At 72.6% G+C, this 226,604-nt stretch carries 210 protein-coding genes and 1 rRNA gene (1 of these 211 running past the window's edge); 76 read left to right on the top strand and 135 right to left on the bottom strand.

Features of this window, described 5'->3' with window-relative positions:
* A protein-coding gene (locus BUE48_RS11760) for an SDR family NAD(P)-dependent oxidoreductase (RefSeq protein WP_286989794.1) crosses the window boundary here: on the bottom strand, positions 1-309 show its start. 462 nt of this gene lie to the left of the window's left edge; the window shows 309 of its 771 coding nt (coding positions 1-309); the start codon lies at positions 307-309; the stop codon falls past the left edge of the window.
* 74 nt (positions 310-383) lie between these two features.
* On the opposite strand from BUE48_RS11760, the gene BUE48_RS11755 reads away from it, so the two are divergent.
* The 5 genes from BUE48_RS11755 (at position 384) to mftR (ending at position 5,193) form a co-directional block, all read left to right on the top strand.
* Positions 384-1,031, top strand: a complete 648-nt coding sequence (locus BUE48_RS11755; RefSeq protein ID WP_012852719.1) for a TetR family transcriptional regulator — start codon at positions 384-386, stop codon at positions 1,029-1,031.
* A gap of 615 nt (positions 1,032-1,646) precedes the next feature.
* A complete protein-coding gene (locus BUE48_RS11750) occupies positions 1,647-2,150 on the top strand; it encodes a hypothetical protein (protein ID WP_286989793.1) in 504 nt (167 codons plus the stop codon).
* Entirely contained in the window at positions 2,134-2,772 is a 639-nt protein-coding gene (locus BUE48_RS11745) for a class F sortase (protein WP_012852717.1), read from the top strand. The genes BUE48_RS11750 and BUE48_RS11745 overlap by 17 nt, the downstream gene beginning before the upstream one ends.
* A 242-nt stretch (positions 2,773-3,014) precedes the next feature.
* Positions 3,015-4,301, top strand: coding sequence for a M14 family metallopeptidase (locus BUE48_RS11740; protein ID WP_286989792.1), 1,287 nt, complete (start codon positions 3,015-3,017; stop codon positions 4,299-4,301).
* Positions 4,302-4,557: 256 nt separating this feature from the next.
* Positions 4,558-5,193 carry a mycofactocin system transcriptional regulator MftR gene (gene mftR, locus BUE48_RS11735; protein ID WP_286989791.1) on the top strand — a complete coding sequence of 212 codons (636 nt, stop codon included), beginning with the start codon at positions 4,558-4,560 and terminating at the stop codon, positions 5,191-5,193.
* On the opposite strand, the gene mftG is transcribed toward mftR, so the two are convergent.
* A complete protein-coding gene (gene mftG, locus BUE48_RS11730; protein WP_286989790.1) occupies positions 5,190-6,743 on the bottom strand; it encodes a mycofactocin dehydrogenase MftG in 1,554 nt (517 codons plus the stop codon). The genes mftR and mftG overlap by 4 nt on opposite strands.
* 117 nt (positions 6,744-6,860) lie before the next feature.
* Between mftG and mftA the strand changes: the two genes are divergently transcribed.
* From mftA to mftF, 6 genes are all read left to right on the top strand, one after another.
* Complete coding sequence (mftA, locus tag BUE48_RS11725; protein WP_286989789.1) at positions 6,861-6,980, top strand: mycofactocin precursor MftA; 120 nt, start codon at positions 6,861-6,863, stop codon at positions 6,978-6,980.
* A gap of 5 nt (positions 6,981-6,985) precedes the next feature.
* Positions 6,986-7,261: a mycofactocin biosynthesis chaperone MftB gene (mftB, locus tag BUE48_RS11720; RefSeq protein ID WP_012852712.1), complete on the top strand. Its 276-nt coding sequence runs from the start codon at positions 6,986-6,988 to the stop codon at positions 7,259-7,261.
* Positions 7,258-8,487, top strand: coding sequence for a mycofactocin radical SAM maturase (gene mftC, locus BUE48_RS11715; protein WP_286989788.1), 1,230 nt, complete (start codon positions 7,258-7,260; stop codon positions 8,485-8,487). Before mftB ends, mftC begins: the two co-directional genes overlap by 4 nt.
* Before the next feature lie 71 nt (positions 8,488-8,558).
* Positions 8,559-9,740 carry a pre-mycofactocin synthase MftD gene (mftD, locus tag BUE48_RS11710; RefSeq protein WP_012852710.1) on the top strand — a complete coding sequence of 394 codons (1,182 nt, stop codon included), beginning with the start codon at positions 8,559-8,561 and terminating at the stop codon, positions 9,738-9,740.
* A 1-nt stretch (position 9,741) separates the two neighbouring features.
* Positions 9,742-10,455: a mycofactocin biosynthesis peptidyl-dipeptidase MftE gene (gene mftE, locus BUE48_RS11705; protein ID WP_012852709.1), complete on the top strand. Its 714-nt coding sequence runs from the start codon at positions 9,742-9,744 to the stop codon at positions 10,453-10,455.
* A 29-nt stretch (positions 10,456-10,484) separates the two neighbouring features.
* Complete coding sequence (mftF, locus tag BUE48_RS11700) at positions 10,485-11,948, top strand: mycofactocin biosynthesis glycosyltransferase MftF (protein ID WP_286989787.1); 1,464 nt, start codon at positions 10,485-10,487, stop codon at positions 11,946-11,948.
* A gap of 45 nt (positions 11,949-11,993) precedes the next feature.
* On the opposite strand, the gene BUE48_RS11695 is transcribed toward mftF, so the two are convergent.
* The 4 genes from BUE48_RS11695 to BUE48_RS11680 all read right to left on the bottom strand — a co-directional run bounded on the left by BUE48_RS11695 (position 11,994) and on the right by BUE48_RS11680 (position 16,200).
* Positions 11,994-12,887 (bottom strand): NAD(+)/NADH kinase, encoded by an 894-nt coding sequence (locus BUE48_RS11695; protein ID WP_012852707.1) that lies wholly within the window; start codon positions 12,885-12,887, stop codon positions 11,994-11,996.
* Positions 12,884-13,891: an SPFH domain-containing protein gene (locus BUE48_RS11690; protein ID WP_286989786.1), complete on the bottom strand. Its 1,008-nt coding sequence runs from the start codon at positions 13,889-13,891 to the stop codon at positions 12,884-12,886. The genes BUE48_RS11695 and BUE48_RS11690 overlap by 4 nt, the downstream gene beginning before the upstream one ends.
* Before the next feature lie 119 nt (positions 13,892-14,010).
* Positions 14,011-14,904 carry a GH25 family lysozyme gene (locus BUE48_RS11685; protein WP_012852705.1) on the bottom strand — a complete coding sequence of 298 codons (894 nt, stop codon included), beginning with the start codon at positions 14,902-14,904 and terminating at the stop codon, positions 14,011-14,013.
* A 228-nt stretch (positions 14,905-15,132) separates the two neighbouring features.
* Positions 15,133-16,200: a cation diffusion facilitator family transporter gene (locus BUE48_RS11680; protein WP_286989785.1), complete on the bottom strand. Its 1,068-nt coding sequence runs from the start codon at positions 16,198-16,200 to the stop codon at positions 15,133-15,135.
* 107 nt (positions 16,201-16,307) lie between these two features.
* On the opposite strand from BUE48_RS11680, the gene BUE48_RS11675 reads away from it, so the two are divergent.
* The 3 genes from BUE48_RS11675 to BUE48_RS11665 all read left to right on the top strand — a co-directional run bounded on the left by BUE48_RS11675 (position 16,308) and on the right by BUE48_RS11665 (position 17,654).
* A complete protein-coding gene (locus BUE48_RS11675; RefSeq protein WP_012852703.1) occupies positions 16,308-16,652 on the top strand; it encodes an ArsR/SmtB family transcription factor in 345 nt (114 codons plus the stop codon).
* A 69-nt stretch (positions 16,653-16,721) separates the two neighbouring features.
* The gene (locus BUE48_RS11670) at positions 16,722-17,096 is read left to right on the top strand and encodes a VOC family protein (RefSeq protein ID WP_012852702.1); all 375 of its coding nucleotides are present in this window, start codon (positions 16,722-16,724) and stop codon (positions 17,094-17,096) included.
* A gap of 213 nt (positions 17,097-17,309) precedes the next feature.
* The gene (locus BUE48_RS11665) at positions 17,310-17,654 is read left to right on the top strand and encodes an RNA polymerase-binding protein RbpA (RefSeq protein ID WP_012852701.1); all 345 of its coding nucleotides are present in this window, start codon (positions 17,310-17,312) and stop codon (positions 17,652-17,654) included.
* A gap of 93 nt (positions 17,655-17,747) precedes the next feature.
* Here the strand turns inward: BUE48_RS11665 and BUE48_RS11660 are convergent, their stop codons facing one another.
* The 12 genes from BUE48_RS11660 to kdd all read right to left on the bottom strand — a co-directional run bounded on the left by BUE48_RS11660 (position 17,748) and on the right by kdd (position 28,946).
* Positions 17,748-18,209: an FxsA family protein gene (locus tag BUE48_RS11660; RefSeq protein ID WP_286989784.1), complete on the bottom strand. Its 462-nt coding sequence runs from the start codon at positions 18,207-18,209 to the stop codon at positions 17,748-17,750.
* 97 nt (positions 18,210-18,306) lie between these two features.
* On the bottom strand, positions 18,307-19,053 hold the full coding sequence (locus tag BUE48_RS11655) for a polyprenol monophosphomannose synthase (RefSeq protein ID WP_012852699.1): 747 nt from the start codon (positions 19,051-19,053) through the stop codon (positions 18,307-18,309).
* Positions 19,054-19,057: 4 nt separating this feature from the next.
* On the bottom strand, positions 19,058-20,677 hold the full coding sequence (gene lnt, locus BUE48_RS11650) for an apolipoprotein N-acyltransferase (protein ID WP_012852698.1): 1,620 nt from the start codon (positions 20,675-20,677) through the stop codon (positions 19,058-19,060).
* Between the two features lie 56 nt (positions 20,678-20,733).
* The gene (gene kal, locus BUE48_RS11645; protein ID WP_012852697.1) at positions 20,734-21,147 is read right to left on the bottom strand and encodes a 3-aminobutyryl-CoA ammonia lyase; all 414 of its coding nucleotides are present in this window, start codon (positions 21,145-21,147) and stop codon (positions 20,734-20,736) included.
* Positions 21,144-21,947, bottom strand: coding sequence for a lysine 5,6-aminomutase subunit beta (gene kamE / locus BUE48_RS11640; RefSeq protein ID WP_012852696.1), 804 nt, complete (start codon positions 21,945-21,947; stop codon positions 21,144-21,146). Before kamE ends, kal begins: the two co-directional genes overlap by 4 nt.
* Positions 21,944-23,530 (bottom strand): lysine 5,6-aminomutase subunit alpha, encoded by a 1,587-nt coding sequence (kamD, locus tag BUE48_RS11635; RefSeq protein ID WP_502694608.1) that lies wholly within the window; start codon positions 23,528-23,530, stop codon positions 21,944-21,946. The genes kamE and kamD overlap by 4 nt, the downstream gene beginning before the upstream one ends.
* Positions 23,531-23,747: 217 nt before the next feature.
* Positions 23,748-24,533 (bottom strand): MBL fold metallo-hydrolase, encoded by a 786-nt coding sequence (locus tag BUE48_RS11630; protein WP_012852695.1) that lies wholly within the window; start codon positions 24,531-24,533, stop codon positions 23,748-23,750.
* A 113-nt stretch (positions 24,534-24,646) separates the two neighbouring features.
* Positions 24,647-25,294 (bottom strand): 3-oxoacid CoA-transferase subunit B, encoded by a 648-nt coding sequence (locus BUE48_RS11625; protein ID WP_286989782.1) that lies wholly within the window; start codon positions 25,292-25,294, stop codon positions 24,647-24,649.
* Entirely contained in the window at positions 25,294-26,052 is a 759-nt protein-coding gene (locus tag BUE48_RS11620; protein ID WP_012852693.1) for a CoA transferase subunit A, read from the bottom strand. The genes BUE48_RS11625 and BUE48_RS11620 overlap by 1 nt, the downstream gene beginning before the upstream one ends.
* A gap of 100 nt (positions 26,053-26,152) precedes the next feature.
* The gene (locus BUE48_RS11615) at positions 26,153-26,305 is read right to left on the bottom strand and encodes a hypothetical protein (protein ID WP_169313016.1); all 153 of its coding nucleotides are present in this window, start codon (positions 26,303-26,305) and stop codon (positions 26,153-26,155) included.
* Positions 26,306-26,483: 178 nt separating this feature from the next.
* Positions 26,484-27,818, bottom strand: coding sequence for a DUF2252 domain-containing protein (locus BUE48_RS11610; protein ID WP_012852691.1), 1,335 nt, complete (start codon positions 27,816-27,818; stop codon positions 26,484-26,486).
* 69 nt (positions 27,819-27,887) lie between these two features.
* A complete protein-coding gene (gene kdd / locus BUE48_RS11605) occupies positions 27,888-28,946 on the bottom strand; it encodes an L-erythro-3,5-diaminohexanoate dehydrogenase (protein ID WP_012852690.1) in 1,059 nt (352 codons plus the stop codon).
* A 131-nt stretch (positions 28,947-29,077) separates the two neighbouring features.
* Here kdd and BUE48_RS11600 point away from each other — a divergent pair, with 131 nt between their 5' ends.
* The 4 genes from BUE48_RS11600 to BUE48_RS11585 all read left to right on the top strand — a co-directional run bounded on the left by BUE48_RS11600 (position 29,078) and on the right by BUE48_RS11585 (position 33,629).
* Positions 29,078-30,448, top strand: coding sequence for a KamA family radical SAM protein (locus BUE48_RS11600; protein WP_012852689.1), 1,371 nt, complete (start codon positions 29,078-29,080; stop codon positions 30,446-30,448).
* Positions 30,449-30,583: 135 nt separating this feature from the next.
* Complete coding sequence (locus tag BUE48_RS11595) at positions 30,584-31,660, top strand: DUF3616 domain-containing protein (protein WP_012852688.1); 1,077 nt, start codon at positions 30,584-30,586, stop codon at positions 31,658-31,660.
* A 98-nt stretch (positions 31,661-31,758) separates the two neighbouring features.
* On the top strand, positions 31,759-32,952 hold the full coding sequence (locus BUE48_RS11590) for an acyl-CoA dehydrogenase family protein (RefSeq protein ID WP_286989781.1): 1,194 nt from the start codon (positions 31,759-31,761) through the stop codon (positions 32,950-32,952).
* 131 nt (positions 32,953-33,083) lie between these two features.
* Complete coding sequence (locus tag BUE48_RS11585) at positions 33,084-33,629, top strand: FHA domain-containing protein (RefSeq protein WP_012852686.1); 546 nt, start codon at positions 33,084-33,086, stop codon at positions 33,627-33,629.
* Between the two features lie 7 nt (positions 33,630-33,636).
* Here the strand turns inward: BUE48_RS11585 and trhA are convergent, their stop codons facing one another.
* Positions 33,637-34,368 (bottom strand): PAQR family membrane homeostasis protein TrhA, encoded by a 732-nt coding sequence (gene trhA / locus BUE48_RS11580; protein WP_012852685.1) that lies wholly within the window; start codon positions 34,366-34,368, stop codon positions 33,637-33,639.
* A gap of 90 nt (positions 34,369-34,458) precedes the next feature.
* Here trhA and BUE48_RS11575 point away from each other — a divergent pair, with 90 nt between their 5' ends.
* The gene (locus BUE48_RS11575; RefSeq protein WP_012852684.1) at positions 34,459-35,373 is read left to right on the top strand and encodes a TIGR03619 family F420-dependent LLM class oxidoreductase; all 915 of its coding nucleotides are present in this window, start codon (positions 34,459-34,461) and stop codon (positions 35,371-35,373) included.
* A gap of 3 nt (positions 35,374-35,376) precedes the next feature.
* On the opposite strand, the gene BUE48_RS11570 is transcribed toward BUE48_RS11575, so the two are convergent.
* Together BUE48_RS11570 and BUE48_RS11565 are read right to left on the bottom strand one after the other, a co-directional pair.
* The gene (locus BUE48_RS11570; RefSeq protein WP_012852683.1) at positions 35,377-35,808 is read right to left on the bottom strand and encodes an Lrp/AsnC family transcriptional regulator; all 432 of its coding nucleotides are present in this window, start codon (positions 35,806-35,808) and stop codon (positions 35,377-35,379) included.
* An 18-nt stretch (positions 35,809-35,826) separates the two neighbouring features.
* Positions 35,827-36,876: a LacI family DNA-binding transcriptional regulator gene (locus BUE48_RS11565; protein ID WP_012852682.1), complete on the bottom strand. Its 1,050-nt coding sequence runs from the start codon at positions 36,874-36,876 to the stop codon at positions 35,827-35,829.
* A 254-nt stretch (positions 36,877-37,130) separates the two neighbouring features.
* On the opposite strand from BUE48_RS11565, the gene BUE48_RS11560 reads away from it, so the two are divergent.
* Positions 37,131-38,345, top strand: a complete 1,215-nt coding sequence (locus tag BUE48_RS11560; protein WP_012852681.1) for an ABC transporter ATP-binding protein — start codon at positions 37,131-37,133, stop codon at positions 38,343-38,345.
* Between the two features lie 114 nt (positions 38,346-38,459).
* Here the strand turns inward: BUE48_RS11560 and BUE48_RS11555 are convergent, their stop codons facing one another.
* From BUE48_RS11555 to BUE48_RS11520, 8 genes are all read right to left on the bottom strand, one after another.
* A complete protein-coding gene (locus tag BUE48_RS11555) occupies positions 38,460-39,890 on the bottom strand; it encodes a NucA/NucB deoxyribonuclease domain-containing protein (protein WP_012852680.1) in 1,431 nt (476 codons plus the stop codon).
* Between the two features lie 332 nt (positions 39,891-40,222).
* Positions 40,223-40,438, bottom strand: a complete 216-nt coding sequence (locus BUE48_RS11550; RefSeq protein ID WP_286989780.1) for a hypothetical protein — start codon at positions 40,436-40,438, stop codon at positions 40,223-40,225.
* Positions 40,439-40,540: 102 nt separating this feature from the next.
* Positions 40,541-41,050, bottom strand: coding sequence for a DUF6461 domain-containing protein (locus BUE48_RS11545; RefSeq protein ID WP_286989779.1), 510 nt, complete (start codon positions 41,048-41,050; stop codon positions 40,541-40,543).
* 647 nt (positions 41,051-41,697) lie between these two features.
* Positions 41,698-42,600, bottom strand: a complete 903-nt coding sequence (locus BUE48_RS11540; protein ID WP_012852677.1) for a carbohydrate ABC transporter permease — start codon at positions 42,598-42,600, stop codon at positions 41,698-41,700.
* Between the two features lie 7 nt (positions 42,601-42,607).
* Positions 42,608-44,029: an ABC transporter permease subunit gene (locus BUE48_RS11535; protein WP_012852676.1), complete on the bottom strand. Its 1,422-nt coding sequence runs from the start codon at positions 44,027-44,029 to the stop codon at positions 42,608-42,610.
* 155 nt (positions 44,030-44,184) lie between these two features.
* Positions 44,185-45,519: an ABC transporter substrate-binding protein gene (locus BUE48_RS11530; RefSeq protein ID WP_012852675.1), complete on the bottom strand. Its 1,335-nt coding sequence runs from the start codon at positions 45,517-45,519 to the stop codon at positions 44,185-44,187.
* Entirely contained in the window at positions 45,516-46,745 is a 1,230-nt protein-coding gene (locus BUE48_RS11525; protein ID WP_012852674.1) for an ABC transporter ATP-binding protein, read from the bottom strand. The genes BUE48_RS11530 and BUE48_RS11525 overlap by 4 nt, the downstream gene beginning before the upstream one ends.
* Before the next feature lie 326 nt (positions 46,746-47,071).
* Positions 47,072-48,187, bottom strand: a complete 1,116-nt coding sequence (locus tag BUE48_RS11520; RefSeq protein ID WP_041439564.1) for a M24 family metallopeptidase — start codon at positions 48,185-48,187, stop codon at positions 47,072-47,074.
* A gap of 104 nt (positions 48,188-48,291) precedes the next feature.
* Here BUE48_RS11520 and BUE48_RS11515 point away from each other — a divergent pair, with 104 nt between their 5' ends.
* Positions 48,292-49,221: a 5'-3' exonuclease gene (locus tag BUE48_RS11515; protein WP_148232995.1), complete on the top strand. Its 930-nt coding sequence runs from the start codon at positions 48,292-48,294 to the stop codon at positions 49,219-49,221.
* A 300-nt stretch (positions 49,222-49,521) separates the two neighbouring features.
* On the opposite strand, the gene BUE48_RS11510 is transcribed toward BUE48_RS11515, so the two are convergent.
* The 6 genes from BUE48_RS11510 to BUE48_RS11485 form a co-directional block, all read right to left on the bottom strand.
* Positions 49,522-52,272 (bottom strand): DEAD/DEAH box helicase, encoded by a 2,751-nt coding sequence (locus BUE48_RS11510; RefSeq protein ID WP_286989778.1) that lies wholly within the window; start codon positions 52,270-52,272, stop codon positions 49,522-49,524.
* 65 nt (positions 52,273-52,337) lie between these two features.
* Entirely contained in the window at positions 52,338-53,189 is an 852-nt protein-coding gene (gene tatC / locus BUE48_RS11505; RefSeq protein ID WP_052305486.1) for a twin-arginine translocase subunit TatC, read from the bottom strand.
* A 233-nt stretch (positions 53,190-53,422) separates the two neighbouring features.
* Complete coding sequence (tatA, locus tag BUE48_RS11500; RefSeq protein ID WP_012852669.1) at positions 53,423-53,734, bottom strand: Sec-independent protein translocase subunit TatA; 312 nt, start codon at positions 53,732-53,734, stop codon at positions 53,423-53,425.
* A gap of 25 nt (positions 53,735-53,759) precedes the next feature.
* Positions 53,760-53,981 carry a hypothetical protein gene (locus BUE48_RS11495; RefSeq protein WP_245537032.1) on the bottom strand — a complete coding sequence of 74 codons (222 nt, stop codon included), beginning with the start codon at positions 53,979-53,981 and terminating at the stop codon, positions 53,760-53,762.
* A gap of 130 nt (positions 53,982-54,111) precedes the next feature.
* Positions 54,112-55,095: a helix-turn-helix transcriptional regulator gene (locus tag BUE48_RS11490; protein WP_012852667.1), complete on the bottom strand. Its 984-nt coding sequence runs from the start codon at positions 55,093-55,095 to the stop codon at positions 54,112-54,114.
* Positions 55,070-56,065 (bottom strand): helix-turn-helix transcriptional regulator, encoded by a 996-nt coding sequence (locus BUE48_RS11485; RefSeq protein ID WP_012852666.1) that lies wholly within the window; start codon positions 56,063-56,065, stop codon positions 55,070-55,072. The genes BUE48_RS11490 and BUE48_RS11485 overlap by 26 nt, the downstream gene beginning before the upstream one ends.
* 97 nt (positions 56,066-56,162) lie before the next feature.
* Between BUE48_RS11485 and BUE48_RS11480 the strand changes: the two genes are divergently transcribed.
* Complete coding sequence (locus BUE48_RS11480) at positions 56,163-57,245, top strand: DUF3866 family protein (protein ID WP_286989777.1); 1,083 nt, start codon at positions 56,163-56,165, stop codon at positions 57,243-57,245.
* A 21-nt stretch (positions 57,246-57,266) separates the two neighbouring features.
* On the opposite strand, the gene BUE48_RS11475 is transcribed toward BUE48_RS11480, so the two are convergent.
* From BUE48_RS11475 to prcB, 4 genes are all read right to left on the bottom strand, one after another.
* Entirely contained in the window at positions 57,267-58,193 is a 927-nt protein-coding gene (locus BUE48_RS11475) for an FKBP-type peptidyl-prolyl cis-trans isomerase (protein ID WP_012852664.1), read from the bottom strand.
* A 72-nt stretch (positions 58,194-58,265) separates the two neighbouring features.
* On the bottom strand, positions 58,266-59,624 hold the full coding sequence (gene pafA / locus BUE48_RS11470; RefSeq protein WP_012852663.1) for a Pup--protein ligase: 1,359 nt from the start codon (positions 59,622-59,624) through the stop codon (positions 58,266-58,268).
* A 287-nt stretch (positions 59,625-59,911) separates the two neighbouring features.
* The gene (prcA, locus tag BUE48_RS11465; protein ID WP_012852662.1) at positions 59,912-60,598 is read right to left on the bottom strand and encodes a proteasome subunit alpha; all 687 of its coding nucleotides are present in this window, start codon (positions 60,596-60,598) and stop codon (positions 59,912-59,914) included.
* Positions 60,599-60,619: 21 nt separating this feature from the next.
* Positions 60,620-61,429, bottom strand: coding sequence for a proteasome subunit beta (gene prcB, locus BUE48_RS11460; protein WP_041439558.1), 810 nt, complete (start codon positions 61,427-61,429; stop codon positions 60,620-60,622).
* 259 nt (positions 61,430-61,688) lie between these two features.
* On the opposite strand from prcB, the gene BUE48_RS11455 reads away from it, so the two are divergent.
* A complete protein-coding gene (locus BUE48_RS11455) occupies positions 61,689-63,209 on the top strand; it encodes a hypothetical protein (protein WP_286989776.1) in 1,521 nt (506 codons plus the stop codon).
* Between the two features lie 175 nt (positions 63,210-63,384).
* On the opposite strand, the gene BUE48_RS11450 is transcribed toward BUE48_RS11455, so the two are convergent.
* From BUE48_RS11450 to BUE48_RS11430, 5 genes are all read right to left on the bottom strand, one after another.
* A complete protein-coding gene (locus BUE48_RS11450; RefSeq protein ID WP_012852659.1) occupies positions 63,385-63,594 on the bottom strand; it encodes a ubiquitin-like protein Pup in 210 nt (69 codons plus the stop codon).
* A 187-nt stretch (positions 63,595-63,781) separates the two neighbouring features.
* Positions 63,782-65,299, bottom strand: a complete 1,518-nt coding sequence (gene dop / locus BUE48_RS11445) for a depupylase/deamidase Dop (protein ID WP_286989775.1) — start codon at positions 65,297-65,299, stop codon at positions 63,782-63,784.
* Positions 65,300-65,647: 348 nt separating this feature from the next.
* Positions 65,648-67,411, bottom strand: a complete 1,764-nt coding sequence (gene arc / locus BUE48_RS11440; protein WP_012852657.1) for a proteasome ATPase — start codon at positions 67,409-67,411, stop codon at positions 65,648-65,650.
* A gap of 352 nt (positions 67,412-67,763) precedes the next feature.
* Positions 67,764-68,624 (bottom strand): tRNA (adenine-N1)-methyltransferase, encoded by an 861-nt coding sequence (locus BUE48_RS11435; protein ID WP_041441568.1) that lies wholly within the window; start codon positions 68,622-68,624, stop codon positions 67,764-67,766.
* Positions 68,625-68,718: 94 nt separating this feature from the next.
* Positions 68,719-69,807, bottom strand: a complete 1,089-nt coding sequence (locus BUE48_RS11430; RefSeq protein ID WP_012852655.1) for a site-2 protease family protein — start codon at positions 69,805-69,807, stop codon at positions 68,719-68,721.
* Between the two features lie 112 nt (positions 69,808-69,919).
* Here BUE48_RS11430 and BUE48_RS11425 point away from each other — a divergent pair, with 112 nt between their 5' ends.
* From BUE48_RS11425 to BUE48_RS11405, 5 genes are all read left to right on the top strand, one after another.
* On the top strand, positions 69,920-70,855 hold the full coding sequence (locus BUE48_RS11425) for a RecB family exonuclease (RefSeq protein WP_012852654.1): 936 nt from the start codon (positions 69,920-69,922) through the stop codon (positions 70,853-70,855).
* 120 nt (positions 70,856-70,975) lie between these two features.
* Entirely contained in the window at positions 70,976-72,193 is a 1,218-nt protein-coding gene (locus tag BUE48_RS11420) for a sensor histidine kinase (RefSeq protein ID WP_012852653.1), read from the top strand.
* A 119-nt stretch (positions 72,194-72,312) separates the two neighbouring features.
* Entirely contained in the window at positions 72,313-72,993 is a 681-nt protein-coding gene (locus BUE48_RS11415; RefSeq protein ID WP_012852652.1) for a response regulator, read from the top strand.
* Positions 72,994-73,326: 333 nt separating this feature from the next.
* Positions 73,327-74,121, top strand: a complete 795-nt coding sequence (locus BUE48_RS11410) for an ABC transporter ATP-binding protein (RefSeq protein WP_286989774.1) — start codon at positions 73,327-73,329, stop codon at positions 74,119-74,121.
* Positions 74,118-76,622 carry an ABC transporter permease gene (locus BUE48_RS11405; RefSeq protein WP_012852650.1) on the top strand — a complete coding sequence of 835 codons (2,505 nt, stop codon included), beginning with the start codon at positions 74,118-74,120 and terminating at the stop codon, positions 76,620-76,622. Before BUE48_RS11410 ends, BUE48_RS11405 begins: the two co-directional genes overlap by 4 nt.
* A gap of 106 nt (positions 76,623-76,728) precedes the next feature.
* Here the strand turns inward: BUE48_RS11405 and BUE48_RS11400 are convergent, their stop codons facing one another.
* The 8 genes from BUE48_RS11400 to metH all read right to left on the bottom strand — a co-directional run bounded on the left by BUE48_RS11400 (position 76,729) and on the right by metH (position 88,137).
* A complete protein-coding gene (locus tag BUE48_RS11400; protein WP_281055185.1) occupies positions 76,729-77,868 on the bottom strand; it encodes an ABC transporter ATP-binding protein in 1,140 nt (379 codons plus the stop codon).
* A 32-nt stretch (positions 77,869-77,900) separates the two neighbouring features.
* Positions 77,901-78,986, bottom strand: a complete 1,086-nt coding sequence (locus BUE48_RS11395; RefSeq protein WP_012852648.1) for an ABC transporter ATP-binding protein — start codon at positions 78,984-78,986, stop codon at positions 77,901-77,903.
* Entirely contained in the window at positions 78,986-79,996 is a 1,011-nt protein-coding gene (locus BUE48_RS11390; RefSeq protein WP_041439552.1) for an ABC transporter permease, read from the bottom strand. The genes BUE48_RS11395 and BUE48_RS11390 overlap by 1 nt, the downstream gene beginning before the upstream one ends.
* A gap of 90 nt (positions 79,997-80,086) precedes the next feature.
* Positions 80,087-81,841 carry an ABC transporter substrate-binding protein gene (locus BUE48_RS11385; protein ID WP_012852646.1) on the bottom strand — a complete coding sequence of 585 codons (1,755 nt, stop codon included), beginning with the start codon at positions 81,839-81,841 and terminating at the stop codon, positions 80,087-80,089.
* A gap of 38 nt (positions 81,842-81,879) precedes the next feature.
* Positions 81,880-82,914, bottom strand: a complete 1,035-nt coding sequence (locus tag BUE48_RS11380; protein ID WP_012852645.1) for an ABC transporter permease — start codon at positions 82,912-82,914, stop codon at positions 81,880-81,882.
* A gap of 514 nt (positions 82,915-83,428) precedes the next feature.
* Positions 83,429-83,830: a hypothetical protein gene (locus tag BUE48_RS11375; RefSeq protein ID WP_012852644.1), complete on the bottom strand. Its 402-nt coding sequence runs from the start codon at positions 83,828-83,830 to the stop codon at positions 83,429-83,431.
* A 158-nt stretch (positions 83,831-83,988) separates the two neighbouring features.
* Positions 83,989-84,645 (bottom strand): HAD family hydrolase, encoded by a 657-nt coding sequence (locus BUE48_RS11370; protein ID WP_012852643.1) that lies wholly within the window; start codon positions 84,643-84,645, stop codon positions 83,989-83,991.
* An 18-nt stretch (positions 84,646-84,663) separates the two neighbouring features.
* Positions 84,664-88,137: a methionine synthase gene (gene metH / locus BUE48_RS11365; RefSeq protein ID WP_286989773.1), complete on the bottom strand. Its 3,474-nt coding sequence runs from the start codon at positions 88,135-88,137 to the stop codon at positions 84,664-84,666.
* A gap of 158 nt (positions 88,138-88,295) precedes the next feature.
* Here metH and BUE48_RS11360 point away from each other — a divergent pair, with 158 nt between their 5' ends.
* From BUE48_RS11360 to BUE48_RS11350, 3 genes are all read left to right on the top strand, one after another.
* Positions 88,296-88,754 (top strand): universal stress protein, encoded by a 459-nt coding sequence (locus BUE48_RS11360; RefSeq protein ID WP_012852641.1) that lies wholly within the window; start codon positions 88,296-88,298, stop codon positions 88,752-88,754.
* A 184-nt stretch (positions 88,755-88,938) separates the two neighbouring features.
* Positions 88,939-89,799, top strand: coding sequence for a PAC2 family protein (locus tag BUE48_RS11355; RefSeq protein WP_012852640.1), 861 nt, complete (start codon positions 88,939-88,941; stop codon positions 89,797-89,799).
* Positions 89,800-89,943: 144 nt separating this feature from the next.
* Positions 89,944-90,486 carry a TrmH family RNA methyltransferase gene (locus BUE48_RS11350; RefSeq protein WP_286989772.1) on the top strand — a complete coding sequence of 181 codons (543 nt, stop codon included), beginning with the start codon at positions 89,944-89,946 and terminating at the stop codon, positions 90,484-90,486.
* 39 nt (positions 90,487-90,525) lie between these two features.
* Here BUE48_RS11350 and mshC read toward each other — a convergent pair whose 3' ends face one another.
* From mshC to BUE48_RS11320, 6 genes are all read right to left on the bottom strand, one after another.
* The gene (gene mshC, locus BUE48_RS11345) at positions 90,526-91,770 is read right to left on the bottom strand and encodes a cysteine--1-D-myo-inosityl 2-amino-2-deoxy-alpha-D-glucopyranoside ligase (RefSeq protein WP_286989771.1); all 1,245 of its coding nucleotides are present in this window, start codon (positions 91,768-91,770) and stop codon (positions 90,526-90,528) included.
* A 66-nt stretch (positions 91,771-91,836) separates the two neighbouring features.
* Positions 91,837-92,625: an NRDE family protein gene (locus BUE48_RS11340; protein ID WP_012852636.1), complete on the bottom strand. Its 789-nt coding sequence runs from the start codon at positions 92,623-92,625 to the stop codon at positions 91,837-91,839.
* A 33-nt stretch (positions 92,626-92,658) separates the two neighbouring features.
* Complete coding sequence (locus BUE48_RS11335; RefSeq protein WP_286989770.1) at positions 92,659-93,456, bottom strand: SCO1664 family protein; 798 nt, start codon at positions 93,454-93,456, stop codon at positions 92,659-92,661.
* Between the two features lie 63 nt (positions 93,457-93,519).
* A complete protein-coding gene (locus BUE48_RS11330; RefSeq protein WP_012852634.1) occupies positions 93,520-94,080 on the bottom strand; it encodes a DUF3090 domain-containing protein in 561 nt (186 codons plus the stop codon).
* Positions 94,081-94,145: 65 nt separating this feature from the next.
* The gene (locus tag BUE48_RS11325) at positions 94,146-94,844 is read right to left on the bottom strand and encodes a histidine phosphatase family protein (protein WP_041439549.1); all 699 of its coding nucleotides are present in this window, start codon (positions 94,842-94,844) and stop codon (positions 94,146-94,148) included.
* A 60-nt stretch (positions 94,845-94,904) separates the two neighbouring features.
* On the bottom strand, positions 94,905-95,726 hold the full coding sequence (locus BUE48_RS11320; protein WP_012852632.1) for an undecaprenyl-diphosphate phosphatase: 822 nt from the start codon (positions 95,724-95,726) through the stop codon (positions 94,905-94,907).
* A gap of 268 nt (positions 95,727-95,994) precedes the next feature.
* On the opposite strand from BUE48_RS11320, the gene BUE48_RS11315 reads away from it, so the two are divergent.
* The 3 genes from BUE48_RS11315 (at position 95,995) to BUE48_RS11305 (ending at position 99,515) form a co-directional block, all read left to right on the top strand.
* Positions 95,995-96,933 carry an aldo/keto reductase gene (locus BUE48_RS11315; protein WP_286989769.1) on the top strand — a complete coding sequence of 313 codons (939 nt, stop codon included), beginning with the start codon at positions 95,995-95,997 and terminating at the stop codon, positions 96,931-96,933.
* A complete protein-coding gene (locus tag BUE48_RS11310) occupies positions 96,914-98,656 on the top strand; it encodes a helix-hairpin-helix domain-containing protein (RefSeq protein WP_286989768.1) in 1,743 nt (580 codons plus the stop codon). The genes BUE48_RS11315 and BUE48_RS11310 overlap by 20 nt, the downstream gene beginning before the upstream one ends.
* Positions 98,657-98,822: 166 nt before the next feature.
* Positions 98,823-99,515, top strand: coding sequence for a hypothetical protein (locus BUE48_RS11305; RefSeq protein ID WP_012852629.1), 693 nt, complete (start codon positions 98,823-98,825; stop codon positions 99,513-99,515).
* Between the two features lie 149 nt (positions 99,516-99,664).
* Here BUE48_RS11305 and fabI read toward each other — a convergent pair whose 3' ends face one another.
* Entirely contained in the window at positions 99,665-100,444 is a 780-nt protein-coding gene (gene fabI / locus BUE48_RS11300; RefSeq protein WP_012852628.1) for an enoyl-ACP reductase FabI, read from the bottom strand.
* 2 nt (positions 100,445-100,446) lie between these two features.
* Positions 100,447-101,151 carry a 3-oxoacyl-[acyl-carrier-protein] reductase gene (fabG, locus tag BUE48_RS11295; RefSeq protein ID WP_012852627.1) on the bottom strand — a complete coding sequence of 235 codons (705 nt, stop codon included), beginning with the start codon at positions 101,149-101,151 and terminating at the stop codon, positions 100,447-100,449.
* Positions 101,152-101,298: 147 nt separating this feature from the next.
* On the opposite strand from fabG, the gene BUE48_RS11290 reads away from it, so the two are divergent.
* Both BUE48_RS11290 and BUE48_RS11285 read left to right on the top strand, forming a co-directional pair.
* Positions 101,299-102,810 carry a TldD/PmbA family protein gene (locus BUE48_RS11290; protein ID WP_012852626.1) on the top strand — a complete coding sequence of 504 codons (1,512 nt, stop codon included), beginning with the start codon at positions 101,299-101,301 and terminating at the stop codon, positions 102,808-102,810.
* Entirely contained in the window at positions 102,807-104,204 is a 1,398-nt protein-coding gene (locus tag BUE48_RS11285; protein WP_012852625.1) for a metallopeptidase TldD-related protein, read from the top strand. Before BUE48_RS11290 ends, BUE48_RS11285 begins: the two co-directional genes overlap by 4 nt.
* A gap of 125 nt (positions 104,205-104,329) precedes the next feature.
* Here BUE48_RS11285 and BUE48_RS11280 read toward each other — a convergent pair whose 3' ends face one another.
* Positions 104,330-104,542: a dodecin gene (locus BUE48_RS11280; protein ID WP_012852624.1), complete on the bottom strand. Its 213-nt coding sequence runs from the start codon at positions 104,540-104,542 to the stop codon at positions 104,330-104,332.
* Positions 104,543-104,589: 47 nt separating this feature from the next.
* Here BUE48_RS11280 and BUE48_RS11275 point away from each other — a divergent pair, with 47 nt between their 5' ends.
* Entirely contained in the window at positions 104,590-104,919 is a 330-nt protein-coding gene (locus BUE48_RS11275; RefSeq protein WP_286989767.1) for a DUF3099 domain-containing protein, read from the top strand.
* Positions 104,920-105,149: 230 nt separating this feature from the next.
* Here BUE48_RS11275 and BUE48_RS11270 read toward each other — a convergent pair whose 3' ends face one another.
* The 4 genes from BUE48_RS11270 to BUE48_RS11255 all read right to left on the bottom strand — a co-directional run bounded on the left by BUE48_RS11270 (position 105,150) and on the right by BUE48_RS11255 (position 108,890).
* Positions 105,150-106,577, bottom strand: a complete 1,428-nt coding sequence (locus BUE48_RS11270; protein ID WP_012852622.1) for an FAD-dependent oxidoreductase — start codon at positions 106,575-106,577, stop codon at positions 105,150-105,152.
* A gap of 21 nt (positions 106,578-106,598) precedes the next feature.
* A complete protein-coding gene (locus BUE48_RS11265) occupies positions 106,599-107,735 on the bottom strand; it encodes a polysaccharide pyruvyl transferase family protein (RefSeq protein WP_012852621.1) in 1,137 nt (378 codons plus the stop codon).
* 68 nt (positions 107,736-107,803) lie between these two features.
* Positions 107,804-108,205, bottom strand: coding sequence for a DUF2267 domain-containing protein (locus tag BUE48_RS11260; protein ID WP_012852620.1), 402 nt, complete (start codon positions 108,203-108,205; stop codon positions 107,804-107,806).
* 139 nt (positions 108,206-108,344) lie between these two features.
* On the bottom strand, positions 108,345-108,890 hold the full coding sequence (locus BUE48_RS11255; RefSeq protein WP_012852619.1) for a hypothetical protein: 546 nt from the start codon (positions 108,888-108,890) through the stop codon (positions 108,345-108,347).
* Positions 108,891-109,073: 183 nt separating this feature from the next.
* Here BUE48_RS11255 and BUE48_RS11250 point away from each other — a divergent pair, with 183 nt between their 5' ends.
* A complete protein-coding gene (locus tag BUE48_RS11250) occupies positions 109,074-109,310 on the top strand; it encodes a hypothetical protein (RefSeq protein ID WP_012852618.1) in 237 nt (78 codons plus the stop codon).
* Here BUE48_RS11250 and BUE48_RS11240 read toward each other — a convergent pair.
* The 5 genes from BUE48_RS11240 to BUE48_RS11220 all read right to left on the bottom strand — a co-directional run bounded on the left by BUE48_RS11240 (position 109,307) and on the right by BUE48_RS11220 (position 115,138).
* Positions 109,307-110,128, bottom strand: coding sequence for an NTP transferase domain-containing protein (locus BUE48_RS11240; RefSeq protein WP_012852617.1), 822 nt, complete (start codon positions 110,126-110,128; stop codon positions 109,307-109,309). The two genes, BUE48_RS11250 and BUE48_RS11240, sit on opposite strands and share 4 nt — an antisense overlap.
* Positions 110,125-111,114, bottom strand: a complete 990-nt coding sequence (moaA, locus tag BUE48_RS11235) for a GTP 3',8-cyclase MoaA (RefSeq protein WP_012852616.1) — start codon at positions 111,112-111,114, stop codon at positions 110,125-110,127. Before moaA ends, BUE48_RS11240 begins: the two co-directional genes overlap by 4 nt.
* A 131-nt stretch (positions 111,115-111,245) precedes the next feature.
* The gene (locus tag BUE48_RS11230) at positions 111,246-112,439 is read right to left on the bottom strand and encodes an RtcB family protein (protein ID WP_012852615.1); all 1,194 of its coding nucleotides are present in this window, start codon (positions 112,437-112,439) and stop codon (positions 111,246-111,248) included.
* A gap of 105 nt (positions 112,440-112,544) precedes the next feature.
* The gene (locus tag BUE48_RS11225; protein ID WP_012852614.1) at positions 112,545-114,287 is read right to left on the bottom strand and encodes a SelB domain-containing protein; all 1,743 of its coding nucleotides are present in this window, start codon (positions 114,285-114,287) and stop codon (positions 112,545-112,547) included.
* Positions 114,288-114,643: 356 nt separating this feature from the next.
* Positions 114,644-115,138 (bottom strand): MarR family winged helix-turn-helix transcriptional regulator, encoded by a 495-nt coding sequence (locus BUE48_RS11220; protein WP_012852613.1) that lies wholly within the window; start codon positions 115,136-115,138, stop codon positions 114,644-114,646.
* A 61-nt stretch (positions 115,139-115,199) separates the two neighbouring features.
* On the opposite strand from BUE48_RS11220, the gene BUE48_RS11215 reads away from it, so the two are divergent.
* Positions 115,200-116,690, top strand: coding sequence for an MFS transporter (locus tag BUE48_RS11215; RefSeq protein WP_245537030.1), 1,491 nt, complete (start codon positions 115,200-115,202; stop codon positions 116,688-116,690).
* 115 nt (positions 116,691-116,805) lie between these two features.
* Complete coding sequence (locus tag BUE48_RS11210) at positions 116,806-118,245, top strand: AMP-binding protein (RefSeq protein ID WP_012852611.1); 1,440 nt, start codon at positions 116,806-116,808, stop codon at positions 118,243-118,245.
* Here BUE48_RS11210 and BUE48_RS11205 read toward each other — a convergent pair.
* Positions 118,242-118,514, bottom strand: a complete 273-nt coding sequence (locus tag BUE48_RS11205) for a GlsB/YeaQ/YmgE family stress response membrane protein (protein ID WP_012852610.1) — start codon at positions 118,512-118,514, stop codon at positions 118,242-118,244. The genes BUE48_RS11210 and BUE48_RS11205 overlap by 4 nt on opposite strands.
* A 315-nt stretch (positions 118,515-118,829) precedes the next feature.
* On the opposite strand from BUE48_RS11205, the gene BUE48_RS11200 reads away from it, so the two are divergent.
* On the top strand, positions 118,830-120,680 hold the full coding sequence (locus BUE48_RS11200; RefSeq protein ID WP_012852609.1) for an AMP-dependent synthetase/ligase: 1,851 nt from the start codon (positions 118,830-118,832) through the stop codon (positions 120,678-120,680).
* Between the two features lie 70 nt (positions 120,681-120,750).
* Here the strand turns inward: BUE48_RS11200 and BUE48_RS11195 are convergent, their stop codons facing one another.
* Complete coding sequence (locus BUE48_RS11195) at positions 120,751-121,134, bottom strand: hypothetical protein (RefSeq protein ID WP_148232991.1); 384 nt, start codon at positions 121,132-121,134, stop codon at positions 120,751-120,753.
* Positions 121,135-121,528: 394 nt separating this feature from the next.
* Here BUE48_RS11195 and BUE48_RS11190 point away from each other — a divergent pair, with 394 nt between their 5' ends.
* The 4 genes from BUE48_RS11190 (at position 121,529) to BUE48_RS11175 (ending at position 124,778) form a co-directional block, all read left to right on the top strand.
* Complete coding sequence (locus tag BUE48_RS11190; RefSeq protein WP_052305484.1) at positions 121,529-122,248, top strand: Crp/Fnr family transcriptional regulator; 720 nt, start codon at positions 121,529-121,531, stop codon at positions 122,246-122,248.
* 23 nt (positions 122,249-122,271) lie between these two features.
* On the top strand, positions 122,272-122,520 hold the full coding sequence (locus tag BUE48_RS11185; RefSeq protein WP_012852606.1) for an EF-hand domain-containing protein: 249 nt from the start codon (positions 122,272-122,274) through the stop codon (positions 122,518-122,520).
* Positions 122,521-122,891: 371 nt separating this feature from the next.
* On the top strand, positions 122,892-124,073 hold the full coding sequence (locus tag BUE48_RS11180) for a zinc-dependent alcohol dehydrogenase (protein ID WP_286989766.1): 1,182 nt from the start codon (positions 122,892-122,894) through the stop codon (positions 124,071-124,073).
* A 135-nt stretch (positions 124,074-124,208) separates the two neighbouring features.
* Positions 124,209-124,778: a universal stress protein gene (locus tag BUE48_RS11175; protein WP_012852604.1), complete on the top strand. Its 570-nt coding sequence runs from the start codon at positions 124,209-124,211 to the stop codon at positions 124,776-124,778.
* Between the two features lie 16 nt (positions 124,779-124,794).
* On the opposite strand, the gene BUE48_RS11170 is transcribed toward BUE48_RS11175, so the two are convergent.
* Both BUE48_RS11170 and BUE48_RS11165 read right to left on the bottom strand, forming a co-directional pair.
* Positions 124,795-125,376, bottom strand: coding sequence for a DUF4333 domain-containing protein (locus tag BUE48_RS11170; protein WP_012852603.1), 582 nt, complete (start codon positions 125,374-125,376; stop codon positions 124,795-124,797).
* Positions 125,377-125,444: 68 nt separating this feature from the next.
* A complete protein-coding gene (locus BUE48_RS11165) occupies positions 125,445-126,014 on the bottom strand; it encodes a DUF4333 domain-containing protein (RefSeq protein WP_286989765.1) in 570 nt (189 codons plus the stop codon).
* A gap of 381 nt (positions 126,015-126,395) precedes the next feature.
* Between BUE48_RS11165 and BUE48_RS11160 the strand changes: the two genes are divergently transcribed.
* Positions 126,396-127,331, top strand: a complete 936-nt coding sequence (locus BUE48_RS11160; RefSeq protein WP_012852601.1) for a metal-dependent hydrolase — start codon at positions 126,396-126,398, stop codon at positions 127,329-127,331.
* Positions 127,332-127,432: 101 nt separating this feature from the next.
* Positions 127,433-128,368 (top strand): alpha/beta fold hydrolase, encoded by a 936-nt coding sequence (locus tag BUE48_RS11155; protein WP_245537028.1) that lies wholly within the window; start codon positions 127,433-127,435, stop codon positions 128,366-128,368.
* Here the strand turns inward: BUE48_RS11155 and yczE are convergent.
* Positions 128,353-129,039 (bottom strand): membrane protein YczE, encoded by a 687-nt coding sequence (yczE, locus tag BUE48_RS11150; protein ID WP_012852599.1) that lies wholly within the window; start codon positions 129,037-129,039, stop codon positions 128,353-128,355. The two genes, BUE48_RS11155 and yczE, sit on opposite strands and share 16 nt — an antisense overlap.
* A 231-nt stretch (positions 129,040-129,270) precedes the next feature.
* On the opposite strand from yczE, the gene yczR reads away from it, so the two are divergent.
* Positions 129,271-130,731: a MocR-like transcription factor YczR gene (gene yczR, locus BUE48_RS11145; protein ID WP_286989764.1), complete on the top strand. Its 1,461-nt coding sequence runs from the start codon at positions 129,271-129,273 to the stop codon at positions 130,729-130,731.
* A 22-nt stretch (positions 130,732-130,753) separates the two neighbouring features.
* Here yczR and BUE48_RS11140 read toward each other — a convergent pair whose 3' ends face one another.
* From BUE48_RS11140 to BUE48_RS11130, 3 genes are all read right to left on the bottom strand, one after another.
* Positions 130,754-131,182: a CBS domain-containing protein gene (locus BUE48_RS11140; protein WP_012852597.1), complete on the bottom strand. Its 429-nt coding sequence runs from the start codon at positions 131,180-131,182 to the stop codon at positions 130,754-130,756.
* A 101-nt stretch (positions 131,183-131,283) separates the two neighbouring features.
* Positions 131,284-132,150, bottom strand: coding sequence for a hypothetical protein (locus BUE48_RS11135; RefSeq protein ID WP_012852596.1), 867 nt, complete (start codon positions 132,148-132,150; stop codon positions 131,284-131,286).
* A 69-nt stretch (positions 132,151-132,219) separates the two neighbouring features.
* Positions 132,220-133,005, bottom strand: a complete 786-nt coding sequence (locus BUE48_RS11130; RefSeq protein WP_041439539.1) for an SIR2 family NAD-dependent protein deacylase — start codon at positions 133,003-133,005, stop codon at positions 132,220-132,222.
* Between the two features lie 166 nt (positions 133,006-133,171).
* On the opposite strand from BUE48_RS11130, the gene BUE48_RS11125 reads away from it, so the two are divergent.
* Positions 133,172-134,119, top strand: coding sequence for a sulfotransferase family protein (locus tag BUE48_RS11125; RefSeq protein WP_012852594.1), 948 nt, complete (start codon positions 133,172-133,174; stop codon positions 134,117-134,119).
* On the opposite strand, the gene BUE48_RS11120 is transcribed toward BUE48_RS11125, so the two are convergent.
* From BUE48_RS11120 to BUE48_RS11085, 8 genes are all read right to left on the bottom strand, one after another.
* On the bottom strand, positions 134,103-134,246 hold the full coding sequence (locus tag BUE48_RS11120) for a hypothetical protein (protein WP_012852593.1): 144 nt from the start codon (positions 134,244-134,246) through the stop codon (positions 134,103-134,105). The two genes, BUE48_RS11125 and BUE48_RS11120, sit on opposite strands and share 17 nt — an antisense overlap.
* A 318-nt stretch (positions 134,247-134,564) precedes the next feature.
* The gene (locus BUE48_RS11115) at positions 134,565-136,478 is read right to left on the bottom strand and encodes an ABC transporter ATP-binding protein (protein ID WP_041441549.1); all 1,914 of its coding nucleotides are present in this window, start codon (positions 136,476-136,478) and stop codon (positions 134,565-134,567) included.
* A 190-nt stretch (positions 136,479-136,668) separates the two neighbouring features.
* The gene (locus BUE48_RS11110; protein WP_012852590.1) at positions 136,669-137,454 is read right to left on the bottom strand and encodes an enoyl-CoA hydratase/isomerase family protein; all 786 of its coding nucleotides are present in this window, start codon (positions 137,452-137,454) and stop codon (positions 136,669-136,671) included.
* Positions 137,455-137,694: 240 nt separating this feature from the next.
* Positions 137,695-137,907, bottom strand: coding sequence for a helix-turn-helix domain-containing protein (locus BUE48_RS11105; protein WP_012852589.1), 213 nt, complete (start codon positions 137,905-137,907; stop codon positions 137,695-137,697).
* A 116-nt stretch (positions 137,908-138,023) separates the two neighbouring features.
* Positions 138,024-139,622 (bottom strand): ABC-F family ATP-binding cassette domain-containing protein, encoded by a 1,599-nt coding sequence (locus BUE48_RS11100; RefSeq protein ID WP_012852588.1) that lies wholly within the window; start codon positions 139,620-139,622, stop codon positions 138,024-138,026.
* A gap of 209 nt (positions 139,623-139,831) precedes the next feature.
* Complete coding sequence (locus BUE48_RS11095) at positions 139,832-140,581, bottom strand: AIM24 family protein (RefSeq protein WP_012852587.1); 750 nt, start codon at positions 140,579-140,581, stop codon at positions 139,832-139,834.
* Positions 140,582-140,590: 9 nt separating this feature from the next.
* Positions 140,591-141,241 carry an AIM24 family protein gene (locus tag BUE48_RS11090; RefSeq protein WP_012852586.1) on the bottom strand — a complete coding sequence of 217 codons (651 nt, stop codon included), beginning with the start codon at positions 141,239-141,241 and terminating at the stop codon, positions 140,591-140,593.
* Between the two features lie 2 nt (positions 141,242-141,243).
* Positions 141,244-141,885: an AIM24 family protein gene (locus BUE48_RS11085; protein WP_041439537.1), complete on the bottom strand. Its 642-nt coding sequence runs from the start codon at positions 141,883-141,885 to the stop codon at positions 141,244-141,246.
* Positions 141,886-142,031: 146 nt separating this feature from the next.
* Between BUE48_RS11085 and BUE48_RS11080 the strand changes: the two genes are divergently transcribed.
* Positions 142,032-142,427, top strand: a complete 396-nt coding sequence (locus BUE48_RS11080; RefSeq protein WP_012852584.1) for a hypothetical protein — start codon at positions 142,032-142,034, stop codon at positions 142,425-142,427.
* A gap of 137 nt (positions 142,428-142,564) precedes the next feature.
* Here the strand turns inward: BUE48_RS11080 and BUE48_RS11075 are convergent, their stop codons facing one another.
* Together BUE48_RS11075 and BUE48_RS11070 are read right to left on the bottom strand one after the other, a co-directional pair.
* Positions 142,565-143,263 (bottom strand): response regulator, encoded by a 699-nt coding sequence (locus BUE48_RS11075; protein WP_286989763.1) that lies wholly within the window; start codon positions 143,261-143,263, stop codon positions 142,565-142,567.
* The gene (locus tag BUE48_RS11070) at positions 143,260-144,459 is read right to left on the bottom strand and encodes a sensor histidine kinase (protein ID WP_012852582.1); all 1,200 of its coding nucleotides are present in this window, start codon (positions 144,457-144,459) and stop codon (positions 143,260-143,262) included. The genes BUE48_RS11075 and BUE48_RS11070 overlap by 4 nt, the downstream gene beginning before the upstream one ends.
* Positions 144,460-144,612: 153 nt before the next feature.
* On the opposite strand from BUE48_RS11070, the gene BUE48_RS11065 reads away from it, so the two are divergent.
* Positions 144,613-145,206 carry a hypothetical protein gene (locus BUE48_RS11065; RefSeq protein WP_286989762.1) on the top strand — a complete coding sequence of 198 codons (594 nt, stop codon included), beginning with the start codon at positions 144,613-144,615 and terminating at the stop codon, positions 145,204-145,206.
* 279 nt (positions 145,207-145,485) lie between these two features.
* Here the strand turns inward: BUE48_RS11065 and BUE48_RS11060 are convergent, their stop codons facing one another.
* The 10 genes from BUE48_RS11060 to BUE48_RS11015 all read right to left on the bottom strand — a co-directional run bounded on the left by BUE48_RS11060 (position 145,486) and on the right by BUE48_RS11015 (position 154,573).
* A complete protein-coding gene (locus BUE48_RS11060) occupies positions 145,486-145,839 on the bottom strand; it encodes a metal-sulfur cluster assembly factor (RefSeq protein ID WP_012852580.1) in 354 nt (117 codons plus the stop codon).
* Complete coding sequence (sufU, locus tag BUE48_RS11055) at positions 145,836-146,291, bottom strand: Fe-S cluster assembly sulfur transfer protein SufU (RefSeq protein WP_012852579.1); 456 nt, start codon at positions 146,289-146,291, stop codon at positions 145,836-145,838. Before sufU ends, BUE48_RS11060 begins: the two co-directional genes overlap by 4 nt.
* Positions 146,292-146,366: 75 nt before the next feature.
* The gene (locus BUE48_RS11050; protein ID WP_012852578.1) at positions 146,367-147,632 is read right to left on the bottom strand and encodes a cysteine desulfurase; all 1,266 of its coding nucleotides are present in this window, start codon (positions 147,630-147,632) and stop codon (positions 146,367-146,369) included.
* A gap of 28 nt (positions 147,633-147,660) precedes the next feature.
* A complete protein-coding gene (gene sufC, locus BUE48_RS11045) occupies positions 147,661-148,428 on the bottom strand; it encodes a Fe-S cluster assembly ATPase SufC (RefSeq protein WP_286989761.1) in 768 nt (255 codons plus the stop codon).
* Between the two features lie 29 nt (positions 148,429-148,457).
* Positions 148,458-148,802 (bottom strand): non-heme iron oxygenase ferredoxin subunit, encoded by a 345-nt coding sequence (locus BUE48_RS11040; RefSeq protein WP_012852576.1) that lies wholly within the window; start codon positions 148,800-148,802, stop codon positions 148,458-148,460.
* Positions 148,799-149,920, bottom strand: a complete 1,122-nt coding sequence (sufD, locus tag BUE48_RS11035) for a Fe-S cluster assembly protein SufD (RefSeq protein WP_012852575.1) — start codon at positions 149,918-149,920, stop codon at positions 148,799-148,801. The genes BUE48_RS11040 and sufD overlap by 4 nt, the downstream gene beginning before the upstream one ends.
* Positions 149,920-151,332: a Fe-S cluster assembly protein SufB gene (gene sufB / locus BUE48_RS11030; RefSeq protein WP_012852574.1), complete on the bottom strand. Its 1,413-nt coding sequence runs from the start codon at positions 151,330-151,332 to the stop codon at positions 149,920-149,922. The genes sufD and sufB overlap by 1 nt, the downstream gene beginning before the upstream one ends.
* Entirely contained in the window at positions 151,329-152,060 is a 732-nt protein-coding gene (locus BUE48_RS11025; RefSeq protein WP_052305668.1) for a helix-turn-helix transcriptional regulator, read from the bottom strand. Before BUE48_RS11025 ends, sufB begins: the two co-directional genes overlap by 4 nt.
* A 126-nt stretch (positions 152,061-152,186) precedes the next feature.
* Positions 152,187-153,089, bottom strand: a complete 903-nt coding sequence (locus BUE48_RS11020) for a universal stress protein (RefSeq protein ID WP_286989760.1) — start codon at positions 153,087-153,089, stop codon at positions 152,187-152,189.
* On the bottom strand, positions 153,086-154,573 hold the full coding sequence (locus BUE48_RS11015; RefSeq protein ID WP_286989759.1) for an amino acid permease: 1,488 nt from the start codon (positions 154,571-154,573) through the stop codon (positions 153,086-153,088). The genes BUE48_RS11020 and BUE48_RS11015 overlap by 4 nt, the downstream gene beginning before the upstream one ends.
* 147 nt (positions 154,574-154,720) lie before the next feature.
* On the opposite strand from BUE48_RS11015, the gene BUE48_RS11010 reads away from it, so the two are divergent.
* From BUE48_RS11010 to BUE48_RS11000, 3 genes are read left to right on the top strand one after another with little or no spacing between them, the layout of a single operon-like run.
* Positions 154,721-155,647 carry an ABC transporter ATP-binding protein gene (locus BUE48_RS11010; RefSeq protein ID WP_286989758.1) on the top strand — a complete coding sequence of 309 codons (927 nt, stop codon included), beginning with the start codon at positions 154,721-154,723 and terminating at the stop codon, positions 155,645-155,647.
* 56 nt (positions 155,648-155,703) lie between these two features.
* Positions 155,704-156,429: an ABC transporter permease gene (locus BUE48_RS11005; protein WP_286989871.1), complete on the top strand. Its 726-nt coding sequence runs from the start codon at positions 155,704-155,706 to the stop codon at positions 156,427-156,429.
* Positions 156,430-157,347, top strand: coding sequence for an EamA family transporter (locus BUE48_RS11000; RefSeq protein ID WP_012852568.1), 918 nt, complete (start codon positions 156,430-156,432; stop codon positions 157,345-157,347).
* A gap of 19 nt (positions 157,348-157,366) precedes the next feature.
* Here the strand turns inward: BUE48_RS11000 and BUE48_RS10995 are convergent, their stop codons facing one another.
* The 3 genes from BUE48_RS10995 to BUE48_RS10985 all read right to left on the bottom strand — a co-directional run bounded on the left by BUE48_RS10995 (position 157,367) and on the right by BUE48_RS10985 (position 160,710).
* Positions 157,367-158,383 (bottom strand): COX15/CtaA family protein, encoded by a 1,017-nt coding sequence (locus tag BUE48_RS10995; RefSeq protein WP_286989757.1) that lies wholly within the window; start codon positions 158,381-158,383, stop codon positions 157,367-157,369.
* A gap of 55 nt (positions 158,384-158,438) precedes the next feature.
* Complete coding sequence (locus BUE48_RS10990; protein WP_012852566.1) at positions 158,439-159,632, bottom strand: PrsW family intramembrane metalloprotease; 1,194 nt, start codon at positions 159,630-159,632, stop codon at positions 158,439-158,441.
* Positions 159,633-159,723: 91 nt separating this feature from the next.
* The gene (locus BUE48_RS10985) at positions 159,724-160,710 is read right to left on the bottom strand and encodes a heme o synthase (RefSeq protein ID WP_012852565.1); all 987 of its coding nucleotides are present in this window, start codon (positions 160,708-160,710) and stop codon (positions 159,724-159,726) included.
* A gap of 552 nt (positions 160,711-161,262) precedes the next feature.
* Between BUE48_RS10985 and tkt the strand changes: the two genes are divergently transcribed.
* The 12 genes from tkt to BUE48_RS10925 all read left to right on the top strand — a co-directional run bounded on the left by tkt (position 161,263) and on the right by BUE48_RS10925 (position 176,816).
* The gene (tkt, locus tag BUE48_RS10980) at positions 161,263-163,389 is read left to right on the top strand and encodes a transketolase (protein ID WP_012852564.1); all 2,127 of its coding nucleotides are present in this window, start codon (positions 161,263-161,265) and stop codon (positions 163,387-163,389) included.
* Between the two features lie 27 nt (positions 163,390-163,416).
* Positions 163,417-164,538 carry a transaldolase gene (gene tal, locus BUE48_RS10975; RefSeq protein ID WP_012852563.1) on the top strand — a complete coding sequence of 374 codons (1,122 nt, stop codon included), beginning with the start codon at positions 163,417-163,419 and terminating at the stop codon, positions 164,536-164,538.
* Positions 164,535-166,181, top strand: a complete 1,647-nt coding sequence (locus BUE48_RS10970) for a phosphoglucose isomerase-related protein (RefSeq protein WP_286989756.1) — start codon at positions 164,535-164,537, stop codon at positions 166,179-166,181. Before tal ends, BUE48_RS10970 begins: the two co-directional genes overlap by 4 nt.
* Before the next feature lie 146 nt (positions 166,182-166,327).
* The gene (locus BUE48_RS10965) at positions 166,328-167,953 is read left to right on the top strand and encodes a phosphoglucose isomerase (PGI) (RefSeq protein WP_012852561.1); all 1,626 of its coding nucleotides are present in this window, start codon (positions 166,328-166,330) and stop codon (positions 167,951-167,953) included.
* A 399-nt stretch (positions 167,954-168,352) separates the two neighbouring features.
* Positions 168,353-169,876: a glucose-6-phosphate dehydrogenase gene (gene zwf, locus BUE48_RS10960; protein WP_012852560.1), complete on the top strand. Its 1,524-nt coding sequence runs from the start codon at positions 168,353-168,355 to the stop codon at positions 169,874-169,876.
* 28 nt (positions 169,877-169,904) lie between these two features.
* Positions 169,905-170,864: a glucose-6-phosphate dehydrogenase assembly protein OpcA gene (locus BUE48_RS10955; RefSeq protein ID WP_012852559.1), complete on the top strand. Its 960-nt coding sequence runs from the start codon at positions 169,905-169,907 to the stop codon at positions 170,862-170,864.
* A complete protein-coding gene (pgl, locus tag BUE48_RS10950; protein ID WP_286989755.1) occupies positions 170,861-171,643 on the top strand; it encodes a 6-phosphogluconolactonase in 783 nt (260 codons plus the stop codon). Before BUE48_RS10955 ends, pgl begins: the two co-directional genes overlap by 4 nt.
* A 102-nt stretch (positions 171,644-171,745) precedes the next feature.
* On the top strand, positions 171,746-172,882 hold the full coding sequence (locus BUE48_RS10945; RefSeq protein ID WP_286989754.1) for a GNAT family N-acetyltransferase: 1,137 nt from the start codon (positions 171,746-171,748) through the stop codon (positions 172,880-172,882).
* 4 nt (positions 172,883-172,886) lie between these two features.
* A complete protein-coding gene (locus tag BUE48_RS10940; protein WP_012852556.1) occupies positions 172,887-173,696 on the top strand; it encodes a class I SAM-dependent methyltransferase in 810 nt (269 codons plus the stop codon).
* A gap of 356 nt (positions 173,697-174,052) precedes the next feature.
* Entirely contained in the window at positions 174,053-174,940 is an 888-nt protein-coding gene (locus BUE48_RS10935; RefSeq protein ID WP_012852555.1) for a M23 family metallopeptidase, read from the top strand.
* Positions 174,937-175,452: a helix-turn-helix domain-containing protein gene (locus BUE48_RS10930; RefSeq protein WP_012852554.1), complete on the top strand. Its 516-nt coding sequence runs from the start codon at positions 174,937-174,939 to the stop codon at positions 175,450-175,452. Before BUE48_RS10935 ends, BUE48_RS10930 begins: the two co-directional genes overlap by 4 nt.
* Before the next feature lie 65 nt (positions 175,453-175,517).
* Positions 175,518-176,816: an acyltransferase family protein gene (locus BUE48_RS10925; protein WP_286989753.1), complete on the top strand. Its 1,299-nt coding sequence runs from the start codon at positions 175,518-175,520 to the stop codon at positions 176,814-176,816.
* A 105-nt stretch (positions 176,817-176,921) separates the two neighbouring features.
* On the opposite strand, the gene BUE48_RS10920 is transcribed toward BUE48_RS10925, so the two are convergent.
* The 13 genes from BUE48_RS10920 to BUE48_RS10860 all read right to left on the bottom strand — a co-directional run bounded on the left by BUE48_RS10920 (position 176,922) and on the right by BUE48_RS10860 (position 191,586).
* Positions 176,922-177,299 carry an RNA polymerase-binding protein RbpA gene (locus tag BUE48_RS10920; RefSeq protein ID WP_012852552.1) on the bottom strand — a complete coding sequence of 126 codons (378 nt, stop codon included), beginning with the start codon at positions 177,297-177,299 and terminating at the stop codon, positions 176,922-176,924.
* Between the two features lie 83 nt (positions 177,300-177,382).
* The gene (secG, locus tag BUE48_RS10915) at positions 177,383-177,625 is read right to left on the bottom strand and encodes a preprotein translocase subunit SecG (RefSeq protein ID WP_012852551.1); all 243 of its coding nucleotides are present in this window, start codon (positions 177,623-177,625) and stop codon (positions 177,383-177,385) included.
* Between the two features lie 182 nt (positions 177,626-177,807).
* The gene (tpiA, locus tag BUE48_RS10910; RefSeq protein ID WP_012852550.1) at positions 177,808-178,605 is read right to left on the bottom strand and encodes a triose-phosphate isomerase; all 798 of its coding nucleotides are present in this window, start codon (positions 178,603-178,605) and stop codon (positions 177,808-177,810) included.
* A gap of 6 nt (positions 178,606-178,611) precedes the next feature.
* Positions 178,612-179,799: a phosphoglycerate kinase gene (locus BUE48_RS10905; protein WP_012852549.1), complete on the bottom strand. Its 1,188-nt coding sequence runs from the start codon at positions 179,797-179,799 to the stop codon at positions 178,612-178,614.
* Between the two features lie 260 nt (positions 179,800-180,059).
* Positions 180,060-181,064 carry a type I glyceraldehyde-3-phosphate dehydrogenase gene (gap, locus tag BUE48_RS10900; RefSeq protein WP_012852548.1) on the bottom strand — a complete coding sequence of 335 codons (1,005 nt, stop codon included), beginning with the start codon at positions 181,062-181,064 and terminating at the stop codon, positions 180,060-180,062.
* Between the two features lie 306 nt (positions 181,065-181,370).
* A complete protein-coding gene (whiA, locus tag BUE48_RS10895) occupies positions 181,371-182,351 on the bottom strand; it encodes a DNA-binding protein WhiA (RefSeq protein WP_012852547.1) in 981 nt (326 codons plus the stop codon).
* Positions 182,352-182,412: 61 nt separating this feature from the next.
* Entirely contained in the window at positions 182,413-183,393 is a 981-nt protein-coding gene (locus BUE48_RS10890; RefSeq protein ID WP_012852546.1) for a gluconeogenesis factor YvcK family protein, read from the bottom strand.
* A 261-nt stretch (positions 183,394-183,654) separates the two neighbouring features.
* Complete coding sequence (rapZ, locus tag BUE48_RS10885) at positions 183,655-184,539, bottom strand: RNase adapter RapZ (protein WP_286989752.1); 885 nt, start codon at positions 184,537-184,539, stop codon at positions 183,655-183,657.
* Positions 184,536-186,590, bottom strand: coding sequence for an excinuclease ABC subunit UvrC (gene uvrC / locus BUE48_RS10880; protein ID WP_012852544.1), 2,055 nt, complete (start codon positions 186,588-186,590; stop codon positions 184,536-184,538). Before uvrC ends, rapZ begins: the two co-directional genes overlap by 4 nt.
* A 348-nt stretch (positions 186,591-186,938) precedes the next feature.
* A complete protein-coding gene (locus tag BUE48_RS10875) occupies positions 186,939-187,424 on the bottom strand; it encodes a Rieske (2Fe-2S) protein (protein WP_012852543.1) in 486 nt (161 codons plus the stop codon).
* 124 nt (positions 187,425-187,548) lie between these two features.
* Complete coding sequence (locus tag BUE48_RS10870; RefSeq protein ID WP_148232989.1) at positions 187,549-187,980, bottom strand: Rieske (2Fe-2S) protein; 432 nt, start codon at positions 187,978-187,980, stop codon at positions 187,549-187,551.
* A 95-nt stretch (positions 187,981-188,075) separates the two neighbouring features.
* Positions 188,076-190,967, bottom strand: coding sequence for an excinuclease ABC subunit UvrA (gene uvrA, locus BUE48_RS10865; protein ID WP_502694606.1), 2,892 nt, complete (start codon positions 190,965-190,967; stop codon positions 188,076-188,078).
* Positions 190,968-191,121: 154 nt separating this feature from the next.
* Positions 191,122-191,586, bottom strand: a complete 465-nt coding sequence (locus tag BUE48_RS10860; protein ID WP_012852540.1) for a hypothetical protein — start codon at positions 191,584-191,586, stop codon at positions 191,122-191,124.
* Positions 191,587-191,725: 139 nt separating this feature from the next.
* Between BUE48_RS10860 and BUE48_RS10855 the strand changes: the two genes are divergently transcribed.
* The 5 genes from BUE48_RS10855 to BUE48_RS10835 all read left to right on the top strand — a co-directional run bounded on the left by BUE48_RS10855 (position 191,726) and on the right by BUE48_RS10835 (position 197,538).
* Positions 191,726-192,391, top strand: coding sequence for an MBL fold metallo-hydrolase (locus BUE48_RS10855; RefSeq protein ID WP_012852539.1), 666 nt, complete (start codon positions 191,726-191,728; stop codon positions 192,389-192,391).
* A 194-nt stretch (positions 192,392-192,585) separates the two neighbouring features.
* Positions 192,586-193,152, top strand: a complete 567-nt coding sequence (locus BUE48_RS10850; protein ID WP_286989750.1) for an AAA family ATPase — start codon at positions 192,586-192,588, stop codon at positions 193,150-193,152.
* A 52-nt stretch (positions 193,153-193,204) separates the two neighbouring features.
* Complete coding sequence (locus BUE48_RS10845) at positions 193,205-195,382, top strand: molybdopterin-containing oxidoreductase family protein (RefSeq protein WP_012852537.1); 2,178 nt, start codon at positions 193,205-193,207, stop codon at positions 195,380-195,382.
* Positions 195,383-195,461: 79 nt separating this feature from the next.
* Positions 195,462-196,205 (top strand): RlpA-like double-psi beta-barrel domain-containing protein, encoded by a 744-nt coding sequence (locus BUE48_RS10840; RefSeq protein ID WP_012852536.1) that lies wholly within the window; start codon positions 195,462-195,464, stop codon positions 196,203-196,205.
* 214 nt (positions 196,206-196,419) lie between these two features.
* Complete coding sequence (locus BUE48_RS10835; RefSeq protein WP_169313013.1) at positions 196,420-197,538, top strand: DUF2637 domain-containing protein; 1,119 nt, start codon at positions 196,420-196,422, stop codon at positions 197,536-197,538.
* A gap of 59 nt (positions 197,539-197,597) precedes the next feature.
* Here the strand turns inward: BUE48_RS10835 and BUE48_RS10830 are convergent, their stop codons facing one another.
* Both BUE48_RS10830 and BUE48_RS10825 read right to left on the bottom strand, forming a co-directional pair.
* Positions 197,598-199,013: a GH1 family beta-glucosidase gene (locus BUE48_RS10830; protein ID WP_012852534.1), complete on the bottom strand. Its 1,416-nt coding sequence runs from the start codon at positions 199,011-199,013 to the stop codon at positions 197,598-197,600.
* A gap of 157 nt (positions 199,014-199,170) precedes the next feature.
* The gene (locus tag BUE48_RS10825) at positions 199,171-200,790 is read right to left on the bottom strand and encodes an adenylate/guanylate cyclase domain-containing protein (protein WP_012852533.1); all 1,620 of its coding nucleotides are present in this window, start codon (positions 200,788-200,790) and stop codon (positions 199,171-199,173) included.
* 290 nt (positions 200,791-201,080) lie between these two features.
* On the opposite strand from BUE48_RS10825, the gene BUE48_RS10820 reads away from it, so the two are divergent.
* The gene (locus BUE48_RS10820) at positions 201,081-201,428 is read left to right on the top strand and encodes an SPW repeat domain-containing protein (RefSeq protein WP_012852532.1); all 348 of its coding nucleotides are present in this window, start codon (positions 201,081-201,083) and stop codon (positions 201,426-201,428) included.
* 168 nt (positions 201,429-201,596) lie between these two features.
* On the top strand, positions 201,597-202,166 hold the full coding sequence (locus BUE48_RS10815) for a TetR/AcrR family transcriptional regulator (RefSeq protein ID WP_012852531.1): 570 nt from the start codon (positions 201,597-201,599) through the stop codon (positions 202,164-202,166).
* Positions 202,167-202,178: 12 nt separating this feature from the next.
* On the opposite strand, the gene BUE48_RS10810 is transcribed toward BUE48_RS10815, so the two are convergent.
* The 13 genes from BUE48_RS10810 to BUE48_RS10750 all read right to left on the bottom strand — a co-directional run bounded on the left by BUE48_RS10810 (position 202,179) and on the right by BUE48_RS10750 (position 218,350).
* Positions 202,179-203,579 carry a vWA domain-containing protein gene (locus BUE48_RS10810; RefSeq protein WP_012852530.1) on the bottom strand — a complete coding sequence of 467 codons (1,401 nt, stop codon included), beginning with the start codon at positions 203,577-203,579 and terminating at the stop codon, positions 202,179-202,181.
* Between the two features lie 19 nt (positions 203,580-203,598).
* Positions 203,599-204,474: an AAA family ATPase gene (locus BUE48_RS10805; RefSeq protein ID WP_286989749.1), complete on the bottom strand. Its 876-nt coding sequence runs from the start codon at positions 204,472-204,474 to the stop codon at positions 203,599-203,601.
* Positions 204,471-204,920, bottom strand: coding sequence for a hypothetical protein (locus tag BUE48_RS10800; protein ID WP_148232988.1), 450 nt, complete (start codon positions 204,918-204,920; stop codon positions 204,471-204,473). Before BUE48_RS10800 ends, BUE48_RS10805 begins: the two co-directional genes overlap by 4 nt.
* Before the next feature lie 304 nt (positions 204,921-205,224).
* Positions 205,225-207,423, bottom strand: coding sequence for an acyl-CoA dehydrogenase family protein (locus BUE48_RS10795; RefSeq protein ID WP_012852527.1), 2,199 nt, complete (start codon positions 207,421-207,423; stop codon positions 205,225-205,227).
* Positions 207,424-208,097: 674 nt separating this feature from the next.
* Positions 208,098-209,243: a glycosyltransferase gene (locus tag BUE48_RS10790; RefSeq protein WP_012852526.1), complete on the bottom strand. Its 1,146-nt coding sequence runs from the start codon at positions 209,241-209,243 to the stop codon at positions 208,098-208,100.
* A gap of 4 nt (positions 209,244-209,247) precedes the next feature.
* On the bottom strand, positions 209,248-210,831 hold the full coding sequence (gene murJ / locus BUE48_RS10785) for a murein biosynthesis integral membrane protein MurJ (protein ID WP_286989748.1): 1,584 nt from the start codon (positions 210,829-210,831) through the stop codon (positions 209,248-209,250).
* Positions 210,832-210,857: 26 nt separating this feature from the next.
* Positions 210,858-211,772 carry a hypothetical protein gene (locus tag BUE48_RS10780; RefSeq protein ID WP_286989747.1) on the bottom strand — a complete coding sequence of 305 codons (915 nt, stop codon included), beginning with the start codon at positions 211,770-211,772 and terminating at the stop codon, positions 210,858-210,860.
* Positions 211,769-212,722: a copper transporter gene (locus tag BUE48_RS10775; RefSeq protein ID WP_012852523.1), complete on the bottom strand. Its 954-nt coding sequence runs from the start codon at positions 212,720-212,722 to the stop codon at positions 211,769-211,771. The genes BUE48_RS10780 and BUE48_RS10775 overlap by 4 nt, the downstream gene beginning before the upstream one ends.
* Entirely contained in the window at positions 212,719-213,960 is a 1,242-nt protein-coding gene (steA, locus tag BUE48_RS10770) for a putative cytokinetic ring protein SteA (protein WP_286989746.1), read from the bottom strand. The genes BUE48_RS10775 and steA overlap by 4 nt, the downstream gene beginning before the upstream one ends.
* 342 nt (positions 213,961-214,302) lie before the next feature.
* Complete coding sequence (recN, locus tag BUE48_RS10765) at positions 214,303-216,012, bottom strand: DNA repair protein RecN (RefSeq protein WP_041441523.1); 1,710 nt, start codon at positions 216,010-216,012, stop codon at positions 214,303-214,305.
* A 62-nt stretch (positions 216,013-216,074) separates the two neighbouring features.
* Complete coding sequence (locus tag BUE48_RS10760) at positions 216,075-217,001, bottom strand: NAD kinase (RefSeq protein ID WP_148232987.1); 927 nt, start codon at positions 216,999-217,001, stop codon at positions 216,075-216,077.
* 70 nt (positions 217,002-217,071) lie between these two features.
* On the bottom strand, positions 217,072-217,878 hold the full coding sequence (locus tag BUE48_RS10755) for a TlyA family RNA methyltransferase (RefSeq protein ID WP_012852519.1): 807 nt from the start codon (positions 217,876-217,878) through the stop codon (positions 217,072-217,074).
* 127 nt (positions 217,879-218,005) lie between these two features.
* Positions 218,006-218,350: a hypothetical protein gene (locus BUE48_RS10750; protein WP_012852518.1), complete on the bottom strand. Its 345-nt coding sequence runs from the start codon at positions 218,348-218,350 to the stop codon at positions 218,006-218,008.
* A gap of 112 nt (positions 218,351-218,462) precedes the next feature.
* On the opposite strand from BUE48_RS10750, the gene BUE48_RS10745 reads away from it, so the two are divergent.
* A complete protein-coding gene (locus BUE48_RS10745; protein ID WP_012852517.1) occupies positions 218,463-218,804 on the top strand; it encodes an SCP2 sterol-binding domain-containing protein in 342 nt (113 codons plus the stop codon).
* A gap of 28 nt (positions 218,805-218,832) precedes the next feature.
* Here BUE48_RS10745 and BUE48_RS10740 read toward each other — a convergent pair whose 3' ends face one another.
* Both BUE48_RS10740 and BUE48_RS10735 read right to left on the bottom strand, forming a co-directional pair.
* Positions 218,833-219,837, bottom strand: a complete 1,005-nt coding sequence (locus BUE48_RS10740) for an HAD-IIA family hydrolase (protein WP_286989745.1) — start codon at positions 219,835-219,837, stop codon at positions 218,833-218,835.
* Positions 219,838-220,012: 175 nt separating this feature from the next.
* The gene (locus tag BUE48_RS10735) at positions 220,013-220,426 is read right to left on the bottom strand and encodes a tetratricopeptide repeat protein (RefSeq protein WP_286989744.1); all 414 of its coding nucleotides are present in this window, start codon (positions 220,424-220,426) and stop codon (positions 220,013-220,015) included.
* A gap of 255 nt (positions 220,427-220,681) precedes the next feature.
* Between BUE48_RS10735 and BUE48_RS10730 the strand changes: the two genes are divergently transcribed.
* Both BUE48_RS10730 and BUE48_RS10725 read left to right on the top strand, forming a co-directional pair.
* Complete coding sequence (locus BUE48_RS10730) at positions 220,682-222,046, top strand: DUF1015 family protein (protein WP_286989743.1); 1,365 nt, start codon at positions 220,682-220,684, stop codon at positions 222,044-222,046.
* A gap of 151 nt (positions 222,047-222,197) precedes the next feature.
* Positions 222,198-223,136, top strand: a complete 939-nt coding sequence (locus BUE48_RS10725; RefSeq protein WP_286989742.1) for an MBL fold metallo-hydrolase — start codon at positions 222,198-222,200, stop codon at positions 223,134-223,136.
* 54 nt (positions 223,137-223,190) lie between these two features.
* Here BUE48_RS10725 and BUE48_RS10720 read toward each other — a convergent pair whose 3' ends face one another.
* The 4 genes from BUE48_RS10720 to rrf all read right to left on the bottom strand — a co-directional run.
* Positions 223,191-224,360, bottom strand: a complete 1,170-nt coding sequence (locus BUE48_RS10720; RefSeq protein WP_286989741.1) for an alkaline phosphatase PhoX — start codon at positions 224,358-224,360, stop codon at positions 223,191-223,193.
* Positions 224,361-224,712: 352 nt separating this feature from the next.
* Complete coding sequence (locus tag BUE48_RS10715) at positions 224,713-225,705, bottom strand: tetratricopeptide repeat protein (RefSeq protein ID WP_245537026.1); 993 nt, start codon at positions 225,703-225,705, stop codon at positions 224,713-224,715.
* Positions 225,702-226,193, bottom strand: a complete 492-nt coding sequence (locus tag BUE48_RS10710; RefSeq protein ID WP_286989740.1) for a hypothetical protein — start codon at positions 226,191-226,193, stop codon at positions 225,702-225,704. Before BUE48_RS10710 ends, BUE48_RS10715 begins: the two co-directional genes overlap by 4 nt.
* 304 nt (positions 226,194-226,497) lie before the next feature.
* Positions 226,498-226,604: ribosomal RNA gene (rrf, locus tag BUE48_RS10705) — 5S ribosomal RNA — on the bottom strand; the annotation flags it as partial.

Genomic DNA, 226,604 nt, shown 5'->3' with positions numbered 1-226,604 from the left:
CAGCGGGTTGGCCGCGTTGTTGACCAGGATGTCGATCCCGCCGAAGGTGTCGACGGTACGGCTCACCAGCGCATCCAGCGCATCCAGGTCACCCATGTGCGTGGGCACTCCCAAGGCCGCACCCCCCATGGCCTTCAGGTGCGCCTCGGTCTCGGCGCAGGCCTCGGCCTTGCGGCTGGCCACGACCACGCTCGCACCGGCGGCGACGAACCCCTCGGCGATCGCCCGTCCGATGCCCCGGGTGCCACCGGTGATGACCGCGACCCGGCCGGTCAAGTCGAACAAGGACCGCAGCTTCTCAGCGTCCACAGTCTTCCCCCCTGATCGTCCCGGATGCCGCCACGTTCTGAGACACTGTCCCAATTGCGACATAGTGTCAAGATATGGATGCGATCGACGCCGGAGGAGACTCCCTGCGGGAGCGCAAGAAGCAGCACACCTACCTGGCGGCGGCCAAGGCCGCGGTCAAGCTCGTCTCCGAACGCGGCATACGCGCCGTGCGCGTGGACGACATCTGCGAACGCGCCGGCATCAGCCGCTCAACGTTCTTCCGCTACTTCGACTCCAAGGAAAGCTGCCTCATCGCCGGCCTGCACCACGGCCGCCTGAAAGCCGTGCTGGCCGCCCTGCAGGCGCGCCCGGCCGCAGAAGACGCCTTCACCGCACTGTGCAACGCCTTCCTCGACATCACCGCCGACTGGCGCGACCACCGCCAGATGGCCCGGCTGGAGATGCGCATCCGCGCCGAGAACCCGGCCGTGCGGGCCCACTCCGACGCCGAGTACATCGCCTGGGAGGAGGCGCTGGCCCGGGCCCTGGAGCCGCGCTGCGCGAAGGCCGCCGGCGAGGCCGCAGGTCAGGTCGCCGACTCGGTGCGTCTCCTGGGGCCGCGCCTGGTCGCCGGGATCGTCTTGTGCGCGGTGCGTCTGGCCACCGAGCAGTGGGTGCGTCAAGGCGCCGCCTGCTCGCCGGCGGAGATGTACGCCCAGGCCTTCGGTGCGGTCCGCACGGTCATCGCGGCCGGGTCTTAGGCGGATGCCGCGCCGGTGAGGCAAGGCTCCGCCTGCGGTGGGCCGAGTTCGCCGGCTGATCGGTGGTCGGCTCGGAGGTGGTTGGTGTGTTTTGGTGTGGTTGTTGTGGTGGTTTTGGGGTTTGCTGTTGGTGGGGTGGCTGGGTAGTGACCCAACCGCGCACCTTTACAGCGTAGATCAGTAAGTTGGGGCGGGTGCTGAAGTTCGCCCGCTTCAGGCCCCGGCGCGCCCGCCCGGCATCCGCACGCCACCCCCCATGCGTCGGCGGCTTCACCGCTGCGACAGGCCCGGCGGGCTAAAGAGCAGGCCGCTCCCCTTCCCCGCCGCCTGCGCATCCGGGCGCGGAACGGACAGCCCGGCCGCTCCCCGATCGACACGGCTCTCCTCCGGCCCCGGTTCCCGGTGCAGGACGCAGGGAGCCTAGGCGGCGGCCGGGAGCGTGACGCGCCCCGAACCGGCAGAAGCGGCGCATTGAGAAAATCCCGCCTTCCTCGCACCGGCGCACCGGTCTTTCCGAACCAACCCGGCGCATTCTCCATCACATTGAAGCAAAAGACACGGCGTTAAAAGCCCGGGAGGAAGAAACCGAGCCGCCGTGCCGCCTTGGGAGGAATCATGCGAGCCAGGAAAACGACCATGCTCGCTCTCACCGCCGGTGCCCTGACGGCCGGGCTGGCGGCCGGTGTCGCCGCTCCCGCCACGGCCACCACGTCCGTGCTCGTCAAGCCCGGCAAGGCCCGGCCCGGCCAGAACGTCACCCTGCAGGTTCCCGAGTGCGAAACCGACGGCTTCGCCACCTCCGACGCCTTCGCCGGCAGCGCCGCGCTGGACGGGGCCGAGGAGGTCGAGGGCCGCGCCGGCCTGGCCACCATCGGCGCGCACACCCCGCCGGGCACCTACCAGATCCTGGCGCACTGCGGCGACGTCAACGCCGTCGGCCAGATCGTGGTGCTGCCCGGCACGGCCCACTCCCCCCGCCCCACCCCGCACGGCGCGGCCGACGCCGGCTTCGGCGGCGGTGCGGGCGGCGTCAACGTGGTCCTGCTGGGTGCCGGAGGCGTCCTGCTGGCGGGCGCCGCCGTCGCAAGGAGCCGACGCCGCGATGACGTCACGGCATGAAAGCACGCCCATCCGGCGGGGGCTGCAAGGCGCCCCGGTCCTCATGGCGGCACTGCTCGGCCTGGTGATGATCGCCCTGGCAGTGGGCGGACCGGCCGGGCCGCCGCAGCCGCCGGCGTGGGCGGCCGCCGCCCGCGCAGCCGACCACAGCGGCCCCCTCCTGCCCCGCTCCGCTCCCCTGCGGGTGCGCATCCCGGCCATCGGGGTGCAGGCCCCACTGGCTCACCTGGGGCTGAATCCCGACGCCTCGCTCCAGGTCCCCCCGGCCGGCCGGCCCGACCTGGCCGGCTGGTACCGGGGCGGGCCCGCCCCCGGGGAACGCGGCCCCGCCGTGATCGTGGGCCATGTGGACTCCCCGCGCGGGCCTGCGGTCTTCTACGACCTGGGCCGGCTGCGGCCCCACGACCGCATCGAGGTCGACCGGGCCGACGGCCGGGTGGCCGTATTCACCGTCGAATCGATCGAACGGGTCCCCAAGGAGCGTTTCCCGACCGAGCGGGTCTACGGTCCCCTCGACCACGCCGGGCTGAGACTGATCACCTGCGGTGGCCGTTTCGACCGGGCCCGGCGCGGTTACCGAGACAACGTCATCGTCTACGCCCACCAGACCGCGGTTCGCTGAAAAACCCCTGCGGCCGCGGTCACGGCGTGCCCTCCCTCGCGGCGCCGTGGAAAAAGACAGGCCGAGGCCGTGGGATGAACAACGGCCCGCGCAAACACCCCGGAGATCGAAGCGGGCATTACGAACCGACCTACGGGCGCGTCCGGAACTTGCTATTTGCTTAACTCTTATTGCTTTCCATCTCAACTGATCGAATTTACGCTGGCGCCGTCCCACGGTCACCCCCGCCGTTGGAGGCCGCCTTGCGAAGGAGACCCCTGCCCGCCCTGCTCGGCCTGTGCGTCCTGCTGCTGAGCGCGTTCGCCGCCACCGGCGCCTCGGCCCGAACGGCCGCGCCCCACGACACCCGCGCCTACGACGTCACCGGGGTGCGGAACGCCGCCGACCGCACCCGGATCGCCCGCACCGGCGCGGCGATCGACGAGGTGCACGGACGGCACCTGGTCATCACCGCCACCGAACGGGAGGCGGCGAAGGTGCGGCGGCTCGGCTTCACCGTCACCCGCCTGCCCCAGGAGACGGCCCCCGACCGGGTCACCGCCCTGGACTTCCCGCCCGCCGACTCCGGCTACCACAACTTCGCCGAGCTGACCGCGCTGGTGGACCAGGTGGCCGCCGACCACCCGGCCATCGTCCGCAAGTACGTGATCGGCCGGTCCTACCAGGGCCGCGCCATCATGGCCGTCAAGATCAGCGACAACGCCGGCGTGGACGAGGCCGAACCGGAGGTCTTGTTCACCCACCACCAGCACGCCCGCGAGCACCTGACCGTGGAGATGGCGGTCTACCTGCTCAAGGAACTGACCGAGGGCTACGGCGGCGACCCGCGCATCACCGGCCTGGTCAACAGCCGGGAGATCTGGATCCTGCCGGACCTCAACCCCGACGGCGGCGAATACGACATCGCCACCGGCTCCTACCGGTCCTGGCGCAAGAACCGCCAGCCCACCCCCGGCTCCAGCGCCGTGGGCACGGACCTCAACCGCAACTGGGCCTACCGGTGGGGCTGCTGCGGCGGGTCCTCCGCCGGCCCCTCCAGCGCCACCTACCGCGGCCCGTCGGCCGAGTCCGCCCCCGAGGTGCGCGCGGTGGCCGACTTCGTGCGCAGCCGGGTGATCGGCGGACGCCAGCAGATCAAAGCGGCCATCGACTTCCACACCTACAGCGAACTGATCCTGTGGCCGTACGGGTACACCTACGCCGACACCGCGCCCGGCCTGACCCAAGACGACCGCAACGCGCTGGCCGCCCTCGGCCAGAGCATGGCCGCCACCAACGGCTACACCCCCCAGCAGGCCAGCGACCTGTACATCACCGACGGGTCGATCAACGACTGGCTGTGGGGCAACTACAAGATCTTCAGCTACACCTTCGAGATGTACCCGCGTTCCGCCGGCCCGGGCTTCTACCCGCCGGTTGAGGTCATCGCACGGGAGACCTCCCGCAACCGTGAGGCGGTGCTGCGGCTGCTGGAGTACGCCGACTGCGTCTACCGCCTCATCGGCAAGCCCACGCTCTGCGCGGCCTGACGGCCCGCATGCCCCGGCCCGGTCCGCACCGCGGCGGCCTGAACGCGCCGTGAGCGGGCATGCCGCCCAAGAGACTCGTCCGGTGCACCGTTCCCGCAGGTCGCATGCGGGAGGCGGCGCCGCCGGGGGCGGCGTGCGGCCCGCGGCGTCACGGCCGTGAAGACCGTCCGCGCTCCCGTCCCGGTGAGCAGGCCCGGTTCACGCCAGTTGATCTGGGCCGTTTGCCCGCAGGCAACCGCCGCGGCGTGGCAGCCTCATGGGTGTGACGTCCAACAACGGAACGACCGCCCAGACGGTGATGGGCAGGCCCCGGGTGACCTCGCGGGCCACGCTGGAGGCACGGGCCTTTGAGCTGTTCGCCCGCAAGGGGTTCGAGGAGACCACGGTCGATGACATCGCGGCGGCGGCCGGCATCGGGCGGCGGACGTTCTTTCGGTACTGCGCCTCCAAAAACGACCTGGTGTGGGGGGATTTCGAAGGGCACCTGCTGAAGCTGCGCCGGCTGCTGGAGGAGGCCGACCCGGCGCTGCCGACGATGGAGGTGCTGCGCCGGGCCGTGGTGGAGTTCAACCGGTTCGACCCGCGGGATGTGCCCTGGCACCGGCAGCGCATGGAGCTCATCTTGAAGGTGCCGACGCTGCAGGCCGATGCGACGTTGCGGTACGCCTCCTGGCGGGCGGTGATCGCCGAGTTCGTGGCCTCCCGCACCGGGCTGCCGCCGTCGGCGATGACGCCCCGCCTGGCCGGTCACGTGCTGCTGGCGGCCGCGGTGGCCGCCTATGAGCACTGGCTGTCGGGGGACGGGGACGCCGAGCTGGCCGAGCTGCTGGACAAGGCGATCCGGCGGGTGAGCGCCGGGCTGTCGGCGGCGCTGCAGGCCCCCGGCGGCTAGGCGGGCTGCTCGTCGATGGCGCCCGCGATGAGCTCACCGATCAGCACGGCCGTGGCGGCGGGGCCGCGCAGCGGCGCGGTCGGCAGGATCGAGGTGTCGGCGACGCGCAGCCCGTGCACCCCGATGACCCGGCCGCAGGAGTCGACGGCGGCGGACGGGTCGCCGGCCGGGCCCATGGGCACGGTGCCGCAGGCGTGCTGGGCGGTGCCCAGGCGGGCGCGGATCCACGCATCCAGCAGGCGGTCGTCCGCCAAAGTCGCCGCATCCAGGTCCACCGGGCCGGCGCACACCCGGCCGAAGGCGTCGGTGGCCAGCACGGCGGCGCTCGCCCGCACCGCCTGGCGCAGCCGGCGCCGGTCCTCGCCGGTGCGCAGGTAGCCGTAGTCGATGCGGGGAGGTGTGGCGGGGTCGGGGGAGACGGTGCGCAGCCGTCCGGTGGCGCGGGGGGTGTTGACCGCGACCAAAAAGGCCAGGGGCGCATCGGGGGGCGCCGGTCTCCCGCTGGTCAGGGCGGGGAGCGGGACCAGGGATTGCAGGATTTCCACATCGCCTTCGGTTCCGGCGTCGCCGGAGGGCAGGTGCAGGACGCCGCCGAGCCACGAGCCGCGGGGGGCGCCCAGGTGGCGGCGGGGATGCCACTGGACCGTCACCTGGGGGTGGTCGCTGAGCGTGCCGCCGACGGCCGGCAGGTCGCAGACCACGGGGATGCCGGCCCGCTCCAGCTCGGCCGCCGGTCCGATGCCCGACAGGTGCAGCAGATGGGGTGAGCCGAAGGAGCCGGCGCACAGCACGACCTGCCCGGCCTCGATCAGGCCGTCTGCGGTGATCACCCCGATGGCGCGGCCGCGGCGGACGGCCACCGAGTGCACCGGGCTGTCGCCGCGGACGGTGAGGTTGGGCCGGTGCAGGGCGCCCAGCAGGCAGGCCAGGGCGGTGTTGATGCGCCGTCCGCCGCGGACGTTGCAGGGCACCGGGCCGAAGCCGGGGGGCAGGCAGGCGTTCTTGTCCGTCTCCTCGGGGTGGCCCAGTTCACCGGCGGCGGCCCGGAACGCGGCGGCGGCCGGGTGGTCCAGCCGGGTGCGGTGCACCGGGATGGGGCCGCGGTCGCCGTGCAGGGGGGTGGCGCCGTAGTCCAGGTCGTTTTCCAGGGCGCGCCACAGCGGCAGCACCCGCTCATGGCTCCAGCGGTCATCGCCGGCCCGTGCCGCCCAGCGGGTGAAGTCGGCGCGCCGGGCCCGGATGAAGTAGCCGCCGTTGACGGTGGTGGAGCCGCCGAGGATGCGGCCGCGGGGGGCGGCATAGGGCAGGCCGGGCGCCAGGCGGGCCGGGTAGCGGCGGACGGCCGGGTGCGCCGGTTGCGCGCCGGGCACCCGCCGGGCGTCCAGCAGTTCGTCGGGAAAGCCGGTGAGCGGGGCCGGTCCGGCCTCCAGCAGCAGCACCGTGCGGGAGGGGTCTTCGCTGAGCCGGGCCGCCAGGGCGGCTCCGCTGCCGCCGGCTCCGACCACCAGGACGTCGGGGCGGTTCACCGGGCGGCCACGGGAGGAAGCCACTTTTGACACTCGATGCATCTTCCTTTTGGCACTCGATGTCTTTAGTATCGCCTCTGCGGCCTGGACGTGTCCCAGGCCACGCTTCCCTGTGGTCCCCGACGTCACCAGGAGACGACCATGGACAACCTGCGCACCACCGACGGCGCCGCCGAGGAGCAGACCGCCCTGACCGAGGAGGCCGCCGTCGAATCGCTGATCGAAGAGGTCTCCATCGACGGCATGTGCGGCGTCTACTGACCCGGATGCCCGCCATCGACCTGGACCGCGCCTGGGACCTGCACCCGCAGGTCTCGGTGCGGCCCGAACCCTTCGGGGCGCTGCTGTACCACTTCGGGACCCGCAAACTGTCGTTCCTGAAAGACCGGCGGCTGCTTGCGGTCCTGCAGGCCCTGGCACAGGCGCCCACCGCCCGGGCCGCCTGCACGGCGGCCGGGGTGGACGCCGGCGACCTGCCCGCCTACCGCGCCGCGCTCGGCGCGCTGGCCGACTCGTCCATGCTCGTGGAGAGGACCCCATGACCATCACCCCGCCGCAGCAGCGGGCGGCGCCGGCGACCGCAACGCGCCTGGTCGACCTGTTCCAATACGGCCTCGACGCGCCGATCTGCCTGACCTGGGAGCTGACCTACGCCTGCAACCTGGCCTGCGCGCACTGCCTGTCCAGCTCCGGCCGGCGCGACCCGCGCGAGCTGAGCACCGCAGAATGCAAGGCCGTCATCGACGAGCTGGAGGCCCTGCAGGTCTTCTACGTCAACATCGGCGGCGGGGAACCCACCGTCCGCTCCGACTTTTGGGAACTGGTGGACTACGCCACCGCCCACCACGTGGGCGTGAAGTTCTCCACCAACGGAGTGCGCATCACCCCCCAGGTGGCCCGGCGCCTGGCCGCCAACGACTACGTCGATGTGCAGATCTCCCTGGACGGCGCCACCGCCGAGGTCAACGACGCGCTGCGCGGACCCGGCTCGTATGAGATGGCCATGCGCGCCATGCGCAACCTCGCCGACGCCGGGATGCGCAACTTCAAACTGTCGGTGGTGTGCACCCGGCACAACATCCCGCAGATCGACGCCTTCAAGCAGATCGCCGACACCTACGGCGCCCAGCTGCGGCTGACCCGGCTGCGCCCCTCCGGCCGCGGCGCCGACGTGTGGGACGAACTGCACCCCACCCCCGACCAGCAGCGGCAGCTGTACGAATGGCTACTCGCCCACGGCGAGGAGGTGCTGACCGGGGACTCCTTCTTCCACCTGTCGGCCTACGGGCAGACCCTTCCCGGGCTCAACCTCTGCGGCGCCGGGCGGGTGGTGTGCCTGATCGACCCGGTCGGCGACGTCTACGCCTGCCCGTTCGCCATCCACGAGGAGTTCCTGGCCGGCAACGTGCGCCAGCCGGGGGGCTTTGCCAAGGTGTGGCGGGAATCGCCGCTGTTCGCCCGGCTGCGCAAGCCGCAGCACGGCGGGGCCTGCGCCTCCTGCTCCTGCTACGACGCCTGCAAGGGCGGCTGCATGGCCGCCAAGTTCTTCACCGGGCTGCCGCTGGACGGCCCCGACCCCGAATGCGTCCACGGACACGGGGAGAAACTGCTCGCCCGGCGTCCCGGGGACCGCTCCGGCATCCCCCGGCCCTCGGTGGACCACTCCCGCCGCGGGCCGGTCCCGGTCAAGCTCACCCGCCGCCGCCCCGACCGGCCGCCGGTCAGCGCGTGCGATGAGAACCCGCTGGCAGGGCTGCGGCTTCCCTGACCCCACCATCCACCCCGGGCGGCGGGCGGCCCGCGTGCGGCCGCCCGCCGCCCTCGGCGAGGAGACACCCCATGCCCTTGAAAAACCCCTGGTTCGAGACCGTCGCCGAAGCCCAGCGCAGAGCCAAAAAACGCCTGCCGTACATGGTCTATGGCGCTTTGCTGGCCGGCTCTGAACGCGGCCGGACCGTCCAGGACAACACCGACGCCTTCGGGGAGCTGGGGTTCGCCCCCCGCGTCGTCGGCCACCACGCCCAGCGGGACCTGTCGACCACGGTGATGGGCGTGCCGACCTCCATGCCCGTGGTGATCTCCCCCACCGGCGTGCAGGCCGTCCACCCCGACGGGGAGGTGGCCGTGGCGCGGGCGGCGGCCAACCGGGGCGTCATCATGGGGCTCAGCTCGTTCGCCAGCAAACCCATCGAGCAGGTCGTCGAGGCCAACCCCAACGTCTTCTTCCAGATGTACTGGAGCGGCGACCGCGACGCGATCCTGCAGCGCATGGAACGCGCCCGCAACGCCGGCGCCAAAGGGCTGATCGTCACCCTCGACTGGTCCTTTTCCATGGGGCGGGACTGGGGCAGCCCCACCATCCCCGAAAAACTCGACGTCAAGACCATGGTGAAGCTGGCGCCGGTGGCGCTCAGCCGCCCCGGCTGGCTGTGGCGGTTCCTCAAGGCCCGCACCCTGCCGGACCTGACCGTCCCCAACCTGCAGCCCCCCGGCGGGCAGGCCCCCACCTTCTTCGGCGCCTACGGGGAGTGGATGCAGACCCCTCCGCCCACCTGGGACGACGTCAAGTGGCTGCGCGAGGAGTGGGGCGGGCCGTTCATGCTCAAGGGCGTCACCCGCGTCGACGACGCCAAACGGGCCGTCGACATCGGCGTCACCGCCCTGTCGGTGTCCAACCACGGCGGCAACAACCTCGACACCACCCCCGCCACCATCCGGCTGCTGCCGGCCATCGCCGAGGCGGTCGGCGACCAGGTGGAGGTGCTGCTGGACGGCGGGGTGCGCCGCGGCGGGGATGTGGCCAAGGCGCTGGCCCTGGGCGCCCGCGCGGTGCTGATCGGCCGCGCCTACCTGTGGGGGCTGGCCGCCAACGGGCAGGCCGGGGTGGAGAACGTGCTGGACATCCTGCGCAGCGGCCTGGACTCGGCCGTGCTCGGGCTGGGCCGCTCCTCGGTGCACGAGCTGGCCCCCGACGACCTGGTCATCCCGCCCGGCTTCCGGCTGGCCCCGGGCGCCTCCTGACATGCCCGGCGGCCTGGACTCGGCCGTCTGGCCGGCCGTGCCGGCCGGCGCCCCGGTGCTGGTGCCCGTCGGCTCCACCGAGCAGCACGGGCCGCACCTGCCGCTGGGCACCGACGGCCTCATCGCCCGGGCCGTCGCCGAACGCGCCGCCGCCGCGCTGGACGGCCCGCCGCTGGTGGCGCCGGTGATCGCCTATGGGGCCAGCGGCGAGCACGCCGGTTTCCCCGGCACCGTCTCCATCGGGCACCGGGCGCTGGAGGCGATGCTGGTGGAGATCGTGCGGTCGCTGGCGCTGTGGGCCGGCCGGATCGTCTTCGTCAACGGCCACGGCGGCAACACCCCCGCCCTGGACGCCGCCGTGGGCCGGATGCGCGCCGAAGGGCACCAGGTGGCCTGGGCCGGCTGCGGCGTCCCCGGCGGGGATGCGCACGCCGGGCACACCGAGACCTCGGTGATGCTGCACCTGGCCCCGCACCTGGTCCGCCCGTTCGGCCACGTCAGCGGCGACGCCCGCCCGCTGGCGGAGATCATGCCCGAGCTGGTGGCGCGCGGCGTGCGCGCACTGTCCCCCTCCGGGGTGCTGGGGGACCCGGCCGGTGCCTCGGCCGAGCACGGCCGCGCCCTGGTGGCCGCCATGGTCGCCTCCCTCATCCGCCGCATCGAAGGCTGGCGGGTCGATGAGCGGGGACGGCTCGCCGACCCCGGCCGGTCCTGACCGGGAACCGCGACAGCGAGGTGGCCCCATTGTCTGCACCGCACCGTCCCGGCACCGCACCGAGCGGGCGCCGGGCCGCGCTGCCGGCGGACCTGCCCGTCGCCTTGGACGAGGGCACGTCCCTGTGGTCGGGGGGACGGGTGGCCACCGGCGGCGCCCCCTGGAAGGTCGTGCGGCTCGGCGAGGCCGCCGGGCCGCACCTGGCGGCGCTGCGCCGGGCCGGGCCGCGCGGCCTGGCCGACTCCTCGGCCATCGGGCGGGCGCTGGCCCGGCAGCTGGTGGACCACGGCATGGCCCATCCGGTGCCGCCGCCGCGGCCCGGCCCGCACCCGGTGACGGTGGTGATCCCGGCCTACGGGCGGGCCGCCGACCTGGAACGCACCCTGGCGGCGGTCGAGGGCCTGCCGGTGATCGTCGTGGACGACTGCTCCCCCGACCCGGAGCCGCTGCGCCGCGCCGCCGCCGCCCACGGCGCCCGCCTGGTGCGGCATTCGGCCAACCGCGGCCCGGCCGCCGCCCGCAACACCGGCGCCCGCCTGGCCGGCACCCCCTTCGTCGCCTTCGTGGACTCCGACTGCCGGCCGGAACGCGGCTGGCTGGACGTCCTCATGCCGTACTTCGACGACCCGAAGGTCGCGGCCGTGGCGCCGCGCGTGGTGGCCGACGGCGGCGGGCCCGGCGTGCTGGCCCGCTATGAGGCCGTCCGCTCCGCCCTCGACATGGGCGCACGCCAGGCTTTGGTGCGGCCCGGCGCCAGGCTCGGTTTCGTGCCCACCGCCACCTTGCTGGTGCGCACCCGGGTGCTGCGCCATGTGGGCTTCGATGAGCGGCTGCGGCTGGGGGAGGATGTCGACTTCGTCTGGCGGCTGGCCGACCTGGGCTGGCATGTGCGTTACCAGCCGCAGGTCCGCGTGGCGCACACCCCCAGGCTGCGCCCGTCGGCGTGGGCCCGCCGCCGCCATGAGTACGGCACGTCCGCGGCGGCGCTGGCCCAGCGTCATCCCGGGCGGCTGGTGCCCGCCCGTCCCTCCGCCTGGAACCTGGCCGTCTTGGCCTGCCTGGCCGCAGGGCACCCGGTGCCCGCCGCCGCCTGCGCCGCCGCCGCCACGGCGCTGCTGGCCCGCCGCCTGGGCGGCCTGCCCGGCCGGTGGGGGCTGAGCGCGGCGATCGTCGGCAAGGGGGTGCTGGCCGATGCCGCCGCCCTCGGGCATGCGCTGCGCCGCGAATGGTGGCCGCTGGGGCTGGCGTGCCTGGCCGCCGGCGGGCGCCGCCGCACCGCCCGCGCCGCGGCGGCGGCCATGCTGGCCCCCATCGCGCTGGAATGGGTCACCGGCCGTCCCGCCGTCGATCCGCTCCGCTATGCCGTTCTTCGGCTCGCCGAGGACGTCGCCTACGGCTCCGGCGTCACCGCATCCGCCCTCCGGCACCGTTCCTGGGAGCCTTTGCTGCCGCGGCCCCGCCTGCCCCGCCTCGCCCAGCGCCCCGCCCGGTGAGCACCGGTTCCCCTCCCGCCGGGGGCCGGGTGGTTTCGGCCGTCGTCAGCGGACCAGGGACAGCCGGGTGGGGGCCAGGCCGAGTTCGATCCGCCGGCCCCACGACAGCACCAGCCGGTCGGATTCGATGCCGTCGCCGAAGGCGACCAGGCCGTCGCTTTCGCAGACCACGGTCAGGGTCTGGCCGTCTTCCAGCAGCCCTTGCGTGCAGGAGGCGCCGGTGGCCGGGGACGGCCACGCCTCGCGCACGAACCAGGCCAGCGACGGCTCGGCGGGGCCGGGCAGGGGCAGCGGGCTGTGGCGTTCCAGCCAGATCGACCGGCACCAGCCGCCGGCGCCGGTGCCGGTGGCCACCAGCACGCCTGAGGAGGACTGCCGCTCGGTTCTGCCGTCGTGGCAGGTGAGCCGGTAGCGCGCCGACTGGTGGCTGGGATGGCCGACGAACACCTCATTGAGCGCGGTCAGCTCCTCGCCGTCGTCGGTGACCGCCCGCACCATCGTGCGTTCTTCGGTGGCGGCGGTGCCGGCCGCCACCGCGTGCAAAAGGTCGGCGCACGCCTCGACCGGGTGGGGCACCAGCGCGCCCACGTTGCGTTCCGGGTCGGGGTTCAGCCCGATGACCGGCTGGCCGCTGAGGTATTTGGCGACGTTGGCGACCAGGCCGTCTTGGCCGACGACCACCACGATGTCGTCGGGGGCGAACAGGAAGCGGTCCAGATCGGCCCGTTCCACCAGGCCGCGCCGCCACGACAGCGGGATCGCCGCCGTCACCTGGGCCAGCGCCGCACCGATGGCGGCGTGCGCGGCGGCGATGGGGGCGATGTCGCGGCCGCGGCAGCGCAGGAAGAACTCCGCCTGGCCGCGGCTGCCGTGCCTGGCCAGCAGTTCCTCGTACTCGGTGCGGCGGTGCACCACCACCGCGCGCGGCGCGAGCGTCACCTCTCCTCCCGGGGGGCGCTCAGGCGGGCCAGCGCCCCGGTCACCATGTCGGGGGTGAGGTTGAGCTGGCCGATCTGCGGCAGGCGCGCGGCCAGGGCCTGGGCGGCCAGCGCCAGCAGCACCGCCGGGTCCGCGTCCCGGTAGACGGCCAGGCGGGCGGCCTCGGCCTCGGCTTCGGCGGCGCCCATCACCTGCCGGTTCTCGGCCTGGGTGGCGGCCCGCAGCCGGTCCCGCTCGGCTTGTGCCTGCGCCTCGATCCAGGCCGCGGCGGCGGCCTCCTCGGCGCGGCGGCGTTCGTTCTGCCCGCGCCGGGCCACCAGTTGCTCTTCGCGCAGCGCCAGCTCGATCTGGTTTTGCATCTCGTTTTCGGCGATGGCGCGTTCGCGTTCCACCGCGGCGGCGCGCCGCTCATAGGTGGCGCGGTCGGCCTCTTGCTGGACCTGTTCGCGGGCGGGGGTCTGCAGGGCCCGTTCCACCTCGGCCTCGGGGCGCACGGCCACCACGCGCACGCCGACGATCGTCACGCCGATGTCGGACAGGCGGGAGTCGCCGGCCAGTCCCGTGCCGATGGTCTCGCGGAAGGCCGCCGGGCCGGAGGTGACGGCCTCCCGCAGCGTCATCTGGGCGGCCAGGGTGAGCGCGTGCTGCTGGGCGGTTTCGGTGAGGGTGGTCGCCAGCTGGTCCAGCGGGGCCGACCGCCAGGCGCCGGTGTCGGGGTTGATGGCGAAGTCCAGCCGCCGGGCGGCCAGCGCCGGTTCCGCGATCCGGTAGGTCACCGTGGCCTGGACGCTGATGTCCTGGTAGTCGCGGGTGCGGGCGTGGAAGAGCATCGGCAGCTCCCGGTCGTCCACGGGGACTTCGCTGATGACCGCCGACAGGGGGTGGAACCAAAAGGAGATTCCCACGCCTTCGTGGACCGGTTCGCCGCGCCGCAGGTGCCGCACGTAGGTGGTGGGGGTGCCGCGCAGGTGCCGCAGCAGTGGCCGCCGCTGGATGTCCGCCATGACCGCCTCCCTTGTTGTCGTCAGGACGACGATAAGGGAGAAGCCAAGTCATTCTCAAGTTGAGAATGACTTCGATCCGGTAACACCTCAAGGGCTTGCGGCCGGCCCGGCCGCCGCACTCAGGTGATGGGCGCCTCCCAGGCGGCCCGCCAGGTGACCGGCCCCACCACCCCGTCGACGGCCAGGCCCTTTTCCGCCTGGAAGGCCCGGCAGACGCGCTCGGAGGCCGGGCCGTACCAGCCGTCTGCGGCGATGCGCCAGCCCCGTTCCCTCATGCGGGCCTGCCAGCGGCGCACATCCTGCCCGTGCATCATCGGCGGCTGCCGCAGATAGCGGCCCGGCCAGGCGGGCGCCCCGGAGGCGGGCGGTGCCGCGGCGCCCAGGGCGAGGGCGCGCAATTCGGCCAGCGAGCCGCGGAAGGCGTCGGCGTCACAGCGGCCCGCGATGCCCGGCACGGTCGCCGAGCTGGAAAACTGCAGGATGCTGATCGGCTCCCCGCCGTGCGGCTCCCACCACGACTGCGGGACCTTGGCATACAGCTCCTCGGGGCCGCCGGTGCCGTTGACGTAGCGGGACTGCCAGATGGTGTCGAAGAACGACAGGTCCGGCCGGCCGATCTGGTCCCAGTACCAGCGGGGGAAGTAGCCGATCACGCGGTGGCCGCCCGACAGCCGCCGGTACTCCTCCACCCACGCGCGCGCCTGCGCGACGGTCGGGCGGGATGAGCCGGACGGCTCGACATCGAGCGCGACCGCGAAAGCGCTCAGATCCCCGGCCTGGCGGTGAAAGTGCCGGGCCTGGGCGGCCGCATCGGAGTCGGCGCGCAGGAAGTGGTAGGCGCCCGGCACGAAGCCCTCCAGGGCGAGCATCCCGGCGCGGTTGTGCGCCCAGGTGGGGTTGGTGTAGCCGGTGCCCTCGGTGACCTTGCTGAACGCGAAGCGGATGCCCGCGCCGCGCACCTTCTTCCAGTCCGGGGTGCCCTGGTAGCTGGCCACGTCCACGCCGAACAGCATCGCCGTCTCCTCACCTAGCGCGATGGCCCGGCTGCACGTCACTGGCTGTCGGATCCGATTGTCCGCGCCCGGCAGCCGGCCGTGCACTGGCCCCGCCGTGCCTTTTTGCTCTCCTTGTGCGCTCTCCTCGGCGCCGTCGGAGAGAGGCTGCCAGGGCAGGTGAGGCGGCGCCACCGGGGAGCGCCCATGGACACACCGAAGGCCGGGTGGGCGCTCCCCGGTGGCGGGTCAGGCGAAGGCGCGATGGTGGGCCAGCGCCCGGTGGGGGTCGGCCGCCGGGTGCTCCCAGTGCGGGTCGGTGTGGACGGTGACGGCCGTCAGGCGGGGGACGGCGTGCAGCAGGGCGTGCTCGGCCGCGACGGCGACCCGATGGGCCTTGTGCACCGGCCAGGCGGCGTCGACGACGATGGCGACCTCGGCGCGCAGCCGGTGGCCGATCCAGCGCATCCGCAGCTCCCCCACATCCAGCACGCCCTCCACCGCCCGCAGGGCCTCTTCGGCCCGGTCCACCAGGGCGGGGTCCACCGCGTCCATCAAACGCTCCAGGACCTGCCGGGCGGCGTCCTTGAGCACCAGCGCGATCGCCCCGGTGATCAGCAGCCCGACCAGCGGGTCGGCCGGCGGCCACCCCAGGGCGGCGCCGCCGGCGCCCAGCAGAACGGCCAGCGAGGTCAGGCCGTCGGTGCGGGCGTGCAGGCCGTCGGCCACCAGCGCGGCCGAACCGATCCTGCGGCCGGTGCGGATGCGGTAGCGGGCGACCCACTCGTTGCCGGCGAAACCGATGACGGCCGCGGCCGCCACCGCCGGCAGGTGCTCCAGGTCGCGGGGGTCCACCAGCCGGTGCGCCGCGGCATAGGCGGTGGCCGCGGCGGAGGCGGCGATGGTGCAGACGATCAGGACGCCGGCCACGTCCTCGGCGCGGCCGAAACCGTAGGTGAAGCGGCGGCTGGCCGCCCGCCGGCCCAGCAGGAACGCCACCGCCAGCGGCAGCGCGGTCAGCGCGTCGGCGGCGTTGTGCACGGTGTCCCCCAGCAGCGCCACCGACCCGGTGACGGCGACGACGGCCGCCTGCGCGGCCGCCGTGACGCCCAGCACGGCCAGTGAGATCCACAGGGCGCGCAGGCCTTCGGCGGAAGACTCCAGCGCCGCATCGACCCGCTCGGCCGTCTCGTGGGAGTGGGGCTTGAGCAGGTGCGCCGCGCGGTGCCGCAGCCGGTCCCACCGGCCGGTGGGGCCGGCTGGGGCGTGGGTGTGGTCGTGTGCGTCCGCCCGGTGCGGTTCGGGTTCGTCGCTCATGGCGAGCCGCTCCCTTCGTGTGGGGGTGGCCAAGACCTGCCGGGGCGGATCGGCCCGGCTGGATCTGCCCGGCGGACGACCCCCATTATGTGCGTATGAACGCACGCATGCATCTATCAGGTGCGCATGACTCGCAGGTGCACGACGATGGCGAACGCCTGGCGGCGGCGGCCGAGATCTTGAGCCTGCTGGCCGACCGGACCCGCCTGGCGCTGCTGCGGCGGCTCTCCCTCGGGGAGGCCGACGTGACGACCCTCACCCGGGCATGCGGCGTCGCCCGCCCGGCGGTCAGCCAGCACCTGGCCCGGTTGCGCCTGGCCGGGCTGGTCACCACCCGCAAAGAAGGCCGCCGCGTCGTCTACGCCCTGCGGCACGGGCACCTGCGCCGCCTGATCGACGAGGCGCTGAACGCCGCCGACCACCGGCTCGGCGGCCTGCCCGACCACACCTGATGAGGCCCGGCGGCAGGCCGCGATTTATCGCCTTGCCTCCGCCGCCCACTGCTCCCCACCCTTGAGGGCATGCATCTGGTGCACCTGGGGCTGCCCGTTCACGACGCGTCACGCAGCCTGCGCTTCTATGAGACCTATTTCGGCTTCGACCCGGCCACCGCGCAGCGGTATGAGGACGGCACGATCATCGTCCGCAACGGCGACGGGTTCGATCTGGCCCTGCACGGCGGGCAGCGCGTCGGGCCGCCGCCGCCTTTTTTGCACTTCGGTTTCCGCTTCGCAGATCCCGCCGAGGTGCGCGCCCTGCTCGCCCGGCTGCAGGCGGACGGGGTGGAGATCATCGAGCGGTACGACGAGCCGGCCTATGTGGCGTTCAAATGCGCCGACCCCGACGGTCACCGGGTCGAGGCGTACTGGGAGCCGCCCCCGCAGAGCCCGTCCTGACCGGGCCGCGGCGCCGGCCGCCCGCCGGGGGGCACGGGGATGCGAAGGGACGCCGAAAGGTCACCGGGAAAGTCGCCATTGTCGGGGATCTTGCGGCGGGTGCGGCGAAAGCGCGCAAACCGCAGGGTTGGGCGGCCCTTCTGGCGGGAATCTTGTCACGGTATCCAGCGTTGGTCGACATAGGACCGCAAGCCGTCTGGGAGGCACGTGACGATGGCCGAGCGCGCACTTCGCGGCACCCGACTCGGAGCGACCAGCTACGAGAACGATCGCAACACCGATCTGGCCCCGCGCAAGACCGTGGACTACACCTGTCCCAAGGGCCACCGGTTCACCGTGACGCTCGCCGCTGAGGCCGAGGTGCCGATGACCTGGGAATGCCGCAACTGCGGGACGACCGCGCTGCGGGTGAACGGAGAAGCCCCCCAGCCCAAGCCGACCAAGGCCCCCCGCACCCACTGGGACATGCTCATGGAGCGGCGCACGATCGAGGACCTGGAGGAGGTCTTGGCCGAGCGTCTGGCGATCCTGCGTGCCCAGCGGAAGAAGAGCGCATAACCGTTGATCTTTTCCGTCCGGGCCCGCACCGCGACGCCGGTGCGGGCCCGGCGGCGTTTTCCAGGCCCCCAAGGCGCCCCCGGGGGGCGGGCGTCAGTCGTCGACGATCTCCCCGCGGATGACGGTCGCGGTGGGCGGAGGACCCTCTGCCCGGCCGGCGGCGGGCGGGGGGAACGGCCCGGCGGCGGCGCGGCGTTCGGCTGCGCGCAGCCGGTGGGCGGCGTAGCGGGCCAGCAGCCGCCCGGCCGCAGGGCGGGTGAAGGGCAGCACGAACACCAGGCCGAGCAGGTCGGTGAGGAAACCGGGGATCAGCAGCAGCACCCCGCCGATCAGCAGCAGCGCGGCATCGGCCAGGTGACGGCCCGGCGGCACGCCCTGCTGCAGGGCCTGCTGCAGGACCCGTCCGGCGCGACGGCCCTGGCCGCGCACGATCTGCGCCCCCGCCACGGTCGCCGCCAGCAGCAGCGCGGCGGTCGGCAGTCCCCCGATCACCTCGCCCACGCGGACGACGGTGTAAAGCTCCGCGGCGGGCAGCAGCAGAAGCGCAAGGAACATCAACAGCGGCGGCATGGCATCCGGTTTTGCGGTCGGCGGCAAGGGTCTGCTGGGATAACGCCGCGGCGGCCGGGTTCGTTCCGGCACTCCGGGGCCTTCAGGGGTTCTTGCGGACGCGTTCCAGGCGGCTCTGCAACCCCCAGCGGGTGATCTTCCACATCGCCTCGGCCATGATGTCGCGGCTCATCTTGCTGGTGCCGTGCTCGCGTTCGATGAAGGTGATGGGGACTTCCTTGACCCGCAGCCCGGCGCGCAGCACCCGCACCGCCAGATCGATCTGAAAGCAGTAGCCGCGGGAGTCGACCTCATCCAAATTGATCTTCTCCAGGGCGGTGGCGCGGTAGGCGCGGTACCCGCCGGTCGCATCGTGCAGCGGGGTGCCCAGCAGCAGGCGGGTGTAGAGGTTGGCGCCGCGGGAGATCGCCTCGCGCGAGCGCGGCCAGTTGACGATGCGGCCGCCGGGGATCCAGCGGGCGCCGATCACCAGGTCGGCCTCGGTGAGCGCCTCCAGCAGGGCGGGCAGCTCCTCGGGCTGGTGGGAGCCGTCGGCGTCCATCTCCACCAGCACGTCGTAGCCGCGTTCCAGCGCCCAGCGGAAACCGGCGATGTAGGCGGCGCCCAGGCCGTCCTTTCCGGCCCGGTGCAGCACGTTGACCTGCTCGTCGGCCGCGGCCAGGCGGTCGGCGACCTCCCCGGTGCCATCGGGGCTGGCGTCGTCGACGACCAGCACGTCCACCTCGGGCATCGCCGTGCGCACCCGCCCGACGATCGGCTCGAGGTTGTCGCGTTCGTTGTAGGTGGGGATGATCACCAGCACCCGGCCGAGACCGTGCGGGATCTGCATGGTGTCACGCTCCTTCGGTCGTTCGGGTGACGGCGCGCAGTGCCGCCCCCACCGCGGCCAGGGCCAGCAGCGCCAGCACCTGTTCGGGCAGGGCGCCGATCCGGTCGGCGAGGGTGACGGCGGTCCGCGCGGGGACGGCGGCGACCTGGATGTCGGGGACGAACTCCGCCGACCGGTCGATCACGCGCCCGTCGGGGGCGATGATCGTGCTGATGCCGCTGGTGGCGGCCACCAGCACGGTGCGGCCGTGCTCGACGGCCCGCAGCCGGGACATGGCGGCCTGCTGCGGGGGCAGGCTGGTGCGCCCGTAGGTGGCGTTGTTGGTCTGCACCACCAGCAGCTCGGCGGAGGCGACGTCGCGGACCAGGCCGTCGTAGGCGACCTCGAAGCAGATCACATCTCCGATGCGGGCCGGTCCCAGCCGCAGCAGCCCGGGCCGGTCCCCGGCGGCGAAGTCGCGGGGGATGCGCTCGAACCGGGTGATGAGCTTGGTGAGGACGTCGCGGAAGGGAAGGTACTCCCCGAACGGCACCGGGTGCCGTTTGACGTAGTGGTCGCCGGCACCGGTGACGGGGTCCCAGACGATGCCGCGGTTTTCCACGTGCTCGCCGTCGGCGGCGTCGACGACGGCGCCGACCAGCACCGGCACCCCCACATCCCGCACCGCCGCGTCGATCAGGTCGCGGGCCGCCGGGTCGGTGTAGGGGTCCAGGTCGCTGGCGTTCTCCGGCCAGATCACCAGCTGGGGGCGGGGCAGCTCGCCCCGGCGGACCCGTTCGGCCAGCTCGTGGGTGCGCTGCACGTGGTTGTTCAGCACGGCCTGGCGCTGGCTGTTGAAGTCCAGCCCCAGCCGGGGCACGTTCCCCTGGATGACGGCGACGGTGACCGTCCGGCCGGAGGCCGGCAGCGGCACCGCCGCCCCGGCCGCCGCGATCGCCGCCAGGGCCGCTGCGGCCGGGGCGATGACCCGTCCGCTGCGCCGGGCGCGGGAGGCGGGCAGGCGGCGGGCCCATGCCGCCGGCAGCGGCCCGCGCAGCAGCGCCCAGGCCAGCAGGGAGCCGGTCAGGGCGGTCAGGAAGGTCACCAGGGGGGCGCCGCCGAGCGCCGCGTACGCCGTCAGGGGGCTGTCGGTCTGGCTGAAGGCCAGCCGCGCCCAGGGAAAGCCGCCGAAGGGCACGCGGCCGCGCACATACTCTTGGGCCACCCACAGCGCCGCCGTCCACACCGGCCAGCCGGGCAGCCGCGTCACCAGCGCGATCCCCGCCCCCATGGGGACGAAGTACAGCGCCTGCACCAGGCTCAGCCCCGCCCAGGCGTCCGGGCCGATCGGGATGATCCCGCTCAGCGTCGGCAAGAAGAACGCCAGCCCCGCCGCCAGGGACGGCAGCAGCGCCGCGCGCACGCCCAGCCCGTGCAGGGCGAGGGTGAGGACGGCGACGCCGGCGGGTGCCAGCGGCCACAGGTCGTGCGGGGGGAACGCCGGCCACAGCAGCAGTCCGCCGGCCACGGCCGCCGGCGTCCGCCTCCAGCCGGTCCGGCGGGGGCCGGTCCGGCGCGGCGGGCGGTCGCCGGCAGGGGGGGACGGCGCGGCGGGCCGCTCGTGCGGCACGGTGTCCTGGGCCACGTCACTCCTTGGTGATAAGGACTGCTGGCCCGAACGCTATCGCCTGCGGGCGCCGGTCACGACATCGCCGCGGCGGCGGCCGCGGGCGGCACCACGACGGTGCCGGTGGCGGTGACGGCCACGATCGGTTCGGGCAGCACGCGGGCGGCCGAGGGACCACGGCCCGGGTCGGCCCGGCACACCACCCGTGCGGTGAACTCCAGCCTACGGCTGCGGCGGCCGGCGGCGGTGAGGACGGCGGTGGCCTCCAGCACGTCCCCGGCCCGCACGGGGGCTTTGAACTGCACGTCCTCATAGGAGGCCAGCAGTCCCTCATCGCCGTCGGTGCGGATGCACATCTCGGTGGCGACGTCGCCGAACAGGCCCAGCACATAGGCGCCGTCGACGAGGTCGCCGCCGTAGTGGGCGTGGCCGTAGGGGACGTAGCGGCGGTGGGTGACGGTCAGTCCGATGCGAGGGTCGGCGTTCATGGCTCCTGTCCGCTGTCGTGGCCCGCGGTGCCGGCCTGGTCGGTGATGAGGGCGTGGACGAGGTAGGAGGCGACCTCGGCGGGGGTGGTGCCCTTGCCGAAGATCGCATCGACGCCCAGCTGGTCGGGGGTGACGGTGTCGAAGCGGGGGCCGCCGACCACCAGCAGGGGGCGGCCGCGGCCGGGTCCGTGGGCATCGGGGTAGGCCCGGCGGAAGGCCTGGGCCATGTGCCGGGTGTTGTGCAGGTGGGCCTCGCGCTGGGTGACGACCTGGGAGACCAGGACGGCGTCGGCCCGTTCGGCGACGGCGCGGGCCACCAGGTCCTCGACGGGGACCTGGGCGCCCATGTTGATCACGTGGATCTCCCGGTAGTACTCCAGGCCTTTTTCCCCGGCGAAGCCCTTGACGTTGAGGATGGCGTCGATGCCGACGGTGTGGGCGTCGGTGCCGATGCAGGCGCCGACCACCACCAGGCGGCGGCCCAGGGCGCTGCGGATGGCCAGATTGACCTCTGATGCGGTCAGCAGCGGGTAGCGGCGGCCCTCGGGTTCGGGGATGGCCGCATAGTCGATCACGTGGCGGACGCGGCCGTAGATGATGAAGAAGGTGAAGTCCGGGCCCATGGCCTTGGAGTGCACGACGCTGGCCGGTTGCAGGCCCATGGCGGCGGCCAGCTGCAAGGCGGCGGCCTCGGCGCGCCTGCCGTGCGGAACGGGCAGGGTGAAGGACACCTGCACCATGCCGTCGCCGGTGGTGTCGCCGTAGGGGCGGATCGGCTGGGCGGGTGTTGCGGTGGTCATGCGGGCACCTCCGCGTCGTGGCGGTCGGCCGGGCGGGTGGACTCCAGGATGTCGATGGCGGGGTTGTAGTAGCCGTCGGCGCGTTCGGCGACGCCGTCGCCGCCCTTGCCGCCGTCGGGGGGACGGCGGGTGACGCCGAAGGTGCCGTCGGCGATGGCCTTCAGCAGCCCGTCGTCGCAGATGCGTTCCAGCAGCTCCACCGATTCGGCCAGCACCCGGCGGGCGCGCTGGGCGATGAACCCGTCGGGGCGGGGCTGGAAGTCCTCGGCCAGTTTCCCGGCGGCGGTGCGCACGTAGCGGACGTTCTCCAGCGCCAGGTCGCGGTCGGCCAGCCAGGGGGTGTGGATGCCCTCGGTCATCATCCCGACCAAGATGATCGACTGGCCGGTCATCATGCCGGCCAGGTTGAAGAAGGCGTCCAGCAGGTAGCCGGCGAAGATGTTGCCGGTCATGTGGCGGGTGGGGGGCATGTACTTCAGCGGGGCGTTGGGGAACAGCTCCCGCACCAGCTGGGCGTGGGCCAGTTCCAGCCGGAAGGAGTCCGGCAGGGACGGGTCGATTTCGAAGGCGTGGCCCAGGCCGAGTTGGGCGTCACCGAGCCCGGCCTCGTGGGCGAAGCGTTCGTTGAGCAGCTGGCTGACGATGACGGTGCAGGCGGCCTCGACGGCGTCGGCGGTGGTGAGGTAGTTGTCTTCGCCGGTGTTGATGACGATGCCGGCGCGGGCGTGGATCTGCCGGGAAAAACGCTGGTCGATGAAGGTGCGGCGGGGGTTGATGTCGCGGAAGATGATGCCGTACATGCAGTCGTTGAGCATCATGTCCAGCCGTTCCAGCCCGGCCAGCGTGGCGATCTCGGGCATGCACAGGCCCGAGGCGTAGTTGGTCAGCCGCACATAGCGGCCGACTTCGGCGGAGACCTCATCGAGGGCCTGCCGCATGAGCCGGAAGTTCTCGGCGGTGGCGTAGGTGCCGGCGTACCCTTCGCGGGTGGCGCCTTCGGGGACGTAGTCCATCAGGGACTGCCCGGTGGAGCGGATGACGGCGATCACGTCGGCGCCTTCGCGGGCGGCGGCCTGGGCCTGGGGGATGTCCTCGTAGATGTCGCCGGTGGCCACGATCAGGTAGATCCACGGGTGCGGCGGGTCGCCCAGGCGGGCCAGCAGCCGCTCGCGTTCGGCGCGGCGGGCGTCGATGCGGGCGATGCCGGCGGCGGCGGCCCGGTGGGCGGCGTGGCGGGCGGCGCGCGCGTCCTCACCCGCCGGCAGCCTGAAGGAGGCCTTGCCGGCGGCGGCGGCCTCGGCCAGGGCGCGCAGGTCGCCGTAGGGGCCGTTCAGCAGCGCGTCCCAGACCGGCAGCGCCACCCCGTGCTCCAGGCCGACCTGGGCGCGGACCGCCTCGGCCAGGTGGTTGACCCAGGGCATGCCGGCCTGGTCGGCGCCGGACAGGCCGGCCAGCCGCAGCAGCGCCCGTTCCACTGAGACGGTGGTGTGGGTGCGGGCCAGTTCGATGATCGGTTCGGCGGCGCGCGCGGCCAGGCGCCGGGCGCGCGCCACGGTTTGCGGGTCCAGGCCCAGTTTGCTCAACGACACTCCCCCCTCACAACCCAGCTCTCCAAAGAATCTTCCGCCATAGCCGGACTATCGCGCAAGATTCTTTAGATCAAAGCGGGATATCCAGAAAAGTTACTGGATTGTGGGAGAGTTCGGGAAGGTCTGCGGCGGGCTTCCGCCTCCTGCCGGTCCCCCGCCCCGGCAGGGAAGGCGGTGGCGGCCTCTCCCCCACCGCAAAGAAGGCCCGGCCTCAGGAGCCGGCGCGCATCGCCTCGTACATGACCGGGTCGTGCGCGCAGACGACCACCAGATCGGGCTCGGCCCGCCGGTAAAGCTCCGCCAGGCGGGCGTGGTTGCTGTGGACCTTCCCGCGGTCGAAGGCGACCAGCGACTCCATCGCCCGCAAGGGGAAGGGCACCCGGGACCGGCCGTCGACCGTGCCGCGGTGGTAGAAGGCGTCCCCGCAGTGCAGCACCCAGCGGTCACCGGCGTCGACGGCCACGCACGCATGCCCGCGGGTGTGGCCGGGCAGCGGGATGAGCACCAGCCCCGGGGCGATGGCCTCCAGCGGCCGGGCCGCGGCGAACCCCCGCCAGGACTCCCCATGCGGGGAGTGCTCGACGATCCGGGGACCGTGAGCCCACTGGACGGGCCGGTAACGCCGCCGCTCCGCCCAGGTCGGCGACCGCATCGCCCCCTCCGCCTCGGCCGCGGTGACATGAACCTGGGCGTGGGGGAAGTCGGCCAGGCCGCCGATGTGGTCCATGTCGAAATGCGTCAGCAGGATGTGCCGCACGTCCCGGCGGCGGAACCCGAGCCGCTCGACCTGGCGGGCCGCGGTCTCCTCCGGGTCCAGCACCGGCCTGATCAGGTGCCGGGTCAGGCCCAGCCGCCGCGCCGGGTCGGCGACGTCCTGCAACCCGAAACCGGTGTCGACCAGGACCAGGCCGCTATCGGTCTCCACGAGCAGCACATGGCACACCAGCGGCCCGCCGAGAGGACGCATGCTGCCGCAGTTGAGGTGATGGACCTTCATGTCGGAAGCCTCAAAGACGCCTAGGGGGGAGTATTCGGTCACTTTAGCGACCGGCCCCACGGCTTCCGCGCAGGCACGGCGCACGCCTCCCCCGCCGATCCGGCGCCCGGCGGTCAGCCCGGCAGCGGCCCGGCGACGGTGACCTCGGCGGCGGTCTTCTCCAGCACCTCGGCCACGGTGACCTGCGGGGCCAGCTCGACCAGGCGCAGCCCCTCACCGGTGACGTCCAGCACGCCCAGATCGGTGATGACGCGGTCGACGCAGGCGCGCCCGGTGAGCGGCAGGGTGCACTCCGGCACCAGCTTGGGGGCGCCGTCCCTGGTGGTGTGGGTCATGACCACGATGACCCGGCGGGCGCCGTGCACCAGGTCCATGGCCCCGCCGATGCCGGTGACCAGCCTGCCGGGAACGGCCCAGTTGGCCAGGTCGCCGCGGGCGGAGACCTGCATGGCCCCCAGCACGGCCACATCGATGTGCCCGCCGCGGATCATGCCGAACGACAGCGCCGAATCGAAAAACGAGGCGCCCGGCAGCACCGTCACCGTCTCCTTGCCCGCGTTGACCAGGTCCGGGTCGACCTCGTCCTCCTCCGGGTAGGGGCCGGTGCCCAGGATGCCGTTCTCTGAATGCAGCACCACCTGCACGCCTTCGGGCAGGTGCTCGGGGATCAGCGTCGGCAGCCCGACGCCGAGATTGACGTACTGGCCGTCGCGCAGCTCCCGGGCCGCCCGGGCGGCCATCTGCCGTCGCGTCCAGGCCATCAGGCGCCCCGGACGGTGCGTCGCTCGATCTTCTTGTCGGCGGCCTGCTCAGGGGTCAGCGCCACCACCCGCTGCACGAAGATGCCCGGCAGATGCACCTGGTCGGGGTCGATCCGCCCCGGCTCGACCAGCTGCTCGACCTCGGCGATGGCGATCCGGCCCGCCATGGCCGCCAGCGGGTTGAAGTTGCGGGCGGCCTTGGCGAAGACCAGGTTGCCGTGCCGGTCGCCCTTGGCCGCGCGCACCAGCGCGAAATCGGTGGTGATGGCCCGTTCCAGGACGCACTCCACGCCGTCGAACTCGCGGGTCTCCTTGGGCGGGGAGGCCACGGCCACACCGCCGCGCCCGTCATAGCGCCACGGCAGCCCGCCGTCGGCGACCTGGGTGCCCACCCCCGCCGGCGTGTAGAAGGCGGGGATGCCGCAGCCGCCGGCGCGCAGCCGCTCGGCCAGCGTGCCCTGGGGGATCAGCTCGAACTCCACCTCCCCGGCCAGGTAGCGGCGGGCGAACTCCTTGTTGGTGCCGATGTAGGAGCCGGTGACGCGGGCGATCTGACCGGCGGCCAGCAGCACCGCCAGCCCCGAGTCCATGGCCCCGCAGTTGTTGGAGACCACGTGCAGGCCGCGCACCCCCCTCTCGTGCAGCGCCTCGATCAGCACATTCGGCACGCCGCTGAGCCCGAACCCCCCGACGGCCACACTCGCCCCGTCCCCGATGTCCGCCACGGCCTCCCGGGCCGTGGCCACCACCTTGTCCATCCGGCCTCCCTCCACCGCCCGCCCGGAAAGCCGTGTTCGCGGGGCGAACCATGGTTCGCAACGCGGCCGAGCCGAGTGTCATCCGCACGCACCGGGCCTGTCAACGCCCCCGCAGCCGACCTCCCGGCAGCCGGACGCGGCCGAAGCGGCCGGCTGCCGTGCAGGCCGCGGCCTCGCGTAGCCGCGGCAGCACCTCGGTCAGGCACTCGGCAATGGTGCGGCCGCCGCCGTGCATGGCGACGTTGAGCGCCACCACCGCGCCGCCGCGGCGGCATGCCCGCCCGGCGGGCGGGGCAGCCCGCAGGAGGCCGGATGGGCGTTGCCCGGCTCCATGAGCCGGGGGACCGGCACGGCCCGCCGGTCCCCCGGCCGCAGAGACCCCGCCCACGCCGGCGTCACGGCGATCCGGCCGGCCCCGTGGCGGCCGTGGCTCACACGCCGGGGATCATCCCGTTGCGGAAGGCGTCGACGAACAGCCGGTGGTCGTCACGGACGACGGCGGCGTACCCCATCCCGAACTCCACCATCGCCTCCACGAACGCCTCCGAGCCGGTGCGGTCGATCACCTCCGTGATCGCCTCCTCCACCTGGAAGCCGACCAGCTCATGGTCGGAGTCGCTGTCGGACACGCAGTGGATCTTGGCGGTGGCCCGGCCCAGATCCCCCAGCAGCGTCAGCATCTCCTCGACCTCGGTCAGCCCCGACCAGTCCAGGTCCTCCTCATACGGCGACAGCTCCTGCACCACATAGCCGACCCCGTCGATCTGGGTGTAGCCCAGCCACGGGTCGGTGTTGGCCTGCAAGGCCCGCCGCGACACCGCGGTGCGGTGGCCGTGGTGCTTGAAGAACTCCCGGATCCGGGCGTCGTCGACCACCCGGCTGGGGGCGGCCACGTTGCCCTGCTTCATCGACAAGATGACGTCGTTCTCCAGGGCCTGGGTGCGTCCTTCCACCAAGATGGTGTAGGCCGACAGCCCGGCCGAGCCGATGCCGAACCCCGAGCTGCCGACGATGTCCTTGATCCGGTAGGTGAGGCTGGAGAACCGCTTTTGCTGCGGGATGGTGGTCAGGTACTCCTCGAAGGCCTTCTCCACCTTCGCCCGCTCCTCGGCCTCCAGCCGCCGCACCCCCGGCCCGGCCTTGAAGCGCCGCTCGTGCTGCTCCACCAGCGTCATCGACTCCAGCAGCGCGATGCGGGTGGACGACAGCGCCCGGATCAGCACCTCCCGCACATACCCTTCGGCGTTGTCCAGCGTGATCGCCCACTCGCTGCCGCCGGGGTTGGCGTGGAAGTAGCGGACCTGGTCGACGTAGGCGTTGACGTAGGTCTCGATCATCCGCCGGATGTCGGCGTCGGAGATCGCCTTGGTCCACGCCAGCAGCGCCACACTCGCCACCAGCCGCTTGATGTCCCAGGTGAAGTGCCCCAGGTAGGCCTCGTCGAAGTCGTTGACGTCGAAGACGAACACCCCGTCGTCGCTCATGTAGGTGCCGAAGTTCTGGGCGTGCAGGTCGCCTTGGATCCACACCCGGCTGGTGCGCTCGTCGGCCCAGGGGTCCTCATCGCCGGCGACGTCGGCGTAGTACAGGCAGGCGCTGCCCCGGTAGAAGGCGAACGGGTCGGAGGCCATCTTGCGGAAACGCCGCCGGAACTCCGCCGGGCTGCGCTCCATCAGCTCGGCGAAGGCCTCCACCAGCACGTCGATGATCTGCTGCTGCCGCCGGGCGGGGTCCTGCCGCCGCAGGGACTCGACGACGCTCGCCATGGTCGCTCCTTGGGGGTTGGTCTTTTTCGGCCCGGGCCGGCCCGCCGAAGGCCGGCCACCGGGCCATTCTCACCAAGAACCACCCAGCCGAGCGGCGAAAAGATCACGAATCGCCGACGATGAGCGCACCAGCTCCAGCGCCGCCTGCGCATGCCCGGGCACATAGCCGTTGCCGATCAGCATGGTGACATCGGCGCCCAGCGCCTCGGCCCCCAGCGCCGCGGCGGTGAACGAGGTCGCCATGGAGAAGAACACCACCGTGCCGCCCTGATCGGTGGCCAGGATCGCGCCGTGCTCGCAGCCCGGCACGTCCACGCACACCACCGTCACCTGCGCCGGTCCCCCGCCCCGCCGCACCGCCTCCGCCAGCGCCACCGGGTCGCGGGCGTCGGCCACCACCACCCGATCGGCCAGGCCGGAACGCTCCAGCAGCGCCGCCTCCCGCTCGTCGGGGACGACCCCGATCAGGTGCGCCGCGCCCGCCCGCCGGGCGGCCGCCAGCGACAGCGAGCCGCTCTTCCCGGCGCCGCCCAGCACCGCCACCACCGGTCCCGTTCCGCCGGCATAGCGGGTCACGACCCGTTCGGTCAGCGCGGGCGCCCCGCACACATCCAGCACCGCCAGCGACAGCGGCACCGGCAGGTCTTCTGGCAGCACCGCGGCGACCGAGCGGGCGAACAAGATCGCATGCCCGTCGGCGGGCACCTGCTCGCCGCGTCCGTCCCAGCGCGCCAGCCCATCGGTGATCGCCAGCGGGGTGCAGGTCAGCGACACCAGCGTGGCGATCCGCTGCCCTGGGGCAAGGCCCAGCGGGGAGGCGGGGCCGACCTCCTCCACCACGCCCACCAGCATCCCGCCCGAGCCGGTCACCGGGTTGTGCATCTTGCCGCGCTCCTTGACGATCTGCAGCACCCGTGCCCGGATGGCCTCCGGATCGCCCTCGCAGGAGGTGTGCAGCTGCCGGTAGGAGGCGGCGTCCAGATTCAGCCGCTCCAGGCGCACCCGCACCTCGTCCGGGCGGATCGCCGGGTCGGGGTCCAGGCGGCGGGCCGCCTGCGGCAGCACGCCGGGCGGGTCCAGCACCCGGTGCAGCCCCAGCGCGGATCCGGTCGCGTCGACGTTGTTCATCCGGCCACCTTAGCCTCGATGTTGCCTTGAGAACATCCTGGGTATCGATGGTTCAAACGGAATTCTTCCCGTAATGTTGGGATCTCGCCGAAGTTTATATGGATCAGCCGGGCTTCACTGGGAGGCTCACCATGACCATCGCCGAGACCGTCACCGGCCCCGCGCCCCAGCCCTACACCTACCGGCGCCGTCCCCTCATCGAGCCGGACTGGCAACGCCTGCCCGGCTGGCGCCACGTCACCCGCCAGGAGTGGGAGTCCGCCCAGTGGCAGCGCGCCCACTGCGTCAAGAACATCCGCCAGCTCCAGCAGGTCCTCGGCGACCTGATCGACGAGTCCTTCTACGCCGACCTGCACCGCGACCAGACCGGCCACGCCACCATGCCCATGCTGGTCACCCCCCAGATGCTCAACACCATGGACACCTCCACCACCGAGGCCTTCTACGCCGACCCGGTGCGCCGCTACATGCTCCCCGTCGCCAGCGACCGCCGCACCGACTGGCCCTCCCACCCCTGCGCCACCCGCGACTCCCTGCACGAGGCCGACATGTGGGCCGTGGAAGGCCTCACCCACCGCTACCCCACCAAGGTCCTGGCCGAGCTGCTGTCCACCTGCCCCCAGTACTGCGGCCACTGCACCCGCATGGACCTGGTCGGCACCTCCACCCCCGCCGTCGCCAAGCACCGCTTCACCGCCCGCCCCGCCGACCGGCACGAGGCCATGCTGGAGTACCTGCGCCGCACCCCCACCGTCCGCGACGTGGTCGTCTCCGGCGGCGACGTGGCCAACCTGCCCTGGCCGCGCCTGGAGGCCTTCGTGGACCGGCTGCTGGACATCGACTCCATCCGCGACATCCGCCTGGCCACCAAGGCGCTCATGGCCCTGCCCCAGCACTGGCTGCAAGATGAGGTCCGCGCCGGCATGGAGCGCCTGGCCGCCAAGGCCCGCCGCCGCGGCGTCGCCCTGGCCGTGCACACCCACGTCAACACCGCCCGCTCGCTCACCCCCCTGGTCGCCCGCGCCGCCCGCGGCCTGCTGGAGGCCGGCGTCCGCGACGTGCGCAACCAGGGAGTGCTGCTGCACGGCGTCAACGACAGCCCCGCCGCGCTGCTGGACCTGTCGTTCGCGCTGCTGGACGAGGCCCAGATCATGCCCTACTACCTGTACATGTGCGACATGATCCCCGGCAGCGAGCACTGGCGGCTGCCGCTGTGGCGGGCCCAGGAGCTGCAGCACGCGATCATGGGCTACCTGCCGGGCTTCGCCACCCCCCGGATCGTCTGCGACGTCCCCTACGTGGGCAAGCGCTGGGTCCACCAGCCCGCCGACTACGACCGCCTGCGCGGCATCTCCTACTGGACGAAGAACTACCGCACCACGTTGGAGGCCGACGACCCCCACGCCCTGGAGCGCCGCTACGAGTACTACGACCCGATCCACACCCTCCCCCCGGAGGGACAGGAGTGGTGGCGCGAGCAGGCCCGCCGGGCGGTGATGTGAGCGGGTTTTCGGCGGGCGATTGCCTCTCTATGGGGTGCTATTGATCTGTACAGTGTGGGAATCTTCCTGACCTGCGACCTTTACGGCGTAGATCAGGAGTTGACCCGAATCGACCTCAGGGGGGCATCGGCACGCATGATCGTGGAACGCCGGGTGGAACTGCGCTTCGCCGAAGAGAGCCAGGCCGCCGAGACGCACACCAACCTCTCGGCCGTCCGCCAGGACGGCCGCTGCCTGTGGGTGGCCGGCGACGAGACCGCCACCGTCGAACGGCTCACCGCCGAGTTCGACGAAAACGGGCAGGTCACCGGCTACGGCGACCAGCGCACCATCGCACTGGCCGACTTCGTCGAACTGCCCGCCGGGCGCGACGAAGAGGCCGACATCGAAGGGCTGGCCCGCGCCGACGGCTGGCTGTGGGCGATCGGCTCCCACAGCCTCAAGCGCAAGCGCATCAAGCCCGGCCACAGCGACCGCAAGTCCCGCAAACGGCTGGCCACCGTGGTCCGCGAGGAAAACCGGCACATCCTGGTGCGGCTGCCGCTGGTCACCGGCCCCGACGGGCTGCCGCAGGTGGTGGCCGCCGACGGCGACCGCACCGCCGCGGTGCTGGGCGGACGCGGCGACTCGCTGACCGACCTGCTGGCCGACGACCCTCACCTGGCGCCGTTCCTGTCCATCCCCAGCAAGGACAACGGCATCGACATCGAAGGCATCGCCGCCGTCGGCGACCGCATCTACGTCGGGCTGCGCGGCCCGGTGCTGCGCGGCTGGGCCGTGCTCATCGAGATCAGCCCCGAGACCGACCCGGACGACCCGGGCCGGCTGCGGCTGCGCCCCCTCGACAGCGGGGAGCTCTACCACACCCACTTCCTGGACCTGGGCGGGCTGGGCATCCGCGACCTGTGCCCCGACGGCGACGACCTGCTCATCCTCACCGGCCCCACCATGTCGCTGAGCGGCCCGGTCCGCGTGGTCCGCTGGCCGAACGCCGCCAAGGTCGCCGCCCCCGACATCGTGCACGCCGATGAGCTGACGGTCGTGGGGAACCTGCCGCACGGCGACGGCGAGGACCACGCCGAGGGCATCGCCGTCCTGGACGAGACCCACGGCGACGGGCCGACCCTGCTGGTGGTCTACGACAGCCCCGCCGGGGAGCGGCTCACCGACCACGGCGGCATCTACGCCGACGTGGTCTCCTTCTCCCGCTGACCGGCCCGCGCCGCCGGAGGCCACCCGGGTAAGCGCTTGCTTGTGCGTTCTGCTTGGATGGCCTCCGGCACATCGGGCCTGGAAGGGGAAGGACACACATGATCGAGTGGTCGGATGAAGACCGGATGATCCAAAAGGCCATCCGCGATTGGGTCGACGCCGAGCTGCGGCCCCGCGTCGATGAGCTGGAATCCGGGCAGCTGCCGCCCTATGACCTGATCCGCAACCTGTTCCGCACCTTCGGCATGGACGAGATGGCCCGCTCGTCCTTCAAGGCCCGCGCCGAGGCCGAGCGCTCCGGCGCCGAGCGCAAGAGCGGCGGGGGCGGCAACCCCGCCCTGTCGATCCTGCCGATCATCGAGCTGTGCAAGGTCTCCCCCGGGCTGGTCACCGCCATGGGCGTCAGCCTCGGCCTGGCCGCCGGCACCATCATGAAGCGCGGCACCCCCGAGCAGCGCGAACGCTGGGGACTGGACCTGCTGACCTTCGACAAGGTCGGCGCCTGGGCCATCACCGAGCCCGGCTCCGGCAGCGACGCCTTCGGCGGCATGCAGTCCACCGCCCGCAAGGTCGGCGACGAGTACATCCTCAACGGCAGCAAGACCTTCATCACCAACGGCCCCTACGCCGACACCATCGTCTTCTACTGCAAGCTCGACGACGGCCGGCCCCCGCGCGAACGGGAGATCCTCACCTTCGTGCTGGACCGCGGCATGCCCGGCCTGGAGCAGAGCAAGCCGCTGCGCAAGATGGGCCTGCACGGCTCCCCCACCGGCGAGCTGTTCCTAAGCGACGTGCGGGTCGGCCCCGACCGGCTGCTGGCCGGCGGCGGCAGCGGCAAGGAATCGGCCAAGCAGAACTTCGTCACCGAACGCGCCGGGCTGGCCGCCATGGCGCTGGGCGTCATCGAAGAATGCCTGCGCCTTTCGGTGGAGTACGCCAAGAACCGCGTGCTGTGGGGCAAGCCCATCGGCGAATACCAGCTCATCCAGCTCAAGCTGGCCAAGATGGAGGTCGCCCGCCTCAACGTGCAGAACCTGGTGTTCCGGCACATCGAGATGCAGCGGGCCGGCCGCACCCCCACCCTGGCGGAGGCCTCGGCGATGAAGCTGTACGCCGCCCAGGCCGCCGTCGAGGTCACCAACGAGGCGGTGCAGCTGTTCGGCGGCAACGGCTACATGAGCGAATACCGCGTCGAGCAGCTGGCCCGCGACGCCAAGTCCTTCCAGATCTACGCCGGCACCGACGAGATCCAGATCACTCACATCGCCCGTGACCTGCTGTCCCGCTGAGCGGGCGGGCAAAGCCGCCGCAGCGGCGAACAAACGCCCGCCGGCGGGCGTCTGACCCGGCGTCCGATGGCCGTGGCCCGCGTGCGGGCCACGGCTGGACAGCCGCGGAAGGGAGCTGGATACTCGCAATCATGGACGGTCAGGCCGCGTACCCGGTTCGGGTGTCCGACAAGGAACGCGACCGGGTGTTGCGGGTGCTCGGCGACCGGGTCGCCGAAGGGCGGATCTCGCAGGACACCTTCGAACGCCGCGTCGAGCGGGTGCTGACCGCCCGCAGCCGCGCCGAGCTGGAGCAGGTCGTCTGCGACCTGCCCCCCGAGCGCGGCGTGATCGACAAGATCACCTCGCTGGTCTCCGCGCTGTCGCAGATCACCGCGCGGATCGAGGCCGCCTGGCGGGCCCCCAGGCTGCCGCGGCTGCGCCTGCCGGCCGCCGGCGGCCGCATCGTCGTCGGCCGCGCCCCCGGCTGCCACTTCATGCTGACCGACCTGACCGTCTCCCGCTTCCACGCCGAGCTGTACCGCGACGAGGACGGCTGGATGGTGGCCGATCTGGGCTCGATGAACGGCACCCGGGTCAACGGCTGGCGGCTGACCGGCCCGACCCGGCTGCGTCCCGGCGATGAGATCGGTTTCGGCAACGCCACCTTCATCGTGGCGGCCCCCGACGGGCGGTGACGCGGCCCTACAGGGCGCCGGTGCGGTAGACCACCACCGACACGGCGATGTACTGCAGCACGTAGGCGGCGATCGTCAGCGCGTGGAACACCTCATGGAACCCGAACCAGCGCGGTGAGGGGTCGGGCTTGCGCAGCCCGTACACCAGGCCGCCGACGCTGTAGAGCACCCCACCCAAGATCACCAGCGCCGCCACCAGCGGCCCGGTGCCCTCCAAGAACTGGGGCACGAAGAACGCCGCCACCCAGCCCAGCCCGAGGTACAGGGCGGTGTACAGCCAGCGGGGCGCCCTCACCCACAGCACCCGGAACAGCACCCCGGCCGCGGCGCCGCCCCACACCACCGACAGCACCACCGCCCGGGTCGCACCCTCCAAGATCAGGTAGGCGAAGGGGGTGTAGGTCCCGGCGATGATCAGGTAGATGCTGGCGTGGTCGAAGCGCCGCAGCCAGTCGGCCACCCGCGGCGACCAGCGCCCGCGGTGGTAGGTCGCCGACACCCCGAACAGGGCCGCCGAGGTCAGCGCGTACACCGCCGCGCACAACCGGGCCGCGGGCGTGGGGCCCAGCGCCACCAGCAGCATCCCGGCCACCAGCACCAGCGGGAAGGTGCCCAGGTGCAGCCATCCGCGCAGCTTCGGCTTGACCGCCTGGGCCGGCTTACCGGGAACGCGCATGATCACCTCCGAGCCCTTTCCGTCAGGGTAGCGGTGATCGTCCCCTCCGTTCGGGGTGATCATCGTCATCCTTGCCCGGTATTTCGGTCACACTCTCCGGGCGCCGGTCTTAACGCTGTAAGGTTGCTGCGGTCGAGTGCGAGGAGGCACACGATGCTGATCGGTTTCGCGGTGCCGGTGGCGGGCCCCTGGGCGACCCCGGCCAATCAGGTCCGTATCGCCCGGCGCGCCGAGGAGCTCGGCTACCACTCGCTGTGGACGCTGCAGCGGCTGCTGGTGCCCGTCGGCGGCGACCCCCGCGCCGAGACCTACCGCAATGTCGGCGACCCGCTGGTCACCCTGGCCTACCTGGCGGGCCTGACCAGCCGGATCCGGCTCGGCGTGGCCGTGGTCAACCTGCCCTTCTACTCCCCTGTGCTGCTGGCCAAGCAGGCCGCCACACTCGACCAGGTCAGCGGCGGGCGGCTGGAGCTGGGACTGGGGCTGGGCTGGATGCCGCAGGAGTTCACCGCCACCGGGGCGTCCATGCAGCGGCGGGGCGCGCGGGCCGAGGAGTTCCTGGCGGCGCTGCGGTCGCTGTGGACCGAGGAGATCAGCTCCTACGCCGGGGAGTTCTACACGATCCCGCCGTCGCGGCTGGAGCCCAAACCGCTGCAGCGGCCCGCCCCGCCGATCCTGCTGGGCGGCAAGAGCGCCCCGGCGCTGCGCCGGGCCGGGCGGCTGGCCGACGGGTGGATCAGCTCCAGCACCGCCGACCTGACCACGATCGGCGAGCAGATCGAGCTGGTCCGCACGGCCGCCGCCGAGGCCGGACGGGACCCGGATGCGCTGCGGTTCGTGTGCCGGGGGGCGGTGCGGGTGCGTCCGGACGCCGGAGCAGACCGGCCCCCGCTGACCGGGTCGTATGAGCAGCTGCGCGCCGACTTCGCGGATCTGGCCGCCCAGGGCGTCACCGAGCTGTTCGTGGATTTGAACTTCGATCCGCAGCTGGCCGGGCCGGACGCCGACCCGGCCGCGGCCATGGAGCGCGCCGAGGAGACGCTGGAGGCGCTGCGCCCGGCGGGCTGACCGTCACAGCGGGGGCGGGCGGTCCTCATACGGGGTGCTGAGCACCACGGTGGTGCGGGTGGAGACGTTGGCGGCCGCCCGGATCTGCTGCAGCAGTTCCTCCAGGTCGTTGGGGGTGGCCACGCGCACCTTGAGGATGTAGCTCTCCTCCCCGGCCACCGAGTGGCAGGCCTCGATCTGGGGCAGGTGCGCCAGACGCTCGGGGGCGTCGTCGGGAGCCGCCGGGTCGATCGGCTTGATCGACACGAACGCCGTCAGCGGCAGCCCGATCTGCTCGGCGTCCAGCTGGGCCGTGAAACCCTTGATCACTCCGCGTTTTTGCAGCCGCCGCACCCGCTGGTGCACCGCCGACACGCTCAGCCCGGTCTCCTTGGCCAGATCGGTGAAGCTCATCCGGCCGTCGCGGGCCAGCAAAGCGATGATCTGACGATCCATCTCCTCCACGGAGGAAATTTAGCGTGTTCGGGCACTTCGCACGGCCGGTGTGCGGGAGGGCGGGCCGCAGCTGCCGCGGATCACCAGCTCGGTGGGCAGCACCACCGGACGGGCCCGCTCCCGCCGCGCCGGGTCGCGCCGCAGCACCTCACAGGCCCGGTACCCCATGTCGCGGGCGGGACGGGCCAGCGCCGTCAGCGGCGGGTCGCACAACTCCGCCCACGACACGTCGTCGACCATCGCGATCGACAAATCGGCGGGGACGCGCAGGTCCAGCTCCCGCGCCACCAGCACCACCGCCTCGCCCAGCAGGTGCCCGGCCGCCAGCACCGCGGTCATGTCCGGGCGGCGCTGCAGCAGGGCCGCCGCGGCGGCCAGCGCGCTGTCGCGGCCGGGCCGGGCCCGCACCACCAGGTCTGCTTCCACCTGCAGTCCCAGCTCGGCCAGCGCGGTGCGGAACGTCGTCTCCCGGACGCCGCCGGCCTCCGCCGGCGCGGCCGGGTCGCCGGTGCCCAGGAAGCCGATGCGCCGGTGGCCCAATCCGGCCAGGTACTCCACGGTCGCGCGCACCCCGGCCGCGTCGTCGGCCAGCACGGCGGGGATCTGCGGCAGCTCCTTTGGCGCGCGGTCGACGAAGACCACCGCGATGCCGGCCCGCAGCGCCGAGCGCCACCAGTCGCCCTCGGCGGCGGGGGTGGCGATGACGCCGTCCACCCGCTGTTCCACCAGGCGGTCGACGATCTCGGCCTCCCGGCCGGGGTCGCCGTGGGAGGCCTCCAGCAGCACGTGCTCGCCCAGGGTGCGGGCGCAGGCCAGCACCCCGGCGGCCAGCTCGGCGCAGAACGGGTCGGTGATCTCCCCGACGACCAGGCCGACGCTGCCGGTGCGGCGGGTCTTCAGGCCGCGGCCCAGCGCGCTGGGCCGGTACTCCAGTTCCCGGGCCGCGCGCAGCACCCGCTCCCGGGTGGCCTCGCTGACCGGCCCGGAGCCCGACAGCACCCGCGAGACGGTGGCCACCCCGACCCCGGCGCGGCGGGCCACGTCCTTGATCGTCGCCGCGCGGCTCACCGGCCGCTCGCAGACATCATCGGTGCTCGCCTCTCCCCCATCCCGGACCGTCCCATCCTCCCATGCCCAGACCTGTATGGAAACGTTTCCAATCAACCGCCGCCCACATGATCACTTCTGACTTCTCAGATTCCCGATCCCAGCGTTCACCAGCACCGATGAAATAAGGGATGGCGCGATTGGTCCACACCACTCTTGACAGCATGGCCGTCGCCTGATGAGGTTCAGTGGAAACGTATTCACCGGAGGTTGCGATGGCGCAGATCACCCTGGAGGGCGTCGACAAGGTCTACGCCGGCGGCGTCAAGGCCGTCGACTCGCTGAACCTGCACATCCGCGACGGGGAGTTCATGGTGCTGGTGGGCCCGTCCGGGTGCGGCAAGTCCACCGCGCTGCGGATGATCGCCGGGCTGGAGGACATCAGCGCCGGCACCATCACCATCGGCGACCGCGTGGTCAACGACCTGGCCCCCAAGGACCGCGACATCGCCATGGTCTTCCAGAACTACGCCCTCTACCCGCACATGACCGTGGCGCAGAACCTGGAGTTCGGCCTCAAGCTGCGCGGCGTCTCCAAGGAGGAGCGCCGCCGCAAGGTCCAGGAGGCCGCCAAGATGCTCGGCCTGGAGCAGTTCCTCGACCGCAAGCCGGCCGCGCTGTCGGGCGGGCAGCGGCAGCGGGTGGCCATGGGCCGGGCGATCGTGCGCGAACCGCAGGCGTTCTTGATGGACGAGCCGCTGTCCAACCTCGACGCCAAGCTGCGGGTGTCCATGCGCGCCTCGCTCAACCAGCTGCACGAGCGGCTCGGCGTCACCACCGTCTACGTCACCCACGACCAGGTCGAGGCCATGACGCTCGGCGACCGGGTCTGCGTGCTGCGGGAGGGCAAACTGCAGCAGGTCGACACCCCCCAGCGGCTGTTCGACCACCCGGTCAACCTGTTCGTGGCCGGATTCATCGGCTCCCCGGCGATGAACTTCGTCACCGCCGACCTGGCGCCCGGCGACGGCGAGGGCGTCTTCGCCGCCTTCGCCGGGCTGCGCCTGCCGGTGCCCCAGGACGTGCTGGCCGCCAAACCCGGCCTGGAGAAGTACCTGGGCCGCAAGGTCATCCTCGGGGTGCGCCCCTCGGACTTCGAAGACGCCGCCCACGCCAAGCCCGACTGGGCGCGCTTTGCGGTGACCGCCCAGATCACCGAGGAGCTCGGCAGCGAGATCAACGTGATCTTCACCGTGGACGCCCCGCCGGTGGAGCACAAGGACACCGCCGACCTGGCCGCCGACGTCCAGGACGACGACGATGCGGCGCTGCCGCTGCAGGAGAACAAGGCGCTGTGGACCGCCCGGGTCAACGCCCGCTCGGCGGTGCGCCCCGGCCGGCCGATCGAACTGGCCGTCGACACCAGCCGCCTGCACTTCTTCGACCCGACCACCGGGCTGGCGATCGGCCACCCCGGCGCCGCCTCCTGACGGCCGCCCGGTCGCCCTCTTCGCCGCGCCGCCCTCCGGGGCCGCCGCAGACACCCGTGCGGTTTCCGGTCCGGGGCATCGTCCGTCACGGACCGGAAACCGCGCCGGCGGTCTTCAGTTCGCGATCTCTACGTAGAAGTCGTCCTGGTCGTAGAGGATCCGGTCGTTGAGGTAGTACAGCCTCAGCAAGGTGCCGGCGGTGCTGTTGTGGCTGGGCGGCACGTAACGGACGGAGAAGTCCCAGTCAGGGCTCGCCGCACCCTCCTTCGTGCTCGCGAACGGGTACTCGTCGCACTGCCAGCTCGGGTCGTCCGGGGGCGGCGGCCCGGTCTCCTGGTAGGGCGGGCGCCGCAGGCAGGCCCGGTCCTTTTCGGCGCTGTTGGCGCGCCAGGCGGGGCCGTCGTAGGGAATGCGGTGCAACGCGGTCCCCGGAGAGGTGGTTCCTATGTACTTTCCGGGTATCCGCTTTCCGGTCGCCAGTGGATAGGTGGAATCGGGGAGCTGCTGCGCGGCGTAGATGTGCGCCGCCACGCGCTCGATCCGGGGATCGCTGAGCGAGTAGGTCAGGTGCGGGATGACCGAGTAGTAGACGCAGGCTTTCGGATAGGAGGCCTGCCCTTGGTTGAAGTAGGTCGCCGAGTCGCAGCGGATCAGGACTTCCGGGCCGTAGACCGGGAGCCCGATGTAACCGTTGCTGCTGCCGTCGAAACGGTCGCGCCAGCGGTGGTACAGGACCTTGTCGGCGCCATTGCCGGCGCTTTCATGGGAATAGATGTCCCACCGCATCCACCCGACGTTGGGCCAGGCGGCATAGGGTATGGCGGCGTCACCGGGAGCCGCGTGACAGTAGGTGAAGCTCTCACTGCAGTCGGCACGGACGCTGAGCGTCAGGTTGGGTGCCGTAAAGAGCAAGTCCCATAGGCTCCAGTCCTGGTAGTCGACATCGGTGACGCGGAAGAAGACCCGGATGCCGCGTTCATCGTTGCGCCCGTAACCGGCCTCCTCGTAGCTCACCACGTTGCTTCCCTGGTAAACGATCCGGGCACCGACCCACCGGTAATAGATCACCTGCAGTTTCTGCTTGCGGCACCAGAACCATCTGTTGACGACATGCCCGGTCGGCCGGGGCGCGGCATCATCGGACAGGCAGGACCGCACCTGTTCCTCGTCCGGGACGTCAGGAGCTCTTTTCACCCGGGGCGGCTCGTCCGTCACTTTCACTTTGGAGGTGTCGTACTTGGACACCTCGCCGTGGCGGGACGCGATGCGCCGCGCCTCTTCCCGTGCCCGGTCCGGTGTCAGGGGCTTGCGCTTCTTTTCCTCGAAGGGCGCCGGCGGATCGCCCCCGAGCTCCACTCTCTGGACCAGTGCGCCCGGTATCTTCGGCGGCTTACGGCCGGCGTCCGGCACCGGCTTGCTCGTCTTGCCCGGGTCGGGCGCATTCCGCGCAGCCGCCGACGCGGCCGGTCCCAGCGCGGCCGGCACCAGCATGATCGGCACCGAGATCGCAAGGAGCAGGAAACATCGGAGTCGCCGGAGCCACATGCCGTCTCCCTTTGAGAACTCTCACGGGTTGGCCCGGCTCGACTTCCCGCAGCCGCGAGGAAGGCATCGTTGACTTCGCCTTCACGCCCGCAGGTTCCCCGCAACAATAATGCGATCGAAGCGCAAATGCGATATGGGATCTCTATCCCGTCACCTGATGGAAAGACGAACAAGTCCGGAAGGCTACGCCCTGCGCCCTGAGTTTCGTGACATTCCAGGACCGGCAAGACACTTCGTGCAATCGTCACCAAAAACATCAGAATCGGATGTCCCTTGCCTTCCGGGAAATGGCAGATCGAGACGGAGACGGCGGCGAAGGGCGGCCGTTCCTCTCAAAGGCCCTCATTGCGAAGTCGCGCGAGCACCTCGGTGCGGCGTGCGGACGGAGCCGCGCAACGCCCGATGATCTGGTAGTGGGCGATCTCGGGATCGGAGGACAGCAGGGCGCGCAAGTCCAGACCGACGCGATGCCGCGAGAACGCCCGTCCGATGTCACCTGCGCCCGGCGCCACCGGGCCGGCGGCGGCCATGCCCGCCGCGCGCCTCATCGCCCTATGAGCGGATGGCCCGGCCGAGCGGCAAGGCGGTCACGGCACGGCGCTCCCCTCGCTCCAGCGCCGCCAGGGCCTGCGCCACCGGCGGATCCCCGATCACGCCGGCTTCCGCCGCATCACGCCGCACCAGCTCCATGGCGATCGCATGCCGGCGGTCGTGGGGGCGGCGGCGACGGCATCGACCAGCTCAGGGTCGTCCATGCGCAGCGACTGGACGTCCGGTGCCTGCGGCGGGTCGTCCGGCAACGGCAGGACCGGTGCGGCCCGCAACGGTCCCCGCAGCACATCCGGGCTCAGCCGCACCCCCGTCACCCGGGTGGCGAGCGCCAGAGCGGCCGCATCCGCCGCCTCGGGCACTTCTTCGGCCTCCGCGCTCAAACCCACGGCCTCCATCAGCGGCACCAGCCGATCCGGCTCATCGCCCCAACGCACCCGGGGACACGTTTGCCGGAACACCGTCCCCTCACGGCCGTCCACCACATGCGCGAACCGCCCGTTCCCACTGATCGCAGCCATCACCGATACGGCCTCGGTGCCCTGGGACAGGACCCGCAGAACCTCCCTGCGCGCACCTCGAAACCGTTCTCCTCCACCGTAACGGCCCACACCACCGGCCCTTCTCGATCATCGAACCGCCCGGTGGGATCGGTGAACATCACCGACTGGATGCGGCCCGGGTCGGCGCCTATCCGCCGTAGCGTCTCCTCCGCCCAAGCCCTCGGACGAAAGCGATGCAAAACGCCCCCGCCAGGCCCGGGAACCGCTCGGCCAGCCAGGCGTAATCCGCCGCCGTCACCTCACTCACAAGGACCCCTGAGACGGGAACGGGACCTGTTCTTCCGCGTGTGCCCGATGACATCACATGCTCCCGAGGCGGTGCCGTTCATTCCTCAGGAGCAGCACGTCCTCGGGCACGCCCGTGAACGTCCTCTCCCCCACCCCGGCCGGGCCGCCCGGCGGGCAACCAGCCTGGACGCCGTGCGCCACAAGCCGTCCACGCGATCGGCGGCGTGCAGAGCCGGCCGCGCGGAGCGGGCACCGGTCACGCCGGCATGCCACAGGTGATGGAACCGCCCGGACGTTCGGCGTGCCCGCTCTCCCAAGCGTCTCCCAACGGCCCTTCGCAAGGCCGGACGAGCAGCAGATGATCTTCGCTTGGGGGCGCGGGAACGGCCGGAGAGGAAATGCCGCGGGGGCGGGCACAAGGTGCACCCGCCCCCGCGGCGGCGACATCGTCGCAGGTCAGCGCGGCATCACTTGACCGAGCCGGCCAGGACGCCCTGGACGAAGTAACGCTGGAAGGCGAAGAAGACGACCAACGGCACCAGCATCGAAAGGAACGCGCCCGAGGAGATGATGTCGATGTTGGAGCCGAACTGGCGGGTCTGCTGCTGGATCGCCACGGTCAGCGGGTAGGAGTCCTCGTCCCCGAAGATCAACGCGATCAGCAGGTCGTTCCACACCCACAGGAACTGGAAGATGGCCAGCGAGGCGATGGCCGGGCCGCCCAGCGGGAAGATCACGCGGCGGAAGATGGTCCACTCGGTGCCGCCGTCCATGCGGGCGGCCTCCAGCAGGTCGCGGGGGATGCCGGCGAAGTAGTTGCGCAGCAGGAAGATCGCGAACGGCAGCCCGTAGGCGGTGTGGAACAGCACGATGCCCGGGATGGTGCCGAACAGGCCGACATTGCCGAACAACTGGATCAGCGGGATCAGCCCCACCTGCACCGGCACCACCAGCAGCGCCACCACGCCCAGAAACAGCCAGTCGCGGCCGGGGAAGTCGATCCAGGCGAAGGCGTAGGCGGCCAGCGCCGCCACGACCACCACCAGCACCGTGGTGGGCACGGTGATCATCACGGTGTTGACGAAGCCGCGGGTGATGGAGTCGTTGTCCAGCAGGTTGCCGTAGTTGGCCAAGGTCAGCTGGGCCGGCGCGGTCAGCACCGTCCACCAGCCGCCGGCGGCGTTGTCGGCCGACGAGCGCAGCGAGGCGATGAACAGGCCGATGGTGGGCACCAGCCACACCAGCGCGATGAGCACCAGCACGACCTGCACGGCCGTGCCGCCCAGCCGGCCGACGATACGGGAGGCCACCGAGCGGCGCGGCGCCCCGGCCGCCCGGTCCACCGGTGCTGCCTGTGTGTCGACGGTCATCGGCGGCTCACCCCTGCTCGGCTCGGAAACGACGGATGTTGAAGATCATCGCGGGCAGCACCAGCAGGAACAGCACCACCGCGATCGCGCTGCCCAGCCCCTGGTCGGGGCTTTCGCCGACGAAGGACACCAGGTACATCCGCAGCGCCAGCACATTGGCGTCCTGCAGCGACGAGCCCGGCGCCATGATGTAGACCAGGTCGAAGATCTTCAGCACGTTGATGACCAGCGTCACGAACACCACCACCAGCACCGGCGCCAGCAGCGGGATGGTCACCCTGCGGAAGACCTGCCACTCGGTGGCCCCGTCCACCCGGGCTGCCTCCAGCGCATCCCGGGGGATGGCCGCCAGCCCGGCGCCGATGAGGACCATGGCGAAACCGGCCCACATCCACACGTACGCGCCGATGATCGCCGGGGTCACCAGGCTGGGGCCCAGCCAGGTCACGCCGCCATAGGGCGGGGTGAAGTTGTCGGCGGCAAGGCGCAGCGTGTAGGAGCCGGGCGCCAGCCCGCCCAGCTCGAAGGTGCCGTCGTCGCGGGAGGTGGTGGTGGCCACCACCTTGCCGCCCGACAGCGCCTCGATCTTGACCTCGGGCAGGCCCTTTTCGTTGCCGTCGATCTGGTTGACCGTGCCGCCGCCGGGGGCGAAGTCGGCCCACACGGTGCCGGTGATGGCGTCCGGCTTGGCGGCGGCGGGACGGGCCGGCTGCAGTTCCCGCTGCTTGGCGGGCGAGATCGACACCAGCGGCAGCAGCGTCGTCTGCCCCGGCTGAACCTGCTCGGCGGTCACGTACGCCCGCTCGTCCTCAGGGCCTTCGGGACGCAGCGGGCTGCCCTGCTCGCGGGGCCGCGCCCCCGGGTAAGGGGAGGGAGAGACGAAGGTGTCGTGGATGCCGACCGCGATGGCGTTGAGCACGCCCCGTTCGGGCGAGTGGTCGTAGACCAGCGTGAAGATCACACCGGCGGCGACCATGGAGATCGCCATCGGCATGAACACGATGGTCTTGAAGGCCGCCGCCCAGCGGATCCGCTCGGTGAGCACCGCGAAGATCAGCCCGAACGCGGTGATCAGCGCGGGCGCCACCGCCACCCAGATGGCGTTGTTCTTGATGGCGGTGAAGGTGGCCGAGTCGGTGAACATGGTGACGTAGTTGTCGAACCAGATGAACTGATCACCGTCGGCGTCATACAGGCTGCGCCACAGGGTGTACCCGATCGGGTACACCACCAGCAGCGCCAGCAGGATCAGCGCCGGCGCCAGGAACCCGCCGGCCAGCCACGGCGGGGGGCCCAGCCGCCCGCGCCCGGTGCTTCGGGCGGCGGGCGCGGCGGTCGGCTCGGCCGTCGCGGCGGGTCCGGGCGGGGAGGTTGCCTGCCCGTCCGGCTGCTCCTTACGCGGCGCGGACGGGTCGAAGGTGTCGGTCATCGCGCTCTCCCGGAGGCTCGGCGAGGTGTCCTGCACCTGCTGGGGAGGGTCGGGACGTCCCCGAAGCGGCACGCCGCCGCGGGGTGCGGGCGGGTCGGCCCGCTCTCCCCCGGAGGCGCGGCCCCCCGGGGGAGAGGGGTCATCGGCCGGTCGGCTCAGGACTTGAAGGCGGCGGCTGCGGCCTTCTCCAGCTTCTCGGCGGTGCCGTCCACATCGTCGGGGTCGGCCAGGAAGTCCTGCAGGATCTTCCACTCGCCGGAGCCCTTGGTGCCGCCGAAGGCGGCCGGGGCCAGGTCGGACATGTCGAAGCGGAAGGCGTCACCGGCGTCGATCACCGCCTTGGCGATCCGCCGCTGCACCTCGTCGGGGTAGACCGACAGGTCCAGCGCCTTGTTGGGGGAGATGAACCCGCCCTGCTCGGCCCAGACCTTGGCGGCCTCGGGGGTGGCCAGGAACTTCATCAGCTCCCGCGCCGCGGGGGTGTCCTTCATCATCACCGCCACGTCACCGGCGCCCACCACGGGAGTGGTGCTGCCGGCGGCGGGGAAGGGGAAGAAGTCGGCGTCGGTGCCGACCTTGGAGTTGGTGGCCGAGGTGATCTCGGAGGCGACGAAGTCGGCGCCGGGCAGCATGGCGGCCTTGGGCTCATCGCCGAACACCGCCGGCACCGAGGCGGGGAACTCGGTCTGCAGCGCGCCCTTGGCGCCGCCTGCCAGGTAGGAGTCCTTGCCCCAGATCTCGGCCAGCTTGCGCAGCGCCTCCTTGACCGTGGGGTCGGTGTACTTGATCTCGTGCTTGGAGAGCTGGTCGTACTTCTCCGGCCCGGCCACCGACAGGTACACGTTCTCGAACCAGTCGGTCAGCACCCAGCCGTCGGCGGCGCCGACGGAGATGGGGGTGGTGCCGGCGTCGGAGAGGGTCTGGGCGGTCTTGACGAAGTCGTCCCAGGAGGCGGGGGGCGTGGTGATGCCGGCGTCGGCGAAGGCCTGCTTGCGGTACCAGACGGTGGACTTGCTGGAGGCCTTGAAGTAGACGCCGTAGACGGTGCCCTCGTGGGAGCCGAGGTCCTGCCAGACCTTGGCGAAGTTCTGCTGCACCAGGGACTTGGCCTCATCCGGCAGCGGCTTGATCCAGCCCTTTTCGGCGAACTCCACCAGCACGCCCTGCTGCGGCAGGAACGCCACGTCCGGCGGCGCGTTGCCCTCCACCTTGGAGCCGAGGTAGGCGGCGACGTTGTCGCCGGTGGGGGTGTAGGTGACCTCGGCGCCGGTGCGCTTTTCGAACTCGTCGAGGACCTTCTGGAACTTGGCGCCCTCGTTGGAGCCGGTCCAGATCGCCGCCACGGTGAGTTTCTGGCCCTTCAGGGCGCCGTCGCCGGAGCCGGAGTCGTCTCCGCCGCCGCAGGCCGCGGCGGTGGAGACCGCCAGCCCGGCGGCCAGGACGGCGCCCAGCAGCCGCCGCCGGCCCATCGAACGTCTTCCGTCCCTCATGCGGTTTCCTTCCTCGGGGAAGGCTGCGTCGAGTCCCAGATCGACGCGCCTGTATCGGGATCGAAGAAATGCACCCGTCCGGTGTCGACCTGGGCGGCGACCTGGTCGCCGACCTTGATCCGGGTGCGGGGGCTGAACCGGGCGACCATGGTGGTGCCCGCGGCCCCCGGTCCTTCGGGTACGTCGGCGCCCACGTCGCGCGCCAGTTCCCGGGTGTCCTCGGTGACCACCTGTTCGGCGTCCACCGAAAAATGCACCAGCACGTCGGAGCCCATCGCCTCGACCAGGTCGGCGACGGCGGTCAGCCGGGCGTGCTCGGGCCCGCCGCTGAGCGCGGCGTCCTCCATGTCCTCGGGGCGGATCCCGGCGATGACCGGCCGGTTCACATACGAGCGCAGCGCCGGCCGGTGCTGCAGCACCTCCTGCGGCAGCGTCAGGGTCTGGCCGCCGCGGAAGCGCAGCAGCAGCCGCCCGTCCTCCTCCGCGAGCGTGCCCTTGAGCAGGTTCATGGCCGGGGAGCCGATGAAGCCGGCCACGAACAGGTTGGCCGGGCGGTCGTACAGCTCCTGCGGGGGCGCGATCTGCTGGAGCACGCCGCGTTTCATCACCGCGACCCGGTCGCCGAGCGTCATCGCCTCGGTCTGGTCGTGGGTGACGTAGATGGTGGTGACGCCCAGGTCGCGCTGGATGCGGGCGATCTCGGCGCGCATCTGCACCCGAAGCTTGGCGTCGAGGTTGGACAGCGGCTCGTCCATCAAGAACGCCTGCGGCTGGCGGACGATCGCCCGGCCCATGGCCACCCGCTGCCGCTGGCCGCCCGACAGGTGGCGGGGCTTGCGGTCCAGGTGGTCGCGCAGCCCCAGCAGGTCGGCGGCCTGCTCGACCTTGCGGCGGATCTCGTCCTTGGGGACCTTGCGCAGCGACAGCCCGAAGCCGATGTTGTCGCGCACCGACAGGTGCGGGTAGAGGGCGTAGCTCTGGAAGACCATGGCCACGTCGCGGTCGCGGGCCGGCACCCGGTTGACCACCCGGTCGCCGATGCGGATCTCGCCGGTGGAGATCTCCTCCAGGCCCGCCACCATGCGCAGCGCGGTGGTCTTGCCGCACCCGGACGGCCCCACCAGCACCAGGAACTCCCCATCGGCGATGTGCAGGTTCAGGTCGGTGACCGCCTGGAAGCCGTCGGGGTAGATCTTGCCGACACCTGACAGGACGACCTCGGCCACGACGTCTCCTTCGCTCGCTGCAACGTCAGGGACATCCGCCTGTAACCCCGACGGAACACATAAGCCGTACCCCGCTCCTATCCAGGGCCGCAACCGTCATACGCTTCGCAAAAGGTTCGTGAAGAGATCGTTATAACGGCCAGGCACCTTTCAGACAGGCGTAAGGGAAGTCTGACGGCGCTCGGCGCCCCTGCTCGGAGCGGCATCTTCGCAGGTCACCGCCTCAATGAGGCAGGCAGGGGCCCGTGCGGAGCCCCTGCCTGCCTCATCCTGCGCCGAATATCGGACGGCGCGATACGGCCCGTTGCGGCCAGGCCGCCTCGGGGTCAGTCCACGACGATCAGGTCGCGCTCGACGTGGTTCACCGACTCGAAGCCGTCCTCGGTGCACACCACGATGTCCTCGATGCGGGCGCCGTGCTCGCCGGGGTAGATGCCCGGCTCCACCGAGAAGGCCATGCCCGGCTCCAGCGGGCGGGTGTTGCCGGCCACGATGTAGGGCTCCTCGTGGGTCTCCAGCCCGATGCCGTGCCCGGTGCGGTGGATGAAGAACTCCCCGTAGCCGGCCTCGGCGATCACCTCGCGGGCCGCGGCGTCCACCTGCTCGGGCGTCACCCCCGGACGCACCGCCCGGCAGGCGGCCTGCTGCGCCCGCCGCAGCACCTGGTAGTAGGCGGTGTAGGCGGCCGGGGGCTCGCCGATGCAGTAGTTGCGGGTCTCATCGGAGCAGTAGCCGCTGGGCATGGTGCCGCCGATGTCGATCACCACCGGCTCGCCGGGGCCGATCACCCGGTCCGACAGCTCATGGTGCGGGCTGGCGGCGTTCGGGCCGGAGGCGACGATCACGAAGTCCACCTTGGCGTGCCCCTCGGCGACGATGGCCTCGGCGATGTCGCGGCCGACCTCCCGCTCGGTGCGGCCGGCCTTCAGCAGCGCCGGCACCTGGCGGTGCACCCGGTCGATCGCCGCGCCCGCCTCGCGCAGCGCGGCGATCTCGGCCGGGCTCTTGCGGGCCCGCAGCCGGCCCATCACCCGCCCGGCCGGCACCTGCCGGGCCTGCGGCATGGCCTCCTGGAAGCGCAGCGCCATCACCGCCCACATCCGGTCGGCCACGCCCACCGCCCGCGCCGCCGGCAGCCGGCGGGCGACCAGCGCGTACGGGTCGTCGGTCTCCTCCCAGGGCACCATCTCCACATCCAGCGCGCCGGCCGGGGAGGCCTGGGCGGCGGCCAGCTCCAGGCGGGGCACCACCAGGAACGGCTCCCCGTGGGCCGGGACCACCAGGCAGGTCAGCCGTTCCAGCTGGATGGCGTCATAACCCGTCGCATAGCGCAGGTCCGGGCCGGGGGTCAGCAGCAGGGCGTCCAGCCCGGCCTCGGCGGTCGCCTCCCGGACCCGGGCCAGCCGGGAGGGCGGGTACAACTGCGTCAGATCCGGTTTCATCACGATCACGGTCCTTCGTCGCTGGGATGCTCCCAGCATCCCAGCACCTGCGGCGTGCTCCGGCGGGCCGGGGAACGTCCCCGGCACGTGGCACGATGGCCCCCATGGATGCGCTGATGCTGCTCGACACGCCGTCGCTGTACTTTCGGGCGTTCTTCGGCGTGCCCGAGTCGGTGACCGCGCCGGACGGCACACCGGTCAACGCGGTGCGCGGCCTGATCGACATGATCGCCCGTCTGGTGGCCGACCGCTCCCCCGCCCGCCTGGTGTGCTGCATGGACGCCGACTGGCGACCGGCCTTTCGAGTGGCGGCGCTGCCGTCCTACAAGGCGCACCGGGTGGCCGCCGACGGCGGCGACCAGGTGCCCGATGCGCTGGCGGCACAGCTGCCGATCATCGACGCGGTGCTGGAGGCGGCCGGGCTGGCGCGCGCCGGGGTGCCCGGTTATGAGGCCGACGATGTGATCGGCACGCTGGCCGTGCGGCATGCGGCCGGCGGCGGCGCGGTCGACATCGTCACCGGCGACCGGGACCTGTTCCAGCTGGTGGACCGGCGCGGGCCGATCCAGGTGCTCTACACCGCGCGCGGGGTGCGCAACCTGCAGGTCATGGGCGAGGAGGAGGTCGCGGCCCGCTACGGCATCCCCGGCCGCGCCTACGGCGAGTACGCCGCCCTGCGCGGCGACCCCAGCGACGGGCTGCCGGGAGTGCCCGGGGTGGGCGACAAGACCGCCGCGGCGCTGGTCAGCCGGTTCGGCTCGGTCGCCGGCATCCTGCAGGCCCTGGACGCGGGAGTCACCGAGGGCTTCCCCGCGGGCAGCCGCCGCCGGCTGGAGGCGGCCCGCGAGTATCTGGCCGCCGCCGAGACCGTGGTGAAGGTGGTCACCGACATCGACGCACCCGAGCTGACGGCGCTGGAGGACGAGCTGCCCCGCCGGCCGCGCGACGAGCAGGCGCTGAGCGCCCTGGCCGAGCGGTGGAATCTGGGCGGTCCCGTCGGGCGGCTGCGCAAGGCGCTGGCCGCCGCTTCCTGACCGGGCCGTCCGGCGGCCTGTGTCAGGTGACACAGACCACGGCCGCCGCCCGGCAGATCATGCTCTCAGGCCATCCATGTCCGCGGCTGGTCAGTGACGGGCCGGTGCCCAGGGCCGGGCGAACCCCACTCCCTCTCGCCGGGGCACCGGCTCCCCGTCGCCGGGAAAGACCGGCACCGCCTGGGACGGGGTCCGGGGGTTTTCTCGCCGGACGGCAGGGGGTCGCCGTCCCGGGGGGGACGGGCCGGCGGGCGGTGCCCGGCGATCCGCCGCCCACCGGCCTGGCCGGCGCTGACGCGGTCAGGCGACCGAGGAGTAGGCGACCACCCCGCGGCGCAGCCCGTCCATGGCCTTGCCCGCCGTCTGCCGGACCCGGCTGCCCTCGGGGGCGGCGTCGGCGACCTGGCCGAGCAGGTCGATCAGCTGCTTGACCGCCCGCACGAAGTCACCGGCGGTCATCTGCGACTCCAGCAGCACCTCATCCAGCGAATGGCCCGAGGCCCACCGGTAGGCGGTCCAGGCGAATCCCAGGTCGGGCTCGCGCAGGAACGACACCCGGTTGTCCCGCTCGATGGCCTCCAGCTCCCCCCACAGCCGCATCATGGCGGCCAGCGCCTCCTGGGCGGCGCCGGGCGGGGTGCGGGGGGTCACCGCGTCGTCGGGCTGCCGGGACTCGTACACCAGCGCCGACACGCACGCCGCCAGCTCGGCGGGCTCCAGCTCCTCCCACAGGCCGGCGCGCAGGCTCTCGGCGGTCAGCAGGTCCAGCTCGTTGTAGATGCGGCCCAGCCGCCGTCCCTCCTCGGTGACGGTGTCGCCCTCCAGGTAGCCCAGCTGCTCCAGCACCGCGCACACCCGGTCGAAGGTGCGGGCGATCACCTGGGAGCGGCCCTCCACCCGGCGGCGCAGCGCGTCGGTATCCCGCTTGAGCCGGAAGTAGCGCTCGGCCCAGCGGGCGTGGTCTTCGCGCTCGTCGCAGCCGTGGCAGGGGTGGCGGCGGATCTCCCGGCGCAGCCGGGAGATCTCCTCATCGTCCACCGCAGGGGTGCTGCGCCGCCCCCGGTGGGCCTTGACCTGCGCGTCGGGCACCTTGTTGCGCAGCGTGGCGGCCAGGTCGCGGCGCTGCTGGGGGCTGCGCGGGCTGAAGGAGCGGGGGATGCGGATCCGCTCGATCGGCTCCACCGGGTGGGGGAAGTCCAGCACCGACAAGCGCTGCACCGACCGCTGGGCGGTCAGCACCAGCGGGGCGGGGCCGTCAGAGCGCCGGCCCAGCCCCGGGTCCAGCACCACCGCCAGGCCCGAGCGCCGCCCGGACGGCACGACGATCACATCGCCGGGGCGCAGCCGCTCCAGCGAGCGGATCGCCTCGGCGCGGCGGGCGCTGGAACGCTCCCGGGCCAGTTCGGCCTCCCGGTCCGACAGCCGCCGGCGCAGCGCCGCGTACTCCATGAAGTCGCCCAGGTGGCAGGCGGCGGCCTCGGCGTAGCCGGCCAGGGCCTCTTCGTTGCGGTGCACCTGGCGGGCCAGGCCCACCACCGCCCGGTCGGCCTGGAACTGGGCGAAGGACTCCTCCAGCAGGTTGCGGGCGCGTTCCCGGCCGACCGCGCCGACCAGGTTGACGGCCATGTTGTAGGAGGGGCGGAAGCTGGAGTTGAGCGGATAGGTGCGGGTGCCGGCCAGCCCGGCCACCGCGAACGGGTCCATGCCCGGCGACCAGATCACCACCGCATGGCCTTCGACGTCGATGCCGCGCCGCCCGGCCCGCCCGGTCAGCTGGGTGTACTCCCCCGGGGTCAGGTCGGCGTGGGTTTCGCCGTTCCACTTGTCCAGCTTTTCGATCACCACGGTGCGGGCGGGCATGTTGATGCCCAGCGCCAGCGTCTCGGTGGCGAACACCGCCTTGATCAGACCGCGGACGAACAATTCCTCCACGATCTCCTTGAAGGTCGGCAGCATCCCGGCGTGGTGGGCGGCGATGCCGCGCATCAGCCCTTCCAGCCACTGGTCATAGCCCAGCACGCGCAGGTCCTCATCGGCCAGGTCGGCGGTGCGCAGCTCGACGTGGGCGCGGATCTCCTCGGCCTCCTGGCGGGAGGTCAGCCGCAGCCCGGCGTGCAGGCACTGGGCGACGGCGGCGTCACAGCCGGCCCGGCTGAAGATGAAGGTGATGGCCGGCAGCAGCCCGGCCCGGTCCAGCCGCTGGATGACCTCCGGGCGGGAGGGGGGACGGAAGCGGGGCGGGCGGGCGATGCGCTTGCGGCCGGTGCGCCGGCCGGAGTTGATCTTGGCGCGGCGGATCTCCTCCACCGCGATGTTGCGCAACTGCGGGTTGATCTTGGGGCGGTCCTGCCCGTCGCCGGTGTCGACGAACAGGTCATACAGCCGGTTGCCGACCAGCATGTGCTGAAACAGCGGCACCGGCCGGTGCTCATCGACGATCACCGCGGTCTCGCCGCGGACCTCCTGCAGCCACTCGCCGAACTCCTCGGCGTTGGAGACGGTGGCCGACAGCGCCACGATCCGCACCGAGTCCGGCACGTGGATGATGACCTCTTCCCACACCGCGCCGCGGAACCGGTCGGCCAGGTAGTGCACCTCGTCCATGACGACGAAGGCCAGCCCGGCCAGGGTGGGCGAGCCGGCGTACAGCATGTTGCGCAGCACCTCGGTGGTCATCACCACGATCGGCGCTTCGCCGTTGACGCTGTTGTCGCCGGTCAGCAGGCCGACCTTGCCCGGGCCGTAGCGGCGCACCAGGTCGGCGTACTTTTGGTTGGACAGCGCCTTGATGGGCGTGGTGTAGAAGCACTTGCGCCCTTCCAGCAGCGCCAGGTGGACGGCGAACTCCCCCACCACGGTCTTGCCCGACCCGGTGGGGGCGGCCACCAGCACGCCCTTGCCCGCCTCCAGCGCCCGGCAGGCCTCCAACTGGAACTCATCCAGCTCGAAGTCGTACAGGGTCTGGAAGTCCAGCAGTGCGGGCCCGTTGTCGCGGACGCGCGCACGGTAGGCGGCGTACCGCTCGGCGGGCGTGGTACCAGGGGAACTCATGGCATCGAGCCTATGGTTTGGCCCGCCCCGTTCCGAACCGCTCGCCGCACGCTCGCCCGGCCCGCTCAGCGGGTCGGCTCCACGCGGTCGCCGCCGGCGTCCTCGCGCAGCCCCTTCTCCAGCTCGGCGTCGATCTCCTCGAGGTTCAGCGGGGCCGCCTCATCGTCGGACAGTCCCGCATACGGGTCGGGACGGCGGGCCCGCCGCCGGTCGTTCAGGAACGCCAGCAGCGCCGCGGCCTCGAACAGCAGCACGGTCGGCAGGGCCAGGGCCAGCATGGTGAACGGGTCGGCGCTGGGGGTGGCCACCGCCGAGAACACGAAGATGCCGAAGATGATGATCCGCTGGGACTTGCGGATGCGGGCCGAGGTCAGCACCCCGGCCAGGTTGAGGATCACCACGAACAGCGGCAGTTCGAACGTCAGCCCGAACACCAGCAGCATCGCCAGCACATAACCGAGGTAATGGTCCACGGTGATCAGTGCGGCCACGTCTTCAGGCACGAAGCCCAAAAAGATCGACAGTCCCTTGTCGACGGTGAGATAGGCCAGTGCCGTGCCGACGAAGAACAGGGGAATCGCCGCGCCCATGAAGATATAGGTCCAGCGGCGTTCATTGCGGTACAATCCCGGCGCCACGAAGGCCCAGAGCTGATACAGCCACACCGGCGCCGACAGCACCGCCCCGATGATAAAGGCGATCTTCAGCCGCAGGAAAAAGGCGGAGAAGATGCCGTTGACCACCAGTGAACAGGCGCCGTTGAGGTCCTTGGACTCCGGCAGGGCGCAGTAGGGCTCTTTGAGGAAGTCCCAGACCGGCTGGAAGATGATCCAGCCGATGACCGTGCCGAGCAACAGGCCCAAGATGGCCTTGATCAGCCGGTTGCGCAGCTCACGGAGATGGTCCATGAGCGGCATCCGGCCCTCGGGGTCGACCGCCCTTCGCCGCCTGGTCAGTCTCATCATCAAGATCGCAGCTCGCGCCTGTTCGCCGGGATCAGCAGGTCAGTGGCTCTTTTCCGGCACGTGGTCTCCGGTGCCGGCAATGGAGGCCCCAGGGGTGCCCGGTGCCGTGTCGCCATTGCCACGGCATCGTCCCTTGCCCGCGGCCGGTCCACTTTGACCGGCGGAAACGGCGTGCCGGGTGAGGTTCAGTGGTTGCGCGCCTGGTTGGGGTCCACCGGAACGCCCTGAATGGGCTGCCCGGGGGGCAGCTGGGGCTGCTGCGGCTGCGCGTACTGCTGAGGCTGCTGCGGCTGGGCGGTGTACTGCTGCGGCTGCGGAGCCGGCTGCTGGGGGCGCGAGAGCTCCTCGTCGTCCTCCTGCAGACCCCTGGCCTCGGCCTTGAGAATGCGCGCGGACCTGCCCAGGGACCGGGCGAGCTGCGGCAGCTTCGCCGATCCGAACAACAGCATGACCACCGCAAGGATGATCAGAATTTCGGTCCAGCCGAGTCCAGCCATGTCCCACCTCTTCAGCGGATGCCGTTCACGTCGATCGTACGCCGTCATCGACGTGGTCGGGCTCCCGTGTCCGCCGCAACCGGCGAAGTTCACCTTTCAGCGCCGACCGTTCAGGTTCCAGCCGCCGCCTGGCACGGTCGAGTTCACGTCCCAGGATCTGCACCGCGCGCACCACCTTGACCGTGCACACCGCCAGCACGGCCAGCCCGGCGAAGACCATCGCGACGAAGACCTGAGCCCAACCCACTCCGTCACGGTAGCGAATCACCGTGGCCTGCGATAGCCCGAAAAAAGCGTGGTCTACAACACCCGCGCAAGGCGGCCGCCGTTTCGCCGGCCATTCCGCTCCTCCCGCAACGGACCTGATCGCAGGCCGGTCAGGCGCCGGCCGTCGCGTAGTGCGCCAGGGCGCGGGCGGCCTCGTCGCGGACGGAGGCGGCCAATTCGGCCGGACCGATGATGCGTCCCTGGTCGCCCAGCCGCAGCGCCAGAGCCCGCACCCAGCGCCGGTCGGACGTGCGCAGCACCACGCGCAGCCGCCCCTCGCCGAGCTCTTCGACGCTCTCACACGGGTAGTGGTCGGCCACCCAGCGTCCGGCCGGGGTCAGCTCGAAGGTGACGGCGATGTCGTCGGGCGAGGGGTGAAACAGCCGACCGGCCTGCACATCCCGCGGCTCGGCCTCCTCGGGCACCTGCGCGGGCACCTCCTCCAGCACCGTCAGCTCCACGATCCGGTCCACCCGAAACAGCCGCACCGCCTCGGCGCGGCGGCACCAGCCCTCCAGGTAGGCCCGGCCGTCGACCACCAGCAGCCGCATCGGGTCCACATCGCGCTCGGTGTTCTCGTCGCGGGCCGGCACGTAGTAGGTCAGGTGCAGCCGGCGGCCCCGGGCGATGGCGTCGCGGATGCGGGCCGCCGTCGCCCCGTCGCTGTCGGCCTCCACCTGCACCGCCACCTGGCTGCCGACCGCGGCGGCGGCCTGCCCGGCGGCCTCCTCCAGCTTGGCGATCAGGCGGCTGACGGCGTCGCGGTCGCGCGCATCGCCGATCTCGGCCAGCATGCGCAGCGCCACCAGCAGCGCCCCGGCCTCGTCCACCTTCAGCCGCAGCGGCCGGGCGATCGACTCGGCCTCGGCGACGGTGATCTCCCCGCCCTCATACGACAGGTCGATCGGGCAGTAGGGGTCGGGAGCGCGCAGCTCCACGCACCACAGCATGTTCAGGTCGTCGATCAGCTGCTTTTCGGTGACGCCGAAGTCGGCGGCGGCCTCGGCCACCGCCACGGTGTCGCGGCTGACCACGTACGGCACCAGCGCCAGCAGCCGGGCCAGCCGGTCACTGGAGGTGTTGTGCCTGCTCATGCCCCTCCTCTGGGCGGCCGTCGTGCCCGGCCAGCACCGACTTCAGATGGCAGATGACGGCCTCGCGCAAATCCGGCGGGTCCAGCACCACCACATCGGCGCCGAAGCGGGCCAGGTAGGGGGCGAACCGTTCGGCCTCGCCGAAGGTCAGCTCCGCCTCGTCCCACTCCCCATCGCCGGGGCGGACCTCGCCGGCCCAGCGGCGCAGCCCCTGGGCGGCCCCGGCGCGCAGCCGCACGGTCGCGCTGCGCGGCGCGGCGGGCGCCTCCCCCCGGTCGAAGGCGATCTTGCGGATGTCCACTCCCTCGGGGACGGTGACGCTGCCGGGCCGCCCATCGGGCACCACCTCGCCGATGATGCGGCTGAGGCGGAACACCCGGGTGTCGCGCCGGTCGGTGTCGAAACCGACCACATACCAGCGGCCCCGGCGGCTGAGCACCCCCCACGGCTCCAGGTGGCGGCGGGAGGCGGAGGTGCGCCCGACGCCCTGGTAGTCGAAGGCGACCGGGTAGCGGCCCTTGACCGCCTCCCACAGCGCCGGGAAGGCCGGCTCTTCGGTGTCCACCCGCGGCTCGATGCCCAGCGATTCGGACCCGGAGGTGTCGATCCCGGCGGCGCGCAGCTTCAGCAGCGCCCCGGAGGCCGCCTCGGCCAGGCTGGCGCGCTGCCACACCCGGGCCGCCAGGCCCAGCACCGCGGTCTCATCGGGGGTCAGGTGGATGTCGGGCAGCTCATAGTCGCGCGGGGGGATGCGGTATCCGGCCTCGCCGCCGTCCTCGCTGCCGACCTCCAGCGGGATGCCCAGCTCGCGCAGCTCCTCCTTGTCGCGCTCGAACATCCGCTTGAAGGCCTCATCGGAGTCGGGGTAGCCGGGCACCGCGCGGCGGATCTGCTCGGCGGTGAGATAACGCCGGGTGGCCAGCAGGCACACCACCAGACCCAGCAGACGCTCGGTCTTGCGCCGTGACACGACCCACCACCTCGATCCTTGAGCGCGGGGCGGCCGGTCCGCCCGAACTCGCCGCCGCTGCCGTCATCGTCCCTTCCAAGACGCTACCGTTTCCGGCGTGATCCGATGGCGCAAAGGCAGGGTGGAACGCGTTCGCCGGGAATGGTCCGGGGCGGTCGAGCTGGAGGTCGCCATCGGCGGCGCGGACGGCACGGTGCGCGCGCTGGCCTACCCGGCGCTGGTGGGACGCCCCGAGCCCGGGGATGAGGTGCTGCTCAACACCACCGCGCTGGCCATGGGGCTGGGCACCGGCGGCTATGCGATGGTGGTGGCGGTGCCCGACCGGCTGCCGCCGGACCCGTCCGGCCCCGGCCACCTGGTCAAGGCCCGCTACACGCCGCTGCAGGCCACCGTGCTGGGCGCCGACGAGCAGGGCTCCCCCCACCATGAGCTGCTGCGCGAGGCCGACTCCCTGGAGGGGATGCCGGTGATCGTCGCCGATCTGCACTCGGCGCTGCCGGCGATTCTGGCCGGGTTGTTGGCGGAGCGTCCGGGCACGCGCGTGGTGTACGTGATGACGGACGGGGGCGCGCTGCCGGCCTGGTTCTCGATGTCGATCGCCAAGCTGAAGGAGGCCGGGGCGCTGGCCGCCACCGTCACGGTGGGGCAGGCCTTCGGCGGCGACCTGGAGGCGGTGACGGTGCACACCGGGCTGCTGGCCGCCCGGCTGGTCGCCGGCGCCGAGGCGGTGGTGGTGGCGCAGGGGCCGGGCAACCTCGGCAGCGGCACCCGCTGGGGGTTTTCGGGGGTGTCGGCGGGCGAGGCGGTCAACGCCGCCGCGGTGCTGGCGGGCCGCCCGATCGCCGCGCTGCGCGTCAGCGAGGGCGACCGGCGGGCGCGGCACATCGGCGTCTCCCACCACAGCCTGACCGCCTATGGCCGGGTGGCGCTGGCCCGGGCCGAGGTGGTGGTGCCCGAGCTGCCCGGCGAGTTCGGCGCGCGCGTCGCCGAACAGGCCGCCGCACTCGGTGAGCGGCACGAGCTGGTGCACATCCCGGTGGACGGCCTGCACCAGACGCTGGCGGAGGCCGAGCGGCGCTGGGGCGTGCGGCTGTCGACGATGGGCCGCCGCCTGGATGAGGACCTGCCCTACTTCCTGGCCGCGGCCGCCGCCGGCCGCCACGCCGCCGCGGTGCTGTGACCGCCCGGCGCCAGTGGGCTTTCAGTGGGCGCCGAGGATGTCGACGACGTAGATCAGCGTGTCGTCGCCCTTGATCCCATAGTGCGCCAGCCCCTGGGAGCCGTAACCCCACTTGGGCGGGACGACCAGCAGCATCCGGCTGCCGACCTTCTGGCCCACCAGCCCTTCGTCGAAGGCCTTGATGTCCTGGCCCACCCCCAGGATCTCCCCGGCGGGCCGCCCTTCGCTCCAGGTGGAGTAGAACTCCTTGCCGGTCCGCCACAGCACGCCGGTGAAGTGCAGCACCACCAGCTGGTTGGCGCGCACGGCCGGCCCCGAGCCCTCCACCAGGGTGCGCACCTGCAGCGTCGAGGGCGGGGCCGAGCGGGGGACGGTGACCTTCGGCGCCCGGCCGGCCCCGGCGTCGGCGACCGCGGGCAGGGTGGCCTCCGGCGGCGGCTGGGTCTTGCCCTGGGCCCGGGAGTTCTTGGAGTAGGTGGCGTGCAGGTCCAGCACGTACACCAGCGAGTCGTGCGCGCCGACCTGGTGCTGGGCGTTGCCCTGCGCGCCGTAGCCCTCCTCGGGCGGGATGACGGCGGCGACGCGGCTGCCGACCTTCCGGCCGACCAGCGCCTTGTCCAAGCCCGGAATCAGCTTGCCGGAGGGGAAGGCGCTGGGACGCCCGGCGGCGTAGCTGCTGTCGATCAGGCGGCTGCCGGCGCCGTTCCAGCGGTAGCCGACATAGGAGGCCACCACCAGGTCGCCCTTGGCCACCGTGGCGCCCTTCCCCTCGTGCAGGGTGGAGATCACCAGCTTGTCGCCGGGCTCGGCGTCCTTGGGGAAGGTCACCTCCGGACGTTTGCCGTACTCACCGGTCACCTTCACCGGCAGATCGCCGCCCAGGCAGGCGGTCAGCGTCAGCGAGGCGGCCGCCAACGCGGCCGAAAGCTTGATCAGACGACGGCGCATGGACGTCCTTCGGGGTGACGGGGCCTGACTGAGCGCACACCCTACCGGCTGGTCACCCCGAAGGCAGCTATGTCACATGCCTGCGATGAGCTTGTCCACCCGTTCGTCCACCGCGCGGAAGGGGTCCTTGCACAACACGGTGCGCTGCGCCTGGTCGTTGAGCTTCAGGTGCACCCAGTCGACGGTGAAGTCGCGGCGCTTCTCCTGGGCGCGGCGGATGAACTCCCCGCGCAGCCGGGCCCGGGTGGTCTGCGGCGGCACCGACTTGGCCTCGAAGATGCGCAGGTCGTTGGTGACGCGCTCCACCGAGCCGCGCCGCTCCAGCAGGTAGTACAGGCCCCGGCCGCGGTGCACGTCGTGGTAGGCCAGGTCCAGCTGGGCCACCCGGGGGGAGCTGAGCGGCAGGTCGTACTTGCGCCGGTACCGCTCGATGAGCTGGTACTTGGTCACCCAGTCGATCTCCCGGGCGACCAGGTCCAGATCCCCGGTCTCCACCGCGCGCAGGGTGCGTTCCCACAGGTCCAGCACCCGGTGGGCGACCGCGTCGCCGCCGCGCCGGTCGATGAAGTCCTTGGCCTTGCCGTAGTACTCCTTCTGGATGTCCAGGGAGCTGGCTTCGCGGCCGTTGGCCAGCCGGACCTTGCGGCGGCCGGTCATGTCGTGGCTGACCTCGCGGATGGCCCGGATGGGGTTCTCCAGCGTCAGGTCCCGCATCACCACCCCGGCCTCGATCATCCGCAGCACCAGGTCGGTGGCGCCGACCTTGAGCAGCATGGTCGTCTCGCTCATGTTGGAGTCGCCGACGATCACATGCAGCCGGCGGAACCGCTCGGCGTCGGCGTGCGGTTCGTCGCGGGTGTTGATGATCGGGCGGGAGCGGGTGGTGGCCGAGGAGACCCCCTCCCAGATGTGCTCGGCGCGCTGGGAGACGCAGTAGACCGCGCCGCGGGGGGTCTGCAGCACCTTGCCGGCCCCGCAGATGATCTGGCGGGTGACCAGGTAGGGGATCAGCACATCGGCCAGGCGGCCGAACTCCCCGTGCCGCCCCACCAGGTAGTTCTCGTGGCAGCCGTAGGAGTTGCCGGCCGAGTCGGTGTTGTTCTTGAACAGGTAGATGTCCCCGGCGATGCCCTCCTCGCGCAGCCGCCGTTCGGCGTCCACGAGCAGGCCCTCCAGGATGCGCTCCCCCGCCTTGTCGTGCGTCACCAGGTCGATGACGCTGTCGCACTCGGGCGTGGCGTACTCGGGGTGGCTGCCCACGTCCAGGTAGAGCCGCGCGCCGTTGCGCAGGAACACGTTGCTGCTGCGGCCCCACGACACCACCCTGCGGAACAGGTAGCGCGCCACCTCGTCGGGTGACAGCCGCCGCTGCCCGCGGAAGACGCAGGTGACCCCGTACTCGTTTTCAAGCCCGAAGATCCGCCTCTCCACACCTCGACCTTATGTGCCCGGAGGCCGACTCGACAGTCTCAATGTGCTTTTTTCAATATGCGATCTTGAGATTCGGGGTGGGAGGGAGCGGCGGCGCCCGGCGTCCGGGCCATCGCAGGTCACGGCTTTGTGTCGGCCGCTTGTTCTGGCGGAAATAGAGGTTTGGTTGCTTTTGAGATCGGGTACAGCGCCCGCGCCCTTTACGCTGTAGATCAATTCAGCGCGGCGGCGGGGCCGATCCGGCCCCCGCCCGGCGCGGGCGGGGGCCCGCGGCGTTCCCGGGCCGCTCAGGCCCCCTCGGCCAGCAGCTCCTCGATGCGCGGAGCGGGCAGCCGCCGGAACAGCCGGTGCTCGCGGTTGCGGTCCAGCACCGCCACCTCCAGCGCCTTGGCCTCCAGGCGCCGGCCGCTCTCCTGGGCCTCCAGCGACTGCACCCCGGCGCGCAGCGCCGCCGACAGCGACATCCCCTCGGTGAAGCGCTCCTTGAGCGCCTGCTCGACGGCGTCCACCTGGCCGCCCATCGCCACATAGCCGTGCTCGTCGCGCACCGACCCATCGAAGGTCAGCCGGTAGATCTGGTCGCTGTCGGCGTCCAGCCCCGCCTCGGCGACCACCAGCTCCACCTCATACGGCTTGGCCGTCTCGGTGAAGATGGTGCCCAGCGTCTGGGCGTAGGCGTTGGCCAGGCCGCGCGCGGTCACGTCCCGGCGGTCGTACTGGTAGCCGTTGATGTCGGCGTAGCGGACACCGGCCAGCCGCAACGTCTCGAACTCGTTGTACTTGCCGACGGCCGCAAAGGCGATCCGGTCGTAGATCTCGCTGATCTTGTGCAGCGCCCGGGAGGGATTGTCGGCCACGAACAGGATGCCGTCGTCGTACTGCAGCACGACGACGCTGCGGCCACGCGCGATGCCCTTGCGCGCGTAGTCCGCCTTGTCCTTCATCTGCTGTTCGGCCGGAACATAAAACGGCATGGTCACCGGAGTCGGTCCCTTCTATCGCAGCGGGGCGGTAGGCCCGCCCGGCGAGTCGTGACGCCCGTCGACGACGATGCGGGCCAGTTCCCCGACCTCCTCTTCGGGAAGACGGCGGAACCCGTCGGCGGTCACCGTGGCCACCACCGGGTAGATCTTGCGGATCAGGTCCGGCCCGCCGGTGGCCGAGTCGTCGTCGGCGGCGTCGTACAGCGCCTGCACGCACACCAGCGCGGCGTCCTGGGCGCTCAGGTCGGGCCGCCACAGCTTCTTCAGCGCCCCCCGGGCGAACACCGAGCCGGAGCCGATGGAGTGGTGCTCGTGCTCCTCATAGCGCCCGCCGGCGGGGTCGTAGCTGAAGATCCGGCCGACCTCGCGCTCGGTGTCATAGCCGGCGAACAGCGGCACCGCCACCAGCCCCTGCATGGCCATGCCCAGATTGGCGCGGATCATGGTGGCCAGGCGGTTGGCCTTGCCCTCCAGGGAGAGGGTGCGGCCCTCCATCTTCTCGTAGTGCTCGATCTCCACCTGGAACAGCCGGACGATCTCCATGCCGATCCCGGCGGTGCCCGCGATGGCCACCGCGGAGAACTCATCGGCCCGGAAGACCTTCTCCACGTCGCGCTGTGCGATCATGTTGCCCGCGGTCGCCCGCCGGTCACCGGCCATGACCACTCCGCCCGGGAACGTCACCGCCACGATGGTCGTGGCATGGGGCGCCTCCACGTTCCCCGGCATTCCCCCGGCGAGGGCCGTCATGTGGCGGCCGGGCAGCAGATCCGGGTTATAGGACGCCAGGAACTCGGTGAACGAGGACGTGCCCGGGTTCATGAACGCTCCCGGCAGACGTCCGGTGTATGAATCGTGGGACGCCACGCGACTCCTTCCCTTCACCCATGGCACCGGTTCCCCGTAGGACCTTCACCGGCGCGGACGGTTACGACCCTACTGTTCAACCGGCTCGGCCCGCATGCCCGGATGATCCTTCGGAGAGTCCGCCCACGGCGAACCCGCGCGCCCGCCGCCGGGCGGCGGCCGCGCGGGCGGTTCGGCGCATACGCGGGCAGGCCCGGGACACTACGATGACGACGTGGTGTGGGGACCTCCTGGCCCGCCGACCGGCCCGTACGGCCGGCCGGCATGGCCCGCCGACCAGGGCCGAGCGCCCTGGCCGACCCTGCCGGGCGCGCCCGGCGGGCCGCCGTGGCCGCCGCCGGCGCCCTACCCGCCGCCCGAGCAGCCCGCCCCCGACGGCGACGCCTTCACCCGGGCCGAGCGCGACACCCGCGCCGCCGTGGCCGCCCCCTGGTGGGCCGGTGCCGCCCCCCTGCAGCGGCAGCAGGCGCTGCTGCCGCTGCTGGTGTCCCTGCCGGACCGTTCCTGGTGGCTGTATGGGGCGTGGGCCCGCTGGTACCGCTGGCATCCGGTGGACGGCCGCTGGTACCCCGCCGCTCCCCCGCAGAGCACGGCGCTGCGGCGGTCGGCCCGGCCCGCCGCCGGGACCGGCCCGCCGCCGGTGCCCCTGGAGATCCTGCCGGCCGGTCCGGACTTCGCCCTCGACCACGGTCCGCCGCTGGCCGTGGCCGGCCGGCCGGTGTCGGGCGCGCTGCTGTACCGGCTGCGCTCGGTGATCGGCGAAGCGGCGCTGGCGCCCCCGGCCGACTACCCGCTGGGCTGGAGCCACTTCCTGCACGGCACCCCCAGCACCATCGCCGCCACCTGGAGCGCGATGCTGTGGTGCGCGTCGGTGCCGGTGTTCGACGCGGGCGACGACGGCGAGGGCGCCGGCCTGCTGAGCCTGTGGGAGCCCTACCTGGCCCACCCGCCGGCCAGGCACGGCCGGCTGCGCTGGCCGGCGCCGGTGCCGCTGCGCGCCCTCATCGGCCTGTACGCCGAGCGGATGCGGGCGGGCCGGCCGGATGCCGCCGGGCAGATCGTCCGCTGCATGGTGATGACCGCCCAGGCGCTGCGCGACGACCCCCGTTTCAAGATGCGCGCCTCGGCGCTGCTGTCGGTCATCGAGCCGCTGCAGGTCAACCCGGCGCTGGACCATCCGGCGCTGCCGTACGGGGATGAGGCGCTGGAACGGGAATGGGTGAGCCGCTGCCCGCCGCAGCTGGCGGCCATGATGTTCACCGACACCGCCCCCGGCGAGCACTTCCAGATGGCCTGCTACGACCTGGCCGAGGCGCTGCGGCCGATGTGCGGGGATCCGGACGAGGGCGGCTTCACCGAGCCGCGGCACGCGGTGGCGGCGCTGCTGGCGGCCGACCTGGCCGGCTACCGGCCCGACCTGGCGACCCCGATCGGCAACTGGCTGGACCCGGAGATGCGGGGGCTGCTGGGCGAGGTGCTGGCCCGCCCCGACCACGCCCTGCGCCGGCTGTGGCCGGTCGGCGGCGCGCTGCCGGAGGGCTTCCGGCCCGCCGACACCGGCACGGCGCTGCGCGCGCTGGGCGCGGCGGCCGCGGTCGCCGTGGCCTGGTGCCGGCTGGCGCACGGCATCCCCGTCCCGCCGGACGGTTTCCCCGTGCCGGACGCCTTCGCCGCCGCGCTGGAGGATCTGCGGAGCCGGCCCGCCACCGGCGAGATCCCCCGGGCCGGAGCCTGAGGCCGGCCCGCGGCCAAGGAACGGGAACTAAGGAGCGGGAAAGCGCATCGCCCGGCTCGCAAGGTCTTGCGAGCCGGGCGATGGCCGGGTCTGGCCCCCATGGGCCGCCCCTGCGGTCACAACCGGGATGCCTCGTGGACCGACGCCGCACGGCCGGAGGCGGCCGGGGCAGGCGTCACTGTCCGCCCTTTTGCACGTACGAACGGACGAAGTCCTCGGCGTTCTCCTCCAGGACCTCGTCGATCTCGTCGAGGATGGCGTCGACGTCGTCGGACAGCTTCTGGTGGCGTTCGGCGACGTCCTCGCCGACCGCCGCCTGGGTCTCCTCGACCTCCTCCTCACGACGGGTGGTGTGCTTCTGCCCGCCGGTGTCCCTAGTGGCCATCGGTTCCCTCCACTCACTGCCGGTGCCCCCACCCTATCTTCGATCACCGACGACGAGCGGACCTCGGCGTCCGGTTCGCGCTGCGGCTGTCCAGGGGCTGCCTGACAGGGTTATCGCCCGCACACCCTTCACTGAAACGGTCATACCGGTCAGTACTGTGCGATCGCCCCGGTGGGCGCAATCCGTCTCAGTTCTGCCCGGTGAGCACGGCGACCAGTTCGGAGGCGGTGCGGCAGCGGTCCAGCAGCGCGCCCACATGCTGCTCGGTGCCGCGCAGCGGCTCCAGCGTGGGCACGCGCTGCAGCGACTCGCGGTCGGGCACGTCGAAGATCACCGAGTCCCAGGAGGCGGCGGCCACCGAGTCGGCGTACTGGCGCAGGCAGCGCCCCCGGAAGTAGGCCCGGGTGTCGGTGGGCGGGTTCTCGATGGCGGCCTGGACCTCCTCCTCGGTGACCAGCCGTTCCATGCGCCCGCGCGCCACCAGGCGGTTGTACAGGCCCTTGTCCGGCCGCACGTCGGTGTACTGCAGGTCCACCAGCTGCAGGCGCGGGTGCGACCAGTCCAGGCCGTCGCGGCTGCGGTAGCCCTCCAGCAGCTCCAGCTTGGCCACCCAGTCCAGCTCCCGCGACAGCTGCATGGGGTCCTCGCCGAGGCGGTGCAGCACCGACTCCCAGCGGTCCAGCACATCGCGGGTCATCTCGTCCACATCGGAGCCGTAGCGGTCCTCCACGTACTTGCGGGACTGCTCCAGGTACTCCATCTGCAGCTGGACGGCGGTCATCTTGCGGCCGTCCCGCAGCGTGATCAGATGCCTGCAGGTCGGGTCGTGGGAGACCGCGCGCAGCGCCGCCACCGGCATCTCCACCGACAGGTCCACGGTCAGGAACCCGTCCTCGATCATCGACAGCACCAGGGCGGTGGTGCCGAGCTTGAGGTAGGTGGAGATCTCGCTCATGTTGGCGTCGCCGATGATGACGTGCAGCCGCCGGTACTTCTCCGGGTCGGCGTGCGGCTCGTCGCGGGTGTTGATGATGGGCCGTTTGAGGGTGGTCTCCAGCCCCACCTCGACCTCGAAGAAGTCGGCGCGCTGGCTGATCTGGAAGCCGTCGCCGCGGCCGTCCACCCCGATGCCGACCCGCCCGGCCCCGCACACCACCTGGCGGGAGACGAAGAAGGGCGTCAGGTGCCGGACGATGTCAGAGAACGGGGTCTCCCGCTTCATCAGGTAGTTCTCGTGACAGCCGTAGGAGGCGCCCTTGTTGTCGGTGTTGTTCTTGTAGAGGTGGATGGGGTGGGCGCCGGGCACCATCGCCGCCCGCCGGGCGGCGTCGGCCATCACGCGCTCCCCCGCCTTGTCCCAGATCACCGCGTCACGCGGGTTGGTGCACTCGGGAGCGGAGTACTCCGGGTGCGCATGGTCCACATACAGCCTGGCGCCGTTGGTGAGGATGACGTTGGCCAGCCCCAGGTCCTCGTCGGTGAGCTGGCTCGGGTCGGCCGCCTCTCTGGCCAGGTCGAAGCCGCGCGCGTCGCGCAGCGGGTTCTCCTCCTCAAAGTCCCAGCGCGCCCGCCGGGCCCGTGCCGCCGAGGCGGCCAGATAGGCGTTGACGACCTGCGAGGAGGTCACCATCGCGTTGGCTCCCGGCTGACCGGGCACGGAAATCCCGTACTCGGTCTCGATCCCCATCACCCGCCGAACACTCATATCGCCGAGCCTAGTGCCGATCGGGGCCTCTTAGACGAGGCAGGAACAGATCGCGGTGACGCCGCGGCGGGCCGGTCGCCGGCCGCCGGGCGCGCCGGGAGAAGGTCCCGGCTGCTCAGCGGGCCACCGGCGCGGCGGCTGGTGCATACGTACGACATCGGCTTCTTCTTACCCCCGCCGAGCCGGTTTGCCCCATGCCGGTGTCCCGATCCCGCCGATCGCCGCGCCGAAAAGGCCGCCGGGCGCCCGGCGGCGCCGCGGAAAGAGCGATGCGGCGGCCACGCCGGGTGGCCGCCGCATCGGCGAAGATCGGCCGGGTGACGCCCCGCAGGGCGTCCCGCCGGTGCCTTACAGGTACTGGCCGGTGTTCGCCACGGTGTCGATGGAACGCCCGGCCTCGCTGCCCGCCTTGCCGGAGACCAGGGTGCGGATGTAGACGATCCGCTCGCCCTTCTTGCCGGAGATGCGGGCCCAATCGTCGGGGTTGGTGGTGTTGGGCAGGTCCTCGTTCTCGCTGAACTCGTCCACGCAGGCGGCCAGCAGGTGGGAGACCCGCAGGCCCTTCTGCCCGGTCTCCAGGTACTGCTTGATGGCCATCTTCTTGGCCCGGTCGACGATGTTCTGGATCATCGCCCCGGAGTTGAAGTCCTTGAAGTACAGGACCTCCTTGTCGCCGTTGGCGTAGGTGACCTCCAGGAAGCGGTTCTCCTCGGTCTCGGCGTACATCCGCTCGACGACCCGCTGGATCATCGCCTCGATGGTGGCCTCTTCGCTGCCGCCGTGCTCGGCGAGGTCATCGGGGTGCAGCGGCAGGCCGGGCACCAGGTACTTGGAGAAGATGTCCTTGGCCGCCTCGGCGTCCGGCCGCTCGATCTTGATCTTGACGTCCAGCCGGCCGGGCCGCAGGATCGCCGGGTCGATCATGTCCTCGCGGTTGGAGGCGCCGATGACGATGACGTTCTCCAGCCCCTCCACCCCGTCGATCTCGCTGAGCAGCTGCGGGACGATGGTGTTCTCCACATCCGAGGAGACTCCCGAGCCGCGGGTGCGGAAGATGGAGTCCATCTCGTCGAAGAACACGATCACCGGGGTGCCGGCCGAGGCCTTCTCCCGGGCGCGCTGGAAGACCAGCCGGATGTGCCGCTCGGTCTCCCCGACGTACTTGTTGAGGAGTTCGGGGCCCTTGATGTTGAGGAAGAAGCTCTTGCCCTCCTGGCCGGTCTTCTCGGCCACCTGCTTGGCCAGCGAGTTGGCCACCGCCTTGGCGATGAGGGTCTTGCCGCAGCCGGGCGGGCCGTACAGCAGCACGCCCTTGGGCGGGCGCAGCTTGTGCTCGCGGAACAGATCGGCGTGCAGGTAGGGCAGTTCGACCGCGTCGCGGATCTGCTCGATCTGAGGTCCCAGGCCGCCGATCTCCTCGTAAGTGATGTCGGGGACCTCTTCCAGCACCAGCTCCTCGACCTCGGCCTTGTGGATCTTCTCGTAGGCGTAGCCGGAGCGCGGCTCGAGCATCAGCGAGTCGCCGGCGCGCAGCGGCACGCCGCGCAGCGGCTCGGCCAGCTTGATCACGCGCTCCTCGTCGGCGTGGGCGATGACCAGGGCTCGCTCACCGTCGTCGAACAGCTCCTTGAGCATGACCACCTCGCCCTGGGTCTCATAGCCCAGGGCCTCCACGACGTTGAGCGCCTCGTTGAGCAGGACCTCCTGGCCCTGCTTGAGCTGCGAGACGTCCACCGAGGGACTGACGTTCACCCGCAGCTTGCGGCCGCCGGTGAAGATATCGACCGTTCCATCCTCCCGGGCCCCGAGGAAGACCCCGAAACCGGAAGGCGGCTGCGCCAGCCGGTCGACCTCTTCCTTGAGCGCGATGATCTGCTCCCTGGCCTCCTTGAGGGTCGCGACAAGACGTTCGTTCTGCCCGGTCACGGCGGCCAGTTTGGCCTGTGTCTCGTGGAGGCGGTCTTCCAGCACACGAATCTGACGCGGGGACTCCGCGAGCTTGCGGCGCAGCACGGAGACCTCCTCCTCCAGCATGGAGACCTGCGACCGGAGATCGTGTATCTCCGCGTCGTGCTGCGCTTTGCGCGCCCCAGCATCGTCACGAGCGGCCACGCCCCGTCACCTCCTCAAGAAGAGAGCCGACGACCTACTCAGACCCTACCTATCCGGAGGGCTTCCGTAACCTGCCCTTGGGGTGCTCGTGTCGTGCCAGGCCGATCACGGCGGCTCTGCGGCGACCTGGAGCCCCCGGGAGCACATCCCGGAAAACACTGGAACACCGCAGGGATCTGGCTTCATTCCCGAGCCGCACGCGAAGTTCTCGCATCCCGGCCACGCGGGCCCGATGTCCGAAATCCACTGACTGCAATTGTGGAATCGGCGTGAACACCGCCATCGGTGGTGAAGTGCGACCCGTGATGCGATTTCACTCACCCTCGTCCGCCCGGCGCACCGGACGGCGGGATCAGGTCTCCTCGGGAGCGGGGTGGGCGCCCTTGGCCGGCCGGCGGCGCCGCGGCGGCGGCGTGACGCCGTCGGCCAGGCGGCGCGCCGTCACCAGGAAACCGGTGTGCCCCACCATCCGGTGGTCGGGACGCACCGCCAGGCCGTCGACGTGCCAGGAGCGCACCATGGTCTCGAAGGCATAGGGCTCGGCGAAGGAGCCGTGCTCGCGCAGCGCCTCCACCACCCGCGACATCTGGGTGGTGGTGGCGATGTAGGCGCACACCAGCCCGCCGGGGACCAGTGCCTTGCCCACCGCCTCCAGGCACTCCCAGGGGGCGAGCATGTCCAGCACCACCCGGTCGACCTCGGTCTCGGCGAGCGAGTCCTCCAGCGAGCCGACGGTCAGCCTCCAGGCCGGCGGCGGCCCGCCGAAGAAGGTCTCCACGTTCCTGCGGGCGACCTCGGCGAAGTCGGGGCGCCGCTCATAGGAGGACACCAGCCCGTGCTCGCCCACCGCGCGCAGCAGAAAGCAGGTCAACGCGCCCGAGCCGGCGCCGGCCTCCACCACGCGGGCGCCGGGGAAGATGTCGGCCATCGCCACGATCTGCGCGGCGTCCTTGGGGTAGACGACGGCGGCGCCGCGCGGCATGCGCAGCGCGAAGTCCGCCAGCAGCGGGCGGAAGGCCAGGTACTCGGTGCCGCCGGTGGAGCGGAAGACGCTGCCTTCGGGGCTGCCGATGATCTCGTCGTGGGCGATGGCGCCCTTGTGGGAGTGGAAGAACTTGCCCGGCTGCAGGGTGATGGTGTTGACCCGCCCCTTGGGGTCGGTCAGCTGAACCTGGTCGCCGGCCCGGAACGGCCCGTGCGGGATGCGGCCCATGGCGCGGGGCGGGGCATCGGACGGGGTGCGGGTCGGCTGCGGTTCGGTCATGGTCATCAAGGCTAGTGGCCGCGGGGACCGGACAGAGCCGGTCTCACGCCCCGGCGAAGGCGCGGTCGATGTCGGCGGCGGTGAGCACCCCGTACACCCGGCCGTCCGGTTCCACCACCAGGTATTCGGAGGCGGGGACGCGGCGCAGCGCGTCGATCAGCGCCTGCCCCGACAGGTCCGCCGGCAGCGTCAGCTCCGGGGACAGGGTGCGGGAGACCTCCCCGACGCCCAGCCAGGGGCGGCGCCGCTCGGGCACCGCGCGCACCGCGTGCTCGCTGACCAGGGCGATGGGACGCTGCCGGTGGTCGACGACCACCAGCGCCCCGGCGGCCTGCTCGCGGGCCCGCCGCACCGCCTCGGCCACCGGCAGATCGGCGGTGACCAGCGCCGCCCGGCGGGCCAGGCGCCGGGCCTGCAGAGCGGGGATGCGGGCGCGCATCCGCTCGGCGCGCAGCGCGTGGCCGGCGCCCATCCAGATGAAGGCGGCCACCAGCGCCGACCACAGCAGCGACAGCCAGCTCAGCCCGCCGAGGGAGCCGGCGGCCAGGACCGCGCCGGCGCCCAGGGTCAAGACGGCCACGCCGCGGCCCACCCAGGCGGCCGCGACCGTGCCGTGCCCGCTCCGGCCGGTGATCTTCCACACCACCGCGCGCACCAGCCGGCCGCCGTCCAGCGGCAGCCCCGGCAGCAGGTTGAACAACCCGACCAGCAGGTTGGTGACCGTCAGCGCCGCCACCAGCAGCGCGCCCACCGGCGGCAGCGGCACCAGCAGCTGCACCGCCGCGCCCAGCCCGGCCAGCACCAGGTTCACCACCGGGCCGGCGAAGGCGATCACGAACTCCCGGCCGGGGGTGGGCGAGTCGCGTTCGATGGCGGTCTCCCCGCCCAGCAGGTGCAAGGTGACCGAGCGCACCGGCATGCCGAACAGCCGGGCGGTCACGGCGTGGCTCAGCTCGTGCACGAACACCGAGCCGTACAGCAGCACGGCGTAGGCGAAGGCCACCGCGTAGCTGAACGGGACGTCGGCCACCCGGCGCGCCTGCCCCTCGAACATCACGGTGATCGCCACGGCGACGAGGAACCAGCTCGGTGAGATGTACACCGGGATCCCAAACGGCCGTCCCACCGGCATCCCCGGTCGCCGGGAGGCCGGCGCTCGTTCCCCCTCGGCCCGGGGCGCGCTGTCTGCCACGCCGTCGATGCTACGCGGGAATTCGTCGGCGGCGTCGCCTACGCTGTCGGCCATGACGACCGCCGCGGCGCCCTCCGGCTCTCCCAGCGATCCCGCCGGCACCGGCTCGGACGGTACGACGGGCGCGCTGTCGCCCTCGCGGGCCGGGGACTTCATGACCTGCCCGCTGCTGTACCGCTTCCGGGTGATCGACCAGATCCCCGAGCGGCCCAGCCCGGCCGCGGTGCGGGGCACGCTGGTGCACGCGGTGCTGGAGCGGCTGTATGACCTGCCGGCCGCCGAGCGCACCGTGGAGGCCGCCGTGGCGCTGCTGGGGCCGCAGTGGGAACGGCTGCTGGCCGAAGAGCCCGACCTGGCCGCCATGTTCGCACCGGAGGCCGCCGACGACCCCGACGCCGACCAGGAGGCCTGGATGGAGCGGGCGCGGCAGATGGTCGAGCGGTACTTCACCCTGGAGGACCCGCGGCGGCTGGAGCCGGCCGAGCGGGAACTGTACGTGGAGACGGTGCTGGAGTCGGGGCTGAAGCTGCGCGGCTACATCGACCGGGTCGACATCGCCCCCACCGGCGAGATCAGGATCGTCGACTACAAGACCGGCACCGCCCCGCGCGCCGACTTCGAGGCCCGGGCGCTGTTTCAGATGAAGTTCTACGCCCTGGTGGTGTGGCGGCTGTACGGCGCGGTGCCGCGGATGCTGCAGCTGATGTACCTGGGCAACGGGGAGGTGCTGCGCTACGTCCCCGACGAGGCGGAGCTGCGGGCCACCCAGCGCAAGGTGGAGGCGCTGTGGCAGGCGATCGTGCGGGCGATGCGCACCGGCGAGTGGCGGGCGCGGCCGAGCCGGCTGTGCGACTGGTGCGACCACAAGCAGCGCTGCCCGGAGTTCGGCGGGACCCCGCCGCCGCTGCCGGCGGTGCCGCCGCTGCGCCGCTCCCCCGCCGACCTGGAGGCCGGGCCGGCGCCGCGCGCGCTCACCGACGACCTGTAAACCGGTGACGCGTAAGGGGCGTAACGGGACGGGGCCCGCGACCAGATCATCCTCAGGGATGACCGGAGATCCCCGCTCAGGAGGGGTGTCTCCGCAGTAAGACGCCCTAGGGTGAGACACGTGTCACCCCGCATCCGCAGCCTCGCCGCAAGCCGCACCTGGTTGCAGCGCCACCCGCGGGTCAGCGACCTGCTGGTGGCGGTGGTGCTGCTGCTGGCGGCCGGGCTGCCGCAGCTGCTGCTGGCCGAGCCGCCGCAGGAGCGGCACCTGCGGGCGCCCGATGCGCTCAACGCCGTCATCGTGGCGGCGGTGACCCTGCCGCTGGCGCTGCGGCGCACCGCGCCGATGGCGGTGCTGGTGTTCATCACCGCGGGCGAGGTGCTGCTGGCCTGGCTGGGGTACCCGTCCTCGCCGGCGGATGTGGCGGCGTTCCTCATCGCGCTCTACAGCCTGGCCGCGCACCGGGGGCTGGCGCACAGCCTGCTCGGCGGCGTCCTGGCGTTCGCCGCGTTCAACCTGATGATCGTCGTGCACCGCACGTCCGTCTCCCTGCTGGACTATGTGACCAACAGCGCGCTGCTGGGCGGGGTGTGGGTGCTCGGCCGCAACCTGCGGCTGCGCCGCGCCTACCTGGCCGAGCTGGAGGACCGGGCGGCGCGGCTGGAGCAGGTCCGCGGCACCGACGCGCGGGCGGCCCGCATGGAGGAACGTTCCCGCATCGCCCGGGAGCTGCACGATGTGGTGGCCCACCACGTCAGCGTGATGACCGTGCAGGCCGGCGCGGCCCGGCGGATCCTGGACCGCAGTCCCGAAAGCGCCCGCGAGGCGATGACCACCATCGAGGAGGTCGGCCGCACCGCGCTCAGCGAGATGCGCCGGATCGTGGGGGTGCTGCGCACCGAGCGCGACGGCGAGGAGGTGGGCGGGCAGCTGTCGCCGCAGCCGGGCATCGCCGACCTGGGCGAGCTGATCGACCATGTCCGCGAGACCGGCCTGTCGGTGAACCTGTGGATCGAGGGCCAGGCGCGGACGCTGTCGCCGGGGGTGGACCTGGCGGCCTTCCGGCTGATCCAGGAGGCGCTGACCAACACCCTCAAGCACGCCGGGCCGCAGGCCCGCGCCTGGGTGCGGCTGCACTACACCGACACCGATCTGACCGTGGAGATCGAAGACAACGGCCGCGGCGCCGAGACGCTGCTGTCGGGCAACGGCGGCCGGCCCGGGCACGGGCTGGTCGGCATGTACGAGCGGGTCGCCCTCTACGGCGGGGAGCTGCGGATCGGCCCCCGGGTCGGCGGCGGCTTCGGAGTCCGGGCCAGGTTCCCGCTGGAGGCGTGAATGAACCCGCCGCGATGCCGCCCGCGCCCGCCGGGCGGCCCGGCACGTCCGGTGACCGCATCGATGACCGGGGACGGCCGACCGGCCCAACCGGGGTGGCGAAACGGGAGAATGACCCCATGACCGTACGCGTCCTGCTCGTCGACGACCAGCCCCTGCTGCGCACCGGCTTCAAGCTGATCCTGGAGGCCGAATCCGACCTGACGGTGGTGGGCGAGGCCGGGGACGGCGCGACGGCGGTGGAGCTGACCCGCACGATGCTGCCGGACGTGGTGCTGATGGACATCCGCATGCCGGGGATGGACGGCATCGAGGCCACCCGGCGGATCGTCCGGGAGGGCGCGGCCGCCCACGACCCGCGGGTGCTGATCTTGACCACGTTCGATCTGGACGAGTACGTGATCGAGGCGGTGCGGGCCGGGGCCAGCGGGTTCCTGCTGAAAGACGCCCCGCCGGAGGATCTGGTGTCGGCCATCCGGATCGTGGCGGCCGGGGACGCGATCGTGGCGCCCAGCGTCACCCGGCGGCTGCTGGACAAGTTCGCCTCCCGGCTGCCGTCGATGCGCCAGACGCCCCCGCCGCCGGGGCTGGAGACGCTGACCGAGCGGGAGCGGGAGGTGCTCAAGCACGTGGCGCGGGGGCTGTCCAACGCCGAGATCGCCCGGGAGCTGGTGGTCAGCGAGACCACGGTCAAGACCCATGTCGGCAACGTGCTGGCCAAGCTGGGGCTGCGCGACCGGGTGCAGGCCGTGGTGTACGCCTACGAGACGGGCATGAGCCGTCCGGGGCAGAACGACTGACCCGCAAAGACCCCTCTTTGGGAAGGAGCCGCCCCTCACCTCCCGGCCACCGCCCCGACCTGCTCGGATATAGCGAATATTTCGGATGAACCATCCGGTCCTTCGCATCGTCTCAGGGACGTCCCCTACTTTCGGCGATCCCCCGCTACTTCCAAGGGATGACCGCCGGCCGGGACCGTCCTGCGGGAGGGGGAGGGTCGATTCCCTTCCGCAGGCGCATCCCAAAAGATCGACCGGCTTCTACCGTTTCTGTCACGGGTCGCAGCGGCACCGGGCGACCCGTTTCAGGTCCGTTCGCCTAGCTGGAATTCGCTGATAGAGAAAGGAGCTGTCGTGACGCACACCGCCCCGACCACAGTCGAGGGGCTTTCTGAGCCCGGGGCGGGCGACCTGGCCGCACGCGCCCAGCAGATCACCAAGGTGTACGGCAGCGGCGACGCCCGCGTCGTCGCGCTCGACGAGGTGACGCTGGGGATCCCGCGCGGCCGGTTCACCGCCATCATGGGCCCGTCGGGCTCGGGCAAGTCCACCCTGATGCACTGCATGGCGGGGCTGGATTCGGTCGACTCCGGCCGGGTCTTCATCGGGGACGTGGAGCTGAACCGGCTGAACGACAAGCGGCTGACCCGGCTGCGCCGCGACCGGGTGGGCTTCATCTTCCAGGCGTTCAACCTGGTGCCCACGCTGACCGCGCTGGAGAACATCACGCTGCCGATGGACATCGCCGGCCGCAAGCCCGACCGCCAGTGGCTGGAGAGGGTCATCGACACCGTGGGGCTGCGCTCCCGCCTGGGGCACCGGCCCAGCCAGCTGTCCGGCGGCCAGCAGCAGCGGGTGGCGTGCGCGCGGGCGCTGGCCTCCCGCCCGGAGATCATCTTCGCCGACGAGCCCACCGGGAACCTGGACTCCCGCTCGGGCGCCGAGGTGCTGGGCTTTCTGCGCGAATCGGTGCGGGAGATGGGGCAGACCATCGTGATGGTCACCCACGACCCGGGCGCGGCGGCCTACGCCGATGAGGTGATCTTCCTCAGCGACGGACGGATCGTCGACACCATGCCCGACCCCACCGCCGAGAAGGTGCTGGAGCGCATGAAGGGCTTCGAGCTGCCGGGGGCCGCGGCGCGATGATGCTCAAGGTCACGCTGCGCAATCTGGCGGCGCACAAGCTCCGGCTGGTGCTGACCGCCGTGTCGGTGATCTTGGGGGTGGCCTTCGTGGCCGGCACCCTGATCTTCACCGACACCATGAACCGGCAGTTCGATGAGGTCTTCGGCGGCATCGGCAAGAACGTCGCCGTCTATGTGCGGGCCAAGCCGGTGGTCGAGGGCGGCGAGGAGCTGGGCGAGGCGGCCCGCCCGGTGCCCGCGAGGCTGCTGGAGCGGCTGCGCCGCATCGAGGGGGTCAAGGACCCCGTCGGCAACGTCGCCGGCTACGCCGCCGTCGTCGGCAAGGACGGCAAGGCGGTCGGCGGCAACGGCCCGCCGCAGCTGGGCGTCAACTGGGTGGACGGCGGCGACTACGAGCTGGCCGCCGGGCGGGCGCCGCGCGGCCCCGACGAGGTCGTCATCGACGCCGACACCGCCGACAAGGCCGGGCTGCGGATCGGCGACCGGGTCCAGGTGGTGATCAACGGGCCGCCGCAGCGGCCGCGGCTGGTGGGCCTGGTGGACACCGGGCACCTGATGGGCGCCACCCTGGTCGCCTGGGACACCCCGACCGCCCAGCGGCTGCTGCTCAAGCCCGGGCAGTTCTCCGACATCACCATGGGCTCCAGCGGGCCGAGCGAGCGGGAGCTGCGCGACCGGGTGGCGGCGGTGCTGCCGGCGGGCTATGAGGCGCTGACCGGCACCCAGATGCGCGAGGAGTTCAAAAGCGACGTCGACCAGCTGATGTCGTTCTTCCGCACCTTCCTGCTGGTGTTCGCGCTGATCTCGATCTTCGTCGGGGCGTTCATCATCTTCAACACCTTCTCCATGCTGGTCGCCCAGCGCACCCGGGAACTGGCGCTGCTGCGCGCCATCGGCGCCTCCCGCCGGCAGATCACGCGGGCGGTGATCGGTGAGGCCGTGGCGGTGGGCGTGGTCGGCGGCACGCTGGGCCTGGCCGCCGGCGCCGGGCTGGCGGTGCTGCTGGAGAACGTGGTCGGCATCGACGGCGCCGGCGGGCTGGTGTTCACCGCCACCCCGGTGATCTGGGCGTACGCGGTCGGCATCGGCGTCACCGTGGTGTCGGCCTACTTCCCGGCGCGGCGGGCGGCCAAGGTCCCGCCGGTGGCCGCGATGCGCGACGAGGTGGCGCTGCCGCAGCGGTCGCTGCGCGTGCGCATCGGCGCCGGCACCGTGCTGACGGCCGGCGGCGCGACCTTGATGGCCCTGGGGCTGACCGGGGTGAAGATCGGCGGCAACGTGATGACCCCGGTCGGGGTCGGGGCGCTGCTGGTCTTCCTGGGAGTGGCGATGCTCGCCCCGGTCATCAGCGGCCCGGTGGTCACCGTGCTGGGCGCCGCCTACCCGCGGGTGTTCGGGGCGGTGGGCCGGATGGCCCAGCGCAACGCGCTGCGCAACCCCCGCCGCACCGCCGCCACCGCCGCCGCGCTGATGATCGGGCTGGCGCTGGTCACCACGGTGAACGTGCTGGGCTCCTCGACGCGGGCGTCGCTGTCCCAGGCGATCGACGCCCAGCTGGGCGCCGACTACATCGTCCAGCCCCAGGGGCAGGGCGTCATCGACGCCACCGCTATCAAGGCGATCTCCGCCGTTCCCGGGGTGCGGCAGGCGATGCCGATCTACGACGGCAACGCCCTGATCAACGGCAAGAACAGCTGGTTCGCCGCCATGGACGAAAGCGCCCTGGGCTCGGCGGTGCGCATGGAGGTGGAGTCCGGCTCCACCCGCCTGGGCTCTGCCGGGATGATGGTGGACACCCGGGTCGCCGCGGCCAACGGCTGGCAGGTGGGCAGCAAGGTGCCGGTGCGGTTCGCCGACGGGCGCAGCGAGACCCTCACCATCGTGGGCATCTACGCCGTCAACGAGATGGTGGGGCCGCGGGTGATCGCGGCGGACGTCTACCTCGAGCACGCCCTCAAGCCGTCCCCGTTCGCCGTGGCGGTCAACACCGCCGCCACCGACGCGGCCACCTTGGCGGCGCTGGAGCAGGCCCTCAAGGACTACCCGACGCTGCAGGTGCAGGACCAAAGCGGCTTCAAGGAGGCGATGAGCAAGGAGGTCGACGGGCTGATCGGCTTTTTGACCGCGCTGCTGACCATGTCGATCATCATCGCGGCGGTGGGGGTGGTCAACACCCTGGCGCTGTCGGTGATCGAGCGGACCCGGGAGATCGGGCTGCTGCGGGCGGTCGGCACCAGCCGCCGCCAGCTGCGCCGGATGATCCGCCTGGAGTCGGTGGTGATCGCGCTGTTCGGCGCGCTGCTGGGGATCGGCATCGGGGTGGTCTTCGGCTGGGCGATCCAGCGCGCCCTGTCGGAGGAGGGCCTGAACGTGCTGAGCGTCCCGGCGGGCACGCTGGTGGTCTACCTGGTGGTGGCCGCGGTGATCGGCGTGCTGGCGGCGCTGTGGCCGGCCTGGCGGGCCGGCCGGATGGACGTGCTGAAGGCCATCGCGACCGAGTGAGCCCTCTTCGGCCGCTCGCCCCTCCCGGCGGCCGAAGAGACCAAAGAGCCCCGCACGGCGAAGTCCGTGCGGGGCTCTGCTCGTCTGCCGGGACGTCCTGCTGCGGTCAGACCTTGAGCTTGCGGAGCCGCCCCTTGCCCTCCTCGGTCTTGCCGGCGCCCGCGGCCCGGTCGCGTTCGGCGGCGGCCCGGGCGACCAGCTCGGTGGCGCCCTCGGGGGCGTTCTCGGGGAAGTGGCAGGCGGCCACGTGCCCGGGGGCCAGTTCCACCAGCGGCGGCTCGACCTGCTTGCAGATCGCCTGGGCCTTCCAGCAGCGGGTGTGGAAGCGGCAGGCCGGCGGCGGGTCCAGCGGGTTGGGCACATCGCCGGTCAGCCGGATGCGCTCGCGCTTCTCCCGGCCGGCCGGGTCGGGGATCGGCACCGCCGACAGCAGCGCCTTGGTGTAGGGGTGCATCGGCGTGGTGTACAGGCCGGTGCGGTCGGCGATCTCGACGATCTTGCCCAGGTACATCACCGCGACCCGGTCGCAGATGTGCCGCACCACCGACAGGTCGTGGGCGATCAGGACATAGGTCAGGTCCAGCTCGTCCTGCAGGTCCTCCAGCAGGTTGATCACCTGGGCCTGGATGGAGACGTCCAGCGCCGAGACCGGCTCGTCGGCGATGATCAGCTTGGGTTTGAGGGCCAGGGTGCGGGCGATGCCGATGCGCTGGCGCTGGCCGCCGGAGAACTCGTGCGGGTAGCGGTTGTAGTGCTCGGGGTTGAGGCCGACCAGCTCCAGCAGCTCCTGCACGGCCTTCTTGACGCCGTGCTCGGTCTGGATCTTCTGCAGCCTAAAAGGGGCCCCTACGATCGCGCCGACCGTCTGGCGGGGGTTCAGCGACGAGTAGGGGTCCTGGAAGATCATCTGCAGGTCGCGGCGGAGCGGGCGCATCTGCCGCTGCGACAGATGAGTGATGTCGGTGCCCTCGAAGACGATCCGGCCGAAGCTGGGCTCCAGCAGCCGCATGATCATCCGGCCGGTGGTGGTCTTGCCGCAGCCGGACTCGCCCACCAGCCCGAGCGTCTCGCCCTTGCGCACGCTGAAGGAGACGCCGTCGACGGCCTTGACCGCCGCGACCTGACGGCGCAGCAGCCCGGCGGTGACCGGGAAGTGCTTGCCCAGGTTCTCCACTTGCAGCAGCGGCTCGCCGCTCGGCTCGGGGCGCGCACTTTGCGTCCGCCCCTCCGGCTGCGGGGTGCTCACGATCGCCTCGCCTTTCTTTGCGCCCACGTCCGTCACAGCTTCGGCCGGATCTCGGTTTCCCAGATTTCCCTGCGCTTTTGCGGCGGCAGGTGGCAGGCCACCTTGTGGCCGGGCGCGACCTCCGCCAGCTCGGGCCGCTCGGTGCCGCTCTTGCCCCCGGTCAGCTGGGCGTAGGCGCAGCGGGGGGCGAACGCGCAGCCGTTCGGCACGTTGATCAGGCTGGGCGGGGTGCCCTTGATCGGCATCAGCCGGTCGGCGCGCTCGCGGTCAAGGCGCGGCATCGAGCCGAGCAGGCCCCAGGTGTAGGGGTGCTGCGGCCGGTAGAAGGCGTCCTCCACACTGGCCTGCTCCACGCTGCGCCCGGCGTACATCACGCAGATCTCATCCGACAGCTCGGCCACCACCCCCAGGTCGTGGGTGATCATGATGACCGCGGAGTTGTACTCCTGCTGCAGGTCGCGGATCAGGTCCAGGATCTGCGCCTGCACCGTCACATCCAGCGCGGTGGTGGGCTCGTCGGCGATCAGCAGCTCGGGGTTGCACGACAGCGCCATGGCGATCATGGCGCGCTGGCGCATGCCGCCGGAGAACTGGTGCGGGTAGTCGTCCACCCGCCGCTCGGGCCGGGGGATGCCGACCCGGCCGAGCATGTCGATGGCGTGCTTGCGGGCGACCTTCTTGCTGACGTCGTGGTGCACCCGGTAGGCCTCGATGATCTGGTCGCCCACCGTGTAGAAGGGGTGCATCGCCGACAGCGGGTCCTGGAAGATCATCGCCATCCGCCGGCCGCGCAGCTTGCGGACCTCCTCGGGCGGGGCGCTGACCAGCTCCTTGCCGTCCAGCCAGATCTGCCCGGAGATGCGGGCGTTGGTGCGGTTGTGCAGGCCGAGGATGCCCAGGCTGGTCACCGACTTGCCGGAGCCGGACTCGCCCACGATGCCCAGGGTGCGCCCCCGCTCCAGGGTGAACGACAGCCCGTCGACCGCCTTGACCAGGCCGTCGTCGGTCGGGAAGTGGATGCGAAGGTCGCGGACCTCCAAAAAGGCGGTCGGCGGCGCGTCCGCGGCCGGGGCCGCCGGGGCCTCCTCCAGTGTCTTGGCGGGTCGCTCGTCCCCCATCAGCTGTGCCTCACCCTCGGATCCACGACCCCGTAGAGGATGTCCACGATCAAGTTGGCCAACACCACGAACAGCGCCGCGAACAGCACCACCCCGAGCACCACCGGAAGGTCGCTTTGGATGACCCCGTCCAGCGACAGCTGCCCCAGTCCCTTCAGGGAGAAGGTCTTTTCGGTCAGCACCGCGCCGCCCAGCAGCACCCCCAGGTCCAGGCCGAAGACCGTCAGCAGCGGGGTCAGGGCGGCCCGCAGCCCGTGTTTGACCACCACGGTGCGCTCGGGCAGGCCCTTGGCGCGCGCGGTGCGGATGAAGTCCTCGTTCATCGTCTCCAGCATGCCCGCCCGGGTGAGCCGGGCGTACATGGCCGCATACAGGAAGGCCAGGGTGATCCACGGCAGGATCAGCCCGCTGAACCAGCCCGCCGGGTCCTTGGTCAGCGGCACGTAGCTGGGCGAGGGCAGCCACCCCCAGGCGTGCACGACGAACGCCAGCGACAGCAGGCCGGTGAAGAAGATGGGCAGTGACACGCCGGCCAGGGCGGTGACCATCGCCATCCGGTCGAACAGGCTGCCGCGGCGCAGCGCCGACAGCACCCCGATGCCGACCCCGAAGATCACCCACAGGACCGCGGCCCCCAGCGCCACCGACAAGGTCACCGGCGCCCGGCTGAGGATCTCCTCCAATACCGGTGTGCTGGTGCGGAAGGAATAGCCCAGGCACGGCGCCGGGCATTCGATCTCGGCGGTCCCGGTGTCGTAGGTGTCCCCGAGCACGAGCGCCTTGACGAACAGGCCGTACTGGACCGCCACCGGCTCATCCAGCCCCAGGCGCTCCTTGATCTGGGCGAGCGCCTCGGGTGTGGGCGACTTGCCGGCGTAGCGGGCGGCCAGGTCGTCCGGGGTCACTCCGGCGGCCCTGGGCACGAGGAAGAAGATGGCGAAGGTCACCGCGGTGATGACGAACATCAGCACCACGGCGCCGAGCAGCCTGCGGACGATGAATGTGATCACGGTAGGCGGCGGGGGTGGCCGGCGGGGCCGCTGGGCTCCGCCGGCCACCCGTTGCCTTCACCCTCTCTAGGGAGAAGCGGGACGTCGACCTCAGCCGGTCACACCGAGGTTGGCGTAGTCGTACATGCCGAAGCCCTGGTGGAAGTAGACGTTGGTCAGCGTCTCCGGCCGGTACAGCAGGGACTTGGCGTAGACGTTGGGCAGGATGGCGGCCAGCTCGCGCGCCTTCTCGTCGATCCGGTTGTAGATCTTCTCGCGCTCGGCGGCGTCGGTGATCTTCACCACGTCGTTCCAGAGCTTGTTGATCTCAGGGTCGTCCAGCTCGGAGACGTTGGTGTTGCCGGCCTCGACGATCGCCTTGCCGTCGGTGAGCGCCTGCAGGTAGCCGTAGCCGGTGGGCCAGTCGGGCGCCCAGCCGTAGGTGCCCAGGCCGATGTTCTCCTTCTTGACGAAGGACGGGGAGCCGAGCTGCTCACCGGTGTAGGTGCCGGCCGGGTAGCCCTTGAGGGTCAGCTTGATGCCGACCCGGGCCAGCGACTGCTCCAGGGCCTCGGCGACGGCCTTCTCCTTGGGCCGGTCGCTGCGGTAGACCATGGTGGTCGAGAAGCCGTCGGGCTTGCCGCACTTCTGCAGGGCCTCCTTGGCCTTGTCCACATCGCCCTTGTAGCCGGGGGCGGTGGAGGTGTAGAAGTCGGTGCCCTTCTGGCGGCCGGCGATGTTCGGCGGCTGGATGGAGGTGGCCCGCTCGCCGCCGACGTCACCGCCGTAGGCGCGCCACATGGCGTCCCGGTCGGCGGCGTACACGATCGCCTTGCGGCACTCCAGGTTGGGGATGGTCTTGAGGTTGATCGGGATGTACCAGTGGAAGCCGGCCAGCGGGTTGTCGGCCTTGGCCTTCAGGTCCGGGTTGGTGAGGATCTTCTGCCGGGCGGCGTCCTGCACGCCGCTGCCGGCCAGGTCGACGTGGAGCTCGCCGTTCATCAGGCGGTTGTCGACCTCGTTGGCCTCAATGCCGGCGATGACCTCGATGCGGTCCGGCAGCGCCTTGCGGTTGGGGTCGGTGCTGGGGTCCCAGTGCTCGTTGCGGACCAGCACGCCGCCCTTCTTCGGCTGGTAGTTGCCCTCCCACTTGTAGGGGCCGGAGGAGAGCGGACGCAGCCGGTACTGGGCGCCCTTGTCCTTGTCCGGCGGCACGGGGGCGGTCTGGCCGGAGAAGGTCACCAGCTCGTTGAACTCGGGGAAGGGCTCCTTGAGCTTGAAGATCAGGGTGTAGTCGTCGGGGGTCTCGATGCCCTTGAAGTTGTCGAGGTTCTTGTCCTTGTAGGGGCCCTTGTAGCCGTCGGCGTCCAGCAGCTGGGGGAAGTAGGCCGGGCCGTGGCCGAGGACGCCGCGGTCGTAGGTGCGGGCGACCGCGTACTTGATGTGCTCGGCCTTGATCTCCGTGCCGTCTTCGTACTTCAGGCCCTTCTTGAGCTTGAAGGTCCAGGTCTTGTTGTCGTCGCTGGGCACACCCGGGGCCTCGGCCAGGTCGGGCGAGGGCTTGAGGCCCGCAGCGCCCGGCTGGGAGGTGTAGGTCATCAGCGTCCGGGTGTACAGCCGGATGAAGTTGTTGCCGAAGGCGTAGTAGGTGTCGCCGGGGTCGGTGGAGTCGAAGTCGTCGCTCATCCCCACCTTCAGCGTGCCGCCCTTTTTGTCGGACGGGTTGACGATGCCGTTGGTCCCGGCGTCGAACTTAAGGCCCGAGCTGTCGCTGTCGCCGTCATCGCCGCCGCCGCAGGCGGTCAGGCCCAGACTGAGCGCGACGGCGCCCGCCGTCAGCGCTGCCCAGACTTTGGGAGTTTTCATGAATTCCCTTTCAGTGTCGGCCGGTGGAATACCGGGGGTCATCGGGTCCGCGGGTCCAGGGCGTCGCGCAGGCCGTCACCGAAGAGGTTGAAGGCCATGACGGTGACGAAGATGGCCAGGCCCGGGACGATCACAAAGTGCGGCGCGACTGAATACAGCGAGGTCGCCTGGGTGAGCATGCCTCCCCACGAGGGCGCCGGCGGGTTGATGCCCACGCCCAGGAAGGACAGCGCTGCCTCGAAGAGGATGTTGGTCGGGATCAGCAGGGTGGAGTACACCAGGATCGGCGCGACCAGGTTGGGCAGGATCTCGCGGACGAGGATGTAGGTGTTGCCGGCGCCCATGCTGCGGGCCGCATCGACGAACTCCCGCTCGCGCAGCGACATCGTCTGGCCGCGCACGATGCGGCCGATGTAGGGCCAGCTGAAGAAGCCGATGATGAACACCAGCAGCGCCATCCGCAGCGCGTTGCCCTCCAGGGTGAACCAGTGCAAAAAGTCCGGCCCCCACGGCAGGATCTCCATCCGGTTGGGGATCACGCCCACCAGCGCGATGGCGAACAGCAGCAGCGGGAAGGCCAGGAAGACGTCCATGGCGCGGGCGATCAGCGAGTCCACCCAGCCGCCGAAGTAGCCGGCGATCACGCCCAGAGTGGTGCCGATGACCACCGCCAGCAGGGTGGCCAGGAAGCCGATGAGCAGCGACACCCGGGCGCCGTAGACGATCCGGCTGAACAGGTCGCGCCCGTTGACCGGTTCCAGGCCGAACAGGAACTCGGTGCTGATGCCGCCGAACCGGCCGGTCGGGGTGCCGAGGGTGGGGTCGATGTACTCCTGGTGGTACTCGTTGGGAGGGTGGCCGAGCAGCTTGACCACCAGCGGAGCGAACACCGCCACCAGAACCAGCAGGACGATCACGACGCCGCCGGCCATGGCGACCCGGTCGCGCTTGAGGCGCATCCAGGCGATCTGGCCCAGGGAACGGCCCTCGATGGCCTTCTTGCCGACCCCCGCCAGGACGGCCTCGGGCTGCGCCTCGGTCTCGGCCCCGGACACCTCGATCGGTGCGGTCACGCTCCGTACCTCCCTGTACGTCGGCACCGCTGCCGAGGAGCACCGGGACCGGGCATCGGTCGCGTCCCGGCTTCTGACAGCGGGGTTTGCTGGAGCGAAAGCCAACCCTCCAGCCAGAGAGTCCCCCCGGGCGGCCATGGAGGCAACTACCCGTGGACGACTTGTGATCTCACTGTCATCTGGGGCACGTGCCGTCTCAACGGCCGTCCGGCAGAACAAAACGCCCAGATGTTACGCCCGGGTAGGAGCGTTGCACCAAATCGAAGCAGGGGTACTACGGGAACCTTTACCGTTTTGAGTCTCGTTCGATACCGTTCATCCTTCGAGCCGGTCGCTGAGGCGAAGATTCTCGGTCATCGCGGGATTCCCCGCTGAACCTGTCTCAACACGTGGTCCAAGGCACCGGGGGCCGGAGCCCCGGCGCCCTCCGCTGCCGCGACGTCGCAGATCACGGCATCGGCCCAGACCGCGGTGCCCCCGTCCCGGACTGCGGAGACGGCGCGTTGCACAAGGTTCAGTGGATGCCGCGCCGACGGAGGATCTCCTCGATCTCGGCCATCTCCGGGTCCGCGGCCGCTCCCGCCGGCGGCTGCACGGCCCGCCGCTGCCGGCGTTCCTCCCGCCGCTCGCCGACCACCTCGGCGCGTCCGGCGCGCTTGCTGAGCATCACTCCGGAGACCAGGTAGAGCAGCACGCTCAGCCCGGCCAGCGCCACGCCCGCCCACCGGGCGGGGCTGAAGGCCAGCTCGATGACGAACTCGGTGACCCCGGTCAGCGTGGCCGCCAGCGGCACCAGCGACCAGGCGGCCCCGCGCAGGCCGGAGGCCGCGCCCCGGCGCTTGCCCACCCCGTAGCTGATGACCAGTCCCAGCAGCGTGATCCCGAGGCTGATCACAAAGAGCATCCCATCGCCCATGCCGGCTTCCCCCACCTTCGTGTCCGCGCCGTGTGTCTCCTGCCATCGTCACACGTACACAGACAAAGACCCCTCCTCCGGCCGGACGGTTCCCGCTCCGGGGTCCTCCTACCGTGGCGGTAGCCGCCGGGAGGGCGCGGCCTGCCGACGGACGGCGCTCAGGGCAGCAGGCCGTTCAGCATCTGCAGGTCAACGTTCCGCAACGATTCCACGACGGTTCGGCCGGGGGCGGGCGGCACGGGGACCACGCCGGGCACCGCCACGGTCACGCAGCCGGCGGCCTCGGCGGCGGCCAGGCCGGTGGGCGAGTCCTCCAGCACCACGCAGCGCCCCGGAGAGACCCCCAGACGCGCCATGGCGGTCAGGTACGGCTCGGGGTCGGGTTTGCGGCGGGCGACCTCGTCACCGGCCACGGTGACGTCGAAGTGCTCGCGGCCGATGCCGGCCAGGGCCGCCTCGACCAGGCGGCGTTCGCTGGAGGACACCAGCGCGGTCGCCACCCCGGCCGCGCGCACCTCGGCGAGCAGCTCCTTGGCGCCGGGCATGAGCGGCACGGACCCGGCCAGCCGCTCGGCCATGCCGTCCACCAGCCGCCGCTCCACCTCCTGCGGCGCGACCGTCGCCTCGACCAGCGACAGCATGTAGTGCGCGGCGTAGGTCACCGAGCCGCCCAGCAATTTCTGCTGGTGCTGCGGGCCCCACTCGCCGCCCAGCCAGGCCATCACCTCGGTCTCGACCTCCAGCCACATCGGCTCGGAGTCGATCAGCAGGCCGTCCATGTCGAACAGGACGGCCTGCAGCCCGCCGCCCGCCACAGGTCTCCTTCCGGGTCGTCAGACGTTGAAGTACTTGGCCTCGGGGTGGTGGGCGATGAGCGCGTCGGTGGACTGCTCGGGCACCAGCTGGAACTCCTCCGAGAGGGTGACGCCGATCCGCTCCGGCCGCAGCAACCGCATCACCACGGCGCGGTTCTCCAGGTCGGGGCAGGCCGGGTAGCCGAAGGAGTAGCGGGCGCCCCGGTAGTCGACCTTGAAGAAGCCGTCCAGGTCGGCGGGGTCCTGGTCGCCGAAGCCGATCTCCTCGCGCACCCGGGCGTGCCAGTACTCGGCCAGCGCCTCGGTGAGCTGGACCGACAGCCCGTGCAGCTCCAGGTACTCGCGGTAGGAGTTCTTGGCGAACAGCTCGGCGGTGGCCTGGGAGACCTTCGCGCCCACGGTGACCAGCTGGAAGGCCACCACGTCGGTCTCCCCCGACTCCCGGGGCCGGAAGAAGTCCGCCAGGCACAGGTGCCGGTCGCGGCGCTGGCGGGGGAAGGTGATGCGCTCGCGCTCGGACCCGTCGTCGTTCAAGATGACCAGGTCGTCGCCCTCGCTGACGGCCGGGAAGTAGCCGTAGACCACCGCGGCCTCGATCAGCCCCTCGGACTGGATGCGGTCCAGCCACATGCGCAGCCGGGGCCGGCCCTCGGTCTCCACCAGCTCCTCATAGGAGGGGCCGTCGCCGCCGCGGGCGGGCTTGAGGCCCCATTGCCCCATGAAGGTGGCCCGCTCGTCCAGGAAGGCGGCGTAGTCGGCCAGCGGGATGCCCTTGACGATGCGGTCGCCCCAGAACGGCGGCTCGGGCACCGGGTTGTCGGTGGCCACATCGGAGCGGGCCGGCATGTCCTCCGGCGCGGTGACCTTCAGTTTCGCGCCGCTTGCGACCCGCCGCTTGCGCAGCGGCGGCAGCTGGGCGCCCTCCTCGCCGCGCTTGACGGCCATGAAGGCGTCCATCAGCCGCAGGCCCTCAAAGGCGTCGCGGGCATAGCGGACCTCGCCGTCGAACAGCTCGGCCAGGTCCTGCTCGACGTAGGCGCGGGTCAGCGCGGCGCCGCCGAGCAGCACCGGCCACTGGCGGGCCAGGCCGCGGGCGTTGAGCTCCTCCAGGTTCTCCTTCATGACCACCGTGGACTTCACCAGCAGCCCGGACATGCCGATCACGTCGGCGCGGTGCTCCTTGGCGGCCTCCACGATGGCCGAGATCGGCTGTTTGATGCCGAGGTTGATCACCTCGTAGCCGTTGTTGGAGAGGATGATGTCGACCAGGTTCTTGCCGATGTCGTGCACGTCGCCCTTGACGGTGGCCAGCACGATGCGGCCCTTGCCGCCGTCGGCGGACTTTTCCATGTGCGGCTCGAGGTAGGCCACCGCGGCCTTCATCACCTCGGCGCTCTGCAGCACGAACGGCAGCTGCATCTGCCCGGAGCCGAACAGGTCGCCGACGGTCTTCATGCCGTCCAGCAGCACGTCGTTGATGATCTCCAGGGCGGGACGGGAGGCCAGCGCCTCGTCCAGGTCGGCCTCCATCCCGTTGGCCTCGCCGTCGATGATGCGGCGCTTGAGGCGCTCCCACAGCGGCAGCGCGGCCAGCTCCTGGGCCCGGGAGGCGCGCAGCTCCTTGGCGCTGACGCCCTCGAACAGCTCCATGAACCGCTGCAGCGGGTCGTAGCCCTCGCGGCGCCGGTCGTAGACCATGTCCAGGGCGACCTGGCGCTGCTCGTCGGGGATGCGGTTCATCGGCAGGATCTTGGAGGCGTGCACGATGGCCGAGTCCAGGCCGGCGTTGACGCACTCGTTGAGGAACACCGAGTTCAGCACCACCCGGGCGGCCGGGTTCAGCCCGAAGGAGACGTTGGAGATGCCGAGGGTGGTCTGCACCTGCGGGTAGCGGCGCTTGAGCTCGGCGATCGCCTCGATGGTCTCCAGGGCGTCGCGGCGGGTCTCCTCCTGGCCGGTGGCGATGGGGAAGGTCAGGCAGTCGACGACGATGTCCTCAAGGCGCATCCCCCAGTTGCCGGTCAGGTCCTCGATGATCTCGCAGGCGATGCGGACCTTGTCCTCGCGGGTGCGGGCCTGGCCGCCTTCGTCGATGCACATCGCCACCACGGCGGCGCCGTGCTCGCGGACGGCGGTCATGGTGCGGTGGAAGCGCGAGCCGGGTCCGCGGCCGTCTTCGTAGTTGACCGAGTTGACCACGGCGCGCCCGCCGAGCATCTCCAGCCCGGCCCGCAGCACGGCCGGCTCGGTGGAGTCCAGCATGATCGGCAGCGTGGAGGCGGTGGCCAGCCGGAAGGCCAGCTCCTTCATGTCGGCCACGCCGTCGCGGCCGACGTAGTCCACGCACAGGTCGATCATGTGGGCGCCGTCGCGGGCCTGGTCGCGGGCGATGCGCACGCAGTCGTCCCAGCGTTCGGCCAGCATCGCCTCGCGGAAGGCCTTGGAGCCGTTGGCGTTGGTGCGCTCCCCGATCGCCAGGTAGGAGGTGTCCTGCTTGAACGGCACGTGCTGGTACAGCGAGGAGGCGCCGGGCTCGGGACGGGGCCTGCGGGGGGCCAGTTCCCGGCCGCGGACCCGTTCGACGACCAGCCGCAGGTGCTCAGGGGTGGTGCCGCAGCAGCCGCCGACCAGGGACAGGCCGTAGTCGCGGGTGAAGGCGTCGTGGGCGTCGGCCAGCTCCTGGGGGGTCAGCGGGTAGCGGGCGCCGTCGGGGGTCAGCTCCGGCAGCCCGGCGTTCGGCATGCACGACAGGCCGACCCGTGCGTGGCGGGACAGGTACCGCAGGTGCTCGCTCATCTCGGCCGGGCCGGTGGCGCAGTTGAGGCCGATCAGGTCGATGCCCAGCGGCTCCAGCGCGGTGAGCGCGGCGCCGATCTCCGAGCCCAGCAGCATGGCGCCGTTCTGCTCGATCGTCACCTGGGCGATGAGGACCACGTCCGCCCCGGCCTCGGCGACGGCCTGCTTGGCGCCGTTGAGGGCGGCCTTGACCTGCAACAGGTCCTGGCAGGTCTCCACCAGCAGGGCGTGCGCGCCGCCGGCGATCAGCCCGGCGGCGGTGCGCCGGTAGGACTCGCGCAGCTCGCCGTAGGAGACGTGGCCGAGGGTGGGCAGCTTGGTGCCCGGGCCGATGGAGCCGATGACCCAGCGGGGCCGCTCGGGCGTGCTGTAGGAGTCGGCGACCTCGCGGGCGATGCGGGCGCCGGCCTCGGCCAGCTCCTCGATCCGGTCGGTGATGCCGTACTCGCCGAGGTTGCCGAGGTTGGCGCCGAAGGTGTTGGTCTCCACACAGTCGACACCGGCGTCGAGGTAGGCCGCGTGCACGGCGCGGACGATGTCGGGACGGGTGACGTTGAGGATCTCGTTGCAGCCCTCATACCCCTGGAAATCGTCCAGCGTGGGGTTGTGGGCCTGGAGCATCGTTCCCATCGCGCCGTCGGCCACGACGACTCGTTCTCGCAGGGCCTGACGCAACGACTGTGGGGTAGCGCTCATGGTTGGTCACTCTATCCGGCCGCGCCCGGCCGCGGCTTGCGCGTCCGGGACATCACAGGCGCAAGGCGCGGGCGGTGAGGAAGGCCGCAACAGGTGACGGAAGCGTGTGCGGACCGCTAACGTGCCCCTCCGTAACTACTCCTCGGTAAGGAGCGGCGATGGCCTCGTACCGCACCATTCTCGTCGGCACCGACGGCTCGGATTCTTCCTTCCGCGCGGTGGAACAGGCCGCCCGGCTGGCGGCCGACACCGGCGCGACGCTGGTGCTCGCCTCCGCCTATCACCCCATGAGCGAGCGCAAGCGGCTGAGCGCCGCCGACCAGCTGGGCGACCTGGCCTACAAGGTGCAGGGCGCGACCCCGGCCGAAGACGCGCTGCGGGCCGCCCGGGAGCGCGCCATAGCGGCCGGCGCCAAGGACATCCAGGAGATCGCGGTGGAGGGCGACGCGGTGGACGTCCTGGTCAAGGTGGCCAAGGACCGCCGCGCCGACCTGATGGTGGTGGGCAACCGCGGGCTCAACAGCCTGGCCGGCCGGATCCTGGGCTCGGTCCCGGCCAACCTCTCCCACCGCTCTCCCTGCGACATCCTGATCGTCCACACCACCGACGGCAAGTGAGCGCCGGCCCCCTTGCCCGCCGCGCGGACCGCGGTTACCCCAAGGTCACGGTGCAAGGGGGTCGGCCCCGCGGCCACCAGGACGTAGGGTGGCGTTATTCGATCATGGGTGCGTCCCGGCGGCCCGGATCCGGGAACAACGGTGCGCATCCGGACGCTGTACCTAGGTCGGAAGGAGGCAGCGGGTGGTCGAGTTCGAGAACGTGCCCGAGCTGGTCGACCCGGTCCTGGTCGCCGCCTTTGAGGGCTGGAACGACGCCGGGGAAGCGGCCAGCGGAGTCATCAGGCACCTGGAGGCCGCCTGGCAGGCTGCCCCGGTGGCGGAGCTGGACCCGGAAGACTACTACGACTTCCAGGTCACCCGGCCGACGATCGAGCTGACCGACGAAGGGGTGCGCAGCATCACCTGGCCCACCACCCGGATCCTGTGGGCGCGCCCGGAGGGCTCGCCGCGGGACGTGGTGCTGATCCGCGGCATCGAGCCCAACTTCCGCTGGCGGTCGTTCTGCGCGGAGCTGCTGGAGGTGCTCCAGCGGCTGGGCGTGCGGGCGGCGGTGCTGCTGGGCGCGCTGCTGGCCGACTCGCCGCACACCCGGCCGGTCCCGGTCAGCGGCAGCGCCTCCGGCGCGACCGTGGCCGAGCAGCTGAATCTGGAGCCCAGCCGCTACGAGCCCAGCAGCTACGAGGGTCCCACCGGGATCCTGGGGGTGCTGCAGGACGCGCTCGGCAGGGCCGGCATCGACACGGTGGCGCTGTGGGCGTCGGTGCCGCACTACGTCTCCCAGCCTCCCTCCCCCAAGGCGACGCTGGCGCTGCTGCGCCGGGTGGAGGACCTGCTGGACCTGACCGTGGAGCTGGGCGAGCTGCCCGAGGAGGCGCGCGCCTGGGAGCACGGGGTCAACGAGCTGGCCGAGCAGGACAGCGAGGTCGCCGAGTACGTGCGGGCGCTGGAGGACCAAAAGGACGCCGCGGAGCTGCCGGAGGCCAGCGGGGAGGCCATCGCCCACGAGTTCGAGCGTTACCTGCGGGGCCGGGACATCGGCTGACCGTTGATCTATGCTGGGGCCGGTGGAGGTCTTCCACCGGCCCCGCTTCGTCTTCGTCGACGGCTCGCGCACGCCGCTGAGTGCGCATCATATGGACGCCATGAAGATCACAGCATGCAAGGGGGGCGAGCACGCCCCGGCGCGATGAGCGCCGCACGGGCCGGCGGGCCCTCCCCGGCTCTGCGCGTGGTGCCCCGCCGTGAACTGCGCCGCAAACGGCGGCCGCGTCCGCACTCGTGCTGGAATTTTCTGATCGCCGCTCCGCTGTGGCCGCTGCACGGCGCCAATCTGGGAACGCTGCTGCGGACCTGTGACGCGGTCGGCGCCTGCCTGGCGGTGCCGCGCCTGCCGTGGGTGCCCGAGGCGCTGCGGCGCGGCAACACCCTGCGCCACCGGGCGTGCGTGCACTGGACCGGCGACCCGTGCGCCTGGCTGCTGAAGCGGCGCGCCGAAGGGTTTCGCGTGCTGGGGGTGGAAGTGGCCGAGGGCGCGGTGCGGCTGGCCGACCTGCCGCCGGCGCGCACCCCCACGATCGCGGTGCTCGGGCATGAGAGCCGCGGCATCCCCGATGAGGCGCTGGACCTGCTGGATGCGGCGGTGGAGATCCCGATGGTGGGCACCGGGCACAGCCTGAACGTGGCGGTGGCCGGCTCCCTGGTGCTCTACAAGCTGGCCGGCCTGGTGTGACCTTTCCGCCGCCCCTCCCGGAGGAGGGCGGCGGGAAGGTCACAGGGCCACGCCCAGCAGCGCGTCGACGACGGCGCGGACCTGGGCGGGGGCGGCCGGGTCGCGCTCGCCGGCGTCGGCCAGGGCCTGCTCGGCCCAGCGGTCCACGGTCACCAGGGCGGACGGGGCGTCCAGGTCCTGGGACAGGTGGCGGCGGACCTCGGCGGCCACCGCGGCGGCCGGCGGGCCGGCGGGCAGCTGCACCGCGGCGCGCCAGCGCTCCAGGCGGGCGGTGGCGCGCGGCAGATCCTCACCGGTCCACTCCCAGTCGGAGCGGTAGTGGTGGGCCAGCAGCGCCAGCCGCACCGCCATGGGGTCGGCGCCGTCGGCCCGCAGCCGGGAGACGAACACCAGATTGCCCAGCGACTTGGACATCTTCTGGCCGTCCAGGCCGACCATGCCGGTGTGCACGTAGGCCTTGGCGTGCGGGTGCCGCCCGGTGGCGACCTGGGCGTGCGAGGCGCTCATCTCATGGTGCGGGAAGGCCAGGTCCGAGCCGCCGCCCTCGACGTCGAAGGCCATGCCCAGGTGGTGGATGGAGATCGCCGAGCACTCCACGTGCCAGCCGGGGCGGCCGGGGCCGAAGGGCGACTCCCAGCTCGGCTCGCCCGGCCGCTGCGCCCGCCACAGCAGCGCATCCAGCGGGTCCTTCTTGCCGCGCCGCTGCGGGTCGCCGCCGCGCTCGGCGAACAGCGGCAGCATCTGCTCGGTGGTCAGCCCGCTGACCCGCCCGAAATCGGGGTCGGCGGAGATCGGGAAGTACAGGTCGCCGTTCACCTCGTAGACGGCCCCGCGCGAGCGCAGCCGCTCGATCATCTCCACGATCAGCGGGATCGCCTCCACCGCGCCGACGTAGTGGTCCGGCGGCAGGATCCGCAGCGCGGTCATGTCGTCGCGGAACAGGGCGATCTCCCGGTCGGCCAGCTCCCGCCAGTCCTGCCCGGTCTGCTCGGCGCGTTCCAAAAGGGGATCGTCGACGTCGGTGACGTTCTGCACGTAGCACACCTTGTGGCCGCCGTCCCGCCACACCCGGTTGACCAGGTCGAAGGCCAGATAGGTGGCGGCATGCCCCAGGTGCGTGGCGTCATAGGGGGTGATGCCGCACACGTACATCCGCGCGGTGGGGCCCGGCCGGGTGGGCCGGACCGTGCCCGTGGCGGTGTCGTGGAGATGCAGCGGCAGCGCCGGGCCGGGCAGTCCGGCTTCCGGCAGGTTGGGTACCTCGGGGGCGGGCCACGATCGCATGCCTGAAAGCTTATCCTTGCCCTGATTCGACCTCGGCGGGGAGATCACTTACCGGTCGTCCCGTTTTCAGTTGCCCGGGGACGGCAGCAGCGTCGTCCACTCCGGCCGTTCCCGGCGCGCGGAGGCGAAGTCGTAGCGCACGCTCTGCGGGGACAGCGCCACCAGGCTGATCGAAGAGGTGCCCCACAGGCCCTGCGGGAAGCGGCGGGTGAGGATCAGCGCCCGGGGGTCGGAACGATCCAGCCCATCGCCCTCCACCAGCGGCAGCCACTCGCCCCAGGCGGCGGCGGTGGTGCCCGTGCGCGGCGCGGGACGGCGGGCGGCGGCCAGGCGCGGCCGGAAGTGGGCGATGCGGGCCGCCATCTGCCGCGCCCCTTCTGCCTCCTGCGGGTCGGTGGCCGCCGCGGGACCGGCGCCTTCCAGCCCGGTGTTGACGATGATGTGCAGGCCCGCCCCGAGCGTCCGCTCGGTGAGCTCATGGCCGTCCCAGCTCCACAGCCGCGCCCCGGCCGGGTCGGCGCACACCAGGTGGAACGGGTCGAAGCGGGTCAGGTCCCACTCCTTGGGCTCCTCGCCGCCGGCGGCGCGCAGCGGCAGCTCCCCGCGCGAGGCGCGGGCGGCGGCCGGGGCCGGGCGGCCACGGCCGTTGAGGACGCAGGCGACGCGCCGCTCCTGCGGGTGGAGCGCCAGCCAGGTCCCGCCGGCCCGCAGGTCACGCCCGCCCAGCAGGGCGGGCCGGTCCGGCCAGTGCGGCCCCGGAGGCAGCCAGGGGCGGTCGGCGAACTCGTCCCGCACTCCGACCAGCAGCAGCGGAACAGGAGACGACGGGTCAAAGTCCACCACGGCTGTACACATGCCCCCTATTGGATCATTACCTCCCAAGGAAGGTCAGAGCGGGGGCCATGGGATGGCGGGCCAGTCCTCGGGGGGATAGGGGTGGATGCGGTGCTTGAGCATCAGCTCCACCCGGTGCCGCGTGGCCGCGACCTCCTCGGCGGTCAGCAGCTCGCTCAGCCGCCGCTCCAGGGTCCCGCCGCGCAGCCCGGCCTCCACGCGCTGCAGCCCCTCGACGGCCTCGGCGGTCAGCGGCTTGCCCCGCCACTGCCACAGCACGGTGCGCAGCTTGTAGTCCACGGAAAAGCACACGCCGTGGTCGCAGCCGTAGACGTGCCCCTCGGGCAGGCCGCCGCGGGACTGCTCACCCGGCGGCAGCAGATGCCCGATCTTGCGGTCGGCGTTGTTGATCACCGCGTCGAACACGGCCATCCGGCGAATGGCCGCGTCCTGGGAGCGCGACAGGGCGACCAGGTCCACGTTGGGATCGGGCTCGACCCACAACTGCACCATGCCCACCCCATAGGGGCCGTCGCGGTGCACGGTCGGCGGGACGATGTTCCAGCCGGTCTCCTGGGAGACCAGGTAGGCGGCCACCTCACGCTGGGCCAGCGTCCCGTCGGGGAAGTCCCACAGCGGCCGCTCCCCCGCCACCGGCTTGTAGACGCAGGCCGCGCGCACCCCCTGGTATTCGATCGAGCAGTACAGCGTGGCGTTGGAGGCCTGGACGAGACGGCCCTCGACGGTGAGCCTGCCGTGGGTGAGCAGCTGCTCTGCGGCCTGGGTGTCGGCGGGGTCGATCCCTCCCCCGGGCGCGCCGCGGCCCCGGGAGGAGCGGGAGGGCTGCGTCATATGTCCATTCTCCCGACGGGGACGGGACGCATCCAGCCGGGTCCACCCGCATGAGCCCGCATTTCAGGCCAGATGCCCGTTCTGGCGGGGGCAGACGTGCCCGGTGGCGTCCAGCGGCAGCCCGCACAGCGGACACGGCGGCCGGCCGGCGGCCACCACCTTCAGCGCCCGCTCGGCAAAGGCGCGGGCCTGGCCGGCGGTGATGCGCACCCGCAGCACCGCCACCGAGGGGTCGCCCGCGCCCGGCTCGGCGCTCAGCGGCTCGACGCCGCCCCCGGAGGTGAGCTCCTGGGCCTCGATGATCACCCGTTCCTCCTGCGGGTCCCAGGCCAGCGCCATGGTGCCGACCCGGAACTCCTCTTCCACCGGCTGGTCCAGCGGGGCGTCATCGCGCAGCTCGGCGGGGGTCACCGCGGGCACCGAGGCGCTGCCCCCGCTGCGCCGCAGCACCTCGTCCAGCAGCTCCTCCAGGCGCTCGGCCAGCATGGTGACCTGGAACTTCTCCAGCCCCACGCTGGTGATCCGGCTCCCCGAGCGGGCCTGCAGGTAGAAGGTGCGCTCACCCGGCCGCCCGATGGCGCCCGCGACGAACCTGTCGGGCAGGTCGTAGGAGATGACGGGCATGGGGAGGACCTCCCTTCGAGCGGAGCCCGGACGGCGCGAGTGCCACAGAGCTTACGCCGTCCCCCTCATGCGCCGCCGCCCACAGGCGCGTCGCTTTCGCCTCCCGCCTTGTCGCCCTCGGGCGGCAGCAGACCCTCCGCGCCCGTCCCGGTGTCGTTGAGGCGGACCAGGAACGGGCGCAGCTCGGTGTAGCGGATCACCGTCACCGACGCCGGGTCGATCTGGATGCGCTGGAAGTGGTCCAGGTGCAGGCCCAGGGCGTCGGCGACGATGGCCTTGATGATGTCGCCGTGGCTGCACACCAGGTAGGCCGCGTGCGCTCCGGCCTGCTCGGCGATGCGCGCGTTCCACTCCCGCACCGCGCTCACCGCGCGGTGCTGGGCGGCGGCCAGCGCCTCGCCGCCGGGGAAGACCGCGGCGCTGGGGTGGGCCTGGACGACGCGCCACAGCGGCTCTTGGGCCAGTTCTTGCAGCGGCCGCCCGGTCCACTGCCCGTAGCGGACCTCGCCGAAGCGCTCCTCGCGCAGCACCGGCAGGGGGCCGCCGGCGCGGCCGGGCGCGGCGGCGATGGCCTCGGCGGTCTGCAGGCAGCGCTCCAGCGGGCTGGAGACCACCGCGGCCAGCGGAAGGGGGGCCAGCCGCTCCCCCACCGCCCGGGCCTGGGCCCGCCCGCGTTCGTCCAGCGACACCCCGGGGGTCCAGCCGGCCAGCACCGGGCCGGTCAGTTCGGTGAGTCCGTGCCGCACCAGCACAAGCGTCGTCACCGTTGCATTAAAACCCACGGCCCGCCCTTCGGCGATCATCGGCCTGCACCGGGCGGCCGGTCAGGTGGCGCTGAGCCGCCCGGCCGCCAGCAGGCCGAGGATGACGGCGCCGAGCGCGACCCGGTAGTAGACGAAGATCATCACCGAGTGCCGCACCAGGAAGCGCAGCAGCCAGGCGATCGAGGCGTAACCGACGATGAAGGACACCACTGTGGCGACCACGGTGGGCACGACGGGGACGGTCCCCTCGTCTCCCAGGTGCCGCATCTCGTAAAGGCCCGACAGCACCACCGCGGGCACCGACAGCAGGAACGAGTAGCGGGCCGCCGCCTCGCGGGTGTAGCCGAGGAACAGCGCCCCGGTCATCGTGGAGCCCGACCGGGAGGATCCGGGGATCAGCGACAGGCACTGGAAGCCGCCGATGATCAGCCCGTCGCGCAGGTTCAGGTCGGCGATGCCGTGCCTTTGCCTGCCGGCCCACTCGGCCACCATCAGCAGCAGCCCCATGACGATCAGCGAGGCGGCGTTGAGCCACAGGTTGCGGGCCGGGTCTTCGATGAAGTCGCTGAAGGCCAGGCCCATCACGCAGATCGGGACGGTGCCCAGCCCGATGTACCAGCCCATCCGGGCGTCCTGGCAGGTGCGCAGGTGCGGGGTCCACAGGCTGCGGGCCCAGGTCACCGCGATGCGCGCCAGGTCCCTCCGGAAGTAGATCAGCACCGCGGCCATGGTGCCCAGCTGGATGATCGCCGAGAACGCCGCGCCCGGGTCCGGCCGGCCCAGGAGTCTCGGCACAAAGAGCATGTGCCCCGAGCTGGAGATCGGCAAGAACTCGGTGGCTCCCTGCACGATGCCGAGCACGGTCGCTTCCACGACGTTCACCGACGCTGGTCCCCTCACGGATCGCAAGGCGTCCGGGCAGGGCCGGACGCGGCGTGAAATGCGCGCTGGATGCGGGCGGAGACGGTCTCCGCCCGGGGAGCGTAGCGAGCCGCGGCGCGCCCGGCGGCCCGCTCGCCGCATCGTTCACCGACCGGCCGGTTTCTGGTCGCCTTGTGGTCATCTGCGGCTTTCCGGCCGTGACCGGAGCGGGCCGGAAAAGGCGTCACCGGGATGGCGCGGCGGCCGGTGACCGATACCCTGCGCAGCTATGGAACAGCGTCACCTCGGGCGGAGCGGGCTGCGGGTCTCGCGGCTGGGGCTCGGGACGATGACCTGGGGGCAGGAGACGCCCCCCGAGGAGGCCGCCGCGCAGCTGACGGCGTTCGTGGAGGCGGGCGGCACGCTGGTGGACACCGCCGGCATCTACGGCGACGGCGACAGCGAGCGGGTGCTCGGGGAGCTGATGCGCCATGTGGTGCCCCGGGACGAGCTGGTCATCGCCACCAAGTCCGCCATCCGGGCCGACGGCCGCTACGACGCCTCCCGGCGGCACCTGCTGACGGCGCTGGACGAGTCGCTGGACCGCATGGACATCGACCATGTCGACCTGTGGCAGCTGCACGTCTACGACCCGGCGACCCCGATGGAGGAGACGCTGTCGGCGCTGGACGAGGCGGTGACCTCCGGCCGCGCCCGCTACGTGGGGGTGTGCGACCACACCGGCTGGCAGCTGGCCAAGGCCGCATCCTGGCAGCGGGCCTGGCCGGGCCGCGCCCCCATCGTGTCGGCCGGGGTGGAGTACTCGCTGCTGCACCGGGACGCCGAACGCGAGGTGCTGCCGGCCGCCGAGGACGCCGGGGTGGGGATCTTGGCCTGGTCCCCGCTGGGCCGCGGGGTGCTGACCGGCAAGTACCGCACCGGCATTCCCGCCGACTCGCGGGCGGCCACCGACCGCTACGCCGAGTTCGTCCGGCCCTACCTCAGCGAGCAGAGCAGGCTGATCGTGGAGTCGGTGGTCACCGCCGCCGAGGGGCTGCACGTCACGCCGCTGGCGGTGGCGCTGTCGTGGGTGCGGGACCGGCCCGGGGTGACGGCCCCGCTGGTCGGCGCGCGCACCCTCGCCCAGCTGCAGGCCATCTTGGACGCCGAGAAGGTCACCCTGCCCGACGAGATCCGCGACGCCCTCGATGACATCTCCGACATCTGAGTCCGCCATCGACCCCGACCTGGCCGCCCTGCTGGGCTCGGCGGGGGTGCCGGCCCCCTATGCGGTGCGCGCCGCCGACCGCCTCGGGGAGCGCGCCGCCGCGCTGCTGCGCGCCGACCCCTGGCGGCTGCTGCGGGTGCCGGGGGTACGGCCCGAGCAGGCCGACCACTTCGCCGGCCGGGTGCTGGCCCAGCAGGGCGAGCAGGCCCGCGCAGAGGACGTGCGGCGCGGCCGGGCCCTGGTGGTGCACGTGCTGACCGAGGCCGCCCGCCGCGGGCACACCGCGATGACGCCTCGGGCGGTCGTCTCGGCGCTGGGCGCGCTGGGCGTGCCCGATCCGAGCCGGGCGATCGAGGCGGCGCTGGAGGAGGCCGAGGTGGTGACGCTGCTGGAGGAGGCGGAGTTCGACCCCCTCGCCGAGGAGGACGAGCCGCCCGAGCCGCAGGAGTCACTGGGCCTGTCCCGCTATGCGCTGGCCGAGGAGGCCGCGGCCGAGGGGCTGCAGCGGCTGTCGGCCACCGCCGAGCCGCTGCTGCCCGATGAGACCGTCCGGGCGCTGCGCGCCGACCTGCCCGAGGACCGGGCGCTGGCGCTGACGGCGGCGGCCCGCACCGGGGTGAGCGTGCTGCACGGCGCCCCGGAGGAGGTGGAGCAGACCGCCGTCGCCATCGCCCGCGCCCTGGCCTCCTGCGACGTCCCGGTGGCGCTGGCCGCCTGTACCGCGACGGGGGCGCGTTCCCTGGGCGAGGGGGCCGTCGGGCTGTATGAGCTGCTGGAGGCGGCCCGCCCGCCGGGGGCGCCCGCCGGGGTGGTGGGTTTCGGACGCGGCGAGCAGCGTCCGCTGGAGGCCGCGGCGGTGGTCGTCCCCGACGCCGGGGCGCTGGATGTGGAGGCGGCCGCGGCGCTGGTGGAGGCGTGCGGCGACGGCACCCACCTGGTGCTGGGCGGGGATCCGGCCGCGCTGCCGCCCAGCGGGCCGGGCCGGGTGCTGGCCGACCTGGCGGCCTCGGAGACGGTGCCGGTGATCGAGCTGGAGGCCGCCGCGCACGGGCAGCCGGCCGGCTTCCTGGCCGCGGTGCGCCGCGGGGAGCTGCCCGCCGTGCGCCCGCCCGGCCGGGAGGTCGTCATCGTCCCCGCCCGCGCCGAGGAGGAGGCGGTGCACCGCGCCGTCCAGATCGTCACCGACTCCATTCCCCGCGCCCTGCGGATCGCGCCTCAGGACGTGCAGGTGGTGACGCCGCTGGCGGGCGGCCGGGCGGGCGCGGCGGCCCTCAACGCGGCGCTCAAGGCGCATCTGAACCCCGGCCCGGGGGTGTGCGGCGGATTCGACCCGGGCGACCGGGTGATCGCCGCGGCACCGGTGGCGGGCGTGGCGGCGGGCGAGCACGGCACCGTGACGGCGGCCTCCCCGTCCGGCCTGCGGGTGGCGTTCGGGACCGGCCGGGAGCCGGTCGAGGTGCCCGCCACGGCGCTGCCGCGGCTGCGGCACGGCTGGGCGGCCCCGGTGGCGCTGGCCCGCGCCGCCCGGTACCCGGCGGTGGTCGCGGTGATCCCTCAGGAGGCCGCATCGGCGCTGTCGCGGCCGCTGGCGGTGACCGCTTTCGGCCTCGCCCGGCGGCACCTGTCGGTGGTGCACACCGCCGGGCCGGCCCTGGCGCGCGCCGTGCGGGAGAACCTGGGTTCTCCTCGGGAGACCCGCCTGCCACGGCTGATGCGTCAGTGAGGCGGACGGGCGCGGCACAGGCGGCAGGCGGGAAACAGGTGGGACGCCGGTGACGCCACTGCACCGGCGGGACGCAAATCGCCCCAAGTGATGGGTCTGTGATCTTGGCGACACATCTCCACTTCATTAGATTTGCCGTCAAAAGTCCTGACGGCGAAGGAGGGCGATGTCCGAGGAACGGCGCCTGCGACGGCCCGGCACGCAACGCACGCGGCGGATCGCCACGGCGGCCACGATCGTGTCGGCGGGCACCGTCACGCTGCTGCTGACGGGGCTGCCCGCCCAGGCGGGCGCGGCGGCCAAGCCCTGCCCCGAGCCCAAGAAACCAGAGGACATCCCGGCGTACTGGGAGTGTCTGCGCGGCAACATCGAAGACGCCATCAAGCCCAAGCCCGAGCCGTCCCAGCCGCCGATCGAGCCCAAGCCCGAGCCCGCGCCCAAGACCAAGCCGCCCAAGCCCAAGCCCAAGCAGTCCAAGCCCGCAACGCCCAAAGGCGGCGGCTCGGGCGGCGGCTCGTCCCCGCAGCGCCCCCGCTCCCCGCAGGCCCCGCCGCCCTCGGGGTCTTCCGGCAGCACCGTCCTCTACACCGACCCCGCCTCGGTGCGGGCGCTGCCGGCGGCCGCCGCGGCGGATCTGCCCGGCACGCTGCCGGCGCCGGAGGTCGCCCCCCACGCTCAGCCCGCCTCCTTCTCGGCGGTGCCCGGGGAGACCCGCCTGATCACCCCGGTGGCCGCCCAGCGGCCCCAGGATCAGCAGGAGCAGCTGGTGCTGGTGGCCGTCGCCTCGGCGGCCGCCGGCGCCGTGGGCGCGTTGAACATCAGCGTGCTGGCCCGGCGGGCCCGCCGCCGGACCGGGTGAGGACGCCGACACCGCTCACCAAGGCGCGCGAGGCTTTCGCCCGCGCGCCTTCGCGTCTTTGGAACTTCGCGTCTGTGGAAGCGGCGTGAGAACGCCGGAGCGGGGGTGCCGCGGCACCCCCGCTCCGGGTGACGAACCAGGGTGATGCGTCAGGCGCCGATCGCGTGGACGCCGCCGTCGACATGGATGATCTCGCCGGTGGTGGCGGGGAACCAGTCCGACAGCAGCGCCACGCACGCCCGGGCGGTGGGCTCGGCGTTCTCCACGTCCCAGCCGAGCGGGGCGTGCTTGGGCCACAGGTCCCGCATCTCGGCGAAGCCGGGGATGCTCTTGGCGGCCATGGTGCCCAGCGGCCCGGCGGCCACCAGGTTGACCCGGATGCCCTGCGGGCCCAGGTACTTGGCCAGGTAGCGGGCGGTGGACTCCAGCCCCGCCTTGGCCACGCCCATCCAGTCGTAGACCGGCCAGGCCACGCTGGCGTCGAAGTCCAGCCCGACCACCGACCCGCCGTCCTTCATCAGCGGCAGGCAGGCCATGGTCAGCGACTTCAGCGAGTAGGCGGAGATGTGCACGGCGGTGGCGACGTCCTCCCAGGGGGTGTTCAGGAAGTTGCCGCCCAGCGCGGTCTCGGGGGCGAAGGCGATGGCGTGCACCACCCCGTCCAGCCCGTCGACGTGTTCGCGGACCTTGTCGGCCAGAGACTCCAGGTGGTCGTTGTCGGTGACGTTCAGCTCGATCACCGGCGGCGGGTCGCCGGCCTGGCCGGAGGGCAGGCGCTTGGCGATCCGCTCGGTCAGGGTGGGCCGCGGGTAGGCGGTCAGCACCACCTGCGCGCCCTCCAGCTGGGCCAGCCGCGCCACGTGGAAGGCGATGGAGGCGTCGGTCAGCACCCCGGTGACCAAGATCCGCTTGCCGTCGAGAAGTCCCATGCTCAGTGCCCCATTCCCAGGCCGCCGTCGACCGGGATCACGGCCCCGGTGATGTAGGCGGCGTCGTCGCTGGCGAGGAAGCGCACCGCCTTGGCGACCTCCTCGGGTGCGGCGATGCGGCCCAGCGGGATCAGCGCCTCGATGGTCTTCTTGCGCTCCTCGCCCAGCACGGCGGTCATGTCGGTGTCCACGAAGCCGGGCGCCACCACGTTCACGGTGATGTTGCGCGAGCCCAGCTCACGGGCCAGGGAGCGGGCGAAGCCCACCAGCCCGGCCTTGGAGGCGGCGTAGTTGGTCTGCCCCGCCGAGCCCATCAGCCCCACCACCGACGACACCAGCACGATGCGGCCGTAGCGCTTGCGCATCATCTGCTTGGCGGCCCGCTTGGCGACCCGGAAGGCGCCGGTCAGGTTGGTGTCCAGGACGGAGGTGAAGTCCTCCTCCTTCATGATGGCCAGCAGGGTGTCGCGGGTGATGCCGGCGTTGGCCACCAGCACCTCCACCGGGCCCTGTTCGGCCTCCACCTTGCCGAAGGCCTCGTCGACCTCCTCGCTGCTGGTCACATCGCACTTGACGCCGAACAGACCCTCGGGCGGCTCACCGGAACGGTAGGTCACGGCCACCGCGTCGCCCGCGGCCGCCAGCTCCCGGGCGATCGCCAGGCCGATCCCGCGGTTGCCCCCGGTCACGAGGACGGACCGACTCATATGTCATAACCTCCTGGATCGTCCGCGCGGGGACCTCCGCCGCGCCAGCGCCTGAGCCTAGTGGCGGCGCGGGGCGAAGGAGATGTCGCTTGCCCACAAGAACCCTCTGGTGCGTTTGTAGGGCGATCCGAAGGTAGGTTCGAGCCCGTGCACCAGATCGATCATTCCTTCACCGCGCTGCCGCTGCGCGCGCTCGCCGACGCCGCCCTGGCCCGGGCCAGGGAGCTGGGCGCCGCGCACGCCGACTTCCGCTGTGAACGCATTCGCAGCCAGACGCTGCGGCTGCACGACGGCAAGCTGCAGACCGCGCTGGACGCCGACGATGTGGGCCTGTCGGTCCGGGTGATCAAGAACGGCACCTGGGGGTTCGCCGCGGGCGTGGAGCTGACCGTGCAAGGGGCCGCCAAGGTGGCCGAGCAGGCGGTGCGGGTGGCCGAGGTCGCCGCCGCGCTCAACCGCGAGCCCATCGAGCTGGCGGACGAGCCCGTGCACGGGGAGCGCACCTGGGTCTCCTCCTACCGGATCGACCCGTTCCAGGTGGACACCGCCGAAAAGGTGGCGCTGCTGGCGGAGTGGAGCGGGCGGCTGCTGGCCGACCGCCGCATCGACCATGTGGACGCCGCGCTGCTGCAGGTCAAGGAGAACAAGTTCTACGCCGACCTGGCGGGCACGGTGACCACCCAGCAGCGGGTGCGGGTGCACCCGGTGGTGGAGGCGGTGGCGATCGGCGACGGGCTGTTCGACACGATGCGCACGCTGGCCCCGCCGGTCGGGCGCGGCTATGAGTACCTGACCGGACGTCCCGAAGAGGGCGCCTGGGACTGGGACGCCGAGCTGGCGGAGATCCCGGAGCTGCTGGAGGCCAAGCTGGCGGCGCCGTCGGTCGAGCCGGGCCGCTACGACGTGGTGATCGATCCGTCCAACCTGTGGCTGACCATCCACGAGTCGATCGGGCACGCCACCGAACTGGACCGGGCGCTGGGCTATGAGGCCGCCTATGCGGGCACCTCGTTCGCCACCCCCGACAAGCTGGGCGAACTGCGCTACGGGTCGCCGGTGATGAACGTGACCGGTGACCGCACCGCCGAGCACGGGCTGGCCACCATCGGCTATGACGACGAGGGCGTGGCCGCCCAGCGGTTCGACATCATCACCGAGGGCGTGTTCACCGGTTACCAGCTCGACCGGCGCATCGCCCGCCTGATGGGGTACGAGCGCAGCAACGGCTGCGCGTTCGCCGACTCGGCCTCCAGCATGCCGCTGCAGCGCATGGCCAACGTGTCGCTGCAGCCGGCACCGGACGGCCCCTCCACCGAGGAGCTGATCGCCGGGGTGGAGCGCGGGCTGTACATCGTGGGCGACAAGAGCTGGTCGATCGACATGCAGCGCTACAACTTCCAGTTCACCGGGCAGCGCTTTTACCGGATCGAGGGCGGCCGGCTGGCCGGGCAGGTCCGGGACGTGGCCTACCAGGCCACCACCACCGACTTCTGGAACTCCCTGGAGGCGGTGGGCGGCCCGCAGACCTACCTGCTGGGCGGGGCGTTCAACTGCGGCAAGGGCCAGCCCGGGCAGGTGGCGCCGGTCAGCCACGGCTGCCCGGCGGCGCTGTTCCGCGGCGTCAACATTCTCAACGCACTGAAGGAGGCCGGTCAGTGACCCCGCAGGAGAGCGTGGAGCGGGCGCTGGAGCTGTCCCGCGCCGACGAGTGCGTGGTGATCGCCGAGGAGACCAGTCGGGCCAACCTGCGGTGGGCGGGCAACACGCTCACCACCAACGGGGTCACCCGCTCCCGGCGGCTGACCGTGATCGCGCTGCGCCACACCGCCGAGGGCGTCTGCAGCGGGGTGGTCTCGCGTTCGGCGGTCCGGGACGAGCAGCTCGAGGAAGTGGTGCGGCAGGCCGAGCAGGCGGCCGCCGAGAGCCGGCCGGCCGAGGACGCCGCGCCGCTGGCCGCCGACGCCCCGCCCGGTCTGGGCGGCGAGTGGGCCGCCCCGCCCGCCGAGACCGACATCGGGGTGTTCGCGCGGCTGGCCCCGGCGCTGGGCGAGGCGTTCGCGCAGGCCGAAGCGGGCGGTCGCCGGCTGTACGGGTTCGCCGACCACCAGATGACCTCGACCTACCTGGGAAGCTCGACGGGGCTGCGGCTGCGGCACGATCAGCCGACCGGGCTGATGGAGCTGAACGCCAAGCTGGCGGGGGCCAGCGGCGGCGGCTCGGCGTGGACGGGGGTGGGCACCGGTGACTTCACCGACGTGGACGTGCCCGCACTGACCGACCAGCTGGCCCGCCGGCTGGAGTGGAGCCGGCGGCGGGTGGAGCTGCCGGCCGGGCGCTATGAGACGATCCTGCCGCCCAGCGCGGTGGCCGACTTGATGATCTACCTGTACTGGACGGCCGGGGCCCGCGACGCCCACGACGGCCGCACCGTCTTCAGCGCCCCCGGCGGCGGCACCCGGGTCGGGGAGAAGCTGGCCGCCCTGCCGGTCACGCTCTCCAGCGACCCCGCCGCGCCCGGGCTGGAGTGCGCCCCGTTCGTCATCGCACGCGCCTCCGGAAGCGACTCCTCGGTGTTCGACAACGGGCTGGCGGTGCCGGCCACCGACTGGATCAGCGACGGCACGCTGAACGCGCTGGTCCAGACCCGGCACTCGGCGGCGTTGACCGGGCTGCCGATGACCCCGGCGGTCGACAACCTGATCCTGCGGGGGCCGGACGGGGCCGGCGCCTCGCTGGAGGACATGGTGGCCCGCACCGAGCGGGGGCTGCTGCTGACCTGCCTGTGGTACATCCGCGAGGTGGACCCGCGGACCCTGCTGCTGACCGGGCTGACCCGCGACGGCGTGTACCTGGTGGAGGGCGGCGAGGTCGTCGGCGAGGTCAACAACTTCCGGTTCAACGAAAGCCCGGTGGACCTGCTGTCGCGGCTGACCGAGGTGGGCGCCACCGCCCGGACGCTGCCGCGCGAGTGGTCGGACTACTTCACCCGGGCGGCGATGCCGCCGGTGCGGGTGGCCGACTTCAACATGTCGACCGTCAGCCAGGCGTCCTGACCCGAGCCCGTGGCCGGATCCGGACGGGCCGGATCCGGCCACGGGCGGCGCCTCTTGCGGCTGTTTCCTGACCGCTCCGAAAAGGACATGTGATCCGGGCGGTCAGCCCCGGGGACCGGGCGGCCTCAGGCGTCCTCCAGCCGGAAGCCGACCTTCAGCCCCACCTGGAAGTGCGCCACCCGGCCGCCTTCGAGCTGGCCGCGGATCTCGGTCACCTCGAACCAGTCCAGATGCCGCAGGGTCTGCGCGGCGCGGCTGATTCCGTTGCGGATCGCCTGTTCGACCCCCTCCGGGGAGGTCCCGACGATCTCGGTCACCCGATAAGTACGGTCGGACATGTGCCCCTCCTGTGGCCGGCGGCGGTGGCCGGGCCTAACGTGGATGTGTGAAGGTGATTTCCCGCAGACGTGCCGCCGTTTACACCGTCACCGACGCGCCGCTGCCGATGTCGCAGGACATCGGGTACCGGCAGCGCCGATATCTGATCTCGATGGGGGTGCGCACGGTCTGCTTCGTGGCCGCCGTGCTGGCCGCCGCGGCCGGGGCGCCGCTGTGGCTGGCGGGGCTGCTGGTGGTGGGGGCGGTGGTGCTGCCCTACGTCAGCGTGGTGATGGCCAACGGAGGGCGCGAGCCGCAGCCGCGAGTGCACCTTGAAGACCATCAAGGGATCGACCGTAAAGCGATTTCCGGCCGTCCTCCGGAAATCGGCGGGTGACTTTCTTGACTAAGTGCGGGGGGTTTCGGTGTACGATTTGTACCGGCGCTCTGGTCCCCCGTCGGAGCGCCCGTACCGGTGTTCCGGGCCCCCGTCGGAACACCGATGACGCGGCGCCGGGTGGATTGCCCCCGTATCCACCCGGCGCCGCTTTCTCTTGCCGTGACCTGGGCGAGACGCACCGTAAGTCTTCTGCTTGAGGTCTTTTTACCGTTCCCCCGCCCGCCGTCTCACCCCTCGCCCAGGCCCGCGCGCAGGCTGGCGCCCTGGGCCCGCAGCTCGCGCTGCACCTCGGCCGCCGGGACCCGGCGCGGCGGCCGGCCCGAGCGCACGGCCAGCGCCGCGCAGACCCCGGCGGCCTGGCCGGTGGCCATCGCGATCGGCATCACCCGGTAGGAGGAGTGGGCGACGTGCGTGCCGGAGATGCAGCGCCCGGCCACCAGCACCCGCTCGATCCCGGCCGGGTGCAGGCAGCGCAGCGGGATGTCATAGGACTCCCCCGGCGGCAGCCGCCGCAGGATCGTGCCCATGCCGCGGGGGTGGTGGATGTCGACCGGGTAGGCGCCGCGGGCGATGGCGTCGTCGAACTTGCGGGCGCTGAGGATGTCCTCGCCGGTGAGCCGGTAGTCGCCGGTGATGCGGCGGGTCTCGCGCACCCCGATGTTCACGCCGCTTTGCACCAGGTAGGACCGGGCGAACCCGGGGACCCGCTCGCGCAGGAAGCGCACCAGCTGCTCCATCTGGCGGCGGCTGACGTGCTCGGCCAGCGTCAGGTCCCACACGCTGGTGCCGAGCACCTCGGTCACCCGGGTGCTGTTCACCGACACCTCCCGTTCGTGGGGGGTGGCGAAGAACAGCATGTCCTCGCGGGGCATCTGCAGCTCCCCCGCCGCCACGGCCTGCTCGATCAGATCCCACAGGCCGTGCACGCCGCGCCACTGGTCGGGGTGGGCGCGGACGTAGTCGCCGAAGGCGGTGCGGTCGAACTCCACCATCCGGAACATCAGCGTCATCGGCTGGACCAGGCCGTCTTCGTCCCGTCCCACCTCATAGGAGGCCCCTGCCGCGGCGGCCACGTCCCCATCGCCGGTGCAGTCGACCACCACCTCGGCCTCGATGACCACCGGCCCGGACTTGGTCTCGAACACCACCTGCCGCCCGCCGGGCACCTCCAGCACCCCGGAGGCCAGCGCGTGCAGCAGCAGCTCCACCCCGGCCTCATCCAGCAGGTCCAGCGCCACCAGCTTGAACAGCTCCGGGTCGAAGGGGACGGTGTAGCCGGTGCGCACCGACGGCAGCACCGCGCCGCCCCGCACGGCCAGCCGCTCCAGCAGCCGCCACAGCACCCCGGCCACCACCGGCTCCCCCTCGCCGTGGTCGATGGGCAGCAGCCGGGTGGGGTCGCCCGGCCGCTGCTGGCGCTTTTCGTTGTGGAAGGACATCAGCGGCATCACCAGCGCGGCGGTGGCGTTGCCGCCCAGGAACCCGTACCGCTCCACCAGCACGGTGCGCGCCCCGGCCGCGGCGGCGCCCAGCGCGGCGCCCAGTCCCGAGGGGCCGCCGCCGACGACGAGCACCTGGGTGCGGGCGGCCAGGCGCGCCCGGCGCGGGGGCAGCGTCAACGGGGCAGGCTCGGTCAGTGGCCGCAGCACCGGCATGTGGGTGTCCTCCCGCCCCTTTTAGCCGATCTTGTCGATGAACTCGCCGTACCGCTCGCAGGTCAGCGCGGCCCGCGCACGCAGCGCCCGCACCCGGGAGCGCAGCTGCGGCATCCGGGTGGTGTGCTCGTCCCACAGCCGGTCCACCTCGGCCAGCAGCGGTCCGGCCTCCTCGCGGGCCACCCCGGTCAGCGCCGGGGCCCCCACCGCCTGCGCGAAGTCGAACACCTTCCCGGCGTACGGCAGCGGCAGGAAGGGCACCCCGGCCATCGCCATGAACATCAGAAAGTGCAGCCGCATCCCCACCGCCAGGTCCAGGTGCCGGGCCAGCCCCAGGATCTGGCCGGGACGGTAGGAGCCGTGCAGGATCCGGCCCCGCCGGGCGGCGGTCATGTGCGACAGCACCGCGTGGGCGTGGCGGACGTCGTCGGCCTCCATGGGGACGAACACCAGCGTGGCGTCCAGCCGCCGCACCAGGAAGTCCCCCACCTCCCCCAGCAGGGCGTGGTAGCTGGCCTCGTCCAGGTGCTCGGCGGCCCGGCCCGGCTCGCGCACCGACATGCCCACCAGGCGGGCGTCCAGCGGGATGCCCTCGGCGGCCAGCATGCGGCGGGTGAAGGGCTCGCTCTCCAGCAGCATCGCCGGGTCGGCGGTCACCGTGATCTGCCGGGTGACGCCGGCGTCCTCCAGCACCAGCTTGGACTCCTCGTCCCGCACGGTCAGGTCGGTCAGCCCGTCCAGCGTCTCGCGGACGATCCGCCGGTCCTCCCGCTCGCGCAGCGGGCCGGCCCCGACCGCGTACCCGAAGGTGGGGATGCCCAGTTCGTGGGCGGCCTGGACCATGCGCAGGTACTTGGAGGCCTCGCCGTCGTAGAGGATGCCGCCGCCGCCGAGCACCAGGGCGTCCAGTTCGGCGACCGCGCTGTGGGTGCGCTCGCGGCCCACCCGCTGCCAGGAGACGGTCTGCAGGCCGTCGTGGTGGGCGCGGGTGTGCTCGACGTTGCGGCTGAAGACCACCAGCCGCGCCTGAGGGCGGTGCCGGCGCAGGCACTTGAGCACACAGGTCAAGATCGCCTCATCGCCCAGGTTGAGGCCGCCGTAGGAGCCGAGCACGCCGATGGTGGGCGCCCGGTGATCGTGGCTGTCGTGCAGGTCCATCCATCCTCACGCTTTGGATCACGCGTCCCGGCCGGCGTCCGCCCGGGACGCGGTGCGGGCGGCGGAGTTCAGTGCCCGCCGGTGTTCAGGACCAGTTCCCTGATGTCGGGCGGCAGGCTTTCGGCGACCTTGTCGGTGATCCTCCCCTCGGTGGCCTCCTGGACGACCTCCAGCACGGACCGGGCCAGGTAGACCGCCTTCGGCCCGTCCACCCCCGCCCGGGCGGCGACGCGGTTGATGAAGTCGCGCCGCCCGAAGCGTTCACCGGTGCCGGCGCCGCCGTAGACCTCCGTGCGGCGCAGATGCTCGCCGATCTCGTGCGGCAGCTGCGCGGCGAGCTTGTCGGCCAGCCCCTCGGGGACCCGTTCACCGAGCGTCTCCAGCGTCGCCCGGCAGGCCCGCTCGGCCGCCCCGCGGCTGGGCAGCCGCGCCCGGTTCTGCACCCGGCCGATGAACTCGTCGTGCTGCATGTCGCCGCTCCCTCCACGCGGTCGTTTTCGGCGGGGGGAGACTGCCCGTTATCGCGGGCCGTTAACGCGTCCGTGGCCGCGGGGCCGGTCGCCGGCCTCGCGGCCACGGGAGACCGCCCATCGCCTTTACGTTGTAGATCTACCCTGTGGGCTGCCGGGCGACGCCGAAGATGTCGTCGGCGGCGCGCACCCGCAGCTCCTCCAGCAGCCGCGACTGGCGCGCGGCCCGGTCGGCCAGCCGGTCCAGCCGGGCGGCGTCCAGCCGGCGGTCGTATTCGGCGAGCCGGCGCAGCAGCACCCAGACCGACTGCTTGCCCTCCACCCCCAGCCGCATCGTCTCCAGCTCGATCACGCTGCTGAGCGGGGAACGGCTCAGCAGCCGCCCGCTGGGCTTGAGCCGGCCGAGCCGCTCCCCCAGCCAGCCCAGCACGGCCTTGTAGCGCCGAACCGGGACGCCCAGCGTCCTCATCACGGCCAGCAACTCCCGGCGGTCCTCGGCGATCTCGGCGACCAGCCGCTCCAGCTCCGGGCCGGCCGCGGTGCCCCGGTGCGCCCGGGCGATCCGCTTGGCCAGCTCCCGGCCCCCGGTCGCCCCGGCCAGATGGTCGTTGAGATAGATCCCCAGCAAAGCGGGCTCGGCGGGCAGGCCCAGCGTGCCCCGCCGCCGCAATTGCCGCGTTGTCATGTGGCCTCCAGGTGTCACGGGCCCACTGCCCCCTTGGCCATCACATGCCACCTGCGGCCGCGTTCATGCACGGCCGCACGCGTGGCAGGCGGGCGGCACGGGACGCACCGAAGCGGGGCACACTGAAATCGTCAACGCCATGCCGACCCCGGGCCTTTGCCGCCCGCCGCATAAGGACCCATCGTGAGCGAGTCCGCACTCAGCGAGCCGGCCGAGGAGCCGCGCTGCTCGGCCAAAGGCTGCCGCGCCCCGGCCGTATGGGCGCTGCGCTGGAACAACCCCAAGATCCACCCGCCGGAGCGGCGCAAGATCTGGCTGGCCTGCGACCGGCACCGCCAGAGCCTGTCGCAATTCCTGGGCCGCCGCGGCTTCCTGCGGGAGGTGGTGCCGGTGGAGGAGGCCGAGCAGGCCCCCTCCTAGTCCCGGCCCGCCCAGCCCTCGGCCAGATCGGTGATCCGGGCGGCGGCGTCGCGGGCGGCGGCGCCGCGTCCCACCGCCAGCCCCAGCAGATAGGCGGTGAGCGGCGCGGCCGGCCGGGCCACCCCGTGGGCCACGTCGCGAGCCAGGTTCAGGACGAGGTCCCGGTCGAGCTGGTCGCGCTCCAGCCCCAGCTCCAGGCAGACCGCCTCGATCCATTCCTCCAGCATTCGTCCCTCCGCGATGCTTCGCGCCCGTTCGAGCGACTCGGGGGTGTCACAGTCGTACCAAGGCGGCCGGTCGCCCGCAGGAAGGCGCACCGGCAGCGGCTCCAGGGGGGCCAGCAGGCCGTGCAGCGACGCGCCCCGGTAGGCGTGCACGGCGGCGCGCAGCGCGGCGGTGCGCCAGCAGCCGATCAGCCACTGGGGGCGGCCTTCCGCATCGACCAGCACCGCCCCGCGGCCCTGCCGCGCCGCCGCCCGTCGCAGCCGTTCCACCTGGTGGGCGCGCAAGAACGGCAGGTCGGCGGCGAGCAGCACCACCCAGGGGGCGCGCACCTCGCGCAGCCCGGCGCGCAGCGCCGGCACCGGGCCGCCGCCCGGCGGGTCCTCGCAGACGGTGACGGCGCCGGGCGGCTCGGGGCGGGGCGGTCCCACCACCACCAGGCGGGCGGCGCCGGCCACGGCGGCGGCCGCCCAGCCGATCAGCGGCCGGCCGGCGACGCGGGCGGCGGGCTTGTCGGCGCCGCCCATCCGCCGGGCCCGGCCCCCGGCCAGGATCACCGCGTCGAAGCCGGCGGGCAGTGCGGGAGAGGGTTTCATCCGCCGATCGCCGACATGGGACGGGCGGGCTGCAGAAAGCCCGGGTCGTCGATGCCGTGCCCGGCGCGCTTGGCGCGCACCGCCGCGGCCCACCGTCCGGCCAGCTCCTCGTCATCGGCGCCGGCGCGCATGGCGTCGCGCAGATTGGTCTCCTCGGTGGCGAACAGGCAGTTGCGGACATGCCCGTCGGCGGTCAGCCGCACCCGGTCGCAGGCGCCGCAGAAGGGACGGGTGACCGAGCCGATGATCCCCACCCGGCCGGGCCCGCCGTCGACCAGGAAGGTCTCGGCGGGGGCGCTGCCGCGCGTCCGCGGGTCCTCGGGGGTCAGCTCGAACTCCCGCGACAGCTCCGCCAGGATCTCCTCAGCGGTCACCATCTGCGCGCGCCGCCAGCCGTGCTGGGCGTCCAGCGGCATCTGCTCGATGAAGCGCAGCTGGTAGCCGCGCTCCAGGCAGAAGCGCAGCAGCGGCACCGCCTCATGGTCGTTGACGCCGCGCATCAGCACCGCGTTGACCTTGACCGGGTGCAGCCCGGCGCGGTGGGCGGCCTCCAGCCCGGCCAGCACGTCGGCCAGCCGGTCGCGGTGCGCCAGGCGCCGGAACAGGCCGGCGTCCAAGGTGTCCAGGGAGACGTTGACCCGGTCCAGCCCGGCCTCGGCCAGCGCGGGCGCCAGGCGCCGCAGGCCGATGCCGTTGGTGGTCAGCGAGATCTGCGGGCGGGGACGCAGCTCGGCGGTGCGGCGCACGATCTCCACCAGGCCGCGGCGCAGCAGCGGCTCGCCGCCGGTGTAGCGGACCTCGGTGATGCCCAGGCGGCGCACCCCGATCGCCACCAGGCGGACCACCTCATCGTCGGTGAGCAGCTGCGGTTTGGGCAGCCACGGCAGCCCTTCGGGCGGCATGCAGTAGGTGCAGCGGAGGTTGCACCGGTCGGTCAGGGAGACCCGCAGATCGGTAGCGACCCGGCCGAAACGATCGACCAGCACCGGCACTCCCTCCTGCCCCGGGACCCCGCCCCATCGGCGCGGTTCCTCCCACTCTATTCCGGTGGCCGGAGATTCGGCGCAACGCCCGTCCCCGCGGCGGGCGGGCCGCCGCGGGGACGGGCGGGCCGCTGTCAGCCCTTGACGCAGATCAGCTGGCGCAGGTGCGCCACGACCTCCACCAGGTCGGTCTGGGCGGCGATGACCGACTCCAGGTCCTTGTAGGCGCCGGGGATCTCATCGAGCACCCCGGCGTCCTTGCGGCACTCCACGCCGGCGGTCTGGGCCTGCAGGTCGGCCAGGGTGAAGGTCTTGCGGGCCTTGTTGCGGCTCATCTTGCGGCCGGCCCCGTGGGAGGCGGAGTTGAAGGCCTGCTCGTTGCCCAGGCCGCGCACGATGTAGGTGCCGGTCGCCATCGAGCCGGGGATGATGCCCAGCTCGCCGCGGCCGGCGCGGATCGCGCCCTTGCGGGTGACCAGCAGCTCCACCCCGTCGTAGACCTCCTCGGCCACGTAGTTGTGGTGGCAGGAGATCTGCTCGTCCCAGGTGATCTTCCGGCCCTTGAAGAAGCCGGTGACCACGTTCTGGGCGAGCGCCATCATCAGCGCGCGGTTGCGCCGCGCGTACTCCTGCGCCCAGAACAGGTCCCGGCGGTAGGCGTCCATCTTGGGGGTGCCGGCCAGGAAGACCGCCAGGTCCGGGTCGGGCAGGTCCCGGTTGTGCGGCAGGCGGCGGGCGGTCTCGATGTGGTGCTCGGCCAGCTCCTTGCCGATGTTGCGGGAGCCGGAGTGCAGCACGATCCAGATCGCGCCGGCGTCGTCGGCGCACACCTCCAGGAAGTGGTTGCCGCCGCCGAGCGTGCCCATCTGGGCGCGGGCCCGGCCGAGCCGGCCGCGCACGGCCGGGACCAGCTCATCGAAGCCCTTCCAGAAGTCGTACCAGCCGCGTTCCCTCAGGCCGGGCACCGTCGAGGGGTCGATGGGGGTCTTGTGGGCGCGGTGGCCGACCGGGATGGCCTTCTCCAGCATGGAGCGCAGCCGGCCCAGGTCGTCGGGCAGGTCCTCGACGGTGAGGCTGGAGCGCACGGCGGTCATGCCGCAGCCGATGTCCACGCCGACGGCGGCCGGGGAGACCGCATCGCGCATGGCGATGACCGAGCCCACCGTGGCCCCCTTGCCGTAGTGCACATCGGGCATGACCGCGACGCCATGGACCCACGGCAGCTCGGCCACGTTGCGCAGCTGGTCGAGAGCGGCCGGTTCGACCTCGGCGGGATCCGCCCACATGCGGATCGGGACATGACCGCTCCGCAGGGTCCGGTACGGCATCGTCGTTCCTTCCGGTATGACCTTCCGGCGCCAAACGCCCGGGATGTGATGACGCGTTCAATGACGCCAAAAGCCGCCGCCTGCGCTCAACACATTTTCCGCGGTTCAGCGGGCGCGGACGCGGCGGTGGTCGCCGTCGCGTTCGGTCAGCCCCTGCCGGTCCAGGTGCTCCAGCAGCGGGATCGCCACCCGGCCGCTGGTGCCCAGCGCCCGCCCGGCCTCGGCCACGGTGAACGGCTGCGGCAGGCCGGCCAGGATCCGCAGCGCCTGCCGGTCGGCGTCGCCGGGCAGCACCACCCCGTCGGCCAGCCGCAGCACCGCCCCGGCGGCCACCGCGGCGGCCAAGGTGGGGCCGGTCAGTCCCAGCTCGGCCAGCCGGTCGGCCTCCGGGGCGCGGAAGGGGGCGTCGGCCAGTTCGGCGCGCAGCCGCCGCACCGCCTCGGCCACCTGGGGCGGCGGCCCGTACACCCGGCCGCCGGCCAGGCGCAGCGGGGGGCGCGCCAGTGCGGCCACCAGTGCGCGGGAGGGCAGCCCCAGCCGCAGCCGGGCGGCCTCCAGCGTCAGGCCGGGGGCCAGCGGGTGGGCGGCGGCATGCCGGGCCAGCTCCTCGGCCAGCCGCTGGTGCAGCCGCTCCCAGTGGGCGGGGTCGGCCAGCCAGTCGGGTTCCAGCCGGACGGCGTCCTTGGGCGGCCGGCAGCCCATCAAGGCCAGCTCCCGTTCGCGCAGCATCCCGTGCCGGCGCAGCAGCAGCGCGCCGTCGGGGCGGTCCGGCCAGCTCGCCAGTTCCCGGGCCCGCGCGGTGTTCGCGCCGCGCCGCACCAGGGTGGGCGGGCGCACGTCCAGCACGCGCATCCCGGCCACGGCGCGGCGGGCGGGGTCGCGCAATATGGCCCGGTCGCCGACGTGCAGCGGCAGCCGGGCGTTGAGGGTCAGCCGGGCGGTGTCGGGGCCCAGCGGGCGCAGCCGCACCGGCACGGCGGCCGCGCCGATGTGCAAGACCATCTGGCGGGGCAGCCGCCCGGACGCCTCGGCGAAGCTCAGCCGCACGTCGATGCAGGTGGTCATGGTCCAGCGGTCGGCGCTCACCAGGGCCATGCCGCGACTCACCGCGTCATGGTCGACGCCGTGCAGGTGGAGCGCCACGCGGGACACCCCGGTGAGCTGCTCGACGGGCTCGTTCAGCGACTCCAGCGCCCGTACCCGTACGGTGCGCCCGCGGGGGGTGAGGACCAGCTCGTCCCCGGCCCGGATGCAGCCGGCGCCGAGCGTGCCGGTGACGACGGTGCCGCCGTCGACGGCGTAGGCGCCGTCCACCCACAGCCGCACCGGGGCGCCGGGGTCGGGCACCGGCAGCCGGGCCACCAGCCGGTCCAGTGCGGCGATCAGGTCGGGCAGGCCCGCACCGGTGACGGAGCTGACGGTCACCGCCTCCAGGCCGCGCAGCCCGATGTCCTCCAGCCGGGCGCGGGCCTGGCGCAGCGCATGGGTCGGGTCGGCCAGGTCCGCACGGGTGATCGCCAGCAGCCCGTGCCGCACGCCCAGGGCGTGCAGGGCCTCGGCGTGCTCCTGGGACTGGGGCATCCAGCCCTCGTCGGCGGCGACCACCATCATCGCCGCCGGCACCGGCCCCGCCCCGGCCAGCATGTCGGTGACGCGGCGCTCATGGCCCGGCACGTCCACCAGTGCCAGGCGCCGCCCGGACGGCAGGCGGGTCCAGGCGATCCCGAGGGCGGCGGACGGCCCGCGGCCGCGTTCTTCGGTCCACCGGTCCGCCTCCATTCCGGTGAGCGCCCGCACCAGCGCCGACTTGCCGTGGCCGGCGTGTCCGGCGGTCGCGATGACCTGCATCAGCCCTCCCCGCCGGCGGCGTGGACGGCGGCCGCCGGGGTCCGGCCGCGGCGGGCTCTTCGCCGTGTGCGCATCTTCGCCGCTTTCGCCGGGGCACATCCGAGCCGTTCGCCCGCCGCTCCCAGCCGGGGGTCGGCCGGCATGACGCCGGTGGGGGGCACCTGCCGCCTGGAGTCCACGCGACGTAACCTTAAGGACCTCCGTGAGGGGGCGAAAGCGCGACGCGGCCAAAGGTCTGACGGGAATTCGACCGGTTTTTCACCGCAGGCGTCCTCGCCGCTTCCGGGGTGCTCAGGCGGGCACCGAAGGCGAGCAGACCGTCACCGGCCGCCGCGGAAACGCCCGCGCGGCCCCGCTCACGGCGAGCGGCGGGCGCCGGCCCCCGCGGTGTCGTGTTCGGCGGCGTATGCCTGAAAGTCGTCGACCATGCGGTGCAGCAGCACGGCCAGCAGCCGGCGTTCCTGCTCCGGCCAGTGCGCCAGCGCCTGCGCCACCCAGCGCCGCCGGACGGCCCGGATGCGCTCGGTCGCCTCGCGGCCCAGCGCGGTCAGCCGCACCCGGCAGGCGCGGCCGTCGCAGGGGTCGGGCACCCGTTCGACGAATCCGGCCGCCTCCAGCCGTTGCAGCTGCCGGGTGATGTGGGGCGCTTCGACCGCCAGCCGGGCGGCCAGCTCGCCGGGGCGCAGCGGCCCGGCGTCGGCCAGCAGGCGCAGCACCGGGACGGCGGCGCGCTCGACCGGCACGCCGGCCTCGGCGACCGTGCGGCCGTGCCGCCGCGCCCGGGTGAGCAGATGCGACACCCGGTCCAGGGCCCGTTCGATCTCGGCGATGTCCAGCGGGGCGGGGTCCACCCCCGCAGTCTGCCCGAATATCCGGCTGCGCGGGAGGGCTCGGTTACTTAAGTTAAGCAAGTTGTATGCTGCTGCGGCGCTCGACTTGGAGGTGCCGATGGCCGTCACCGCCCCCGCGGCGTCCGAACGTGCCGGATCCCCCGCCGCCGGCGGCCGCCTGGCGCTGCAGCTGCTGGCGCTGTCGGCGGCCGGCCTGGTGGTCTCGGTGCAGCAGACGCTGGTGATCCCGCTGCTGCCACGGCTGATGATCGCCTTTGACGCCTCGGTCACCGAGGTCACCTGGGTGTTCACCGTCTCGCTGCTGGCCGGGGCGGTGTCCACCCCGCTGCTGTCGCGCTTCGGCGACATGTACGGCAAAAAGCCGATGATCTTGGTGGCGCTGGCGCTGCAGGTGGCCGGGTCGACGCTGTGCGCGCTGTCGGGCTCGCTGGGCCCGCTGGTGGCCGGCCGGGCCCTGCAGGGGGTGTCGGCGGCGATGATCCCGCTGGCCATCGCGCTGATCCGGGACACCTTCCCGCCGAGGCGCATGGCCGGCGCGATCGGCTTCGTCAGCGCCACCATGGGCATCGGCGGCACCGCGGGCCTGATCGTGACCGGGCTGGTGGCCGCCCGCACCGACAGCCACCGGCCGGTCTTTTGGATCAACGTCGCCCTGGCGGTCGCCGTTTTGGTGCTGGTGGCGGTGTGCGCCCGCGATGTGGGCGAGCGGCCCGGCGGCCGGCCCGACCTGCCGGGGGCGCTGCTGCTGGCCGGCTGGCTGGTGTGCCTGCTGCTGGCCATCAGCGAAGGGGACGCCTGGGGCTGGGGCTCGCCCGGCGTGCTGGGCCTGTTCGGCGGGGCGGCGGCGCTGTGCGCGCTGTGGACGGCGGTGGAGATGCGGGTGCGAGCCCCGCTGGTGGACGTGCGGCTGATGGCGTCGGGACGGTCGCTGGCGGCCAACTCGGCGGCGCTGCTGCTGGGCTTTGCGATGTTCGCCGGTTTCACCCTGTCGGCGCAGTTCATCCAGACGCCGGAGGAGACCGGCTACGGCCTGGGCGGCTCGGTGCTGGATGTGGGCCTGCTGTCGCTGCCCAGCACCGCCACCATGCTCGCCACCTCCCTGTCGTGCGGGCGGCTGGTGGCGCGCCTGGGCGCCGCCTACACCCTGGCGGGCGGTGCGGCGCTGACGGCCGCGAGTTTTGCGTGGCTGGCGGTCTTCAACGACGGCCCGGGGGATGTGCTGGTGTACTCGGCGATCCAGGGCGCCGGGCTGGGCACCGCCTACGGGGCGCTCGGCACGCTGGCCGTGCAGCACGTGCCGATGGACAAAAGCGGCATCGCCAGCGGGATCAACTCCCTGCTGCGGGTGGCCGGCGGCAGCGTCGGCGGGGCCGTCACCGCCGCCGTGCTGGATGCCCGCACCCCGCACGGGGCGATCGCCCCCGAGCTGGGCGGCTATGTGGCGTGCTTTCTGCTGGCCGCGGTGGGCGCCGCGCTGGCCGCGGGCGTGGCCCTGGTCCGGGGCCTGCGGGACCGCTCGGCACCCCTGGCCGGGGCGCCGAAGGCCCCTTGAGCGGTGGCCGCATCCGGACGCCCTTGATGGGCGGCGGCGCGGGAATCCCCCATGAGTGGGCGTCCCTCCGTGGACGCACCGCAGTGATTCCCGCCCCCACCCCCGGAGGCTCGACATGGACGGCTATGCGGCCGTGCATCAGCGCAGCATCACCGATCCGGCCCGGTTCTGGGGAATGGCCGCCCGCGAGGTGCACTGGCTGGTGCCGCCCGACCGGGTGCTCGACGACGGGGCGCCGCCGTTCTACCGCTGGTTCACCGGCGGCGAGCTGAACGTCTGCGACAACGCGCTGGACCGGCATGTGGCCGCCGGGCACGGCGACCGGCCCGCGCTGATCTACCCCGGCGGGGCGGCCGGCCCGCCGCAGGTCCGCACCTTCGGGGAGCTGGCCGAGACGGTGGCCCGTTTCGCGGGCGCGCTGGCCGAGCTCGGCGTCGGCGGCGGCGACCGGGTGCTGGTGCATCTGCCGCTGTCGCCGGACGCCGTGGTCGCCGTGCTGGCCTGTGCCCGGCTGGGCGCGGTGCACGTGGTGCCCTCCCAACGGGCCGGGGCCGGGGAGCTGGCGGCGCAGATCGACCTGACCCGGCCGAAGGCGGTGGTGGCGGCGGCCGGGGAGGACGGTACGGCCAAACCGGTGCTGGAGAGCGCGCTGCGGCTGGCCTCGCACCGCATCCCCCGCCGGCTGATCCGGCACCGCCCGGACGCCCGGGTGGTGCCGCCCCGCGACGTGACCTGGGAAGAGGCGCTGGCGGCGGCGCGCCCGGCCGGGTGCGCGCCGGCCGCGGCCACCGACCCGCTGCACATCCTGTTCGCCCCCGGGCCGGAGGGGGTGGTACGGGGGGTGGTCCGCGACCACGGCGGGTACGCGGTGGCGCTGCGGTGGACGATGGAGCACATCTACGGGGCCGGCCCCGGGGAGGTGTTCGGGGCGACCTGCGACCTGGGCTGGGCGGCCGGGCTGTCGGGGGCGCTGCACGCGCCGCTGCTGACCGGCTGCACGCTGCTGCTGCACGACGGGGGCGCGGGTTTTTGGGCGGCCGCCGCCGAGCACGGGGCGAAGGCGGTGCTGACCACGGCGGCCACGGCGGGCGCGCTGCGGGCAGCGGGCGGCGCGCCGGACCGGGCGCCGGCGGCGGTCTTCCTGGCCGGGCGGCGGCCGGACCGGCGGATCTGCGCCCGCGCCTCCCGGGCGCTGTGCCGCCCGGTGACCTGGCAGTGGGAGCGTCCGGAGACCGGACGGCCGATCGCCGCCGCCCCGCACGGGCTGGAGCCGACCCCGGTGGACCCGGAGGCCGCCGGCCCTCCGGTGCCCGGATTCGATGTGCACGTGCTGGCCCCGGACGGAGCGCCGGCCGCCGCGGGGACCGACGGCGAGCTGGCCATCCGGCTGCCGCTGCCGCCGGGCTCGCTGACCACGCTGTGGCGCGACGATGAGCGGTTCGTCGCCGAGCATCTGGCCCGGCGGCCCGGCTACTTCCTGACCGGGGACGCCGGGCGGCTGGGCGCCGACGGCCACGTGCGGGTGACCGGGAGCGCCGGGCCGCGCCCCTGCTAGGCGCTGCCCTTCTTGGGCCACAGCGAGGTCACGATGAGCACGCCGACGGCGGCCAGCAGGATCTGCAGCAGCGCCACCGGGAAGCTGAAGCCGCCGTTGCCCCAGCCGAAGACCTCCTGCCCCAGCCAGGAGCCGGCGATCGCCGCCAGGACGCCGACGAGGATGGTCAGCCAGATCGAAATGCTCTGCCGGCCCGGCACGATGAGCCGGCCCAGCGCGCCGATGATCGCGCCGAAGATGATCGCGGTGAAGATGCCCCCGACGGTCATGACGGCCCCCTTTCCGTCGCCTCCGCGCGTCCGCGGAGAGGAACCGTCGGGGCCTCTACCCCCAAGTTCCGCGCCGCAACCCGCCCGGCCGCCGGCGGCCTTCCAAGGGCCGCAAGCAGCCCGGCCCCGGCCGCATCGGTGAGCCGCGGCGGGCCTGCCTGTGCCACGGCCCGATGCCACCGCCCCTGGCGGGCGGTGGCCGTGTACCCGTGCACAGCGACAGATCAAAGGTCGATCACAGGGCTTGTCCGGACCGGCCCGGACATGGTGCGATGCTGCTCTGCAAGTAACCACTGACTTCGAAGGGGTCACCAGATGCCGCAGGCCGACATCCTGGAGGAGCGGGCGGAGTTCGAGCGCAGGATCGAGGGCAAGACCCTGTGCACCGAGCTTCGCGCCACCGCCGAACGCCACCCCGACCTGCCCGCCTTCTCCGACCGCGAGGGGGACGGCTGGCGGACCCTGACCTGGGGGCAGGTCCGGCAGCGCACCCTGGAGGCGGCCGCGGGCTTCGTCGCGCTCGGCCTGGCGCCCGGCGAGGTCGTGGCGATGATGATGCCCAACCGTTCCGAGCACGTCCTCACCGACTTCGGCGTCGTGCACGCCGGCGGCACGCCGACCACCGTCTACGCCACCCTCGCCCCCGACCAGGTCGCCTTCGTGGCCGGCAACTGCTCGGCCGCCTACGCGGTGCTGGACGGGCGCGACCAGCTGGACCGCTGGCTGCCGGTGCTGGACAAGCTGCCGGCGCTGCGCAAGGTGATCGTGCTGGACGCCTCCGTCTGCCCCTCCGGCGACCGCTTCATGACCTGGGACGACTTCCTGAAGCTGGGACGGGAGCGGCTGGCGTCCGACCCCGCGGAGGTGGAGCGGCGCTGGCAGGCGGTCAAGCCGACCGACACCCTCACCGTGCTGTACACCTCCGGCACCACCGGCAACCCCAAGGGCGTGCTGATCACCCACCGGATGGCGCTGTATGAGGCGGCGGTCTCCGATGAGGTCTCCGAGCTGCCCGACCACAGCGTCTCGGTCTCCTACCTGCCGTACGCCCACATCGCCGACCGGGTGCTGAGCATGTACCTGCCGGCCCTGCGGGCCTCGCACGTCTACATGTGCCCCGACCCCGCCCAGCTCACCACGGTGCTGCGGGAGGCCCGGCCGCACTTCTTCTTCGGGGTGCCCCGGGTCTGGGAGAAGATCATGGCGGGCATCCAGGCGGTGCTCGGCGGCGAGACCGACGAGGCCAAGAAGGCCGCGGTGGCCCAGGCGATGGAGGCCGGCCGCGCCTACGTCAGGGGCCAGGAGTACGGCAACACCCTCACCGACGAGGTCCGCGAGGCCTTCGAGAAGGCCGACGCCGCGGTGCTGCGGCCCATGCGGGCGCTGCTGGGACTGGACCGGGTGGTGCAGGCGCTCAGCGCCGCCGCGCCGCTGCCGATCGAGGTGGCCCGGTTCTTCTCCGGCCTGGGCATGCGGATCATGGACGTCTACGGCATGACCGAGACCACCGGCGCGGCCACCGGCAACACCAAGGACGCCTTCAAGCTGGGCACGGTGGGCCGGGCCTTCCCCGGCATCGAGGTCAAGCTGGCCGAGGACGGGGAGATCCTGATCCGCGGCACCACCTGCACCCCCGGCTACCTCAACCGGCCGGAGGCCACCTCCGAGCTGCTGGACGCCGAGGGCTGGGTGCACACCGGCGACGTCGGCGAGATGGACTCCGACGGCTTCCTGAAGATCGTCGACCGCAAGAAGGAGCTGATCATCACCGCCGGCGGGGAGAACATCGCCCCGTCCCTGATCGAGAACCTGCTCAAGGAGCACCCGCTGGTCGGCCAGGCGCTGGCCTACGGCGACCGCCGCCCGTACGTGGTCGCGCTGATCACGCTGGACGGCGAGGTCGCCCCGGTGTGGGCCGCGGCGGCCGGGATCGAGAACACCGACGTGGCCGCGCTGGCGGAGGACCCGCGGGTGCTGGCCGAGATCGAAAAGGCGGTGCAGGACGCCAACGCCCGGCTGGCCCGCGTCCAGCAGGTCAAGAAGTGGAAGGTGCTGCCGACCGAGTGGACCGCCGAGAGCGAGGAGCTGACCCCCACCCTCAAGCTCAAGCGGCGGGTGGTGCACAGCAAGTACGCCGACGTGATCGAGGAGCTGTACAACGGCTGAGCCGGTGACGGCGCGGCATGCGGCCCGGTGGGAGCGCCGGGCCGCGTCCGCGCCGCCGGGCGCAGACCGCTCAGGACTTGCAGAGCTGCTCCTTCACCACGGCGATGATCTTGCGGGCGGCGGCCGCGTCGATCTGGGCGCCGCCGGTGGAGAAGCGGGAGCGCACGCCGTCGACCAGCGGCGCGCCCTGCACGCCCTTGCCGATGTCCGTGCAGGTCGCCTGGCCGGCCTGGATCGCCATCGTCTCGTCGGTGGCCAGCTTGGGGTCGATCTCGGCCAGGCGGGTCATGTAGCCCAGCCGCTCGTTCTCCGACAGCCCGCCGGGCGGCGGGGTGGAGGGCGCGGCGGCCGCGGGGGCGGAGGTCGCGGGTGCCGCGTCGCCTTCTTCGGAACCGCCGCCGCACCCGGTCACCAGCAGTCCGCACATCATCACAGAAGTGATCATCCGTCGCATGGGGGGACCATAACCGTATAAATCACAACAGACATCCCCCGTCATCGGCGAAAACGGCCGGATCGGGCCACTGGAACCCGGCGCATTGGGAGCTCCCACAACCGTCTCGGCAAAGGTGAATCGTCCCCATGACCCCACCGGCGAGCCCGATTCCCGCTCACGGCTGTGGTCGATCCCAATTTTTCGGCCAAAGGCCTGCAGGATGCCGCGGAGCGGGCGGGCGGGCCGGGCCGTCATCCCATCGTCCCGGCGCCCGGCCGCATTTCACGACGTGGACCGGCCCGCGCGCGACGAACGCAGCCGGCGAGCCTTGTCTGGAGGAGCGGGAAATGGGTCAATTGTTTGCACGAACCGTTGACGCCTTCATGGAGGACGGAACCGGACGGGGGGATGCATGCGAGAAGGACCCATGGAACGGGTGCCGGTGAAAGCCCCTTTTTGGGAAGCGCTGAGCGACGCCGACCGAGCCTTTTTGCAGCGGGCCGGACGCATGCGCTCCTTTCGTCCCGGCGGTGAACCGCTCACCTTCGAGGGCGACGACTCCACGCACGTCATCATCATCCTGGACGGCTGGGCCAAGGTGATCTCCCCGACCCACACCGGGCGGGAGGTGGTGCTGGCCGTGCGCGGGCCCGGTGACCTGGTCGGCGAGATCTCCGCGATGTTCGACAGCCGGCGCACGGCCACGGTGCGGCCGCTGGTGCCGATCCGGGCGCTGAGCGTGCCGGCGGTCCGTTTCAAGGCGTTCCTGGACGAGAACCCGCACTGCTGGTGGCCGCTGATGGCGACGGTCGTGGACCGCATGGGCGAGCTGGGCAACCGGCTGCGGGTGCACGCCGGCGCCGAGGGCACCTGCCGGCTGGCGCACCTGCTGGTGCACCTGGCGGAGCTGTCGCTGCGCTACACCGAGCCCGGCCCCGACGGGCGGGTGGCGATTCTGCCGCCGCTGTCACAGGCCGACCTGGGCAGCTGGGTGGACGCCTCGCGGGAGACGGCCGCCCGGGGCTTTGGCGAGCTGCGCGAAAGAGGGCTGGTCACCACCGCCTACCGGAGGGTCACCGTGCTGGATCTGCCGGGATTGCGCGCCTTCGCCGCCAAGTGCGCCGACGCGTAGCGGGACCTGCTAACGTCCCGGGCGTGACGAACGATCTGCCCGCCGGTGGTGCCGGCGCCGACGATTACGCCGCCACGTTCCGGATGATCGACCGTGACGGCGACGGATACATCTCGCTGGATGAGGTGAAGTCCCTGATGCGGGCGCTCGGCCAGGAGGCCGACCACGTCCGCGCCGTGGAGTTCATGGTGGACGCCGACCGCAGCCGGGACGGGAAACTGTCGCTGGCGGAGTTCTCCGCGTTCATGGCCGCCGTCCGGCCCGCCGGCTGAGGGCACCGGCGACGGTGCCGTCCCCCTAGCAGACCGAAGGAGTCTGCGAGCCGTCCCCGGCGACGGTCAACGGCCCGCCCGCCGGCGCCGCATGGCGCATCCCGGCCGGCGGCCCCGGGACCGGCCCGGTCAGCGCCCCCTGCCGGGCGCCGGGCCCGCACCACGGCCGGTGCCGCCGGTGGACGGGCAGATCAGCGCGCCCCCGCGGCGGCTGCGCGCGCACCCGCCGGGCGAAGGCCTCCTCGTTCGTCTCCGGCGGAATCGCCGGGCCGTTTGAGAGACGACAGGCGGGTAGGGCGGTGGCGGAAGGCCGTGAGCGGGCGACCGTCGCCGGCCGCGCCGTGCACGGCGAGGCGGCCGAAGGGGCACTCATGAAGGCTGTGACCTGGCACGGCAAGCGCGACGTACGGGTCGAGGAAGTGCCCGACCCGTCGATCAAGGAGCCCACCGACGCGATCGTGCAGATCACCTCCACCGCGATCTGCGGGTCGGACCTGCACCTGTATGAGGTGCTCGGGCCCTTCATGGGAGAAGGCGACGTCCTCGGCCACGAGCCGATGGGGATCGTGGAGGAGGTGGGCGCCGAAGTCGCCCATATCAAGCCCGGCGACCGGGTGGTGATCCCGTTCAACATCGCCTGCGGCCGCTGCCACATGTGCGACCGCGAGCTGTACGCCCAGTGCGAGACCACCCAGGTCCGCGACCACGGCATGGGGGCGGCGCTGTTCGGCTATACCAAGCTGTACGGGGAGGTGCCCGGCGGGCAGGCCGAGTACCTGCGGGTGCCCCAGGCGCACTTCGGGCCGATCAAGGTCCCCCAGGGACCCCCGGACGAACGGTTCCTGTACCTGTCGGACGTGCTGCCCACCGCCTGGCAGGCGGTGCAGTGGGCCGACGTCCCCGACGGCGGCACCGTGGCGGTCTTCGGGCTCGGGCCGATCGGGCAGATGTGCGCCCGCATCGCCCGTCACCTGGGGTACCGGGTCATCGGGGTGGAGCCGGTGCCCGAGCGGATCGCGATGGCCGAGCGGCACGGCGTCCGGGTGCTGGACCCCGGGCGGGTCGATGCGGCCGCCGAGACGATCCGGGAGATGACCGGCGGCCGCGGCGCCGACTCGGTGATCGACGCGGTGGGGATGGAGGCGCACGGCTCCCCCGGCGCCAAGCTGGCGCAGACGGTGACCGGGCTGCTGCCGGACCGGGCCGCCGCCCCGCTGATGTCGCGGGCCGGGATCGACCGGCTGGCGGCGCTGCACCAGGCGATCGAGGCGGTCCGGCGCGGCGGCACCATCTCCGTCATCGGGGTGTACGGGGGGATGGCCGACCCGCTGCCGATGCTGCGGATGTTCGACAAGGGCGTCACGCTGCGGATGGGGCAGGCCCACGTCAAGCGGTGGGTGGACGACCTGATGCCGCTGGTGACCGATGAGGCCGACCCGCTGGGCACCGAGGACCTGGCCACCCACCGGCTGCCGCTGGAACAGGCCCCCTACGGCTATGAGATCTTCCAGAAGAAGCAGGACGGCGCCGTCAAAGTGGTGCTCCGGCCCTGAGCCCTCGCCGCGGCGGCTTGGGCGGGTCACGGCGAACCGGCCGGCGGGGCGAAGCGCGCGAGTACAGTGAAGTGAAGGGCTTCCCTTGAAGCGCCGGTGCCGCGAACCTGGACTCCAGGACTCCAGGAGGCCACCGTGACCGAGACAACCGCCGCTCCCCCGCGCGTGATCGTCGGCGTGGACGACTCGGAGACCTCGCGGTGGGCGCTGTCGTGGGCGCTCGGAGAGGCCCGGCTGCGCGGGATGGAACTGCTGGTGGTGCACGTGGCGCCCATTCCGGCCTACCCGGCGGCGGTGGGGGTCCCCGGGCACGGCGCGGTGTGCGGGCTGCGCGATGTGGGCGGCGAGCTGGTCTCCCGGCTGCTGGCCGAGCTGCGGGAGGGCGGCGGGTGCGGCACCGTGCGGGTGTCGGGGATGACGCTGCTGGGCTCCCCGGGGGATGCGCTGGTCCGGCTGGCGCGCGAGGAGGACATCCTGGTGGTGGGGCGCGCCTCGCGGGGCCCGCTGTCGCGGCTGCTGCGGCCGTCGGTGCAGCGCCACTGCGCCGCGCACGCCCGCGCCACCCTGATCTGCGTGGCCCCGCCGAAGGTCGAGGCGATCACCGTTCCCGGCGCGGCGCGGGAGCGTCCGCTGCGCCGCCGGCTCTGGGGCGACCGGCGGCGCGGACGGGACGATTCCGGCGGCTGGAGCGGCTTCGGCGGCTGAGCGGGCGTCCGCGGCGTCAGCCCAGCATGACCTCCACGGGGACGCCGGCGCCCCGCCCCGCCGCCCCGCTTCCGCCGCGCACCGTGACCTGGGCCTTCCGGTCGACCCCATCGGCGTAGTGCAGCACGCAGGCCGTGCTCTCGCCCCGCTCGGCGGCCAGGTCGCCGGGGCAGGTCACGGCGCGCAGCATCCCGGCCTCCAGCCGTGAGGTCAGCCGCCGCAGCAGCCCGGCCTCCATGCGCGCCCGTTCGATCACGGGCCTGCCCGCTCCCCCTTGGGCGGCGGGAGGGAGCGTCACCGTGTGCAGGGTGTAGGCGTTGTATGCGATCCGGCCGTCCTGCACCGACAGGACGTGCACGTAGGCCACCCACGCGGTCCCGTTGACGGTGGTCAGGTCGCACGTCATGCCGCCGATGGGCGCGCCGGTCAGGTCCCTGGGGCAGTTCACCGAGCGGACCCGGCCGACCCAGCCGGTCAGTTCCCGTGCGATCCGCCGTTCGAGCTCGGCCTTGGGGATCGGGGAGGGGCCGAGCGGCGGCAGGGCGCACCCGATCGCCGTCACGGCGCACAGCAGGGCGCAGGCCAGGAGTCCGCGCATCGTCTTTCCCACGGTCAGGCGGCGCTCACGCGTCCGAAGATCACCGGCCGTCCCGTCGCCGCAGCGGCTCAGCTGAGCCGGATGTCGAAGTTGACGGTGGTGCCCGCCACCGAGGTCACCGTGATGGTGACCGCCCGCCAGGTGCCGTCGGTGAAGTGCAGGTCGCACTGCATGGTCGCGCCGACCTCACCGCGCAGGTCGCCGGGGCAGACCACCGAGCGCGGGTCGCCGTCCAGCCGGGGGGCCAGCTGCCGCAGCGCCTCGGCCTCCACCTGCGCCCGGGTCAGCAGCGGCACGCCGCCGGAGGGGGCGGGCGCCGTGGTCTGCCGCGGCGCCGGGGAGTTGATGTCGTAGCTGATCCGGTCGCCGTCGACGCCGGTGACGGTGACGTTGACGATCCGCTCGGTGCCGTCGGCGGTGACCAGGTCGCATCGCAGGGTCGCGCCGACCTCGCCGCGCAGGTCGGCCGGGCAGCTCACCGAGCGGGGCCGTCCGCCGAGCTGGTCGGCCAGCTTGTCGCTGATCTGGGATTCCACCTCCGCGGCGGTCACCTTCTTGTCCAGCAGGTCGGTGCAGCCGGTGGTGAGCCCGGCGACCAGCGCGGTGCCGAGCAGGGCGGGAGCCAGGAGCTTGCGCATCGACGTTCCTTGAGGCGTTGTCCGGTCGTACTCCCCGACGATCTCCGCCCGTCCGTCCCGCCGCCCAGTGTCCGTTGTCCCGTCCGTGGGGGGACTTTCCGCGGCGGGCGTCCGGGACCGTCTCACCCCGCGGGCCGGGACCGCCACCCGGCCGTGACGCCGTCCGGCCCGGAAAGAGCGGCCGCCGAAGGTCCGGGACGGGCCTTGTGGCTCTTGCGCCGCCGGCCGCTTGTCACCCGGCAGCCAAAGCGGGCCGGTATTTTGTGGCCCTGCAGCCAAGCGGACTTTTCCGTATAGGTCTTGACTTCTTCCCCTAAGGGTGACTGTGACCCCATGCGTCCCGCTCGGCGGGAGCAGAACACGTCGATGTGAGGAGAGGAAATGACCAGCCCGTTGGGAGCCGAGGGAGCCGTGCCGCAGATCGACGAACGGCATCCTCCGATCAAGACCCGGCGGGTCTCGTTCGATTGGGAGAACACCCCGCTGCACTGGATCCCGGGCGACCCGGTGGCCACCCACATGATCAACTCCTTCCATGTGGTGCTGCCCGAGGGCGAGAAGTGGTTCATCAACTGCGTCAAGGCCGCCATGCCCTACATCACCGACGAGCGGCTGCGCCAGGAGATCAAGGGCTTCATCGGCCAGGAGATGGTGCACTCCCGCTCGCACCAGGGAGTGATCGACAAGCTCCTGCTGGCCAACGGCATCGACGCCACCGTGGTCACCAAGCCGGCCGCCCAGGGCAACGCCGAGTGGCCCGCCAAGATGGAGGCGCTCAAAAAGCGCCACCCGCGGCTGTACAAGCAGCGGCTGCTGTTCGAGCTCGGCGCGGTGGCGGCCATCGAGCACTACACCGCGGTGCTCGGCCAGTGGGTGATGGACAACGACAAGCTGGACGCGGCCGGGGTGGACCCGACCATGCTGGACCTGCTGCGCTGGCACGGCGCCGAGGAGGTCGAGCACCGTTCGGTGGTGTTCGACGTCTACCGGCACCTGGGCGGCAAGTACCCGATGCGGGTCGCCTCCTGGCTGGTGGCGCTGTTCTTCCTGTACTGGGCGCTGATCGGCGGGACGCTGCTGTTCCTCAAGCAGGACCCCACCGTCAAGGGCAAGGTGACGCTGTGGCGGGTCTACCGCTCCTACCGGCGCTCGGTGCGCCGGGGCCTGGTCCCGGGGATCTTCAAGCTGCTGCTCGGTGAGGCCCCGGTCTACCTGCGGCCCTCGCACCACCCGTCCAAGGTGTGCTCCACCCAGAAGGCGCTGGAGTACCTGATGCGTTCCCCGGCCGCCCGCGCCGCCGGCTACAACCCGTACTAGACCCGACCCGGACAGGCGGGCGCGCGTGTAACGGGCGTCACCGCCGCAGCGGCTTGACCGGCGGCCTGCCCGCACGGTTCATTGACACAATGTCCAATGGCTTGGGTGAGCAGGTCGCCCGGAGCCGGGTGCGCTCCCGTTCCGGCGCGCAGGCGGTGGAGCTGGCGGTGTACCGGCAGGGCGACCCCGGCCGGCCGGTGGTGGTGCTGGTGCACGGCTACCCCGACACGCACGCCGTGTGGGACGGGGTCGCCGCCCGCCTCGCCGAGCGTTTCCACATCGTCCGCTACGACGTGCGCGGCGCCGGGGCCTCCTCGCATCCGGCCGGGACGGCCTGGTATGCGCTGGAGCACCTGGTGGCGGATCTGCGCGCGGTGCTGGAGGAGGCCGCGCCCGGCGGGCCGGTGCACCTGGTGGGTCACGACTGGGGCTCCATCCAGGCGTGGGAGGCGGTGTGCACCATGCCGGAGCGTTTCGCCTCCTTCACCTCGATCTCCGGCCCCTGCCTGGACCACGTGGGGCACTGGCTGCGCAGCCGGCTGGCCCGTCCCTCCCCCCGCAATCTGCGCATGGCCGCCGAGCAGGCGGTGCGCTCGTGGTACATCTCCTGGTTCCAGGTGCCGGTGCTGCCGGAGGCGCTGTGGCGGGCGGGCCTGGCTCAGCCGCTGCGCCGCATCCTGCGCCGGGGCGCAGGGCCGCTGCGGCACGGCAACCGCCCCTCGGGGACCTCGGCCGCCGATGCGGTGGCCGGGCTGGGCCTGTACCGGGCCAACGTGCGGGCCCGGCTGCGCGACCCGCGGGAGCGGCGCACGGACGTGCCCACCCAGGTGATCGTGCCGATGCGGGACGTGTTCGTCTCCCCCTACCTGGTGGGCGGGCTGCGCGCGTGGGCGCCGAATTTGACGCTGCGGCGGATCGAGGCCGCGCACTGGGTGCCGCGCACCCACCCTTCGGTGATCGCCCGCTGGGTGAGCGAGCACATCGCCCGGGTGGAGGACGGGGCGGAGACGCCCCGGCGGGGTCAGGCGCCCTCCTGACCGACGCCTTTACGTTGTAGATCATCTAGTGGGGGGAGGTGCGGCTCGCCGGCCCGGGACGGCCGGGGCCGCCCCTCCCCTCCCCCGGCGCGCCCTTCGATCTGCAGCGCCGGGATGAAGACGTGCGCCAGCGGGCCGATGGCGACCGCATACAGCAGCGTGCCGACGCCCACCGTGCCGCCCAGCAGCCAGCCCGCGCCCAGCACCGTCACCTCGATGGCGGTGCGGACCACCCGGATGGAATGGCCGCGCGCCGCCAGCCCGGTCATCAGGCCGTCCCGCGGGCCGGGGCCGAGCCCGGCGCCGATGTAGCAGCCGGTGGCGAAACCGCCGACGACGATCGCCGTGACCAGGTACGCCCACCGCATCGCGAGGGAGCGGGGGTCGGGCAGCAGGGCCGAAAACAGGTCGGTGAACAGCCCCACGAAGAGCGCGTTGCTGAGGGTGCCCAGGCCGGGCCGCTGCCGCAGCGGGATCCACAGCAGCATCACCAGGGCGCCGACGATGATGATCCAGGCGCCGATGGACAGCCCCAGCCGCCGGGACAGCCCCTGGTGGAACACGTCCCACGGGTCGTTGCCCAGGCCCGAGGCCACCTGCAGGGCGATTCCAAGACCATAGAAGGCCAATCCGATGTAGAGCTGGATCAGCCGGCGAATCAGCAAGGCCATTTCTCCGTTCCGTTCCGACGGCGCCCGCAGTCCCGCAGCCATGGCGGGCGGCCCCGGCCTCCAGTCCAGGCCGTCTCGCGAGTCGACGCCGAATCTCGGGGCCAGGAGGGCGAACACGATCGGCACGGGGTCCTTCGAACGAGACGGGGATCGACGGGCCAAGGCCGCCGGTCAGCAGAATGGCCCCTTTCCGGCTTGCCTTTTAAGAGCCAATCCACAAAAGTGGCCTTCATGAGTGCGCGGTACATCAGCGGTCCGCAGCTCGCCCGGCTGCTGGGCGAGCCGCCGCGGGAGCGTCCCCGCTATGTCGCCCTGGCCCGGGCGGTGCGTGAACTGGTGCTCAGCGGAGGGCTGCCGCCGCGGATGCGGCTGCCGGCCGAGCGGGACCTGGCCGCCGCGCTCGGGGTCAGCCGGACCACGGTGACCGCCGCCTACGACCGGCTGCGCGCCGAGGGCTATGTGGAGAGCCGGCAGGGGGCGGGAAGCTGGACCGCGCTGCCGGCGGCGGACCGGCCGGCGCCGCACCGGGCCGTGGGCCGCCTGGGGCCGCTGGGCTCGGCCGACGAACGCCCCGACGAAGACCTCATCGACCTGGGCTGCGCCGCGCCCGCCGCCCCGTCCTGCCTGGCGGAGGCGGCGGCCGAGGCCATGGCCGAGCTGCCGCGCCACAGCGCCGGCCACGGCTATGAGCCCACCGGGCTGGCGGTGCTGCGCGAGGCCATCGCCGCCCGCTACACCGAGCTGGGCGCCCCCACCCGCCCCGACCAGATCGTGGTGACCACCGGGGCCCAGCAGGCGATCTCGCTGCTGGCGCACGTGCTGGTGACGCCGGGCGACGCCGTGCTGATCGAACGCCCCACCTACCCGCACGCGCTGGAGGCCCTCCGGCGCTGCGGGGGACGGCTGGTGCCGGTGGGGGTCGGCGAGGGGTGGGATCTGGAGCTGGTGGCGGCGAGCATGCGGCAGGCCGCGGCCAGGCTGGCCTACCTGATCCCCGACTTCCAGAACCCCACCGGTCATCTGCTGGACGACGCCGGGCGGGCCGCGCTGGTGGCGGCCGCCCGCAGCGCCGACGCGCTGCTCATCGTCGATGAGTCCTTCAGCGAGCTGTCACTGGATCCGGCGGCGCCCCGGCCGCGTCCGGTGGCCGCCCACGACACCGGCGGCCGGGTGATCAGCATCGGCTCGGCCTCCAAGCTGATGTGGGGCGGCCTGCGCATCGGCTGGATCCGGGCCGGCGCCCCGCTGGTGCGCCGGCTGATCGCCGCCCGCGCGTCGGTCGACCTGGCCAGCCCGGTGCTGGAGCAGCTGGTCGCCTGGCGGCTGCTGGAGCGCATCGAGCAGGTGCGGGCGGAGCGGGCGCAGGAGCTGACGCGCAGCCGCGACGCCCTGGCCGGGGCGCTGCGCGAGCTGCTGCCGGAGTGGGAGTTCACCCTGCCGCGCGGCGGGATGAGCCTGTGGGTGCGGCTGGAGGCCCCGGTGGCGACGCCGGTGGCCGAGCGGGCCTGGCGGCACGGGGTGCGGGTGGTGCCGGGACCGGTCTTCGGAGTGGACGGGGTGCTGGAGGACTGCCTGCGCCTGCCGTATGTGCTGCCCCCGCAGACCCTGCGCACGGCCGTGGAGCGGCTGGCCGGCGCCCATGCCCGGACGCAGGCCTCTCCCCTGGCGCGTCCGCTGCCGGCCTACGTCTAGGTCCCGGCGCCCGGGCCTGCGCTCAGCCGTGCAGGTAGCCGACCAGGTGCTCGCGTTCGGTCTCCAGTTCGTCGATGGCGCTTTTGACGACGTCGCCGATGCTCACCAGCCCGACCATGCGCCCGCCGCTGACCACCGGCACATGCCGGATCCGGTGCTCGGTCATGGTCTTGCGCAGCTCGTCCACGGCCGCCTCCGGGGCGCAGGTGCGCACCTCGGCGGTCATGATGTCGCTGACGGGGGCGTCCAGCAGGGCGGCGCCCCGCTCGTGCAGCCGGCGGACCACGTCCCGTTCGGAGACGATCCCGGCGATGGTGGCCCCGTCCGGGGAGACCACCACGGCGCCGATGTTGAGCTCGGCCAGCTTGGCCAGCAGTTCCCGGACGGTGGCGGTGGGTTCCACCGTGGCCACCGAGCTCCCCTTGGTGCGCAAGATGTCGCGAATCCGCATAGCCCACCCTCCGGCACGGGGTCGGTGAAGGAGGATCTCCTTCTTCCTGACAAGGTCGCACGTTCCGGACGGCAGGGAAAGACCCATGTAGGGGCCGTTTTTCAAGAATCGGCGCCCAAGGTGGCCAGCACGTTCGAAAAGCCGCGCGGCAGCACCGGCACCCCGCCCTCGTAGCGGATCTCCAGCAGGTTCAGCCGTCCGGCGTGCCACCAGTACAGGTGAGGGCTGAGGGAGCCGGGGCCCTCCTCATAGGCCCGCCGCGCGTGCAGGTGCAGTTCCCGGACCGCCGCCACCGCGGCACGGTGGCCGGCCCGGGGCCGGATGGGGTGCGCCATGATGAGGCTGCGGTTCGGCGCGATCACCAGCGCGCCGTAGGTGCCCATCTCGACGTACTCCTCCAGCCAGGCCAGGTGGGTGGCGGCATAAAAGCTCCAGCCGTGCAGCACCGTCACCGGCACGCCGCCCAGGTGGGACTCGTCGGCCTGCAACGGTCCATCGGCGCGCACGTTGGCGCGGCCCAGCATGAACAACGCATCCCCCGAGACCGGCCAGCCGCGCATCTCCTCGACGGTGACCGTGCGGACGGTGGTGGGCGTGTCGACCACCACCACCTCGATCAGGCCCGGGGCGAAGGACCGGGCGGCCAGCGCCGGGCTGTCGGCCTCGGCCGGGTAGATCCGGGTGCGCAGCAGGTGCTGGGCCAGCTCGAAGTCCGACAGGTCCAGCGGTTCTTCGATCGCGGTCACGATCGTGGTGACGTGGTCGGAGACCAGCGCCGGCCAGTCGTCCCGCGGCACCAGCCGGGCCAGCTGGCGCAGGTTGCGCATGCTGACGTGCAGCCGGGTGGGTCCCTCCAGCGCCATGACGTCGCCGGGCAGCCGATGGCAGGCGTATCCGAGGCTCTCCGCCACGAGCACGACCAACGAGTCCAGCACGCCGCTCGCCTCGTCCAGAGCGCCCCCGCGCATCCACTCCTCCTAGCTCCCGCGACGGGGTAGAGCTTGGCAGGCGAAGGTCACGAAGGAAAGTCTCGTCGATCACGAACCGCCGTCTGTGACCCGATCGTCACGTAGGGCCAGTTCCACCAGGCCGGGCAGGGCCTCTCCGATGGGCTCGCGCAGCACCGCGTCGGCGATTCCGTCATAGGGGGTGGGCTGGGCGTTGACGATCACCAGCCGCGCGCCGTGCTCGACGGCCTCCAGGCACAGTCCGGCCGCCGGGTGCACGGTCAGCGAGGTGCCCACCGCCATGAACAGGTCGCAGGAGCGGGCGGCCCGCACCGCCGCCTGCAGCACCTGCGGGCGCAGGGCCTGCCCGAAGGAGATCGTGGCCGCTTTCTGGATGCCGCCGCACTCCAGGCACGGCGGGTCCGCCTCGCCCTCCTCCAGCCGTTTCAGGACCTGCTGCGTCGGGGTGCGCAGCCCGCACTCCAGGCACTCGACCTCGCGCATCGTGCCGTGGATCTCGATGACGGTCTTCGGGCTGGAGCCGGCCGCCTGGTGCAGCCCGTCGATGTTCTGGGTGACGATGGCGCGCAGCCGCCCGGCGCGTTCCAGCTTCACCAGGGCCAGGTGCGCGGCGTTGGGCTCGGCGTGCCAGGCGGGATGGTCGCGCCGGGCCTGCCAGACCCGCCGCCGCACCTGCGGGTCGGCCAGGTAGGCGTCCAGGGACGACAAGGCGGCGGCCGACGGGTCCTTGGTCCACACGCCCTGGGGCCCGCGAAAGTCGGGGATGCCGCTGTCGGTGCTGATCCCGGCCCCGGTCAGCACGGTGATCGAACGGGCCTCGCGCAGCCACTCGCCGAGGCTCGGGGGCATGTCCATGCACTCCAGGCTAGGCCCGAGATACCGGGAATACAGAGCTAAATACGCCTTCACTCGGTCTGCCCGACGGCCATGCCGAACCGGTCGGCACTGCGCGTGATCAGGCAGCCCGGTAAAGGGACATATGGGGCGGTACCCTGCACGGAGTGCGACACTGGAGATCGTCATGAGACCCGCCCCGCACATCCTGGTGATCAACGGCACGAAGGTGCGCCGGCCGGTGTTCGTCCTGGGCGCCCCGCACTCGGGCACCGACCTGCTGGCGCGGGCGATCAAGCAGACCGCGGGGTTCCACCTGACGGTCGGCCGTCCCGGGGTGCTGCGGGTGACCTACGCCTTCGCCCGGCGGCCGACGATCGCCAGCGAACGCGGCCGGGGCGCCGCACGGGTGCTGCGGGACGCCTACGCCGAGGCCTGGCAGATCTCCCCCTGGGGCTGCGCCCAGTGCCCGGCCGAGTGCCGGACTCTGGCCGGGCTGCCGCCCGCCGAGACCGCAGAGGACGCCGTGCGCTCCGGACAGGTGTGCACCGAGCCGGGGCGGGTGCAGCGGTTCGCCGACGCCTCCCCCGACCTGATCTACAGCGCCGATGTGCTGCTGGACGCCTTCCCCGACGCCCAGCTGCTGCAGGTGATCAGGGACGGGCGGGACGTGGTGGCCGGGATGCTGACCGACGAGCGCTGCCTGGCCTGGTTCAAGCCGGGGGTGGCCAATTTGGAGGAGGTCTTCCCCAACCCGTTCCTGGGGGTGGAGGACTTCACCGACCGGTCCCGCTGGCCCAAGGCGGCCATGGCGGTCAAATGCGCGCTGCGCTGGCGCGGCTCGGTGCGGCTGAGCGCCCGGCTGCGCGCCCAGGTCCCCGAGGACCAGCTGCTGACGGTGCGCTATGAGGATCTGATCAGCCGGCCGGGCCAGGTGGTGGAGACCTTGTCGGAGTACCTGGGCGCCCCGATCCCCAAGAACGCGCTGACGGGGCTGGTGCGGCCCGGGGAGAACGGGGACGGCGGCGTGGGGGCCTGGCGCCGGCGGCTGACCCCCAAACAGCTCATCCAGGTGGAGCGGGTGGCCGGCAAGGAGCTGCAGCGGCTGGGCTACCGGCTCAGCGGCGCCGCATGAGCGCATCCGGGCCGGCCCAGCCGATCATCACGCCCGCGGCGCCCAGGCCGATCAGCAGGAGGGCATAGCGGCCGGTCCAGCTTTTGAGCGGGTTGGTGATCTTGATGGTCGGACGCGTCGGACGCATGGATGCTCACCCCCTTCGTTTCCACCGCCGCAGGCCGCGCCCGGAAGCCGGCCGGGGAGCGCCGGGACGGCCGCGGCGTGCCGGTCGTGCGTCCCGACCGTCCCGCATCCCGGTGACGGCCGCTCGACGGCGAGGTCACCGGGCGGCGAAGCGGAGCCGTCGCTTCCCGGTACCGCACCGGTGATCATCGCCGGACCGGCCGTCCCGGGCCGCGGCCGTCCCACTGATCACGGCATGAGATCTACCCTCTGACCCGCTCCTCTTCAGCGACCAGGGGTAACTTTTCATACACGATCTGCTATGGGCGGGGCTTACCGTTCATTCGGCGCCCAGCGGCTCCGGGCTGCGGCCCCCGCCGGAGGCCTGGGAGGCGAACTGGGTGCGGTACAGCTCGGCGTACAGGCCGCCGGCCAGCAGCAGCTCCTCGTGCCTGCCGCGCTCGACGATCCGGCCGGCGTCGACCACCAGGATCTGGTCGGCCTCCCGGATCGTCGACAGCCGGTGGGCGATCACCAGCGAGGTCCGCCCGGACAGCGCGGTGGCCAGGGCGCGCTGCACCGCCGCCTCCGACTCAGAGTCCAGGTGCGCGGTGGCCTCGTCCAAGATCACCACCGAGGGGGCCTTCAGCAGCAGCCGGGCGATGGCCAGGCGCTGCTTCTCCCCGCCCGACAGCCGGTAGCCGCGGTCGCCCACCACGGTGTCCAGCCCGTCGGGCATGGCGGCGACCAGGTCCCAGATGTGGGCGTCCTTGAGCGCCTGGACGATCTCCTCCTCGGTGGCGTCCGGGCGGGCATAGCGCAAGTTGGCCCGGATGGAGTCGTGGAAGAGGTGGGCGTCCTGGGTGACGACGCCGACGGTCCGCCGCAGCGACTCCAGGGTCAGGTCGCGCACGTCCCGCCCGCCGATCCGCACCGCGCCGTCGGTGACGTCGTACAGCCGCGACACCAGGTGGGTGATGGTGGTCTTGCCCGCGCCGGACGGGCCGACCAGGGCGACCATCTGGCCGGGTTCGACGGTGAAGCTCACATCGCGCAGCACCGTGCGGGCGGGGGTGGTGTCGGTGCGGGCGATGGACTCCAGCGAGGCCAGCGAGACCTCCTCGGCCGCCGGGTAGCGGAAGGTGACGTGGTCGAACTCCACCCGCAGGGCCTGCCCGGAGCCGGCGGCGGCCAGCGGGACCGCCCCCGGGCGCTGGTCGATCATCGGTTTCAGGTCCAGCACCTCAAAGACCCGGTCGAAGCTGACCAGCGCGGTCATCACGTCCACCTGCACGTTGGACAGCGCCGTCAGCGGCCCGTACATGCGGGTCAGCAGCGCCGCCAGCGCCACCAGCGTGCCCAGCTGCAGCGTGCCGTCCACCACCAGCAGGCCGCCGACGCCGTAGGTCATGGCGGTGGCCAGCGCGGCCACCAGGGTGAGCGCCACGAAGAAGACCCGCCCGTACATCGCCGACACCACGCCGATGTCGCGCACCCGGCCGGCCCGCTCGGCGAACATGGCCGACTCCTCCTCCGGGCGCCCGTACAGCTTGGCCAGCATCGCCCCGGCCACGTTGAAGCGCTCGGTCATCAGCGAGCTCATCTCCGCGTCCAGCTGCATCTGCTCGCGGCTGATGCGCTGCAGCCGCCGGCCCACCCATTTGGCCGGGACGATGAAGACCGGCAGCAGCACCAGCGCGATCACGGTGACCTGCCACGACAGCCAGAACATGGCGCCCAGCACCAGGATCAGGCTGATCACGTTGGAGACCACCGACGACAAGGTGGTGGTCAGCGCCCGCTGGGCGCCGATCACGTCGGTGTTGAGCCGGCTGACCAGCGAGCCGGTCTGCGCCCGCATGAAGAACGCCACCGGCATGCGCTGCACGTGGTCGAACACCTGGGTGCGCAGGTCGTAGATGAGGCCCTCGCCGATGCGGGCCGAATACCACCGCTGCACCAGCGACAGCACCGCCTCCACCAGGGCCAGCGCCGCCACGGCCACCGCCAGCCAGATCACCACGGCGGGCCGGCCGGGGATCACGCCCCGGTCGATGATCGACTTCAGCAGCAGCGGCCCGGCCACCACGATGCCCGCCGCCAGCGCGTTCAGCAGCAAGAACAGCGCCAGCTCCCGCACGTACGGGCGGGCGTAGCCGGCGATCCGCCGGACGGTGCCGGGCTTGAGCTTCTGCCGGGTGACCGAGCGGTCCCTGCGGTAGGACGCCATCAGCTGCCAGCCGTTGCCCGGCATGCCCGGCATTCCCACATCGGCCTCCCCGTGCGTAATCAAGTAATCAGTCCGATGCCCGAACTCAACGTACCGGGCACCGGACTGCTTCCCTGCTCAGCCGAGGGCGAAAAGAACATCCCGCCGTCATGGCGAGAGGGGCCCGGCGCCGGCCGCCGGACCCCCTTTGCGCACGCCGCTTCGGTTACCGCGGTCAGTTGCCGCGCAGCGCCCGCAGCCGCGCCAGCTGCTCGCGCCGCTCGGCCGCGCACTGCTCCTCCAGAGTGTTGCCGGGGGCCTGCCACAGCAGCCGCTTGGTGGCCACCGCCGCTCCGGCGTCGACCGCCAGCAGGGCGCCGGTCAGCTCCCGCACCGCCGTCTCCAGCTCGGCGGCCGGCACCACCCGCTCGGCCAGGCCGAGCCGGGCCGCCTCCTCGGCGGGCACCTTGCGGGCGGTCAGGCAGATGTCGATCGCCCGGTGCACCCCGACGATGTCCACCAGCGGCTTGGTGCCGGTCAGGTCCGGCACCAGTCCCAGGGCGGGCTCCTTCATGCAGAGCCAGGCGTCCTCGGCCATCACCCGCAGGTCGCAGGACAGCGCCAGCTGGAAGGCGGCGCCGATGGCGTAGCCGTGCACCGCCGCGATCGAGACGATCTCCGGCCGGCGCAGCCAGGTGTAGCCGGCCTGCAGTTCGGCGATGAACCGGTCTCCCGCCTCCGGGTCGTCGCCGCGCGGCCCCTCGGGCGAGGAGAACATGCTCAAATCGATGCCCGCCGAGAACGCCTTGCCGGCCCCGCGCACGACCACCACCCGCACCGAGCCGGGCAGCGCGTCGCCGATGCGCGCCAGCGTCCGCCACATGGCGAACGTCATCGCGTTGCGCTTGTCGGGCCGGTTCAGCGTGATCGTCGCCACCGGGCCGTCGATGTCCAGCAGGAGCCCGGCCTGCGCCAGGTCCTCGGCCGGTACCACGGCGGCCTGCTTCGTGCCGGTGTCCACCAGGACGCCTCCTTTTCCGCCTTCACCTCGCGGCGGCGTCACGGTGGACCGGGCGCCCGCCTGTCCGCCGCCGCGACCGAACCATACTCGGTCGGCCGGGGCGGCGGGATGCGGGCACAGGCGTCTCCGTCCTCCGAGGGCGTTGTGCGGCGCCCCCGGAGGCGGGACGCGGAGCCGGGCGCGATACCGGGCGCCCGAGGCACGCCTGCCGGTTTTCTGGGACCGTCCCGGAGGGACGCGTCAGGATTTCTTGCCGCGCGTGGCGCCGCCGCGGCCACGCAGGTTGACACCCGACTCGGTGAGGATCCGGTGGATGAAGCCGTAGGAGCGGCCGGTGGCGGCAGCCAGGGCGCGGATGCTCTCGCCGGAGTCGTACCTCTTCTTGAGTTCCGCCGCCAGCTTGTCGCGCTCGGCACCGGTCACGCGGGTGCCCTTCTTAAGGGTCTCGGCCACGAGTACCTCCCGTAGTGATGTGGTGACCGCTGCGTTATCCCCCGCCATGATCAGTCATTCCCGGCCGATCGGCTACCCACTACGCCAGAAAAGATCTGCTTCCCTTGCCAAGGCGGTCACGCAAGTGCCACCAGATCGGCAAACTCGTCACTCCAGATGTCCTCAACACCATCCGGCAGCAAAATCACCCTTTCCGGTTGGAGCGCCTCCACCGCGCCCTCATCATGAGTCACCAAGACGATGGCTCCGGTGAAGGTGCGCAACGCCGACAAGATCTCCTGACGGCTGGCCGGATCGAGGTTGTTGGTCGGCTCGTCCAGCAGCAGCACATTGGCGCTGGAGACCACCAGCGTGGCCAGCGCCAGGCGGGTCTTCTCCCCGCCGGAGAGCACCCCGGCGGGTTTGTCCACGTCATCGCCGCTGAACAGGAACGATCCCAAGATCTTGCGGACCTCGACCTCGGGCAGGTCGGGCGCGGCCGAACGCATGTTCTCCAATACCGTGCGCCCGGCCTCCAGCGTCTCGTGCTCCTGGGCGTAGTAGCCCAGTTTCAGGCCATGACCGGCGATCACCCGGCCGGTGTCGGGCTTGTCCACCCCCGCCAGCAGGCGCAGCAAAGTGGTCTTGCCGGCGCCGTTCAACCCCAGCACCACCACCCGGCTGCCGCGGTCGATGGCCAGGTTCACATCGGTGAAAATCTCCAAAGATCCGTAGGATTTCGACAATCCCTCCGCGATGAGCGGTGTCCGCCCACAAGGAGCCGGATCCGGAAAACGGATTTTCGCCACTCGATCGGACTTGCGTTCACCCTCCACCGAGGCCAGCAACTGCCGGGCGCGCCGGTCCATTTGCTGGGCGGCCTTGGCTTTGGTGGCCTTGGCGCGCATCTTGTCGGCCTGGGCCATCAGCGCCGCCGCCTGCCGCTGGGCGTTGGCCTGCTCGCGTTTGCGCCGCCGCTCGTCGGTCTCGCGCTGGGCCAGGTACGCCTTCCAGCCGACGTTGTAGACGTCGATCACGCAGCGGCCCGCGTCCAGGTGGAACACCCGGTTGACCACGGCCTCCAGCAGCCCCACATCGTGGCTGATGACCACCAGCCCACCGGTGTGCGAGCGCAGGAAATCCCGCAGCCACACGATGGAGTCGGCGTCCAGGTGGTTGGTGGGCTCATCCAGCAGCAGCGTCTCGGCGCCGGAGAACAGGATCCGGGCCAGCTCCACCCGCCGCCGCTGGCCGCCCGACAGCGTGCCCAGCGGCTGGTTCAGCACCCGGTCCGGCAGCCCCAGGCTGGAGGCGATGGCGGCGGCCTCGGCCTCGGCGGCGTACCCGCCCAGCACGTGCAGCCGGTCCTCCAGGCGCCCGTAGCGGCGCACCGCGCGGTCCCGTTCGGCGCCGGTGGCGGTGGCCATGGCCTGTTCGGCGGCGCGCAGCCCGCGGATGACCTCATCCAGCCCGCGGGCCGACAGGATCCGGTCGCGGGCCGACTCCTCCAGATCCACCTCCCGCGGATCCTGCGGCAGGTAGCCGATCGAACCGGACCGGGTGACCGTGCCCGCGGCCGGCAGCGCCTCGCCGGCCAGCACCCTGGTCAAGGTGGTCTTGCCGGCGCCGTTGCGGCCCACCAGCCCCACCCGGTCGCCGGGGTTGACCCGGAAGGTGGCCTTCTCGATCAGCAGTCGGGCACCGGCCCGCAACTCGATATCGGTGGCAGTGATCACAGTGACAGGGCTCCCCACGACACGATGCGGCCGCTCGTGAACGGGTGGCGGGGACAGGCAGGGCCGAGGGCGGCCGGCAGGGCGGCAAACGCGCCGGGGGCGGTCGGCGGCGCGTTGGAGGGCCTGTCAGATCAGGAGCGGCACCCGATCAGTGTACGGGACCCCTCGTGACGGAACCGGTACGCACGCCAAGGCGCCGGCGCGGCCGGTCAGTCCCGTTCGGCGGCGAGGCGCTGGGCGATGACGCGCTGCAGGCGCCGCAGGCCGGGAACGCCCAGCATGCCGATCTGGTGCTCCAGGTCGCGCAGCACGGCGTCGCCGTCCCTGACCGTCTCCGACGACTGCATCAGCACCGTGCCCTGGCCGGTGAAGTCGAACTGGTGCTCCTCCCCGGACGTGCCGCCGATGCCGAAGAGCGCACGGGCCGTGCCCAGCACCCCCCGCATGTAGGAGTGGTCGTAGTGGTGGGCGGGGGACGGGCAGTCGGCCCAGCCCAGCAGCGCCTGCGGGTCCACCCGGATGGGCGGCTCGACGAAGTGCACCGGGCCGTTGGAGGCGGCGATGAAACGCCCGGTGCCGATCAGCGTGAGGAACCCGGGGACGATCGACTGCTTGAGCTCCAACGTGGGCTCAAAAGCCAGCAGGTTGCCGGCCCGCACGGTGAGGTTGCCGTCGGTGAGGTCGTAGGAGTTGACGTCAAAGCCCCGGTCGGCCAGCAGCAGCTTGCCCTGCCCCTGCGCCACGATCCAGTCCCGGGCATACAGCGGCGAGTGGAAGTGGGCGGCGACCAGCGCGTCCAGCGGCCCGGCCGACAGCGACTCGAAACGGATCTGCCCGTAGTAGGCGATCATCTTGCCCTTCTGGGCGAACCACTGCCCGTTGAGGTCCACGCAGAAGGCGTAGGGGTTGACGTTGTCGTTGGACGGCAGGGACAGGTGGTTGAAGACGGGAACGCTCATCCGGACGCCTCAGATCTTCTTCTCACTGGCCTGCACGTACACGATGCCGTGGCCGGACAGCTCCAGCTGGAACGCCTCGCCCGAGCCGCGGCCGATCACATCCCGCAGCCCCAGGGAGGTCTTCAGCCGGGTGGTCACCTGCCCGCGGTGCGCCACATAGGCCTGCGGGTCGACGTAGATGGGCCGCTGCGGGCCGATGGGCAGTTCGATGACGCCGCCGTGCGACAGCAGGCCCACCGAACCGTGGCCGGTCAGGGCGGTGGTGAACAGGCCCTGGCCGGTCACCTGGCCGCGGATCACGCCGGCCAGCCCGCCCTGTTCGCCCAGGAACACGGTGTCCGCCCGCAGGCTCGCGTCGTAGACCAGCAGCCGGTCGGCCTCCGCATACAGGGTGTCGCCCTGCAGCTCGACCACGGTCACATCCAGCCCGCCGTGCCCGAACATCACGCTGCCCTGGCCGGTGACCCGCATCAGCGGGACGCTCTCGCCGGCCATGGCCCGGCCGATGGCGCCGGTGATGCCCGCCCCGGCGGTGACGGTCGGCTCGAAGTGGACGCGGCCCACATAGGCCAGCATCGCGCCGCGCCTGCTGTACAGCTCCCGGCCCGGGCCGACCGGTGCCTGGAGCATCTTGCCGTTGATGGGGCTGAATCCGGGCATCGTCAAAACTCCATGATCCCGCCGCCGCGTTCGGCCGGCTGAACGTAGACCACCCCGTGGCCCTGGTAGCGCAGCTGCACGCTCTCCCCCGACCCCTGGCCGAGGACGGTGCGCCAGTTGACGTCGGTGACGAGGTCCTGCTGCAGCTGCCCGCGGTGCGCCACGTAGGCCTGCGGGTCCACGCACAGCGGCACGCCGGGAGTGACCTCCAGGGCGATCGCCGGGCCGTCGGACAGGATCGCCACCATGCCGTGCCCCTCGACCTTGGTGGTGGCCAGGCCCTGCCCGGTGGTCATCCCGCGCAGCCCGGTGAACTGCACCCCGGTGCGCAGCTGCGGCTCATAGGCCAGCAGGCTCTCGGACTCCACGAACAAGGTGTCGCCCTGTAGCGGGATCAAGGTGATCTCGGTGGCCTCATGGGCCAGGTACACCGTGCCGTGGCCGGTGACCTCCATCATGGTCATGCTCTCCCCCGCCACCCGGCGGCGGATCGCCCCGCGCAGCCCTTCGCCCCCGGTGAGCCCCTGGCGTTTGAAGCTCATCTGACCGTCGTAGGCGACCATGGAGCCGTTCATCGCCACGACGGTCTCGCCCATGAGGTCCACGGCGAGCACCTTCGAGCCGTTCAGCCGGAATTGCGCCACGAAGCCCCAACATACTGGACCTTTTTCGGCACGTCGTCTCAAATGCTGGAAACCTCCGGACCCATCGGCGCCCGGACCCGAACCGCCGGATTCGCCGCTCAAGGAGCCACTGGTCCGGTGACTGGGGGATCGTGGAAGATGTCCCCATGTGGTTCGCACCCGAGCGCCGCAGCGGGCGGCGCTGGATCGTGCCCGGCCTGACGCTGGCGGCGGGCCTGACGCTGGCGGTCGCACTGTCCCTGCAGGGCCGGACCGATGCGGGGCTGGCCGCGCTGGCGGTGCTGGCCGGGTACGCCGCCCACCTGGCCTACCGGCGGGACGAGCCGGCACTGCCGATCAGCGCCGCGTTCGGCAGCGGCCACCGGGCGCGCGCCCACCTGCGGGCCGCGGCGGTCACCGGGGACGTGACCGTGGCCGCCCTGGTGGGCGCGGTGGTGGTGCAGGCGCTGCGGGGCGGAGAGTGGCTGCCCTACCTGTGGCCGGCGGCACTGGCCGGAGTCGTGTACATGCTGTCGGCGATGATCGCAGGCCGGGGCGTGTAGCCCGCCTGAATTCCGGGCGGGTTTCCGTTCATCGGTCCCGTCCGGGTGATGCAGCCGTGTCCTCGTGGGCGTTCCGCCGCCGGTGCCCGTGATGTTCCGCCCGGTGGTGGATCTGCGCGCGGGCGCCGCAGCAGCGGTCAGCGGTCCGGTTCTCGGTCCGTCCGCCCGACCGTGTCCTCGGCCGGCCCCTGGAGCGCCAGCTCCTGGGCGAGGATCGCCGCCTGGACGCGGCTGCGCAGCCCCAGCTTGGCCAGGATCCGGCTGACATGAGTCTTGGCAGTGGTCTCGGCCATGTTCAGCCGGGCGGCGATCTGCGCGTTGGACAGGCCCTCGCCCAGGCAGCCGAGCACCTGCCGTTCGCGCGGCGTCAGCTCGGCCGGCCCCGGCGGCGGGGAGGCCAGAGGGGCGGCGGGCCGCCCGGGCCGGGCGGCGAACTCCCGGATCAGCCGGCGGGTGACGGCGGGCGCCAAGATCCCCTCCCCCGCCGCCACCGTGCGCACCGCCTCGATCAGGCGGTCGGCGTCGATGTCCTTGAGCAGAAAGCCGGCCGCGCCCGCGCGCAGCGCGCCGAAGACGTACTCGTCCACATCGAAGGTGGTCAGCACCAGCACGTCCACCCCCAGGGCGGTCAGCTCGCCGGTGGCGGAGATGCCGTCCAGGCGGGGCATGCGCACGTCCATCAGCACCACATCGGGCCGCAGCCGGCGGGCCAGCTCCACCGCCTCCAGCCCGTCGGCGGCCTCCCCGGCCACCTCGATGTCCGGGGCCGAACGCAAGATCAGCACCAGTCCCGCGCGCACCGCCGCCTGGTCGTCGGCCACCAGCACCCTGATCACTGCCGCCGTCCCTCCTCCTCTTCGCCGTCGGGCGGGGCGGTCGGCAGCTCGGCCCGCACCCGCCAGCGCCCCGCGTCCGGGCCCGCCTGGAACGTCCCGCCCAGGATCGAGGCGCGCTCGCGCATCCCGATCAGGCCGCTGCCGGCGCCGGGCAGCTCGGTCCGCTGCGCGCCCAGCGGGCTGTCGACGGTGATGCACAGCCGCTGAGGGTGATGCTCGATGAGCACCTCGGCGCGGCCGGGCCCGGCGTGCTTGAGCGCGTTGGTCAGCGACTCCTGGACGATGCGGTAGGCGGCCAGCTCGACGGCGGCGGGCAGCTCCCGCACCGTCCCGGTCACCTTCAGCCCCACCGTCAGGTCGGGCCGGGCGGCGCGTTCGGCCAGTTGCTCCAGGTCGGCCAGCCGGGGGGCGGCGGGCGAGTCGGCCTCCTCCCGGCGCCCCTCGCGCAGCAGGCCGATCATGCGGCGCATCTCCGCCAGCCCCTGCACGCTGTTCTCCCTGATCACGGTCATGGCCCGGTGGACGCTGTCGCGGTCCATGTCGGGCAGCCGCAGCAGCGCCGCAGAGTGCAGCGCCACCGCGCTGAGATGGCCGGCGACCACATCGTGCAGCTCGCGGGCCATCCGGGCGCGTTCGGCCGCCACCGCGTTGCGCCGGTCCAGTTCCGCCAGGCGGGCCAGCTGCTCGGCCCGCTGCCGTTCCAGCTCGGCCCTGTCGCGGTGGCCGCGCACCACCATCGCGGTCAGCACCGGGCTGACGAAGGTCATCCCGGCGACCCCGCCGACGATGACCGCCGCCCGCCAGTCGGCGGCCAGCGGCAGGGCCGCGCCGGCCAGCAGCACGGTGACGGCCGCCGTGGCGACCAGCAGCCGCTCACCCGTGCGGCGCGGCCCGTACAGGCCGGCGGCGTACAGCGCGTCGGTGTAGATCAGCAGGGTGCCCAGGCTGGGGCCCAGCGCGATGTCGGCGATCGCGGCCGGGGTGGCGATGGCCAGGTCGGTCAGCGGGGAGGTGCGCCGAAACAGCATGGCCGTGCACACGCCCAGCAGCGGCAGCACGCGCCAGCCGACCGCCGGGCCGGTGCCCTCGGCGCTCCAGTGGCTGTATCCGCGGGCGCTGAGCACCAGCAGTCCGCCTGCCAGCGCCGCGACGGCCAGCAGCAGGTCCTGACGGGTGGTGAGGCCGGTGGAACGCACCCGTCCATCTCACCATCTTCGCCGCAAAGGCACTTCCGCCCGGTCTCCTTCCCGGCGCGGAGGCGCCGGCCGCGGTCGTACATCCTTTGGAGGATGCCGCATTTCGGCAGGCGTGCGGAGAATCCGCCGGTTTCCCGCCGGGAGGATCGAAGCATGGACGACAACGGTGGGAACGCCCTGCTGCTCGGCGTCATCATCGGCTGCGAGATCGGCTTTTGGGTGCTGCTGCTGGCCGGGCTGGCCGCCCGCTACCTGCTGCGGATGCGGCGCACCGGCGCGGCGCTGCTGGTGAGCGTGCCCCTGGTGGACCTGGTGCTGCTGGCGGCCACGGTGATCGACCTGCGCGGCGGGGCCACGGCGCACTTCACCCATGGGCTGGCCGCGGCCTACATCGGCTTCTCGGTGGCGTTCGGGCACAGCATGATCCGCTGGGCGGACGCGCGCTTTGCGCACCGCTTCGCCGGCGGTCCCCCGCCGCCCAAGCCGCCCAAATACGGGATGGCGCGGGCCCGCTACGAGTGGCGCGAGTTCGGCAAGGCGTTCGTGGCCTGGGCGATCAGCTGCGCGCTGCTGCTCGGCGCGGTCGTCTTGGTGGGCGACGTCGAGCGCACCCGGGAGCTGCTGGTGTGGGTCGGCCGGCTGACGATGGTGCTGGGGATCTGGGCGCTGTGGCCGATCTCCTACACGATCTGGCCCGCCAAGCCGAAGGACGGCGCGCCGGCCCTGGAACGGGAACGGGTGCACTGACGCAGACGGGAGGCCGTCCTGCCGGCTCGCGTACGCGGGAAGGCTCAGGGGAACCGGCAAGTGGTGGGGCCGCCCCGGTCCGGGGCGGCCCCACCGCTGTGCGCATGAGCCGCCCGCCTCTCCCCCAGGTGCACCGCACTCGTCCCACAAGGGGACGGCATCAGCACGTCAGCAGACGTCGAACGCCCTCCACTGGGCCGCACCCGGGCTCCGTCTCCCGCCGGGCGCAGGCGAACGTCTCCGCCCGGCGGCCGGGCGGAGACGGAACGCGAAGGTCTGTCAGACGTTGAAGCCGAGGGCCCGCAGCTGCTCGCGGCCCTCCTCGGTGATCTTGTCGGGGCCCCACGGGGGCAGCCAGACCCAGTTGATCTTGACTTCCTTGACCAGGCCGTCCAGGGCGCTGGCGGCCTGGTCCTCGATCACGTCGGTGAGGGGGCAGGCGGCGCTGGTCAGCGTCATGTCCAAGGTCGCCACCCCGTCGACGACGTCGATGCCGTAGACCAGGCCGAGGTCGACGACGTTGATGCCGAGCTCGGGGTCCACGACGTCCTTGAGGGCCTCCAGGATCTCCTCGTGCTCAGGGGCGGACTCGGCGGTCTGCTGCTCGGGTGCCGTGGTCTCGGTCTCGCTCATGGTGCCTCTCCCAGGGCTCGGGCGGTCGCGTCCTTCCACGCCATCCAGGCGAGCAGGGCGCACTTGACGCGGGCGGGGTACTTGGAGACCCCGGCGAAGGCGACGGCGTCCTCCAGGATCTCCTCGTTCGGCTCGGCCTGGCCGCGCGACTGCATCAGGGCCAGGAACTCATCGCCCACGGCCATGGCCTCCTTGACCGACTTGCCGATCAGCAACTCGCTCATCACCGAGGCGCTGGCCTGGCTGATGGAGCAGCCCATCGACTCGTAGGAGACGTCGGCGACGACGGCGTCGACCCCCTGCCCCTCCAGGTGCACGCGCAAGGTCACCTCGTCGCCGCAGGTGGGGTTGACGTGGTGCACCTCGGCCTCGTACGGCTCCCGCAGCCCCTTGTGGTGGGGGTTGCGGTAGTGGTCCAGGATGATCTCCTGGTACATCGACTCGAGCTGCATGGCGTCCTTCCTGCGGCGACCCGGTGGCCGGGTGCGTCTATCCGGTGCGTCGGTGTGGTGAAACCGCAAAAACGGTCACAGTGTTCCGAAGAACTTCTGGGCGTGCCGCACCCCTTCGGCGAGGGCGTCCACGTCCGCCAGGGTGTTGTAGACGTAGAAGGTCGCCCGCGTGGTCGCCGGGATGCCGAAGCGGCGGCAGATCGGCCAGGCGCAGTGGTGCCCGACGCGGACCGCCACGCCCAGCTCGTCCAGCACCTGTCCCACGTCGTGCGGGTGCAGGTCGTCGACCACGAACGAGACCGCGCCGCCGCGCGCCTCGGTGGAGCGGGGGCCGATGATGCGCACGCCGGGCAGCTGCCCGAGCTTCTCCAGGGCGTAGCCGGTGAGCGTCTCCTCGTGCGCCTGGACCTTGTCCATGCCCAGGGCCGACAGGTAGTCGCAGGCCGCGGCGAGCCCGACCGCCTGGGCGGTCATCGGCACCCCGGCCTCAAAGCGCTGGGGCGGCGGCAGGAAGGTGGACTCCTCCATGCGCACCACCTCGATCATCGACCCGCCGGTGATGAACGGGGGCATGGCCTCCAGCAGCTCGCGGCGTCCCCACAGCACGCCGATCCCCGAGGGGCCGAGCATCTTGTGGCCGGAGAAGGCCACGAAGTCCACGTCCAGGGCGGTCACGTCCACCGGCTGGTGCGGCACCGACTGGGCGGCGTCCAGCAGCACCAGCGCGCCGACCTGGCGGGCCCGGGCGACGATCTGCTCCAGTGGGGGGATGGTGCCGAGCACGTTGGACTGGTGGGTCAGTGCCACCAGCTTGGTGCGCTCGGTGATCAGCTCCTCCAGGTTCGACAGGTCCAGCCGGCCCTCGTCGGTGATGCCGAACCAGCGGAGCGCAGCCCCGGTGCGGCGGCACAGCTGCTGCCAGGGCACCAGGTTGGCGTGGTGCTCCATCTCCGTGGTGACGATCTCATCGCCGGGGCCGACGCGGAACCGTTCGGCCTCGGGGCCGGCGGTGGCGGCGTTGCTCAGCGAGTAGGCCACCAGGTTGATCGACTCGGTGGCGTTCTTGGTGAACACGATCTCGCCGGGCGCCGCCCCGATGAAGGAGGCCACGGTGGCGCGGGCGCGTTCGAAGGCGTCGGTGGCCTCCTCGGCCAGCAGGTGCGCGCCGCGGTGCACGGCGGCGTTGTGCCGCTCGTAGAACTCCCGTTCGGCGTCCAGCACCTGGTAGGGCTTTTGGGAGGTGGCGCCGGAGTCGAGGTAGACCAGCGGACGCCCGCCGCGGACGGTGCGCGCCAGCAGCGGGAAGTCCTTTTTGATCTCCTCGGGCAGCAGGAAGCTCATCGGCGTCCTCCGCTCTTTCGCGCGGCGGTCATGCGGACGCGCCCGCCTTCACGTACTTTTCGTAGCCCTCGTTCTCCAGCACCTCGGCCAGCTCCGGGCCGCCGGCCTCGACGATCTGCCCGCCGGCGAAGACGTGCACGAAGTCGGGCTTCACATAGCGCAGGATGCGGGTGTAGTGGGTGATCAGCAGCACCCCGGTGTCGCCGCCGGCGCTGAAGCGGTTGATGCCCTCGGAGACCACCTTCAGGGCATCGACGTCCAGCCCGGAGTCGGTCTCGTCCAGCACCGCGATCTTGGGCTTGAGCATCTCCAGCTGCAGGATCTCGTGGCGCTTCTTCTCGCCGCCGGAGAAGCCCTCGTTCAGGCTGCGCTGGGCGAAGGCCGGGTCGATGGACAGCGCCTCCATGGCGGCCTTCATCTCCTTGGTGAACTCCCGCAGCTTGGGCGCCTGCCCGCGCACCGCGGTGACCGCCGAGCGCAGGAAGTTCGACACCGACACCCCCGGCACCTCCACCGGGTACTGCATGGCCAAGAACAGGCCGGCGCGGGCGCGCTCGTCCACGCTCATGGCCAGCACGTCCTCGCCGTCCAGCGTGATGGAGCCGGAGGTGACCTGGTACTTGGGGTGCCCGGCGATCGCGTACGCCAGGGTGGACTTGCCCGAGCCGTTGGGCCCCATGATCGCGTGGGTCTCGCCGGCGCGGACGGTCAGATCGACACCGCGCAGGATCTCCTTGGCGCCGTCGGAGCCGTCCCCGACGGAGACATGGAGGTCGCGGATCTCTAGCGTGGCCATATCTATCGTGAAACCTTCTGTCGTCGTCTTCAGGTCTGGTCGGTGGATGCGGGACGCAGCGACACGTGCACCTGGCCGTCGCTGACCCGGACCCGGTAGGTCGGCACCGGCGCGCTGGCCGGCGGGTTGGTGGGCTTGCCGGTGCGCAGATCGAAGCAGGAGCCGTGCAGCCAGCACTCGATGGCGCCGTCGTAGACCTCGCCTTCGGACAGCGCGACCTCGGCGTGCGAGCACACGTCGTGCAGCGCGAACACCTCGCCGCCGGTGCGCACCAGCGCCACCGGAGTGTCGTCGATCTCCACCGCCAGCGCCCCGTCCTCGGGGATGTCCTCCAGCGCGCAGACCTTGACGAACCCGTCCTGCTCCCCGCTCATCGCTCCAACTCCGCCTCGATCGCCGCCTGCACCTTCTCGCGGATCTCGGGAACCTCGATGCGCTCGACGAGCTGCCCGAGGAAGCCGAGCACCACCATGCGCCGCGCGTCCTCCTTGGAGATGCCGCGGGCCTGCAGGTAGAACAGGTGCTCATCGTCCAGGCGGCCGCTGGCGCTGGCGTGCCCGGCGCCGACCACCTCGCCGGTGAGGATCTCCAGGTTGGGCACCGAGTCGACGCGGGTGCCGTCGGTGAGCACCAGGTTGCGGTTGAGCTCGTAGGTGTCGGTGCCCTCGCCCTCGGCCCGGATGATCACATCGCCGATCCACACCGCGTGCGCGTCCTGTCCCTGCAGCGCGCCGCGGTAGTCCACGCGGCTGCGGCAGTGCGGGACGGCGTGGTCCACCAGCAGCCGGTGCTCGATGTGCTGGCCGGCGTCGACGAAGTACACCCCGTACAGCTCGGCGTCGCCGCCGGGGGCGGTGTAGGCGACCGACGGGGCGATGCGCAGCAGGTCGCCGCCGAGGGAGACGGCGAACCCGGTGAAGGAGGCGTCGCGGCCCAGCCGGGCGTGCTGGTGGGACAGGTGGACGGCGTCGTCGGCCCAGTCCTGGACGCTGATCACCGACAGCTTGGCGCCGTCGCCGACCACGAACTCCACGTTGTCGGCGTAGGTGGCCGAGCCGGTGTGCGCCAGCACCACGGTGGCCTGCGCGAACGGCTCGACGACCACGGTGGTGTGGCCGTAGGCGGCCTGGGCGGCGTCCCGGCCGGTGATGCGCAGCACGGTGGGCTGGGAGGCGACGGCCTCCTTGGGGACGGTGAGGACGGTGGCCTCGGTGAAGGACGAGTAGGCCTGGGCGCTGACCCGGTCGGTGGGCGCGTACGCGCCGCCCAGCCGGGGGTCGTCGCGGCCCACCCGCTCGACCTTGACCTCGGGGGCCGCCTCGATCACGACGTCCACTTCTCCGCCGCCCTCGGCGCCCTTGTGGAGGTCGCGCAGCCGGCGCAGCGGGGTGAAGCGCCACTCCTCCTCGCGGCCGGTGGGCACGGGGAAGTCCGCCACGTCGTAGGAGGACTTGCCGTGCAGGGTCGACAGAGGCTTGGTCTCCAGCCCCATCAGCCGACGGCTCCTTCCATCTGCAGTTCGATCAGGCGGTTGAGTTCGAGGGCGTACTCCATGGGCAGCTCGCGCGCGATGGGCTCGACGAACCCGCGCACGATCATCGCCATGGCCTCCTCCTCGCTCAGGCCGCGGCTCATCAGGTAGAACAGCTGGTCCTCGGAGACCTTGGAGACGGTGGCCTCGTGCCCCATCTCCACGTCGTCCTCGCGGACGTCCACATACGGGTAGGTGTCGGAGCGGCTGATGGTGTCGACCAGCAGCGCGTCGCACTTGACGGTGGACTTGGAGCGCACCGCGCCCTCCTGCACCTGCACCAGGCCGCGGTAGGAGGTGCGGCCGCCGCCGCGCGCCACCGACTTGGAGACGATGGTGCTGGAGGTGTTCGGCGCGGCGTGCACCATCTTGGCGCCGGCGTCCTGGTGCTGGCCCTCCCCGGCGAACGCGATCGACAGGGTCTCGCCCTTGGCGTGCTCGCCCAGCAGGTAGACCGCCGGGTACTTCATGGTGACCTTGGAGCCGATGTTGCCGTCGATCCACTCCATGGTGGCGCCCTCGTAGGCGACGGCGCGCTTGGTCACCAGGTTGTAGACGTTGTTGGACCAGTTCTGGATGGTGGTGTAGCGGCAGCGGGCGTTCTTCTTGACGATGATCTCCACCACCGCCGAGTGCAGCGAGTCCGACGAGTAGATCGGCGCGGTGCACCCTTCGACGTAGTGCACATAGGCGCCCTCGTCGACGATGATCAACGTCCGCTCGAACTGGCCCATGTTCTCGGTGTTGATCCGGAAGTAGGCCTGCAGCGGGATCTCCACGTGCACGCCCGGCGGCACGTAGATGAACGAGCCGCCCGACCACACCGCGGTGTTGAGCGCGGCGAACTTGTTGTCGCCGGCGGGGATGACCGTGCCGAAGTACTCCTTGAAGAACTCCGGGTACTCGCGCAGCCCGGTGTCGGTGTCGACGAAGATGACGCCCTTGCGCTCCAGGTCGTCGCGGATCTTGTGGTAGACGACCTCCGACTCGTACTGGGCGGCCACCCCGGCCACCAGGCGCTGCTTCTCGGCCTCGGGGATGCCGAGCTTGTCGTAGGTGTTCTTGATGTCGGCCGGCAGGTCGTCCCAGGTGGTGGCCTGCTTTTCGGTGGAGCGGACGAAGTACTTGATGTTGTCGAAGTCGATGTCGGTCAGGTCCGCGCCCCAGGTCGGCAGCGGCTTCTTCTCAAACAGCCGCAGCCCCTTCAGGCGCAGCTCCAGCATCCACTGCGGTTCGTTCTTCTTGGCCGAGATGTCACGGACGACCTCCTCGTTCAGGCCGCGCCGGGCGGTGGCCCCGGCGATGTCGGGGTCGGCCCAGCCGAACCGGTACCGGTCGAACCCCTCCAGCTCGGGGTGGGTCTCAACAGTCATAGGGAGGTCCTCCCGGACTCCTCGTCGTCGGTGTGCGTTGCGGTGTCGTGGCCCGCTGCGGCGCGCAGGTCGCGCGGGCTGACGTGCGTGGTGCAGATCCCATCGCCATGGGCGATGGTGGCCAGCCGCTGGACGGGGGTGCCCAGCAGCCTGCTGAAGGCCTCGGTCTCGGCCTCGCACAGCTGCGGGAACTCCGCTGCGACGTGCGCGACCGGGCAGTGGTGCTGGCACAGCTGCTCGCCGCCGGCGCGGGGCGAACGGCCGGCCGCGGCGGCATAGCCGTCGGCCGACAGCGCCTCGGCCAGCGCCCGGACCCGATGCTGCGGCGGGGCGGCGCGGACCACCGGATGGTAGCGCCGCTCCAGCTCGGCGACCTGCCGGCGGGCGAACTCGGCGACGGCGCCGGGACCGGCCTTTTCGGCCAGGAAGCGCAGCGCCGCGCCGGCCAGGTCGTCGTAGGCGTGCACGAAGGCGCTGCGCCCGGCGTCGGTGATGGCGAACCACTTGGCGGGACGGCCGCGTCCCCGGCCGCCCTGCGGACGCACCCGCCTAACCTCGATCATGCCCTCGACCAGCAGCGCGTCCAGGTGCCGCCGGACGGCGGCGGGGGTGAGCCCGACCCGCTCCCCCAGCGCGGAGGCGGTGATCGGGCCGTGCTCGAGGATCAGCCGGGCCACGCGGGCGCGCGTGCTGCGCTCGCCGTGCCCGTCCGCGGCGAACGACGGCATGACGGAGGCGCGCACGCCGCCGCTGCCCGTCTGCTCGCCCACGTTTTTCACAACATCAGTGTGGCGTAATTCCTTCCCGGTGCACAAACGTACCGACGTGCCATCCCTCACGCAGGAAAGCCTTACCTAAGCTGCGCCGCCCGCCCGGCCGGCGGTCCCGGGCAGCAGCGCCACCGGGCAGGGGGCGGCCCGGACGATCTTGCCGGAGACGCCGCCCAGGAAGACCTGGCGCAACGGCCCGTGGCTGCCGGACATGCAGGCCAGCAGCTCCCCCGGCGGCCAGTGGCAGTTGCGCACGGCCCCCTCGATGCCGTCGCCCTCGGCCACCTGGGTGGTCACCTGAGCGTGGCCGGACAGCAGCTCGGCCGCCGCCTGCAGGTCGCGCACGGCGTACTCGCGCTGGCGCCGCATGATCTCCTCGCCGCGCAGCACGCCGCTCAGCCAAGAGGGCCGCTCCAGCAGCGTCAGCAGCCGGATCGGCACATCCAACCGCCTAGCCAACCGCAACGCGGCGGCCAGCCCCAGCTCCGAGCCGCGGCTGGGGCGGTGGGCGACGGTCAGCCCGCTCAGCCGCGCCGGCGGGCCGGCCGCATAGCCGCGCGGGGCCATCAGCACGGGGACGGGAGAACCGTGCAGCAGCTGGTCGGCGGTGCTGCCGATGACGATCCGCCCCGCCGGGCCGCCCGGCGCCGAACCGATCACGATCAGGTCGGCGCCCTCCCGTTCGGCCGTCTCGATGAGCCCGCGCCCGCTGCCCCGGTGCGCCCCCGTCGCCGTCCGCACCCGTTCGGCGGGCATGCGCCCGGCGAGCCGGTCACGGGCCTGCTCGACGGCGGAGCGGGCGTATCCGCGGACGTGGCCCAGCCACTCGGCGTCCACCCGGCCGGGGCCGGGGACCGGCCAGGGCGGCGGGTAGATGCAGGCGACGGTCAGCGGAGAACCGTCGGCATCGGCGACCAGGCGGGCCAGCTCCAGGGCGTCGTCGCCGCGTTCGTCCGGCAGATACCCCACCAGGACGCGTCCGCTCACCCGCGCTCCCTCCCCCGCCCCGCCCCGGCGTGCGCCAGGTGCGAGCGGCGGTAGCCGTAGGCGAAGTAGACCAGCAGCCCCACCAGCGTCCACAGCGCGAACACCACCCAGGTGATGGCGTTGAGCCTGATCATCAGGTACACGCAGAACACCACGCCCAGCAGCGGGGTGAAGGGGAACAGCGGTGTGCGGAAGCTGCGCGGCATCGCCGGCTTGGTCCTGCGCAGCACCATCACCCCCACGTTGACCAGGGCGAAGGCGAACAGGGTGCCGATGCTGGTGGCGTCGGCCAGCCGGCCCAGCGGCACCAGCGCCGCCAGCACCGCGATGAACAGCGACACCAGCACGATGTTGGCGGTGGGCACCGCGGTGCGCGGGTTCACCTTCTGGAAGACCTCGGGGATCAGCCCGTCCCGCGACATGGCGAACAGGATGCGGGTCTGGCCGTACATCACGGTCAGCACCACGCTGGCGATGGCGATCACCGCGCCCAGCGACAGCACCACCGACGGCCAGCCCTGCCCGGTGGCCACCTCCAGCACCACCGCCAGCGACGCCTCGGTGCCGCCCTCGGCGAAGTCGCTCCAGTGCATCGCCGCCACCGCGGTCAGCCCCACCAGCACGTACAGGGCGGTGACGATGGCCAGCGACAGCACGATGGCCAGCGGCAGGTCCCGCCGGGGGTTGCGGGCCTCCTCCCCGGCGGTGGAGGCGGCGTCGAAGCCGATGTAGGAGAAGAACACCCGGGCGCCGGCGGCGCTGATCCCGGCCGCTCCCAGCGGCGCGAACGGCTCCAGGTTGCCGCGGCGGAAGGCGAGGGCCGCCACCAGGCAGAAGAACACCAGCACGCCGATCTTCAAAAAGACCATGACGGTGTTGACGGTGGCGCTCTCGGAGGTCCCGCGCAGCAGCAGGAAGGTGGCGATGAGGACGACGACCACCGCCGGCACGTTGATCACGCCGCCCTCCTGCCCGCCGGGCGGGTAGCTGATGGCGGCGGGCATGGTGAACCCCGCCGTCTGGGCGAAGAACTCGTTGAGGTACTGCCCCCAGCCCACCGCCACGGCCGACACCGACACCCCGTACTCCAGCAGCAGGCACCAGCCGCACACCCAGGCGACCAGCTCGCCCATGGTGGCGTAGGTGTAGGAGTAGGAGGATCCGGAGACCGGGATCGTGCCCGCCAGCTCCGCATACGACAGCGCCGAGAACAGGGCGGTCAGCGCCGCCAGCACGAACGACAGCACGATCGCCGGCCCGGCCAGCGGCACGGCCTCGCCGAGGATCACGAAGATGCCGGTGCCCAGCGTGGCGCCGACGCTGAAGAAGGTCAGCTGCAGCAGGCCCATCGTGCGCTTCAGGTCGCCGCCCTCGCCGTGGCCGCCCTCGGCGACGATCCGGTCGACCGGCTTGGTGCGCAGCAGGTTGCGCAGCAGGGAACCCCACGGTGAACCGTGCCGGGCCCCTGCCTGCCTGGTGTCCACGAATCCCCCCGGTGTCCCCAGCGCCCACCGGCGGTCGGCGCCTTCCGGCGAAGCCGCTCGCTGGGAATGCCCGTGCCGCCGGCCGGCAAACCCCGGCCGGCGGGGGGCGTGCCGCGACGCGGCCGGGGCCGACCTAGACTCGGGGGCATGAGTCCCCCCGGCCAGGCCGCGGTCGAGCTGAACGCGCTGGTGAAGCGCTATGGCGCCACCACCGCGGTGGACGGTCTTTCGCTGCGCGCCGAGCGCGGCGCGATCACCGCGCTGCTCGGTCCCAACGGCGCGGGCAAGACCACCACGATCGAGATCTGCGAGGGCTACCGGCGACCCGACGGCGGCACCGTGCGGGTGCTCGGGCTGGACCCGCTGCGCGATGCCCGGGCGCTGCGTCCCCGGGTGGGGGTGATGCCGCAGTCGGGCGGGGTGCCGGGCACCGCCCGCGCCGGGGAGTTCCTGCGCCTGATCGCCGCCTTCTACGCCCGCCCGCTGGACCCGGCGGCGCTGCTGGAGCGGCTGGGGCTGAGCGGGCACGCCCGCACCCCCTTCCGGCGGCTGTCGGGCGGCCAGCAGCAGCGATTGTCACTGGCCGCCGCCGTGATCGGCCGGCCGGAGCTGGTGTTCTTGGACGAGCCGACCGCCGGGCTGGACCCGCAGGCCCGGCACGCCACCTGGGAGCTGGTGAGTGAGCTGCGGCGGGCCGGGGTGAGCGTGATCTTGACCACCCACCACATGGACGAGGCCGAACGCCTGGCCGACCGGGTGGTGATCGTCGACCGGGGCCGGGTGGTGGCCGAGGGCACCCCCGCCGAGCTGACCGGCGCCGAGCGGCAGCTGCGGTTTCGCGCCCGGCCCGGGCTGGGGCTGGATGAGCTGCTGGCGGCGCTGCCGCCCGGCAGCGCCGCCAAGGAGTCCCCGGCCGGTCACTACCTGATCGAGGGCGAGGTGGGACCGGAGCTGCTGGCCACGGTGACCGCCTGGTGCGCCTCCCACGGGGTGATGACCGAGGACCTGCGGATCGAGCGGCGCACCCTGGAGGATGTGTTCTTGGAGCTGACCGGACGGGAGCTGCGGTCGTGACGGGCGCTCCCGCACTGGACCTGACCCCCGCGCCGGGCGCGGCGCCGCTGCCGAGGATGGTGCTCGCCCAGGCCGCCTTCGAGCTGCGCGGCATGCTGCGCAACGGGGAGCAGCTGCTGCTCACCATGATCATCCCGGTGCTGCTGCTGGTGCTGTTCTCCACCACCGCCCTGCTGGATCTGGGCCCGGGCGAGCGGGTGGACTTCCTGGCGCCGGGAGTGCTGGCGCTGGCGGTGATGTCGACGTCCTTCACCGGGCAGGCCATCGCCACCGGTTTCGAGCGGCGCTACGGGGCGCTCAAACGGCTGGGCGCCACCCCGCTGCCGCGCAGCGGGCTGATCGTCGCCAAGACGCTGGCGATCCTGGCCGTGGAGGCGGTGCAGACCGCGCTGATCTGCGCGGTGGCGCTGGCGCTGGGCTGGAGCCCCCACGGCGGGTTCGGCGGGGCGCCGGCCGTGGCGGTGCTGCTGCTGGCCGGCACCGCCGCCTTCAGCGGTTTCGGGCTGCTGATGGCCGGGACGCTGCGGGCCGAGGCCACGCTGGCCGCCGCCAACCTGGTCTACCTGCTGCTGCTGGCGCTGGGGGGCGTGGTGTTCCCGCTCACCGAGTTCCCCGGCCCGGTGGCGGCGGTGCTGGAGGCGCTGCCGATCGCGGCGCTGGCCGAAGGGCTGCGGCAGGTCCTGCAGCAGGGCACGGCCCTGCCGGTCGCCTCCCTGCTGGTCCTGCTGGCCTGGGCGGCGGTGGGACTGGCCCTGGCGGCCCGGTTCTTCCGGTGGGAATGAGTGGCCGCCTCGGTTGACTCCTCCGGCTCGCTGGGGCCGCGGGGCTGGTCCCGGTGGGGCGGGCGAGCGCTGTCGCCGGCGTCGGTCCCGCCGCCGGTGCTGGTGCTGCTGGGCGTGGTGTCGGTGCAGGTCGGCGCGGGCCTGGCCAAGCATCTGTTCGCGGCGCTGCCGCCGGTGGCGGTGGCGTCGCTGCGCCTTGCGACCTCGGCGCTGGTGCTGGGCGTGCTCGGCCGCCGGGCGCTGCGCACGCTGACCCGCGACCACTCCTGGGGCGACCTGGGCGTGGCCGCCGCCTTCGGGCTGACGCTGGCGGTGATGAACACCGCCATCTACCTGTCGTTCGCCCGGATTCCGCTGGGCGTGGCGGTGACCATCGAGTTCCTCGGCCCGCTGGCGGTCTCCATCGCCGCCTCCCGGCGCCTGCTGGACCTGTTGTGGGCGGTGCTGGCGTTCGCCGGGGTGGCGCTGCTGGCCCGCGGCGACGGCGAGGTGAACCTCGCCGGGGTGGCGTTCGCCCTGGTGGCGGGCGCGGCATGGGCCGCCTACATCCTGCTCAGCGCGGCCACCGGCCGGCGTTTCCCCGGGTCGGTGGGGCTCACGGCGGCCAGCGCGGTGGCGGCGGCGGTGATGCTGCCGCTGGGCGCGGCCACCGCGGGGACGGCGCTGCTGGCGCCGCAGTGGCTGCTGCTGGGCCTGGGCGTGGGGCTGCTGTCGTCGGTGATCCCCTACACCCTGGAGCTGGAGGCGCTGCGCCGGATGCCGGCGCGGGTCTTCGGGATCTTGATGAGCCTGGAGCCGGCCGTGGCGGCCCTGGTGGGGCTGCTGGTGCTGGGCGAGGTCCTGTCGGTCCTGGAGTGGGCCGCCATCGGCTGCGTCATGGTCGCCTGCATCGGCGCCACCCGGGAACGCGAGGGCTGACCGGCCCGCAGGCAGGCGGTCAGGCGGGCTGCGGACGAGGGTTGCCCAACTGCGCGCCCGCGGACCCGGCCCCGGCCGGCGGCGCGGCGGACTCGGCGGAGGCCAGAGGACCGCGCTCGCGGGTGGCGAAGGCCACGTTCAGCACCGCGATCCACACCAGTGCCGAGCCCAGCATGTGCAGGCCCACCAGCAGTGCCGGGACGCCCAGGAAGTACTGGATGTAGCCGATCGCGCCCTGGGCCGCCTCCACCGCCAGCAGCGTCAGCGCCGCACGCCGCACCCGCGGGGGGGCGTCGTGGCGCCACAGCCCGGCCAGCAGGGCGACGGTGAGCGCCACGGTGAGCCAGGCCAGCAGGCTGTGCACCCGGGTGACCTGCTCGATGGCGAAGTCGAACCGCTCAGCCCGGTCGTCGCCGGCGTGCGGGCCGGTGCCGGTGACGACGGTGCCCGCCACCATCAGCAGCCCCGTCACCCACACCAGGGCCAGCGCCAGGGCGCGCAGCCGGCGGTCCACCAGGACGCGCACCGGCCCGTCCCCCTCCCCGGCGCGCACGTACAGGGCCACGCAGGCGATGAGCAGCAGCGGCGAGAGCATGAAGTGCCCGGCCACCGTCACCGGGTGCAGGTCGGTGAGCACCGTCACCCCGCCCCAGACCGCCTGGGCCACCACGCCCAGCGGCTGGACCGCCGCCAGGTACACCAGGTCGCGCCGGCGGGGCACCGTGCGCAGCGCCGCCACGAACACCGCGACCGCGACCGCCAGGATCGCAAAGGTCAGCGTCCGGTTGCCGAACTCGATGGCCATGTGGACCGGCGAGTGGCCCGGCGCGGAAGTCGGGATCATGCTCTCCGGGGTGCACTTGGGCCAGGTGGAGCAGCCCAGGCCGGACTTGGTGAGCCGGACCGCCCCGCCGGTGACGATGATCCCGGCGTTGACGATCACCGACAGCAGGGCCAGCAGCCGCAGCGAGGACGGGGTCGGCCGCCACACCGCATCGCGCGCTCTGGCCAGGGGGTTCTTGGAACGCTCGGCCACGGGTTCATCGTATGGCCGCCCCCGGAAGGTCCCGTCCACACCCCCTGGCCCGCTGTCAAGGGCCGGGGCGGTGGAAGCCGGACGGGTTCCCGCCCGCCCACGGAGGTCCCGCCGGGCCGTGCAGCGGGGCGTGCAGGAACGCCTGGCGGGCCAGCGCCATCAGCCCCAGCAGCGCATCCCGCCGGTGGGCCAGCCAGGCGGGGTCGGCGGTGCCCCGCTCGGCCCGTTTGTGCAGCAGCGCCAGCTCGGTGGCGGCCAGCTGGTAGTCGCCCATGGCCCGGGCCGCCGCCGGGCCGCCGACCTCGCGGGCCCACCGGCGGGCCGCCCGGCGGCTGGACAGCCGGCCGAGCATCTGCACGTCCTGCGGGGTCACCAGGCCGGTGCTCTCATACAGCGGCAGGTAGCGGCCGATGCGCTGGACGGTGCCGCGCCGCTCCACCAGCACGATCAGCACGAGCACCACCAGCAGGCAGAAGTCCAGGGCGTAGACGACCAGCAGCCCGGCCCCGCCGAAGGCGGTCGAGCCGTTCCACAACCCGTGCAGCACCATCGCGGCGGCCAGGCCCAGCAGCGGCGCCGCGACCCGCCCGTGCCGGTGGGTGGCCGCCCAGGCCACGCCCAGCCCCAGCATGGAGGTGAACAGCGGGTGGCTGAGCGGCGCGACCACCCCGCGCAGCACGAACACCGCGGTGAGCCGGTCGGCGCCGCCCTCCTCCAGCGCCCGCATGTAGTAGGTGATGTTCTCCATCATCGCGAAGCCGAGGCCGACCATGGCGGCGTAGATGAGACCGTCGGCGAACCCGTCGATCTCGGTGCGGCGGAACCACAGCAGACCGAACAGCACCGCCCCTTTGAGGGATTCTTCGATCAGCGGGGCGCCCACCGTGGCGCTGACGAAGTGGCCGGTGGTCTCCCCGAAGATCGGCACGGTGAGGTAGATCATCCCGGCGGTGTTGAGGACCAGCGCGCCCAGCACCGCCACCCCGGCGCCCCACAGGAAGGCCAGCGCCACGGCGCGCGGCGGCTCCGGCTCCATCCGGTCCAGCGCCAGCACCAGCGCCACCAGCAGCGGGATCGGCAGCAGCGCCAGCAGCAGCGCGACCACGAAGTCCATCCGGCCGAACCAGGCGTACATGCCGAGCACGGCCAGCGCGCACAGTGAGGAGACGGTCAGCCCGGCGATGAGCCCGATGGAGGGCCGTCCGGGTATCCGCCCTTCCAGCACCGCTTTGGGATCTACGCGCGCCATGAGGTGAGCGTAATGGACGCGCCGCCGCGGGAGAGGTCCCGCGGCGGCGCGCACACGGTCGCGTTCACGTCGCCGGCTGCGCCCGGTCGCGTCAGTGCAGCAGCAGCGGGTCGAGGGCGACGGCGGTGAACAGCAGCGCCAGGTACACGTTCGACAGGTGGAAGAACCGCATCGGCCGCAGCTTCACGCCGCTGACGCCGGCCCGCACATCGCGCAGCAGCCGGTGCCCCTCGGCCAGGAACACCCCGCCCAGCACCGCCGCGACCGCCCCGTAGGCCACGCTCATGCCGGCGACCGGCCACAGCAGCAGCGAGAAGATCACCGTGGCCCAGGTGTAGAGCAGGCTCTCGATGACAACCCGCCGCTCGCCGGCCACCACCGGCAGCATCGGCACCCCGGCGACCGCGTAGTCCTCCCGGTAGCGCATCGCCAGCGTCCAGGTGTGCGGCGGCGTCCACCAGAACACCACCATGAACAGCACGAAGGGGGCCGCCGCCAGGCTCTCGGTGACGGCCGCCCAGCCGATCAGCACCGGCATGCACCCGGCGATGCCGCCCCACACCACGTTCTGGGCGGTGCGCCGCTTGAGCAGCAGCGAGTAGACGAAGACGTAGTAGACGATGGCCCCCGCCGACAGCGCCGCGGCCAGGGCGTTCACGGCCAGGACGAAGCCGGCGGTGGAGGCGATGGCCAACACGATGCCGAAGGTCAGCGCCCCGGCCGGGCTGACCTGGGCGCGGGCCAGCGGGCGGCGGCGGGTGCGGCGCATCTTGGCGTCGATGTCGCGGTCGATGAAGCAGTTGATGGCGTTGGCCGCGCCCGCGGACATGGTGCCGAAGGCCAGCGTCGCCAGCGCCGTGCCCACCGGCGGCAGCCCGCCGGCGGCCAGGAACATCGCCGGCAGCGTGGTGATCAGCAGCAGTTCGATGACCCGCGGTTTGGTCAGCGCCACATAGGCGCCCACCAGTGCGCCGAGCGAGCGGCGGGCCGCGGCCCGCGGCGCCGCCGGGGTGTCGGCCGGGACGGGGGCGGTCGTCCTGGCGACCGGGGTCCCGGGCTTGTTAATGAGCACCGTCACAGCTGGTCCATGTCCATGTATGTATTCCGAAGGTGCCCCGACCTTCGGCGGTGCCCCCCGAGCGGGCCGCACCTGGGCTTGTCGAGCTTGTGATTTCTGTCGCGGCCACTCCCGTCAACCGCGCAATCACTGTAATGCGCCGCCCGCGAGGGTCGCGCACCGGGTCGGCTCCGGGGAGGAGGCGAGGGATGGTCAAAGACCCGCCTGTGTGAGGCAAGCCCCACCCTGTACTTCCCCCTGCGGGGTGGTTAGCGGCGCAGCCGTGGGGGCAAGGGTCGAAGCGTACGGCGACACGCCGTCGCCGCCGCCCCTTCCGGCCGTTTCGGTGATCGAAGACAGGGGCCGCCGGTTGGATAGGGTTCGGAGGGCGCGGCGCGATGGCGCCCCGGCGGCGCGGGGCGTCTTGCGCGACGGCGACCGGTGATCCCCCGGCCGACCGGAATCGGGCGCGTTGGTCCAGGCAACGGTCCAGGCCGTACGGCGGAGAGTGAACAGCACACGCCCGTCCGCGGGACGGGCGCCGACCCCTGAGAGAGGAAGCTGAGCGTTCCGGTGACTACGGACAGCAGCACGTTTGAATGGTCCGACCTGGACCGGCGGGCGGTGGACGTGGTCCGCGCCCTGGCGATGGACGCGGTCGAGGAGGCGGGTTCGGGCCACCCGGGCACCGCGATGAGCCTGGCGCCGGCCGCCTACCTGCTCTTCCAGCGCTTCCTGCGGCACGACCCGACCGACCCGGCCTGGGTCGGCCGCGACCGGTTCGTGCTCTCGGCCGGGCACTCCAGCCTGACCCTCTACATCCAGCTGTACCTGTCGGGCTACGGGCTGGAGCTCAGCGACCTGAAGGCGTTGCGCAAGTGGGGCAGCCTGACCCCCGGCCACCCCGAGTACGGGCACACCGCCGGCGTGGAGACCACCACCGGCCCGCTGGGACAGGGCATCGCCAACGCGGTCGGCATGGCGATGGCGGCCCGCCGCGAGCGCGGCCTGTTCGACCCGGACGCCGAGCCGGGCCGCAGCCCGTTCGACCACACCATCTGGGTGATCGCCTCCGACGGCGACATCCAGGAGGGCATCAGCCACGAGGCCTCGGCGCTGGCCGGCCACCAGCGGCTGGGCAACCTGGTGGTCATCTACGACGACAACCACATCTCCATCGAGGACGACACCGCCATCGCCACGTCCGAGGACGTGCTGGCCCGCTACGCCGCCTACGGCTGGCACGTGCAGTCGGTGGACTGGACCGCCGGGGGCGACTACCACGAGGACGTGCGGGCGCTGGCGGAGGCGCTGGAGAAGGCCCGCGCCGAGACCGGCCGGCCGTCCTTCATCGCGCTGCGCACCATCATCGGCTGGCCGGCCCCCAACAAGAAGAACACCGGCAAGATCCACGGCGCCGCGCTGGGCGCCGAGGAGGTGGCCGCCACCAAGCGGATCATGGGCATGGACCCCGAGCAGACCTTCGCGGTGCCCGCCGAGGTGCTCGCGCACGCCCGCAAGGTGCTCGACCGGGGCCGGGAGCTGCGCGCCGCCTGGGAGGAGAGCTTCCAGGCCTGGCGGGCGGCGCACCCGGAGCGGGCCGCCGAGTTCGACCGGATCGCCGAGCGGCGGCTGCCGGCCGGCTGGGAGAAGGCGCTGCCGTCCTTCCCGGCGGGCAAGGAGATCGCCACTCGCGCCGCCTCCGGGGAGATCCTCACCGCGCTGGCCCCGGTGCTGCCGGAGCTGTGGGGCGGTTCGGCGGACCTGGCCGACAGCAACAACACCACGATGAAGGGCGAGCCGTCCTTCATCCCCGAGGAGTTCCAGACCAAGGAGTTCCCCGGCAACCGCTACGGCCGCACCCTGCACTTCGGGGTGCGCGAGCACGCCATGGGCGCCATCTGCAACGGCATCGCGCTGCACGGCGGCACCCGCCCCTACTGCGGCACGTTCCTGGTCTTCAGCGACTACATGCGCCCGGCGGTGCGGTTGTCGGCGCTGATGAAGCTGCCGGTGACGTTCGTGTGGACGCACGACTCCATCGGGCTGGGCGAGGACGGCCCCACCCACCAGCCGGTGGAGCACCTGTGGTCGCTGCGCGCCATTCCGGGCCTGGACGTGGTGCGGCCGGCCGACGCCAACGAGACCGCGGTGGCCTGGCGGACCATCCTGGAGCACACCGACCGGCCCGCCGCGCTGGCGCTGACCCGCCAGAAGGTGCCCACCCTGGAGCGCGGCGGGGAGCTGGCGAGCGCCGAAGGGGTCGCCAAGGGCGGCTATGTGCTGGCCGAGGCCTCCACCGGCCGGCCGCTGGTGATTTTGATCGCCACCGGCAGCGAGGTCTCGATCGCGCTGGAGGCGCGGCGCATCCTGGAGGCGGAGGGCACCCCGACCCGGGTGGTGTCCATGCCGTGCGTGGAGTGGTTCTTGGAGCAGGACGAGGCCTACCGCGAGCAGGTGCTGCCGCACTCGGTGCGCGCCCGGGTGTCGGTGGAGGCCGGCGTGGGGCTGGGCTGGCGGCAGTTCGTCGGCGACGCCGGCGAGATGGTCAGCCTGGAGCACTTCGGCGCCTCGGCCGACTACAAGACGCTGTTCCAGCAGTTCGGCTTCACGCCCGACCGTGTGGTCGCCGCCGCCCGCTCCAGCCTGATCAAGGCCGGTGTGGAGGGCCAGGGCCGCGGTGAGACGACCGGGAACTGACAGCCCGTCACAGGTGAGGAGACACCGGTGAGCGAGACACTCGATAGGCTCTCTGCCGAGGGCGTCGCGATCTGGCTGGACGACATCAGCCGGGACCGGTTGCAAAGCGGCAACCTGGAGGCGCTGATCCGCGACCGGAGGGTGGTGGGGGTCACCTCCAACCCGACCATCTTCGCCAAGGCGCTCAGCAAGGGCACCGCCTACGACGCCCAGTTGCGCGACCTTGCGGTGCGCGGGGTGGACGTGGAGGAGGCGGCGCGGGCCATCACCACCTACGACATCCGCTGGGCCTGCGATGTGCTGCGCCCGGTCTTCGAGCGCACCGCTCACCTGGACGGCCGGGTGTCGATCGAGGTGGACCCGCGGCTGGCCCGCCGGCCCGAGCCGACCGTGGCCGAGGCGCGGGCGCTGTGGTGGATGGTGGACCGGCCGAATCTGATGGTCAAGATCCCCGCCACCGCGGAGGGGCTGCCGGCGATCACGCAGGCGATCAGCGAGGGCATCAACGTCAACGTCACGCTGATCTTCTCCCTGGAGCGCTACGGGCAGGTGATCGACGCCTACTTCGCCGGGCTGGAGCAGGCCCGCGCGGCCGGGCGCGACCTCTCCCAGATCGCCTCGGTGGCCTCGTTCTTCGTCAGCCGGGTCGACACCGAGATCGACAAGCGGCTGGACAAGCTGGGCTCGGCGAAGGCCGCGGCGCTCAAGGGCAAGTCGGGGGTGGCCAACGCCCGCCTGGCCTATGCGCTGTATGAGGAGAAGTTCTCCTCCGACCGGTGGCAGGCGCTCCGGGAGGCCGGGGCCCGGCCGCAGCGTCCGCTGTGGGCCTCCACGGGGGTGAAGGACCCCTCGCTGCCCGACACCTTGTATGTGGACGAGCTGGTGGCGCCCGGCACGGTCAACACCATGCCGGAGGCGACGCTGGAGGCCGCCGCCGACCACTCCCAGATCCGCGGCGACACCGTGCGCGGCTCCTACGAGGAGGCCCGCGCCCACATGGCCGCCCTCAAGGAGGTCGGCGTCGACTACGACGATGTGGTGCGCGTCCTGGAGGAGGAGGGCGTGGAGAAGTTCGAGGCGTCCTGGGCGGAGCTGCTGAGCACCATCGAGCGGGAGCTGGCCGACAAGGGCGAGGGGGCCGCCAAGTGACCTCGGTCGTCACCGCGGGCGGCGTCTCGGTCACCTTGCGCGGGGCGGTGGTCGACCGGGCCGCCGCGGTGACCGAGCGGCTGATCAGCGACGGCGTGCCGGCCGCCCTGGCCGCCGGCAATCCCCAGCTGTGGGGGCCGGGCGCGGTCGCCGAGGCGAGCAAGCGGCTGGGCTGGCTGAAGCTGGCCGAATCGTCCCGGCCGCTGCTGCCGCGGCTGGCCGAGCTGGCCGAGCGGGTGCGCGCCGACGGGCTGGACCGGGTGGTGCTGGCCGGGATGGGCGGCTCCTCGCTGGCCCCGGAGGTCATCACCCGCACCGCCGGGGTGGAGCTGACCGTGCTGGACACCACCGACCCCCAGCAGGTCGCCGCGGTGGTCGGCGACCGGCTGGAGCGCACCGTGGTGGTGGTCTCCAGCAAAAGCGGCGGCACCATCGAGACCGACAGCCACCGGCGGGTCTTCGAGGGCGCCTTCGCCGCCGCCGGGATCACCGGCGCCGAGCTGGCCCGCCGTTTCGTGGTCGTCACCGATCCCGGCTCGCCGCTGGAGGAGGCCGCCCACCAGGCCGGCTACACGGTGGTGCTGGCCGACCCCGACGTCGGCGGCCGCTACAGCGCGCTGAGCGCCTTCGGGCTGGTGCCCAGCGCGCTGGCCGGGGCGCAGGTGGCCGGGCTGCTGGAGGAGGCGGCGGCGCTGACGCCGTCGCTGCGCCAGCCGTATGACAACCCGTCCCTGACGCTGGGGGCGGCGCTGGGGGCCTCGGCGCTGGCCGGCCGGGACAAGCTGGCCATCGCCGACCGCGGCTCGGGCATCGTCGCCTTCGGCGACTGGGCCGAGCAGCTGATCGCCGAGTCCACCGGCAAGGACGGCAAGGGCATCCTGCCGGTGGTGGTCGAGGGCGTCGACGCCCCCGGCTTCACCGGCGGCGAGGACGTGTGCCCGGTGGTGCTGGGCGGCGGCTTCGACGGCGACGGGCTGGGCGTCACCGGTCCGCTGGGCGCGCAGTTCCTGCTGTGGGAGTACGCCACCGCGGTGGCCGGGCGGGTGCTGGGCATCAACCCCTTCGACCAGCCCAACGTCCAGGAGTCCAAGGACAACACCGCGGCGCTGCTGCGCGCCGCCGACGGGGACGCGCCGACCGTGGTGGCCGGTGAGCCCGCGCTGGTCGTCGACGCGGTGGAGGTGCACGCCCCGCCCGAGCTGGTCAAGGGCGCCAAGGACCTGTCCGCCGTGCTGGAGGCGGTGGTGACGGCGGTCCCCGAGCGCGGTTACCTGGCGGTCATGGCCTACCTGGACCGGATGGGCGACGCCGCCGCCGAGCGGCTGCGTCCGCTGCTGGCCGAGGCCTCGGCCCGGCTGCGCAAGACCGCGGTGCCGGTGACGTTCGGCTGGGGGCCCCGTTTTCTGCACTCGACCGGCCAGTACCACAAGGGCGGCCCGCAGAACGGGGTGTTCGTGCAGATCACCGGGGAGTGCGCCGAGGACCTGCCGGTGCCCGGCAAGCCGTACACGCTCCGGCAGCTGCAGCTGGCCCAGGCGTTCGGGGACCTGCGGGCGCTGCGCTCGCGGGGCCGCCCGGCCGTCCGGTTCCACCTGCGGGACCGTGCGGCGGGGGTGCGGCAGCTGCTGAGCGCGCTGGCCTAGCGCGGGCACCGGCGAAGACTCCCTTCCGCCGCGCCCTGCGACAATCCGCGTCGATCCCCATCGATATCGGACATCGGTGGGGATCGTTGCGTTTTCGGTCGCGCGGTGCGGACGGTCCTGAAACGATGGGCGGGGAGGGAGGAACCGTGCCGGCCTTCGACGTGATGACCCGCGGCAACGCTTTGGACTCGGCCCTCCAGGCTCGTGACCACCTGGTCACCTGCGGGGTGCCGTCCGCCCTGGCGGCCAAGGACCCCCGGCTGTGGGGCCGGGGGAACGTCGCGCCGGGCCGGCTGGGCTGGCTGGACCTGCCCTTCGCCTCCCGGATGCTGCTGGAGCGGCTCGGTGATCTGGTGGCCGAGCTCCGCCACAGTGGGCTGGACCATGTGGCGCTGGTCGGGGTGGGCGCCGAAGGGCTGGCCGCGCGGGCCGTGCTGGAGGCCGCCGACCCGGGCCGGGCGGCATCCGGCGCGCTGACCGTCCTGGACGGCGGCGGGCGGCAGGCCCTGCAGACGGTCCTGCAGCGGCTGGACCGCACGCTGGTGGTGCTGTCCAGCAAGGCCGGGGTCTCCATCGAAGGCGACGCCTACCACCGGATCCTCAGCGGGGCGTTCCGGGAGATCGGGCTGAGCGACCGCCAGATCGCCGAGCGGTTCCTGGTGATCACCGACCACGACAGCCCGCTGCACGGATTCGCCCGCCACCGCGGCTACCGGATCGGGCTGACCGATCCGGCCCTGCCCGGTCATTTCGGGGCGCTGTCGGCCTACGGGCTGGTGCCGGCGGCGCTGGCCGGGGCGCAGGTGTCCACCCTGCTGGAGGAGGCGGCCGCGGTGGTGCCGTCGCTGGGCAAGGACGATGACAACCCGGCGCTGCTGCTGGGGGCGGTGCTGGGCGGCTGCGCCCGGCAGGTCCCCGCCTGGGCCTGCCGCGACAAGGTGGCGCTGGAGGGCGGGCCGGCGGCGCTGGCCGGCTGGGTGGGCCAGCTGCTGGCCACCGGCACCGGCAAACGGGGCCGGGGGATCGTGCCGCTGCCGGCCGCCGGACGGCCCGCCGGACAGGCGCCCGACCTGCACTCGGTGGCCCTGGGCGGGGCCTTTCAGGAGGCCGACACGTTCGTGTGGGGGCCGCCGGGCGCCCAGTTCCTGCTGTGGGAGTACGCCACCGCGGTGGCCGCCTGGCTGCTGGGCGTCGACCCCTTCGATGAGGCGGCGGCCCTGGTGCGGGAGGCCGAGGAGGAGGCGGCGGCGATCCTGCGGCGCTCGCCCGCGCTGCCGCCGCTGCTGGAGGAGCCGGACTTCGTCGACGGCGGCATCGAGGTGCGCGGCGACCCCGCCCTGGCCGGGGCGGCGGTGCCGACCGATCTGCCGGCGGCGATCGAGGCGATGCTGCAGGGCATCCCGGCGACCGGCTACCTGGCGGTGATCAGCTACCTGCCCGACGAGCTGCCCGGCGCCCGCCTGGCGCCGGCGCTGGCCCACCGGTCCGGCCGCCCGGTGTGCCACGGCACGGGCCCGTCCTACCTGCACGACACCGGGTCCCTGCACAAGCAGGGGCCGCGCAACGGGGTGTTCCTGGTGGTGACCGGCACCCCGGGGGCCGATCTGCCGGTGCCCGGCCGCCCTTACTCGCTGGGCGGGCTGCACCTGGCCCGCGCGCTGGCCGACGTGCGGGCGCTGCGCCGGCGCGGCCTGCCGGTGCTGTGGCTGCACCTGCGCGAGCCGGCCGACGGCGCCGCCCGCCTCGCCGAGACGGTGCGGGGCCGTAGATGAGCCGGGAGCCGGGCCCGCCGAAGAGACACAAATCACCGCGTTCGCAACGACCGTGCGCGTACACCTCATACCGGCCGGGAACGTCCTGCGGGATGCGGCGGGGACGGGTGCGGCCCGCCCGCCCCCTTCTCCCGCGGGCCTCCCGGAGACCCACTGGAACGAAGCTGGAGGGGACGTGCGGGGAGAACGCCCGTCCGTACCGATGAACCTTTTCCGCCATGCGGCCGCGGGTACCGGGGACGGGAGCCCCGGTGACGCCCGGTGCCGTGCCCGCACCGGCGCCGTCCCCGTGTGGGACCCGCCCGCCCGCGGCCTGCGGGAACGGCGCGTTGCACAAGGCTCAACGAGCATGACCGGAGTTGACTGGAGCGGCCCACAAGGCCGGCAGGGGGCGTACAGGTGACCACGACGAATCCGTTGCGTGATCCACGTGACAAGCGGCTGCCGCGGGTGGCCGGGCCCAGTGTGCTGGTGCTGTTCGGGGTGACCGGCGATCTGTCGCGCAAGAAGCTGCTGCCGGCGATCTACGACCTGGCCAACCGGGGCCTGCTGCCGCCGGGCTTCTCCCTGGTCGGCTTCGCCCGCCGCGACTGGGAGCACCAGGACTTCCGGCAGGTGGCCTATGAGGCGGTCAAGGAGAACGCGCGCACTCCCTTCCGGGAGGACGTCTGGCGGCACCTGGCCGAGGGCATGCACTTCGTGCCCGGCGAGTTCAGCGACCCGGGGGCCTTCGAGGCGCTGGCCATGGCGGTCAAGGAACTGGACGCCACCCGCGGCACCGGCGGCAACTACGCCTTCTACCTGTCCATCCCGCCCAAGTTCTTCCCGATGGTGGTGGAGCAGCTGCAGCGGTGCGGGCTGACCGAGCACGGCCCGCACTCCTGGCGGCGGGTGGTGGTGGAAAAGCCCTTCGGGCATGACCTCAAGAGCGCCCGGGAGCTGAACGCCACGCTGCACCGGGTCTTCCCCGAGGAGTCGATCTTCCGGATCGACCACTACCTGGGCAAGGAGACCGTGCAGAACATCCTGGCGATGCGCTTCGCCAACACCATGTACGAGCCGGTGTGGAACCGCTCCTACATCGACCATGTGCAGATCACCATGGCCGAGGACATCGGGATCGGCGGCCGGGCCGGCTACTACGACGGCATCGGCGCCGCCCGCGACGTCATCCAGAACCACCTGCTGCAGCTGCTGGCGCTGACCGCGATGGAGGAGCCCACCTCCTTCAGCGCCGAGGCGGTGCGCGCCGAGAAGGCCAAGGTGCTCTCCTCGGTGCGGCTGCCGGACGATCTGAGCCGCACCACCGCCCGCGGCCAGTACGCGGCCGGCTGGCAGGGCGGCGAGCGGGTGCGCGGCTACCTGGAGGAGGACGGCATCCCGCCCGACTCGCGCACCGAGACCTACGCGGCGATCAAGCTGGAGATCGAGTCGCGGCGCTGGGCCGGGGTGCCGTTCTACCTGCGCACCGGCAAGCGGCTGTCGCGCCGGGTCACCGAGGTGGCGCTGATCTTCCAGCGCGCCCCGCACCTGCCGTTCTCCGAGACCGACACCGAGGAGCTGGGGCAGAACGCCCTGGTGATGCGGGTGCAGCCGGATGAGGGCATCACGGTGCGCTTCGGCTCCAAGGTGCCCGGAACCGCCATGGAGATCCGGGATGTGAACATGGACTTCGCCTACGGGGAGTCCTTCACCGAGCACTCCCCCGAGGCGTATGAGCGGCTGTTGCTGGATGTGCTGATCGGCGACCCGCCGCTGTTCCCCCGGCAGGAGGAGGTCGAGCTGTCGTGGGGGATCCTCGACCCGATCGAGGAGTACTGGGCCGAGCACGGCAGGCCGGAGCCGTACAAGTCCGGCGGCTATGGCCCGGCGTCGGCCGATCTGCTGATGGCGCGCGACGGGCGTGCCTGGAGACGTCTGTGACCGCGACCACCCTGTTGGAGTCCGATCGATGAACATCGACCTGGCCGACACCTCGATCCGCCACATCCAAAGCTCGCTGCGGCAGGCCCGGCACCTGATGGGCGGCCCGGCCGTGGGCATGGTGCTCACCTTGGTGATCGTGACGGACGAGTCGGCGCAGTACGACGCGGTCCGGGCGGCCAACGAGGCGGCCCGCGAGAATCCCTGCCGGGTGCTGACGGTGATCTCCCGGGACTCCCGCGGCAGCTCCTCCCGGCTGGACGCCGAGATCCGCATGGGCGAGACCGGGCCGGGTGAGACGGTGCTGCTGCGCATGTACGGGCCGCTGGCCGAGCACGCCGACTCGGTGGTGGTGCCGCTGCTGGTGCCGGACGCCCCGGTGGTCACCTGGTGGCCGGGCAACGCACCCGTCCAGCCGGGCACCGACCCGCTGGGGGTGCTGGCCCAGCGGCGCATCACCGACTCCTATGCCGCCCGGGACCGGCTGGGCACGCTGGCCCGGCTGGCCGAGAACTACCAGCCGGGCGACACCGATTTCGCCTGGACGCGGCTGACCCCGTGGCGGACGCTGCTGGCGGCGGCGCTGGACTCCGGTTTCGCGGAGATCACCGCCGGCAGGGTGGTGGCCGAGCCCGACAGCCCCAGCGCCGAGCTGCTGGCGGCCTGGCTGTCGCTGCGGCTGGGGGTGCCGGTGGCCCGGCAGTTCTCCGAAGGGCCCGGCCTGACCGAGGTCACGCTGACCACGGTGGAGGGCGACATCTCGCTGACCCGCCCGGACGGCCGGGTGGCGACGCTGTCGCGGCCCGGGCAGCCGGACAGGCAGGTGGCGCTGCCGCGCCGCCCGATGGCCGAGCTGCTGGCCGAGGAGCTGCGGCGGCTGGACCCCGACGAGGTGTACCACGAGTCGGCCGTCCGCTACGCCAAGGACCTGGCCGCTGCGCGCGGAACGGAGCAGCCGGCCCCCGAACTGGATGAGGACCGATCATGACAGTGCCCACCGTGTTGATCCACCGCGACCCGACCCTGCTGGCCAGGGCGGCGGCGGCCCGGCTGGTCACCCGGATCGTGGACGTGCAGGCCGCCCGGGGCGGCGCCGCGCTGGTGCTGACCGGCGGGGGGATCGGCACCGCGGTGCTGGCCGAGCTGGCCGCCACCGGCGCCCGTGACGCCATCGACTGGGGCCGGCTGGACCTGTGGTGGGGGGATGAGCGGTTCCTGCCGTCGGGGCACCCGGACCGCAACGAGACCGGCGCGCGGCGGGCGCTGCTGGACCACGTCCCGCTGGATCCGGCGCGGGTGCACCCGATGCCGGCCAGCGACGGGCCGGACGGCGACGACCCGGAGGCGGCGGCCGAGCGCTACGCGGCGCTGCTGCGCGCGGCCGCCCGGCCGGAAGACCACGGCCCGGTGCCGTCCTTCGACGTGCTGATGCTGGGCGTGGGACCGGACGCGCACGTGGCGTCGCTGTTTCCGGAGATGCCGGCGCTGTATGAGGAGGAGCGGACGGTGGTGGCGGTGCGGGGGGCGCCCAAGCCCCCGCCGACCCGGATCACCTTGACGCTGCCGGCGATCCGGGCGGCCCGGGAGGTGTGGCTGCTGGCCGCGGGCGAGGCCAAGGCCGACGCGGTGCGGCTGGCGCTGTCGGAGGCGGGTCCGCTGGCGGCCCCGGCCGCCGGGGCCCGGGGCCGCCAGCGGACGCTGGTCCTGCTGGACCGGGCGGCGGCGAGCAAACTGCCCCCGGGCCTGGAGCGCATCGCCTCCCCCTGACCCTGGGCGAAACCACGGGCTCACGACGATGTAGCGATTCCGTAACAACGCTGCGCCAGATTTGGGGAGACCGAAGAACCCCGGAAGGGGGGAACGCTCCAAATGCCACTGCTGCGCATCCGCACCCACATCGAGGACCGGCCCGGCCGGCTGGCCGGGCTGACCGCCGCGCTGGCCGAGCACGGCGCCAACATCCTCAACCTGTCCGTCCAGGTGGACGCCGAGGGCGTGGTGGACGAGTTCATCGTGGACGTCCAGCGCGGCGGAGCGTGGCCGGGCGAGCTGGCCGCCGCGATCGAACGGGCCGGGGGAGGCGACACCACGGTGGTGCCCGCCCGTCCGCACGAGCTGGTCGACGAGCCCACCCGGGCGATGCTGCTGGCCGCCCGGGTGCAGGCCGAGCCGCGCTCCCTGCCGCAGGTGCTGGCGGAGCTGCTGCGCGCCGAGTCGGCGACCTGGGTGCGGGGGGCGGCGGCGCTGCGGGAGCCCCGCAGCGCCGCCTGCGACCCGAGCGGCGAGCCCGCACGCGACGGCGCAGGCGCCCCGTTCCGGTCCTTTGAGCTGCTGGTGCCGGTCGGGCCGCTGCGGGCGGTGCGGCTGCGGCGGGTGGGGCTGCCGTTCACCGCCACCGAGGCCGCCCGTGCCGACGCACTGGTGCGGTCGGTGCTGCCGGCCGGGGAGCCCGGCCCGCTCTCCCGGCGGGTGCTGCTGCGGGACGGCACCGAGGTGGTGGTGCGCCCGATGGAGCGCCGCGACCGGGAGGCCGTGCAGGCCATGCACGAGCGGTGCTCGCCGGCGAGCCGCCGGGCCCGGTACTTCAGCCCCAAGCCGACGCTGTCGCAGCGGGCGCTGGAGCTGTTCTGCGAGCCCTCCCACGGGCTGACGCTGGTCGCCCAGGGGCCGGACGGCTCGATCCTGGCGCTGGCGCACCTGATGCACGCGGTGGACCCGGGAGTGGCCGAGCTGGCCCTGCTGGTGGAGGACGCCTGGCAGGGCCGCGGGCTGGGCCGGGCGCTGACCGACCTGCTGCTGGTGCCGGCCCGCGAGCGGGGGGTGGTGGAGCTGCGCGCCACGGTGCTGGCCGACAACGCGCGGATGCGCAGGCTGCTGACCTCGCTGGGCGGCCGGGTCCGGCGCACCGACGAGCCGGGGACGCTGGAGATCAGGCTCCGGCTGGACGCCCGGGCCGCGCGGGCCGCCGCCGCGACCCCCGGCACGGGGGGCGCGCTGGCAGGATAGGCGGGTGACCAGCGCCTGCGACCCCGCCGACAACCCGATCTACGGCAATCCCTGGGCCTATGAGCTGGCGTGCGCGTTCCGTGACGTGCCCGCCGAGGTGGAGGCCCTGCTGAGGTGGTACCGCCGCTCCTGCGGCGGCGGGCCGCCCGCCTCGGTCCTGGAGCTGGCCGCCGGTCCCGCCGAGCACGCCCGGCAGTTCGCCCGGCGCGGGATCGCGGCGACCGCCCTGGACCTGAGCCCGGCCATGTGCGCCCACGCCGAGCGGCGCGCCAAGGACGAGGGGGTGGCGCTGCAGGTCGTGTGCGCCGACATGACCCGCTTCGCGCTGGGCCGCCGCTTCGACCTGGTGGTGACGATGCTGGACTCCACCGCCCACCTGATGAGCCTGGACGCCTTCGTGGCCCATCTGGACCGGGTGGCCGCGCATCTGAACCCCGCCGGGCGCTACATCCTGGAGATGAGCCACCCGGCCGACCGGCTCACCGACGAGCCGTCCACCGGCACCGCGTGGACGGTGCAGCGGGACGGCGTGCGCGCCGAGGTCCGCTGGGGCGAGCCGGGCGACCGGCTGGACCCGATCACCCAGATCGCCCGCGAGCGCGTCACCATCGCCGTCACCCATCCCGACGGCCGCACCGAGACGATCCGCGGCGTGGTGCCCTACCGCTTCTGGACGGCCACCGAGCTGCAGGCGGCCGTCCGCCTGTCGGGGGCGCTGCAGATCGACGCCCAGTACGGCGACTTCACCGGGATCGGCCCGCGCGATCCGGAGGCCTGGCGGCTGATCACGGTGTTCCGGCCCGCCGAGCGGTGACCGGCCGGGCGCCGGGCCGGTGCCCCGGCGGCCAAGGCCTCTCCCCGTCCTGCCGAGGGTGCGTTTTCAAGGCTTTGTGGCTCATCCTCCGGCTCTTGCCGACCCCGGTCCGCACGGCGGGCCGGGGTCGGCGGTGCGCGGGCGGCAATGACCGGGCCGGTGCCCGGCGGCCGCACCACAGAGCTGTGCAGGCCCTCGCCTGAAGTCCCGCATGCCCGGGTGTGCAGCGTTCGGGCTGCATCCGTTCCCCGGTGGCCGCTTCCGTCTTGGCCGCACCTCCGCAACCCTCTATTGACGAAATTACGTATTTTCGTAACTCTGGAGAAAAGGCGGGGCGAGACCTTCGGGAGGCATCGATGAACGGCAGGCTCGCCGGGCGGCTGGCCCGAGTGCGGACCCCCTTGCTGCTGATCGGCGTCGTCCTGTCGTTCAGCGCCAGGTTCCACGAGGCCGGCTGGGTGGGCTGGGCGGGCCTGGCGATGATCCTCGCGGGCCTGACGCTGGTGCTGATGCCCGGCGGCGCGGTGCGCCGTCCCCCGATCGCGGTCCGCGCCCCGGTCGAGGGCCGCTGGATGGCGGTCAACAGCCCGGCCGACCGGGTCCCCAGCCACGGAACGCACGAGTTCGGCCAAAGCCACGCCATCGACCTGATCTACCAGCCCGACCCGGACGTGCAGTGGAAGAGCGTGCGGCTCTGGCCCCCGGCCCGCCGGGCCCGTTCCTTTCCCTCCTACGGCCGTCCGATCCTCTCCCCCGCCGACGCGGTGGTGGTGCGGGCGGTGGACGGGCAGCGCGACCACTGGAGCCGCAACTCCTGGCCCGGCCTGGCCTACCTGTTCCTCGTGGAGGGGATCGTCCGCGGCATCGGCGCCGTCATCAGCCCACGCTTCGTGCTCGGCAACCATGTGATCTTGAAGCTGGACGAGGGGGTGTACGCGGCGCTGGCCCACCTGCGGCGCGGCTCGCTGCGGGTGCGCCCCGGCCAGCGGGTCCGGGCCGGGCAGCAGATCGCCGAGTGCGGCAACTCCGGCAACTCCGCCGAACCCCACCTGCACTTTCAGCTCATGGACAGCCCGCGGACGGCGATCGCCGCCGGGCTGCCGTTCGCCTTCGCTTACCGGATCGACGGCACGGAGCACTACGGTGTGCCCAAAGGCAGGCAGGCGTTCACCGCCGGCCCCGCGGGCCGGACCGGCGGGCCGGGCCGGGTGGACGCCGGAGCGTGGGCGAAGGAGCGTGGTTGACCGAGCAGGAACCATCGCTGGGCGAGCGGCTGGAACGGCTGGAGGCCCGCGTCGCCGCGCTGGAGCGCGCCCGCCCGGCCGCACGGCACGGTGAGCAGACCCCCGACCCCGATGTCTTCTGGGCGCTGCACGGGCTGCAGGAGCGCGCCGAAGAACCCGGCATGGTGCTGTTCACCGGCTCGGTGACGCTGCCCGGCGGCGAGCGCGCCGAGTGGCAGCAGGCGCACCCGGCCGAAGAGCTGCTGGCCGACGACTGGAGCCAGGCCGCCTCGGCGGTGGCCGCTTTGGGCCATCCGATCCGGCTGCTGCTGTTGCGGGAGATCCTGCACGGCACCCGCACCGCCGCCGAGCTGGGCGCCCACCGGCGGCTCGGCACCAGCGGCCAGCTCTACCACCATCTCCGCCAGCTCGTGGCGGCCGGGTGGCTGCGCACCACGGCCCGCGGGCAGTACGCGGTCCCGGCCGAGAAGGTCGTCCCGCTGCTGGTCATCCTCGCCGCCGCACGACGATGACCGGTAATCGACCCTTCACCCAGGGGTACCTTTGGGTCACAAGTGCATATAGGGTCGATTGAGATATGGATGCAGCGCAGGCGAGCACCGGAACGGCGCGACTGGCATGGCTGGACGCGCTGCGCGGGCTCGCCGCGCTGGCGGTGGCCTTCCACCACGCCACCTACCACTACACCCCCGGGCTGCGCCGTCAGATCACCGCCTGGTTCGACCCCGGCACCTTCGGCGTCGTGGTGTTCTTCCTGGTCAGCGGCTATATCATTCCCGCCTCCCTGGAGCGGTCGCGCTCGCTGGGCCGGTTTTGGATCAGCCGGGCCTTCCGGATCTACCCGCTGCTGCTGGTGGCGCTGGCCGCGATCGCGCTGATCAATCTCACCCGGCTGTGGCCGGCGCGGGACGGGCTGGCCGAGCTGAACCCCTGGACGGTCGTCTCGGCGCATCTGACGATGCTGCAGGACGTGCTGGCGGTGCCCAACGCGCTGAACGTGCTGTGGACGCTGTCGTACGAGATGCTGTTCTACCTGATGGTCGCGGCGCTGTTCGCGGTCGGCCTGCACCGCCGCTCGGCGGGGATCGCCACCGCGCTGGCCGCGGCCGGCGGCGCGGCGATCGCGTTCAGCGGGCTGCTGCCCGCCGGGGCGCTGGCGGCGGCCGCGGGGGTCGGCCCGGTGGTGGCCGTGACGGCGCTGACCCTGGCGGTCGCGATCGGCTGCGTCTTCTCCCGGCGGCCGGCGGTGCGAAGCTGCGGCGCCGTCCTGGGCGGCCTGCTGGCCCTGGTGCTGCTGGTCGGCAACAGCCGGCTGCCGGTGTGGGAGGGGCTGGCGCTGCTGGCGGTGATGTTCACCGGCACCGCCGCCCACCGGGCCGAGCACGGCCAGATCAAGGTCCGCACGGCCGCCCTGTGCGGCGCCGTGGTGTTCACCGTCACGACCGCGGCCGGGCTGTGGCACATGGGCGGCTGGGGGGTGCCCGCCGACGAGCTGCTGGGGTACCGGCGTGCCTGGGCCTCCAGCCTGGCGCTGGCGGCGCTGGTCTTCTTGGCGGGGCTGGCGCTGCGCCGCCGCCCGATGCCGCGTCCGCTGACCGGGCTGGGCGTGATCAGCTACTCGGTGTACTTGCTGCACCCGGTGCTGCTGGTGCTCTCCGACGCGCTGCTGGGGCGTCCGGGCGAGGACTCCCCGCTCCACCTGGCGGCCCTGCTGACCGTCCTGGTGGCGGCCTCCGCCCTCACCCAGCGGCTGGTGGAGCGGCCGGGACAGCGGCTGGGACGCCGCCTGGCCCGGCGGCTGGCCCCGCCGCCGGCCGCGAAAGCCCCGCAGACCCGCGAGCCCGAACCGCTCCCGGCATCGGCCGGGCGGCCGTGACCTGCCCGGCGCCCCGGATCCTCACGCCGGGCTCCTGCGGGCAAGCAAAGGTCCGGGTCCGCTCGGGGCGGACCCGGACCGGATGCCGTGACGGGCCGCTTGCGCTCAGTTGCGGTTGTTGACCGATTCCATGGCGGCCTTGACCGCGGCGCGCCGCTCGCGCAGCTTGGCCAGGGCCTCCTCCAAGATCGCCTGGCCGTCGGCGTCGCTGCGCCGCTCCTTCACGTACGCCAGGTGCGTCTTGTAGGGCTCGGTCTTCGGCGGGGCAGGAGGGTTGTCGGGGTCCTTGCCTGCCGGGAACCCGCAGCGGGGGCAGTCCCACGTCTCGGGAATCGCCACGTCAGTCGCGAAGCTGGGTCGGGTCTCGTGCCGGTTGGCGCAGTAGTAGCTGACCCAGACGCGGGGCGCCGCCTCCCCGCGCTCGGCCTCTCCCATCGGACCGGCCCCGACCCGGCTGCCCCGGATGGCGTTGCCACTAGCCACGGACTACTCCTCGATTGATCGGCCGTCGCCCGTGACGGGACGCGACGGCGCTCGTACTACCAGGGACTACCTGAACGCCCGGCTCAGCCGGCGCCGTTGGACTTCAGCAGCAGGCCCAACACCACGATCGACCCGAACCAGATGATCCCGACCCCGATCGTCAGCCGGTCGAGGTTCCGCTCGACCACCGAAGAGCCCCCCAGGGACGAGGAGATCCCACCACCGAACATGTCGGACAATCCACCGCCCTTCCCCTTGTGCATGAGGACGAGCAGGATCATCAGCAGGCTGGTGATGATGAGGACGATCGAGGTTGCGAGGATCACGGTAGTTCAGCGCCTCTTCTGGCCCGCCCCGCGCCTGCGGAGCACTGGTCGACAACGGCTGAGGAAGCCGGGCGGTTTGCCCGTCAGGTATCGAGGGTACGACGAAGTGACTCCTGGTTCAGCAAGAACCCCGGCTTGTGGGGGTGTGTTACCACCTTTCGCCGGTGTTTTGTCAGCCGGACTCACACCGGCAGGTCCCGGTACCGGCAGATCTTGACGAACTCGCCGGCGTCCAGGCTGGCCCCGCCGACCAGCGCGCCGTCCACGTCCGGCTGGGCCATGATGCCGGCGATGTTGCCGGACTTGACCGACCCGCCGTACTGGATGCGGACCTGGGAGGCCACCTCCTCGTCGTACAGCTCGGCGAGCCGGCCGCGGATGGCCGAGCACACCTCCTGGGCGTCGGCCGGGGTGGCGACCTCGCCGGTGCCGATCGCCCAGACCGGCTCGTAGGCGATCACCAGGGAGCGGGCCTGCTCGGCGGGGATCTTCTCCAGCGCCCCGTCGACCTGGGACAGGGTGTAGGGGACGTGCTCGCCGGCCTTGCGCACCTCCAGGCCCTCCCCCACGCACAGGATCGGGGTCAGCTCGGCGGCGAAGGCGGCCTTGATCTTGGCGTTGACCAGGGCGTCGTCCTCGTGGTGGTACTGGCGGCGCTCCGAGTGGCCCACCACCACGTACGTGCAGCCCAGCTTGGCCAGCATGGACCCGGAGATCTCGCCGGTGTAGGCCCCGGAGGCGTGCGCGGAGACGTCCTGGGCGCCGTAGGCGATCGGCAGCTTGTCGGCGTCCACCAGCGTCTGCACCGAGCGGATCGCGGTGAACGGCGGCAGCACCACCACCTCGACCGCCTCGTAGTCGGCCTCCTTGAGGGCGAAGGCGAGCTGCTGGACGAGCTTGATCGCCTCCAGGTGGTTGTTGTTCATCTTCCAGTTGCCGGCCATGATCGGCTTACGGGAAGGTTTCTTGGCAGTGGCCATCGCAGATCAGTCCTCCAGTGCCGCAAGGCCGGGCAGCGTCTTGCCTTCCAGGTACTCCAGGCTGGCGCCGCCGCCGGTCGAGATGTGGGAGAAGGCGGACTCGTCGAAGCCCAGGCTGCGCACCGCCGCGGCCGAGTCGCCGCCGCCGACCACGGTGAACGCCCCCGAGTCGATCAGGCCCTGGGCGACCGCGCGGGTGCCGTGGGAGTAGGGCTCCATCTCGAACACGCCCATGGGGCCGTTCCAGAAGACGGTCTTGGCGCCGGCCAGCCGCTCGGCGAACAGCCGCCCGGAGGCCGGGCCGATGTCCAACCCCATCCGGTCGGCGGGGATGGCGTCGGCGGGCACCACCTGGTGGTCGGCGTCGGCGGCGAACGCCGTGGCCGCCACGATGTCCACCGGCAGCACCAGCTCCACCCCGTTCTTTTCGGCCCGGGCCAGGTACTCGCGCACGGTGTCGAGCTGGTCCTGCTCCAGCAGGCTCTTGCCGACCTGGTGGCCCTGGGCGGCCAGGAAGGTGAAGACCATGCCGCCGCCGATGAGGATGCGGTCGGCCTTGTTCAGCAGGTTGTCGATGACGCCGAGCTTGTCGGAGACCTTCGAGCCGCCCAGCACCACCGCGTACGGCCGTTCCACCTCCTCGGTGAGCTTGCGCAGCACGTCCACCTCGGCGACGATCAGGCCGCCGGCGGCGTGCGGCAGGCGGCGGGGGACGTCGTAGACGCTGGCGTGCTTGCGGTGCACGGCGCCGAACCCGTCGCCGACGTACAGGTCGGCCAGCGCGGCCAGCTTGTCGGCGAACGCGCCGCGCTCGGCGTCGTCCTTGCTGGTCTCCCCCGGCTCAAAACGCAGGTTCTCCAGCAGCGCCACCTGGCCGTCGGCCAGGCCCGCCACGGTGCGGGCGGCGGACTCGCCGACCACGTCGGAGGCGAAGGCCACCTCGGTGCCGAGCAGCTCGCCCAGCCTGCGGGCCACGGGGGCCAGCGAGAACTCCGGCTTGACCTGGCCCTTGGGGCGGCCCAGGTGGGCGCAGACGATCACCTTGGCGCCGCGTTCGCGCAGCGTGTTGATCGTCGGCAGGCTGGCCCGGATCCGCCCGTCGTCGGTGATGCGGTCGCCGTCGAGGGGAACGTTGAGGTCCGAGCGGACCAGCACCCGCTTCCCGCGTACGTCGAGATCGTCAATGGTGCGCATGGATGTCCTTCCACTGAGCCTTATCTCAAGCACGTGGCCCCGGCGGCCGGAGGACGGGAGCCCCGGCATCGCGCCGTTGCGGGTCGCAGCCTCATCCTTGGCCGCGACGCACCCGTCCCGGCCCGCGGGAGCGGCGTGCCGGAAAAGGTTCGCTCACAGTGGCAGCCGGTTCCCCGGCGTGACGGCCGGCGCGGCGGCCGCCGTCATAGGAGCGCCGCCGTGACCGCGCCGGTGCGGCGCGGTCACGGCGGCGGCGGGTCTTACAGCCGGGCTCCGACGTACTGGACCAGGTCCACCAGCCGGTTGGAGTAGCCCCACTCGTTGTCGTACCAGCCGACCACCTTGGCCTGGTCGCCGATGACCTTGGTCAGGCCGGCGTCGATGATGCAGGAGGCCGGGTCGGTGACGATGTCGGCGGAGACGATCGGGTCCTCGGTGTAGGTGAGGATGCCCCGCAGCGGGCCCTCGGCGGCGGCCTTGAGCGCGGCGTTGACCTCCTCGGCGGTGGTCTCGCGGCTCAAGGTGACGGTCAGGTCGGTGGCCGAGCCGGTGGGGATGGGCACCCGCAGCGCGTACCCGTCCAGCTTGCCCTTCAGCTCCGGCAGCACCAGCCCGATGGCCTTGGCCGCGCCGGTGGAGGTCGGCACGATGTTGAGGGCGGCGGCGCGGGCGCGGCGCAGGTCCTTGTGCGGGCCGTCCTGCAGGTTCTGGTCCTGCGTGTAGGCGTGGACGGTGGTCATCAGGCCGCGCTCGATGCCGAAGGTGTCGTGCAGCACCTTGGCCATCGGCGCCAGGCAGTTGGTGGTGCAGGAGGCGTTGGAGATGATCGTGTGCTCGGCCGGGTCGTAGGTCTCGTGGTTGACCCCCATCACGACCGTGACGTCCTCGTTCTTGGCGGGGGCCGAGATGATCACCTTCTTGGCGCCGTTGTCGGCGTGCACCTTGGCCTTGTTGGCGTCGGTGAACAGGCCGGTGGACTCGATCACGATGTCCACGCCCAGGTCGCCCCACTTGAGGTTGGCGGGGTCGCGCTCGGCGAAGGCCTTGATGGTGCGCCCGCCGACGGAGATCTCATCGGCGGCGGCCTTCACCTCCTCGTCCAGCCGGCCGAGGATGCTGTCGTACTTGAGCAGGTGGGCCAGGGTGGCGTTGTCGGTCAGGTCGTTGACCGCCACGACCTCGACGTCGGCCCCGCTGGCCAGCAGGGCGCGGTAGAAGTTGCGGCCGATCCGGCCGAACCCGTTGATGCCTACGCGGATGGTCACCGAACAGTTCTCCTCGAACCTCGTCCCGCCCGGTCTCCCGGGCCCAGCGGATAGTCCCACGGGAGTTACCCAGCCTGAGCCGGTCCCCACCTGCTCGACCCTATCCAATGGGCGTGCGCCGTCCCGACACCGGCCGGGGGTGAAGCGGGGGTGAGCCGGGTTCACTCCGGAGGGGGATTTCCCCTTCCTGCATGGGTCTAGACCATTTTGGTCTAGACCAATCGACAGGTCCAGCGCCTTGTGGTCTAGACCTTTCCCGCCGCCCCGCACGCCCTTGGAACGATCTTGTGCGAGGTCAGGGCGGCATCAGGGGGCCAGCATCTCGGCGGTCAGATTGGCCTCGGTGCCGGGGATGCCGATCTCGCTGGCCCGCTTGTCGGCCATGGCCAGCAGCCGGCGGATCCGCCCGGCGATGGCGTCCTTGGTCAGCGGCGGGTCGGCGAGCTGGCCCAGCTCCTCCAGCGAGGCCTGCTTGTGCTCCAGCCGCAGCTTGCCGGCGGCCACCAGGTGCGGCGGGGCGTCGTCGCCCAGGATCTCCAGCGCCCGCGCCACCCGGGCCCCGGCCGCCACCGCCGCCCGCGCCGAGCGGCGCAGATTGGCGTCGTCGAAGTTGGCCAGCCGGTTGGCGGTGGCCCGCACCTCCCGGCGCATCCGCCGCTCCTCCCAGGCCAGCACGCTGTCGTGGGCGCCCAGCCGGGTCAGCAGCGCGCTGATGGCGTCCCCGTCGCGCACCACCACCCGGTCCACCCCGCGCACCTCCCGGGCCTTGGCGTGGACCTTCAGCCGGCGGGCGGCGCCGACCAGCGCCAGCGCGGCCTCCGGCCCGGGGCAGGTGACCTCCAGCGACATCGACCGGCCCGGCTCGGTCAGCGAGCCGTGCGCCAGGAACGCCCCGCGCCAGGCGGCCTCGGCGTCGCAGGCCGCGCCGGCCACCACATGGCGGGGCAGCCCCCGCACCGGGCGGCCGCGGTTGTCGATCAGCCCGGTCTGGCGGGCCAGCGACTCGCCCTCGCGGAAGACCCGCACCACGTACCGGTTGCCCTTGCGCAGCCCGCTGGGGGCCAGCACCACCACATCGGAGGTGTGGCCGAAGACCTCGGCGATGTCCTTGCGGAGCCGGCGGGCGACCGAGCCGGTGTCCAGTTCGGCCTCGATCACGATCCGCCCGCCGACCAGATGCAGCCCCCCGGCAAAGCGCAGCAGCGTCGAGACCTCGGCCTTGCGGCAGCAGGGCTTCAAGATCTGCAGCCTGCTCAGCTCGTCCTTCACCACACCGGTCATCGCCATGGACGCCCTCCCCCTTTGCGAATCCGTTCAGCAGTCTCGCCGATTCCCGGCGGGCGGGTGGTCACTCACGCAAGATCTGTGCGAAAGCTTGAGCCAGCCGGGCGGGATCATGACGCGGCGAGCCGTCGGCGGCCGCCACATCGGCCAGCATCAGCCGGCCCCCCAGCATCCGCACCGCCTTCTCCAGCGCATCGGGGTCCTCCACCACCCCCCGGTCGGCGAGCACCACGTCGATGCGCAGGTCGGGAGCGTGCGCCTGGAGCACCTCCAGGTGGGTCTGCGGGGAGAACCCGTCGGTCTCCCCCGGCTGCGGCGCCAGATTGAGCGCGACGATCCGCCGCGCCCGGGTGCCGATCAGCGCCCTGGCCAGCTCCGGCACCTTCAGATGGGGCAGCACGCTGGTGAACCAGGAGCCGGGGCCGAACACCACCCAGTCGGCCTCCTCGATGGCCTGCAGGGTCTGCGGGCACACCGGCGGGTCCGGCGGCACCAGCGACACGCTCAGCACCTTGCCCGGGGTGGTGGCGCAGGCCACCTGGCCGCGGACCTGGACGACCTCCTCGGGCCGGGCCGGGTCGGCGCCCTGGACGTCGGCGACGATGTCCAGCGGCACCGCGGCCATCGGCAGCACCCGGCCCTGGGCGCCCAGCAGCCGGCCCACCCAGTCCAGCCCGGCCACCGTCGCCTCGGGCATGGCCGCCCCGGCCTCGCCCTCGCCCAGCAGCTCCCACAGCGCCACGATCAGCAGGTTGCCGACCGCGTGCCCGTGCAGGTCGCCCTGGCTGCGGAAGCGGTGCTGCACCACCCGGCTCCAGGTCTGCCCCCACTCGTCGTCGCCGCACAGCGCGGCCAGCGCCATGCGCAGGTCGCCGGGCGGCAGCACGCCCAGCTCCCGGCGCAGCCGCCCGCTGGAGCCGCCGTCGTCGGCCACGGTGACCACGGCGGTGAGCCGATCGGTCACCCTGCGCAGCGCCGACAGCGACGCGTACAGCCCGTGCCCCCCGCCGAGGGCCACCACCTTCTGGCTACCGCGCTCGATCACGGCTCCGCCCGCCCTCTCCCCGCACTGCCTCGCCTCGTCCGCCTTCGCCTGCTCTGCGGTCCCGCCGGAGAGCCGACGGTACCGATCATCCTCCGCCCGCGGCGCGTCGGCCAGCGGCCTCGGGAACGATCTGTGCAGGAAATTCCCTATACCAGCCTCAGGCCAACCCGGCGAAACGAGCGAACGGAACTATCTTCGGCCACGGCCGCGGCGCCCCGGCACCCCGGTCCCGGCGTGCGGGCGCGGGCGGGCGCATCCCCGTCATTCCCGGCCCAGGTCGCGGTGGGTGACCTGGACGTCCATGCCGGCGTCGCGCAGGCGGGCGGCGAGCTGCTCGGCCATGGCGACGCTGCGGTGCTTGCCGCCGGTGCAGCCGACGGCCAGCGTCACATAGTGCTTGCCCTCGCGTTCATAGCCCTCGGCCAGCAGCCGCAGCACCTCGGTGTAGGAGTCGAGGAACTCCTTGGCGCCGTGCCGGCTCAGCACATAGTCGCGGACGGGAGCGTCGCGGCCGTTCTTGGGGCGCAGCTCGGGCACCCAGTGCGGGTTGGGCAGAAAACGGCAGTCCACCACCAGGTCGGCGTCCACCGGCAGGCCGTACTTGTAGCCGAAGGAGACCACGGTGAAGCGCAGGCCGGACTCACCGCCGTGGGCGCCGAAGAAACCGACGATCTTGGCCCGCAGCTCGTGCACGTTCAGCCCGGTGGTGTCGATCACCAGGTCGGCCTCGGCGCGCACCTCGCGCAGCAGCTCGCGCTCCTGGGTGATGCCCTCGACCAGCCGGCCGTCCCCCTGCAGCGGGTGCGGGCGGCGCACCGCCTCGAACCGGCGCACCAGCTCCTCGTCGGCGGCCTCCAGGAACACCACCCGCGGGTGCACGCCGCGGGCCTCCAGCTCGGCGATGGCCGAGTGCAGGTCGCTGGTGAAGGCGCGGCTGCGCACGTCCACCACGACGGCGATGCGCGGCACCGCCTCCCGGACCCGGCCGCCCAGGTCGGCCATGGTGGCCAGCAGCCCGGGCGGCAGGTTGTCGACCACGAACCAGTCCAGGTCCTCCAGCGCCTTGGCGGCCGTGCTGCGGCCGGCCCCGGACATCCCGGTGACGATCACGATGTCCGGGCTGCCTTTATGGCCCTCGATGGTCATCTGCCTCCCCCATCGGCACTGTCTTCCTCGGTGGGGACGCGGCCGGGTGCGTCCCCCGGCGGCGCCCCCCTGGACGCCGCGGCCTTCCCTGCGGCACGCCCGTTCGGCGGCGCGCCCCCGTGCAGGGCGGCGGCGATCTGCTCGGCGGTGCGCGGGCCGATGCCGGGCACCTCCGCGATCTGGGCCACGGTGGCCTCCCGCAGCCGCTTGAGCGATCCGAAGTGCTTGAGCAGGGCGGTGCGGCGGGCCGGTCCCAGCCCGGGCACCCCGTCCAGCTCACCGGCGGTCATCGCCTTGGAGCGGCGCTGCCGGTGATAGGCGACGGCGAACCGGTGCGCCTCGTCGCGGACCCGCTGCATCAGGAACAGGCCCTCGCTGCCGCGCGGCAGGATCACCGGGTCCTCCTCGCCGGGCAGCCAGATCTCCTCCATCCGCTTGGCCAGCCCGCACACCGCCACGTCCGCCACGCCCAGCTCCTCCAATGCCCGCTGGGCGGCGGCGACCTGGGCCGGGCCGCCGTCCACCACCACCAAGTTCGGCGGGTAGGCGAACTTGCGGGCCCCGCCGGCCGGTGCGGATTGCTCCCGTTCCCCGGCCTCCTGGAAGCCGTAGGAGGCCAGCACGCCGCCGGCGTCGCCGCCCTCCTGCCCGGCCTTGTCGCGTTCGGCCAGGTAGCGCTTGAACCGGCGGGTGATCACCTCGTGGATGGAGCGGACGTCGTCTTGCCCCTGCACCGTCTTGATGGCGAAGCGGCGGTACTCGCTCTTGCGGGCCAGGCCGTCTTCGAAGACCACCATGGAGGCCACCACGTTGGTGCCCTGCAGGTTGGACACGTCGTAGCACTCGATGCGCAGCGGCGCCTCCGGCAGCTCCAGCGCCTCCTGGATCTCCTGCAGCGCCTTGCTGCGGGTGGTCAGGTCGCCGGCGCGGCGGGTCTTGTGCTGGCGCAGCGCCTCGGCGGCGTTGCGGGCGACGGTCTCCAGCAGCGCCTTCTTGTCGCCGCGGCGCGGCACCCGGATGCGCACCGGGCCGCCGCGCCGTTCGGCCAGCAGCTCGGCCATCGCCGCGGCGTCCGGCGGCTCGGCCGGCACCAGCACCTCCCGCGGCACCGCCTCGCTCTCGCCGTAAAGCTGCAGCAGGAAGTGCTCGACCAGGTCGGCGGTGGTGACGTCGGAGACCTTGTCGACCACCCAGCCGCGCTGGCCGCGGATGCGCCCGCCGCGCACGTAGAACACCTGGACGGCGGCCTCCAGCGGGTCCTCGGCGAAGGCGATCACATCGCAGTCGACGGCCTCGCCCAGCACCACCGCCTGTTTCTCCAGCGCCCGCTGCAGCGCCCGCATGTCGTCGCGCAGCCGGGCGGCCCGCTCGTACTCCTCGGCCGCGGCGGCCTCCAGCATCCGCCGCTCGATCTCCTTGATGAAGCGGCCGGTGTCGCCGGCCATGAAGGCGCAGAAGTCCTCGGCCAGGCGCCGGTGGGCGGCGGCGTCGATGCGGCCCACGCACGGCGCCGAGCACTTGTCGATATAGCCCAGCAGGCAGGGCCGGTCGCTGTGGCGGGCGCGTTTGAAGACCCCCGGTTTGCAGGTGCGCACCGGGAAGACGCGCAGCAGCAGATCGACCGTCTCGCGGATCGCCCAGGCGTGCGAGTAGGGCCCGAAATAGCGCACGCCCTTGCGTTTGGCTCCGCGCATGACCATCACCCGGGGGAATTCCTCATCCAGGGTGACGGCCAGATACGGGTAGGACTTGTCGTCGCGGTAACGGACGTTGAAGCGGGGGTTGAACTCCTTGATCCAGGAGTATTCGAGCTGCAGCGCCTCCACCTCGGTGCCGACCACCGTCCAGTCGACTCCCGCGGCGGTCCGCAGCATGGTCTGGGTCCGGGGGTGCAGGCTCGCGAAATCGGCGAAGTAGGAGTTCAGCCGGGAGCGCAGGCTCTTGGCCTTGCCGACGTAGATCACCCGGCCGTGTTCGTCACGGAAGCGATAGACCCCCGGCGAGTCGGGGATCGTCCCGGGCGCGGGACGGTAGTTCGCCGGATCAGCCACGGTAAAAGCCTAGTGGGGCGCCGTGACAGAACGCGCGGGACGGCGCGGCGGGCCCGCCGCCGGCATGATCCGAATATCGTTCAGCGCACCGCCCGCATGATCATGACGCCGCGCGGGCGGATCGGCGGTGAAGAAAGAGATGGACGAACTCCCCTGTTGTGGGCGTGGAGAACTTTCAGCGGCGCGGGCGGCTCGATGCGGCACCGTTTTTCTCGCGCTTTGCCGCCTTTTGCACCCTCTGCCGGCTCGCCGTCCGCCGCAGAGGAACCGGCGGGACTTTGCGTCCGGGCGAGGCCGGCCCCGGGTGCGGCGCCCGCGACGCCGCACCCGGGGCCGGCCGGGATGGGGCTAGGCCAGTTTGATGCCGCCGCCCTCGACGATGATCTGCTTGGCGGGCAGCGGCTTGTCGGCCGGGCCGCTTTGCACCGAGCCGTCGGCGATGCTGAAGGTGCTGCCGTGGCATTCGCACCTGATCACTCCGTTCTGCACGGAGGTCACCGGGCAGCCCCGGTGGGTGCACTTGGTGCTGAAGGCCTTGAACTCGCCTTGTGCCGGCTGGGTGACCACCACTTCCCGGTCTTTGAAGATCTTGCCTCCGCCGACCGGGATGTCGCCGGTCTGCGCCAGCACGCCGCCGGCCGCGGCCTGCGCGCCGCCTCCCGACCCGGACGCCCCCGAGGTCTCATCCCCGCCGCCGCAGGCGGCCACGGCACCGGCCACCCCCAGCAGCCCCGCGCCGACCAGGATTCCGCGCCGGGTGCTCCCCGTCCGCGGCGGGTCCGCCTGCGGTGCGGGGGCGGAAACGCCGGTTCCCGGTGCGGTCTCCTGAGCCATGGACGTCGTCCTCCGTTTCCCCCGGGACCCCTGTGGCCCCGTCCACACCACCTATCACGAACGGGGACGACCGCCAGTTCCATGAACGTTCAACTTTTTTGCGTTCCCGGCCCGCCGGCGGGGTTCAGACGATCACCAGGCCGTCCCCTTTGACCTGCACCGGGTACTCCAGCAGGCCGCGGGAGGCGGGGCCGCGGGCCACCGAGCCATCGGTGATCTTGAACTCGCTGCCGTGGCAGGGGCAGTACATCGCGCCCTGCCGGATGCGGTCCACCGGACAGCCGGAGTGGGTGCAGCGCGCGTCGAAGACCTTGAAGGTGCCCTCGGTGGGCTGGGTGACCACGATCTTGTACTGGGGCAGCACCTTGCCGCCGCCGACCGGCACGTCGGCGACCTTGGCGATCTCCTTGCCCTTCAGCTCGGCGGCCGGCTCCGCCCGGCGCGGCTGCCCGACCCCGCAGCCGGCCAGCGCGGCGGCGCCCACGGCCGCGGCCCCGCACACCACCGCACGCCTGCCCACCTGACCGGCCGGCGCGTTCTTCGCATCCTCGCTCATGGCGTCCATGATTCCGGTCCACCCCCATACCCCCCGCCGCCACCCCGCCGGAGCAAAACCGGCGCGCGGTGCCGTCGTGAGGCGGGACGCGCAGATCACCGATCCAGCAGCTTGGCCAGGAAACGGCCGGTGTGGCTGGCCTCGACCCGGGCGACCTCCTCGGGGGTGCCGGCGGCGACCACGGTGCCGCCGCGCGAGCCGCCCTCGGGGCCCATGTCGATGATCCAGTCGGCGGTCTTGATCACATCCAGGTTGTGCTCGATGACCACCACGGTGTTGCCCTTGTCGACCAGGCCGTTGAGCACGCCCAGCAGCTTGCGGATGTCTTCGAAGTGCAGCCCGGTGGTGGGCTCGTCCAGCACGTAGATGGTGCGGCCGGTAGAGCGGCGCTGCAGCTCGGCGGCGAGCTTGACGCGCTGGGCCTCGCCGCCGGAGAGGGTGGGGGCGGGCTGGCCCAGCCGCACGTACCCCAGCCCGACGTCGTTGAGGGTGGACAGGTGCCGGTGGATGGCGCTGATCGGCTCGAAGAAGCGGGTGGCCTCCTCGATCGGCATGTCCAGCACCTCGGCGATGGTCTTGCCCTTGTAGCGGACCTCCAGCGTCTCGCGGTTGTAGCGGGCGCCGTGGCAGACCTCGCACGGGACGTAGACGTCCGGCAGGAAGTTCATCTCGATCTTGATGGTGCCGTCGCCGGCGCAGTTCTCGCAGCGCCCGCCCTTGACGTTGAAGGAGAACCGGCCCGGCTGGTAGCCGCGCACCTTGGCCTCGGGGGTGGCCGCGAACAGCTTGCGGATGTGGTCGAACACCCCGGTGTAGGTGGCCGGGTTGGAGCGGGGGGTGCGGCCGATCGGGGACTGGTCGACGTGCACCACCTTGTCGACGTGCTCCAGGCCGGTGATGCGCCGGTGCTTGCCGGGGACGGTGCGGGCGCCGTGCAGCTCCTTGGCCAGCGCGTTGTAGAGGATGTCGTTGACCAGGGTGGACTTGCCGGAGCCGGACACGCCGGTGACGGCGGTGAAGACCCCCAGCGGGAACGTCACGTCGATGTTCTTGAGGTTGTTCTGCTGGGCGCCCCTGACCACGATCTCGCGGCCCTTGGTGCGGGGACGGCGCATCTGGGGCACCTCGATGCGGCGGCGGCCCGACAGGTAGGCGCCGGTGATCGACTTGGGGGAGGCCTTCAGCTCCTCCACCGGGCCGGAGACCACGATCTGGCCGCCGTGCTCGCCGGCGCCGGGGCCGATGTCCACCACCCAGTCGGCGGCGGCGATGGTGTCCTCGTCGTGCTCGACGACGATCAAGGTGTTGCCCATGTCGCGCAGCCGCAGCAGCGTCTCCAGCAGCCGGTGGTTGTCGCGCTGGTGCAGCCCGATGGACGGCTCGTCCAGCACGTACAGCACGCCGACCAGGCCGGAGCCGATCTGGGTGGCCAGCCGGATGCGCTGGGCCTCGCCGCCGGCCAGCGTGGCCGCCGGGCGGTCCAGCGTCAGGTAGTCCAGCCCGACGTCCAGCAGGAAGCCCAGCCGGGCGTTGACCTCTTTGAGCACCCGGGCGGCGATGTGCGCCTCGCGGTCGTCCAGCTCCAGCGTCCGCAGGAACTCGGCGCACTCGCTGATGGGCATGGCGGCGACCTCGGCGATCGACTTGCCGCCCACGGTGACCGCCAGGACGGAGGGCTTCAGGCGCGCGCCGTCGCAGGCCGGGCAGGGCACCTGCCGCATGTAGCCTTCGAACCGCTCGCGCGTGGCGTCGCTTTCGGACTCGGCGTGCCGCCGGTGGATGTAGGGGATGACGCCTTCGTAGGTGGTGTAGTAGGAGCGGGTGCGGCCGTAGCGGTTCTTGTAGCTGACGTGGACCTGGGTGTCGTACCCCTTGAGGATGGCCCTGCGGACCTTGGCGGGCAGCTTCTCCCAGGGGGTGTCCAGGGTGAAGCCCATGGCGTCGCCGAGAGCCGACAGCAGCCGCAGGAAGTACTCGCTGACATGGCCGTTGGACCACGGCTGGATGGCGCCCTCGGCGAGGGTCTTCTCCGGGTCGGGGACGACCAGTTCCGGATCGACCTCCATGCGGGTGCCCAGCCCGGTGCACTCCGGGCAGGCCCCGTAGGGGGAGTTGAAGGAGAACGAGCGCGGCTCCAGCTCCTCGAACGACAGGTCGTCGTAGGGGCAGTACAGGTGCTCGGAGAACATCCGGGTGCGGCGCTCGTCGTCCTCGGGCAGGTCGACGAAGTCCAGCACGATGGTGCCGCCGGCCAGCCCCAGGGCGGTCTCCACCGAGTCGGCCAGGCGCCGGCGGGCCGAGTCCTTGACCGTCAGCCGGTCCACCACCACCGCGATGTCGTGTTTTTCCTGCTTTTTGAGCTTGGGCGGGTCGTCCAGGCGGACCATGACGCCGTCCACCAGGGCCCGTGAGTAGCCCTTGGACTGCAGCTCGCGGAACAGCTCGGCGTACTCGCCCTTGCGTCCGCGGATGACCGGCGCCAGCACCTGGAAGCGGGTGCCCGGCTCCAGTTCCAGCACCCGGTCGACGATCTGCTGGGGGGTCTGCCGGCTGATGGGGCGGCCGCACTCGGGACAGTGGGGGCGGCCGATGCGGGCGTACAGCAGCCGCAGGTAGTCGTAGACCTCGGTGATGGTGCCGACGGTGGAGCGGGGGTTTTTGGAGGTGGACTTCTGGTCGATGGACACCGCCGGCGACAGGCCTTCGATGAAGTCGACGTCGGGCTTGTCCATCTGGCCCAGGAACTGGCGGGCGTAGGCCGACAGCGACTCCACGTAGCGGCGCTGCCCCTCGGCGAAGATGGTGTCGAAGGCCAGGCTGGACTTGCCGGACCCCGACAGCCCGGTGAACACGATCAGGGAGTCCCGCGGCAACTCCAGCGAGACGTCCTTGAGGTTGTGCTCGCGCGCTCCGCGCACGATGAGACGGTCATGCACGACGGTACTCGGCTCCCTTGGGGCCCGCTCGGTGAGACGCGCTGGTCTCATGACGAGCCGGTCTCAGACAAGTCGGCATCAGGCTAACCGCGGGCGCCGACGGAACGGTCCGTCATGACGGGCACCCGGCTCGGACGCTATGAACCGTACACGTGTTCGAAGATCTCCTGCCACCGAGATGAGGCTTTCCCTCACGTTCCACCGGTCACATCACGTGCCACAGCACCGCCAGCAGGCCGGTGATCAAGGCCCAGACCAGGGCGTTCAGGGACAGGTCGTGGCACCGGCAGGCGGTGCTCACCAGATGCCGCAGCTCCCGGCGCAGCTCCCGCTCATCCAGCGCGGCGGATGAGCCGAGCGGCTCCCAGGGCACCCCGGGGTGCAGCGGGGCGCCACTCCTTTCCCGGAGCCGTTCCAGCGCCCGCCGGATGACCACCCGGGTGCGCACCGCGTACCCGGCAGAGATCAGGAACGCCCCGACCTCGGCGAGCAGGATCGGCAGCCCCAGCGGGTCGAGCGCGGGCCCGGCCGGCAGCCGGACCAGCAGACCGGCCAGCACCAGCGTCAAGATCGCCCCCGTCGCCGCCACGTCCCGCCCGATCGCCCTCAGCAGCTCGGCAAGCGCCTGCCGCGCCTCCCCCTCCGTCACGGTCCCCCGTCTGGCCAGCACCGCCTCACCTCCACCGTCCAGAAAACAGCGCCGCCCGGGCGGATTTGGTGACCGGTGCCGCAAACCGGACGAATGTGATCGGGGGCACGGGCGGGGGCGGGCTCGATCGGCGGGCCGATGATGAGATATGGATTGCCCTATGGCCTACACCGGAGATGTCCAGGTCGGGGGACCGCCCGACGTGCGGGAGCTGCCCGGCCTCACGATCACCAAGGTGGCGGTCGGCCCCTTCGACAACAACGCCTATCTGCTGCGCTGCACCGCCACCGGCGAGCAGCTGCTGGTGGACGCGGCCGCAGAGGCGCAGCGGCTGCTGGAGCTGATCGGCGAGGGGCCGCTGACCCGCGTCGTCACCACCCACCGCCATCAGGACCACTGGCAGGCGCTCAGCGAGGTGGTGCGCGCCACCGGGGCGGCGGTGACGGCGCACCCCATCGACGCCGGCGAGCTGCCGGAGCCGGTGACCGAGCCGGTCGAGCACGGCGACCGGGTGCGGGTGGGGAAGGCCGAGCTGGAGGTCATCCACCTGCGCGGGCACACCCCCGGCTCGATCGCGCTGCTGTACGACGCCGGCGGCGAGCTGGCCGGCTCCCCCCACCTGTTCACCGGCGACAGCCTCTTCCCCGGCGGGGTCGGCAACACCTGGGGCGATCCGGAGCTGTTCAACCAGCTGCTGACCGACGTCCAGGAGCGGATCTTCGACCGGCTGCCGGACGCCACCTGGTTCTACCCCGGCCACGGCAAGGACTCCACGCTGGGCGCCGAGCGCCCGCACCTGCCGGAGTGGCGCGAGCGCGGCTGGTGACTCCCCTTCCCCGGCGGGCGGCCGGTCCCGGCCGGGGAGGGACGATCGGGAGGCCCGGCGCATATCGTGGATGATCCCGCCCCCTGTGGACAGGAGATCGGCCCATTCGCGAGCGCGACGAGGTTCCCGGTCCCGCCGCCGCGCCCACCGCACCGGCCGGTGACGCGGGCGCGGCGCCCGATGCCGCGCCCATCGTGCTGGGCTTCCCGGCCCGGGCGCTGGTGCTGGTGGCCGGGCTGCCCGGGGCGGGCAAGAGCACGCTGCTGGCGCGCCTGTACGGGCTGCGCGGGGACGAGACGCACCCGGTGGTCTCAGGCGGGGTCTGTGTGATCGACTCCCGGCAGGCGCGCAACTGGTGGGCGCGGCGGCTGTGGGCGCTGCCGCCGCGCGCTCAGATCCCGTTCGTCTACACCACTCACGTGTGGCGCATCGCGCGGGCGCTGACGGCCGGGCGCGCGGTGGTCGCCCACACCCGGGGGACCTGGCCGCACCTGCTGCACGGGCTCGCCTGGCTGGCCCGCCGCCGCGGGGCGAGTCTGCACCTGGTGCTGCTGGACGTGCCCCCGGAGGTGGCGCGCGCCGGGCAGGTGGCCCGCGGGCGGGTGCTGACCCCCGCCGTCTTCGCCCGGCACTGCCGCCGCTGGCGGCGCCTGGTGGCCCGGGCCCGGCGGGGGACGCTGCCGCCCGCCCGCACCGTGACCGTGCTGGACCGTCCCTCCGCCGACCGGCTGACGGCGTTCCGCTTCGGCGGGCCGGAGTGAGCGCGGGCGGGGAAGCCTGGACAGCGCCCCGGGAGGGGGGAACAATTCCACCATGGGCACCTCGCAAGTAATTACTTACTGCCGGATCTGCGAGCCGCTGTGCGGACTGGTGGCCACCGTCGAGGACGGCACGGTGACGCAGCTGCGCCCCGACCGCGACCACCCCCTCTCCAAGGGCTTCGCCTGCCCCAAGGGCATCGCCATGGCGGAGGTGCAAAACGACCCCGACCGCGTGCTCCACCCCCTGCGCCGCCGCCCCGACGGGGAGTTCGAGCAGGTGAGCTGGGACGAGGCGCTGGAGGACATCGCCGGCCGGCTGAGCCGGCTGCGCGCCGAACACGGCGGGGACTCCATCGGCTGGTACTTCGGCAACCCCGCCGCCTTCTCCTACAGCCACCCGCTGTGGATCGCCCAGTTCATGGCGGCGCTGGGCTCGCCGCACCTGTACTCGGCCGGCTCCCAGGACACCAACAACCGCTTCGCCGCCAGCGCGCTGCTGTACGGCTCGCCGGTCCTGGTGCCCATCCCCGACCTGCGACGCACCGACCTGCTGCTGATGCTGGGGGCCAACCCGCTGGTCTCGCACGGCAGCCTGATCACCGCCCCGCGCATCAAGGACGAGCTGGCCGCCATCGAGCGGCGCGGCGGCCGGGTGATCGTGGTGGACCCGCGCCGCACCGAGACCGCCCGCCTTCACGAGCACCTGCCGATCCTGCCCGAGGGGGACGTGTGGCTGCTGCTGTCCCTGCTGCAGGTGATCTTCGCCGAGGGCCTGGCCGACGAGGCGGCCATCGCCCGCCAGGCCCGCGGCGCGCAGACGCTGCGCCGGCTGGTCGCCGCCTTCCCGCCCGAGCGCACCGAGCGCCGCAGCGGCGTGCCCGCCGCCGCGGTGCGGGAGCTGGCCCGTGACCTGGCCGCCGCCGAGCGCGCCGCGGTCTACGGGCGGATCGGCACCTGCCTGGGCCGCTTCGGCACCCTCACCGCGTTCCTCATCGACGCACTGTGCCTGGTCACCGGCAACCTCGACCGCGAGGGCGGCGCCATCTTCGGCCGCTCCCCGCTGCATGTGGACGAGCTGCTGCGCCTGTCGGGCAAGGGCACCTACGGCAAGACCTTCTCCCGCGTCGGCGGCTACCCCGATGTGCTGGGCACCGCCCCGGCGGGAGTGATGGCCGAGGAGATCACCACACCCGGCCCCGGGCGGCTGCGCGCGCTGCTGGTCTCCGGCGGCAACCCGCTGCTGAGCGTGCCCGGCGGCGAGCGCCTGGCGGCCGCCTTCGAGCGGCTGGAGCTGCTGGTGTGCATCGACTTCTACCTCAGCGAGACCGCCGCCAAGGCCCACTACGTGCTGCCGGCCACCACGTTCCTGGAGCGCGAGGACCTGCCGCTGCCGTTCCTGCAGAACTACCTGGTGCCCTACATCACCTGGACCGAGCCGGTGGTGGCGCCGCGCGGCCAGGCCCGGCAGGAGTGGGAGATCATCGAGGATCTGGCCCGCCGCATGGGGCTGGGGCTGGGCGCCCTCCCCCTGCAGCGGCTGGCGCACCGGCTGGGCGTGCGGCCCACCCCCCGGATGCTGGCCGACCTGCTGCTGCGCACCGGCCGGCGCGGGGATCTGTTCGGGCTGCGCCGCGACGGGCTGAGCCTGCGCAGGCTGCGCCGCTTCCCGCACGGCCTGGTGCTGGCCGACCACCACGAGGCCGGCACGCTGCGCCGCCGGATCGTCCACCGCGACAAGCGGGTGCATCTGGCGCCCCCGGAGATCATCGGGGAGTTCCGGCGCCTGCAGCGGGCACCGGAGCCGCCGCCGGAGCTGCCGCTGCGGCTGATCGGGCTGCGCGAGCTGCGCTCGCACAACTCCTGGATGCACAACGCCCCGTCCCTGATGCGCGGCAAGCGGACCCATCGGGTCCGCGTCAACCCCAAGGACGCCGCCGCCTGCGGCCTGCGGGACGGTGCGCTCTGCCGGGTCGTCTCCGCGCACGGGTCGGTGGAGCTGCCGGTGGAGATCACCGACGAGATGACCGAGGGCGTGGTGGCCGTCCCGCACGGCTGGGGGCACCGGGGCGGCTGGCGGGTGGCCAACGCCGCCGGGGGCGCCAACGTCAACGCCCTGGCCTCCGCCGACCCCGGCGACCTGGAGCCGCTGGCGGGAATGGCCCACCTCAACGGGCTGGCGGTCCGGCTGGAACCGGTGCCCGAACCCGCCTCCGCCGCGCCGAAGGCGTGACCGGGGCGGGCGCGAGAGGGCATCCTGGTCCGGGCGTCCGGAGCGGACGCCGCCGACGGCGCCTTGGGGAGGAGACCGGATGCGCCGGAGCCGGTGGGCCGGTGCCGTGATGGCCGTGCTGTGCGCGGGTTCGGCGGGGTGCGGGACGGCCGCCTCGCAGGTGTCCCCGGCGTTCCCGGTGGCGCCGCCCACCGCGGCGGCCCCGCCCGCCGCGCCGCCCGCGGCCGACCCGCCCCGTGCCCGTGCCGCGGTGACGGTCACGCCCACGAAGCTGTCGGCGGGCTGGCGGATCACCGTCTACTACACGCCGGTCGAGTCCTTCCACAGCGGCCCGCGCAAGCGGGTGCGGGGATGCCCGGTCTACGGATGCGGCCGTCCCAAGGCCGATCTGGGCTCCTACCCGGAGAGCTTCATCGAGGCGGTGCGGACCGAAGGGGCCGGCCGGATCACCAGCGGCCCGCACAAGGGCCGCTATCTGGCCTGGTCACGGCGGGTCGGCCAGTTCTGGCTGGATGAGGCCGCCAAGGACGCCACCGGCCGGCCGCTGCGTCCCTGGGTCACCGCCGCCGCCGACCGGTCGGTGCTGAGGCGCGGGTCGCGTTTCGTCATCACCGCCTGCGGCCGGGGCCGGGCGGGCCGTCCCGTACCGCCCGAGGTCTGCGCCCGGTTCCGGGCGGCGCGGTGGACGGTGGTGGACGTGTTCGCTCCCGGATACGGCGGGGCGCACCACGCCGACGTCTACATCGGGGAGGAGACCGGGCCCGGCTTCACCAAGTCGCCGCTTTACACCACGCTCGACGGCGCGACGCTGGCACTGGAATAGCAGGACGCGAAATAAAACGACAAAACTCCCAAATCGGGCAACCTTCTGTGAACTGTGCGGAGAACGTAACAAGGAAAGTCCCACACGCCACACCGACAACGGTAGTCTCCAACAGATCACACCTTCTTGCCTGGATCACGACCTTGGGAGCGCACGCCACATGTCCGCCGCCACTCGCGCACAGGCCATCACCCGTTGGGCAGCCGTGGCCGTCATGGCCGCTGCGGTCCTGACCGCCACGGCGAGCGGCTTCGCCCAGTCTTACGCCGGTCTCTACCACTGGGCACTGGATCACGGGCTCAGCGGCTGGAAGGCCCAGTCCTTCCCGCTGCTGGTCGACCTGTTCATCATCGTCGGCGAGCTGGGCCTGTTCCTGCTGGCCATCGACGCCTACGTGGTCCACCGCCGCAACATGCTCAGCTGGCTGGACTTCTGCCTGCCGCTGACCATCGCGATGGCCGGATGGACCGCCAGCCTCATCTTCAACGTGGGCCACGTGGGCACCGCGAAGTTCTCCTACCAGGCCACCGCGGCGGTGCCGCCGATCGTGTCCATGCTGGGCTTGTTCGTGCTGCTGCGGACGCTGCACAGGTACGTCTCCCAGCGCACCAACGAGGAGACGGCCCGCAAGCTGTCGCCGCCCGACGGCGGCCAGCCGCGCGCCATCGCCTCCCCGGTGACGCTGCAGCAGATCACCCTGATGCCGATGCGCGTCACCGGGCCCATGCCCCAGATCGGCGCGGTCCGCGTGGACAAGGCCCTGGAGTCCGGCAGCGCCCGCGCTTCGCAGACCGGCAAGAACAACCAGGGTGAGCAGGCTCCGGCCGCCACCCGCACCGCGCAGGCCACCGCGCAGGCCGAGCCGCAGCCGGCCCCTGCGGCCCCGCGCCGTTCCCGTCCCAAGCACGCCGCTCCCGAACCCGCTCCCGAGCCCGCTCCGGAACTGGCCGCCGTCGGCGCCGCCGCCCGCGCCAGCGTCAACGGCCACGGCACGCTGGACACCAACGCCCTGGAGCAGCCGGTGCTGGCCCCCCAGCCCGACGTGCCGACGGTCACCAACCCCGAGGGCCTGCGCAACGTCGCGATGGACGCCCTGGAGAAGCACGACGGCGACCTGACCGCCGCGCTGCAGGCGGTGCGCGCCGAGGGGTACCACGCCGATGAGGCCGACATCCGGCGCATCCGCGACAACCACTGGTTCCCGTACGCGGTGTACCGCCTGCTGGCCAAGTACAAGGGCGACGGCGAGATGGTCCGCCAGGAGCTGACCTCGCGGGGCATCGAGTTCGACGCGGCCACGCTGGAGGAACTGGTGCGTTCTTGGCGCGCCTGACCTGCGCATTCCTGCAAAAGGCCGCCCCGCCTTCAAACAGCGGGGAGGCCTTTTGCGCTTCACGGGCGGGGCGCTTGGTGAGACCGGGCGTTGGCGGCGATGACCCTCCGGTACCAGTGGGCGCTGTCCTTCCAGGTGCGGCGCTGGGTGCGGTAGTCGACGCGGACGATCCCAAAGCGCTTGGAGTAGCCGCGGGCCCACTCGAAGTTGTCCATCAGCGACCAGACGAAGTAGCCGCGCAGGTCGGCTCCGGCGTCCATGGCCGCCTTGGCGGCGGCCAGGTGGTCGCGCAGGTAGCCGATGCGGCGTGCGTCGTGGACGCGGCCGTCGGCGTCCGCCTCCTCCTCGAAGGCGGCGCCGTTCTCGGTGATCATCAGCGGGACGCCGGGATGGTCGCGGTGCAGCCGCATCAGCAGCTCGGTCAGCCCGGCCGGGTCGATCGGCCAGCCCATGGCGGTGCGGGGGCCCGGCATGGGCAGGAACTCCACTTCCTCGCAGCCGGGGAAGGCGCTGCGGGAGCCGGGCCGGTGCCCGTCGGCGCTCTGGCGGGGGGCGCTGCCGTCCCAGCGGCGGACCAGGACGGGCGCGTAGTAGTTGACGCCCAGCACATCCAGCGGCGCGGCGATGGTCTGCTCGTCGCCGGGGTGCACGAACGCCCAGTCGGTGATGGAGGCGGTGTCGTCGATCAGGTCGGCCGGGTAGCGGCCGGTCAGCATGGGGCCGAGGAAGATCCGGTTGGCGACGGCGTCCACCCTGCGGACCGCGTCGGCGTCCGCGGCGGACGCCCCGCGCGCATGGTGCAGATTCAAGGTGACCGAGCAGCGGGCCCCGGGCGCCGCCCGGCGCAGCGCCCGCACGGCCAGGCCGTGGGCGAGGTTGAGGTGGTGGGCGGCGGCGAGGGCGGCGGCCGGGTCGGTGCGGCCGGGGGCGTGTGAGCCCGAGCAGTATCCCAGGAAGGCCGAGCACCACGGTTCGTTGAGGGTCGTCCAGATGTGCACGCGGTCGCCGAGGACGCGCCCGATCGCCTCGGCGTACTCGGCGAAACGGAAGGCGGTCTGCCGGGCGGGCCAGCCGCCGGCGTCCTCCAGTTCCTGGGGCAGGTCCCAGTGGTAGAGGGTGGCCACGGGGGCGATGCCGCGTTCCAGCAGGGCGTCCACCAGCCGGGAGTAGAAGTCGGCGCCCTTGGGGTTGAACCGGCCGCCGGGCATGATCCGCGGCCAGGCGATGGAGAAGCGGTAGGCGTTCAGCCCGAGCTCGGCCATGATGGCGACGTCCTCGGCCCACCGGTGGTAGTGGTCGCAGGCCACGTCGCCGGTGTCCCCGTCCCGCACCCGGCCGGGGGTGTGGCTGTAGGTGTCCCAGATGGACGGGACGCGCCCGTCGGCGTCGACGCCGCCTTCGATCTGGTAGGCGGAGGTCGCCGCGCCCCACAGGAAGCCGGGTGGAAAGCCGGTCGGCAGGTCGTGGTCGGTCATCGGTGGTCTCCCAGGTCGATCGCCGGCGTGCTTCCTCCTCATCGTGCCGAGGCCGGTCCGTCTTCGGGGGGTTCCGGCGGTTTTCGGCGCGCTCTTCGAGGCGGGAGGTCCTCCGCGCCGGCTCTCTCCGGCTTCCCCGCGGCGGCCGGCACGCCGCTCACGCCGTGCCGGCCGCGCTGCGGTCAGAGGGCGCCGCGTCGGGGGTGCGGGGGGCGGCCAGGCGGGTGCCGCGGGTGCGGCCGCGCAAGGTGACCTCCTCGCCCAGCGTCCAGCAGGCGGCCTCCTCGGCGTCGGCGCCGGCCAGCGCCGTTCCGGCGGCCAGCACCCGCTGCGGGGTGGTCTTGGCCAGGTCGGTGAGCCGGGCCGCCTCGTTGACCGGGTCGCCGATGACGGTGTACTCAAAGCGCTCCTCGGCGCCGATGTGCCCGGCCACCGCCTCGCCGGCGGACACGCCCACCGCCGCGGCCAGCTCGGGGACCTGCTCGCGCAGCCGGACGGCCAGCTCGCGGGCGGCCCGCAGCGCCCGGGTGGGGGCGTCCGGCAGGTCCTGGGGGGCGCCGAAGACCGCCAGCGCGGCGTCCCCTTCGAACTTGTTGATCCAGCCGCCGTGCTCGCCGACCACCTCGACCACCACGGCGAAGAAGCGGTTGAGCAGCGCGACCACCTCGGTCGGCGGGCGGTCGGCGGCCAGGCGGGTGGAGCCGATGATGTCCACGAAGATCACCGCGACCTGGCGGATCTCGCCGCCCAGGTCCACCCCGCGCTCCAGGGCGACCTTGGCCACGTCCTCGCCGACCTGGCGGCCGAACAGGTCCTGCAGCCGCTCGCGCTCGCGCAGCCCGGCCACCATGTGGTTGAACCCGGCCTGCAGCAGCCCGACCTCGCTGCCGTCGTAGACGGCGACCTCGGCGTTCAGGTCGCCGCGTTCGACCCGGGCCATGGCCAGGCGGACCGACTCGATGGGGTCGGCGATGGCGCGGGCGGCGATGTAGGTGACGCTGAATCCGAGGGCCAGCGCGGTGCAGCCCAGCACCAGCGCCCCGATGGCGAAGTCCTCCACGTGCGGGTCGGGCATGAAGAACACCCCGACGGCCATGGCGAGCAGGCCGAGCAGCGGCACGGCGGTGCCCAGCGACCAGGCCAGCATCGAGCGGGCCACCACGCCGGGCAGCCCGGTGGCGCGCGGCACGCCGGCCCGCAGCGCGGTGGTGACCGCCCGGCGCAGGATCCGCTCGGTCATCAGGTAGACGATGGTGCAGGTGGCCAGGCCGCCCAGGGTGCCGGCGACGCCGAACTTCAGCGCCAGCGGCGGCGCGAAGGGAAGGTTGATGGCCGCCCAGCCGACCGTGCCGATGGCCCACAGCGTCAGGTGCACCGTCATCAGCCGCAGCGGCCCGTACAGCAGCAGGAAGCGCTCCCGCTTGTCCAGGGTGCGGTCCTGCTCCATCAGGCGGCGCACCTGCCGGAAGAACCGCTCCCCCAGCAGCAGCCCGGTGGGCACCGCGGCGACCACGTAGGCGGTGAAGACCGCCACGTTGACCAGCCGCAGCCGCTCCGAGCCGGTCTCGGGGACGGGCACCACGAGGGTGGCCAGCAGCAGCACCACCAGGGCGCCGCCGAGGTTGGCCACCGCGGCGGAGACCGTCACCAGCACGTGGGCGCGGGCGGCGATCTGCGCGGGGGTCGCGTCGGGGGGTCCGTCGATCAGCCTCGCCAAGGGGCCGAGGAGGGTGCGCAACGGTCGCGGCAGGATCGGCTTCGGCCCCTTGTCGTCCATATCGGTGGAGGGTAGCCCGTCCCAAAAGGCGCCGGGACGTCCCTTCCCGCTCGGGCGGTCTTCTCCCCGGGCGGGTTTTCACGATTCGCGCCGCCGTGGACGCCGAGCGTCACGACGGGGAGCCGGTTGCGCCGCGATCCCGCAAACCAAGATCTTCTAGCGGATCACCCGGGGCGAGGGCAAGGAAAGGTAAGCCCACTGTCCACCTTCGGTGAGATTGACCGGCCGGTCAATCAGGAACTTCCCAAACCAGGACAAAGCAGTCCTAGGTGATCCACTGGAGGTGTCCCATGGGCAAGTTCGCGTGGCAGGACGCGGTGGCGTTCGTGGCGGGACTTGCGGCGGTCCTGGCCCCGGAGCTGTGGGCCGACGACGCCGGCAAGCAGCCGCTGATGGTGCTGGGCGCGCTGCTGGCGCTGGCCGGCCTGTACGCGCTGCTGGGCGCGGCGGGCCCGTCGGCCTGGACGACCACGGCCTTCGCCGTGCTGATCTTCATCTCGCCCTGGGCGTTCGGCTTCACCGGTGAGGCGGCCGCCGCCTGGACGGCATGGATCGCCGGAGGCGTGGCCGCTATCGTCGGCCTGTGGACGGCGACGCAGACCACATCGGCGCAGACCGGCGAGCGGGTCGCCGCCTGAGACGGCCCGTCCGGGAACGCTCCCGGCCGGCGCGCCGATCAGGCGGTCGCCTGAGCGGTTCGATCACAAGGCGATCCCGGCTTCCGGCCCCGCGTGGCCCCGTGCGCCCCGGCGCACCGGGGCCACGCGCGCGGCGGGCGGCGGCCGGGACGTCCACCTGGAGGGGCGATGAGACGACGCGGGCGTGCCGGGGGCGACGCCCGGACCAGGATCCTGGACGCCGCCGAGGAGCTGTTCGCCGCCGACGGCTATGAGGCCACCTCCACCGCCAAGGTGGCCCGCCGCGCCAAGGTGCCCAAGGGCCTGGTGTTCCACTACTTTCCGCAGAAGATCGACCTGCTGATCGCCCTGGTCGAAGAGCGCACCTTCATCGAGACGCTGCCGGAGGAGCCGGTGGAGGCCACCCCGGGCGACCCGGCCGGCACCCTGTCCCGCCTGGCCCGCCGCCTGCCGCTGCGCGCCTCCCCCGCCATGCGCCGCATCCTGTTCCGCGAGGCCGACACCCACCGCTCGGTGCGCGAGCGGCTGCGCAGCCTCAACCGGGAGGTGCTGCGCCGCGCCCGCCTGGCCCTGGAGATGGCGCTGCCCGGCGCCCGCGGCGACGCCGCCCGCCTGGAGGTCGCCGCCGCCACCTTCACCGCCGTCCTGCTCTACCAGGAGAATCTCTCCCAGCTCACCGGCGAGCACATCGACCCCGACGCCGTCGCCGACCTCATCGCCCGCTCCCTGGGAACCTGACGGCCCGCCGCCCTAGCCGGCGAGCTCCTCGATGAACTGGGCGAGCTGGGTGAGGTTGCGGCACTCGTGCATCGGGACGATCTCGCCGTAGGCGGAGGCGGCCGAATCCCCGGTGTCCCAGTTGCGGCGGGGTTCGGGGTTGAGCCAGTAGGCGTTGCGGGCCTGGTCGACCAGGCGGCGCAGGATCGGCAGCGACAGCGGGCCGTAGTTGGAGCGGGCGTCGCCGAGGATGAGCAACGAGGTGCGCGGAGTGATGGCGTCGCCGTATTTTTCGGCGAAGACCTTGATGGCGTTGCCGTAATTGCTGCGCCCGGTGATCCACACCAGGTCGGCCTCTTTGACCATGGCGGTCATCGCGTCCACCACGTCCGCTCCGGGAGTGAAGAAGCGGGTGATCTCGTCGGTGGTGTCGATGAACGCAAAGGCGCGGACCTTGGTGAACTGCTCGCGCAGCGCGAAGGTCAGCAGCAGGGTGAAGTGGGCGAAGGCGGCGACCGAGTCGCTGGCGTCGCACAAGATGACCAGTTCCGGCCGGTGCGGGCGGCGGGGCCGGTGATGGGTGGTCAGCGGCACTCCCCCGGTGGACAGCGAGGCCCGCACGGTGCGGCGGAAGTCCAGCCGGCCGCGGTCGGCCAGGCGCTGCCGCTGGGCCAGCCGGGTGGCCAGCCGGCGGGCCAGCGGGTAGACCTGGCGGCGCAGCGCGGCCAGGTCGGCGCGGGTGGCGCGGTTGAAGTCCAGCTGCTCCAGCGGGGGGCGCACGGCCATGCGGGCGGCGCGTTCGACGCCGCCGTCCTCGGCGATGCGGCGCCGCACCTCGGTGGCCACCAGGGATTCGAAACGGCCGATCCGCTCGCGGAAGGTCTGCCGGGCGACCTGCTCGGCCATGCCGCCGCGCTCCCGCCCGGCCAGCACGGCGTTCAGCAGCCCGGCCATCAGCGTCTGCGGGGACAGTGCGCGCAGCACCCCGGAGGAGAACCACGACTGCTGGCCCGGGGAGCGGCCGAAGCGGGCCACGGCGGCGCGGGCGAACTGGGCCAGGGACACATCGTCGCCGTTCAGCAGCAGCTCGAACAGCTCCTGCCGGTAGCGCTGCACCTCCGGGTCCAGCGGCGGCGGCAGCGGCGCGGCACGGTCCGCGCCGGCCTCGGCGGCAGGGGCGGGCCGCCGGGCGGCGGCGACCCCGTCGCCGAGCGCGGCGGGAAACCACAGGTCGAACAGCGTGTCGAAGGTCTTGCGGTGGGCCGGGCGTTTGACCAGCGTGGCGGCGTAGGCGGCGCGCAGCGCCTCCCGGTCGATCAGATCGATCACCGTCAGGGCGCGCACGGCGTCCAGCCCTTCGGAGACCGACACCGGCAGCCCGGCCTCCCGCAGCGCGGCCACGAAGCCGGTGTGGCGGTCGACGAGCGAAGCCATGGCCGGGACTCTCCCGCCCTCAGCGGCCGTCGGCCGGCAGCTTCAGCTCCCGGACGGCCCGCTGCTGGTCGGTGACGTGCTTGAGGACGACGCCCAGGGTGCGGGAGACGGCCTCCTCGTTCAGCTCGTCCAGGCCCAGCGCCAGCAGGGTGCGGGCCCAGTCCACGGTCTCGGCGATGGAGGGGGCCTTCTTGACCTCCAGGGCGCGCAGCGCGCCGACGGTGCGCACCAGCTGCTCGGCCAGCTCCGCCTCGATGCCGGGCACCTGGGCGAGCACGATGTCGCGTTCCCGCTCCGGGGCCGGGTAGTCCAGGTGCAGGTACAGGCAGCGGCGCTTGAGGGCCTCCGACAGCTCGCGGGCGGCGTTGGAGGTCAGCACCACCAGCGGACGGCGGGTGGCGGTGATGGTGCCCAGCTCGGGGATGGTGACCTGGAAGTCCGACAGCACCTCCAGCAGCAGCCCCTCCATCTCGACGTCGGCCTTGTCGGTCTCGTCGATCAGCAGCACGGTGGGGCCGGTGCGCCGGATGGCCGCCAGCAGGGGACGTTCCAGCAGGAACTCGGCGGTGAAGATGTCGTCGTGGGTGGTCTCCCAGGCCTGGTCGGAAGGTGCGGCCTGGATGCGCAGCAGCTGCTTTTTGTAGTTCCACTCATACAGCGCGCGGGCCTCGTCCAGGCCCTCATAGCACTGCAGGCGGACCAGTTCGGCGCCGGTGGCGGCGGCGACCGCCTTGGCCAGCTCGGTCTTGCCGACCCCGGCCGGGCCCTCGACCAGCAGCGGTTTGCCCAGCCGGTCGGCCAGGAACACGGTGGTCGCGATGGCCTCGTCGGCCAGGTAGCCGACGGCCGCCAGCCGCCGGGAGACATCCTCGGGCGAGGAGAACAAAGAGGTCACGAAGTCACCTTGGTATAGGTCTGGTTGGTGCCGTTGAAGATCAGTGACTTGCCGTCGGCGTTGAGGGTGACGCCCCAGTACGAGGCGTCCTTGGGGTCACCGCCGTTCCAGGAGAAGCGGAACTTGCGGTTCCCCTCGGGGATCACCTGCCCGCTCCACAGGGTCTGCTTCCGCGCCATCCACGTCGCCGTGCCGTCCGCCTTGAACACGAAGTAGTCCTTGGGCTGCCCCTCGGGTCCCCCTCGGCTGACCCAGGTGCCCACCAGCGCCTTGACCTGGGACGGCTGGACCTTGGGCAGCGGAGCGGAGGTCTCGGTGGCGGACGAGCCGCCCTCGGCCTGCTGCCCGCCGGGTGCTCCGTGGCCGCCCGCCGCGGCCGGGGAGCCGCCGCCGTGCCCGTCGCCTCCGCCGCATGCGGCGAGGGCGATCACGGACGCGGTCAGCACCGTCACCAGCATCGGTCTGGGTCGCCGGGATGGACCTCGCACGTGGACCTCCGGAAAAGCTCGTGGAAATTGCGGCAGTTTAACCAACGGTTCACACCCGGAAGGGACGGACAAATGGTCCCATCAACGGACAGGTTCTTCTGCCATGGCGCGCCCATCGGCCCGAGCGGCTCCCGGGGCGTTCCCGGCGCGGACGGCCCGGGCCGCGATGCGGCGCCTCATCTTTTCCGGTGGTGTTCTCACGGCCGGTGACCGCGTCCCCCGCCGCGGCGGGGGACGCGGTGGCGCCTTCACTCCGGCAGGGTCACTTGCCGGGCTCCGGGTCGCGCGGCAGACCCAGCAGCCGCTCGGCGATGATGTTGAGCTGCACCTCGGTGGTGCCGCCGTAGATGGTCATGGCGCGGCTGAACAGCATGGCCCGGCCGACGATGCCGCTGCGCTCGGCCGGCACCTCGGTGGCGGCCGCCGCGCCCTGGGCGGCCCAGCAGTAGTCGGCCACGTCCTGGCTGAACTGCACGCCCAGCAGCTTGCGGACGCTGGCCTCGGCGCCCGGCTCGACCCCATTCAGCTGCTTGAGGGTGGTGCGCAGCGCCAGCAGGTCGATGGAGTGGCCCTGGGCGACCAGCTTGCCGACCTCCACGCGGGTCACCGGGTCCAGCTCGGTGCCCTGGAAGAACTTCAGCAGGTCGTCCATGCCCATGCCCAGGCCGCTGCCGGTCGACAGGGTGACCCGCTCGTTGCTGAGGGTGTTGCGGGCGACCTTCCAGCCCTCGTTGACCTTGCCGACCACGCAGTCGTCGGGGACGAACACCCCGTCCAGGAACACCTCGTTGAACAGGGCGTCGCCGGTCAGCTCGCGCAGCGGGCGCACCTCCACGCCCGGGGACTTCATGTCCACCAGGAAGTAGGTGATGCCCTCGTGCTTGGGGGCCTCGGGGTCGGTGCGGGCCAGGCAGAAGCCCCACTCGGCCATCTGCGCCATGGAGGTCCAGATCTTCTGGCCGGTCAGCTTCCAGCCGCCTTCGACCCGCTCGGCCTTCATCGACAGCGAGGCCAGGTCCGAGCCGGCGCCGGGCTCGCTGAACAGCTGGCACCAGACCATCTCCCCGCGCAGCGTGGGCCGCAGGAAGCGCTCCTTTTGCTCCTCGGTGCCGTAGGCCACCAGCGAGGGCACCAGCCAGGCGCCGATCACCATGCTGGGCGGCTTGACCCCGGCGGCCTTGAGCTCCTGGGCGATGAGGATCTGCTCCACCGGGCCGGCGCCGCGTCCCCACGGCTTGGGGAAGTGCGGCATCGTCCAGCCCTCATCGCCCATCTTGGCGTTCAGTTCCTTGCGGTCGGTGATGGCGGCCAGCTCGGCGACCTCGGCGCGGATGCGCTCGCGCAGCGGCTGGGTGTCCTCGCCCAGCTCCAGCTCGATCGGGCGGCGGTGGCCGTCCAGGGCCAGCGTGGCGACGGTGGCGGCCCAGTCCTTGGCCGGGCCGAGCAGGGCGCGCAGCGTCAGCGCCCGGCGCAGGTAGATGTGGGCGTCGTGCTCCCAGGTGAAGCCGATGCCGCCGAGGATCTGGATGCAGTCGCGGGAGGTCTGCACGGCGGCCTCGGGGGCGATCGTGCCGGCCACCGCCGCGGCGAACTCCACCTGCGGGCCGGGTTCGTCGCCCAGGGCGACGGCGGCGTCCCAGACCGCGGCGCGGGCCTGCTCCAGGGCGATGAGCATCCGGGCGGCCTTGTGCTTGACGCCCTGGAACTGGCCGATGGGACGGCCGAACTGCTCACGGACCTTGGCGTACTCGGCGGCGGTGGTCACGCACCAGGAGGCCACCCCGGCGGCCTCGGCGCCCAGCAGCACGGCGGCCAGGTTCTGCACGTCCCGGCCCTTGAGGCCGTCCAGCACGCGGTCGGCCGCCACGGTCAGCTCGGCGGCCTCGACCTTGGCCACCCGCCGGACCTTGTCCAGGCTCGGCACGGCGGTGACGGTCAGGTCGGCGGCGTCCAGGGCGACCCACTCCTCGCCCTGGTCGGTGGCGACCGGGAGGACGATCACATCGGCCAGCGCCGCGCCCAGCACCGGCTCGGCGGCGCCGCTGATCACCAGGGCGTCGCCGTCACGCCGCCCGGTCAGCTCGGCGGTCAGCGCCAGCGCCCCGGTCTTGGACCCGTCGGCCAGCGCGGGCAGCAGCTCGGCCTTGGCCTTGGCGTTGCCGCAGGCGTTGATGGCGGCGCTGGCCAGCACGGTGGGCAGGAACGGCCCGGGGGCGGCGGCGCGGCCCAGCTCCTCCAGCGTCACCGCCAGCTCCAGCAGCCCGAAACCCTGGCCGCCGTGCTCTTCGGGCAGGTGCAGGCCCAGCAGCCCCTGCTCGGCCAGCGCGGGCCAGAACGCCGGCCGGCTCTCGGTGTCCGCATCCAGCGCCGTCCGCACGACCTGCGTGGAGATGTTGCGCTCGGCGAATCCGCGCACCGACTCCGCTAGCGCCTCGTGCTCTTCGGTAAGCCCGATGGCCATTGGTCACCTTCTCTGCTGTGGCTAGTGGCTCCGTACCGGTGGGGGTTTCCCGGGTCCCACACCTGCTCGACGCAGATTCTAGAACAGGATTCGGATTCCCTGGGGCAGACCCTACTCCCAAACCCGAGTCCCGTTCCAGTACCTGGAGGGCCAGCCTTGCGCCACCGCACGGCGACGGCTACTCAGCCGTCATCGCCGTGACCGGCCGAAATTTGGCATCCGCTCACCATTGACCGCACCGCCCGCCCCGTTTCACGGCGACCGCGCAGGTCAGAGCCGGTCACCGCACGCGTTGCCCGCGCCGGGAATTCGGTGCCCGGTGACAATCACAGCGCCGAAACACGCGACGCTTTCACAACCTTCCTCGCGCCGTTCCGGCGCACCGCGCCTTTTCCACACGCGGCCTCAGGCGCCGGGGACGGGAACCCCGATGGCGTCCGGTACCGGCACGTTCCAAGTCACGGCATCGTCCCCGGCTGCGATGCCCGTCTCGATCCGCGGAGACGGCGCGTTGAGAAAGGTGCACCGGCCGTGGGAAAACAACCGGCGAAAACCCGGTGGCACAAGTCCGTGCCATGCGCTCTGCGGCGCCCATTGCGCACGCGCGGCACAAGACGCCATGACCGCCCACGCCGAGCACGGCCGCCGGCGCCCGGATCCGCCCGCTGGGGCGATCAGCGCAGCAGGTCGCGGTAGACGCGGACGAGCGCGTCGACCGCCTCGTCCTCGGTGGGCAGCGCGGCGGCGCGGCGGGCCGCCGCCGCGGCGAGCCGGTCGGCCAGCGCCGCATCGTCCAGGATCCGGGAGACCGCCCCCTCCAGGGCGGCGGCGTCGCCGGGCGGCACCAGCAGGCCCGCCACCTCCCCGGCCTCCTCGGTGCCCAGCAGCGGGGGGATCCCGCCGACCCGGGTGGCCACCAGGGGACGGCCGGCGCGCAGGATCTCCTGGACGATCAGCGGCTGGCCCTCCCACAGGCTGGGCACCACGGCCACGTCGGCGGCGGCCAGCAGATCCGGCACGTCCGAGCGGCGGCCCAGCAGCCGCACCGGCAGGGCCGCAGCGTCGATGCGGGCCTGCAGCTCATCCCGCAGCGGCCCGTCCCCGGCGACGGCCACCAGCGGAGGCGGGGTGCGGCGCGCCCACCCGGCCGCCGCCTCCAGCAGCGTCAACAGCCCCTTCTGCTCGGCCAGCCGCCCCACGGTGACGATCAACGGCCGGCCGTCGGCCCCCAGCTCGGCGCGGACCGCCCGGCGGGCGGCCGGGTCCGGCGGCGGGGCGGCGGGCGCGGGGACCAGGGCGCGGCCGACCCGGCGGGCGCCGAGGGCGCGCATCCGCTCCTCCAGGTCCGGGGAGACCGCCAGCACCCGGTCGGCGCCCACCGCCACGATCCGCTCCAGCACCCGGTAGGCCGCCCCGACCAGCCCGCCCGCCAGCAGCGCGTTGTGCAGCGTCACCACCACGGCAGGGCCGCCCTTGCCGATGCGCAGCGGCCCGGCGAGCGGACGGGCGCAGGCGGCCACGGTCAGCCCGCCGGCGCGCAGCCCGTGCGCGTGCGCCAGGTCGGCGCCGCGCAGCAGGGCGCGCAGCCGGGCGATAGCCCGGGCGTCGGCCGGCGGCCGGGGCCGGTCGGCGATCTCGACGGCGGCGAAGCGCGCCCCGCCGGCGGTGAAGCCGAACAGCCGCTCGGTGTCGGCGGGGCCGCAGACCACCACCCGCGCCCCGCGCCGCACCAGCCGTTCGGCGACCGAGCGGACGTGCCGGCCCACTCCCCCGGCGCTGCTCGCCAGGACGAGAGCGATCTTCACGCCGTCCAGGTCCATCGCGTCACACCTTCCGGTTGAGGACGGCCCGCAGGTCACGGCCGTCGACCATGAGGGCCAGCGCCAGGAAGACCGCCCCGGCGACCGCCGCGGCCAGCGCCGCCGCGCCCACGTTCAGCAGCCGGCCGCCGGTTCCCACCACGGCGGCCGCGCCGTAGCCGGCCGCGCCGCCCGCCAGGGCGCCCAGCAGCCCGGCCGGCACCGCGCGGCCGAACCCGTTCAGCACCGCCCGGCCGCGCACCCGCACCAGCGCGCCCAGCAGCAGCGCGCCCGCCACCGTCATCCCGAGCGTGTTGCCCGCCCCGAACGCGGCCACCACCCACTCCTGCGGGACGGCCGCCACCAGCGCGATGTCGGCGACCGGCACGACCAGCCAGCCGACCACCGTGGCCATCGCCGCGGCCCGGCCCCGCCCGCAGGCGAACAGCACCCGCCCCAGGTGCGCCACCAGCCCATAGCCGATCAGCCCGGGCGCGAACGCCAGCACGCCCCGCGCCAGCACCTGCGGATGCGTCCCCTCGGCGCTGTCGAGGAAGTGGGCGGCGGGCACCGCCACGGCGGCGACCACCGCGGCGCCCAGCCCGGAGGCCAGCAGCACCGCCCGGGTGGTGGCGGCGGCGATGGCGTCGAAGCGGTCCGCATCGCCCGCCCGCGCCGACAGCGTCGGGAAGGCGCTGGTGGCGATGGGCACCGCCAGCACCGCCCACGGCAGCAGGTAGATCGCCCAAGCGTAGTTGTAGTCGGCCAGCGCGCCGGGCGTGCCGTGCCAGCTCAGCACGATGACCGCCAAGGTGGCCACCTGCTGGGCCACCACCGTGGCCAGGCCCGCCGCCGCCAGATGCCGCACCCGGGCGGCCACGCCGGGCGGGAAACGCAGCGTCGGCCGGGGCCGCAGCCGCAGCGACCGGGCGGCCACCGCCGCGGTCAGCGGCAGCGACAGCACGCCCAGCGTGGTGCCCACCGACAAGGTCAGCTCGGCGCTTTCCGGCAGGCCGGCCAGGTCGTCGCGGTGGCCCGCGCCCAGCGGGACGAACGCCAGGTAGGCGACCATGACCACCAGGCTGGACACCAGCGGGGCCAGCGCCGGGGCGGTGAAGCGCCGGTGCGCCTGCAGCACCCCGTACAGCACCACGGCCAGGCCGTACAGCACCACCTGGGGGGCGAACACCACCAGCATGTCGGCGCCGACGGCCACCGCGTCGGCGGCCGAGCAGCCGTGCGCCTCACCGGGGATGAGCAGCGCCATGATCGGGCCGGCCGCCACGGCGATCAGCACCGACAGCGGCGTCAGCGCCAGCACCACCCAGGTCAGCATGGCCGACGCGGTGCGCCGCACGTGGTCGCGCTCGCCGCGCTCGGCCGGGCCGGCCAGTACCGGCACGACCATGCCGGCCAGCGCCCCGCCCGCGACGATCTCGAACACGATCGTCGGGATCATGTTGGCGGCGTTGTAGACCTGGCCCACGCACTGGGCGGTGACGGTCTGGGAGAACACCACGGTGCGGCCGAAGCCCGCCAGGCGGGCCAGCACCGTCAGCGCACCGATCAGGACGGCCGCCCCGGCCAGCCCTTGGGTCAGCTTCCGCACTGCAGGGGGTTCGACGGGGGGTTCACCTAGGCGATGTCCTTTTCTGCCTCGCTTCCCGGCGCCGCCCCGGCGGACGGGGCGGGCGGGCGGCGGCCCAGCATGTCCAGGCGGTTCAGGACGGGGTTGCCGGCGATGACCTTGGTGAAGCTGACGAACTCGCTGGCGACGTTCAAGGCGACCAGGCCGGCCAGCACCGCCAGGCGGGGCCCGCGCTCCAGCCGCGTCGCGGCCAATCCCAGCAGGGCGCCGAGGGCGTTGGCGCCGGCGTCACCCAGCATCGCCCGCTCTCCCAGGTCCTCGGGCAGCAGCGCGATCGCGGCGCCCAGCGGGGCGGCCACCACGGCGGCCCGGCCCGCTCCCCCGGCCGCCAGCGGCGTCCCGGTCAGCAGCCCCACCTTGATGGCCCGTCCGGGACGCAGGTCGAACAGGTTCATCAAATTGGCGGCGGCGGCCACCACCGCGCCGCCGGTCAGCACATCGAAGGCCCGTCCGGCGCGGGTGGGCGCCGCCGTGCCGGCCAGGGCGGCGGCGGCCAGCCCGCAGGTCCCGATCCCGACGATCTTGACCGCGCCGCTGGTGACCTCGCCGCGCGCCAACGCCCCCAGGTGCCCTTTGAATCCCCGGGAGGAGGCCGAGCCGGCCAGGTCGTCGTAGGCGCCCAGCGCCCCGCAGACGGTGCCGGCCAGCAGCGCGGCGGCGCGCACCCGGCCGGGCAGCCCGGGGGTCAGCGCTCCCCCCACCGCGGCCCCGGCCACCAGCGCCGGGCCCTCCAGCAGGGTGACCGGCTCGCCCCGGTGGTTGGTGCGGCCCCACACCCGCCGGCCGTCCCGCCCTTTGCAGCCGGGCGGGTTGCGGGTGAGCGCGGCGTAGGCCAGGCGGGCCGCGGCGGCTCCCGCCAGCCCGCCGACGATCAGGGACTTCACCGTCTTCTGCACTGTCATCCGCTGCCTCCTGGGGCCGGGGAGGGCAGGTAGGAGCCGGCGCCGTCGCCGGTGCCGAAGTGCCCGGTGCGGCCGGCCAGCTGCTCCTGCAGGGCCAGCACGGTGACGATGCGGCCGGAGGAGTAGTCGATGGCGTCGACCGAGGAGACCCGCTCACCGGCCTCCGAGTCGCGCAGCGCGGCGATCAGCCCGCCCTCGCCGGCGGCGGTGAGCGGACCGGCCACCACACTGCCGCGCCCGGCCGCATCCAGCGCGTCCGCCAGCGCGATCAGCGCCTTGTTGTCGGCGTCGGCCCCGTCCTGGTAGGGGGAGGAGGGTGCGACCATGACGGCGAGTGTCGCATGCTGGGCGGGTTTTCCGCTGGTGGTCACGAAACCCGCCGACTTGAACGCCTCCAGGATCGACTTGCCGGAGGCGTCGTCGCGCAGCGCCTCGGAGGCGTCGTCGGTCACCAGCGCCGCGGCCAGCACCCGGGCGGCCTTGTCGTAGGGGCCGGCGTTGCCGGAGAAGGTCATGCCGGCCGGCCGCAGCTGCTCGGCGAGCTGGTCCACGGTGGCCACCTGGTCGTCGTCCAGGTACTTCTTCTGGACGGTGACGCGGCCGGTGACGGTGGCCCCGGCGCCCTTGTCGCCCAGCAGCTCGGCGATCCGGTCCAGGCTCTCCTGGCCCGCGCCGGGCGTCTCGATCAGCACCACCGACTGGTTCTTCAGCCGCCCGGCCAGCAGCTGCGGGGCGAGCGTGCGGGCGAACTGTTCTTCGCCGTCGCTTTGCCGCTGCAGCTCGCGCTGGCGGGCGCGCAGCTCCTCGTTGCGCTTGCCGGCGGCGGCGGCCTCCTTCTTCAAGGTGCCCAGCAGCGGGTCGCTGAGCGCGGTGGCGCCCAGCACCAGCCCCACCGCCAGGGCCAGGAACACCGCGACGAGGGAGACGAGGTGGTAACGGAAATCGATCACGTCAGCAGTCCGGTCAACCAGAAGAGGAAGGCGTGCCAGCGTTCGGCCAACAGCGGCCAGATCACCTCCCCGGTCGGGGAGACCAGCACGGCCACGGTCATGGCGATGAACGCCCCCAGCACCAGCAGCAGCAGCGACCCGCCGGAGATGCGGCTGCGGTACAGCCGGGAGACGCCCTTGGCGTCCACCAGCTTGCTGCCCACCCGCAGCCGGGTCAGGAAGGTGCTGGCCATCCCGGCGCGGCCCTTGTCGAGGAACTCCTCCATGTTGGCGTGCGTGCCGACCGCCACGATCAAGGAGGCGCCCTTGTCGTCGGCCAGCAGCATCGCGATGTCCTCGCTGGTGGCGGTGGCGGGGAAGATCACCGCGTCCAGCCCCAGCTCCTTGACCCGTTTCAGGCCGGGGGCCCGGCCGTCCCGGTAGGCGTGCACGACCAGCTCGGCGCCGCAGGTCAGCGCCTCGTCGGAGACCGAGTCCATGTCCCCGACGATCATGTCGGGCCGGTAGCCGGCCTCCAGCAGCGCGTCCGCGCCGCCGTCCACCCCGATCAGCACCGGCCGGTACTCGCGGATGTAGGGGCGCAGCGTGGCGATGTCCTCGCGGTAGTGGTAGCCGCGCACCACGATCAGCGCGTGCCGCCCCTCGATCGGGGTGGCCACGTCCGGGACGCCGACGCCGTCGATGAGCAGTTCGCGTTCGCGCCGGATGTACTCCATGGTGTTGGCGGCGAACGCCTCGATCTGGTCGGCCAGGCCCGCCTTGGCGGCGGTCAGCGCGGCCTCCACCGACTCGGGGGTCTGCTCGATGCCCTGGGCGATCACCTCGTCGCCGCGCAGCACGGCGCCGCCGCGAACCCGCACCGTCTCGCCCTCGCTGAGCTTGGTGAAGATCTCCGGGCCGACGTCGTCGATGAGCGGGATGCCGGCCTCCAGCAGGATCTGCGGCCCCATGTTGGGGTAGCGGCCGGAGATGCTGGGGGCGGCGTTGATCACGGCGGCGGCCTGGCAGGACACCAGCGCCTCGGCGCTGACCCGGTCCAGGTCCACATGGTCGATCACGGCGATCTCGCCGGGCTGCAGCCGCTTGGTCAGCTTCTTGGTGCGGCGGTCCAGCCGGACCGTGGCCCACACCCCCGGGCGTTCGCCGGCCCCGGCCGCGCCGAGCCTGAGGATGCGCCGCGGCAGCCGCAACGGGAGGAGGCGGGCGCGCCGCTCGGCCGCCTGTGGAAAGACCTTCATGGAATGAGGAGAGTGCGCGCCTTGCCGTCCGGTTCGCAGAACACGTGATTCCTCCCTGTCTGCACATGCTGCGTTGCGGCGTGTCAGCGACAAGCGAGCTGATACGCGCCAAAGCGCCGCCCCCGCCGTCGCGGCGGCACGGAGGCCGGCCGCCTGCGCAGGCGGCGTGCGGCCTCGCCGAAGGAGGATATCCCTCCCGGCGAGGCGGTCGGCCGCGGAGCGGACCCGCCTGACGGCGACCGTGGAACTTCCCTCCGCGCGGGAGGAGGCCGGCGACTGCCATCCTGCCAGAGCCGGAAGGCCGCAGGCCGCCAAGGCGGCGCTTTGGGCGTGTCCGCCCCTTCAGGTGGCCTGCCGCTCCCGGGCGGCCAGCTCCAGCAGCTCCTCGGCGTGGGCGCGGCCGAGCTCGGAGTCCTCCAGCCCGGCCAGCATCCGCGACAGCTCCCTGACGCGGCCCTCGTGGTCCAGCACGGTCACGCCGCTGCGGGTGACCGAGCCGTCGTCGGACTTGGCGACCAGCAGGTGCTGGTCGGCGAACGCGGCGACCTGCGGCAGGTGGGTGACCACGATCACCTGGGAGGTGCGGGCCAGGCGGGCCAGGCGGCGGCCGATCTCGACCGCGGCCTTGCCGCCCACCCCGGCGTCGACCTCGTCGAAGACGAACGTGGGCACCGGGTCGGCGCCGGCGAAGACCACCTCGATCGCCAGCATCACCCGCGACAGCTCGCCGCCGGAGGCGCCCTTGTGCAGCGGCAGCGGCGGCGCCCCCGGGTGGGGGGCCAGCAGGATCTCCACCTCGTCGGCGCCGTGCGGGCCGAACTCCTCGGTGGCGGTGACGTTCACCACCACCCGGGCGTGCGGCATGGCCAGCGCGGTCAGCTCCTCGGTGACCGCGGCCGAAAAACGCTCGGCGGCGCGGGAGCGCACCGCCGTCAGCTCGGCGGCCAGCTCCCCCAGCCGCTGCTCCAGCTCGGCCTGCTCGGCGCGCAGCCGCTCGATGCGCTCATCGTCGCCCTCCAGCTCCGCCAGCCGCGCCGCCGACCGCTGCGCCCAGGCCAGCACGTCCTCCAGGGTGGGGCCGTATTTGCGGGTCAGCGCGTTCAGCTCGGCGCGCCGTTCCTGCACGGCCGCCAGGCGGATCGGGTCGGCCTCCACCGACTCGGCGTAGGCGGCCAGCTCGGTGGCGGCATCGGAGATCAGGTAGCCGGCCTCGGCCAGCCGGTCGGCCAGCTGCCCCAGCGCCGGGTCGTGGTCGCGGACGCCCTCCAGGGCGTTGCGCGCCGTCCCCAGCAGGGTCATCACGTCGGCGGGGGTCAGCGCGGCGGCGTCCGGGTCGCCCAGCAGGGCCTGGTGGGCGGTGGTGGCGGCGGTGCGCAGGGCGTCGGCGTTGCCCAGCCGCTCGGCCTCGGCGGCCAGCTCGGCGTCCTCACCGGCCTTGGGGTCGACCTTTTCGATCTCCTCCAGGCCGAAACGCAGCATCTCGGCCTCGGCGGCGCGTTCGCGGGCCTGGGCGGTCAGCTCCTCCAGCTGCGCGGTGACCTTGCGGTGCCGCTGGTAGGCGGCGGTGTAGGCGCGCAGCGGAGCGGCGAGCTCCCGCCCGGCGTAGCGGTCCAGCGCGGCGCGCTGCCGGCCGGGCTGCAGCAGCCGCTGCTGGTCGGACTGGCCGTGCACGGCCACCAGGTCGTCGGCCAGCGCGATCAGCAGGCCGACCGGCACCGACCGGCCGCCCAGATGGGCCCGCGAGCGGCCCTCGGCCGACACCGACCGGGTGATGATCAGGGTGTCTTCGTCCAGCTCGGCGCCGGCCTCGGCGACCCGGGAGGCCACCCGCCCGGCGGGGTCGACCACGATCCGGCCCTCGACGGTGGCGCGTCCGGCGCCGGGCCGCACCCGCTGGGGGTCGGCGCGCCCGCCGAACAGCAGGCCCAGGCTGGTGACCACCATGGTCTTGCCCGCCCCGGTCTCTCCGGTGACCACGTTGAACCCCGGGGACAGTTCCAGGACCGCCTCGTCGATCACGCCGAGGCCCTGGATCCGAACCTCCTCGACCATCGGCCGCACGAGCGTCACACCCTCTCCTTGGTCGACGGTCCGAAGATTATCCCGCGCCTCGGTCACCGGCGTTGCCGTCGCCCGCCGCCCCCTTCTTCAGGGAGTGCCCGGCCACGCCAGCCCGTCACCGGCAATCCGAATTTGGTCACCAGCCGGTCGGTGAAGGGGGTCTGGTGGAGCCTGGCCAGCCTGACCGGCACGGCGCCGCGCCGCACCTCCACCCGGGCCCCCGGCGGCAGGCCCACCGTGCGGCGCCCGTCGCACCACAGCACGGCGCGGGGGGTGTCGGGCAGCACCTCCACGGCCACCGCCGAGCGGGGGGAGACCACCAGCGGACGGGCGAACAGGGCGTGCGCGCTGATCGGCACCACCAGCATCGCCTCCACCTGCGGCCACACCACCGGGCCGCCGGCGGAGAAGGCGTAGGCGGTGGAGCCGGTCGGGGTGGCGCACACCACCCCGTCGCAGCCCCAGTGCGACAGCGGCCGGCCGTCGACCTCGACGACGACCTCCAGCATCCGCTCCCGTTCGGCCTTCTCCACGGTGGCCTCGTTGAGCGCCCAGGTGGTGGCGGCCACCGTGCCGTTGCGGTGGACGGTCACGTCGATGGTCATCCGCTCCTCGACGTGGTAGCGCCGCTCGACGACCCGTTCGACGGTGGAGGTCAGATCGTCGCGTTCGGCCTCGGCCAGGAAGCCGACGTGGCCGAGGTTGACGCCCAGCAGCGGGGTGCCCGACATGCGCACCAGGTCGGCGGCGCGCAGGATGGTGCCGTCCCCGCCGAGCACGATCACCAGTTCGGCGTCCTGGGCCGCGGCGGCCGTGCCGGGCAGCGCCTGCACCCCGGCGCAGTGCAGCTCGGGGGCCTCTTCGTCCAGGACCCGCACGGTGATGCCGGCCTTGCTGAGCCGTTCGATGACCAGTTGCGCGCTGCGGACCGCCTCCGGGCGTCCGGTGTGCGCGACGACCAGCACCGACCTGCCGCTCACCGATCACCCCCGCCGCCTGCGGCGCGGTCCCCGGTGCCCTCACGCATCATCGCCGGTTGCCGGGGTGAGCTCATTGCGGCCCCTCCGCGATGGCCCGCTCCAGATCCGCCTCCTGCAACGGCGGCGCCCCGGAGCGCAGCCACAGGAAGTACTCCACGTTGCCGGACGGACCGGGCAGGGGGCTGGCGGTCACCCCGAGCACGCCCAGTCCCAGCGTCGCGGCGCAGGCGGCCACCTCCCGGACGGCCTCGGCGCGCAGCGCCGGGTCGCGCACCACCCCGCCGGCCCCGACCCGCTCCCGGCCGACCTCGAACTGCGGCTTGACCATCAGCACGAAGTCGGCCTCGGGCGCCGCGCAGCGCCGCAGCGGCGCCAGCACCAGCCGCAGCGAGATGAACGACAGGTCGCCCACGACCAGGGTGGGCGGCTCGCCCGGCAGCTGCTCGGGGGTCAGGTCGCGCACGTTGACCCGCTCCAGGGCGGTGACCCGCGCATCGGTGCGCAGCGACCAGGCCAGCTGGCCGTAGCCGACATCGACGGCGATCACATGGGCGGCGCCGGCGCGCAGCAGCACGTCGGTGAAACCGCCGGTGGAGGCCCCGGCGTCCAGGCAGCGGCGGCCCTCGACCCGCAAGGCAGTGAACGCCTTGAGCGCCCCGGCGAGCTTGTGCCCGCCGCGGGAGACGTACTCGGGGTCCTGCCCGGCGCCGGCGACGACGATGGCCGCGTCGGCCGCCACCTGGGTGGCCGCCTTGGTGGCCGGCCGGCCGCCGACCCGTACCCGGCCCTGTTCGATCAGCTCGCGGGCCTGCTCCCGGGAGCGGGCCAGGTTGCGCCGCACCAGCTCGGCGTCCAGCCGTCGCCTCGTCACCGCCATCGCGGCGCCTCCCCGCCTCCCTCGCTCGTCACCATTCCCGTTTCGGCCCGGTCCCCTATTGCCTCTGTCGTTTCCTCCCCGCCCTCGGTACGGACGCCGTGGGCCCCGGCGTTCACCGCACGGGCGGTCACGGGCGTCCGTCAGGGCGCGCAGGGACGATACCCGGTCCGGGGGGACGGGGCGTCGGCGGCCCGGCCGTCTCCTGGTCGACGGAGGTCAGGACGTCCTGCAGCCGCCGGTGGACGTCCTCGAAGACCGCCACATGCTCCGACACCGGCAGGCGGGCCAGCTCCGCCAGCCTGCCCAGCGCGGCGTCCACCTTCTCCTCGCCGGTCGGCTCGGGGGGCGGGGCGGCGGGGAAGGGCACCGCGGCGGGCGGGGGCGGGGCGGGGGCGGGGCGCCAGGTCCCGTCCTCGGAGATCTCCAGGGCGGGCGCGGTCCCGGCCTGGTCCGCCGGGGGTTCACCGGACATGTGCTCCCTCCAAGACAGCCCCGGGCCGGCCGCCCGGGTCGCTTCGCGTCGTGGTGAACGCTACCGTCCTGGGGGCGGCATCGTCGGCGACCGATGGGGGAACTGCCTGATCATGGCGAACGAGGAGGAGTGCCGGGCCGCGCTGGACCTCATCCGCGCCCGGCTGGCGAAGGTGCATCCCGAGCTGTTCGCCGAGCACGTGGTGGAGCGGACGATCAGCTGCCGGATCAGCGATCTGGGCCTGACGTTGCATTCTGCGATTCACCGGGGCGGGCTGGACCCGTTCGAGCCCGCCGAGGACGCCCGGCCGGCCCAGGTGCGGCTGACCGTCAGCAGCGATGACCTGGTGGCGTTGGCCAACGACGAGTTGCACGCGGCCAAGGCGTGGGCCACCGGACGGCTGAAGGTGGAGGCCGGCTTCCGGGACCTGCTGCGACTGCGCAAGCTGCTATGACGGCTGCCGCCGCACGGGCCGCAGGCGGTCACGCCAGGCCGAGGCGGGCCAGCGCCGGGGCGACGGCCGCCGCCTTCGCCGGCTCATCAGAGCGCCAGGCGGCCGCGCACAGGGCGCGCAGACCGTCATAGGGGTCCCCCTCGCCGGTCAGCTCGATCTCCGTGCCGTTCCAGCGGGCGCTCCAGCCCCGGCAGTGGCATCCGTGCTCGTCCCGCCGCACCGCAGGGTGGGGCACCAGCAGGCCGCCCAGGTCGGCGGCCAGATAGGTGGGGCGGTGCCGGGGAGGGGCGGTCAGCGCGGCGAGCGGGTCGGTGACGCCGGTGAAGACCAGCAGGCTGTCGGCGCCGCCGTTGTGGGCGCCCTCGATGTCGGTATCGAGCCGGTCGCCCACCACCAGCGGGCGGCGCGCCCCGGTCCGCAGAATCGACTCGGCGTGCAGAGGGCGTTCGGGTTTGCCGGTGACGATCGGTTCCACCCCGGTCGCCGCCCGGATCACCTGCATCAGCGCACCGTTGCCGGGGGCGGGCGGGCCGTCCCCGCGCGGGATGGTCAGATCGCCGTTGGAGGCCACGAACAGCGCGCCCTGCGCCACCGCCTGCGCCCCCTGGGCGATCAGCCCGTACGACAGATTCGGGTCATAGCCCTGGACCACGGCGGCGGGGCGTTCGGCCGCCGTGGAAACCGGCACCAGGCCCTGGGCGTACAGCGCGTGCCGCAGGCCCATCCCGCCGACCACCAGCACCTTGGCGCCGCGGGGCAGCCGTTCGGCCAGCAGCCGGGCGGCGGCCTGCGCGGAGGTCACCACGTCCTGTTCGGCGGCCGGCACCCCCACCCGGGTGAGCAGCGCGGCGACCGCGCCGGGGGTGCGGGAGGCGTTGTTGGTGACGAACGCCGTCCGCTGCCCGGCCGCCCGTGCCTTGGCCAGCGCCTCGGGCGCACCGGGCACGGCGCGCTGCCCGACGTAGACCACGCCGTCGAGGTCGAGCAGCGCCACGTCGTAGGCCTCGCACAGGGGACGGTCGCATCCACGCACGGAAAACGTTCCTCCTCCGCTCGGTTCCGGCCACGGCTCATCATCGTCCCCCGGCGGGGCGGCTCGTCCTCCCCCGGGGGTGGGAGACCGCCGGTGACCGCTTCGTGCCGGCGGAGGGTGGTGCGCCCGGTCTTCGCCGGCCGCCCGGGGCCAGGCGGCCGGCGAAGAGCCCGGGTCAGCGCCGTGCCGCCAGTGTCGCCCGCACGTGCCGCAGCGCCTGGGCGTAGTGCTTGTTCTCCGGTCGCATCGCCACGGCCAGCGCCAGCGGCTCCACGGCCTCCTCGAAGTCGCCCAGCCGCGACAGCGACAGCCCCAGCCCGAACAACGCGTAGTCCTCGGCGGGGTTCTCCTGGACGATCCAGCGGAAGCTCTCGGCCGCTTCGGCGAAACGCCGCGCCCCGTACTGGGCTCGTGCCAGCGCCTCCCGGATGCTGCGGGAGGACGGCTCGGCATCGGCCGCCCGCTGCAGCAGCTGCGCGGCCGCCGCCGGGCTCCCCGATCCCAGCAGTTCGAGCCCCCGCATGTACCACTCGTAGACGCCCCCGCCGGGAGCGCCGCTTTCCGCCTCCTGAGCGCCGCCACCGGTCATGCCGGGTGCTGCGGATTCGTCTCGCGTGATGCCTGGATGACCACCACCGGGCGCGGTGTGCATACCAGGGGTCGTGGAGAGGTCTGCTTCGCCGGTTCTCGGATCGGTGCCGTCGGTGGTGTTCGGGGGTGTGGTGGGTTCTTCGCCGGGGGAATCCTCTGTTCCCTGTGGTCCTTGTACTCCCATATGGACCTCCCCTCAGACCCTGGTCTCGACCGTACCCGGTCGTCAGACACGATTGCCTCCCCAATTACCATGCCCACGGTGGATGCCGATCTCCCCTTTAACGGGACTCCCGAGGAATTCAGCGCCCAGATCTTCGGCGCCGCAGAACCGTGGCCGGCCGGTGACGCCGGCGCCCAAGGGCTGGAGTTGAGGCCGTTTCGGGGAGTGCGGTTCGCGCCCGAGGCGGTGGGGGACCTGGCCGCGGTGACCACCCCGCCCTACGACCTGATCGACGCCGGTGAGGTCGAGCGGCTGCTGGCCAGCGACGGGCACAACGTGGTCCGGCTGATCCTGCCGCCCGGTGACGCCGACGGCTACCGGCGGGCCGCCGCCACGTTGCGCCGGTGGCTGGCGGAGGGCGTGCTGATCGCCGACGAGGTTCCCGCCCTGTACATCTACGAGGTCCACGCCGGGGACGGCCTGCACCAGCGCGGGCTGATCGGCGCGCTCGGGCTGCGCCCGGAGTCGGCCGGGGTGATCTTGCCGCACGAGGACGTCTTTCCCGGCCCGGTCCGCGACCGCCTGGCGCTGATGAGCGCCACCGGCGCCAATCTGGAACCCATCTTCCTCGTCTACGACGGCGAGGCCGCGGCGCCGCGGCGCACCTCGGACCTGGTGGAGGCGATCGCCGACCGGACCGCCCCGCTCGTGGAGTTCCACGGCAGGGACGGGACCCGCCATCGGCTGTGGCGAGTGACCGATCCCGCGGTGCAGGAGCGGCTCGCGGCGGGGCTGCGGGAATGCCGGGCGCTCATCGCCGACGGGCATCACCGGTACGCCACCTACCGGGCGCTGCAGGCCCGGCACCGTGCGGCCGGGGACGGGCCGGGGCCGTGGGACTACGGGCTGGCGCTGCTGGTCGACTCCGCCCGCCATCCGCCGCGTCTGGGGGCCATTCACCGGGTGCTGCCGGGGCTGGCGCCCGAGACGGCGGTGGAACGCGCCAAGGCGGCCTTCCGGGTCACCGAGCTCCAGGGCGGGCTGCAGGAGGCCGTCAAGGAACTGGCGACGCGACGGCCGGCGTTCCTGCTGGGCGGCGGGGAGCGGCTGTATCTGCTCACCGACCCCGACGCCCGGCACTTGGCGCAGGCGATGCCCGCGGGCCGCTCCGAGCGGTGGCGGCGGCTGGACACCGCGGTGCTGGACCGGCTCCTCATCGCACGGCTATGGGGCATCACGGCCGATGAGCGCACCGTCCGGGTCGTCCACGACGATCCAGAGGCCGCCATAGAGCAGGCCCGGCGGGCCGGCGGCACCGCCGTCATCGTGAACCCGCTGTCGGTCGCCGACGTGCTGGCGGTGGCCGCGGGGGGCGAGCGGGTGCCGCGCAAGTCCACCTCCTTTGCTCCCAAACCGCGCACCGGGCTGGTGCTGCGGCTGCTGGACCTGGACTGATCCCTTTCCGCTCCTACGATGGGACCGGCGGGCCGGCCCTGCCAGGCCCGTCCGCAACTGTGGACGAGCGGACCTTTCCAGCAGGCCCGGCGGGATCTCGCCGCAACCGGCCGAAACGCTGCGAAGGTCCGCCTTGTGAGCGGAGCCGCCGATGAGCACCCAGAGTTTGATCACCCCGCTGGGCGATGAGGTCTATGAGATCGACACCCAGCTGGCCGGCCACCCCGGCATCACCGCCGGGTACCTGATCCGCTCCGACCGGCCCTGCCTGGTGGAGCCCGGCACCAGCGGGTCGGCGCCGACGGTGCAGCGGGCGCTGACCGAACTGGGGATCGGGCCGCGGGACCTGGCGACCGTGGTGGTGACGCACATCCACCTCGACCACGCCGGCGGGGTCGGCGACATCGCGCGGATGTACCCGCAGGCCGAGATCGTCGTGCACGAAAAGGGCGCCCGGCACCTGGCCGACCCGCAGCGGCTGATGCGCAGCGCCCGGATGGTCTACGGCGACCTGCTCGACACCCTGTTCGGCGAGCTGAAGCCGACCGAGGCGGCGCGCATCCGGGCGGTGGAGGAGACCGGGGTGATCGACCTGGGCGGCGGGCGGCGGTTGCAGTCGCACTACTCCCCCGGCCACGCCAAGCACCACATAGGGCTGCTGGACTCGCTCACCGGCGACCTGTACGTCGGGGACGCCGCGGGCGTCTACATCCCCGAGACCGCCGACGTGCGCCCGGCGACGCCCCCGCCGGACTTCGACCTGGACACCGCGCTGGCCTCCTTGGAGAAGTTCCGGGCGCTGCGTCCCCAGCGGCTGCTGTTCGCCCACTACGGGCCGGTCGAGGCGGTGGAGGACACCCTCGACCGCTCCGCCGAGGAACTGCGGATCTGGGTGGAGGCCGTCCGGGACGCCCGCGACCAGGGCCTGGACCTCGACCACGCGGTCGCGGCCGTCCAGGAACGCACCGCCGGGCGCTACCGGGCCTACGGTCCGGACGCCGACCCGGAGCTGGCCGGCAAGTACGAGATGCTCAGCGGCGTCCGCAGCAACGTCGCCGGCATCATGCACTCCCTCGACAAACACGCCTGAGGGGCGCCTCCCGGCCGGCTGCGCCCTCCGGCGCAACCGGCCGGGCCGTCTCCGTCAGCGCCGGAACGGGCCGGTGACCTCGTAGGTGTAGCCGTCGGTGCCGCCGATGAAGCCGCTGCGGCCCCGCTGGGAGGAGAAGTACAGCCGCGTGCCGTCCGGGGAGAAGGCCGGGCCGGTGATCTCCGACTCGTCATGGCCGAGGACGCGCAGGAACGGCGTCACCACGCCGTCCGGGGTGATCATGTTGATCTCCATGTTCCCGCCGTCCTCGGCCACGTACAGGTCGCCGCTGGAGGCGCCGGTGATGTTGTCGACGCCGGTCAGCGGAGGCTCCCCCTCGGTCACCAGGTCGTCGTCGTAGGCCAGGTCGAGTGTCTCGGCCTCGGCGTCATAGGCCCAGACCCGTCCATCCCCCTTGGTGGTGAAATAGCAGACCCCTCCGGTGTAGTAGCAGCCCTCGCCGCCGTTGAAACGCATGGCGCCCGGGACCTGGTCGCGGGTCGGGGTCGTCCACAGCCGGGGGTTGGGCACTTTCCGCCAGGTGACGGGGCCGGTGCCGGAGCCGACCAGAACCTCCAGCACCCCCTCGGACAGGTCGCCCCAGACCTTGGGGCGGAAGCGATAGAAACAGCCGTCTCTTTCGTCCTCGGTCAGATAGACGACCTTCCGGACGGGGTCGCAGGCGGCGGCTTCGTGTTTGAAACGCCCCATCGCCGGACGCTGCACGGCGGGCCGGCCGCCCTGCGGGTAGGTCTCGTACACGATGCCGAAGGCGTACTCCTCGCACGACAGCCAGGTCCCCCAGGGGGTGGCTCCGCCCGCGCAGTTCAGCGTGGTCAGGTTGAGGATGCGGTAGGCGTCGACGATGTTGCCGGAGGCGTCGAAACGGACGGCCGAGGCGCCGCCCACCACCGGCACCTCGGAGTTGCTGACATAGATCCAGCCGTCGCCGTCGGGGAAGCAGGCGCCGCCGTCGGGGGCGGGGTGCCAGGTGTAGCGGGTTCCGGGCACCCGCTGCATCGACCGGGCGATCACCCGGCTGGTGAAACCCGCGGGCAGCTGGATGCCGTTGGCGTCGGGCGCCTGCAGCGGCCCGTACGGGCCGACCCCGGGTTGGGCGGGTCCTGCGAACGCCTGCTGCCACAGTCCTCCGGTGAAGGCCGCGGTTCCACCCGCGATGGCCGTGGTGCGCAGGAAGGCTCGGCGGCTCAGCCCGATCGGCATGGTGCTCTCCAACTGTTCACCCGAGACCAGGACGGCCCCCGCCGGAAGGTGACAGCGATCACATCCGGAGGGGCGCAATCTGGTGACTATCGTGCGAAGAGCCTTTGCCGTCAAGTCACATGTTTCGCCGCCTTTATTGACCTGAACGTGAATTTTTCGGGTTCACCCAGGTGAGGGCTTGTATCCGGTGCCTGGTCCGGGACGGGTCTCAGGACACCGGTTCCAGAAGAGCACGTTCAGAGCGCGGCCCGCCGCACCCCGTTTTCGCAGCGGGGTGCGGCGGCACGATCGTCCGCCTGCGCGGGTTCGGTGAGGCCGCGGACCGTTCACCCGCAGCCACTGCGCGGAAAGGTCAGTCGCCGGCCTTCGGAGTGCCCGTCTCCCCACGCGGTCCCTCGCCGTCCACGCCGGTGGACTGCTGCGAGCTCTCCGGGAGGCTCTCATCGGGAACGTCCGCCTTCGGCTCCTCGGCCTCGGCGGACTCCGCAGGCTCCTCATCGTCCGCAGCGGCGGACCGCTGCGGGCCGTCCTCCGAGGACTCTCCGCCCCCGGTCGGACCGTCGGCAGGGGCCTCCGATTTCAGCTCCTCGCCCGAGACTTGCGAAGGGGGTGCGGGCTCTGTGGGTTCCTCGTCCTCCAGGTCGAGGATCTGCAGGCCCTCCAGCTCGGCGTAGCGTTCGGCGGCGTCGGTCTCTCCCTCGCGGTCGGCGGCGGCCGCCCGGGCGAACCACTCGCCGGCCTCCTCTTTGCGTCCCGCCTCCAGCAACGCGTCGGCGTAGGCGTAGAACAGGCGGGTGGACCAGGGACGCAGCCGGGTGTCCCGCAGCTCGGGGATCTGCAAGGTCACCACTGCGGCCTCGGGCTGCCCCATGTCCCGGCGCGCTCCCGACTCCACGATCCGCAGCTCGACCCGGTCGGCCTGGCTCAGCCGCCGGGCCGCCGGCGACTTGGCCAGTTCCAGCGCCCGTTCCGGACGCCCCAGGCCGCGTTCGCAGTCGGCGAGGATGGGCAGGTAGGCGTCCTCGGTCTGGTGCAGCCGCCGAGCCGCCCGCAGTTCGGCCAGCGCATCCGCCCACTGACCGGCGTGGTAGGCGGCCAGTCCCGCCGCCTCCCGGACGACACCGACCCGCGAGGCGAGCCGGCGGGCCTCCTTGGCGTGCAGGTAGGCGGTCGCCGGGTCCTCTTCGATCAGCCGCCCGGCCATCACCAGATGCCTGGCCACCTTGGTCGCCAGTTCCTTGGGCAGCGTGCGCAGTTCGGCGCGCGCCTCGGCGTGCAGTTCCTCCCCGGTGACGTCCTGGGGCACTTCCGGCGCCGCAGAGACGGGCTCCCGCCGCTCGTTCACACGGTTCTTGCCGGTGACCGGTTCTCCTCGGCGCTCCCAGCGGGCTCCGCCCGGATGTCCCTTGCCGGCCCGCACCGGACGAGATTTGCCGTGGCGTCTCCCGGCCCGGTCCGCCGCATCACGCCGGCGTTCGTACCACGAACCGCTCTTGGACGCTTTCTCAAAACCGCGCTCGTCGTCCCCACGGCGGCCGCCGGGTCCTTGATCTGCGTTCCGAGTCCGCCAAGAGCCCGTGCGGCGATCGCCTTCATCGCGGCCTCGCCGGAAAACCGCAGAGCCCCCCTTTTCCGATCCGGCCGAATCGAACTCTTCCCGCCCGCCGTCCCGGCCTTTTCGGGGGAATCCCTCCCGTCGGGGATCGGAGCCTTCAAAACGACGCTTTCCGCCCCGTCCTTCGGAGGACCAACGGCGAGAACCGCGTTCTCCCGATGTCGGAAAACGCCGGTCCGATCTCGCTCCGCCCGGGGAGTCGTTTCTGCGGCGATCACGCCGACCGCCGTCCTTGGGACCTCCTGAGCGCGGCGAAGCTCCACCGTTCCTGCCCCCGCTCTGGGAGGGGTTCTCCCGGTCGGCAGACGCCCCACGGTGCCCGTCGTCGCCCCGCCCCTTGCCACGCCGCTCGCGGTCGTCGCCGCTGCGACGGTTCTTTTCCGCGCTCATCACGTCCGTCACTATCGTTGGTCACCTAATGGATCCAGCATATTTAGCGGATCCTGGACATGGGTTGGGGCTGGAATTCCACCGGGGTGACACCCCCGGGGAACCCAGCCCCAACCCTTTTCGACGTGTGTGTTCCGGCGGTGACCTACTCTCCCACACAGTCTCCCATGCAGTACCATCGGCGCTGGAGGGCTTAACTACCGGGTTCGGAATGGGACCGGGTGTTTCCCCTCCGCCAT

Origin of the sequence: Thermomonospora sp. CIF 1 (assembly GCF_001896795.1) — a bacterium.
Classification (GTDB): domain Bacteria; phylum Actinomycetota; class Actinomycetes; order Streptosporangiales; family Streptosporangiaceae; genus Thermomonospora; species Thermomonospora curvata.
The sequence above is the reverse complement of the archived record's forward strand: the minus strand, read 5'-3'. Positions and strand labels throughout refer to the sequence as shown.

Coding starts and splice junctions, on each gene's coding strand:
- BUE48_RS11025 (WP_052305668.1), bottom strand. CDS start 152,060: ATGCCGTCGTTCGCCGCGGACGGGCACGGCGAGCGCAGCACGCGCGCC.
- BUE48_RS11255 (WP_012852619.1), bottom strand. CDS start 108,890: ATGACAACGCGGCAATTGCGGCGGCGGGGCACGCTGGGCCTGCCCGCC.
- BUE48_RS11200 (WP_012852609.1), top strand. CDS start 118,830: ATGCCGCAGGCCGACATCCTGGAGGAGCGGGCGGAGTTCGAGCGCAGG.
- fabI (WP_012852628.1), bottom strand. CDS start 100,444: ATGGGACTTCTCGACGGCAAGCGGATCTTGGTCACCGGGGTGCTGACC.
- pgl (WP_286989755.1), top strand. CDS start 170,861: ATGACAGTGCCCACCGTGTTGATCCACCGCGACCCGACCCTGCTGGCC.
- BUE48_RS11755 (WP_012852719.1), top strand. CDS start 384: ATGGATGCGATCGACGCCGGAGGAGACTCCCTGCGGGAGCGCAAGAAG.
- BUE48_RS10820 (WP_012852532.1), top strand. CDS start 201,081: ATGGGCAAGTTCGCGTGGCAGGACGCGGTGGCGTTCGTGGCGGGACTT.
- BUE48_RS10870 (WP_148232989.1), bottom strand. CDS start 187,980: ATGAGCGAGGATGCGAAGAACGCGCCGGCCGGTCAGGTGGGCAGGCGT.
- uvrA (WP_502694606.1), bottom strand. CDS start 190,967: ATGAGACCAGCGCGTCTCACCGAGCGGGCCCCAAGGGAGCCGAGTACC.
- BUE48_RS10825 (WP_012852533.1), bottom strand. CDS start 200,790: ATGGACGACAAGGGGCCGAAGCCGATCCTGCCGCGACCGTTGCGCACC.
- BUE48_RS11540 (WP_012852677.1), bottom strand. CDS start 42,600: ATGACCGTCGACACACAGGCAGCACCGGTGGACCGGGCGGCCGGGGCG.
- BUE48_RS11450 (WP_012852659.1), bottom strand. CDS start 63,594: ATGGCCACTAGGGACACCGGCGGGCAGAAGCACACCACCCGTCGTGAG.
- BUE48_RS11745 (WP_012852717.1), top strand. CDS start 2,134: ATGACGTCACGGCATGAAAGCACGCCCATCCGGCGGGGGCTGCAAGGC.
- tatC (WP_052305486.1), bottom strand. CDS start 53,189: ATGCCGCTCATGGACCATCTCCGTGAGCTGCGCAACCGGCTGATCAAG.
- mftD (WP_012852710.1), top strand. CDS start 8,559: ATGCCCTTGAAAAACCCCTGGTTCGAGACCGTCGCCGAAGCCCAGCGC.
- BUE48_RS11195 (WP_148232991.1), bottom strand. CDS start 121,134: ATGCGACGGATGATCACTTCTGTGATGATGTGCGGACTGCTGGTGACC.
- BUE48_RS11260 (WP_012852620.1), bottom strand. CDS start 108,205: ATGCAGCACGACGAGTTCATCGGCCGGGTGCAGAACCGGGCGCGGCTG.
- BUE48_RS11270 (WP_012852622.1), bottom strand. CDS start 106,577: ATGCCGGTGCTGCGGCCACTGACCGAGCCTGCCCCGTTGACGCTGCCC.
- mshC (WP_286989771.1), bottom strand. CDS start 91,770: ATGCGATCGTGGCCCGCCCCCGAGGTACCCAACCTGCCGGAAGCCGGA.
- BUE48_RS11135 (WP_012852596.1), bottom strand. CDS start 132,150: ATGCGCGGGGGCGCTCTGGACGAGGCGAGCGGCGTGCTGGACTCGTTG.
- kamE (WP_012852696.1), bottom strand. CDS start 21,947: ATGACCACCGCAACACCCGCCCAGCCGATCCGCCCCTACGGCGACACC.
- BUE48_RS11665 (WP_012852701.1), top strand. CDS start 17,310: ATGGCCGAGCGCGCACTTCGCGGCACCCGACTCGGAGCGACCAGCTAC.
- BUE48_RS11065 (WP_286989762.1), top strand. CDS start 144,613: ATGGACGACAACGGTGGGAACGCCCTGCTGCTCGGCGTCATCATCGGC.
- BUE48_RS11350 (WP_286989772.1), top strand. CDS start 89,944: ATGAGCGCCGCACGGGCCGGCGGGCCCTCCCCGGCTCTGCGCGTGGTG.
- BUE48_RS11310 (WP_286989768.1), top strand. CDS start 96,914: ATGACATCTCCGACATCTGAGTCCGCCATCGACCCCGACCTGGCCGCC.
- BUE48_RS10755 (WP_012852519.1), bottom strand. CDS start 217,878: ATGGCGGTGACGAGGCGACGGCTGGACGCCGAGCTGGTGCGGCGCAAC.
- mftE (WP_012852709.1), top strand. CDS start 9,742: ATGCCCGGCGGCCTGGACTCGGCCGTCTGGCCGGCCGTGCCGGCCGGC.
- BUE48_RS11685 (WP_012852705.1), bottom strand. CDS start 14,904: ATGCTGTTCGGCGTGGACGTGGCCAGCTACCAGGGCACCCCGGACTGG.
- BUE48_RS11005 (WP_286989871.1), top strand. CDS start 155,704: ATGGTGCTCGCCCAGGCCGCCTTCGAGCTGCGCGGCATGCTGCGCAAC.
- BUE48_RS11385 (WP_012852646.1), bottom strand. CDS start 81,841: ATGAAAACTCCCAAAGTCTGGGCAGCGCTGACGGCGGGCGCCGTCGCG.
- BUE48_RS11280 (WP_012852624.1), bottom strand. CDS start 104,542: ATGTCCGACCGTACTTATCGGGTGACCGAGATCGTCGGGACCTCCCCG.
- dop (WP_286989775.1), bottom strand. CDS start 65,299: ATGAGTGTTCGGCGGGTGATGGGGATCGAGACCGAGTACGGGATTTCC.
- mftC (WP_286989788.1), top strand. CDS start 7,258: ATGACCATCACCCCGCCGCAGCAGCGGGCGGCGCCGGCGACCGCAACG.
- mftA (WP_286989789.1), top strand. CDS start 6,861: ATGGACAACCTGCGCACCACCGACGGCGCCGCCGAGGAGCAGACCGCC.
- prcB (WP_041439558.1), bottom strand. CDS start 61,429: ATGAACCCGGGCACGTCCTCGTTCACCGAGTTCCTGGCGTCCTATAAC.
- BUE48_RS10840 (WP_012852536.1), top strand. CDS start 195,462: ATGCGCCGGAGCCGGTGGGCCGGTGCCGTGATGGCCGTGCTGTGCGCG.
- BUE48_RS10935 (WP_012852555.1), top strand. CDS start 174,053: ATGAACGGCAGGCTCGCCGGGCGGCTGGCCCGAGTGCGGACCCCCTTG.
- BUE48_RS10945 (WP_286989754.1), top strand. CDS start 171,746: ATGCCACTGCTGCGCATCCGCACCCACATCGAGGACCGGCCCGGCCGG.
- yczR (WP_286989764.1), top strand. CDS start 129,271: ATGAGTGCGCGGTACATCAGCGGTCCGCAGCTCGCCCGGCTGCTGGGC.
- kdd (WP_012852690.1), bottom strand. CDS start 28,946: ATGAACAACGTCGACGCGACCGGATCCGCGCTGGGGCTGCACCGGGTG.
- metH (WP_286989773.1), bottom strand. CDS start 88,137: ATGAGCGCTACCCCACAGTCGTTGCGTCAGGCCCTGCGAGAACGAGTC.
- BUE48_RS11630 (WP_012852695.1), bottom strand. CDS start 24,533: ATGAAGGTCCATCACCTCAACTGCGGCAGCATGCGTCCTCTCGGCGGG.
- BUE48_RS11595 (WP_012852688.1), top strand. CDS start 30,584: ATGATCGTGGAACGCCGGGTGGAACTGCGCTTCGCCGAAGAGAGCCAG.
- BUE48_RS10725 (WP_286989742.1), top strand. CDS start 222,198: ATGAGCACCCAGAGTTTGATCACCCCGCTGGGCGATGAGGTCTATGAG.
- BUE48_RS11140 (WP_012852597.1), bottom strand. CDS start 131,182: ATGCGGATTCGCGACATCTTGCGCACCAAGGGGAGCTCGGTGGCCACG.
- BUE48_RS10730 (WP_286989743.1), top strand. CDS start 220,682: ATGCCCACGGTGGATGCCGATCTCCCCTTTAACGGGACTCCCGAGGAA.
- BUE48_RS11560 (WP_012852681.1), top strand. CDS start 37,131: ATGGCGCAGATCACCCTGGAGGGCGTCGACAAGGTCTACGCCGGCGGC.
- BUE48_RS10845 (WP_012852537.1), top strand. CDS start 193,205: ATGGGCACCTCGCAAGTAATTACTTACTGCCGGATCTGCGAGCCGCTG.
- fabG (WP_012852627.1), bottom strand. CDS start 101,151: ATGAGTCGGTCCGTCCTCGTGACCGGGGGCAACCGCGGGATCGGCCTG.
- BUE48_RS11335 (WP_286989770.1), bottom strand. CDS start 93,456: ATGACGCAGCCCTCCCGCTCCTCCCGGGGCCGCGGCGCGCCCGGGGGA.
- rapZ (WP_286989752.1), bottom strand. CDS start 184,539: ATGACCATCGAGGGCCATAAAGGCAGCCCGGACATCGTGATCGTCACC.
- BUE48_RS11395 (WP_012852648.1), bottom strand. CDS start 78,986: ATGGGGGACGAGCGACCCGCCAAGACACTGGAGGAGGCCCCGGCGGCC.
- BUE48_RS10790 (WP_012852526.1), bottom strand. CDS start 209,243: ATGGACCTGGACGGCGTGAAGATCGCTCTCGTCCTGGCGAGCAGCGCC.
- mftR (WP_286989791.1), top strand. CDS start 4,558: ATGGGTGTGACGTCCAACAACGGAACGACCGCCCAGACGGTGATGGGC.
- BUE48_RS11130 (WP_041439539.1), bottom strand. CDS start 133,005: ATGGACATGCCCCCGAGCCTCGGCGAGTGGCTGCGCGAGGCCCGTTCG.
- BUE48_RS11210 (WP_012852611.1), top strand. CDS start 116,806: ATGGACGGCTATGCGGCCGTGCATCAGCGCAGCATCACCGATCCGGCC.
- BUE48_RS11600 (WP_012852689.1), top strand. CDS start 29,078: ATGACCATCGCCGAGACCGTCACCGGCCCCGCGCCCCAGCCCTACACC.
- BUE48_RS11520 (WP_041439564.1), bottom strand. CDS start 48,187: ATGAAACCGGATCTGACGCAGTTGTACCCGCCCTCCCGGCTGGCCCGG.
- BUE48_RS10810 (WP_012852530.1), bottom strand. CDS start 203,579: ATGGCTTCGCTCGTCGACCGCCACACCGGCTTCGTGGCCGCGCTGCGG.
- trhA (WP_012852685.1), bottom strand. CDS start 34,368: ATGATCACCCCGAACGGAGGGGACGATCACCGCTACCCTGACGGAAAG.
- BUE48_RS11060 (WP_012852580.1), bottom strand. CDS start 145,839: ATGAGCGAGACCGAGACCACGGCACCCGAGCAGCAGACCGCCGAGTCC.
- sufD (WP_012852575.1), bottom strand. CDS start 149,920: ATGGGGCTGGAGACCAAGCCTCTGTCGACCCTGCACGGCAAGTCCTCC.
- BUE48_RS11570 (WP_012852683.1), bottom strand. CDS start 35,808: ATGGATCGTCAGATCATCGCTTTGCTGGCCCGCGACGGCCGGATGAGC.
- BUE48_RS10745 (WP_012852517.1), top strand. CDS start 218,463: ATGGCGAACGAGGAGGAGTGCCGGGCCGCGCTGGACCTCATCCGCGCC.
- whiA (WP_012852547.1), bottom strand. CDS start 182,351: ATGGCGATGACCGGTGTGGTGAAGGACGAGCTGAGCAGGCTGCAGATC.
- BUE48_RS11040 (WP_012852576.1), bottom strand. CDS start 148,802: ATGAGCGGGGAGCAGGACGGGTTCGTCAAGGTCTGCGCGCTGGAGGAC.
- BUE48_RS11080 (WP_012852584.1), top strand. CDS start 142,032: ATGTGGTTCGCACCCGAGCGCCGCAGCGGGCGGCGCTGGATCGTGCCC.
- BUE48_RS11120 (WP_012852593.1), bottom strand. CDS start 134,246: ATGCGTCCGACGCGTCCGACCATCAAGATCACCAACCCGCTCAAAAGC.
- BUE48_RS10905 (WP_012852549.1), bottom strand. CDS start 179,799: ATGCGCACCATTGACGATCTCGACGTACGCGGGAAGCGGGTGCTGGTC.
- BUE48_RS10720 (WP_286989741.1), bottom strand. CDS start 224,360: ATGCCGATCGGGCTGAGCCGCCGAGCCTTCCTGCGCACCACGGCCATC.
- recN (WP_041441523.1), bottom strand. CDS start 216,012: ATGGTCGAGGAGGTTCGGATCCAGGGCCTCGGCGTGATCGACGAGGCG.
- BUE48_RS10955 (WP_012852559.1), top strand. CDS start 169,905: ATGAACATCGACCTGGCCGACACCTCGATCCGCCACATCCAAAGCTCG.
- BUE48_RS10855 (WP_012852539.1), top strand. CDS start 191,726: ATGGCCTACACCGGAGATGTCCAGGTCGGGGGACCGCCCGACGTGCGG.
- BUE48_RS11430 (WP_012852655.1), bottom strand. CDS start 69,807: ATGCCGGTGGGACGGCCGTTTGGGATCCCGGTGTACATCTCACCGAGC.
- BUE48_RS11375 (WP_012852644.1), bottom strand. CDS start 83,830: ATGGGCGATGGGATGCTCTTTGTGATCAGCCTCGGGATCACGCTGCTG.
- BUE48_RS11305 (WP_012852629.1), top strand. CDS start 98,823: ATGTCCGAGGAACGGCGCCTGCGACGGCCCGGCACGCAACGCACGCGG.
- BUE48_RS10835 (WP_169313013.1), top strand. CDS start 196,420: ATGGCCGCTGCGGTCCTGACCGCCACGGCGAGCGGCTTCGCCCAGTCT.
- BUE48_RS11415 (WP_012852652.1), top strand. CDS start 72,313: ATGACCGTACGCGTCCTGCTCGTCGACGACCAGCCCCTGCTGCGCACC.
- BUE48_RS11115 (WP_041441549.1), bottom strand. CDS start 136,478: ATGCCGGGCAACGGCTGGCAGCTGATGGCGTCCTACCGCAGGGACCGC.
- BUE48_RS11660 (WP_286989784.1), bottom strand. CDS start 18,209: ATGTTCCTTGCGCTTCTGCTGCTGCCCGCCGCGGAGCTTTACACCGTC.
- BUE48_RS11670 (WP_012852702.1), top strand. CDS start 16,722: ATGCATCTGGTGCACCTGGGGCTGCCCGTTCACGACGCGTCACGCAGC.
- BUE48_RS11340 (WP_012852636.1), bottom strand. CDS start 92,625: ATGTGTACAGCCGTGGTGGACTTTGACCCGTCGTCTCCTGTTCCGCTG.
- BUE48_RS11675 (WP_012852703.1), top strand. CDS start 16,308: ATGCATCTATCAGGTGCGCATGACTCGCAGGTGCACGACGATGGCGAA.
- BUE48_RS11625 (WP_286989782.1), bottom strand. CDS start 25,294: ATGGCCTGGACGCGACGGCAGATGGCCGCCCGGGCGGCCCGGGAGCTG.
- BUE48_RS11490 (WP_012852667.1), bottom strand. CDS start 55,095: ATGAGCAGGCACAACACCTCCAGTGACCGGCTGGCCCGGCTGCTGGCG.
- BUE48_RS11475 (WP_012852664.1), bottom strand. CDS start 58,193: ATGCGCCGTCGTCTGATCAAGCTTTCGGCCGCGTTGGCGGCCGCCTCG.
- kal (WP_012852697.1), bottom strand. CDS start 21,147: ATGAACGCCGACCCTCGCATCGGACTGACCGTCACCCACCGCCGCTAC.
- BUE48_RS11655 (WP_012852699.1), bottom strand. CDS start 19,053: ATGCAGATCCCGCACGGTCTCGGCCGGGTGCTGGTGATCATCCCCACC.
- sufU (WP_012852579.1), bottom strand. CDS start 146,291: ATGCAGCTCGAGTCGATGTACCAGGAGATCATCCTGGACCACTACCGC.
- BUE48_RS11265 (WP_012852621.1), bottom strand. CDS start 107,735: ATGGACCTGCACGACAGCCACGATCACCGGGCGCCCACCATCGGCGTG.
- BUE48_RS11050 (WP_012852578.1), bottom strand. CDS start 147,632: ATGAGCTTCCTGCTGCCCGAGGAGATCAAAAAGGACTTCCCGCTGCTG.
- BUE48_RS10815 (WP_012852531.1), top strand. CDS start 201,597: ATGAGACGACGCGGGCGTGCCGGGGGCGACGCCCGGACCAGGATCCTG.
- BUE48_RS11585 (WP_012852686.1), top strand. CDS start 33,084: ATGGACGGTCAGGCCGCGTACCCGGTTCGGGTGTCCGACAAGGAACGC.
- BUE48_RS11230 (WP_012852615.1), bottom strand. CDS start 112,439: ATGCCGTACCGGACCCTGCGGAGCGGTCATGTCCCGATCCGCATGTGG.
- BUE48_RS11610 (WP_012852691.1), bottom strand. CDS start 27,818: ATGGCGAGCGTCGTCGAGTCCCTGCGGCGGCAGGACCCCGCCCGGCGG.
- BUE48_RS11125 (WP_012852594.1), top strand. CDS start 133,172: ATGAGACCCGCCCCGCACATCCTGGTGATCAACGGCACGAAGGTGCGC.
- BUE48_RS11680 (WP_286989785.1), bottom strand. CDS start 16,200: ATGAGCGACGAACCCGAACCGCACCGGGCGGACGCACACGACCACACC.
- BUE48_RS11095 (WP_012852587.1), bottom strand. CDS start 140,581: ATGAGCGTTCCCGTCTTCAACCACCTGTCCCTGCCGTCCAACGACAAC.
- steA (WP_286989746.1), bottom strand. CDS start 213,960: ATGAAGGTCTTTCCACAGGCGGCCGAGCGGCGCGCCCGCCTCCTCCCG.
- BUE48_RS10830 (WP_012852534.1), bottom strand. CDS start 199,013: ATGACCGACCACGACCTGCCGACCGGCTTTCCACCCGGCTTCCTGTGG.
- BUE48_RS11225 (WP_012852614.1), bottom strand. CDS start 114,287: ATGCAGGTCATCGCGACCGCCGGACACGCCGGCCACGGCAAGTCGGCG.
- tpiA (WP_012852550.1), bottom strand. CDS start 178,605: ATGGCCACTGCCAAGAAACCTTCCCGTAAGCCGATCATGGCCGGCAAC.
- BUE48_RS11330 (WP_012852634.1), bottom strand. CDS start 94,080: ATGCCCGTCATCTCCTACGACCTGCCCGACAGGTTCGTCGCGGGCGCC.
- BUE48_RS11315 (WP_286989769.1), top strand. CDS start 95,995: ATGGAACAGCGTCACCTCGGGCGGAGCGGGCTGCGGGTCTCGCGGCTG.
- BUE48_RS11590 (WP_286989781.1), top strand. CDS start 31,759: ATGATCGAGTGGTCGGATGAAGACCGGATGATCCAAAAGGCCATCCGC.
- BUE48_RS11535 (WP_012852676.1), bottom strand. CDS start 44,029: ATGACCGACACCTTCGACCCGTCCGCGCCGCGTAAGGAGCAGCCGGAC.
- BUE48_RS11425 (WP_012852654.1), top strand. CDS start 69,920: ATGACGACCGCCGCGGCGCCCTCCGGCTCTCCCAGCGATCCCGCCGGC.
- BUE48_RS11205 (WP_012852610.1), bottom strand. CDS start 118,514: ATGACCGTCGGGGGCATCTTCACCGCGATCATCTTCGGCGCGATCATC.
- BUE48_RS10875 (WP_012852543.1), bottom strand. CDS start 187,424: ATGGCTCAGGAGACCGCACCGGGAACCGGCGTTTCCGCCCCCGCACCG.
- BUE48_RS11360 (WP_012852641.1), top strand. CDS start 88,296: ATGGCCTCGTACCGCACCATTCTCGTCGGCACCGACGGCTCGGATTCT.
- BUE48_RS11190 (WP_052305484.1), top strand. CDS start 121,529: ATGCGAGAAGGACCCATGGAACGGGTGCCGGTGAAAGCCCCTTTTTGG.
- BUE48_RS10780 (WP_286989747.1), bottom strand. CDS start 211,772: ATGACAGTGCAGAAGACGGTGAAGTCCCTGATCGTCGGCGGGCTGGCG.
- BUE48_RS11620 (WP_012852693.1), bottom strand. CDS start 26,052: ATGGACAAGGTGGTGGCCACGGCCCGGGAGGCCGTGGCGGACATCGGG.
- sufB (WP_012852574.1), bottom strand. CDS start 151,332: ATGACTGTTGAGACCCACCCCGAGCTGGAGGGGTTCGACCGGTACCGG.
- tatA (WP_012852669.1), bottom strand. CDS start 53,734: ATGGCTGGACTCGGCTGGACCGAAATTCTGATCATCCTTGCGGTGGTC.
- BUE48_RS10990 (WP_012852566.1), bottom strand. CDS start 159,632: ATGGCGCGCGTAGATCCCAAAGCGGTGCTGGAAGGGCGGATACCCGGA.
- BUE48_RS11010 (WP_286989758.1), top strand. CDS start 154,721: ATGAGTCCCCCCGGCCAGGCCGCGGTCGAGCTGAACGCGCTGGTGAAG.
- BUE48_RS11550 (WP_286989780.1), bottom strand. CDS start 40,438: ATGAGGCGCGCGGCGGGCATGGCCGCCGCCGGCCCGGTGGCGCCGGGC.
- BUE48_RS11170 (WP_012852603.1), bottom strand. CDS start 125,376: ATGCGCGGACTCCTGGCCTGCGCCCTGCTGTGCGCCGTGACGGCGATC.
- sufC (WP_286989761.1), bottom strand. CDS start 148,428: ATGGCCACGCTAGAGATCCGCGACCTCCATGTCTCCGTCGGGGACGGC.
- BUE48_RS11160 (WP_012852601.1), top strand. CDS start 126,396: ATGACCAGCCCGTTGGGAGCCGAGGGAGCCGTGCCGCAGATCGACGAA.
- BUE48_RS11405 (WP_012852650.1), top strand. CDS start 74,118: ATGATGCTCAAGGTCACGCTGCGCAATCTGGCGGCGCACAAGCTCCGG.
- BUE48_RS10795 (WP_012852527.1), bottom strand. CDS start 207,423: ATGGCCATCGGGCTTACCGAAGAGCACGAGGCGCTAGCGGAGTCGGTG.
- BUE48_RS11435 (WP_041441568.1), bottom strand. CDS start 68,624: ATGGGCCGCATCCCGCACGGGCCGTTCCGGGCCGGCGACCAGGTTCAG.
- BUE48_RS11090 (WP_012852586.1), bottom strand. CDS start 141,241: ATGCCCGGATTCAGCCCCATCAACGGCAAGATGCTCCAGGCACCGGTC.
- BUE48_RS11165 (WP_286989765.1), bottom strand. CDS start 126,014: ATGCGCAAGCTCCTGGCTCCCGCCCTGCTCGGCACCGCGCTGGTCGCC.
- BUE48_RS11530 (WP_012852675.1), bottom strand. CDS start 45,519: ATGAGGGACGGAAGACGTTCGATGGGCCGGCGGCGGCTGCTGGGCGCC.
- BUE48_RS10750 (WP_012852518.1), bottom strand. CDS start 218,350: ATGTCCGGTGAACCCCCGGCGGACCAGGCCGGGACCGCGCCCGCCCTG.
- prcA (WP_012852662.1), bottom strand. CDS start 60,598: ATGCCGTTTTATGTTCCGGCCGAACAGCAGATGAAGGACAAGGCGGAC.
- BUE48_RS11180 (WP_286989766.1), top strand. CDS start 122,892: ATGAAGGCTGTGACCTGGCACGGCAAGCGCGACGTACGGGTCGAGGAA.
- BUE48_RS11750 (WP_286989793.1), top strand. CDS start 1,647: ATGCGAGCCAGGAAAACGACCATGCTCGCTCTCACCGCCGGTGCCCTG.
- BUE48_RS11515 (WP_148232995.1), top strand. CDS start 48,292: ATGGATGCGCTGATGCTGCTCGACACGCCGTCGCTGTACTTTCGGGCG.
- BUE48_RS11690 (WP_286989786.1), bottom strand. CDS start 13,891: ATGGCGGACATCCAGCGGCGGCCACTGCTGCGGCACCTGCGCGGCACC.
- mftB (WP_012852712.1), top strand. CDS start 6,986: ATGCCCGCCATCGACCTGGACCGCGCCTGGGACCTGCACCCGCAGGTC.
- yczE (WP_012852599.1), bottom strand. CDS start 129,039: ATGGCCTTGCTGATTCGCCGGCTGATCCAGCTCTACATCGGATTGGCC.
- BUE48_RS10735 (WP_286989744.1), bottom strand. CDS start 220,426: ATGACCGGTGGCGGCGCTCAGGAGGCGGAAAGCGGCGCTCCCGGCGGG.
- BUE48_RS10925 (WP_286989753.1), top strand. CDS start 175,518: ATGGATGCAGCGCAGGCGAGCACCGGAACGGCGCGACTGGCATGGCTG.
- BUE48_RS11240 (WP_012852617.1), bottom strand. CDS start 110,128: ATGAAACCCTCTCCCGCACTGCCCGCCGGCTTCGACGCGGTGATCCTG.
- BUE48_RS11555 (WP_012852680.1), bottom strand. CDS start 39,890: ATGTGGCTCCGGCGACTCCGATGTTTCCTGCTCCTTGCGATCTCGGTG.
- BUE48_RS11510 (WP_286989778.1), bottom strand. CDS start 52,272: ATGAGTTCCCCTGGTACCACGCCCGCCGAGCGGTACGCCGCCTACCGT.
- BUE48_RS11575 (WP_012852684.1), top strand. CDS start 34,459: ATGCTGATCGGTTTCGCGGTGCCGGTGGCGGGCCCCTGGGCGACCCCG.